The sequence below is a fragment of the Bacteroides hominis genome, assembly GCF_033042785.2.
GTDB classification, from domain to species: Bacteria; Bacteroidota; Bacteroidia; order Bacteroidales; family Bacteroidaceae; genus Bacteroides; species Bacteroides hominis.
In genome coordinates this window covers 403,421-631,770 of sequence record NZ_CP178829.1, presented here as the reverse complement: position 1 = coordinate 631,770, position 228,350 = coordinate 403,421, and the positions used below count along the sequence as shown (strand labels likewise).

241 protein-coding genes, 2 tRNA genes, 3 rRNA genes and 6 pseudogenes (1 of these 252 cut by a window edge) are annotated in these 228,350 nt (G+C 48.1%); 182 read left to right on the top strand and 70 right to left on the bottom strand.

Going from position 1 to position 228,350, the window contains the following annotated elements; genetic code table 11:
• The 12 genes and pseudogenes from ftcD to R3O62_RS02965 form a co-directional block, all read left to right on the top strand.
• A protein-coding gene (gene ftcD / locus R3O62_RS03020) for a glutamate formimidoyltransferase (protein WP_032539209.1) crosses the window boundary here: on the top strand, positions 1–753 show its 3' portion. It extends 150 nt beyond the left edge of the window; only the last 753 of its 903 coding nucleotides appear in the window; its start codon lies off the left edge, out of view; its stop codon occupies positions 751–753.
• A gap of 6 nt (positions 754–759) precedes the next feature.
• On the top strand, positions 760–2,013 hold the full coding sequence (gene hutI, locus R3O62_RS03015; RefSeq protein ID WP_022011075.1) for an imidazolonepropionase: 1,254 nt from the start codon (positions 760–762) through the stop codon (positions 2,011–2,013).
• Positions 2,014–2,042: 29 nt separating this feature from the next.
• Positions 2,043–2,672, top strand: a complete 630-nt coding sequence (locus R3O62_RS03010; protein ID WP_005782244.1) for a cyclodeaminase/cyclohydrolase family protein — start codon at positions 2,043–2,045, stop codon at positions 2,670–2,672.
• Complete coding sequence (hutH, locus tag R3O62_RS03005; RefSeq protein WP_269110373.1) at positions 2,669–4,165, top strand: histidine ammonia-lyase; 1,497 nt, start codon at positions 2,669–2,671, stop codon at positions 4,163–4,165. Before R3O62_RS03010 ends, hutH begins: the two co-directional genes overlap by 4 nt.
• Before the next feature lie 392 nt (positions 4,166–4,557).
• Positions 4,558–5,201: pseudogene (locus R3O62_RS03000) on the top strand (TetR/AcrR family transcriptional regulator).
• Between the two features lie 49 nt (positions 5,202–5,250).
• On the top strand, positions 5,251–6,603 hold the full coding sequence (locus tag R3O62_RS02995; protein WP_032531561.1) for a TolC family protein: 1,353 nt from the start codon (positions 5,251–5,253) through the stop codon (positions 6,601–6,603).
• Positions 6,604–6,631: 28 nt separating this feature from the next.
• Positions 6,632–7,648, top strand: coding sequence for an efflux RND transporter periplasmic adaptor subunit (locus tag R3O62_RS02990; protein ID WP_005811320.1), 1,017 nt, complete (start codon positions 6,632–6,634; stop codon positions 7,646–7,648).
• Positions 7,649–7,745: 97 nt separating this feature from the next.
• Entirely contained in the window at positions 7,746–10,904 is a 3,159-nt protein-coding gene (locus R3O62_RS02985; RefSeq protein ID WP_005782257.1) for an efflux RND transporter permease subunit, read from the top strand.
• Positions 10,905–10,922: 18 nt separating this feature from the next.
• Positions 10,923–11,216 (top strand): PG0541 family transporter-associated protein, encoded by a 294-nt coding sequence (locus tag R3O62_RS02980; RefSeq protein ID WP_005782259.1) that lies wholly within the window; start codon positions 10,923–10,925, stop codon positions 11,214–11,216.
• 112 nt (positions 11,217–11,328) lie between these two features.
• The gene (locus R3O62_RS02975; protein ID WP_032531560.1) at positions 11,329–12,702 is read left to right on the top strand and encodes an SGNH/GDSL hydrolase family protein; all 1,374 of its coding nucleotides are present in this window, start codon (positions 11,329–11,331) and stop codon (positions 12,700–12,702) included.
• Positions 12,689–13,585: an SGNH/GDSL hydrolase family protein gene (locus R3O62_RS02970; protein ID WP_269110375.1), complete on the top strand. Its 897-nt coding sequence runs from the start codon at positions 12,689–12,691 to the stop codon at positions 13,583–13,585. The genes R3O62_RS02975 and R3O62_RS02970 overlap by 14 nt, the downstream gene beginning before the upstream one ends.
• On the top strand, positions 13,572–15,059 hold the full coding sequence (locus R3O62_RS02965; protein ID WP_005822100.1) for an MBOAT family O-acyltransferase: 1,488 nt from the start codon (positions 13,572–13,574) through the stop codon (positions 15,057–15,059). The genes R3O62_RS02970 and R3O62_RS02965 overlap by 14 nt, the downstream gene beginning before the upstream one ends.
• Before the next feature lie 140 nt (positions 15,060–15,199).
• On the opposite strand, the gene R3O62_RS02960 is transcribed toward R3O62_RS02965, so the two are convergent.
• The 5 genes from R3O62_RS02960 to R3O62_RS02940 form a co-directional block, all read right to left on the bottom strand.
• Positions 15,200–15,775 carry a DUF4369 domain-containing protein gene (locus R3O62_RS02960; protein ID WP_005811310.1) on the bottom strand — a complete coding sequence of 192 codons (576 nt, stop codon included), beginning with the start codon at positions 15,773–15,775 and terminating at the stop codon, positions 15,200–15,202.
• A 92-nt stretch (positions 15,776–15,867) separates the two neighbouring features.
• Positions 15,868–16,830: a BT1926 family outer membrane beta-barrel protein gene (locus tag R3O62_RS02955; protein WP_005811308.1), complete on the bottom strand. Its 963-nt coding sequence runs from the start codon at positions 16,828–16,830 to the stop codon at positions 15,868–15,870.
• A 23-nt stretch (positions 16,831–16,853) separates the two neighbouring features.
• On the bottom strand, positions 16,854–19,322 hold the full coding sequence (locus R3O62_RS02950) for a hypothetical protein (protein WP_317472985.1): 2,469 nt from the start codon (positions 19,320–19,322) through the stop codon (positions 16,854–16,856).
• 439 nt (positions 19,323–19,761) lie between these two features.
• Entirely contained in the window at positions 19,762–20,703 is a 942-nt protein-coding gene (locus R3O62_RS02945; RefSeq protein WP_044300976.1) for a tyrosine-type recombinase/integrase, read from the bottom strand.
• 659 nt (positions 20,704–21,362) lie between these two features.
• The gene (locus tag R3O62_RS02940; RefSeq protein ID WP_234191324.1) at positions 21,363–21,572 is read right to left on the bottom strand and encodes a hypothetical protein; all 210 of its coding nucleotides are present in this window, start codon (positions 21,570–21,572) and stop codon (positions 21,363–21,365) included.
• 577 nt (positions 21,573–22,149) lie between these two features.
• Between R3O62_RS02940 and R3O62_RS02935 the strand changes: the two genes are divergently transcribed.
• The 17 genes from R3O62_RS02935 to R3O62_RS02855 all read left to right on the top strand — a co-directional run bounded on the left by R3O62_RS02935 (position 22,150) and on the right by R3O62_RS02855 (position 38,552).
• Positions 22,150–23,678 (top strand): 16S ribosomal RNA (locus tag R3O62_RS02935).
• A gap of 156 nt (positions 23,679–23,834) precedes the next feature.
• A tRNA-Ile gene (locus R3O62_RS02930) sits at positions 23,835–23,911 on the top strand.
• A 26-nt stretch (positions 23,912–23,937) separates the two neighbouring features.
• Positions 23,938–24,014, top strand: a tRNA-Ala gene (locus R3O62_RS02925).
• 149 nt (positions 24,015–24,163) lie between these two features.
• Positions 24,164–27,051, top strand: a 23S ribosomal RNA gene (locus tag R3O62_RS02920).
• A gap of 89 nt (positions 27,052–27,140) precedes the next feature.
• Positions 27,141–27,251 (top strand): 5S ribosomal RNA (gene rrf, locus R3O62_RS02915).
• Together the 16S, 23S and 5S rRNA genes with 2 tRNA genes alongside form the textbook arrangement of a ribosomal RNA operon.
• 304 nt (positions 27,252–27,555) lie before the next feature.
• A complete protein-coding gene (locus tag R3O62_RS02910; RefSeq protein WP_032538256.1) occupies positions 27,556–28,002 on the top strand; it encodes a hypothetical protein in 447 nt (148 codons plus the stop codon).
• 139 nt (positions 28,003–28,141) lie between these two features.
• A complete protein-coding gene (locus tag R3O62_RS02905) occupies positions 28,142–28,954 on the top strand; it encodes a MotA/TolQ/ExbB proton channel family protein (protein ID WP_005783005.1) in 813 nt (270 codons plus the stop codon).
• Positions 28,955–28,981: 27 nt separating this feature from the next.
• Positions 28,982–29,587, top strand: coding sequence for an ExbD/TolR family protein (locus R3O62_RS02900; protein ID WP_005783007.1), 606 nt, complete (start codon positions 28,982–28,984; stop codon positions 29,585–29,587).
• A 12-nt stretch (positions 29,588–29,599) separates the two neighbouring features.
• Complete coding sequence (locus tag R3O62_RS02895; RefSeq protein ID WP_005783009.1) at positions 29,600–30,250, top strand: ExbD/TolR family protein; 651 nt, start codon at positions 29,600–29,602, stop codon at positions 30,248–30,250.
• A 29-nt stretch (positions 30,251–30,279) separates the two neighbouring features.
• On the top strand, positions 30,280–31,095 hold the full coding sequence (locus R3O62_RS02890; protein ID WP_005783011.1) for an energy transducer TonB: 816 nt from the start codon (positions 30,280–30,282) through the stop codon (positions 31,093–31,095).
• A gap of 2 nt (positions 31,096–31,097) precedes the next feature.
• Positions 31,098–32,045 carry a PstS family phosphate ABC transporter substrate-binding protein gene (locus R3O62_RS02885; protein WP_022011258.1) on the top strand — a complete coding sequence of 316 codons (948 nt, stop codon included), beginning with the start codon at positions 31,098–31,100 and terminating at the stop codon, positions 32,043–32,045.
• A gap of 19 nt (positions 32,046–32,064) precedes the next feature.
• Positions 32,065–33,498 carry a tetratricopeptide repeat protein gene (locus R3O62_RS02880; protein ID WP_317473029.1) on the top strand — a complete coding sequence of 478 codons (1,434 nt, stop codon included), beginning with the start codon at positions 32,065–32,067 and terminating at the stop codon, positions 33,496–33,498.
• Between the two features lie 329 nt (positions 33,499–33,827).
• On the top strand, positions 33,828–34,682 hold the full coding sequence (locus tag R3O62_RS02875) for an ATP-binding cassette domain-containing protein (protein WP_032530226.1): 855 nt from the start codon (positions 33,828–33,830) through the stop codon (positions 34,680–34,682).
• Complete coding sequence (locus R3O62_RS02870) at positions 34,679–35,491, top strand: hypothetical protein (RefSeq protein WP_005811100.1); 813 nt, start codon at positions 34,679–34,681, stop codon at positions 35,489–35,491. Before R3O62_RS02875 ends, R3O62_RS02870 begins: the two co-directional genes overlap by 4 nt.
• A 15-nt stretch (positions 35,492–35,506) precedes the next feature.
• On the top strand, positions 35,507–35,875 hold the full coding sequence (locus R3O62_RS02865; protein WP_005811098.1) for a GntR family transcriptional regulator: 369 nt from the start codon (positions 35,507–35,509) through the stop codon (positions 35,873–35,875).
• A 14-nt stretch (positions 35,876–35,889) separates the two neighbouring features.
• The gene (locus R3O62_RS02860) at positions 35,890–36,690 is read left to right on the top strand and encodes a hypothetical protein (RefSeq protein ID WP_022011260.1); all 801 of its coding nucleotides are present in this window, start codon (positions 35,890–35,892) and stop codon (positions 36,688–36,690) included.
• 338 nt (positions 36,691–37,028) lie between these two features.
• Entirely contained in the window at positions 37,029–38,552 is a 1,524-nt protein-coding gene (locus R3O62_RS02855) for a hypothetical protein (protein WP_101603941.1), read from the top strand.
• A gap of 274 nt (positions 38,553–38,826) precedes the next feature.
• Here R3O62_RS02855 and R3O62_RS02850 read toward each other — a convergent pair whose 3' ends face one another.
• Positions 38,827–39,177 carry a helix-turn-helix domain-containing protein gene (locus R3O62_RS02850; protein WP_005811088.1) on the bottom strand — a complete coding sequence of 117 codons (351 nt, stop codon included), beginning with the start codon at positions 39,175–39,177 and terminating at the stop codon, positions 38,827–38,829.
• Positions 39,178–39,301: 124 nt separating this feature from the next.
• On the opposite strand from R3O62_RS02850, the gene R3O62_RS02845 reads away from it, so the two are divergent.
• The 41 genes from R3O62_RS02845 (at position 39,302) to R3O62_RS02645 (ending at position 70,628) form a co-directional block, all read left to right on the top strand.
• A complete protein-coding gene (locus tag R3O62_RS02845) occupies positions 39,302–39,526 on the top strand; it encodes a hypothetical protein (RefSeq protein ID WP_136199895.1) in 225 nt (74 codons plus the stop codon).
• Positions 39,527–39,530: 4 nt separating this feature from the next.
• The gene (locus R3O62_RS02840) at positions 39,531–40,088 is read left to right on the top strand and encodes a response regulator transcription factor (RefSeq protein ID WP_032542138.1); all 558 of its coding nucleotides are present in this window, start codon (positions 39,531–39,533) and stop codon (positions 40,086–40,088) included.
• 578 nt (positions 40,089–40,666) lie between these two features.
• Positions 40,667–40,894, top strand: a complete 228-nt coding sequence (locus R3O62_RS02835) for a hypothetical protein (RefSeq protein ID WP_317473030.1) — start codon at positions 40,667–40,669, stop codon at positions 40,892–40,894.
• A gap of 16 nt (positions 40,895–40,910) precedes the next feature.
• Positions 40,911–41,219 (top strand): hypothetical protein, encoded by a 309-nt coding sequence (locus R3O62_RS02830; protein WP_005812583.1) that lies wholly within the window; start codon positions 40,911–40,913, stop codon positions 41,217–41,219.
• A 10-nt stretch (positions 41,220–41,229) separates the two neighbouring features.
• Positions 41,230–41,508, top strand: a complete 279-nt coding sequence (locus tag R3O62_RS02825; RefSeq protein WP_269115924.1) for a hypothetical protein — start codon at positions 41,230–41,232, stop codon at positions 41,506–41,508.
• 13 nt (positions 41,509–41,521) lie between these two features.
• Positions 41,522–41,695 carry a hypothetical protein gene (locus R3O62_RS02820; protein WP_005793873.1) on the top strand — a complete coding sequence of 58 codons (174 nt, stop codon included), beginning with the start codon at positions 41,522–41,524 and terminating at the stop codon, positions 41,693–41,695.
• 19 nt (positions 41,696–41,714) lie between these two features.
• Positions 41,715–41,858 (top strand): hypothetical protein, encoded by a 144-nt coding sequence (locus tag R3O62_RS02815; RefSeq protein ID WP_005818055.1) that lies wholly within the window; start codon positions 41,715–41,717, stop codon positions 41,856–41,858.
• Positions 41,859–41,868: 10 nt separating this feature from the next.
• Positions 41,869–42,045, top strand: coding sequence for a hypothetical protein (locus R3O62_RS02810; RefSeq protein ID WP_005811065.1), 177 nt, complete (start codon positions 41,869–41,871; stop codon positions 42,043–42,045).
• A 277-nt stretch (positions 42,046–42,322) separates the two neighbouring features.
• Positions 42,323–42,610 (top strand): hypothetical protein, encoded by a 288-nt coding sequence (locus R3O62_RS02805; RefSeq protein ID WP_081325522.1) that lies wholly within the window; start codon positions 42,323–42,325, stop codon positions 42,608–42,610.
• A complete protein-coding gene (locus R3O62_RS02800; protein ID WP_069108653.1) occupies positions 42,607–43,002 on the top strand; it encodes an XRE family transcriptional regulator in 396 nt (131 codons plus the stop codon). The genes R3O62_RS02805 and R3O62_RS02800 overlap by 4 nt, the downstream gene beginning before the upstream one ends.
• Positions 42,999–46,994 (top strand): DNA primase, encoded by a 3,996-nt coding sequence (gene dnaG, locus R3O62_RS02795; RefSeq protein ID WP_317473031.1) that lies wholly within the window; start codon positions 42,999–43,001, stop codon positions 46,992–46,994. Before R3O62_RS02800 ends, dnaG begins: the two co-directional genes overlap by 4 nt.
• Before the next feature lie 35 nt (positions 46,995–47,029).
• The gene (locus tag R3O62_RS02790) at positions 47,030–47,320 is read left to right on the top strand and encodes a KilA-N domain-containing protein (RefSeq protein ID WP_317473032.1); all 291 of its coding nucleotides are present in this window, start codon (positions 47,030–47,032) and stop codon (positions 47,318–47,320) included.
• On the top strand, positions 47,259–47,600 hold the full coding sequence (locus tag R3O62_RS02785) for a hypothetical protein (RefSeq protein WP_317473033.1): 342 nt from the start codon (positions 47,259–47,261) through the stop codon (positions 47,598–47,600). Before R3O62_RS02790 ends, R3O62_RS02785 begins: the two co-directional genes overlap by 62 nt.
• A 127-nt stretch (positions 47,601–47,727) precedes the next feature.
• Positions 47,728–48,207, top strand: coding sequence for a HEPN family nuclease (locus R3O62_RS02780; RefSeq protein ID WP_317473034.1), 480 nt, complete (start codon positions 47,728–47,730; stop codon positions 48,205–48,207).
• Between the two features lie 210 nt (positions 48,208–48,417).
• Positions 48,418–48,822, top strand: a complete 405-nt coding sequence (locus R3O62_RS02775) for a hypothetical protein (RefSeq protein WP_317473035.1) — start codon at positions 48,418–48,420, stop codon at positions 48,820–48,822.
• Between the two features lie 572 nt (positions 48,823–49,394).
• Positions 49,395–49,883 (top strand): hypothetical protein, encoded by a 489-nt coding sequence (locus R3O62_RS02770; RefSeq protein WP_317473036.1) that lies wholly within the window; start codon positions 49,395–49,397, stop codon positions 49,881–49,883.
• Between the two features lie 96 nt (positions 49,884–49,979).
• Positions 49,980–50,327 (top strand): hypothetical protein, encoded by a 348-nt coding sequence (locus tag R3O62_RS02765; protein WP_317473037.1) that lies wholly within the window; start codon positions 49,980–49,982, stop codon positions 50,325–50,327.
• 55 nt (positions 50,328–50,382) lie between these two features.
• Positions 50,383–51,348, top strand: a complete 966-nt coding sequence (locus R3O62_RS02760) for a S49 family peptidase (protein ID WP_317473038.1) — start codon at positions 50,383–50,385, stop codon at positions 51,346–51,348.
• 19 nt (positions 51,349–51,367) lie between these two features.
• Positions 51,368–53,401 (top strand): hypothetical protein, encoded by a 2,034-nt coding sequence (locus R3O62_RS02755; RefSeq protein WP_317473039.1) that lies wholly within the window; start codon positions 51,368–51,370, stop codon positions 53,399–53,401.
• Positions 53,402–53,499: 98 nt separating this feature from the next.
• Positions 53,500–54,504, top strand: coding sequence for a hypothetical protein (locus R3O62_RS02750; protein WP_032542166.1), 1,005 nt, complete (start codon positions 53,500–53,502; stop codon positions 54,502–54,504).
• 42 nt (positions 54,505–54,546) lie between these two features.
• Positions 54,547–55,110: an alanine-zipper protein gene (locus R3O62_RS02745; protein WP_317473040.1), complete on the top strand. Its 564-nt coding sequence runs from the start codon at positions 54,547–54,549 to the stop codon at positions 55,108–55,110.
• A gap of 11 nt (positions 55,111–55,121) precedes the next feature.
• On the top strand, positions 55,122–55,499 hold the full coding sequence (locus tag R3O62_RS02740) for a hypothetical protein (protein ID WP_032542164.1): 378 nt from the start codon (positions 55,122–55,124) through the stop codon (positions 55,497–55,499).
• A gap of 2 nt (positions 55,500–55,501) precedes the next feature.
• Positions 55,502–56,821: a DNA-methyltransferase gene (locus tag R3O62_RS02735; RefSeq protein ID WP_032542163.1), complete on the top strand. Its 1,320-nt coding sequence runs from the start codon at positions 55,502–55,504 to the stop codon at positions 56,819–56,821.
• Positions 56,818–57,168, top strand: a complete 351-nt coding sequence (locus tag R3O62_RS02730; protein ID WP_032542162.1) for a hypothetical protein — start codon at positions 56,818–56,820, stop codon at positions 57,166–57,168. The genes R3O62_RS02735 and R3O62_RS02730 overlap by 4 nt, the downstream gene beginning before the upstream one ends.
• Positions 57,165–57,806 (top strand): hypothetical protein, encoded by a 642-nt coding sequence (locus tag R3O62_RS02725; RefSeq protein WP_032542161.1) that lies wholly within the window; start codon positions 57,165–57,167, stop codon positions 57,804–57,806. Before R3O62_RS02730 ends, R3O62_RS02725 begins: the two co-directional genes overlap by 4 nt.
• Before the next feature lie 2 nt (positions 57,807–57,808).
• Positions 57,809–59,608, top strand: coding sequence for a hypothetical protein (locus R3O62_RS02720; protein ID WP_032542160.1), 1,800 nt, complete (start codon positions 57,809–57,811; stop codon positions 59,606–59,608).
• A gap of 253 nt (positions 59,609–59,861) precedes the next feature.
• Positions 59,862–60,173 (top strand): hypothetical protein, encoded by a 312-nt coding sequence (locus R3O62_RS02715; protein ID WP_136199885.1) that lies wholly within the window; start codon positions 59,862–59,864, stop codon positions 60,171–60,173.
• A complete protein-coding gene (locus tag R3O62_RS02710) occupies positions 60,170–61,633 on the top strand; it encodes a hypothetical protein (RefSeq protein WP_317470348.1) in 1,464 nt (487 codons plus the stop codon). Before R3O62_RS02715 ends, R3O62_RS02710 begins: the two co-directional genes overlap by 4 nt.
• On the top strand, positions 61,630–62,484 hold the full coding sequence (locus tag R3O62_RS02705; protein WP_317470349.1) for a hypothetical protein: 855 nt from the start codon (positions 61,630–61,632) through the stop codon (positions 62,482–62,484). The genes R3O62_RS02710 and R3O62_RS02705 overlap by 4 nt, the downstream gene beginning before the upstream one ends.
• Positions 62,481–63,452 carry a hypothetical protein gene (locus R3O62_RS02700; protein WP_317473041.1) on the top strand — a complete coding sequence of 324 codons (972 nt, stop codon included), beginning with the start codon at positions 62,481–62,483 and terminating at the stop codon, positions 63,450–63,452. Before R3O62_RS02705 ends, R3O62_RS02700 begins: the two co-directional genes overlap by 4 nt.
• On the top strand, positions 63,449–64,021 hold the full coding sequence (locus R3O62_RS02695) for a hypothetical protein (RefSeq protein ID WP_317473042.1): 573 nt from the start codon (positions 63,449–63,451) through the stop codon (positions 64,019–64,021). The genes R3O62_RS02700 and R3O62_RS02695 overlap by 4 nt, the downstream gene beginning before the upstream one ends.
• 35 nt (positions 64,022–64,056) lie before the next feature.
• Entirely contained in the window at positions 64,057–64,524 is a 468-nt protein-coding gene (locus R3O62_RS02690) for a phage holin family protein (RefSeq protein ID WP_317473043.1), read from the top strand.
• A gap of 14 nt (positions 64,525–64,538) precedes the next feature.
• Positions 64,539–64,934: a structural protein P5 gene (locus R3O62_RS02685; protein WP_136199880.1), complete on the top strand. Its 396-nt coding sequence runs from the start codon at positions 64,539–64,541 to the stop codon at positions 64,932–64,934.
• Positions 64,919–65,329, top strand: coding sequence for a hypothetical protein (locus tag R3O62_RS02680; protein ID WP_317473044.1), 411 nt, complete (start codon positions 64,919–64,921; stop codon positions 65,327–65,329). The genes R3O62_RS02685 and R3O62_RS02680 overlap by 16 nt, the downstream gene beginning before the upstream one ends.
• Before the next feature lie 209 nt (positions 65,330–65,538).
• Positions 65,539–65,745 carry a hypothetical protein gene (locus R3O62_RS02675; protein WP_005811004.1) on the top strand — a complete coding sequence of 69 codons (207 nt, stop codon included), beginning with the start codon at positions 65,539–65,541 and terminating at the stop codon, positions 65,743–65,745.
• A 160-nt stretch (positions 65,746–65,905) separates the two neighbouring features.
• Entirely contained in the window at positions 65,906–66,850 is a 945-nt protein-coding gene (locus tag R3O62_RS02670) for an amidoligase family protein (protein WP_317473045.1), read from the top strand.
• A complete protein-coding gene (locus R3O62_RS02665) occupies positions 66,850–67,083 on the top strand; it encodes a hypothetical protein (protein WP_317473046.1) in 234 nt (77 codons plus the stop codon). The genes R3O62_RS02670 and R3O62_RS02665 overlap by 1 nt, the downstream gene beginning before the upstream one ends.
• Positions 67,084–67,400: 317 nt before the next feature.
• Complete coding sequence (locus R3O62_RS02660; protein WP_032565273.1) at positions 67,401–67,835, top strand: DUF5053 domain-containing protein; 435 nt, start codon at positions 67,401–67,403, stop codon at positions 67,833–67,835.
• Between the two features lie 146 nt (positions 67,836–67,981).
• Positions 67,982–68,893, top strand: a complete 912-nt coding sequence (locus R3O62_RS02655; protein WP_234079700.1) for a hypothetical protein — start codon at positions 67,982–67,984, stop codon at positions 68,891–68,893.
• Between the two features lie 46 nt (positions 68,894–68,939).
• Positions 68,940–69,296 carry a hypothetical protein gene (locus R3O62_RS02650; protein WP_317473047.1) on the top strand — a complete coding sequence of 119 codons (357 nt, stop codon included), beginning with the start codon at positions 68,940–68,942 and terminating at the stop codon, positions 69,294–69,296.
• A gap of 201 nt (positions 69,297–69,497) precedes the next feature.
• Positions 69,498–70,628 carry a site-specific integrase gene (locus R3O62_RS02645; RefSeq protein ID WP_004289313.1) on the top strand — a complete coding sequence of 377 codons (1,131 nt, stop codon included), beginning with the start codon at positions 69,498–69,500 and terminating at the stop codon, positions 70,626–70,628.
• Between the two features lie 59 nt (positions 70,629–70,687).
• Here R3O62_RS02645 and R3O62_RS02640 read toward each other — a convergent pair whose 3' ends face one another.
• Entirely contained in the window at positions 70,688–70,981 is a 294-nt protein-coding gene (locus R3O62_RS02640) for a hypothetical protein (RefSeq protein ID WP_224200298.1), read from the bottom strand.
• Here R3O62_RS02640 and R3O62_RS02635 point away from each other — a divergent pair.
• The 29 genes and pseudogenes from R3O62_RS02635 to R3O62_RS02495 all read left to right on the top strand — a co-directional run bounded on the left by R3O62_RS02635 (position 70,886) and on the right by R3O62_RS02495 (position 98,536).
• Positions 70,886–71,530 carry a hypothetical protein gene (locus R3O62_RS02635; protein ID WP_007478951.1) on the top strand — a complete coding sequence of 215 codons (645 nt, stop codon included), beginning with the start codon at positions 70,886–70,888 and terminating at the stop codon, positions 71,528–71,530. The two genes, R3O62_RS02640 and R3O62_RS02635, sit on opposite strands and share 96 nt — an antisense overlap.
• A 198-nt stretch (positions 71,531–71,728) precedes the next feature.
• On the top strand, positions 71,729–72,103 hold the full coding sequence (locus R3O62_RS02630; RefSeq protein WP_004294465.1) for a helix-turn-helix domain-containing protein: 375 nt from the start codon (positions 71,729–71,731) through the stop codon (positions 72,101–72,103).
• The gene (locus R3O62_RS02625; RefSeq protein ID WP_004289317.1) at positions 72,081–73,205 is read left to right on the top strand and encodes an AAA family ATPase; all 1,125 of its coding nucleotides are present in this window, start codon (positions 72,081–72,083) and stop codon (positions 73,203–73,205) included. Before R3O62_RS02630 ends, R3O62_RS02625 begins: the two co-directional genes overlap by 23 nt.
• An 81-nt stretch (positions 73,206–73,286) precedes the next feature.
• Positions 73,287–74,174 carry a toprim domain-containing protein gene (locus R3O62_RS02620; RefSeq protein ID WP_004289318.1) on the top strand — a complete coding sequence of 296 codons (888 nt, stop codon included), beginning with the start codon at positions 73,287–73,289 and terminating at the stop codon, positions 74,172–74,174.
• Positions 74,175–74,414: 240 nt separating this feature from the next.
• On the top strand, positions 74,415–74,861 hold the full coding sequence (locus R3O62_RS02615; protein WP_004289320.1) for a hypothetical protein: 447 nt from the start codon (positions 74,415–74,417) through the stop codon (positions 74,859–74,861).
• Between the two features lies 1 nt (position 74,862).
• The gene (locus R3O62_RS02610) at positions 74,863–75,189 is read left to right on the top strand and encodes a DUF4134 domain-containing protein (protein WP_004289321.1); all 327 of its coding nucleotides are present in this window, start codon (positions 74,863–74,865) and stop codon (positions 75,187–75,189) included.
• A gap of 74 nt (positions 75,190–75,263) precedes the next feature.
• A pseudogene (locus tag R3O62_RS02605) lies at positions 75,264–75,521 on the top strand (DUF4134 family protein); the annotation flags it as partial.
• A 562-nt stretch (positions 75,522–76,083) separates the two neighbouring features.
• Positions 76,084–77,895 carry a reverse transcriptase domain-containing protein gene (locus R3O62_RS02600; RefSeq protein WP_007219429.1) on the top strand — a complete coding sequence of 604 codons (1,812 nt, stop codon included), beginning with the start codon at positions 76,084–76,086 and terminating at the stop codon, positions 77,893–77,895.
• 24 nt (positions 77,896–77,919) lie between these two features.
• Positions 77,920–78,114 carry a DUF4134 family protein gene (locus tag R3O62_RS02595; protein ID WP_004289324.1) on the top strand — a complete coding sequence of 65 codons (195 nt, stop codon included), beginning with the start codon at positions 77,920–77,922 and terminating at the stop codon, positions 78,112–78,114.
• Positions 78,115–78,126: 12 nt separating this feature from the next.
• Complete coding sequence (locus R3O62_RS02590) at positions 78,127–78,423, top strand: DUF4133 domain-containing protein (RefSeq protein ID WP_004289326.1); 297 nt, start codon at positions 78,127–78,129, stop codon at positions 78,421–78,423.
• 106 nt (positions 78,424–78,529) lie between these two features.
• A pseudogene (locus tag R3O62_RS02585) lies at positions 78,530–80,728 on the top strand (helicase HerA domain-containing protein); the annotation flags it as partial.
• Between the two features lie 573 nt (positions 80,729–81,301).
• Positions 81,302–83,113: a reverse transcriptase/maturase family protein gene (locus R3O62_RS02580; RefSeq protein WP_004318718.1), complete on the top strand. Its 1,812-nt coding sequence runs from the start codon at positions 81,302–81,304 to the stop codon at positions 83,111–83,113.
• A 92-nt stretch (positions 83,114–83,205) separates the two neighbouring features.
• Positions 83,206–83,724, top strand: coding sequence for a conjugal transfer protein (locus R3O62_RS02575; protein ID WP_269113706.1), 519 nt, complete (start codon positions 83,206–83,208; stop codon positions 83,722–83,724).
• Positions 83,725–83,747: 23 nt separating this feature from the next.
• Entirely contained in the window at positions 83,748–84,158 is a 411-nt protein-coding gene (locus R3O62_RS02570; protein WP_004289328.1) for a DNA-directed RNA polymerase subunit alpha C-terminal domain-containing protein, read from the top strand.
• 34 nt (positions 84,159–84,192) lie between these two features.
• Positions 84,193–86,739 (top strand): hypothetical protein, encoded by a 2,547-nt coding sequence (locus R3O62_RS02565; protein ID WP_005776136.1) that lies wholly within the window; start codon positions 84,193–84,195, stop codon positions 86,737–86,739.
• A complete protein-coding gene (locus R3O62_RS02560) occupies positions 86,736–87,458 on the top strand; it encodes a hypothetical protein (protein ID WP_004289331.1) in 723 nt (240 codons plus the stop codon). Before R3O62_RS02565 ends, R3O62_RS02560 begins: the two co-directional genes overlap by 4 nt.
• A gap of 156 nt (positions 87,459–87,614) precedes the next feature.
• Complete coding sequence (locus R3O62_RS02555) at positions 87,615–88,379, top strand: DNA-methyltransferase (protein ID WP_004289332.1); 765 nt, start codon at positions 87,615–87,617, stop codon at positions 88,377–88,379.
• A 67-nt stretch (positions 88,380–88,446) separates the two neighbouring features.
• Positions 88,447–89,214, top strand: a complete 768-nt coding sequence (locus R3O62_RS02550) for a DUF5045 domain-containing protein (protein WP_005776138.1) — start codon at positions 88,447–88,449, stop codon at positions 89,212–89,214.
• A 13-nt stretch (positions 89,215–89,227) separates the two neighbouring features.
• Positions 89,228–90,361, top strand: coding sequence for a hypothetical protein (locus tag R3O62_RS02545; RefSeq protein ID WP_195580649.1), 1,134 nt, complete (start codon positions 89,228–89,230; stop codon positions 90,359–90,361).
• Between the two features lie 27 nt (positions 90,362–90,388).
• Positions 90,389–91,003: a conjugative transposon protein TraK gene (gene traK / locus R3O62_RS02540; protein ID WP_004294450.1), complete on the top strand. Its 615-nt coding sequence runs from the start codon at positions 90,389–90,391 to the stop codon at positions 91,001–91,003.
• Positions 91,004–91,016: 13 nt separating this feature from the next.
• On the top strand, positions 91,017–91,400 hold the full coding sequence (locus tag R3O62_RS02535) for a hypothetical protein (protein WP_004289337.1): 384 nt from the start codon (positions 91,017–91,019) through the stop codon (positions 91,398–91,400).
• Between the two features lie 72 nt (positions 91,401–91,472).
• Positions 91,473–92,624 (top strand): conjugative transposon protein TraM, encoded by a 1,152-nt coding sequence (gene traM, locus R3O62_RS02530; RefSeq protein ID WP_004289338.1) that lies wholly within the window; start codon positions 91,473–91,475, stop codon positions 92,622–92,624.
• A 13-nt stretch (positions 92,625–92,637) separates the two neighbouring features.
• Positions 92,638–92,991 carry a hypothetical protein gene (locus R3O62_RS02525; RefSeq protein ID WP_004289339.1) on the top strand — a complete coding sequence of 118 codons (354 nt, stop codon included), beginning with the start codon at positions 92,638–92,640 and terminating at the stop codon, positions 92,989–92,991.
• Complete coding sequence (locus R3O62_RS02520; RefSeq protein ID WP_007478963.1) at positions 92,988–93,800, top strand: DNA-methyltransferase; 813 nt, start codon at positions 92,988–92,990, stop codon at positions 93,798–93,800. The genes R3O62_RS02525 and R3O62_RS02520 overlap by 4 nt, the downstream gene beginning before the upstream one ends.
• Before the next feature lie 9 nt (positions 93,801–93,809).
• Positions 93,810–94,661, top strand: a complete 852-nt coding sequence (traN, locus tag R3O62_RS02515) for a conjugative transposon protein TraN (protein WP_004289341.1) — start codon at positions 93,810–93,812, stop codon at positions 94,659–94,661.
• Positions 94,658–95,170, top strand: a pseudogene (locus tag R3O62_RS02510) (hypothetical protein). The gene traN (R3O62_RS02515) and the pseudogene R3O62_RS02510 overlap by 4 nt, the downstream one beginning before the upstream one ends.
• 7 nt (positions 95,171–95,177) lie before the next feature.
• Positions 95,178–95,849 carry a hypothetical protein gene (locus tag R3O62_RS02505; RefSeq protein ID WP_004289343.1) on the top strand — a complete coding sequence of 224 codons (672 nt, stop codon included), beginning with the start codon at positions 95,178–95,180 and terminating at the stop codon, positions 95,847–95,849.
• A gap of 4 nt (positions 95,850–95,853) precedes the next feature.
• Positions 95,854–96,342 carry a hypothetical protein gene (locus R3O62_RS02500; protein ID WP_004289344.1) on the top strand — a complete coding sequence of 163 codons (489 nt, stop codon included), beginning with the start codon at positions 95,854–95,856 and terminating at the stop codon, positions 96,340–96,342.
• Positions 96,343–96,349: 7 nt separating this feature from the next.
• Positions 96,350–98,536, top strand: coding sequence for a type IV secretory system conjugative DNA transfer family protein (locus tag R3O62_RS02495; RefSeq protein WP_008666805.1), 2,187 nt, complete (start codon positions 96,350–96,352; stop codon positions 98,534–98,536).
• A gap of 87 nt (positions 98,537–98,623) precedes the next feature.
• Here R3O62_RS02495 and R3O62_RS02490 read toward each other — a convergent pair whose 3' ends face one another.
• The 6 genes from R3O62_RS02490 to R3O62_RS02465 form a co-directional block, all read right to left on the bottom strand.
• A complete protein-coding gene (locus R3O62_RS02490; protein WP_413958310.1) occupies positions 98,624–99,724 on the bottom strand; it encodes a PDDEXK nuclease domain-containing protein in 1,101 nt (366 codons plus the stop codon).
• Positions 99,725–99,962: 238 nt separating this feature from the next.
• On the bottom strand, positions 99,963–100,148 hold the full coding sequence (locus tag R3O62_RS02485) for a hypothetical protein (protein WP_004289347.1): 186 nt from the start codon (positions 100,146–100,148) through the stop codon (positions 99,963–99,965).
• 235 nt (positions 100,149–100,383) lie between these two features.
• Positions 100,384–100,761: a hypothetical protein gene (locus R3O62_RS02480; protein ID WP_004289348.1), complete on the bottom strand. Its 378-nt coding sequence runs from the start codon at positions 100,759–100,761 to the stop codon at positions 100,384–100,386.
• Positions 100,762–100,801: 40 nt separating this feature from the next.
• Positions 100,802–101,074 carry a hypothetical protein gene (locus R3O62_RS02475; RefSeq protein WP_004289349.1) on the bottom strand — a complete coding sequence of 91 codons (273 nt, stop codon included), beginning with the start codon at positions 101,072–101,074 and terminating at the stop codon, positions 100,802–100,804.
• A gap of 10 nt (positions 101,075–101,084) precedes the next feature.
• Positions 101,085–101,357 carry a hypothetical protein gene (locus tag R3O62_RS02470; RefSeq protein WP_007219418.1) on the bottom strand — a complete coding sequence of 91 codons (273 nt, stop codon included), beginning with the start codon at positions 101,355–101,357 and terminating at the stop codon, positions 101,085–101,087.
• An 11-nt stretch (positions 101,358–101,368) separates the two neighbouring features.
• Positions 101,369–101,566 carry a hypothetical protein gene (locus R3O62_RS02465; protein ID WP_005776149.1) on the bottom strand — a complete coding sequence of 66 codons (198 nt, stop codon included), beginning with the start codon at positions 101,564–101,566 and terminating at the stop codon, positions 101,369–101,371.
• 369 nt (positions 101,567–101,935) lie between these two features.
• On the opposite strand from R3O62_RS02465, the gene R3O62_RS02460 reads away from it, so the two are divergent.
• Entirely contained in the window at positions 101,936–102,250 is a 315-nt protein-coding gene (locus R3O62_RS02460; protein WP_004289352.1) for a helix-turn-helix domain-containing protein, read from the top strand.
• Positions 102,247–103,545, top strand: coding sequence for a type II toxin-antitoxin system HipA family toxin (locus R3O62_RS02455; RefSeq protein ID WP_317472924.1), 1,299 nt, complete (start codon positions 102,247–102,249; stop codon positions 103,543–103,545). The genes R3O62_RS02460 and R3O62_RS02455 overlap by 4 nt, the downstream gene beginning before the upstream one ends.
• 218 nt (positions 103,546–103,763) lie before the next feature.
• Here the strand turns inward: R3O62_RS02455 and R3O62_RS02450 are convergent, their stop codons facing one another.
• Complete coding sequence (locus R3O62_RS02450) at positions 103,764–104,240, bottom strand: hypothetical protein (RefSeq protein WP_004289354.1); 477 nt, start codon at positions 104,238–104,240, stop codon at positions 103,764–103,766.
• Between the two features lie 137 nt (positions 104,241–104,377).
• Between R3O62_RS02450 and R3O62_RS02445 the strand changes: the two genes are divergently transcribed.
• Positions 104,378–104,575, top strand: coding sequence for a hypothetical protein (locus R3O62_RS02445; RefSeq protein WP_153257584.1), 198 nt, complete (start codon positions 104,378–104,380; stop codon positions 104,573–104,575).
• Between the two features lie 126 nt (positions 104,576–104,701).
• On the opposite strand, the gene R3O62_RS02440 is transcribed toward R3O62_RS02445, so the two are convergent.
• The 15 genes from R3O62_RS02440 to R3O62_RS02370 form a co-directional block, all read right to left on the bottom strand.
• Positions 104,702–105,217, bottom strand: coding sequence for a DUF4313 domain-containing protein (locus R3O62_RS02440; protein WP_004289356.1), 516 nt, complete (start codon positions 105,215–105,217; stop codon positions 104,702–104,704).
• 413 nt (positions 105,218–105,630) lie between these two features.
• Entirely contained in the window at positions 105,631–105,798 is a 168-nt protein-coding gene (locus tag R3O62_RS02435) for a hypothetical protein (protein ID WP_004289359.1), read from the bottom strand.
• 56 nt (positions 105,799–105,854) lie between these two features.
• Entirely contained in the window at positions 105,855–107,609 is a 1,755-nt protein-coding gene (locus R3O62_RS02430) for a ParB/RepB/Spo0J family partition protein (RefSeq protein ID WP_317472275.1), read from the bottom strand.
• A 53-nt stretch (positions 107,610–107,662) separates the two neighbouring features.
• On the bottom strand, positions 107,663–107,914 hold the full coding sequence (locus R3O62_RS02425; RefSeq protein ID WP_007219414.1) for a hypothetical protein: 252 nt from the start codon (positions 107,912–107,914) through the stop codon (positions 107,663–107,665).
• A gap of 462 nt (positions 107,915–108,376) precedes the next feature.
• Positions 108,377–108,631 (bottom strand): plasmid partition protein ParG, encoded by a 255-nt coding sequence (locus R3O62_RS02420; protein ID WP_004289363.1) that lies wholly within the window; start codon positions 108,629–108,631, stop codon positions 108,377–108,379.
• Positions 108,632–108,638: 7 nt separating this feature from the next.
• On the bottom strand, positions 108,639–109,394 hold the full coding sequence (locus tag R3O62_RS02415; protein WP_004289364.1) for a ParA family protein: 756 nt from the start codon (positions 109,392–109,394) through the stop codon (positions 108,639–108,641).
• A 373-nt stretch (positions 109,395–109,767) separates the two neighbouring features.
• On the bottom strand, positions 109,768–111,522 hold the full coding sequence (locus tag R3O62_RS02410; RefSeq protein ID WP_005776158.1) for a hypothetical protein: 1,755 nt from the start codon (positions 111,520–111,522) through the stop codon (positions 109,768–109,770).
• Between the two features lie 6 nt (positions 111,523–111,528).
• The gene (locus R3O62_RS02405; RefSeq protein ID WP_317472925.1) at positions 111,529–112,833 is read right to left on the bottom strand and encodes a hypothetical protein; all 1,305 of its coding nucleotides are present in this window, start codon (positions 112,831–112,833) and stop codon (positions 111,529–111,531) included.
• A 13-nt stretch (positions 112,834–112,846) separates the two neighbouring features.
• A complete protein-coding gene (locus R3O62_RS02400; protein WP_004289367.1) occupies positions 112,847–113,743 on the bottom strand; it encodes a hypothetical protein in 897 nt (298 codons plus the stop codon).
• 26 nt (positions 113,744–113,769) lie between these two features.
• Positions 113,770–114,630: an energy transducer TonB gene (locus R3O62_RS02395; protein WP_004289368.1), complete on the bottom strand. Its 861-nt coding sequence runs from the start codon at positions 114,628–114,630 to the stop codon at positions 113,770–113,772.
• A gap of 30 nt (positions 114,631–114,660) precedes the next feature.
• On the bottom strand, positions 114,661–115,089 hold the full coding sequence (locus R3O62_RS02390) for an energy transducer TonB (RefSeq protein WP_317472276.1): 429 nt from the start codon (positions 115,087–115,089) through the stop codon (positions 114,661–114,663).
• Between the two features lie 41 nt (positions 115,090–115,130).
• The gene (locus R3O62_RS02385) at positions 115,131–115,919 is read right to left on the bottom strand and encodes an SH3 domain-containing protein (protein ID WP_227186586.1); all 789 of its coding nucleotides are present in this window, start codon (positions 115,917–115,919) and stop codon (positions 115,131–115,133) included.
• Between the two features lie 638 nt (positions 115,920–116,557).
• Positions 116,558–116,971: a single-stranded DNA-binding protein gene (locus tag R3O62_RS02380; protein WP_004289372.1), complete on the bottom strand. Its 414-nt coding sequence runs from the start codon at positions 116,969–116,971 to the stop codon at positions 116,558–116,560.
• A 51-nt stretch (positions 116,972–117,022) separates the two neighbouring features.
• Positions 117,023–117,394 carry a hypothetical protein gene (locus tag R3O62_RS02375; protein WP_007478980.1) on the bottom strand — a complete coding sequence of 124 codons (372 nt, stop codon included), beginning with the start codon at positions 117,392–117,394 and terminating at the stop codon, positions 117,023–117,025.
• A gap of 44 nt (positions 117,395–117,438) precedes the next feature.
• Positions 117,439–117,885 (bottom strand): hypothetical protein, encoded by a 447-nt coding sequence (locus tag R3O62_RS02370; RefSeq protein WP_004289374.1) that lies wholly within the window; start codon positions 117,883–117,885, stop codon positions 117,439–117,441.
• A gap of 231 nt (positions 117,886–118,116) precedes the next feature.
• Between R3O62_RS02370 and R3O62_RS02365 the strand changes: the two genes are divergently transcribed.
• Positions 118,117–118,293, top strand: a complete 177-nt coding sequence (locus tag R3O62_RS02365; protein ID WP_004289376.1) for a hypothetical protein — start codon at positions 118,117–118,119, stop codon at positions 118,291–118,293.
• Between the two features lie 410 nt (positions 118,294–118,703).
• Here R3O62_RS02365 and R3O62_RS02360 read toward each other — a convergent pair whose 3' ends face one another.
• Complete coding sequence (locus R3O62_RS02360; RefSeq protein ID WP_004289377.1) at positions 118,704–118,991, bottom strand: hypothetical protein; 288 nt, start codon at positions 118,989–118,991, stop codon at positions 118,704–118,706.
• A gap of 35 nt (positions 118,992–119,026) precedes the next feature.
• Here R3O62_RS02360 and R3O62_RS02355 point away from each other — a divergent pair, with 35 nt between their 5' ends.
• The 4 genes from R3O62_RS02355 to R3O62_RS02340 all read left to right on the top strand — a co-directional run bounded on the left by R3O62_RS02355 (position 119,027) and on the right by R3O62_RS02340 (position 121,784).
• Positions 119,027–119,563, top strand: a complete 537-nt coding sequence (locus R3O62_RS02355; protein WP_004289378.1) for a sensor histidine kinase — start codon at positions 119,027–119,029, stop codon at positions 119,561–119,563.
• Positions 119,538–120,296 (top strand): LytR/AlgR family response regulator transcription factor, encoded by a 759-nt coding sequence (locus R3O62_RS02350; RefSeq protein WP_004289379.1) that lies wholly within the window; start codon positions 119,538–119,540, stop codon positions 120,294–120,296. The genes R3O62_RS02355 and R3O62_RS02350 overlap by 26 nt, the downstream gene beginning before the upstream one ends.
• Positions 120,297–120,300: 4 nt before the next feature.
• A complete protein-coding gene (locus tag R3O62_RS02345; RefSeq protein ID WP_004289380.1) occupies positions 120,301–120,885 on the top strand; it encodes a GNAT family N-acetyltransferase in 585 nt (194 codons plus the stop codon).
• Between the two features lie 638 nt (positions 120,886–121,523).
• On the top strand, positions 121,524–121,784 hold the full coding sequence (locus tag R3O62_RS02340; protein WP_007219807.1) for a hypothetical protein: 261 nt from the start codon (positions 121,524–121,526) through the stop codon (positions 121,782–121,784).
• Between the two features lie 104 nt (positions 121,785–121,888).
• Here the strand turns inward: R3O62_RS02340 and R3O62_RS02335 are convergent, their stop codons facing one another.
• Positions 121,889–122,683 carry a M23 family metallopeptidase gene (locus tag R3O62_RS02335; protein ID WP_004289384.1) on the bottom strand — a complete coding sequence of 265 codons (795 nt, stop codon included), beginning with the start codon at positions 122,681–122,683 and terminating at the stop codon, positions 121,889–121,891.
• A 140-nt stretch (positions 122,684–122,823) separates the two neighbouring features.
• On the opposite strand from R3O62_RS02335, the gene R3O62_RS02330 reads away from it, so the two are divergent.
• The 17 genes from R3O62_RS02330 (at position 122,824) to R3O62_RS02250 (ending at position 140,311) form a co-directional block, all read left to right on the top strand.
• Positions 122,824–123,582, top strand: coding sequence for a DUF4099 domain-containing protein (locus tag R3O62_RS02330; protein WP_007219808.1), 759 nt, complete (start codon positions 122,824–122,826; stop codon positions 123,580–123,582).
• Positions 123,583–123,602: 20 nt separating this feature from the next.
• Entirely contained in the window at positions 123,603–123,827 is a 225-nt protein-coding gene (locus tag R3O62_RS02325) for a hypothetical protein (protein ID WP_004289386.1), read from the top strand.
• Between the two features lie 24 nt (positions 123,828–123,851).
• Positions 123,852–125,426, top strand: coding sequence for a hypothetical protein (locus R3O62_RS02320; RefSeq protein ID WP_004289387.1), 1,575 nt, complete (start codon positions 123,852–123,854; stop codon positions 125,424–125,426).
• Positions 125,427–125,434: 8 nt separating this feature from the next.
• Entirely contained in the window at positions 125,435–126,883 is a 1,449-nt protein-coding gene (locus tag R3O62_RS02315; protein ID WP_004289388.1) for a toprim domain-containing protein, read from the top strand.
• Positions 126,884–126,924: 41 nt separating this feature from the next.
• Entirely contained in the window at positions 126,925–128,313 is a 1,389-nt protein-coding gene (locus R3O62_RS02310; protein ID WP_005776169.1) for a toprim domain-containing protein, read from the top strand.
• Positions 128,310–128,807 carry a PH domain-containing protein gene (locus R3O62_RS02305; RefSeq protein ID WP_004289391.1) on the top strand — a complete coding sequence of 166 codons (498 nt, stop codon included), beginning with the start codon at positions 128,310–128,312 and terminating at the stop codon, positions 128,805–128,807. Before R3O62_RS02310 ends, R3O62_RS02305 begins: the two co-directional genes overlap by 4 nt.
• Positions 128,788–129,483, top strand: a complete 696-nt coding sequence (locus R3O62_RS02300; RefSeq protein ID WP_007478984.1) for a hypothetical protein — start codon at positions 128,788–128,790, stop codon at positions 129,481–129,483. Before R3O62_RS02305 ends, R3O62_RS02300 begins: the two co-directional genes overlap by 20 nt.
• Before the next feature lie 27 nt (positions 129,484–129,510).
• The gene (locus R3O62_RS02295) at positions 129,511–130,194 is read left to right on the top strand and encodes a hypothetical protein (RefSeq protein ID WP_007219811.1); all 684 of its coding nucleotides are present in this window, start codon (positions 129,511–129,513) and stop codon (positions 130,192–130,194) included.
• Positions 130,195–130,208: 14 nt separating this feature from the next.
• On the top strand, positions 130,209–130,874 hold the full coding sequence (locus R3O62_RS02290) for a hypothetical protein (RefSeq protein ID WP_004289394.1): 666 nt from the start codon (positions 130,209–130,211) through the stop codon (positions 130,872–130,874).
• Positions 130,875–130,899: 25 nt separating this feature from the next.
• Entirely contained in the window at positions 130,900–131,727 is an 828-nt protein-coding gene (locus tag R3O62_RS02285; protein WP_413958296.1) for a M23 family metallopeptidase, read from the top strand.
• 23 nt (positions 131,728–131,750) lie between these two features.
• The gene (locus tag R3O62_RS02280; protein ID WP_029429260.1) at positions 131,751–132,035 is read left to right on the top strand and encodes a hypothetical protein; all 285 of its coding nucleotides are present in this window, start codon (positions 131,751–131,753) and stop codon (positions 132,033–132,035) included.
• A 15-nt stretch (positions 132,036–132,050) separates the two neighbouring features.
• Positions 132,051–133,856, top strand: coding sequence for a hypothetical protein (locus tag R3O62_RS02275; protein ID WP_151852522.1), 1,806 nt, complete (start codon positions 132,051–132,053; stop codon positions 133,854–133,856).
• Between the two features lie 32 nt (positions 133,857–133,888).
• On the top strand, positions 133,889–136,222 hold the full coding sequence (locus R3O62_RS02270) for a zincin-like metallopeptidase domain-containing protein (protein WP_004289398.1): 2,334 nt from the start codon (positions 133,889–133,891) through the stop codon (positions 136,220–136,222).
• A gap of 4 nt (positions 136,223–136,226) precedes the next feature.
• The gene (locus R3O62_RS02265) at positions 136,227–137,735 is read left to right on the top strand and encodes a glucosaminidase domain-containing protein (protein ID WP_004289399.1); all 1,509 of its coding nucleotides are present in this window, start codon (positions 136,227–136,229) and stop codon (positions 137,733–137,735) included.
• A 12-nt stretch (positions 137,736–137,747) separates the two neighbouring features.
• The gene (locus R3O62_RS02260) at positions 137,748–137,924 is read left to right on the top strand and encodes a hypothetical protein (RefSeq protein WP_004289400.1); all 177 of its coding nucleotides are present in this window, start codon (positions 137,748–137,750) and stop codon (positions 137,922–137,924) included.
• A gap of 84 nt (positions 137,925–138,008) precedes the next feature.
• Positions 138,009–138,620, top strand: a complete 612-nt coding sequence (locus tag R3O62_RS02255) for an OB-fold nucleic acid binding domain-containing protein (protein ID WP_004289401.1) — start codon at positions 138,009–138,011, stop codon at positions 138,618–138,620.
• Positions 138,621–138,625: 5 nt separating this feature from the next.
• Positions 138,626–140,311 (top strand): zincin-like metallopeptidase domain-containing protein, encoded by a 1,686-nt coding sequence (locus R3O62_RS02250; protein WP_317472278.1) that lies wholly within the window; start codon positions 138,626–138,628, stop codon positions 140,309–140,311.
• 58 nt (positions 140,312–140,369) lie between these two features.
• Here the strand turns inward: R3O62_RS02250 and R3O62_RS02245 are convergent, their stop codons facing one another.
• The 7 genes from R3O62_RS02245 to R3O62_RS02215 all read right to left on the bottom strand — a co-directional run bounded on the left by R3O62_RS02245 (position 140,370) and on the right by R3O62_RS02215 (position 144,546).
• Positions 140,370–140,738, bottom strand: coding sequence for a hypothetical protein (locus R3O62_RS02245; RefSeq protein ID WP_004289403.1), 369 nt, complete (start codon positions 140,736–140,738; stop codon positions 140,370–140,372).
• A gap of 331 nt (positions 140,739–141,069) precedes the next feature.
• Entirely contained in the window at positions 141,070–141,354 is a 285-nt protein-coding gene (locus tag R3O62_RS02240; protein WP_005776176.1) for a hypothetical protein, read from the bottom strand.
• Between the two features lie 12 nt (positions 141,355–141,366).
• Positions 141,367–141,561 (bottom strand): hypothetical protein, encoded by a 195-nt coding sequence (locus R3O62_RS02235; RefSeq protein ID WP_004289406.1) that lies wholly within the window; start codon positions 141,559–141,561, stop codon positions 141,367–141,369.
• Positions 141,558–141,908: a hypothetical protein gene (locus tag R3O62_RS02230; protein ID WP_004289407.1), complete on the bottom strand. Its 351-nt coding sequence runs from the start codon at positions 141,906–141,908 to the stop codon at positions 141,558–141,560. The genes R3O62_RS02235 and R3O62_RS02230 overlap by 4 nt, the downstream gene beginning before the upstream one ends.
• Positions 141,909–142,349: 441 nt before the next feature.
• On the bottom strand, positions 142,350–143,615 hold the full coding sequence (locus R3O62_RS02225; protein WP_004289409.1) for a PcfJ domain-containing protein: 1,266 nt from the start codon (positions 143,613–143,615) through the stop codon (positions 142,350–142,352).
• 2 nt (positions 143,616–143,617) lie between these two features.
• Entirely contained in the window at positions 143,618–144,043 is a 426-nt protein-coding gene (locus tag R3O62_RS02220; RefSeq protein ID WP_004289410.1) for a PcfK-like family protein, read from the bottom strand.
• 17 nt (positions 144,044–144,060) lie between these two features.
• On the bottom strand, positions 144,061–144,546 hold the full coding sequence (locus R3O62_RS02215) for a hypothetical protein (RefSeq protein ID WP_007219816.1): 486 nt from the start codon (positions 144,544–144,546) through the stop codon (positions 144,061–144,063).
• A 459-nt stretch (positions 144,547–145,005) separates the two neighbouring features.
• Here R3O62_RS02215 and R3O62_RS02210 point away from each other — a divergent pair, with 459 nt between their 5' ends.
• The 7 genes and pseudogenes from R3O62_RS02210 to R3O62_RS02180 all read left to right on the top strand — a co-directional run bounded on the left by R3O62_RS02210 (position 145,006) and on the right by R3O62_RS02180 (position 150,284).
• Positions 145,006–145,173 carry a hypothetical protein gene (locus tag R3O62_RS02210; protein ID WP_007219681.1) on the top strand — a complete coding sequence of 56 codons (168 nt, stop codon included), beginning with the start codon at positions 145,006–145,008 and terminating at the stop codon, positions 145,171–145,173.
• A gap of 2 nt (positions 145,174–145,175) precedes the next feature.
• Positions 145,176–145,769, top strand: a pseudogene (locus tag R3O62_RS02205) (N-acetyltransferase).
• Between the two features lie 501 nt (positions 145,770–146,270).
• The gene (locus R3O62_RS02200) at positions 146,271–147,128 is read left to right on the top strand and encodes a helix-turn-helix transcriptional regulator (RefSeq protein ID WP_005681366.1); all 858 of its coding nucleotides are present in this window, start codon (positions 146,271–146,273) and stop codon (positions 147,126–147,128) included.
• A 105-nt stretch (positions 147,129–147,233) separates the two neighbouring features.
• A complete protein-coding gene (locus tag R3O62_RS02195; protein WP_004303821.1) occupies positions 147,234–148,094 on the top strand; it encodes an RteC domain-containing protein in 861 nt (286 codons plus the stop codon).
• Positions 148,095–148,492: 398 nt separating this feature from the next.
• The gene (locus R3O62_RS02190) at positions 148,493–148,804 is read left to right on the top strand and encodes a helix-turn-helix domain-containing protein (protein WP_004295488.1); all 312 of its coding nucleotides are present in this window, start codon (positions 148,493–148,495) and stop codon (positions 148,802–148,804) included.
• A 3-nt stretch (positions 148,805–148,807) separates the two neighbouring features.
• A complete protein-coding gene (locus R3O62_RS02185) occupies positions 148,808–149,134 on the top strand; it encodes a helix-turn-helix domain-containing protein (protein ID WP_004295487.1) in 327 nt (108 codons plus the stop codon).
• A 136-nt stretch (positions 149,135–149,270) separates the two neighbouring features.
• Positions 149,271–150,284, top strand: coding sequence for a PDDEXK nuclease domain-containing protein (locus R3O62_RS02180; protein ID WP_004295486.1), 1,014 nt, complete (start codon positions 149,271–149,273; stop codon positions 150,282–150,284).
• Positions 150,285–150,347: 63 nt separating this feature from the next.
• Here R3O62_RS02180 and R3O62_RS02175 read toward each other — a convergent pair whose 3' ends face one another.
• From R3O62_RS02175 to R3O62_RS02155, 5 genes are all read right to left on the bottom strand, one after another.
• Complete coding sequence (locus R3O62_RS02175; RefSeq protein ID WP_317472926.1) at positions 150,348–156,449, bottom strand: helicase-related protein; 6,102 nt, start codon at positions 156,447–156,449, stop codon at positions 150,348–150,350.
• Positions 156,436–156,885 (bottom strand): DUF1896 family protein, encoded by a 450-nt coding sequence (locus tag R3O62_RS02170; protein WP_007486316.1) that lies wholly within the window; start codon positions 156,883–156,885, stop codon positions 156,436–156,438. The genes R3O62_RS02175 and R3O62_RS02170 overlap by 14 nt, the downstream gene beginning before the upstream one ends.
• A 143-nt stretch (positions 156,886–157,028) precedes the next feature.
• Positions 157,029–159,128 carry a type IA DNA topoisomerase gene (locus tag R3O62_RS02165; RefSeq protein ID WP_007851815.1) on the bottom strand — a complete coding sequence of 700 codons (2,100 nt, stop codon included), beginning with the start codon at positions 159,126–159,128 and terminating at the stop codon, positions 157,029–157,031.
• A 15-nt stretch (positions 159,129–159,143) separates the two neighbouring features.
• Positions 159,144–159,356, bottom strand: coding sequence for a hypothetical protein (locus tag R3O62_RS02160; protein WP_007486319.1), 213 nt, complete (start codon positions 159,354–159,356; stop codon positions 159,144–159,146).
• Positions 159,357–159,359: 3 nt separating this feature from the next.
• Entirely contained in the window at positions 159,360–160,817 is a 1,458-nt protein-coding gene (locus R3O62_RS02155) for a DUF3945 domain-containing protein (RefSeq protein WP_004303814.1), read from the bottom strand.
• 313 nt (positions 160,818–161,130) lie between these two features.
• Between R3O62_RS02155 and R3O62_RS02150 the strand changes: the two genes are divergently transcribed.
• From R3O62_RS02150 to R3O62_RS02080, 15 genes are all read left to right on the top strand, one after another.
• Entirely contained in the window at positions 161,131–162,249 is a 1,119-nt protein-coding gene (locus R3O62_RS02150; protein ID WP_004319196.1) for a tyrosine-type recombinase/integrase, read from the top strand.
• Positions 162,250–162,317: 68 nt separating this feature from the next.
• The gene (locus R3O62_RS02145; protein ID WP_004326133.1) at positions 162,318–162,809 is read left to right on the top strand and encodes a hypothetical protein; all 492 of its coding nucleotides are present in this window, start codon (positions 162,318–162,320) and stop codon (positions 162,807–162,809) included.
• Between the two features lie 84 nt (positions 162,810–162,893).
• Complete coding sequence (locus R3O62_RS02140; RefSeq protein ID WP_004295476.1) at positions 162,894–163,424, top strand: SMI1/KNR4 family protein; 531 nt, start codon at positions 162,894–162,896, stop codon at positions 163,422–163,424.
• A gap of 87 nt (positions 163,425–163,511) precedes the next feature.
• Positions 163,512–164,405 (top strand): immunity 22 family protein, encoded by an 894-nt coding sequence (locus R3O62_RS02135; protein WP_005681356.1) that lies wholly within the window; start codon positions 163,512–163,514, stop codon positions 164,403–164,405.
• A 92-nt stretch (positions 164,406–164,497) separates the two neighbouring features.
• Positions 164,498–164,953, top strand: a complete 456-nt coding sequence (locus tag R3O62_RS02130; RefSeq protein WP_029427323.1) for a macro domain-containing protein — start codon at positions 164,498–164,500, stop codon at positions 164,951–164,953.
• Between the two features lie 72 nt (positions 164,954–165,025).
• Entirely contained in the window at positions 165,026–165,490 is a 465-nt protein-coding gene (locus R3O62_RS02125) for an Imm21 family immunity protein (RefSeq protein ID WP_009040062.1), read from the top strand.
• A gap of 81 nt (positions 165,491–165,571) precedes the next feature.
• The gene (locus tag R3O62_RS02120) at positions 165,572–166,267 is read left to right on the top strand and encodes an Imm19 family immunity protein (RefSeq protein WP_007851804.1); all 696 of its coding nucleotides are present in this window, start codon (positions 165,572–165,574) and stop codon (positions 166,265–166,267) included.
• A gap of 76 nt (positions 166,268–166,343) precedes the next feature.
• The gene (locus tag R3O62_RS02115) at positions 166,344–166,955 is read left to right on the top strand and encodes a hypothetical protein (RefSeq protein ID WP_317472927.1); all 612 of its coding nucleotides are present in this window, start codon (positions 166,344–166,346) and stop codon (positions 166,953–166,955) included.
• Positions 166,956–167,012: 57 nt separating this feature from the next.
• Complete coding sequence (locus R3O62_RS02110) at positions 167,013–167,354, top strand: hypothetical protein (RefSeq protein ID WP_004295473.1); 342 nt, start codon at positions 167,013–167,015, stop codon at positions 167,352–167,354.
• A 414-nt stretch (positions 167,355–167,768) separates the two neighbouring features.
• Positions 167,769–168,224: a macro domain-containing protein gene (locus R3O62_RS02105; protein ID WP_004319182.1), complete on the top strand. Its 456-nt coding sequence runs from the start codon at positions 167,769–167,771 to the stop codon at positions 168,222–168,224.
• A 100-nt stretch (positions 168,225–168,324) separates the two neighbouring features.
• Complete coding sequence (locus tag R3O62_RS02100; RefSeq protein WP_004319180.1) at positions 168,325–168,576, top strand: hypothetical protein; 252 nt, start codon at positions 168,325–168,327, stop codon at positions 168,574–168,576.
• A gap of 70 nt (positions 168,577–168,646) precedes the next feature.
• The gene (locus R3O62_RS02095) at positions 168,647–169,402 is read left to right on the top strand and encodes a DUF6630 family protein (protein ID WP_004295472.1); all 756 of its coding nucleotides are present in this window, start codon (positions 168,647–168,649) and stop codon (positions 169,400–169,402) included.
• A gap of 58 nt (positions 169,403–169,460) precedes the next feature.
• The gene (locus tag R3O62_RS02090; RefSeq protein ID WP_004295471.1) at positions 169,461–170,081 is read left to right on the top strand and encodes a hypothetical protein; all 621 of its coding nucleotides are present in this window, start codon (positions 169,461–169,463) and stop codon (positions 170,079–170,081) included.
• A gap of 66 nt (positions 170,082–170,147) precedes the next feature.
• Entirely contained in the window at positions 170,148–170,693 is a 546-nt protein-coding gene (locus R3O62_RS02085; RefSeq protein WP_004295469.1) for an imm11 family protein, read from the top strand.
• Between the two features lie 92 nt (positions 170,694–170,785).
• Complete coding sequence (locus tag R3O62_RS02080) at positions 170,786–171,376, top strand: DUF4948 family protein (protein ID WP_004319175.1); 591 nt, start codon at positions 170,786–170,788, stop codon at positions 171,374–171,376.
• A 28-nt stretch (positions 171,377–171,404) separates the two neighbouring features.
• Here R3O62_RS02080 and R3O62_RS02075 read toward each other — a convergent pair whose 3' ends face one another.
• The 6 genes from R3O62_RS02075 to mobA all read right to left on the bottom strand — a co-directional run bounded on the left by R3O62_RS02075 (position 171,405) and on the right by mobA (position 176,232).
• On the bottom strand, positions 171,405–171,791 hold the full coding sequence (locus R3O62_RS02075) for a hypothetical protein (RefSeq protein ID WP_004295467.1): 387 nt from the start codon (positions 171,789–171,791) through the stop codon (positions 171,405–171,407).
• Positions 171,788–172,183 carry a hypothetical protein gene (locus R3O62_RS02070; protein WP_004295466.1) on the bottom strand — a complete coding sequence of 132 codons (396 nt, stop codon included), beginning with the start codon at positions 172,181–172,183 and terminating at the stop codon, positions 171,788–171,790. Before R3O62_RS02070 ends, R3O62_RS02075 begins: the two co-directional genes overlap by 4 nt.
• 4 nt (positions 172,184–172,187) lie before the next feature.
• Positions 172,188–172,469 (bottom strand): Imm17 family immunity protein, encoded by a 282-nt coding sequence (locus R3O62_RS02065; RefSeq protein WP_004295465.1) that lies wholly within the window; start codon positions 172,467–172,469, stop codon positions 172,188–172,190.
• Between the two features lie 154 nt (positions 172,470–172,623).
• The gene (gene mobC, locus R3O62_RS02060; protein WP_005681351.1) at positions 172,624–174,633 is read right to left on the bottom strand and encodes a conjugal transfer protein MobC; all 2,010 of its coding nucleotides are present in this window, start codon (positions 174,631–174,633) and stop codon (positions 172,624–172,626) included.
• Positions 174,634–174,670: 37 nt separating this feature from the next.
• Positions 174,671–175,816, bottom strand: coding sequence for a conjugal transfer protein MobB (gene mobB, locus R3O62_RS02055; protein ID WP_004295463.1), 1,146 nt, complete (start codon positions 175,814–175,816; stop codon positions 174,671–174,673).
• The gene (gene mobA / locus R3O62_RS02050; RefSeq protein WP_004295462.1) at positions 175,810–176,232 is read right to left on the bottom strand and encodes a conjugal transfer protein MobA; all 423 of its coding nucleotides are present in this window, start codon (positions 176,230–176,232) and stop codon (positions 175,810–175,812) included. The genes mobB and mobA overlap by 7 nt, the downstream gene beginning before the upstream one ends.
• Positions 176,233–176,935: 703 nt before the next feature.
• Between mobA and R3O62_RS02045 the strand changes: the two genes are divergently transcribed.
• From R3O62_RS02045 to R3O62_RS01950, 20 genes and pseudogenes are all read left to right on the top strand, one after another.
• Positions 176,936–177,688: a ParA family protein gene (locus R3O62_RS02045; protein ID WP_004295460.1), complete on the top strand. Its 753-nt coding sequence runs from the start codon at positions 176,936–176,938 to the stop codon at positions 177,686–177,688.
• A 6-nt stretch (positions 177,689–177,694) separates the two neighbouring features.
• A complete protein-coding gene (locus R3O62_RS02040; protein WP_004319163.1) occupies positions 177,695–178,117 on the top strand; it encodes a DUF3408 domain-containing protein in 423 nt (140 codons plus the stop codon).
• Positions 178,118–178,158: 41 nt separating this feature from the next.
• On the top strand, positions 178,159–178,578 hold the full coding sequence (locus tag R3O62_RS02035; protein WP_004295458.1) for a DUF3408 domain-containing protein: 420 nt from the start codon (positions 178,159–178,161) through the stop codon (positions 178,576–178,578).
• Entirely contained in the window at positions 178,575–179,315 is a 741-nt protein-coding gene (locus R3O62_RS02030; RefSeq protein WP_029427932.1) for a hypothetical protein, read from the top strand. The genes R3O62_RS02035 and R3O62_RS02030 overlap by 4 nt, the downstream gene beginning before the upstream one ends.
• Before the next feature lie 145 nt (positions 179,316–179,460).
• Positions 179,461–179,763 carry a DUF4134 domain-containing protein gene (locus R3O62_RS02025; protein WP_004303800.1) on the top strand — a complete coding sequence of 101 codons (303 nt, stop codon included), beginning with the start codon at positions 179,461–179,463 and terminating at the stop codon, positions 179,761–179,763.
• A gap of 20 nt (positions 179,764–179,783) precedes the next feature.
• Positions 179,784–180,110, top strand: a complete 327-nt coding sequence (locus tag R3O62_RS02020; protein WP_029427933.1) for a DUF4133 domain-containing protein — start codon at positions 179,784–179,786, stop codon at positions 180,108–180,110.
• The gene (locus R3O62_RS02015; protein ID WP_007851792.1) at positions 180,107–180,352 is read left to right on the top strand and encodes a DUF3875 domain-containing protein; all 246 of its coding nucleotides are present in this window, start codon (positions 180,107–180,109) and stop codon (positions 180,350–180,352) included. Before R3O62_RS02020 ends, R3O62_RS02015 begins: the two co-directional genes overlap by 4 nt.
• Positions 180,353–180,958: 606 nt before the next feature.
• Positions 180,959–182,635 (top strand): group II intron reverse transcriptase/maturase, encoded by a 1,677-nt coding sequence (ltrA, locus tag R3O62_RS02010; RefSeq protein ID WP_005840044.1) that lies wholly within the window; start codon positions 180,959–180,961, stop codon positions 182,633–182,635.
• Between the two features lie 97 nt (positions 182,636–182,732).
• Positions 182,733–185,003, top strand: a pseudogene (locus R3O62_RS02005) (TraG family conjugative transposon ATPase); the annotation flags it as partial.
• A 14-nt stretch (positions 185,004–185,017) separates the two neighbouring features.
• The gene (locus tag R3O62_RS02000; protein ID WP_004303798.1) at positions 185,018–185,332 is read left to right on the top strand and encodes a DUF3876 domain-containing protein; all 315 of its coding nucleotides are present in this window, start codon (positions 185,018–185,020) and stop codon (positions 185,330–185,332) included.
• A gap of 35 nt (positions 185,333–185,367) precedes the next feature.
• Entirely contained in the window at positions 185,368–185,988 is a 621-nt protein-coding gene (locus tag R3O62_RS01995; protein WP_004295452.1) for a DUF4141 domain-containing protein, read from the top strand.
• Between the two features lie 19 nt (positions 185,989–186,007).
• On the top strand, positions 186,008–187,087 hold the full coding sequence (traJ, locus tag R3O62_RS01990; RefSeq protein WP_007486337.1) for a conjugative transposon protein TraJ: 1,080 nt from the start codon (positions 186,008–186,010) through the stop codon (positions 187,085–187,087).
• 11 nt (positions 187,088–187,098) lie between these two features.
• Complete coding sequence (gene traK / locus R3O62_RS01985; RefSeq protein ID WP_004295450.1) at positions 187,099–187,722, top strand: conjugative transposon protein TraK; 624 nt, start codon at positions 187,099–187,101, stop codon at positions 187,720–187,722.
• Positions 187,723–187,726: 4 nt separating this feature from the next.
• The gene (locus tag R3O62_RS01980; protein WP_004295449.1) at positions 187,727–188,026 is read left to right on the top strand and encodes a TraL conjugative transposon family protein; all 300 of its coding nucleotides are present in this window, start codon (positions 187,727–187,729) and stop codon (positions 188,024–188,026) included.
• A complete protein-coding gene (gene traM / locus R3O62_RS01975; RefSeq protein WP_029427936.1) occupies positions 188,001–189,281 on the top strand; it encodes a conjugative transposon protein TraM in 1,281 nt (426 codons plus the stop codon). The genes R3O62_RS01980 and traM (R3O62_RS01975) overlap by 26 nt, the downstream gene beginning before the upstream one ends.
• Positions 189,282–189,353: 72 nt before the next feature.
• Positions 189,354–190,274, top strand: a complete 921-nt coding sequence (gene traN / locus R3O62_RS01970) for a conjugative transposon protein TraN (protein WP_317472928.1) — start codon at positions 189,354–189,356, stop codon at positions 190,272–190,274.
• Between the two features lies 1 nt (position 190,275).
• Positions 190,276–190,860, top strand: a complete 585-nt coding sequence (locus tag R3O62_RS01965) for a conjugal transfer protein TraO (protein ID WP_004303789.1) — start codon at positions 190,276–190,278, stop codon at positions 190,858–190,860.
• A gap of 13 nt (positions 190,861–190,873) precedes the next feature.
• Complete coding sequence (locus tag R3O62_RS01960) at positions 190,874–191,317, top strand: DUF3872 domain-containing protein (RefSeq protein ID WP_004303788.1); 444 nt, start codon at positions 190,874–190,876, stop codon at positions 191,315–191,317.
• Between the two features lie 63 nt (positions 191,318–191,380).
• The gene (locus R3O62_RS01955) at positions 191,381–193,333 is read left to right on the top strand and encodes a DUF4116 domain-containing protein (protein ID WP_029427938.1); all 1,953 of its coding nucleotides are present in this window, start codon (positions 191,381–191,383) and stop codon (positions 193,331–193,333) included.
• 361 nt (positions 193,334–193,694) lie between these two features.
• Complete coding sequence (locus R3O62_RS01950; protein WP_004295441.1) at positions 193,695–194,081, top strand: hypothetical protein; 387 nt, start codon at positions 193,695–193,697, stop codon at positions 194,079–194,081.
• Between the two features lie 56 nt (positions 194,082–194,137).
• Here the strand turns inward: R3O62_RS01950 and R3O62_RS01945 are convergent, their stop codons facing one another.
• From R3O62_RS01945 to R3O62_RS01905, 9 genes are read right to left on the bottom strand one after another with little or no spacing between them, the layout of a single operon-like run.
• A complete protein-coding gene (locus R3O62_RS01945) occupies positions 194,138–194,341 on the bottom strand; it encodes a hypothetical protein (protein ID WP_004295440.1) in 204 nt (67 codons plus the stop codon).
• Positions 194,325–194,504, bottom strand: a complete 180-nt coding sequence (locus R3O62_RS01940; protein ID WP_004295439.1) for a hypothetical protein — start codon at positions 194,502–194,504, stop codon at positions 194,325–194,327. The genes R3O62_RS01945 and R3O62_RS01940 overlap by 17 nt, the downstream gene beginning before the upstream one ends.
• A 4-nt stretch (positions 194,505–194,508) precedes the next feature.
• Positions 194,509–194,775, bottom strand: coding sequence for a DUF6956 domain-containing protein (locus R3O62_RS01935; protein ID WP_004303780.1), 267 nt, complete (start codon positions 194,773–194,775; stop codon positions 194,509–194,511).
• Positions 194,776–194,821: 46 nt separating this feature from the next.
• The gene (locus tag R3O62_RS01930) at positions 194,822–195,139 is read right to left on the bottom strand and encodes a hypothetical protein (protein WP_018697395.1); all 318 of its coding nucleotides are present in this window, start codon (positions 195,137–195,139) and stop codon (positions 194,822–194,824) included.
• A 41-nt stretch (positions 195,140–195,180) separates the two neighbouring features.
• Positions 195,181–195,507, bottom strand: coding sequence for a hypothetical protein (locus R3O62_RS01925; RefSeq protein WP_004295437.1), 327 nt, complete (start codon positions 195,505–195,507; stop codon positions 195,181–195,183).
• A gap of 40 nt (positions 195,508–195,547) precedes the next feature.
• The gene (locus R3O62_RS01920; protein ID WP_004303775.1) at positions 195,548–196,831 is read right to left on the bottom strand and encodes a PcfJ domain-containing protein; all 1,284 of its coding nucleotides are present in this window, start codon (positions 196,829–196,831) and stop codon (positions 195,548–195,550) included.
• A gap of 2 nt (positions 196,832–196,833) precedes the next feature.
• Positions 196,834–197,244: a PcfK-like family protein gene (locus R3O62_RS01915; protein WP_009132163.1), complete on the bottom strand. Its 411-nt coding sequence runs from the start codon at positions 197,242–197,244 to the stop codon at positions 196,834–196,836.
• A 45-nt stretch (positions 197,245–197,289) separates the two neighbouring features.
• Positions 197,290–198,282, bottom strand: a complete 993-nt coding sequence (locus R3O62_RS01910; RefSeq protein ID WP_317472929.1) for a hypothetical protein — start codon at positions 198,280–198,282, stop codon at positions 197,290–197,292.
• Positions 198,283–198,294: 12 nt separating this feature from the next.
• Positions 198,295–198,546, bottom strand: coding sequence for a hypothetical protein (locus tag R3O62_RS01905; protein ID WP_004303766.1), 252 nt, complete (start codon positions 198,544–198,546; stop codon positions 198,295–198,297).
• A 543-nt stretch (positions 198,547–199,089) separates the two neighbouring features.
• Between R3O62_RS01905 and R3O62_RS01900 the strand changes: the two genes are divergently transcribed.
• Positions 199,090–199,383, top strand: coding sequence for a helix-turn-helix domain-containing protein (locus R3O62_RS01900; RefSeq protein ID WP_004319131.1), 294 nt, complete (start codon positions 199,090–199,092; stop codon positions 199,381–199,383).
• Positions 199,380–199,691 carry a helix-turn-helix domain-containing protein gene (locus R3O62_RS01895; protein WP_004295430.1) on the top strand — a complete coding sequence of 104 codons (312 nt, stop codon included), beginning with the start codon at positions 199,380–199,382 and terminating at the stop codon, positions 199,689–199,691. The genes R3O62_RS01900 and R3O62_RS01895 overlap by 4 nt, the downstream gene beginning before the upstream one ends.
• Before the next feature lie 36 nt (positions 199,692–199,727).
• Here the strand turns inward: R3O62_RS01895 and R3O62_RS01890 are convergent, their stop codons facing one another.
• Genes R3O62_RS01890 through R3O62_RS01880 form a run of 3 tightly spaced genes read right to left on the bottom strand, consistent with a single transcriptional unit; the run spans position 199,728 to position 202,666 of the window.
• Positions 199,728–200,093, bottom strand: coding sequence for a hypothetical protein (locus R3O62_RS01890; RefSeq protein ID WP_004289443.1), 366 nt, complete (start codon positions 200,091–200,093; stop codon positions 199,728–199,730).
• A 28-nt stretch (positions 200,094–200,121) separates the two neighbouring features.
• Positions 200,122–201,411: a site-specific integrase gene (locus R3O62_RS01885; RefSeq protein ID WP_004295428.1), complete on the bottom strand. Its 1,290-nt coding sequence runs from the start codon at positions 201,409–201,411 to the stop codon at positions 200,122–200,124.
• A 31-nt stretch (positions 201,412–201,442) separates the two neighbouring features.
• Positions 201,443–202,666 carry a site-specific integrase gene (locus tag R3O62_RS01880; RefSeq protein WP_032531832.1) on the bottom strand — a complete coding sequence of 408 codons (1,224 nt, stop codon included), beginning with the start codon at positions 202,664–202,666 and terminating at the stop codon, positions 201,443–201,445.
• 657 nt (positions 202,667–203,323) lie between these two features.
• Between R3O62_RS01880 and R3O62_RS01875 the strand changes: the two genes are divergently transcribed.
• The 4 genes from R3O62_RS01875 to R3O62_RS01860 are packed head-to-tail and all read left to right on the top strand — an operon-like array spanning position 203,324 to position 207,382.
• Positions 203,324–204,220, top strand: coding sequence for a BatD family protein (locus tag R3O62_RS01875; RefSeq protein WP_007478987.1), 897 nt, complete (start codon positions 203,324–203,326; stop codon positions 204,218–204,220).
• A gap of 19 nt (positions 204,221–204,239) precedes the next feature.
• Positions 204,240–204,953, top strand: coding sequence for a hypothetical protein (locus R3O62_RS01870; protein WP_229102941.1), 714 nt, complete (start codon positions 204,240–204,242; stop codon positions 204,951–204,953).
• Positions 204,950–206,005, top strand: a complete 1,056-nt coding sequence (locus R3O62_RS01865; RefSeq protein WP_004289472.1) for an SH3 domain-containing protein — start codon at positions 204,950–204,952, stop codon at positions 206,003–206,005. Before R3O62_RS01870 ends, R3O62_RS01865 begins: the two co-directional genes overlap by 4 nt.
• 12 nt (positions 206,006–206,017) lie before the next feature.
• On the top strand, positions 206,018–207,382 hold the full coding sequence (locus R3O62_RS01860; RefSeq protein WP_007478989.1) for a WG repeat-containing protein: 1,365 nt from the start codon (positions 206,018–206,020) through the stop codon (positions 207,380–207,382).
• Between the two features lie 204 nt (positions 207,383–207,586).
• On the opposite strand, the gene R3O62_RS01855 is transcribed toward R3O62_RS01860, so the two are convergent.
• Positions 207,587–208,501 (bottom strand): hypothetical protein, encoded by a 915-nt coding sequence (locus R3O62_RS01855; protein ID WP_004289474.1) that lies wholly within the window; start codon positions 208,499–208,501, stop codon positions 207,587–207,589.
• A 659-nt stretch (positions 208,502–209,160) separates the two neighbouring features.
• On the opposite strand from R3O62_RS01855, the gene R3O62_RS01850 reads away from it, so the two are divergent.
• From R3O62_RS01850 to R3O62_RS01820, 7 genes are all read left to right on the top strand, one after another.
• Positions 209,161–209,820 (top strand): recombinase family protein, encoded by a 660-nt coding sequence (locus R3O62_RS01850; protein WP_004289476.1) that lies wholly within the window; start codon positions 209,161–209,163, stop codon positions 209,818–209,820.
• Positions 209,821–210,124: 304 nt separating this feature from the next.
• Entirely contained in the window at positions 210,125–211,387 is a 1,263-nt protein-coding gene (locus R3O62_RS01845) for a DUF3575 domain-containing protein (RefSeq protein ID WP_317472279.1), read from the top strand.
• Positions 211,384–212,409 carry a DUF5119 domain-containing protein gene (locus R3O62_RS01840; protein ID WP_007218015.1) on the top strand — a complete coding sequence of 342 codons (1,026 nt, stop codon included), beginning with the start codon at positions 211,384–211,386 and terminating at the stop codon, positions 212,407–212,409. The genes R3O62_RS01845 and R3O62_RS01840 overlap by 4 nt, the downstream gene beginning before the upstream one ends.
• Positions 212,410–212,494: 85 nt before the next feature.
• The gene (locus R3O62_RS01835; RefSeq protein ID WP_004289480.1) at positions 212,495–213,589 is read left to right on the top strand and encodes a fimbrillin family protein; all 1,095 of its coding nucleotides are present in this window, start codon (positions 212,495–212,497) and stop codon (positions 213,587–213,589) included.
• Positions 213,590–213,860: 271 nt separating this feature from the next.
• Entirely contained in the window at positions 213,861–214,841 is a 981-nt protein-coding gene (locus tag R3O62_RS01830; RefSeq protein WP_224200307.1) for a fimbrillin family protein, read from the top strand.
• Positions 214,842–214,876: 35 nt separating this feature from the next.
• A complete protein-coding gene (locus R3O62_RS01825; protein WP_049129921.1) occupies positions 214,877–215,923 on the top strand; it encodes a FimB/Mfa2 family fimbrial subunit in 1,047 nt (348 codons plus the stop codon).
• A gap of 24 nt (positions 215,924–215,947) precedes the next feature.
• The gene (locus R3O62_RS01820; RefSeq protein ID WP_317472930.1) at positions 215,948–218,980 is read left to right on the top strand and encodes a fimbrial protein; all 3,033 of its coding nucleotides are present in this window, start codon (positions 215,948–215,950) and stop codon (positions 218,978–218,980) included.
• Positions 218,981–219,275: 295 nt separating this feature from the next.
• Here the strand turns inward: R3O62_RS01820 and R3O62_RS01815 are convergent, their stop codons facing one another.
• The 7 genes from R3O62_RS01815 to R3O62_RS01785 form a co-directional block, all read right to left on the bottom strand.
• The gene (locus tag R3O62_RS01815) at positions 219,276–220,766 is read right to left on the bottom strand and encodes an OmpA family protein (protein ID WP_004289485.1); all 1,491 of its coding nucleotides are present in this window, start codon (positions 220,764–220,766) and stop codon (positions 219,276–219,278) included.
• Between the two features lie 55 nt (positions 220,767–220,821).
• Positions 220,822–222,279: a MobV family relaxase gene (gene mobV / locus R3O62_RS01810; RefSeq protein WP_004289486.1), complete on the bottom strand. Its 1,458-nt coding sequence runs from the start codon at positions 222,277–222,279 to the stop codon at positions 220,822–220,824.
• Between the two features lie 221 nt (positions 222,280–222,500).
• Entirely contained in the window at positions 222,501–223,343 is an 843-nt protein-coding gene (locus tag R3O62_RS01805; RefSeq protein WP_005777197.1) for a hypothetical protein, read from the bottom strand.
• Between the two features lie 2 nt (positions 223,344–223,345).
• The gene (locus R3O62_RS01800; protein ID WP_005777186.1) at positions 223,346–223,924 is read right to left on the bottom strand and encodes a hypothetical protein; all 579 of its coding nucleotides are present in this window, start codon (positions 223,922–223,924) and stop codon (positions 223,346–223,348) included.
• Positions 223,921–224,319 carry a hypothetical protein gene (locus R3O62_RS01795; RefSeq protein WP_005777184.1) on the bottom strand — a complete coding sequence of 133 codons (399 nt, stop codon included), beginning with the start codon at positions 224,317–224,319 and terminating at the stop codon, positions 223,921–223,923. The genes R3O62_RS01800 and R3O62_RS01795 overlap by 4 nt, the downstream gene beginning before the upstream one ends.
• 10 nt (positions 224,320–224,329) lie before the next feature.
• Positions 224,330–224,782: a hypothetical protein gene (locus R3O62_RS01790; RefSeq protein WP_032943125.1), complete on the bottom strand. Its 453-nt coding sequence runs from the start codon at positions 224,780–224,782 to the stop codon at positions 224,330–224,332.
• A gap of 26 nt (positions 224,783–224,808) precedes the next feature.
• Positions 224,809–225,858: a hypothetical protein gene (locus tag R3O62_RS01785; RefSeq protein ID WP_317472281.1), complete on the bottom strand. Its 1,050-nt coding sequence runs from the start codon at positions 225,856–225,858 to the stop codon at positions 224,809–224,811.
• A gap of 235 nt (positions 225,859–226,093) precedes the next feature.
• Between R3O62_RS01785 and R3O62_RS01780 the strand changes: the two genes are divergently transcribed.
• Both R3O62_RS01780 and R3O62_RS01775 read left to right on the top strand, forming a co-directional pair.
• Positions 226,094–226,726 (top strand): recombinase family protein, encoded by a 633-nt coding sequence (locus R3O62_RS01780; RefSeq protein WP_004289492.1) that lies wholly within the window; start codon positions 226,094–226,096, stop codon positions 226,724–226,726.
• A 434-nt stretch (positions 226,727–227,160) separates the two neighbouring features.
• Entirely contained in the window at positions 227,161–227,442 is a 282-nt protein-coding gene (locus R3O62_RS01775; protein ID WP_005777181.1) for an HU family DNA-binding protein, read from the top strand.
• A 181-nt stretch (positions 227,443–227,623) separates the two neighbouring features.
• On the opposite strand, the gene R3O62_RS01770 is transcribed toward R3O62_RS01775, so the two are convergent.
• On the bottom strand, positions 227,624–227,938 hold the full coding sequence (locus R3O62_RS01770; RefSeq protein WP_004289495.1) for a hypothetical protein: 315 nt from the start codon (positions 227,936–227,938) through the stop codon (positions 227,624–227,626).
• Between R3O62_RS01770 and R3O62_RS01765 the strand changes: the two genes are divergently transcribed.
• Positions 227,932–228,321 carry a hypothetical protein gene (locus R3O62_RS01765; RefSeq protein WP_004289496.1) on the top strand — a complete coding sequence of 130 codons (390 nt, stop codon included), beginning with the start codon at positions 227,932–227,934 and terminating at the stop codon, positions 228,319–228,321. The genes R3O62_RS01770 and R3O62_RS01765 overlap by 7 nt on opposite strands.
• The last annotated feature ends 29 nt before the right edge of the window (positions 228,322–228,350 follow it).

Genomic DNA, 228,350 nt, shown 5'->3' with positions numbered 1-228,350 from the left:
GTGACTCTTGTCGGTGAACCGGAAGCCTTGCGGGATGCCGTTATCGAAGCTATCGGTGTTGCGGTGGAACTGATAGATCTCAATCATCATCAGGGACAGCACCCCCGTATGGGAGCAGTCGATGTAGTGCCTTTCATCCCTATTAAAAACGTGACGATGGATGAAGCCGTCTCTCTTTCCCGCGAGGTGGGGGAGAAAGTAGCCGGACTCTATCATCTTCCCGTTTTTCTTTATGAGAAGTCGGCAACTGCTCCCCACCGTGAAAATCTCGCTGCCGTGCGTAAAGGTGAGTTCGAAGGAATGGCCGTGAAAATCAAACTTCCCGAGTGGCAGCCGGATTTTGGTCCGGCAGACCGGCATCCTACGGCCGGTACAGTTGCTATTGGTGCCCGTATGCCTCTGGTTGCCTATAATATCAACCTAAGTACCGATAATCTTGAGATAGCGACCAAGATTGCCAGGAACATCCGTCACATCAACGGTGGTCTGCGTTATGTCAAGGCGATGGGAGTGGAACTGAAAGAGCGGAACATTACCCAAGTGTCCATCAATATGACCGATTACACCCGTACGGCCCTCTATCGTGCCTTTGAACTGGTGCGTATCGAGGCTCGCCGTTATGGGGTGACTATTATTGGAAGCGAGATTGTGGGGCTTGTCCCGATGGAAGCACTGATCGATACCGCCTCTTATTATCTCGGTTTGGAGAATTTTTCTATGCAGCAGGTGCTCGAATTACGTATAATGGAATAAAGGACCATGAGCGAAAACTTAATCATATTTAATGCCAAAGTAGTAACTCCTCTCGGCTTTTCAGCCCGGAAAGGAAAGGAGATGGCGGAACTCCAAATCTTGGAGAATGCGACAGTCGAAGTTGTGGATGGCACCATCACTTACGTCGGTCCCAACCGGGGAGAAATACGTGACGGGTATTATCATCACTTCTGGCACTACAATGCCCGCGGAAAATGTCTGCTGCCCGGTTTTGTCGATTCACATACCCATTTTGTCTTTGGGGGTGAGCGTGCCGAAGAGTTTTCTTGGCGTCTTAAAGGAGAGAGCTATATGTCTATCATGCAGCGGGGCGGTGGCATTGCCAGTACAGTGGAAGCTACCCGGAAACTCTCTTTCATCTACCTGCGTTCCAGGGCAGAGGGACTTTTGAGGAAGATGACCTCCATGGGGATCACCACCGTTGAAGGTAAAAGCGGGTACGGACTGAACCGTGAAACGGAATTGCTGCAACTCAAAGTGATGCGTAGCCTGAATAATGATGAATGTACGCGCGTGGATATTGTGCCTACCTTCCTGGGAGCACATGCGCTGCCTTCCGAATACAAAGATCGTCCCGATGACTATATCGACTTCCTGATCCGTGAACTGCTTCCCGTCATTCAGCGGGATTCATTGGCCGAGTTTTGCGATGTGTTTTGTGAAGAGGGTGTCTTTTCCGTTGAACAGTCACGTCGTTTGCTGACAGCCGCCAGAGATTACGGGCTTTTACCGAAACTTCATGCCGACGAGATCGTTTCTTTGGGAGGGGCCGAACTGGCTGCTGAGTTAGGTGCCGTCTCTGCCGACCATCTGTTGCATGCTTCCGATGCAGGTATCGAAGCTATGGCCCGTAAGGGAGTGGTTGCCACGCTCCTTCCGCTCACTGCCTTCGCATTGAAGGAACCCTATGCCCGCGGACGGGATATGATCGATGCCGGATGTGCCGTGGCATTGGCTACAGATCTGAATCCGGGAAGTTGTTTCTCCGGCTCCATACCTCTGACGTTTGCCTTGGCTTGCATCCATATGCGGTTCACTGTAGAAGAGACCATTACGGCTCTTACTCTGAATGGTGCGGCTGCCCTTAACCGTGCCGATTCCATTGGCAGCATCGAAGTGGGTAAAAAGGGCGATTTCGTAGTGCTCGATTCCGACGATTATAATATTCTACCTTATTATGTAGGGATGAATTGCGTAAATACGACTATCAAAAGCGGAGTGCTTTATCCGTCTGTCTGAAATATAAACCCGATAATATCAGAAGAACTATGTTAGCAGAATTAACCGTAAAAGAGTTTTTAGATAAAGTAGCCGGTAGCGATCCTGTACCCGGAGGTGGTAGTATAGCGGCTCTCAATGGTGCTGTGGCTTCGGCGCTGACTGCCATGGTAGCCGGACTGACCGTTGGAAAGAAAGGGTATGAGGAACATGAGGAGCTGATGAAGCATATATCCCGCCTGAGCATTGGACAGCAGGAGCTTTTTGTCGAATACATCGATCGTGATTCCGAGGCGTATGATCGTGTTTTCGGTTGTTTTAAATTGCCTAAGACCACGGATGAAGAGAAAGCTGCCCGGAGCGCTGCTATTCAGGAAGCCACACGTTTTGCGGCACTCATCCCGATGCAGGTGGCACGCAATGCCTGCGAGTTGATGGAGATTATAGCCGATGTAGCCCGTCTGGGTAACCGGAATGCCATTACCGATGCCTGCGTAGCCATGATGGCTGCCCGTTCGGCGGTACTGGGGGCTTTGCTGAATGTCCGCATCAATCTGGCTTCGCTCAAAGACACAGCCTTTGTCGACGAATTGAAGCGGGAAGCCTGCCGTCTGGAGCAATTGGCCTGTACGCGGGAGAAAGAATTACTTGAAGTTGTCAACCAAGAACTGAATCAATGAATAATGTCTATTACGTAGGCTCCGGTGAACTGACTTTCAGAATCATCGAACGCATTATTAACGAAAATCTGAAACTGGAACTGGCTCCGGAAGCCCAAAAGCGCATTCGGAAATGCCGTGACTATCTCGACCGGAAAATAGCTGCTTCCACTGAACCGTTGTATGGTATCACTACCGGATTCGGTTCGTTGTGCAGTAAAAGCATATCACCCGATGAACTCAGCACCTTGCAGGAGAACCTTGTGAAAAGCCATGCTTGCAGTGTAGGCGAGGAGATTCGTCCGGTTATAGTCAAGTTGATGCTGTTGCTCAAGGCACATGCCCTGTCTTTGGGGCATAGCGGAGTGCAAGTCATCACTGTGCAGCGCATTCTCGATTTCTTCAATAATGACGTGATGCCCATTGTCTATGACCGTGGCTCCTTAGGGGCTTCGGGCGATTTGGCACCGCTGGCCAATCTTTTCTTGCCTTTGATCGGGGTGGGCGATGTATATTATAAAGGTAAGAAGCGTGAAGCCATCAGTGTGCTCGACGAGTTTGGCTGGGAGCCTGTAAGGCTGATGAGCAAAGAGGGGCTTGCCTTGCTGAATGGTACTCAGTTTATGAGTGCCAACGGAGTTTTTGCCTTGCTCAAAGCACAGCGGCTTTCAAAGAAAGCAGATATGATTGCCGCCCTTTCGCTTGAAGCTTTCGATGGGCGTATTGATCCCTTTATGGAATGTATTCAGCAGATCCGGCCCCATCAGGGACAGATTGAGACAGGAGAAATATTCCGCCGTTTGTTGCAGGGAAGCGAGCTGATAGCCCGTCCCAAAAAGCATGTGCAGGATCCGTACTCTTTTCGTTGTATCCCCCAGGTACACGGGGCAACGAAAGATGCCATCCGGTATGTCTCCTCTGTGTTGCTGACCGAAATTAATTCGGTGACGGACAACCCCACTATTTTTCCGGACGAAGATCAGATTATATCCGGTGGAAATTTCCACGGACAGCCATTGGCCATCTCTTTCGATTTCCTTGCCATTGCGATGGCCGAATTGGGCAATATCTCTGAGCGGCGTGTGGCACAATTAATCATGGGGCTGCGTGGGCTGCCGGAATTTTTGGTTGCCAATCCCGGACTTAATTCCGGCTTTATGATTCCCCAATATGCCGCCGCATCCATGGTCAGCCAGAATAAGATGTACTGCTATGCGGCTTCGAGCGATTCTATCGTTTCTTCCAACGGTCAGGAAGATCATGTCAGTATGGGAGCCAATGCCGCCACTAAACTTTTTCGGGTGATGGATAATCTGGAGCACATTCTCGCCATCGAGTTGATGAATGCCGCACAAGGAATAGAGTTTCGACGTCCGGCAAAAACCTCACCTATACTTGAGCGATATCTGGCTGCATATCGTAAAGAAGTCCCGTTTGTGAAAGACGATATCGTGATGTACAAAGAAATTCATAAAACGGTCGCTTTCCTCAACCGGACAAGGTCTGAGTATTAAGTCCGTTTTCTACATGCTGTCTATATTCCGCAGGCGATATAGATAGAGCACCCCTCTGAATGTCTGCCCTTCTCCCTCCACGGAAGAGGGGCGGGAGAGGGGTTTTCTTCTTCCCTATTCATCGGAATATATCCGTCGTTTATCGATTTTTCTCTTTCGGTGGGCGGGAATACCTTTCTGAAAGTATCTCTTAGCCTTATCTTTGCATCATTGTTTTCTGTTAACACTTGTTTCGATTTTCGTTTGGAAAGTTATAATATTTATCAAATATGTATGCATAATTAGGAAACTGATTTATCCCGTCGAGTTTTCTGCTTATCTTTGTTCAGTTTTTCGTTTCTATTAGGCGAAAACGCTGATAATCGATAGTCTAACAACAAAAGAACGGGTTAATGATTGAGAATGTGAAAGAGAACTCACAAAGAGGGGAACTAAGAGACAGAATTATTGAGACAGCTTCGGAAGCTTTTACTGCACATGGTATCAAAAGTATTACGATGGACGACATTGCTGCGTCCTTAAGTATATCGAAACGTACACTTTATGAGGTCTTTCAAGATAAAGAGAGCTTGCTGACCGAGTGTATTTTAAAGCGTCAGGAGGAGATGAATACCTTCTTGGCGGAAACTTTGGCTAACTCAAAAAATGTTCTTGAAGTTATACTTGTATGCTATCAGCGGAGCATTGAGACATTCCATCGAACGAACAAACGTTTTTTGAGGACATAAAGAAATATCCGAAAGTTCACAGCTTGCTGAAGAATTACCGGGAAAGAGACTCGGACAGTACGATCGAGTTTTTTAAGATGGGCATTAAACAGGGGATATTCAGAGATGATGTAAACTTTGCCATTGTCAACCTGTTGGTTCACGAGCAGCTCGACCTGTTGATGAATACGGATATTTGCAATAAATATTCTTTCCTCGAGGTTTACGAGGCGATTATGTTTACCTATATCCGTGGCATTTCCACAGAGAAAGGAGCACGGGTATTGGAAGATTTCATAACGGAATATAGAAAACAAAGAATACACTAAGATAGGGAAGCACAAAGAAGTTCCCAGGATAAACAACTAAAATTATTGTATGAACAAAATGAAATGTTTCTTAAGCAAAAAGATGCTTTTAGCGGTGGCTGTACTGCTCTCGGTGGGTTATGTGCAGGCACAGGAGGTTAAAGACACCTTGCAACTGACGCTTGACAAAGCACTGGAAATTGCGTTGAGTGAAAACCCCACAATGAAAGTGGCCGGCCAAGAGATTCAGCTGAAAAAAGAGGCTAAGAAGGAGGCATACGGAGGATTATTTCCGGAGATTTCGTTGACAGGTTCTTATTCGCGGACACTGAAAAAACAGACAATGGTGATGGACTTTGGCGGAGAATCGCAGACCATCCAGGTAGGTTCGGACAACTCGTATAACGGAGGACTGAATGTGAGTCTGCCCGTTTTTGCTCCGGCACTTTACAAGAGTATTAATCTGACTAAATCGGATGTAGAACTGGCTGTTGAGAAGGCACGCTCGTCAAAACTCGATCTGGTGAATCAAGTGACCAAGGCGTATTATCAACTGCTATTGGCACAGGACAGCTACGAGGTGCTTCTGCAGAGCTATGCACAGGCAGAGGCTAACTATGAAGTGGTGAAAGCCAAATACGAGCAAGGTACGGTTAGCGAGTACGATAAGATTCGCGCCGATGTACAGGTGCGCAGCCTGAAACCTTCGGTTGTTTCCGCCCGTAACGGGGTGAATCTTGCCCGTTTGCAGTTGCAGGTGCTGATGGGGATGGATACCGATGTAGCTATTGCCGCTGACGGTAACCTGAAGGATTATGAAATGGTGATGTTCCGTCGCCAGATGGAAAGCAACCAGCTGAACCTGAACAATAACAGCGATTTGAAGCAATTGGATTTAAATGCCGATTTGTTGAAGAAGACGCTGGCTGTTCAGCGGACTAACTTTATGCCGACGCTGGCTGCATCTTTCAACTATTCGTATACATCACTGAATAATGACTTTAAGATGTCACACTATAAGTGGTTTCCATATTCTACTGTCGGTTTGAGCCTGAGTATTCCTTTGTTTAAGGCAAGTAACTTTACGAAGGTGAAGCAGACCAAGATTCAGATGCAGCAATTGACCGAGAACCGTACCAACGTACAGCGTCAGTTGACTATGCAGGCCACCAGCTATCTGGACAATATGGCCGCAAGCACTGAACAGGTGGTCAGCAATAAAGAAGGAATCGTACAAGCAGAAAAGGGACGTCTCATTGCCCAGAAACGTTATGAAGTGGGAAAAGGGACTATCCTTGAACTGAACGATTCGGAAGTGGCGCTCACACAGGCCCAGTTGACCTACAATCAGTCTATTTACGACTATCTGGTTGCAAAGGCTGATCTTGATCAGGTATTGGGAAGAGAAGAGGTAACAGAGTAACTAAACACACAACAATTAAAATTTGAATATGAAAAGATGTTTCCAATTAGTAGCCCTGCTCGCCGTTGTGCTATTGGGCTCGTGCACTGGAGGAAAAGACAAAGGTGCCGCTGAAAAAACAGAAGAAAAGCCAAAAGTAAAATTGGCTGATGTAACAGCGCGCCCGGTAGAACAGATACAGGAATACACGGCAACTGTAGAAGCTGAAGTGAAGAATAACATTGCGCCTTCATCACCGGTGCGTATTGATAAAATCTTTGTAGAGGTAGGCGATCATGTATCCAAAGGACAGAGACTGGTACAGATGGATGCTGCCAACCTGAAACAGACTAAACTGCAACTGGACAACCAGGAAGTGGAGTTCAAGCGTATTGACGAACTTTATAAAGTGGGTGGTGCTTCCAAATCGGAATGGGATGCTGCGAAGATGGCCTATGACGTAAAGAAAACGGCTTACCAGAATTTGCTGGAGAATACTTCTTTGCTGAGTCCTATCAGCGGTGTGGTGACTGCCCGCAATTATGATAGCGGTGATATGTACAGCGGAGGCAATCCGGTGCTGACCGTCGAGAAGATCACTCCGGTTAAGCTGCTGATCAACGTATCCGAGGTTTACTTTACCAAAGTGAAAAAAGGTGCTCCTGTCGATGTGAAACTGGATGTTTATGGCGATGAGGCTTTCGAAGGCAAAATCAGCCTGATTTATCCGACAATCGATCCGACTACCCGTACATTCCAGGTAGAGATTCAGTTGCCTAATCAGAATCAGAAAGTACGTCCGGGAATGTTTGCCCGTGCCAGTCTGAACTTCGGTACGGAAGAGAATGTGGTTGTTCCCGATCTGGCGATTGTGAAACAGGCAGGTGCCGGTGACCGCTATGTGTATGTATACAAAGATGGAAAGGTGACATACAATAAGGTCGAACTGGGACGCCGCATGGGTGCTGAGTATGAGTTGAAGTCCGGTGTACCCAACAATTCTCAGGTAGTCATTGCCGGTCAAACCCGATTGATCAACGGCACTGAGGTAGAAGTAGAAAAATAATGAATCAATGTAACCGTATGCCGTGTGTTTCCTTATAACGTATGGGGCACCATTTACGGCATACCGGTACATTATCCACTTTTAATAATTAGGAAAAATGAGTTTATACGAAGGAGCGGTAAAAAAACCGATTATGACCTCCCTCTGCTTTCTTGCAGTGGTGATTTTTGGTCTCTTCTCTTTGTCCAAATTGCCTATCGACTTGTATCCGGATATCGATACGAATACGATCATGGTAATGACCGCCTATCCCGGAGCAAGTGCTTCGGATATAGAAAACAACGTGACTCGTCCGTTGGAGAATACGCTGAATGCTGTCAGCAACCTGAAGCATATCACTTCCCGTTCGTCCGAAAATATGTCTCTGATTACATTAGAGTTTGAATATGGTAACGATATCGATGTACTGACAAATGATGTACGCGACAAACTGGATATGGTCAGCTCTCAGCTGCCGGATGATGTGGAGAACCCCATCATCTTCAAGTTCAGTACCGACATGATTCCAATTGTACTGCTGTCGGTACAAGCTAATGAAAGCCAGTCGGCATTATATAAGATTCTGGACGACCGTGTTGTTAACCCGTTGGCACGTATCCCCGGTGTGGGTACGGTATCCATCAGTGGTGCGCCCCAACGTGAGATTCAGGTCTATTGTGACCCTAACAAACTGGAAGCCTATAATCTGACCATTGAAACAATCAGTTCGATTATTGGTGCCGAGAACAAAAATATCCCCGGTGGTAACTTCGATATCGGTAACGAGACTTATTCGCTGCGTGTTGAAGGAGAGTTTGACGATTCGCGCCAACTGGAAGATGTTGTAGTAGGTAGTTACAATGGGGCAAATATTTATTTGCGTGATGTGGCCCGGGTAGTCGATACGGTAGAAGAGCGCGCTCAGGAAACATATAATAATGGAGTGAAAGGTGCCATGATTGTCGTACAGAAGCAATCGGGAGCCAATTCCGTAGATATCTCCAAGAAAGTGGCCGAGGCCCTGCCTAAGTTGCAGAAGAATTTGCCGAGTGATGTGAAGCTGGGAGTGATTGTCGATACATCGGACAACATCCTCAACACCATCGACAGTTTGGCCGAGACCGTATTGTATGCCCTTTTATTCGTTGTCATCGTGGTGTTCCTTTTCTTGGGACGTTGGCGTGCGACATTGATTATATGTATCACTATTCCGCTTTCGCTGATTGCCTCGTTTATTTACCTGGCCGTCACCGGAAATACGATTAACATCATCTCACTTTCGTCCCTTTCTATTGCCATCGGTATGGTGGTGGACGATGCGATTGTGGTACTTGAAAATGTGACGACCCACATCGAACGTGGTTCCGATCCGAAACAGGCTGCGGTGCACGGAACCAATGAGGTGGCTATCTCCGTTATTGCTTCCACACTGACCATGATTGCGGTGTTCTTCCCGTTGACGATGGTAAGTGGTATGTCCGGAGTGATGTTTAAGCAGTTGGGATGGATGATGTGTGCCATCATGTTTATCTCTACTGTGGCTGCTTTGTCATTGACCCCGATGCTCTGTTCGCAGTTGTTGCGTTTACAGAAGAAGCAATCGAAGACCTTCAAGCTCCTTTTCGGCCCTATTGAGAAAGGACTGGATGCTTTGGATACAGGCTATGCCCATATGTTGAACTGGGCAGTTCGGCATCGTCCGATTGTTATCTTTGGTTGTATCGTGTTCTTTGTCGTCAGCCTGTTCTGTGCCAAGAGCATCGGTACTGAATTCTTCCCGGCGCAGGATAATGCCCGTATCGCAGTTCAGCTGGAGTTACCTATCGGAACACGCAAAGAGCTGGCACAAGAGATTTCGGAGAAACTGACTAACCAATGGCTGAACAAATATAAAGGTGTAATGACTGTATGTAACTATACGGTAGGACAGGCCGACTCAGACAATACCTGGGCCTCTATGCAGGATAACGGTTCGCACATTATATCGTTCAACATCAGTCTGGTCGATCCGGGTGATCGTGATATCAGCCTTGAACAAGTCTGTGACGAAATGCGTGAAGATCTGAAGAAATATCCGGAGTTCAGCAAAGCGCAGGTCATCCTGGGTGGTAGTAACACAGGTATGTCTGCTCAGGCAAGTGCCGACTTTGAGGTATATGGTTATAGTATGGAGGAAACCGATAGCGTAGCTGCACGTCTGAAACGTGAGTTGCTCAATGTGAAAGGTGTGTCGGAAGTCAACATCAGCCGTAGTGACTATCAGCCCGAGTATCAGGTAGACTTCGATCGTGAGAAACTGGCTTTGCACGGATTGAATCTGGCAACCGCCGGTAATTATCTGCGTAACCGTATCAATGGTGCCATTGCCTCTAAATACCGTGAGGATGGAGACGAATATGACATTAAAGTGCGTTATGCGCCGGAACACCGTACAAGTATTGAAAGCATCGAGAATATCCTTATTTATAACAGTCGTGGAGAAGCCGTACGCGTAAAAGAGCTTGGAAAGGTTGTCGAACGTTTTGCGCCACCTACCATCGAGCGTAAAGACCGTGAACGTATTGTGACCGTATCGGCGGTTATCTCCGGCGAAGCATTGGGTAACGTGGTAAATGCGGGTAACGCCATTATCGATAAGATGGATATTCCGTCGGATGTAACAATTCAGGTAGCCGGTTCATACGAAGACCAGCAAGATTCGTTCCGTGACTTGGGTACACTTGCTATCCTTATTGTCGTACTGGTATTTATTGTAATGGCAGCGCAGTTCGAATCATTGACTTATCCGTTTATCATTATGTTCTCATTGCCATTTGCTTTCAGTGGGGTATTGATGGCCCTTTTCTTCACAAAGAGCACACTGAGTGTGATGAGTTTGTTGGGGGCCATCATGTTGATCGGTATCGTTGTAAAGAATGGTATTGTGCTTATCGACTACATCACCCTTTGCCGTGAGCGTGGATTGGCAGTGCTTAACTCCGTTGTAACAGCCGGCAAGAGCCGTCTTCGCCCGGTATTGATGACCACTGCTACTACTGTCCTCGGTATGATTCCGATGGCAATCGGTGGCGGACAGGGTTCGGAGATGTGGAGTCCGATGGCGATTGCCGTAATTGGCGGTTTGACGGTTTCTACCATTCTGACCTTGATTCTCATCCCTACTTTATACTGTGTGTTTGCCGGTACAGGTATCAAGCATCAGCGTAAAGTGTTGAGACGCAAACGTGAGCTGGAAGCTTACTTTGAGGAGCATAAAGATGAAATGATTAAGAAATAATAAAGAAGAAATCAAGATATGAAATCAGTATTAATCACATTCGATCAGGCTTATTTCGAACGTATCATTGCTTTGCTGGACCGTTTGAGTTGCCGTGGTTTCACCTATTTGGAACGGGTACAGGGACGTGGCTCGAAGACAGGCGATCCCCACTTCGGCAGCCATGCCTGGCCCAGTATGTGTTCGGCCATCATCACGGTGGTGGACGACAAGAAGGTTGACCCGTTGCTGGATGCATTGCATAAGATGGACATGCAGACAGAGCAGCTTGGCCTGAGAGCTTTTGTCACCAACGTGGAGCGGAGCATTTAACGCCTGCCGACAGATAACATCAGAGGAGAATCTCATTAATTTAATGTAGATTCTCCTCTCTTTTTATGGGTTTTATCTATCTTTGCAACTTCTTATTAAATTAAGAGCGTGCATGAAAAATTATTTGAAATATTCGTTGTGGCTGACATTGATTGTCTTGTTTGCATTGATCGGAATGCATTGGCTGCCGGCTATAACGATCGACGGACATACAATGAGACGGGTAGATTTGCTGAGTGATGTCCGTATGCCTGAACCTGATAAAGATGAAGCGGAAGCGGACAGCCTGCCTCCGGTCCCGGTAGTGAAACCTGCATTTGTAGATACGTGTCGCAGTGGGATGACCTGTATCGAAGATTATAGTGACTCTACGATGCGGGGAATGACTCCTTTTTATCGTGCCTTGGACGAGATTCAATCGAAAGGCCGGTTGGTGCGGATAGCGGTATTTGGCGATTCTTTTATTGAGGCAGATATTTTCACTGCCGATCTTCGTGAGATGTTGCAGAAACGTTTCGGTGGGTGTGGTGTCGGTTTTGTTACCATTACTTCGATGACCAGTGGATACCGTCCGACGGTACGTCATTCTTTTGGCGGATGGTCCAGTCATGCGGTGACCGATAGCGTTTATTTCGACAAAAAGAAGCAAGGAGTTTCCGGACACTACTTTGTTCCTCGTGAAGGGGCCTATGTCGAACTCCGGGGGCAGAATAAATATGCTTCCCTGCTCGATACTTGCCAGACAGCTTCCATCTTTTTCTATAACAAAGGTGAAGTCAGCCTTTCCGTTCGTGTCAACCGTGGTGAGACTGATACACGGGAATTCCCTTCTACCGGCAGTTTGCAGCAGATGAAGGTAAACGGTCGCATCGGCTCGGTGCGCTGGGATATCAATCAGGCAGATTCTACTTTATTTTATGGATTGGCAATGGATGGTACGCAAGGGATTATTGTCGACAATTTCTCGTTGCGCGGCAGTTCGGGACTCTCGCTTCGCAGCATTCCGTCAAAGATGCTGCAAGAGTTTAATGCCCAGCGTCCCTACGACTTGATTATTCTGGAATATGGTCTGAATGTTGCGACCGAGCGGGGACGGAACTACGATCCTTATAAGAAAGGCCTTCTTACGGCCATAAACCACTTGAAAGAGTGTTTTCCACAATCCGGTTTTTTGTTGCTGAGTGTGGGTGACCGCGATTATAAGACCGATACCGGCGAATTACGCACGATGCCCGGTGTGAAAAACCTGATTCGCTATCAGCAAAGCATAGCAGCGGAAAGCGGAATTGCTTTCTGGAACATGTTTGAGGCTATGGGAGGTGACGGAAGTATGGCAGGGTTGGTACATGCCAAGCCTTCTTTGGCTAATTATGATTATACACACATCAACTTCCGGGGTGGACGTCACCTGGCAGGACTACTATACGAAACATTGATTTATGGAAAAGAACAGTATGAAAGGAGAAAGGCCTATGAGGCTGAATAGACGGTTGGGGGTGTTACTCCTTTTGTTTTCCGGAATTTTTTCGGTTCAGGCACAAGATCTTTTGCCTGCCTGCCCGCGGATGGACAAGGGTACGAAAGCCTGCAAGCCGATGCGTGAACCGGGGTCGCTGGGAGATACTGTTTCTGTGAAAGTTACTTTTCCCATAGCCTTCAGAGGAGTGGGGAGAAATGAAATCATAGACAGCCTGGGAGTGTTGACTCCCATACTTGAGCGTTTACGGCTGGTGCAAAACGGAAGTTCGGAGGATACCGTACGTATTGTTCATATTGGTGACAGCCACATACGCGGACACATCTTTCCCCGTACTACCGGTGCCCGGCTGACAGAAACATTTGGAGCGGTGTCCTATACGGATATGGGAGTCAATGGAGCTACTTGCCTGACGTTTACTCATCCTGACCGTATTGCGGCTATTGCAGCCTTGAAACCCGAGCTGTTGGTTCTTTCGTTTGGAACGAATGAAAGTCATAACCGGAAGTACAATTCGAATGTGCATTACCGGCAGATGGAGGAACTGCTCGGATTGTTGCGCGACAGTTTGCCAGATGTACCTATCTTGCTGACTACTCCTCCGGGATCTTACGAGAGTTTCCGTCAACGTCGCCGGCGTCGTACTTATGCTGTCAATCCCCGTACGGTAACAGCAGTGAATACAATCCATGATTTTGCCCGCCGCCACAAGTTGGTGGTGTGGGATATGTACAATATCGTAGGCGGAAGCCTGCGTGCCTGCAAAAACTGGATAGATGCGGGACTGATGCGTCCGGATCATGTGCACTATCTTCCCGAAGGCTATACACTTCAGGGAGAATTATTATATGAAGCCATTATTAAAGCCTATAATGAGTATGTTTCCCATTGATATCGATTTTAGCCGCCTGTTGGAGGCCTTTAAATACAATCCGGATGCTCCGATGATATTCAGCAGTGGAATTTTCCTCTGGCTCTTCGCTGCGTTCATGGTAATCTATACACTGTTGCAGCACCGCAACACAGCGCGTATTTTATTTGTCGCTCTTTTCTCTTATTATTTTTATTATAAGAGTAGTGGTACTTATTTCTTCCTGCTCGCCATTGTCACCGTTACCGATTTTGTGATAGCCTGGCTGATGGATCGGACCGATGTCCGCTGGAAGCGTAAACTATGGGTAATACTTAGTGTATCGGTCAATTTAGGATTGCTCTGCTACTTCAAATACACTAATTTTCTTGGTGGTGTCATTGCTTCGCTGATGGGGGGAGAGTTCACCGCACTCGATATCTTTTTGCCTGTCGGCATCTCTTTCTTCACCTTCCAGTCGTTAAGTTATACTATCGATGTTTACCGGAGAGAGATCAAGCCCCTTACCAGTTTACTGGACTATGCCTTTTATGTTTCTTTCTTTCCTCAGTTGGTGGCAGGCCCTATCGTGCGGGCACGCGATTTTATTCCGCAAATTCGTAAACCATTGTATGTGTCACAAGAGATGTTCGGTAGAGGCATTTTCCTGATTGTCGCCGGATTGTTCAAAAAAGCGGTTATTTCCGATTATATCAGTGTCAACTTTGTGGAGCGTATTTTTGACAATCCTACGCTTTATTCGGGAGTTGAGAATCTGATGGGACTTTATGGTTATGCCTTGCAGATTTATTGTGATTTTTCAGGATACAGTGATATGGCAATCGGTATCGCCCTTTTGCTTGGTTTTCATTTCAATCTGAATTTTAATTCTCCGTATAAGTCAGCCTCGATCACCGAGTTCTGGAGGCGTTGGCACATTTCGTTGTCGAGTTGGTTGCGCGATTATCTTTATATCTCCTTGGGGGGTAACCGACATGGAAAGTTCCGTCAGTATCTCAATCTGATTATTACCATGTTTCTCGGTGGATTGTGGCACGGGGCTTCCTGGAATTTTGTATTGTGGGGCACTTTTCATGGTGTGGCACTTGCTCTACACAAAGCGTGGATGTCTATCGCCGGAAGGAAAAAAGGGGAGACCAGTCACGGCATTCGGCGGGTATTGGGTGTCATTATTACCTTCCACTTTGTTTGTTTCTGCTGGATTTTCTTCCGTAACGCCGATTTTCATAATTCAATGGATATGTTGAACCAGATTTTTACGGCTTTTCGTCCCCAGCTTTTTCCGCAACTGATTGAGGGATATTGGCGGGTATTTGCACTGATGGTAGTCGGGTTTCTGCTTCATTTTGCTCCGGATAGTTGGGAAAATGCTGTTTGTCGTGGAGTTATCAAACTCCCTTTCCTTGGCAAGGCCCTTGTGATGGTGGCTATGATCTATCTGGTTATCCAAATGAAGAGTAGTGAAATTCAGCCGTTCATCTACTTCCAGTTCTGATACATTCTGTACCGGTTGGGGCAAGGGAGAGAAAAAGAAACCGGAAACCTCCTCACGGAGCTTTCCGGTGCAACACTAAAAGTACCGGGCAGGCAGAGAACTAGGTAAAACTCCTGCCTGTGTGTTCCGGTATGTTTTCCCTAACCGATGCCGAGTGTTTTTCGTGCTTCGGCCTGTTGCTTTTCGTTTAGTTTGTTTTGATAGGCTTTATATAAATACTTTCCTACAGGGCTGCCGGCGTGTTTCACAATCTGTTCCAACACAAATCCCGCAAAAGCTTCTTTAATTTCTTTTATCTCTTTCCCGGTGAAATCCCGGTCTTTGAACCGGTCGATGGCTACCAAGGTCTGCATCATCTCCTCGTTCAGTCCGGTGCCTTCCACCAGTACGATGTCTCCTACTTTTGTGTTGATCTCTCCCGGTTCCAGAACTATGGGTAGAGTGATGGGGAACCGGTCGCTGTCAGTTTCCTGAATAAAGAGTTCCCTCACTTCAGGAGCATTTATTTTTCCACTGAACACAAAGCGTCCTTCACTGACCGTAGTGCTGTCATATCTCACTGTGCCTTTGACAGCATCTTGCAGATAGATGGTTCTGCCTTCCAGTTTCTCGTTGGTCACTATTCCTCTGAGGTGGTAAGTCCCTTCTTGGGGTGCATGGTTGCAGGCTCCCATTATGAGGACTATCAACAAAATTCCTGTGAGTTCTCTTTTCATCTTCTTCTTATCTATCCTATGGTTTAGAAAAAATCACCCCATACATACCCGAAGGTAGAACGGGGTGATCTTTCGTAGTATTCTGGACTTATTTAAAATCTAAATCCTATTTTCAGGTTGGGCAGAGCAAACAAGTTGATGTTGTGATGTCCTACCTTATAGACGGGTGTTCCTTTCGGGATAATCTGAATCATGTCGTAGCGATAAGCTACCGGTTGAACTTCAAATCCCAGGATCAGTCCTTTGCTGAGGCTGTATTCGATACCCGCAACGGCTGCTGCGCGTAAACCGAATATCTGTCCGGCTTTGCTGTTGGGGATATAAACCTCCAGGGGAGTACCTGTGACGTCTCCATCGTCTACGACCGGACTATTGTCCTGTCCGCTCGGATCTTGACTCGGTTGTAAATTGGTATCATCTCCATCTGTGTCCATATCTTTATCATTTACCATGACTCCGGTATACGGAAGTGTGGTTTCTATTCTTCCCATTTGCCAGCCCAGCAGGCCACCTACATACAGATTGATGCGTTCGTTTTTTGTGTTGAAGTAATAGTTTGAGCCAATATTAACCGACCAGTTGTTTTTGATTCTGCCTTCCATATATTGAAGAGCCGGAATCTGCATATCGGTAACCGTCTTGTCTCCCTCGATATAATCCTTTTTGGGGGTTACACCGATGTTCATGCTGAACATCAGATTAACATCCCAACGGTCTGTCAGGAAGTATTTTCCCTGTATACCGATGATATTGACCAAATTATTAGAATTCAAATCTCCCAGTTGAAGGTAAGTAGCCGGATCGGATGACTGGTGTCCGGATGTATTGCCTAATCCTACATTCGGAAAGCTATAGTTTTGTCCGTTCCAGTAGGTAGGCAACAGATAGTTCTCCGTATTGTTGTTGAACATCTGCGAACTACCCAGTATCATGGATACTTGCCACTGACCTTTTTTAGGAGCAAACGACGCATCATCGCTGCTGCTGTATTGCTGCGCCATCACAGGCGCAACAGTACATACAGACAGAAGGATTATGCATAGTTTCTTTATCATATATATTCTTCTTTAATTTTTTATTATTCAGCTGCGTAAGCGTCCAAGAGTTTCTTCAGGGTTGCGTTCAAGCCGTCCACTGCTGCTTGCTTTTCGTCTACTGTTCTTTGAGCCTTTTCGATATCTTGTTTAAGCAGGTCAAGATACTGTTCATTGCCTTCGTTACTGGTATATCCGAATTTCTCAAACAAAGCAATTTTGTTGTCAATAGCTTCTACAGCGTTCTTGGCTTTGGTAATAATTCCTTCTTGATATTCAAGTAAAGCTGCCAAAGTCTTAGCCTCTTCGCTTACCTTATAGGTGTGGCTGTCGGCATCATAATACGTATAGTAGAAGTATCCATCTTCCATAGCTCTTTCAACAAGGGCGATTTCAGCTTTAATCTTGGAATACTCAGTTACGACATTACCCAAAAGTGGTTTTTGTTCGTTAGAAGTATAGTAGTCTTTGTAAGGGTTACCTTCAGAGAAAATATTGTTTTGATGTTCCGACTTATTGCCTTTAATCAGGTAGCAAGCCAATTCTGCCTGCCACAATGCGGCGTTTTCATCTTTAACCTGTGCTTCCAGTTTTTCTATGTTTTCGTTGATAGCTTCCACTTCCGCAAGTACAGGATCTGCTTCTGCCTTGATCTTGGCATACAAAGCCTGCCATTTGTCGAGGTTAGCCAGATAGTTAGATTCCTGGGCTAAATTGGAGTATTTAATGAATGAACCTGAATTTTCGTCGGGATCTTCAATCAACTGAGAAACATTTTTGGGCATATCATATTTATTTGCTGATACTTCTTTAGGTTCGATGCTTTTTTCAAGATTAAGCGTTGAACCACCGAACAGTGCTTGATTAGCCTCCAAGAAGGCAGAGAGTGTGCTACCTTCAGCTTTAGCATTGAATGATGTTGCAAGAATTTCATTGCCGATTAATGAACTTATATCGTCACTTACTGCAGTTGCAATTGCTTCATTGAAAGTAGCCAGATTAGCGTCCGTTAAAGCGTCTTTATAAGTAGTAGCGAATTCTACGTTAAAACCGTCTACCGCTTTTCTCTTTCCAAGGTATCCCAATATGGAGGTACGCAGTGTGTTGGCTGTTTCCAACTTCTTGTCTTCAGCTTTTAAGCTGTTATAAGTTGTGATCTCTTTCTTAATCGCTTGATAAGTGTTGGCTCCTTTATAGTTATTATAAGCCTTCAGTGCTCCTACATAAGCAACGTATGCGTCGATCCATGTGATAGAATCAGCTTTGAACTGGGCGTAAGCCGGTTTCTTATCAATTTCTAAACGCTTAAGTTCATTCTCAAATTTAGCTTTGTATGCATCCAGTAATTTTCCGCTGGCATCGAATGCTTCGCTATTCTCTCCTTGATAATATGCCTTTATAGCATTGGCGATGGCTCCTATTTTAGTTGCTTTTTCATTGAGGCTAAGATCTTTAACTACTACATCTTTCTTCATGGTGTATTGGTATTTCAGCAGTTCTGCATCCCAAGCATCCTCAACAAAGATTTTATCAAGATCTTCAACGAGTGCGTTTTCACCCTCTTCGCTTGACAATGCGCTGTATAATCCGCTCACCAAAGCAGGATCTACATCTGCCTTAGCCAAAGTATAAGCAGAGGATTGGGCGTTCAGCTTTATCTTTTCTTCAATAATTTGTTGATTAATAGGGAAGATCGGTTTTCTCATTTCTTCGATTTTGGTATAGGCTTCATCTTCTTTAGCGTCAAGAGCCTGCAGGTCTTCTTTATACCCTTTCAGTTTTTCTGCGAGAGCTTTGCTGTCTGTACCTGTTGCGTCCAGCGCTTTGTATTCTTCCAATAAATTTTGCTGGATTTCCAGTGTTTTAGTGGCGTGTGTTTTATCCAATTGCAATTCTTCCAGATAATATTTGTTTTGAGATAAGTAGTTAATCTCGGCAACTTCTGCTTTCATCAACTCTGATTTTGCATTCGCTAAATCAGCTAATGCACCATAGCTGGAATTTGTTGTAGTAGTTGTTTCTCCATTGGTGGTAGACTCGGATTTATATGTAAATCCAACTAATAAGTTCCGATACTTCCGGATTTCTTTGGTATACACATCATCCTTCATTGTCAGCAAAGCCACTTCGATATCCATCAAGGCTTTTTTGTTGTTATACTCAGCTTGTGCAGTAAGTGTCTGTAGATTGAACATCTTTGCTTTGAACTCTTCAGTTCTCTTTTGAGCTTCAGCTTCCCAATAAGCTTTTTGTTCTGCTGTTTTAGCTTGTTCTACTTCTAAACTGCATTTTTTCAGTTCCAAGTCAACTTGATCTTTCTCAAGCTTAACTTTTTCCCGTTCTACCTTGACCAGTTGGATTTCGGTCAATGCACTTTCATAGGCGGCTTTTGCCTTAATGAATTCCGCTTTCGCTCCGCGAAGTTGTTCGATTCCTGCCGGTTCATCATTATCGATACATCCGGTGAATGTTGTAGTTGCCCCTCCCACTAAGAGCGCAGCTACGAGTCTCATACCTCTGTTTTTAAGTGTTAATAAAAAATGTTATGTAAGTAAATCAATGTTTTTCTCTTGCCAATTCCGGCTTTGCCTCTATCTGTATAATACCTCTATCTACCGTTACTTTATAGGTAACAGTAAATGAATCGTTTGGGACGTAAGAAGCGTCTTGTAGGGGAATCCAGGAGTTGGAAAGTGAATCTTATATGTAATAAGGTATAATAAAAGAGTGACTCTTTGCTTCCATAATAAGCAAAGAGGGGAAGAAGCATGCAATTCTTTGAGACAACTTCACAACAAACCGGAGCCTGTGGGAATCATTTTCTATCTATGAAGGAATTATTTTCTCTTTGTCTTGAAAAAAAATGTTTCTTAATTTGCTTTTTTGTGAAAAAAGGTATATGTTTGCCAAACACTTACAAAAGAGTTACCTATAAAGTAACAGAGCTGTTAATCAGTAATTTAATTTGGTATATGCCTCTCTCGCATATTTAATTATGCTCTTATTTGTTTCATCTAATTTCTTAATATTGAAAGGCTTCAAATAAGTCTCCGTCACTTTAATGGAGGAGTGTCCCATTGCTTCACTGATAATCCCCGGATGCACTTCCAGATAGTAGGCAAGTGTTGCCCATGTATGGCGTGCGGTGTACGAACTGATATTGCTGTTGAATCCAAGTAGATTCGCCAACTTTGCCAATTGATAATTGAATGTCCGTAATGCTTGCTGATATACTCTATAATTATCTTGACTTTTCTCGTTTTCTTCCAATATTGGAAATAGGTAAGTAGCGTCCGGATCTGTATTCTTCCATTCGTCGATGATATCCATGGCTTCTTTCGGCACAGTGACGGTGAGTGGACTGCCTGTTTTGTGGCGGTGATATGTGAGCGTATTTCCATCTAAGTCAGTCTTTTGCAGATAAGCCAGATCTACAAACGGAAGACCTCGCAATAAGAACATCAATACGAACAATTGATGGGTACGTCGCAAGGTTTCAGTCTGTTTCCGGGTAGACTGTGTATTGAGCAATCGCCCCATGTCTTCCGGTCTCAGTGCTCGTTTGATGTCTGTTCGAGTGCCGGTGTATACCTTTTTGAAGAGTCTGGGCATGTATGGTGCCAACTTTCGGTCTACAGCCCGATTATAAACTGCCCGCAGGACTCGCATATAGGTCGATACTGTATTCCAGCTATTCCCTCGACTTCTCAAGAAGTACTCAAAGCGCTTCAGTAGTTCCGGTTTTATCTGTCGGAAATGGATTTCTTCTTTTCCCAGAAAAGTAATGAATGCATTTTTACTTGCTTGATAAATGTGGGCTGTTCCCAGTGCATTGCCCGTTTTTAGATTTTCGATCATGGTATCCATGAATCGGGTAAAGTTCTTCTCTTTCATACGTAAGTGTTGCTTGGTTCCTAGTTTTTTCTTTGGAACAAGATAGAAATTTTTGTCGGAGGAAGAAAATGGAGTAGGGGATATGTGGCAAATCTGTATATCTTTTTTTGATGTTTTTCTTCTGAACCGTTTCCTTGTCTCGCAAAAATCGGCTCCACAGCCCCCTGTACGTTCACTTTATTTGGTTTAAAACCAGCTCACCTTTTGTTTTAAGGGTACCGCCCCTTCTGGTTTCCATTTCCCGCAGCATTTTTGAAAATCCCTTGCAACCATACTTACCCGAATCGCAACTATCCCTTTCCGTCCGCCTTGTATCCCTCTTTTCGATAAACAATCCTTCTTCTCTCCATCTTCTTCATTTCCAATACTTTCCTGCCTTTATCCTCTTCCTTCTCCGTCGTTTGATTTAACGCTGTGTTAAATCAAGTCTTTTGTCTTCAAATAACAAACCTTTTAAATGTAAAAGCTTTGTTATTTCCGCTCTTAAAACAAATGTTCCCTCAATCGCATTAACAATGTTAACGCCAAAAGCCGCTGGATTTCCGATTTCTCTACTCAATCTTGTCGCAACCGGAGAGTACTGAAAAGACTGTATCCCGTGAAATCCTCCTCTTTTTTACAGATACTTCTGACAAGGATACAACCCTGCCAGCAACTTTTTATGTTTTCGCCTGATTCCTTACAGGTGTTTCTGAGAATAATAAAATCCCTTGACTAAGTTTTGTTTTTCCCTTTTCCGTCTGTCCGTATCCCGCTCTTTCCCTTTTTGTCCTCCTGGTCTTCTTTCCTTCTTTCCTTCTTTCTTCTTTTCCCTCTATATTATAATAATGTGTCCCCCTTTTCCCTTTCCCTCCCTTTTCAAAAAACATGTTTAACAACAGCTCTATTCCTCAGCCACTTACAATAAAATTCACTTTTTATTCAAAAAAAGACCTTTAATAATTTGTCTTGTATTGGTAAATCCCGTACTTTTGCACCCGCTTTCCAAGAGAAGGAAAGTTTATTGAAATTGACATGTTGCAAAAGCGCTCGGATCCGCTTAAGAGATCTACCCGAAAAATATTTCCGAATTTATTTGGTTATATACTTAAAAAGTAGTTATCTTTGCCGTCCGATTCGCAAAGAAAAGGCAGTTTCTTTTCTTGGTTCTTTTCCTATCTATAGATAGTTTAAGATTTTCCTTCGAAAGAAACATTTTTTAAAAAAAAACTTCCAAAACATTTGGTGTTTTAAAATAAACCTTTTACCTTTGCACCCGCTTTTAAAACGAAGCGCAATCGAAAAGAAGAGTTCTTTGAAAAATTGATAAACAATACAAGTAGTACAAGTAAATTTAGAACCGTCAATACTTATTATATAGGTATATGAAAAATGACCGTCAATAAATTTTCGACATCCTGAACAGAGCTAATATTGTCCCTTATTGGGATATATAACAATACTTTTACAATGAAGAGTTTGATCCTGGCTCAGGATGAACGCTAGCTACAGGCTTAACACATGCAAGTCGAGGGGCATCAGGAAGAAAGCTTGCTTTCTTTGCTGGCGACCGGCGCACGGGTGAGTAACACGTATCCAACCTGCCCTTTACTCGGGGATAGCCTTTCGAAAGAAAGATTAATACCCGATGGGATAATGATTCCGCATGGTTTGATTATTAAAGGATTCCGGTAAAGGATGGGGATGCGTTCCATTAGGTTGTTGGTGAGGTAACGGCTCACCAAGCCTTCGATGGATAGGGGTTCTGAGAGGAAGGTCCCCCACATTGGAACTGAGACACGGTCCAAACTCCTACGGGAGGCAGCAGTGAGGAATATTGGTCAATGGGCGCGAGCCTGAACCAGCCAAGTAGCGTGAAGGATGACTGCCCTATGGGTTGTAAACTTCTTTTATATTAGAATAAAGTGCAGTATGTATACTGTTTTGTATGTATAATATGAATAAGGATCGGCTAACTCCGTGCCAGCAGCCGCGGTAATACGGAGGATCCGAGCGTTATCCGGATTTATTGGGTTTAAAGGGAGCGTAGGTGGACTGGTAAGTCAGTTGTGAAAGTTTGCGGCTCAACCGTAAAATTGCAGTTGATACTGTCAGTCTTGAGTACAGTAGAGGTGGGCGGAATTCGTGGTGTAGCGGTGAAATGCTTAGATATCACGAAGAACTCCGATTGCGAAGGCAGCTCACTGGACTGCAACTGACACTGATGCTCGAAAGTGTGGGTATCAAACAGGATTAGATACCCTGGTAGTCCACACAGTAAACGATGAATACTCGCTGTTTGCGATATACAGTAAGCGGCCAAGCGAAAGCATTAAGTATTCCACCTGGGGAGTACGCCGGCAACGGTGAAACTCAAAGGAATTGACGGGGGCCCGCACAAGCGGAGGAACATGTGGTTTAATTCGATGATACGCGAGGAACCTTACCCGGGCTTAAATTGCAGTGGAATGATGTGGAAACATGTCAGTGAGCAATCACCGCTGTGAAGGTGCTGCATGGTTGTCGTCAGCTCGTGCCGTGAGGTGTCGGCTTAAGTGCCATAACGAGCGCAACCCTTATCTTTAGTTACTAACAGGTCATGCTGAGGACTCTGGAGAGACTGCCGTCGTAAGATGTGAGGAAGGTGGGGATGACGTCAAATCAGCACGGCCCTTACGTCCGGGGCTACACACGTGTTACAATGGGGGGTACAGAAGGCAGCTACCTGGTGACAGGATGCTAATCCCAAAAGCCTCTCTCAGTTCGGATCGAAGTCTGCAACCCGACTTCGTGAAGCTGGATTCGCTAGTAATCGCGCATCAGCCACGGCGCGGTGAATACGTTCCCGGGCCTTGTACACACCGCCCGTCAAGCCATGGGAGCCGGGGGTACCTGAAGTACGTAACCGCAAGGAGCGTCCTAGGGTAAAACTGGTGACTGGGGCTAAGTCGTAACAAGGTAGCCGTACCGGAAGGTGCGGCTGGAACACCTCCTTTCTGGAGCGATGTTGAAAACGACGTTCATTGGTTCTAAAATTGTACTACTGGTACTTGTTTATTTATAGAATATAGATCGACCATCTATAGCAATATAGATAGAGATAAACAAGAGAAAAACAGAAGCCGAGTCTAAAAACAGGACACGGTTGAACTAGTCCTATAGCTCAGTTGGTTAGAGCGCTACACTGATAATGTAGAGGTCGGCAGTTCAACTCTGCCTGGGACTACCAAGACGAGATTGATATCTTGTATGATTGGGGGATTAGCTCAGCTGGCTAGAGCATCTGCCTTGCACGCAGAGGGTCAACGGTTCGAATCCGTTATTCTCCACCATTGATACGCTGGCAACGCAAGTTGCTGAATGTTATCATACGATCTTTGACATGATGTACAAAAAAAGTAAATTTAGTAAGAGCTAAAAGTATATATCGAACCATTTGGTTCAGATCCTTTTTAAGAAAAGGAGATGAACCTGGCGATAAAAGAAAGTAAATAAGGGCGCATGGCGGATGCCTTGGCTCTCGGAGGCGATGAAGGACGTGATAAGCTGCGATAAGCTTCGGGTAGGTGCAAATAACCTTTGATCCGAAGATTTCCGAATGGGACAACCCGGCATTCTGAAGGAATGTCATCCAACCAAGTTGGAGGCTAACGCAGGGAACTGAAACATCTTAGTACCTGCAGGAAAAGAAAATAAATAATGATTCCCCTAGTAGTGGCGAGCGAACGGGGAATAGCCCAAACCACCCGTGTTACGGCATGTGTGGGGTTGTAGGACCACGCTCTCGCAAGAAAGTTATTGAGAAGAAGCGACTGGAAAGTCGCGCCATAGACGGTGATAGCCCGGTATTCTAAGGTAACTGAAGCGTAGTGGTATCCTGAGTAGCGCGGAGCACGAGGAATTCTGCGTGAACCAGCCGGGACCATCCGGTAAGGCTAAATACTCCCGAGAGACCGATAGCGAACCAGTACTGTGAAGGAAAGGTGAAAAGCACTTCGAATAGAAGAGTGAAATAGTCCCTGAAACCATGCGCCTACAAGCGGTCGGAGCAGCTTATGCTGTGACGGCGTGCCTTTTGCATAATGAACCTACGAGTTACTTTTTCCGGCAAGGTTAAGCATCTTGAGATGTGGATCCGAAGCGAAAGCGAGTCTGAACAGGGCGGATAGTCGGAAGGAGTAGACGCGAAACCAAGTGATCTACCCTTGGGCAGGTTGAAGGTTAGGTAACACTAACTGGAGGACCGAACCGATAAGCGTTGAAAAGCTTCCGGATGACCTGAGGGTGGGGGTGAAAGGCTAATCAAACTTGGAGATAGCTCGTACTCCCCGAAATGCATTTAGGTGCAGCCTTGAGAATTACTAATGTGAGGTAGAGCGACTGATAAGATGCGAGGGCTTCACCGCCTATCAAGTCTTGATAAACTCCGAATGCGCATTAGTTCGATCTCAGGAGTGAGGGCATGGGTGCTAAGGTCCATGTCCTAAAGGAGAAGAATCCAGACCATCAGCTAAGGTCCCCAAATAAACACTAAGTTGAACTAACGAAGTCAGATTGCTAAGACAGCTAGGATGTTGGCTTGGAAGCAGCCATTCATTTAAAGAGTGCGTAACAGCTCACTAGTCGAGGAGTTTGGCGTGGATAATAATCGGGCATTAAGTGTTTTACCGAAGCTATGGGATACGTAAGTATCGGTAGGGGAGCATTCCACTCTGCGTTGAAGGCGAAGTGTGAGCTTTACTGGAGCGTGTGGAAAAGCAAATGTAGGTATAAGTAACGATAAAGGGGGTGAGAAACCCCCTCGCCGCAAGACTAAGGTTTCCTGATCAACGCTAATCGGATCAGGGTTAGTCGGGTCCTAAGGCTCAGCCGAACGGTGATGCCGATGGCAGAACAGGTTAATATTCCTGTACTAGCATTAAGAGTGACGTGGAGACGGAGGAGTGACAACGCCGCGGACTGACGGAATAGTCCGTTAAAGGGTGTAGATGTTGATTATCCCAGGCAAATCCGGGATAAGAGTCGAACCTGATAGTATACCAATTTCCTCGGAAAACGGTAATAGTGCGTGTAAACATACTCCCAAGAAAATCCGCTAAACTTAATCTTAATGGTACCCGTACCGCAAACGGACACACGTAGTCGGGTTGAATATACTCAGGCGCTTGAGTGAATCACGGTTAAGGAACTAGGCAAATTGACCCTGTAACTTCGGGATAAAGGGTCCCTACCCGGTGACGGGAGGGCGCAGAGAATAGGTCCAGGCAACTGTTTAACAAAAACACAGGGCTGTGCAAAATTGAAAGATCACGTATACAGCCTGACACCTGCCCGGTGCTGGAAGGTTAAGAGGAGATGTCATCGCAAGAGAAGCATTGAATTGAAGCCCCAGTAAACGGCGGCCGTAACTATAACGGTCCTAAGGTAGCGAAATTCCTTGTCGGGTAAGTTCCGACCTGCACGAATGGTGTAATGATCTGGACACTGTCTCAACCGTGAGCTCAGTGAAATTGTAGTATCGGTGAAGATGCCGATTACCCGCGATGGGACGAAAAGACCCCGTGAACCTTTACTATAGCTTAACATTGAATTTGGGTAATTGATGTGTAGGATAGGCCGGAGACTTTGAAGCAGGTACGCCAGTATTTGTGGAGTCGCTGTTGAAATACGGCCCTTTGATTATTTGAGTTCTAACTCGCTGTTGCGAGGACACTGTTTGGTGGGTAGTTTGACTGGGGTGGTCGCCTCCAAAAGTGTAACGGAGGCTTCTAAAGGTGCCCTCACGCCGATTGGTAACCGGCGGCAGAGTGTAATGGCATAAGGGCGCTTGACTGGGAGACTTACAAGTCGATCAGGTAGGAAACTAGAGCATAGTGATCCGGTGTTTCCGTATGGAAGGGACATCGCTCAAAGGATAAAAGGTACTCCGGGGATAACAGGCTGATCCCTCCCAAGAGCTCATATCGACGGAGGGGTTTGGCACCTCGATGTCGGCTCGTCACATCCTGGGGCTGGAGAAGGTCCCAAGGGTTGGGCTGTTCGCCCATTAAAGTGGCACGCGAGCTGGGTTCAGAACGTCGTGAGACAGTTCGGTCTCTATCTATCGTGGGCGCATGAAATTTGCGTGGCTCTGACACTAGTACGAGAGGACCGTGTTGGACTGACCTCTGGTTTACCGGTTGTGCCGCCAGGTGCATTGCCGGGTATCTAAGTCGGGATTGGATAAGTGCTGAAAGCATCTAAGTACGAAGCCAGCCACAAGATTAGATTTCTTTTAGGGTCGTTGTAGACTACAACGTTGATAGGACGCAGGTGTACAGGTGGTAACATCACAGCCGAGCGTTACTAATTGCCCGATGACTTTCTTTTATTGTCCTTTATGGTTTATATATCCGTTTAGCTTTACTATTTAGATAATAGACAGCTAAGTTTACTTTTGTACATTATGTCTACCTTATTCAGGTGACTATAGCATCAGGGTTCCACCTCTTCCCATTCCGAACAGAGAAGTTAAGCCTGATCACGCCGATGGTACTGCGTAACAGTGGGAGAGTAGGTAGTCGCCGTTTTCAGAGAGTTCATCCCCTCGGGTCAGAAGACACGAGGGGATGCTTGTTTTTGGGGTATAGGCTAAGAGGGACATGCGCTTGGAGAAGCGGGGATCACTTATTTGCATTATACCTTTTTTACTTTGATTAATCTTTTATATAAAAGAAAGAATCTTTTAGTTAAAACAAAAACCGGCTGTGAGTGTTTTAATGGTAGAGTTCGATTTTTAGCAATTAAAAGATGTGAAATATGGTGACACTATACAATAAGTTACTATTTTTGCCACGAAAATCGAAAAGAGAGTTTATCCATAAAAATAGAACGATGAAAACTTCTGTAAAATTCATATTGATGTTTGTTCTACTGATGCTATCATTTAGCATAAGTGGCAATGCATTGAATATTATGGAATGCTCTCATAACCCGGTTACTTCTTGCCAGGTTTCATCCTCTTCTTTGGATGCTAATTACTCTTATCGGTGTGGTAGCGATTTTGCCGGTTTTGATAAATCGCAAACTTTGTCTGTCTCCGATGTTGAATTAGGTTTCAAACCCGTTTCTGAAACATATTCTTCTACTAATAATCTTCGTCTTCGTCGAATTCTTGAGGATTCTGACCTTTTTAATGACACAATGCGTAAATTGTGCCTGTTGAGAGAGAATTTGTTGGTATTAGACCAAAGTAAATCTTATTATTCGGATAAGGATCCACATTATGCGTCCATAAGCTGTCAATACTACATCTTTGCTTTAAGACGTATCCTTATTTAATTCCCAATCTTATATACTCGCTGTGTTTGACAATGCAGCCTCATTTTTAGCATGAGGCTGTAGGGGTCGGACTGCGGTGTGTCTAATCGTATTTACTTTAATTCTTAATAACAAATTCTTTAACAAAAAAAACTTTATTATGGAAACTACTCAAAAAAAGTCGACTAAGATTGTAGGTATCAAGAATGCCGGATTGGTTATTATCTGCTGTTTCATTATAGCAGTGTGTATCTATCATTTCATTTTGGGAAATCCCACGAACTTTATGAACAATGATCCTAACAATCACCCACTTCCGGGAAACTTTATGGGGACCATTTACAAAGGTGGAGTGATTGTGCCTGTTATTCAAACTTTATTGCTGACCGTATTGGCATTGAGCATTGAACGTTATTTTGCTCTTCGCTCTGCTTTCGGTAGAGGTTCTTTGGTTAAATTCGTTTCTAACATCAAGGATGCCCTATCGGCAGGAGATCTTCGTAAGGCGCAGGAAGTTTGTGACAAACAGCGTGGTTCTGTAGCAAACGTCGTTACTTCTACATTGCGGAAGTATGAAGAAATGGAGAATGATTCTTCTCTTTCGAAAGATCAGAAACTGCTTGCTATCCAAAAAGAACTGGAAGAAGCTACTGCGCTTGAACTTCCGATGATGGAACAGAATCTTCCGATTATCGGTACGATCACCACATTGGGTACTTTGATGGGATTGCTTGGTACGGTTATTGGTATGATCCGTTCGTTCGCCGCTTTGGCTGCCGGTGGTTCTGCCGACTCAATGGCTCTTTCACAAGGTATCTCTGAAGCTTTGATTAATACAGCTTTCGGTATCCTTACCGGTGCGTTGGCAGTTATCTCTTATAACTACTATACAAACAAAATCGATAAGTTGACTTACAGCCTTGACGAGGTAGGCTTCTCTATTGTGCAGACTTTTGCAGCTACTCATAAATAATCTGGAATCCACTAAATTCTGACAATAATGGGCAGAGCGAAAATTAAAAAGAAAAGTACGTTCATCGACATGACGGCGATGAGTGACGTTACGGTACTGTTGCTTACCTTCTTTATGTTAACTTCTACATTTGTGAAGAAAGAGCCGGTACAAGTGACTACCCCCGCCTCAGTTTCGGAAATTAAGATTCCGGAAAAGAATATCCTTCAGATATTGGTCGATCCGAACGGAAAGATATTTATGAGTATGGACAAGCAGTCCGACTTGAAAGCGGTATTGGAGAGCATGGGACAGGAATATGGCGTCACATTCACTCCGGAACAGGAAAAGAAATTCATGTTGGCATCCACTTTCGGAGTGCCGATGAAAAACATGAAAACTTATCTTGACTTGCCGACTGAAAAGCAGGATGCAGTACTGAAGAACGAAGGTATTCCTTGCGATAGTCTTGATAATCAGTTTAAGTCATGGGTGCGTAATGCACGTGCTGTGAATTCTGATTTGCGTATTGCGATCAAGGCTGATGCGGATACTCCTTATTCTGTGATTAAAAATGTTATGAATTCACTTCAGGACCTCAGGGAGAATCGGTATAACCTGATTACTTCTCTGAAAACGACTTCTGAAAACTAAAAACGAACAACTATGAGTGCTGAAGTACAAGAAAGCGGTAAAAAGAAGGGGAATAGCAAACAGAAGAAGATGACGGTTCGCGTAGACTTTACGCCTATGGTGGATATGAATATGTTGTTGATCACTTTCTTTATGCTTTGTACCTCGTTGAGCAAACCTCAGACGATGGAGATAAGCATGCCGAGCAATGATAAAAACATCACCGAAGAACAGCAAAGCAAGGTGAAAGCTTCACAGGCAATCACGCTCTTGTTGGGACCCGATGACAAACTATATTATTATGAAGGAGAACCCAACTACAAGGATTATACTTCTCTGAAAGAGACGTCGTATAAACCGGATGGATTACGGGCAATACTTCTGAAGAAGAATGCTGCTGCTGTCAGACAGGTAAATGATCTGAAACAGAAGAAGCTGGAACTTAAGATATCAGACGATGAATTTACGAAGCAACTTTCCGAAATAAAGAGTGGAAAGGATACGCCTACAGTCATCATCAAGGCGATGGATAATGCATCGTATGCAAATCTGATTGACGCTCTCGATGAAATGCAGATATGTAATATTGGTAAGTATGTGATAACGGATATTGCCGAGGCTGACGAATTTCTGGTGAAGAATTTTGAAAGTAAGGGTGAGCTTTCACAGAATATTGCCGAATAAAATGTAACACCAAAAAATAGAAAATTAAAATGGCAAAAATAGATTTAACTTCTTTTGAATGGTGTGAGCTGATTTTTAAAGGCAAAAATAAAGCTTATGGTGCGTATAAAATGCGTGCTGATTCACCCAAACGTCACAATGTGGCAATGGTTATTGTGTTGATAATCGCCTTAGTGGGCTTTAGTCTTCCGACTTTAATCAAGATGGCCACTCCGAAGCAAAAAGAGGTAATGACGGAAGTCACCACCTTGTCGCAATTGGAGGAGCCTGAAATAAAGCAGGAAGAGATGAAGAGAGTAGAACCGGTGGCACCACCCCCACCTGCTTTGAAGAGTTCTATCAAGTTTACCGCTCCAGTCATTAAAAAAGATGAGGAAGTACATGAGGATGATGAGATTAAAAGCCAGGAAGAACTCACACAAACCAAAGTCGCTATATCCATTGCCGACGTGAAGGGTAACGATGAAGCAAACGGTAAGGATATTGCCGATTTGAAACAAGTGGTTACTCAGGCAGAGCCGGCCGAAGAAAAAGTTTTCGATATGGTAGAACAGATGCCTACATTCCCCGGTGGAACCACAGAATTGATGAGGTATATCGGTGAACATCTGAAATACCCTACCATTGCTGCCGAGAATGGTACACAAGGAAAGGTGATCTGTCGTTTTGTGGTTGGTAAGGATGGACAGGTGCGGGATGTAACTATCGCACGTTCATTGGATCCATATTGCGACAAGGAAGCCATACGTGTTATCAAATCGATGCCTAAATGGATTCCTGGAAAACAGAACGGTAAGGCCGTGGCAGTAAATTTCACAGTTCCTATTGTCTTTAAACTACAGTAATTATGACTAAGAAACAATTCTGGCTAATCAGTGCCTGGTCTTTGATTGTATTATCTGCTTGTAATTCAAAACCCAGGGACGGACTGACGGATACTTATACGTCGGGAGTAATAGCTATTACCGCTGACGAAAGTTTTCAACCCATTGTTCAAGAGGAAATCGATGTATTCGAGGGATTATTTCCTTTGGCCGGAATTGTTCCCCGTTATACTACTGAGGTAGACGCTATCAATCAGCTTCTGAAGGATAGTGTGCGTCTGGCTATTACCACTCGTACATTGACTCCCGAAGAGATGAATTCTTTCCACAGCCGGAAATTCTTCCCTCGGGAAATAAAGCTGGCTACTGACGGATTAGCCCTGATTGTCAACAGGCAAAATACAGATACCCTGATTTCGGTGCGTGATATCCGGCGTATTCTGACAGGAAGGGTACATGCATGGAAAGAGCTTTATCCTACCTCAAAGCTGGGTGATATCCAACTCGTATTTGATAATAAGAACTCAAGCACGGTACGTTTTGCAGTTGACTCCATCTGCAAAGGAGCTCCTTTATCCGATAAAGATGTAAAGGCTCTGAGGACAAATCAGCAAGTGATTGATTACGTAGCACGTACACCCGATGCTATCGGAGTGATTGGCGTCAATTGGCTTGGAAACCGGAGTGATACCACAAACTTGTCTTTCCGTGATGAGATTAGAGTGATGTCAGTAAGTGCAGACGATATAGCTACCCCGCAGAACAGTTACAAGCCCTATCAAGCTTATCTGTATTACGGAAACTATCCGTTAGCACGCCCTATTTATGTATTACTGAATGATCCCCGTAATGCACTGCCCTGGGGATTCGCTTCTTTTCTCACTTCTGATAGAGGGCAGCGGATTATATTAAAGTCCGGACTCGTTCCGGCTACCCAGCCGGTTCGTATTGTGGACGTGAAAGACGAATAATAACTAAAATTGAATTACAATGAAACGATTTCAACTGTTTTTAGTAGGAGCATTTGTAGCAGCCGGTCCGCTTTTTGCGCAATCGGCGGATGCTGATTGGCACAGCGAGGTTGCCAAAGTAAAAGAATTGATTCAGATCAACCCGGCGCAGGCTTCCGAAGAAGCCGCACAGTTGCTGAAAGGGAAAAATAAAAAAAATACCGATCTCCTGACTGCCATTGGTCAGGCATATCTGGAAGCTGGTAAAATTAGTGAAGCGGAAACTTATGCCGCTCTTGGACAAAAGGCTGACAGCAAATCGGCTGCGGTATCGGTGCTGCAAGGCGATATAGCCGTAGCTAAGAAAGAGGCCGGAAAAGCTTGTCAGCTTTACGAACAGGCTATCTATTTCGATCCTAATTATAAAGAGGCTTATTTGAAATTCGCTGATGTGTATAAGGCTGCCAGTCCACAACTTGCCATAGAGAAACTGGAACAGCTGAAGAGCATTGATCCTTCGAGTGTTGCTGCCGACAAGAAACTGGCTGAAATTTATTATTTGAATAATAAGTTTGATAAAGCGGCTGAAGCTTATGCCCGATTCATCAATACTCCGGAAGCAACGGAAGATGATTTGACGAAGTATTCTTTTGCGCTTTTTTTGAACCATGATTTTGAGAAGTCGCTACAGATAGCTCTGATGGGATTGCAGAAGAATCCGCGTGATGCCGCGTTCAACCGTTTGGCTATGTATAACTATACCGACTTGAAACGCTATGATGAAGCTATGAAAGCAGCAGATGCTTTCTTTAAAGAGTCTGATAAGGCCGATTTTTCTTATCTTGACTATATGTATTTCGGTCATTTGCTTAATGCTGTAAAAAAGTATGATCAAGCGGTGGATGCTTATATGCAGGCAATCACACTCGATCCGAGTAAAACAGATTTGTGGCGTGAAGTCTCTTCTTCTTATGAATTGAACAATGAATTTACAAAGGCGATAGAAGCCTATAAAAAATATAGCGAATCGTTGAGTGCCGATAAACGTACCCCTGACGTACAGTTTCAGATTGGAAAGCTTTATTACGAAAAGGGTACGCAATCGGATACATTGACGGTTTCTTTAGATGAGCGGAGGGCTGCTCTTCTCTCTGCCGATTCTATTTTTACTGAAATTGCTACAGTGGCTCCGGATAGTTATTTGGGTAACTTCTGGAGGGCACGCACCAATTCTGCGTTAGACCCGGAAACCACTCAGGGATTGGCTAAACCTTATTATGAAGAGGTAGCCACATTCCTGGTTGACAAAAACGATCCGAGATATAACTCTGTACTGATTGAGTGTTACAGTTATCTGGGATATTATTATCTGGTGGCTAACAAACTTCCTGAATCTAAGGAGTATTGGAATAAAATTCTGGCTATAGACCCCGCTAATGCTACTGCTAAACGTGCATTGGATGGCATCAAATAGTAATAATTTTAGTTGTTTGTCGTGTGGGAGGAGTGGAGAGTGATTCTTAGCTCCTCCTTTTTTATAGTGCTTTCCGCTACCTTTGCTTAATTATAAGTCTGCTTGTTTTTCACCTTATTATATTTAGTGAGACATATGCTTCTCAGTTTTTGCGTTGATCTTATTCTCTTCTTTGTATATATAAAATGTGTTTCTTTATAGTGTTGATTATAAGAATTGTATAAGAAAGTTTGAAAAAATATTGCTGAATTTGTTGTAGTATCCATATATTTGTCTACTTTTGCAGTGTGCTATTATACTAATACACATAAACTCATAAATAAATGAAGATGATTACAGCAGAAAATCTTTCTTTTTTCTATCGTAAATCGAAGCGTGCCGTATTGCATGACTTCTCTCTATCACTTGAGAAGGGTAGAGTTTACGGATTGCTCGGCAAAAATGGTGCAGGTAAATCTACACTACTCTATCTCATGAGTGGCCTACTCACACCCAAAAGTGGCCGTGTGCTTTATCACGGTACTGATGTGCGCCGTCGCCTGCCGGTTACATTGCAGGATATGTTCCTGGTTCCTGAAGAGTTTGACCTTCCCCCTGTTTCGCTAATTAGCTATGTAGAGTTAAACAGTCCGTTTTACCCTCGTTTTAGTAAAGAGGATATGGTGAAATATCTGCACTATTTTGAGATGGATATCAATATTGATCTGGGGGCGCTCTCTATGGGGCAGAAGAAGAAAGTGTTCATGAGCTTTGCGCTTGCTACAAATACGTCTTTACTATTGATGGATGAGCCGACCAATGGACTGGACATTCCGGGTAAGAGCCAGTTCCGGAAGTTTATAGCTTCGGGTATGACAGATGATAAAACGATCTTGATTTCTACACATCAGGTGCGTGACATTGATAAGGTGTTGGACCATGTGCTGATTATGGACAATAGCCGGGTGCTACTGAACGAATCTGTAATGGGCATTTGTGATAAACTGCTTTTTACTGAGAGTGACGACCGGACATTGCTTCAATCTTCTTTATATTCCGCTCCGTCTATTCAAGGTAATTTCTTGCTTCTGCCTAATGAATCGGGCGATGATTCGGAGATCAATCTTGAATTACTTTTTAACGCTACCTTGGCAGTTCCCGAAAGGATATCTGCATTGTTCCACACTAAACAAACAGAATTATGATAAGAGATACTTTTTTCAGCCAAACACGTTTTATGAATCTCTGCCGTAAAGAGATGATCGAGAACTGGAAGTCAAATCTGCTCCGTGTCGCGTTGATGTATGGTGCCATGGCGGTGATAATGATATGGAATGGATATTTGAGTTATCGGGCCAGTCAGGATAGCGATATAACCTGGAGTTTTAATCTGATGATTTTTATATGGGGGCTTTGGGTGTTTGGTTGCCTGAGTGCTTCGTTTACGATGGAAAGGATGAAATCGAAAACAGGGCGGCTCTCTGTACTTATGACTCCTGCCACTTCGTTTGAAAAATTCTTTTCCCGCTGGCTGGTATTTACGGTTGTTTTCTTAATCGTTTTTCTGATTACCTATAAGCTGGCGGATTATACAAAGGTATTGGTGTATTCGTTAGCTTATCCGGAGAATGATGCGATTGCGGTTACTCCGCTGTCTCATTTGTTTGGTGATAATACAGGTTATTATACGGTGTTCAGGCATACCTATACGTTTGTATTGATGATAGCAGGCTATTTTTTCTTTCAGTCTTGTTTTGTATTAGGGAGTACTGTCTGGCCTAAGAATTCTTTTGTCAAAACATTTTCTGCAGGAATGATTGTTTTTATTGCCTATGTGTTAATTGTTGGCGGATTTGCTAAATTGATATGGTCGGATCACATAAATTTCAATCCGGATATTAGTGAGGAAGCAGCTTTTGATTGTCTTTCAGCAATAGCAATACTTTTTACACTGATCAATTGGACACTTTCGTATTTCCGTTTCAAGGAATCTGAGATTATTAATCGAATGTAACAAACTCTTACGTTTATGAATTTTAAAGAGAGTAAAGCCATTTATCTGCAAATAGCAGATCGAATCTGTGATGAGATACTTCTCGGGCAGTATCAGGAGGAGGAACGTATTCCTTCCGTAAGGGAGTATGCAGCTATAGTAGAGGTAAATGCCAATACGGCCATGCGCTCGTTCGACTATCTTCAGTCGCAGAATATCATTTACAATAAACGAGGTATCGGTTATTTTGTTTCTGCCGGTGCCAAAGATCTGATTCTTTCACTTCGCCGGGAGACCTTCTTGAAGGATGAACTTGAGCACGTATTTCGTCAACTCTACACACTGGGAGTTTCGGATGAAGAGCTGCTGGTTATGTATCGTAACTTTATGATGAAACAAAAATAAAAAAATAGAATCTTATGAAACGTACTACATATATATTTATTGGCATACTTGCTTCGGTACTCGTGATACTAATGGCAGGTGTCGTTTATATTTCTTTCCAAAAGTCTGATAGAGACTCATACATACTCACTTTTTCGGATAAGTTGCTTCAAACAGAGTTTTCCGGTGTTCGTGCCGTAAAAGTTTATGCAAGTGATACACGTCATGCGTGGCTGGAACAGGCTTGCGTGAATGTAGTGCCATCTACTGATGGGAAAACAAGATTATTTAGTCCGGAATCTGAATATCTGAAAATCAGTCAGGATGCGGATACTTTGGTGATTTGCCTGGATTTGACTAATTATGATCTTCCTGAACAGAAAAAGAAATATCTTATTCCGGGGTTGCAGGCTAAAGGATTACAGCTTACTATAGAAGCGGATGCTAATCTGGCTTTTCTGACCAATACCATTCGTGGATTGCGTACGAATATGAACGGGATAAAAACAGACTCTTTGGCTACGTATATCCAAAGTGGGGAAGTACGTTTAGATTCTTGTGAGATTCGCGCTCTCTATGTTGATGGTGATGGCGTGACATTTAATGCTCTTCAATCGATAATTCCCTATCTTTATTTGGATCTGGATGGCGTCAGAAACTGGGGTGTCCATGAATGTACAATTGGTACTGAACACTTGACAGGTAGTGAGACTTATCATCGTAATGAGCTCCAGAAAGGGGAATGCAAGAAGATGATTTGGACTCCTAAGAAGGAGGATGCCGTGCTGCATGTGACGATGAAGGAAAAAGGGTGTTTAGTACTTCAAGACGAATAAAAAAGGCATTGCTTCTCGGGCTTTGAGAAGTTTGAGTGGATAGATTGTATATCAGGAAGAAAAGGATGTAGCAAAAGAACTGTTTAGTTTATTGTTGCATCTTTTTTTGTTATCAGAAGTGGAAAGCTATACTTTCTGTTACATACTTACCATTTATGCAGTAGACTATTATGGGGCTAAATGCGATAGTAATGGCGTGTTTTTGGAGTGGTAAGGCATTGGAGTATTTTGCCGTTTTGGAGAGATTTAATGAAACGAATGAAATGATCTTGTCCGATAGATGAGAAGAATGATTATATTTGCAATATTTGTTTTTGTTAATCTAAAAAATATCCTATATGACACGACATAAAAACTTATTGATATTGTTTTTTTGTAGCATGTGTATTTCTGTTGCAGGTCAGCCATGTGCAGTAAAAAGCCTTGTGCCCGATACTCCATCTAAAGCTCCGGATTACTTTTGTACGTGGAATTTGCAAGGCTATGTGGTCAGCTATAAAAGTACTGAACTAACCAGAGCCGCCATGACTGAAGACTATTTATTTGGAGATGGACCCTATCAGAATTGGGTAGATTGTTATCCTGCTATCCGGAAAGATCTTTATTTTGTAATGGACGATTCATGGGATATACCGAAAGGCGTTAATGATTCACCAAATCCTTATTTAGGAACTGTAGAACTTAGTCCGGATCGCTTCCCGTCTTTTGGTGGAGATGACGTGGAACGTTTAAGGCAGCTATCCTTAAAAATCAAAAGCAAAGGCTGGAAAGGTATTGGTGGATGGATTTGTGCCCAGAAGGCAGAAAAGTATGCCGATATTCCTGAGGAAGAATATTGGAAACGACGGATAAAGGTAGCTAATGAAGCAGGTTTTGATTATTGGAAAGTGGATTGGGGGAAAGAGGATAGGAATGGAGAATGGAGGAGAAGATTAACTTCTATGGGCAAACGATATGCTCCTCATTTATATATAGAACATGCTTTGCGAAATGAGTTTATTGAATTCAGCGATGTCTTTCGGACGTATGATGTAGAAAACATTATGGCGCAGCCGATTACTATTCAGCGTATTTGTGATCTATTACCTTATAAGACCGTTAATGGGGCAAAAGGAATTATCAACTGTGAAGATGAACCTTATATTGCAGTGGGGCTGGGTTGTGCTATTGGTGTGATGCGTCATTCGTTTGCAGGAACTTTGCCGGATGGGACACAGGATTTTGTATTTCCACCGACCGGGCGTGATATAAAGCGACGTTTGGATGAAGTAGTACGTGGAGTCAGATGGCATCGGATAGCAGTACCTTTCTCAGTAGGAAATACAGCTTATGCTATTGATAGCGTGAAGCTTACTGATCATTGGACGCTATGGGAGAACGAAACCTGGAATAAAGGACGTAAGGTTGGTACGGACGTGATAGCTGTAGCACCGGCACGGGTCGCCCGGGGAATGGGATTGCCGAAAGTTTCCGGGGCTCCTCTGGAAGTTCGTCCATTTGTGCTGGCGTCCCGTTATCCCAATGGTGCTGTAGCTGTTGTTACAATAGGGCGTAATTTGGGGCGTGAATATGTAACAGAAGAAGTTGCAGTGACCGTATCTATTGATCGTTGGGATGTGCCTGTCGGTTTACTGGGGTATTTCAAAGAGGTGACGATGGTATTTCCTTCCTCAATAGAAAAGGAGAATCGTACGGTATATGCACAGGATTTGGCAGGAGAAACTCCGGTGGATATTACTTCCAAAATTGTAATTAAGGGGAATCGTTTGACAATACCGGGGGATGTAATCCGACAAATAGGACTCATGAATGCTTCTGAGGGAGATTGTTCTGATCCGGGGATGGTACTAAGAATAATGTAGCTATTGGTGACTGTCTTAAAGTTGGTACTTAATGATAAAACGGTAATCCATGATCCCTTTGGTTCTGATATAAAATCAAGAAAGGCTGATAATTTATTAATTATCAGCCTTTCTCTTCTATTTAGTTGCGGAGGCCTGACTTTCCTGTTAAAAAAAATAGATGGACTGTGCTTTGAGAATCAGTTACTTACTCCTTCATAACTATGTTAATAATCTTATTATTTGTCCGAGATTTGTCCTCAGAAAACATTTTAGAATTTCAATTTTTCTTTTATTATTGTTTTAAAAGAATTTGAATAGTTCTTTCTTTCTCTTCAAGCAGTTGTTTTAAGTGAGATAGTTCTTTCTGACATTCACTCAAGGCAATATCTCCAGATACATTATTTCCATTACCTTTAACATGATGTCCAATATTGATAGATGTATTATCTACCTCTCTATCAAAGAAGTAATCCATTGATACCTTAAAAAAATCAGCAATTTTCTCAAGGCTACCTACTCTTACATTGGCTCCTGCAATCATTTTATCTAATCCTGGAGCACTAATACCTAAAGTAGTGTATAATTTTACCTTAGTAATTCCTCTCTCTTCCAAAAGATTATTTATTCTCTCTCCTACAAACATAACTTTAGTTTATAATTAGTCTAAATAATGCAAACGATAGGTAGTTTTATATATTATAGTTTGTGTTATATAAAACTATTGTTTATGTTTGCAGTGTAAATATAGAACTAAAAATTGTATTGGCATGAAGAAAACTGAGGAATCTCAAAAAATGGTACTTAAAGACCATTATGATGCTTTATCTGAAGAAGACAAAATTGCATTGCGGAAAGAGTACATGGATGCTACAGGGATGGCATATACGACATTTTATATGAAGTTGCGTACTGATTCTTTTAGACCATTAGAACGGAACCTTTTTGAGAAACTGATATTAGATCACAAAGTTCCATCATTAGTAAAGGCATAATATTATGATATACCGAAACGTTGAATTCTATAATACACCTGATGGTGAGGTTATGATCAAGGAAGAAAATAAACCTGCACGTGTCTTTACGGAATCGGAACGTGAGCTTATAAATAATGTTCTTTCCCTTATTCGCGACAGGTACGTTGATGCTTACAATAAACTTCTTGAAATTTACTCAAAGAGTGATCGGAATAAGCTCTATTATGAATTTCGGATTGTGCATCGTTTTATCCGGTGTAATTTTGGAGAGTACGATCAATTTAATTACGATATCGATGCGTCTGGTAATTATGAATTTGAGGAAGTCAAATGCCCTCTCCGGGGCGAATGCTTGTATGAAGGAGTAGTATGCAAGCCTAAACTTACTACAGAGTTGACTGATCGTGAGATGATGGTCTTCCGGCTGATTGTGGATAATATGCAAACGGAAGAGATCGCTAAAGAACTTGCCATATCTATACCTACTGTTAATCGACACCGGGAAAACATAAAATTTAAGATCGGTGTAAAAAGTGTCTCACAGATGGTCAATTACTGGCATCATAACAATATGAAATGAAAAAGAGAAGGAATAAAAAGCGTAAACAGAGGAGATATCTTTCTCTGAAGGATATCATTAAATCCCGTCCACGGTTTGTATCAGGTGTTTGCCGATATTGCGGTTGCACGGACAATGATCCTTGTTATAATCCTAACTATGGAAATTGTTGGTGGGCAGATTCGGATCATACTGTATGTTCACACTGTGTAGACGAATTGATCTGTAATGATGAAGATACGATTCATTGTATCGTATCAAAGGACTTAGCTTAGAATACAATGTTCCGTGAGGAGTGCTAATTTATATATAATAATTAAAGATGCCGGCTGAAAGGACAGCCGTTGGGACAGCCCCAGTTAGGTTTTGTATTTTAGATATCACTTATAGACCGGGAAACTCCCGGTCTATTCTAAACAACCACCTGACTATAACTTGCCATGGAAACAAAAGTATACTATCGTATAAATCACCAAAAGCTCTCAGGAGAGTGGATGCAGCATGTACGGCGTGACTGGCATAAAATTATATCGAAGAAACGACGTGCTTTTTTGAAGGAAGAGCAAAATAAATAGTTACTAACATAAAACTTATTAATCATGGAAAAGCAAAATCAAAAATGTAAAGTAACCATTGAAAATGAAGATGGGGAAAAAATAATAATCAATCTCTGTAATGACTTGAAGAAGGAAACTTTAGATATCAATATAACTGGTAGTCCTGATAACCTTAAAGAGCATAAGGGCTTTTATTGTACAATAGCATCTGTCTTAGTTGGTGCCTTACAAAGAGAAGGAGAGTCAGCTGATAAGATAGAGGTAAATTGATAATAACAGAATAGTAATGAACAAAAATATAATCATAAAGAAAGAGAAGCCTATCTGTCAGTTAGATGGGCTTCCGGGAGTAAAAAGACGTAAGGTTGATGCGTATAGTATCAATAATACAAGTGACATTGAATCAACCATCGAACTGGGATATGCGTGTACTTCTGCCGGAGATAATGGAGCTATAAATGTTTGGAAGGATGATGCAGGAATTATTCGCGGTGAATTAATGCGGTACTGTGTAACTGTTGAAAAAAGAACGTTTACCAGCTATGCAGAAGTGGAAAAATGCGTTAGTGATTGGCTTGAAAGGATTAACCCATAACATAACAATTATGAACAAATATACAGCCAAACAGATTGCGGAATCTGACGATCTATTTGAAAAGCAAATACATAAAGTCAGAAAGTTCTATTTGAGTCGTAATCCCGATAAAATGATGATGCTTGAAGAAAGAAAAGCTGTCATCAAAGAACGGAATAAAGGCCTTTCCCCCGAATACGACAAAGAGTATTATTGTGGAACTTGTGGAGCTAAAGACGGTGCGGAACATCCTAAAACCGGATATTGCTTTCACTGTGATACTGATAACTGGATTTCAAAGAATTACTAATAACTGATAAGAAATGAAAACAAAATTTGTAAAAACGACAGACCGTAAAGGCACTTATATCATTGAAGGTTCATCTGATGGCAGATTCTTTAATATAAAGAGGTTCATTTGTCAAGTTCAAAAACAAGAAACCGAAAAAGAGACGCAAGAATTAGCTGATTTTATTTTATCAAAACTTAATTCCTAACATAACAGAAAGGAACATTATGGAAAATGAAGAATATCTCTGTATTAATTGTGCTAAAAAGATAGAATGTTATGGACCTGACATCAAATTAGAAGAACCTGATTTATGTATTCCCATAAACTGCATAGATTATGAAGATATGGAAGAAAAATTTAATTCATAACTGATCAGAAATGAATAAATACACTATAAGATATTATTACGGTTCATACTCCGGAATACGGGAAGTATATGCCGATGATGAGGAAACCGCTATTACCTATATGTGGCGGATGTTACGGAAAGATATGACATTGCCAGTGGCTTATCAGTCCGAAGAAATAATTGATGTAGAATATGATGCAGATTGATTAATAACTGATAATTTATGTACCCAACTAAAATATTTGAAGAAGCCATTAAAATATGTGGCTACACAATTAAGGAAATTAAATATACCGATAAATCGAGAGAGGTGCGGAAAGTTATCGGTACAGTTCCTATTTCCAAGAAAGTGACAATCGATGGCCAGCGAAAAACGGCAATTTATCATAAGAAAGTACGGTGGGACGCTACGGGCCATTGTTTTTCGCAGAGATCTAATGTACGTCAGCGGAAGTATGACTTACCAATTCCAACAATACTACAATGGGAAAAACAAGCGAAAGAACTCAAGAACCTGGAATAACACTTAGTCCGGATTGGGCTGAAGTAGCAGTTTTCAATATGGGTATAGATGGTTTTAATGAATACAAGCAACGTGTCTTCACTGCCTTGGATAAGTTACAACCAAACCATTACTATGATATTGTAGGTTCTGTACCGGTTTATAGACGTGAAACGTTTCTTGGTATCTGCAGTTTCTACATCGATAGCCATCCGGATTATGAACTTACTGAAGATAATTGTCGAATTTATAATAGAACTAAAAGATGAATAACGGTAGATGGACTCCAGAAGAGGAAAAATATATCCGGGATAATGCCGGAAAACTCACCTTGTCTGAGATGGCTGTATCCGTTGGGCGGTCTGAATTGGCGGTCCAGCTATTCATGCATCGACGCAAGATCGTCATTCGCCAGGTCGTCAAACGAAACCTGGTACAAGAAATATTGAGCCTGAAGTTCAAACACCCGGAGAACTTCATGCCCAATCGTCCATTTTATAAAGAGGTAGGCATCAATCAGATGCGTTTTTGGGATTTATATTACGGGCGTAAACCCATCACAAATGAAGAATATCTCTCGCTCTGCGATTATTTCGGGATCACACTCCAGGAAGCCTTCGAAGCGCGCCAGTTGAATATATTTAATAATGATGAATTATGATTGATAAACAGACCATTGATCGGATAAAGTCAGCTCTCAATATAGTTGATATCATCAATGAATTTGTCTCTCTCAAGAAGAAGGGATCCAGTTATGTTGGAATCTGTCCCTTCCATCCTGATACCCATCCCTCGATGACAGTTAGTCCGGCCAGACAAACTTTTAAATGTTTTGTCTGTGACAAGGGAGGAGATGTTATCGCTTTTATTCAGGAACACGAGAACCTTTCTTTTGCTGAAGCACTTGAATGGTGTGCCAGAAAAGCTGGTATTCAAATTGAAAATAAGGAACTTACGGAAAAAGAGATACAGGATGCAAAGGATAGGGAAGCTATGCGTATCGCTCTCCGAGCTTCCGGAGTCTTTTTCCAAAAGTATCTACCGGAGGCTCAAAGTTATCTAAATCAACGTGGGTACAGGTTAACAGACAAAGTGGTTCAAAATTTTCAGATAGGCTATGCTCCTGAAGGGAACCTTGCACATAAGGAACTTATCCAAGCCGGTTATTCGGAGTCCATATTGAAGCAAGTTGGTTTACTGGCTGAGAATGAACGGAAGTGTACCTACGATGTATTCCGGGATAGAATCATGTTTCCCTTTATTGATTTGAATGGGAATATCATAGGTTTCTCCGGGCGTTTTATCACACCGAAAGAAAATACCGGAAAGTATGTGAATACCGGTGATACTCCTGTTTTCAAAAAAGGAACACAGCTCTTCGGACTTTATCAAGCTAAACGTTCTATTGCCAGGATGAATTTCGCTTACCTGGTTGAAGGCCAGTTCGACGTGTTGTCGCTGCATGCTGCTGGAGTCGAGAATACAATTGCCGGTTCCGGTACTGCTTTAACTTCAGAACAGATAAGACTGATCAGTCGCTTCACACAATCTGTTACACTACTATACGATGCGGATCCGGCTGGTCTCAAGGCCTCTTTAAAGAATTGCGAACAACTGTTGCGTGCCGGTTTCTCAGTAAATTGTGTTCATCTTCCCGAAGGAAAGGATCCGGACAACATTGCATTAGAGGAAAGGGAAAATACAGGTAGATGGTTGCTTAATCGTAGAACAGATTTTCCTACTTATTTCGCTGACGTTTTTCTGGAACAGAACCCTTCTCCGGATCCGAATGAACAGGAGGAGATTCTCAATTCAATATGTAGTCTTATCTCTTGTATCTCCTCAGAGACTTCACGACTGAATCATATACGTGTCTTGGCCACCCGCTTCGAATTGAATGCTGAGGTTCTTGAGCGTAAAATACGTGATATCCTCCGGAATATAAAGGAGGTTCCCAAACAAGAGGAATTGAAGCCTGGCGTTTATGGACTCGATTTAATCAAAGAATTGCGTAAGGAAGGTCAACCATGCATTTTGACCTCTGATTTCTCCGAGTTTCTGGATCTATATGGTGATTCTCCAATTCTTTTAATACACGGTGTTCCGTCGGCAACAGATATACAGGAAATCCGTCGTGAATGTACCTTTTTCACGACGGATCTCTTTGGGCTATCAGTTAACAAGGATGGCGATGAATCTGACTATCTTTCTGCCCTGGCTATGTTATATCGTGCCGGCATAACGAATATAACAGTTACTGTTCCGGCTAACGAACAGGAGCCGGAAGAAGAGGAAGATGATGAAGGGTATAAAAGAGAAGTACAGTCAACGGATAAGAGTTATACTTTCGTTAAATACTATGTGCATTTGTATGGGCAGTTTTTAGTTGCTTATTATGGGGAGAAAACCCCTTTTATCGAACGTTGTGCCGATTTGATAAGTTATGCGGATGATTCAGTTCGAGTGGTTAATTTCAAATACTTCTATGATTCCCTTGATTTGAACAAGGGATCGCTTACGGAAATTTTAAAACCTTACTTGGCCAGGCGGAAATCACGCATGGCCATTGCTGCCCAGCGTACAGATGATGATGCGGATGAAGAATACAATCCGGAATGCCAGCCGAGTTATGTCGATGAAAATCCTGAGTATGCCGAGATGTACCGTCAATGTGGTTTCTATCCGAAGTTGAATAAAGAAGGTGAACCGGTATGCTACATGTTCCGGCAAGAGAAGGGGGGCCATTTACAAGTTGCCGATTTTTTCATGACTCCCCTTCTGCACATATACTCAGATGACAAAGATGCCAATAAACGAGTTTTGAAAATTAACCGCCGGTATTATAAGAATCCCCTTTATATCGAGGTTCCCTCCAGGGCACTTCTTAAGAAAGCCACCATTGAGGAAGAACTGATCCAGTTGGAAGCTGTCAACTTCACGTCCGGAGAAGAGAAACACTGGACAAAGATCAAGGAGTACATGTCCCGGCACTTTGTTACTTGTTCAGAGATATTGACCTATGGAAATCAGCAAACCGATGGATCATCCCGCCGGGAGGATAATATGTTTTTTGCCTTCTCTAATGGTATCTTTCATGTTGTCGACGAGCAGGCCCGTTTCGATCCGGTTAACGAGCTCGGAGTTGTCACTCACAACAACAAGAACTATTATCTTCCCGCATTCTCTACCATCTACGCCGGATCCGGTAGGCAAACCGATAAGTACGAGCTTATTTCACAATTGGTCTATAAAGATATTCCTGCAGAAAAACAATGTACTTTCGAGCGATGGGCCAGCCTGATGGACCAGGTGTATAAAATCAATGATAACGGTAAATGGGCTATTCTCTTTGCCATTATGTGCGCTTTCCGTAGTAACATTCATAACATTGATCGCCTATTCACAGCTCCTTTCTTCATGGGTCCTATGTCCTCCGGGAAGACTCAGATCGCTATCTCAATCCGATCCTTGTTCATCTCTCCGAAGATACCGATCTTTAACTTGAACACCGGTACGCTGCCGGCATTATCTTCCCTGCTCTCTTCCTTCCGGGATGTTCCCGCTGTACTTGACGAGTACAACAATAAGGATATACAGGATATCATGTTCCAGTACCTGAAGGGAGCTGTCTATGACGGTGATGGCCGACAAAAAAGGAAGGGCACTGTCGGCAAAGAAATCGAAGTTGAGAAAATATACGCACCGGTTATTATTTGTGGCCAGGAAACGCCCCAGCGCGACGACAATGCTCTAATGTCCCGTATTATTGTCTGCGAGGTTCCTAAACCTAAGAACCGTCTTCCGGAGGAGGTGCAACTATTTAATGAACTCAAGGAGATTGAGGATCCGGCCAAGATCGGATTGTCGAATGTACTTTTTGAGATTCTGAAGCTACGGCCAATAGTAATGGAGAATTTCCGGTCACTCAAGCAACAGTGTTACGATGAACTGAAGGAAGCACTTATCAATGCCGGAGAAATTGATCGGTTAATGAAAACAGCGTCACTCTTCTTGGCTACTTGTCGACTGGTTGAAGATTATACAGAGCTAAAGTTACCTTTCACTTACAATGACTTTTTTAAAATTGCTTGCAGCAAAATCAAGTTCCAAGTGGAGCTGATCAGCAAGACCGATAAGTTGGCTACCTTCTTTAAGGCCATGGATGTCATGATCGACAGCAAGGCTGTGCGTGAAGGGCGCGACTTCACTATTGATACTCCAGACCGGGTCACGATCAAGTTACCGGGAGGCGAAAAGAAAGAGGTTGCTTTCGCTGCCGGCACACGTATTCTATTCTTACGGCTCAGTCCTGTTTACACTCAGTTTGCTCGTAGCTCCTACAACAGTGAGGATTCAACACAATCTACTATCGAGCAGAACCTTCGCTCGCATCCGAGTTACATCGGTCTGATTCATGCCCGGCGGTTCAACTGGTATGATGTAGTCGAAGTACCCAGGGGAGGTTTTGAAGGGGACTTGCCATTTGATCCAGCAGCCGGTACCTCTGTAGATAATACCATGGTCCGGAAGATGGAGAAGCAATCAACAAACTCCAGTTGTATTGCTCTCAATTACGATATCTTCCGTGAACTGTATGACATCGACCTTCAGCGAAAGCCTGACGATGAAAGCAAACAAGAACTTGATTTCTGATGTAAATTAATATAGACTATTTGAACATTACAATTATGGAAAAGAAAGAATTTAAGTATAACGGAGAAACTGTAGGTTTTGAAGTTGAAGATAAGAATGTGATGGTAAATGCAACCCAAATGGCGAAAATATTTGGTAAAAGTATTAACGGTTTTATGGAAAACGAATCAACAAAACGATTTGTTAAAACATGTTTAAATAACCGGAATTCCGGTTATTTAAAGGTTTTTTCACAGTCTGATTTGTATCGTTCCAGTCAGAAAAGTGGTACATTTATGCACCGTGCTGGCTATCAAGTTTGCTGCCTGGCTCAACCCGGATTTTGAACTGTGGGTATATACCACCATTGACAACATTCTCTTCGGCTCATACCTTGATGACGAGAAGAACCTTAAAGAGATAGCTCGAATTCAAACTCAAATTTCTCAGAAGGAGCAGTTTCTTACCACTCACCCCATACAAAAGGAAATAGAAGAGCTGAAAAAAGCAGAGCAAAAACAAAAGAAATTACTCGAACTGCGCAAAAAAGAAAGAATCAACAATTTCAAAAGTATATTTTCTACTGAGGAAATGATAGGAGAAATAAAAGAAGTAACTAAAGAGTAAAATAATTCGGATAAATATTGTATAAGACGAAAATGATCAATAAAATTGCAGTGATTATATAACAAATCTATTGGTGGAATAATATGTACTAATTTAGTTTCCACTAACGGGTATAAAATAACTAATAATGAGCCATTATTTACAGGGAGAATTCGATTTTATCGAAAGAACTAAATTAATTTTAGAGCAGTATGACAAGACTGATTTTTCTGAGGTACCAGAAGAAAAGTATGAAATAACTTTGTGTATGAATTGTTTGCTGGGACTTCTTGTGGTGCCCCAGCAAGTGTGGAATGACGACCTTCCGAAAGGTGATTTGGATGAAAATTGGGGTATTAAGAAGAAGCATATAAAGAAGATTAAGGAGGATCAATATAAGATTGATGAAATTGTTCGGCACATTAGAAACTCAGTTGCACATGGAAGGGTAACTCCTATCAGTAAAGACCGTGGAAGAAATAAAAAGATTACTCATCTTCGATTTGAAGACTTCGACAAAAAGCAACCAACTTTTAAAGCTGAAATGCCAGTAGAAACATTGAAAAAGTTTGCACTGAAGTTCGCAGACACAATGTTGACAAAAATGAGGGAAAATAAGGGGGATTAGGGCATATTTAATTCCATCAATGGGTATAACAAACCCAATGTGGGTGGCCAGTTTGTAGTTACTGTGCACCTTTGTATCCAGACTATTAGTGTACCATATTTGGTATCCGTGTACCTCCGTGTGGGACTGTAATGGAATCACAGCATTTGGTTTGAATGTGTTAAGCAGCGGAAAAGACACGGATACTTTCATTTTAACAACTATTTGTTTATGCTTAACGAACCAAACCAATTTCATGGCTGTGCTGCTAACGACAGTTTCGGAACGTCCACCTACGAAACGGGTAGCAATTCACCCATTGCCCTTACTGGGAATCCTTACATTGATCTTTCTGCTTATGGTATCGATCTTCACGGATGTACTATTCGCTATCTGCGCAAATCGAACGTTAAAGGTAATATCATTACCGGAATCTTTAATATCTCTGGTCGCATAGAAACTGCGGGAGCTACCAGTTATGAATCTCTGATTCTTTTTCTGGTTGACAAACGTAAAGAGTACCACCACTATGTTTCCGAATGTCGCCAGCTTAAACGTCAGCGAAATTACGAGTCTTGGCTTACACGTCACCCGGAGTTTATATTCCATAATTGTAATGTAACCTTTGTCGGATAAGAGTTTTCCTAATCATAGAACCATAAAGCCCGCCCTCATCCGGTGGGCTTCTTTGTTTTTTTCTTATTCCAATATACGGACATTTTCCATTCCTATTAAAACCATACTATTATGATATATCACTTCAATCCCCCAGACCCCCTGAATAAAAAAAGAGAGAACAAAAGAGCGAGAGTTTTGAAAAGAAAACTTTTCAGAAAGTGCGTCCAACCGTCCAACCGTCCAACAAGAAAAAAACATTTTAAAATGTAAAAGCCTGTAGGATAGTAGTATATGTTTTTATTAAAGTATATATATATCCTACATATCTGTTGTTTTGTAGGACGCTGTTGGACGTGTTGGATTTACTGTTTTCAACCGTCCAACGTTGAAAATTTAGCTCTGTCCAACAAAATAGGTGTTTGTTGGACGTGTTGGACGTCCTCCAACACTAACTTTAGTTGGTTAAATTTGCGTAACTAAATAAATATCAGTAACTTTAGTTGTGATTTAACCCCTATGTTGGACGGTTGGACAGTTGGACGTAAAAACTAATAAAAACTATTTCAAAATAATATTTAGAGAACATAGCAATGATTACAACGAGTATTCAAATCAAACCTTACTTAGCCGAGTATTTGCGCGGAAAATACAACAATGGTGCGGATGAACCTTTAAAAATCCCAGATAATACGGACTTATATCACATCGTTTGGACATTGATGGCAAAAAGACAGTGCAATCAATCCCCTGTTGATAATGGAAACCTGACCTTCGTACTTCCTGAACGTCGCATTGGGAAGGATCCTAAAGTCTATAACTTTCTTTCTCCCAGATCAGTCAGGATCATTGAACAGGAAGTGGGGCGTATGTTGAATTGGGAGTTACATTCAACACTTCTGGAGAATGACCAGAACGGGCATAAGTATAACAACATTGACGTTGTTCACAAATTCTTGTGTTCTTATAGCATTGACTCCATTTCAGAAGATGCTCTTATAAAGAACTTTTACAGATGGCGGGAGAACCTTAAAAAACGGGAAAAACGGCGAGAGTATAAAAAGAAGTTAAAAAATACCTGAAAAATCACCGACCGAACTACCTGTTTTGTCCATAAACAGGGGATAAAATGTCCGTTGTGTGGCGAACTTATTGATTATCAATTTAATAAAATGTATATGAAAGAACTATCCATCAATATTTTAGTTACTCCTTGCACAAAGATGCGAAAGGAGAGCTATCGGTTTATTGCCGATGAATTTTCATTGGCTCCTACCATCGAAAATTCATCTGCCGGCAACCTATTTAATTGTAGCACGGATATCGTAATTGATAGACCGGATAAAGATACCCTTCAGGAGTTTGCTTCGGGACGAAAAGTGACTGTACAGCTCGCTGATACTTCCAATGGGAAAGTTGTGTTGGGTAATAATGATCTGCCGGCAATAGTCTCCATCTGTCCATATCTTAATTCGGCCAGGTTGAAAATTGAGTGCAAAATGCTTCAATCCCCATTTTCTCGCTGAATACCGTCCTTCATAGCCTTCTGTTCATGTCATATCTTCGCTGAAAAGATATGTAATGAACAGAACTTTCCTTCGACAAATTCTTCTTTCAAGTAAGCTATTCATCACCGCAGATGGCTATAACTCTGCGATGATGGACTGTTTTCCTCTATTATTTAATGCCGATCCTGTTCCAGGCTCACTGTTCATTGTTAAGGATCCACCTACTTATAAGGAGACTTGCACAAAAGTATTGAACGTATTGAAGCAGGAACTTTCTGCTCACTCTGAATTGCAGGGTATCAATGTAACCGATGACTTTCACGCTGACGACCTTCCTGAAGGCAGCATTGCATATCATCGTGTTTGGGGATTTGTTACTGCTGCTTCATGTTGGCACTTTTCTACTAAACAGTTCGAACAGGATCTTCTTGTTGCGGAATCCAATCCGGGCATTGCTTGTCATTTCCTGCATGTGAATACTCCGGGTGGTGAAGCCTGGTATCTTGACCGGCTTTCCGAAACTATGCGTTCCCTTGCCAAGCCTGTATTCGTTTTTATTGAGAATGTATGTGCTTCTGCCGGCTATTACATTGCCTGTCATGGCACAACTATCCATGCTCTAACCAGGAATGATCAGATTGGCTGTATCGGCACCATGCTCGAGTATCTTGATTTCCAGGGATACTATGAAAAGTTAGGTCTTAAAGTCGTTCGAGTTAAAGCGGATCAATCCGACCTCAAGAATAAAAAGGTAGAGGACCTGATTGATGGTCATCCGGAACAGTATCGTAAAGATATACTTAATCCTCTCGCAGAGCAATTTATTTCAGAGGTAAGATCTTGCCGTTCGACGTTGACCGATCTTCCTGAAGACGATCCGGTCTTCCGTGGAGAAACATTTGATACGAATCACGCCATCGAGAATGGTCTAATTGATGGTACTTCCACATTTCCACAAGCCTTGGTTGCAGCTTACCAACTTGCTCAAGGATATCTCGCTAATGAAACTTTGAAACAGCGTGCTCTCAATTTACTATAATTAATAATATCTATTCAGTATGAATGTAAAAGAAAAATTTAGGAAGGTACTTGAAGCATTAAATCTGGTTGATAAGGCAAAATCCAAGGAGCTTACCAATAAAGATTGGAAAGCTATTGTCGATGCTTATCAAAAAGAATTTCAAGTAACCCTTCAGGATGACATGGCTGCTGACCAGGCTTCACATCAGAACCCGCTTGATCAGGAAGCGATGAATCAGGCTCAGGCCATTTTGGATTCTATTATCGTTCCTCTTAACGGTCATGATGATGATCAGGAACCGAAAGGCGAAAATGGCACTTCCACTAATGGCAAACCTCAGAATGTGGCTCCGGCATCTCCGGAAACAGTAGCTCAGTCTGCAGGGTTGGTTAAGGCTATTGTTGATGGTTTGAAAAATCAGGCGGCAGCCGATATCCCGGTATCAGTTGCTACAGCTTCCACCCTTCAGTTTAATGGACCGGGAAATACCGCTAAGTTCTTGTTTGGAATTGAGCATCCTATGTTCTCAATGAACAACCGTTGGAATAAGATTGCTGCCAACCCTCGTATAGCTGCAGCTATGGAAGATCCGGAAGAGAACGAAGAAGGTGCCTCTTTCCGTAAAGAAGTGGTTAGCTACTCCATTTCATTGAAGAAACGATATAGCTATCTGCATCAAAACCATATGCTGGATGTAAAGAAGCTCGCAGCGGGTGAGTTCTCTACCAATTATGAAGGTGTTGATACAGCCGGAGTCGGTAACCAGCATGTCGTTTTGCGTCAGGATCAGTTGATTGCTCGGGTGTTAAGCAAACGCGACTTGACTCAGTACTTCCCGGTTCGCTATGGAATTCAGGATCATGACCTTGTGTTCAATGCATTCTTCACTGAAGTTTCTCAGGCTTATCAGCAGGGAGAAGTCTTCAAGGGTGACATGAAACTTGAAAACGAGATGGGCCATGTTGACGATGCAATGATCAAAATGAAGTTCGGTCCGATGAAGGACTTGGAACGTAAATACATTGCTTACCTCAATAAAGAAGGTTCCGATCCTATCAAGTGGTCTATGATCGAGTTCTGTATCTTGAATTCTTTGGAAACGGCACAAGTTGAACAGAACAAACGCCGTATGCGTGGTATCTATGTTAAACCGGAAACTGGTATTGCCGGTTCTTATCTGAACTCTTCTACGGGACTCCTTCATACATTGATCCGTTATCATCATGAAAACAAAATCCTGTTGCATGACGATGCAGCATATCGCTCCTACACTCAAGCTAATATGTTGGATGCGGTTCAGGAATTTCATGCCGATGTTGTAGCATCATGTACCGAGGATATGGATCTGGATCAACACGTTCTTTATCTGAATAAGACACACCAACCCTGGTGGATTAAGAATGTACGTGCCAAGTATGGTAAGGATACCGATTTTACAGGCCCTAATAGCTATCTGTATGTGGTTCCTGATACGAGTCAGCGCATTATCTGGCTGCCTTATCTCGGACAGATACCTTTCATGATGATGGACGTTCCCGGAAACCTACAGTGCCTTGAGTACATTCCCGGTGAAATGCTATCTATCAAGGTCAAGGAAGATATGGAACTTGTCAAGGCTTGGTCTACATGGAAAGAAGGATTTGCTGCGGCATTCGTTGGGCGTCGATTCGATACCCGTGCAAAATTGGTTGCTAACAACTATGAATGGCAACAGATATTCATGAACAAGCCATCTGTCAATGTTGATGCTGATGCCACTACAATCACTGCATCGAAAGGATTCTGGCAAGAAACAGTCGAGAATTCTAAGGCAACAGTGATTACTGATATCACTGGAGCTAAAGCCGGAGTTGGATACATTATTGAGTGTGGATCCACAACCAATGCGTCTACCATTGCGAAAACTGGCAAGTTTGCTGAGATTTCGGAAGCATATACACCGACAGCAGTGGGGGATTATATTATGGTGGTACTGAATAAGGGTGGTAACTTCCGGGAACTTGAACGTTGTGTCGGAGGTGTACGTAAGGTTAATGCAGACCTTCAGCCCAATCTTCCTGGTGTAAGATAATACTTTTCCATTTCTGTGTTTCAATAGGTTAGTTAGTTTTGGTTGGGGCGGGTGTAATGCCCGCCCTTTCTTTTTTAAATCACATTTAATTCAAAAATATGAAAGCAAGAAAAATTTCAAATTCAATGAAAGGATACCGGGCTGCCCGCAAGTTGCAAACCCGCTTCTTTCTCTCGCTAATGGTACTATTCGCTATTGCATTCGTTGCATGGCTCTTCTTGGATCCGGCAGCATCCGCACATATCTGTATGCCTGGTTTAGGTGGTACGACATTTGCCTCAATGATGTTAATTGGTAACGTTAATGACGTATCCGATCGTCAAACACATGGCTCTAACATTGCCTATAAAGTCTACTTGATAGAACTCTCTCAGATAAATGATAATGTGCGCTTTCCGAAGAAGAATGCCAATAGAGAGGTCAGTACTATTCCGATGAAGGCAGGACAATACATGCAATACTTTGAAGCACACGATATTCCTACTTACAACGCAACCGGTGAGAAAGGGGATATCACTACTTCCGGTGAAAATAACTTCGCAATAATTATGGGAGGCATGCGCGATCAATTGCTTAATTTCATCGAAGAGCATGCCGGCAGTAAATTTGTAATCCTGTTTAAAGAAGTAGGTGAGGATCAGTGGTACATTATCGGTGAGTATGATCGCCCGATGATCCTTCAATCTTTCGAAGCGAAGAATGACAAGGATGGCCGTTATGTAACCTTTACTTTCAAACGTACATCTATCGATCAGTATTGTAAATATGTCGGTGATATCGTTCGTGCCCCGGCAACTAATCATACAGTTGATGCTAAGACACTGGCTATTAAACCGGAGAGCAACCGTTATGAAATACCGAACGGATCAGCAGCAACTTATGCTATCAATGCTATTTCTGGAGTGACTGCCAACGATAAAGGCCGGTATATCACGCTTGAAGGAACCGGTACCGATAAAGCGGCTACTATTGCCGATGGTACCGTATTCGTCCTCGAGGATGGTGCAACATGGACTGCTAAGGCAGGATCACAGATTACATTCCGAATCATGGACACTACTACTCTTGTCGAGGTTCCTGGTAGCCGGATCCAGACAGCATAATACTTACCTGGGCGGAGTGATCCGCCCATAAACTCTATCTATATGTATTCCTTCAAAGAAAAACAAAAACATTATGCGGAGCTTCGCAATCCGGATGCTGCAGAGCAGGATCTTGAATTTCTGCGTAAGAAGCAACCCGGACTATCAACATTGAGTATGTTTTCACGCAATCCGAAGCGGTATGCTGATGATATCCTATATGCGCTGCTGGATGTTGCAGAACGTGATGAAATTCGTAATAACCGGCGTATTGTTGAGCAAACTCCATACCCTAATCCGGAACAACCTGATAAGATGTCTGAGGTAACTAATCAAGTAGAAGAAGCCGAAGAGCGCACTGAGGAAGCGGAACTTCATACAGAAGAAGTTGAAGAGCGTGTTCAAGAAGCCGAGGAGCGTGCTGAGGAAGCAGAACTTCGTGCAGAGGAAGCTGAAGAACGAGCAGAAAGTGCGGAAGCTGCCCTTGAAGAGGAGAAAAAAAAAGCCGTTACTACACCAAAAATGGTAAAGTTCAAAAGCACGAAGAGTACCCCAAAATCGACTGGGACAACCTCTCTGACCCACAAATCCAAACGGCCACGATCCTCTACAACGACCGAATCGTAAGTTGGAAACAAATGAAGCAGCTCGACGAGCAGCTGGACAAGAACCCGACCGAAAGAGCTGTCACTGATATGGCAGAGCTCCGCATTCGGAATCTTCTGGCGTTCGAAGAGCTGCAATCGTTCAACGACACTGGGAAGTTTAAGTACAAACATCCGTTAATCATCCACCAGTCCGAGAGAGCACAACTGGAGGAACTTCTTCGGAAGAACCCGCAGGAATTCTTGCGATATCACAAGAATGTACTTGATAACATCCGTAGATACGAATCCTATCTGAAGCGTGTCGACCGTGAAAGTCGGCGTGCCCAGGACAAAGAAAACCTTCGTCGTCATCGAGAGCGAGAAGCCATTTTCAAAGCAATTCTCGAATCAACAACAAATAAAAATTAATCATGGAAAAGCTAATAGAAGTATTTAATTTGGGTGGCCTTCCGACTGCCCCGCTGGATTCATTCTTAGAGCTTCAGGAGGACTTCAAGAAGTCGGATCCTGACAAGTTATCGAAGTTGCAGATGCTAATCATCACTCGTGGCTTTAAGTATGCATTTAAAGCCTGGAAGGATTCTGATGGAAAACTCTGGATTATTGATGCCCATCAACGGAGGAAAGCTCTGCTTGCTCTGCGTAAATCCGGTTTTACCATCCCGGAGATTCCGTATGAACCAATCTTCGCAGCGGATAAAAAAGAAGCAGTCGAGGAAATAGCTGCCTACAACTCTGAGTTTGCCACTAAGAACCCGGACACTTTGCTATTCAAAAAGTACAATATCGATACCGATACTCTTTCCCGGTTCAATCTGGGTTATGAAGTGAAGACCATCGACTTCGGTCAGGCAGCTGCTCCGCTATTCGGATCCGAGCACGAATCAACCGATATCCACGAAGATGCCATTGACTTCACTGTTCCTACAGAAGACGATACCAACTCCATTTTTACACAACCAGGAGATATCTGGTTACTTGGAAAGAATCGCTTAATGTGTGGTGATTGCCGTTCAAAATCGGATGTCACTGCGTTGATGGACGGACAGCATGCTGACTTGCTTGTCACCGATCCACCTTACAATGTTGCCTATCAGGGTGGGACTGAGGAGGAACTGACTATCCAAAACGATTCCATGGAGAATGATCTGTTTGCTACGTTCCTGAAGCAAGTGTTCGCAGTTATGTTTTCTATATTGAAACCTGGCGGATCCTATTATATTTTCCATGCCGATAGCGAAGGAGAGAACTTCCGGGCCTCTCTTCGGAAAGCTGGTTTCAAAATAGCCCAATGCTGTGTTTGGGTAAAGAACTCCATGGTCATGGGACGGCAGGACTATCAGTGGCAGCATGAACCGTGCCTCTATGGATGGAAACCTGGTGCTGCTCACTACTGGAACTCCGATCGTAAGCAGACCACTGTTTGGAACTTCGATAAACCCCAACGCAATGCCATCCATCCGACAATGAAACCTATTGCTTTGATGGCTTATCCCATCTGTAATTCCAGTGTGTCCGGTCAGATCGTTGCCGACTTTTTCTCCGGATCCGGTTCTACTCTGATGGCTTGCCAACAGACTGACCGTATATGCCATGCTATGGAAATAGATCCTCGCTATGTTTCAGGCACAGTTCATCGGTACCGGTCTATGTTCCCGGAACAGCCCGTCCGGGTAATTCGTTCTGGGGAACTTCTTACATCTGAGGAAACTTTAAAAATTATCGTATGAAATCAGAACTGACACCAACCTCCGATGTGGATAAAGCCATTTTAATTGGTGATGAATATGTATCTCAAGTGCGCACATTTGGCGCACTTGGTTACTCAGCAGAACGTATCTGTAACCTCCTTGGTTTACGAGGTAAAGAGAAAATTGCTCTTACCATTCGTATCGGTCTTCCTGGTGATGTTTACAACGATGCCTACAGCAATGGGCGTGCTTTGGGTGAGTATAATATTGATGCAGAGTTGGCAAAACGTGCTGAAGCTGGCGAGATTGATGCTATTACCGCTTTGGAAACCCGCAAAAATGAACGTATAGAACTTGAACTTCGAAAGAATTTATTCGGCGTATGACACAACTTGATATACTTGATAAGATACATCCGGACATGATATCTGCTTTCCTGGTTTCCGGGAAGAGCGATGGCATACCATCTGATGTGCAACTCTTCCTCAAGCAGCTGCAGTGGGCTGCTGAAATATACGAATACGAACGGAACATTACCCGTGCTGCTAAATTATTAAAGCAGCGTATTAATGCCTTACAGCATCTTAATCTTGATGAACGCACCTGTAAAGCACGTATATATGCTGCCATCAACTACTTTTCGATTGATAATAATGTATCTATCAAAGTATGGGAGTCAAACTATGCGGATAAATACGAGGACCTGGCTAAACTCTCCGCTGTCCGTGGTGACTACAAAACTCAGAAACAGTGTTACGATGCTGCTGCCGAGTGTCGTCGCCGGGCATCGGAGATTGCTGAAGCCGATCGTGATCTTGGTGTTGTCTTCCTTATTTCCCCAGAGATCACTCCTGAAGAACTTGGATATTCTAAGAAATCTTTGAAAGAAATTGCATCCAAACACAACGAAGGATTCTATTTGAATCTGATTGATAAACTTCCGATCGAGAAGGAAGAGAAAAAACGTCTCCTGCGTGATGCCGATATCCAGGAGGCTGAGTTTACTGAAGTCAATGAAGAATAACTATGTCGATAGAACTTTATTCTCAATCCCGGGACAGTCTTTCTTGTAGCGATAATACCTTCGATGCTACAGTTGAGTTCGAACGTTACTACATGAACTCTATGCAGATTCAGGTGAATGTGCTGGATCCTAACAATATATTTGTTGAAGGTGCCCGTGCGGTCGGCAAAACTGAAGGAGTTATGGGGCCACGTATTATCCGGGTTGCCAATGATATGCCCGGAGAACTTTCTTTCCTGGTGCACAAAACATATATTGCTTTGATGACAAACGTCTGGCCTAATATTCAAGCATATTTTTCCCGACCGGTAACTGTTGCCGGACGTGTTCGTCCGATGTTGGAGTACGGGATAGACTATGTTGTTGGAGAGGCAAAGATACCTTCTCACTTCCGTCATCCACGTTATCCTATTGCATACCCGAAACACAGCATCCTGTTTCGCGATGGTCATCATTTGCAGATGGTGAGTTCCGACCAGCCGGAATCTGTTGCCGGTCGTTCAGGTGTACATGCTTTTATTGAGGAAATGAAGCACAACAAAGGTGAGAAACTGAAGACACGACTCTTCCCGTCACTTCGTGGATCCTCTGCCGAGATTCGTATGTCTCAATACTATCAGGGTGTAACCGGTGTTTCCGATACAGCTCGTGTGGATCTTGGTGAAGATGACTGGTTCGAAGAATACGAAAACAATATCGACCAGGCACTTCTTGAGGAAATAGCTACAGTTTCCCTTCATGTAAATGCAGCTATGTACAAGCGTTACAAACTGTTTGCCCAACAAAAACAAACTACCAATCCGGTTATTCTTGAAGCCATCCGCCTCGAGCTTCAGAAAGTAGAACGTACACTCGCACTCTGGAAACCTCGTCTTGCCGATATGCGTCGTAATGCTACGTTGTACGTGCGTGCCAGTTCATTTTGTAACAAAGACATATTAGGTCCTAAATTCTTCAAAACTCAGATTGAAACCCTTGATATTGACGAGTTTCTGACTTCTATCTGTGCTATCCGGCACAAAGAAGTTGTAAACAAGTTTTTTGCTAACTTTAAAAAGGACTTACATCAGTTTGCCGATAGTTACATTTACGAGTCCATCCTGAAACTTGATCTCCGGGATCACTTCATCTTAACAGCACGTTACCTGAAGCACTATAATAAGCGCGACGAGCTGCTCGTCGGTTATGATCCCGGACATTTCTCCAGCCTGACCGTTGGCCAGGAGAAGGACTACGGTTCGGAACTCAGGATACTGAAGGAGTTCTTCTGTTATTATCCGGACGAACAGCCGGAACTTGCCCGCCAGTTCTACGAGTTCTTCGGCCAGGATGCTGTCAATAAACACATTATTCTCTATCCTGACCGTGCCGGTAACAAGAAAAAAGAAGATTTGGAAAAGATAACCACCGACTCCCGTATTCTCAAGCGGGAATTGGAGTCTTATGGCTTTACTGTTGAGCTGATGAACGAGGGTCAGGCAACTGTCTACCATTGGCAGCAGTTTAAGCTCCTGCTTCTTATATTCGGTAATCGCAGTAACGCATTGCCCCGTATTCTTATTGATGAAAACGAATGTAAGAACCTTTGTAGTGCTATCATGCTGTCGCCCCTCAAAAAAACGGATGGCCGTATAGAGCTTGATAAAACATCTGAGGTAAAAGTACCGCTTAAACTTCAAGCGGGTCTCACAACGCAGATACCAAGTGCACTTATTTACTTGCTGTTTGGACGTTATGGCGACCGTGTTCAAGCTGAATTATCCTCAATTCCGACTGATTTACCTGATAATTTCTCTATATAATAAGTTCGGTGCACCTGAAAAACTTTGTATTATCTATAATAATTGCCCTGTTTGACATAGAAAAATATGATAACTTGTTGAAAATGAATATTATCACATTTCAAAAGTTTATTCCTTTTTTTTCATCAGCTCCCTATCTCCACGCCCCGCTGATAATTCGAAATGAGGTGCAGCCTTCGGTCTTTGGCTGGAAATATGAGGGTTCCATCCCGCCGGTCCTTTCTGGGAGGTTCAGAAACAGGTATTTTCGAGCATGGAAACGACAATGACAGGACCGCATGCACTGCAATGGGCAAAAGAGATATCGAAGTTGCCTGATGGGTGCTTTACGATTGCTTTCTTCTCTTACTCGAGGCAGAAGGGTGAAGCATCGGCCAAACTGGTGATTCGAGAGGGATGTAAGTTTCGGACTCAGTTACCACATGAAAGGTTTAGTATCGATGGAGAGAATCTATTCCTCTTCACTGATGGTGATGGAGAGCCAAAGATGTGTTACAGGATCCTGATCCGATATATGGGCTTTCCACAGGACAATTTTAAACTACATAAAATCGACTGGTTATGAGTGATGTAAAGATGTTAGGTGACTATGGTTGCTACATCGATGAAAGTAATGTAATATCATTTCAGGTTGGGGACAATCCCCGTACCGGTATGGATGATCCAGGCTTCTCTGTAGGAGACTACAATCCATTACCTGATATGCAGTGGCAATCTATTAATGGCTATCAAGTGTGTAGCCGTGGCTATAACAACATGAAGTGTGAGGAGGTGGCAGCTGATCTCAAGAAGAATCGTCTGCTACCTCGGCTTATCACTAAACAGGCGAATATGCTGTACGGAAAGGGACCGGCAGTGTACCAGACTGTGTTTGCCGATGGCAAGTTTAAGCGTGAATGGGTTGAGTGCCCGGAGATCATGAATTGGTTGGATAGTTGGAAGGACCGTGGACTTGAAAGCGATTATAAGGAGGTGGCTAAAGCTCTTATTAAAGACTTCTATTATTTTCGTGACTACTTTGTGAAATGGCGATTCTCCGTAGGCCGAAATTTGGGGGCACTGCCTGTTGCCGGTATTGAGACAATGGAGAATAGAAATTGTAGGCTGGCCACGACAAAAAAGGATGTCGCTACCGACCTGGTGTACTATCGTGATTTCCGCTTTATCGCTGTTGGACGTTGGAACTATGGGATATCCAACTTCAAGATTTACCCGAAATTTAACCTGGCAGAAGTTGCCAATTATAAGTATGCTGCCATCTCGCATCACCGGGAGAAGTCAGTCGATGAGTTCTATGGTGTAAATGAAACGCATGAAGGCACTAAGGAATATATCAGAGGTTCTAATGCGACAGCTCGGTATATTAACTCCTTTTTGCGCAATAGCCTGGCAGCCAAAATCCACATCATTATCCCTAATGCCTGGATAAACGCCAAGCGCACTCAGATCCAGAAGCTCTGTGATGAAAATAAGAAGCGGAATAAGGACGGAGTGAAGCTATATGTATTTAATGGCATCGATATAGGTACCGAGTTCAAAGAGTCTACACTGATTAAGTATATCCAGTCCGAGCTCCGCAAGATTTCACAATATCTCTCCGGTGCTGATAACCAGGGGAAGGCTTATGCAACAATCAGCTTTAAAAGCGGTGGTACCGAAGAAGAACGCTGGAAAATTGAAACAGTAGACCTGAAATACAAAGAGTACATCGAATCGTTGATTTCTTATGATAAGCGTGCTGATGAAGTGTTGTTATCAAGTGTCGGACTCGACTCCTCTATCTCCAGTGTTGGAAAAGATGGCGTGATATCCAAGTCCGGATCCGACGCTTATTACAACTATCTGATCTACCTGATGTCCCTTACTCCAGACGAAGAAATCTGCTGTGAGCCTTTTAACTGGGCTATTCAAATCAACTTCCCGGCACTGTATAAGCAAGGTTATAGACTTGGATTTTACCGGGAAATTCCAAGTCGTCAAGAAGATGTTAAACCAAACGAACGATTAAATCAGCAAGAATCATGATCATTTTAGAAGAGCTATTTAAAAACCTGACTGAGTTTCGTCATTATGCACCCTATTCGGAAACGAACATTGAGTTTAAGGATCTCAATAGTTCGGCATCTTCTGCCCGGAAGCAGATATGCATTATACTTTCTAAAGAAGTCTATGACATAGTTCTCAAGAGGGATGGAGAAATACATGATGCCTTGCTGACTGCAATGGCCAACTTAACACTTGCCAAACAGTTAGTGTTTGATGTTGTCAAACAACGAAAATCCGATGTTGACATCTACAAGTATGAGATGGAAGCCATGCGTCGGTCCTATATTGAGAACTACTTCAGTGGTATGGATACGCTGATCCAGTTACTCAATAAGGAGGACAGTCTGGAAGAATGGAAGAATTCCCGTTACTGCAAACTGCTTTCCTCTCTTCGGATTCAGACTGCAGAGGACTTTGATTTCCTATATTCGATTGACCTTTCTTATCTCTTTTTCTTCCGGATTATTCCACTTCAGAAAGAAGTGTTGGATGAAGGAATGACCAGTTACTTTGAACGTGTCGTTGATAATCAGGAGATGAAGGATTTACTACTGCATGCTCTTGCAAAAAGTACGATTGCTCTTGCCTTGCGTCGATTGGATATTCTTGAGTTTCCATCTACCATTCGTAATCTCTTCGATGACTCTAAAACCACTCGATCCGGAAAGGATGAACAGGAACGTATGTTGGCACTTGCTGAACAGCTAACTGGCGAAGCTCAATCACTACTCAAGAACATCGATCTTATGTTGTCTAACAACGATTCCGGTATAGTAGATACAGAAACATCATTTAATACTCCGGACGACAAAATCATAATGATGCCATGAAAGACAAAATAGAGTTTATGGTTCATGGGAATACGTATTATATTCCCAATTCCTGGGACCAACTAAATAGTTATTTATTCATTAGTCTGATCCGTGACTTTAATCGCATGGTGAAGGGAGAACTTTCACCGGTCATGGTGAGAGTAAACTACGTGTGTAATGTTATGGGGTGGAAGCCAAAGAAGATCCGGGGAGAAGAATCATTCCAGAACCTGGCTTTCCTGGCAGAACAGGTTACCTTTCCATTCGTCATTATGTATCCGGACAACGATATGGCTTTAAGCGAAATGGATCCTGAAACCAGAAAACTTTGCAAAAAGACTCCTCCGGAAAGACTAACTTGTCTCCCCATCGCACGCTATCTCTCACGCTTGGACTATAAATTTGCCTTTGATTGTTGCTTTTGCAAGCAGCTGGTTCCGGCAGTGGTTATTGATGACGATATTTATTCAGCATATTCCATTGATACCAATTTCAATGTCCTGACCTGCTCGTTAACGGCATTGCAATACATCGAGGCCCGTGCCCTGATAGGTAAGTCTGTAGACATGCTTCCACTATTAGCAGCGATCCTGTATTATCCAGGTACATACACTTCAGAAGGAGCTCACCGGTTGGCTACAGTATTCGCAAAACTTCCAGAGGACGAATTACAGGCCATTGCCTTCAATTTCCAGGCTTTCAACAACTACCTGTTTACTCAAACAGACTTTCGGTTACTGACTGCTGCTAAAGAGGGCAAATGTAGTGCTATCAGTACCGGTGCTTTGGAGTCACTGTATAATCTAAGCAATGATGGACTTGGTGACATTACAGCCATCGAGCAGATGAACGTCATCAAGTACCTGACTATCCTCCGGAAGAAGATCATTGAAACCGTTCGGAGCATGAGTGCAATGAAAATGGAAAAGATGGACATTGAGAAGGAAACAGGCTTACCACTCCATATCATTAACCAAATATTATGATACTTGATTTATTCTCTTACTTCGCAAAGTATCCCTCAAGAGAGGGCGTGCTTTCCATCTTTAACAATGGTAGTAGTTCACATGCGCAATATGCCGAATTGCAAGAAACCATTTTAGCTATGCCGGATCCGCTGATCCCTACAATTCAGTCGTATGTTTTTGGACAGTCTTTTGAGTCGGTTAAAGCCCGCATTGATACTCTGGTGGGGACTTATCTCTTTATTGATTATGGTGAGTTCTCTTCCAGGAGTGATAACAGGAACTCAATCGAAGATACCCAGAAGCTGGCGGCCACAATCGCAATGAAACTATCAGACTCCTCGGATCTTGTAGAAGAAGCGATCTCTTCAGACACTTGCCTTGAATACCTGAACACCCTGCGTGCCCATCTTCTGTTTGATGCAGAATGTGGAAAAGTATCCTGGCTAAACCGGTCGAACATAAAGAGTCTTGATATCATCCCATTTGTAGCCAAAGAGCTAAAGTCCATCGGATGGACCATGATGTTTGAAGCAGATGGTTCCGATCTGTTCAATGTCAAAGCTCGGATGTCGTCCTTTCGGTCATGATACTTCAATAGTAATTTTGTCAAAAAAGAAAAGATATGGACATTATTATTAAATCACTCTTTGAACATCTTCAGCGTATTCTGAGCACTGTTTATGGCTGGTTATCAACAGTTGTCATCTTTATAGCCCATTTCTTTGCGCCTGCTTGGTATCCTTTTGCTGTAGTTGGAATTCTTGTCCTTATTGATTTGGGGTGGGGTATTGCCGTATCACTGAAGAAAGGAGAGTTTGCCTATTCCGAGGCTGGAAGAGAAACGTGTAAAAAGGTAGCCATTTATGCCAGTTGCCTTTGTTCGGTTTACATGATCGAGCAGATATTTCATGCCAGTGTAGCCGTTACTTCTGTTGCTGCCGGTCTTGCCGGTGCCTGTGAAGTATGGAGTTTCTCTGCCAGTATACTTATCATCGCTCCCAATTTTCCCTTTATATCGCTGTTTCGTGCACAACTCAGAGGTGAAATGGAGAGGAAATTAGGGAGAAATATTAATGATATATTAAAGTAAAATTCTTATTAATTATGAGTAGAGGTTTACGTAATTGCAATCCTGGCAACATTCGTCATGACCGGGATAAATGGCAAGGAGAAGTTATTCCGAGCCAGGACAAGAGTTTCAAACAGTTTAGCTCTATGGCTTATGGCTATCGGGCATTAATCAAGTTACTGCAGAACTACCGTAGATTGCACAATCGGCAGACGATTGCTGAATTTATTAATCGTTGGGCACCTCCCTGCGAGAACAACACTTCCGGATACATCACTCGTGTGTGCAGCGAAATGCAAGTTCCGTCAACGTACGTTCCGGATATTAACGACAAATCTACTATGTGTGCTTTTGCTGCTGCAATTAGCCAGGTTGAAAATGGTCTACCGGCTGTCATGGCGGATGTCGAGCAGGGATGGGATTTACTATGAAACTTCCGGTCTGTCTCTTGATTATCTTGCTGGCGTCAGCAACATGTTTCTCCTCTTGCCGTACTCAATATGTGCCTGTCGAGAAAATAAAGACTGAATATCGTTACATTGACCGTTTACAACACGACAGTGTTTACTTGAAGGATTCTGTTCGGTATTACACCAAAGGAGATACCGTTTTTGCGGATAAATACCTATATCAGTATAAGTACCTATTCATTAATCGGGTGGATTCATTCGTTAAGGTTGATTCAGTTCAGGTGCCTTATCCCGTTGAAAGGAAGCTAACTCGTTGGGAGTCTATGAAGATGGAGCTTGGTGGCTGGGCATTCGGTGGTCTGATAATGGCTATTATTATTGTCTGTTGGCTGATATTTAAGTCAAAACATAAATAGTATATTTGTGCATCAATAACAGTTTTTTCATTATTAATAATGAAAACGAAGTATATTTATTAGCTCTGGATCGTGAGATTCGGAGTTTTTTTCTATCCTTTTTAGCTTCAGCTAAACAAAGCTAACTTCTTGATAATAAAGTGGTAATCGCTACGGTGTCCGCATTTATAGTGTTATCTTAGCTGTATAATAATAAAAGAAACAACGTTATGACAGTAGAAGAATTAATCATTGAATTACAAGGAATGAATCCTGAAGCAGAAGTTTATATTGCGTATCAGCCCAAGTTCCCATTAGAAAAGAAAGCCGGTGAAGAATTGGCACAAAGTGAAGATGGCAATAGAGTTTATATAGCCACTTGTTTATATGGAAATGACTATTTACCACAAGATATTGTGGACCAACTCAACTGGTAATTGTTTTTTCAAGGTCCGGAACCCTATATTCCGGACCTTTTTCTATCCTTTTTTAGCTTCAGCTAAACAAAGCTAACTGCTTGATAATAAAGAGGTAATCGCTACGACGTTCGCACTTATAGTGTTATCTTAGCTGTATAATAATAAAGGATAAAGCATTATGAACGAGCAAATTACCAACATTCTAAACCAAAGAATAACAAAGACCAGCAAAATACAGCAATTGCTTCTTTTAGGCTTAACTCGCCGCCAGGTTGCCGACCTGGTAACCAACGGAAACTACGGTTTTGTTCAAAACGTCTACAAGCGGATGATTGAAGCCGGAACCTTCCAGCCCGGCAACCAAGTAGTACCGAATAACCTTCCGGAGATTGATTATGCTTTCAACCGTCGCTTTGGGGTTGAGATTGAAGCCTATAACTGCACTCGCGAACGCCTCGCTCGAGAACTTAGGGAAGCCGGTATAAGCGTAGCAGTCGAAGGATACAACCACGATACCCGCAATCATTGGAAACTGGTAACAGATGGCAGCCTATCGGGAACGAATACTTTCGAACTTGTAAGCCCGATACTTGAGGGAGAGGCCGGCCTTCGGGAGCTACAGAAAGTTTGCTGGGTGCTTGATTATTGCGAGGTAAAGGTAAACGACTCCTGCGGGCTTCATATCCACATGGACGCTGCCAACTTTACCCTTAACACTTGGAAGAACCTTATACTTACCTACCGGAGAGCTGAACGTATAATTGACGCTTTTATGCCTCCATCTCGACGCAATAACCACTATTGCAGAGGGCTACAATCCATAACTGAACAGCGGATTCAGAATGCCGGCAGCCTTAGAGATTTACAGAATGCTTTCGGAGGCGACCGCTACCACAAACTGAACCTTGAGTCCTACTCCCGCCATCGTACGGTTGAGTTTCGCCAGCATGGAGGTACGACGAATTTCATAAAAATGGAAAATTGGATACGCTTTATCGCCAACATGATTACCTTTGCTCAGCAGACCAATATCGCCACCGGAACAGCCTTGGCAAACTTGCCTTTCCTGACCGACGACCAAAAAACGTATTTTAAACTTAGAACAAAAAAACTTACCAGATAATGAATAAGACCTACACATTGCAGGACGGCGGTACAATTACCGCCACCTGTGCCACCGATTTTGTTACCAAACTCCGTCAGAGCAGCCGTTTCGATTCCGAATGTACCGACCAGGAATACATGTACCACTTTGCCGATCGATACCACGACCAGTCCGGGAACACCGTTCGTGCCGATTCAACGGAGCACTTCTTGGATGATTTATTAGTATTGGGTTATGTAAGTGTTAAATAATCAATTTGAAAGCAGATTTATCTGCAAATGTTTTGTTAATAAACAAATGTTTATTATATTTGCATTACGTTTTTAAAGCGATGTTTGACAATCAGGAAGAGCTAAAGGCTCACATAGAACATGTAAAGCGCTGCTTGCTGTTTTATGCTCTGAATGAGGAGGAATTGCTAAAGCAAGGATACCCACGAAGAGAGTTAGAGAGGCTGATCGATATTCAACTGGATAAGTTGATAGTTCTCCTCAAAAAACTGAAAGGTTAACATTAACCCCCTCATGTATTGAGGGGGTGCTTTAAAAACTAAATTATACTTATTGTTATGGAAGCAAGTAGAGAAATAGATAATTTGTTGAGTGAGTTTCTCCAGTTGGATACTGACGAGCAACGGGAACAGTTCCGAGGTAAGATAGCCCAAACGCTGTCGGATAAAACAGAGGAGGAAGTGCGAGAATATGCTGAATCTCTTCAGCACAAAGCTCAGGAAACAATTGATCAGTCACAAGCGTTAATTGATGAATATGATTTCAAGCAAGCGTTGAACGACATAGTTCCTGCTGTTACTTGGTCTTATATAGCGGAAGAATACTTCCAGAAGTCACGCTCTTGGTTTAGTCAACGTATGAATGGATATCATGTCAACAACAAGGCTGCATCCTTTACTGACGAAGAAATTGATTTATTATCAAATAGTTTGCTTGATTTGAGTGAACGAATAAAGAAAAGTGCTCTCCTCTTGAGGAAGCATCGCTTTTAAAAACGTATCTTTAAAAAGAAGAAGCCTTCATACTAAGTGAGGGCTTTTTTTATATCCGTATTTTTTTTCAGTACATTTTTTGCACTATAAAGTAGATTAATGTCTAACTTTGTAGACAATTATTGTTTCTTTATTAAAATGTGACTATGGAAGAACAAAAAGCGATTGCCGAAAAGGAAAAAAGAATTTATTTATGTTGTGCAATTATTATCATTGCAATTATTGCCATTTTTCAGTTTGTTCTACTTCTTTACGACAATGATGAATTGTCGAAACAATTTTCTTTTGCTTCGACTATTACATCAATAATCCTTTCTGTAATTGCAATAATAATGACTGTTGTTTCCGGTGAATCAATTAATAGCTTATTGCATAAGTTTAGGGATTTGTATGATGAAATTCGTTTTGTTCCTACTAAGATAGATACTTCTGTAGAGAAAATGGAGTCTTTTACTGGAAATTTAGATGGGATCCATAAAGAACTACAGGAGTTACCACCTAAAATAGTAGAATCCTCGGAGGTCATGAAGAAAGCTGCTATTCATCTTGATGAATCAGTAGAAAAACTTTTATCTACAATGGTGGTAATTCAAGATAGGACGGATGATTTGCAATTGAAAGTTTCTTCTTTACATAATGATGTAAAGGAAGGATTTGCAAATAGTATTGTGGATTCTACTCAAGACAAAGATGAAGGATGCAATGGTATATATAAATCAATATTGACTCATGGTTCCTATTGGGGAAATTGTTTAATATACGCTGCACATGTAGCATGTGATAAAAATTCATTCCTCGATTTAATGGAGTTCTCTGATGTAGTGGCAAAGGCTCCGAAGCGCAAAAGTTATTTTTTAGGCTATTTTGTTATGCTTATTGCTGTAAAAGTGATAGAAGTAAATAGAGTAAATGATGCTATATATAAGATCATAAAGGTTAATATTGATAAGAAGTCTATCGAAGATTTTATGTTGAATTTTATAAATGAAAATGAAGTAGGAATAGACTTTACTGACCCTAAAAAAGATATAGAAACAATTAATCACCTTTTTGGCTGAATTATGAATATATAATTTCCAAGAAATTGGAAAAGTAATGTTTATTATGAAAAAATTACTATTGATTTCGGTGCTATTATTTAGCATCAGTTCGTTTGCCCAGGATCCTTGGAATCCTGCGCGTGCTTATTGTGAAATTGTGGGTACTGGTAACCTCACTGGTACCAAAGTGAAAATTGAAATTGATTTTGGTCAGGCCAAACATTTCTGGACTGGTAGTACTGATAAGTTTCTGGTTGACAAATCAGGGAAAGAAATCAAGTTCAACTCGATGGTTGATGCTCTCAATTATATGTCCCAGTTCGGGTGGAGATTTGAGCAAGCATACGTGGTAACAGAGAATTCCAGTATGTCTAAACAAAATGTTTATCATTACTTAACAATAAACAAACAGGCATATTAAAGATGAAAATAAAATCCAAATAAATACAACTAAATATGCTTTATATCAGTTCTTTATAGGGTAGTTATTTCTTTCAGTTGTTTTCACTATTTTCTGTTAATTGGTTCTTTTTGGGTACATTTTTGTTTCTTGTTTGTTTCTTGATTTCAGTTTTAATTCGTACATTTGCATACGAAAAATAACGAATGAAAGAATACGATTATGCCACGAATAAAGAAGCCTAAAAAAGTAAAAGAACCAATCCGTCTTCGGATGAAGGATTTGTCCGATGGCAGCAAAAGTCTGTATCTGGATATATACCGCAACGGCAAACGGACATACGAGTACCTGAAGCTGTATCTTATTCCGGGAACGGACAGCAATACCCGTCGGCAAAATGAAATAACAATGGCTGCCGCAAATGCCATCAAGTCGAAACGTATTATCGAGCTGACCAGTGGTGAAGCCGGTATCGTGAACCATACGGATAAGATTTATCTGCTGGACTGGATGCAAACCTATCTGGAGTACCAAGAGAAACGCGACAAGAAGGGCATCGGTCAAATCAAAGCCGTTACCCATATCCTGAAAGAATATGCAGGGGAAAGATTTATATTGGATCGGGTTGACCTCGCTTTTTGCCAAGGCTATATCGACTACATGCTGACAACCTTCCGCCCTAAAGGAAAGCCGATAGCAGCTTCTACACGCAACACCTATTATCAGATATTCAATGGCGCCCTGAATGCTGCCGTTCGGGCTAAACGGTTGTTGAGAAATCCGTTTAACGAGATGGAAAAGTCGGAGAAGCCCAAAATGCCGGAAAGCGTGCGGTCCTATATGACCATCGAAGAGGTACGGGCATTGATTGCCACTCCGATGCAGGAAGGGAGGGTAAAAAATGCCTATCTGTTCTCCTGCTTCTGCGGACTGCGTATCAGCGATATTGTCGGCCTGAAATGGAAGAATGTCTTTGTCGATAACGGCCAATACCGTCTGGCGGTAGCTATGCAGAAGACCAAAGAACCGATTTACCTGCCACTCTCCAACGAGGCGTTGAAATGGATGCCGGAGCGTGAGGACAAGGCTGCAGACGATCCTGTGTTCAACCTGCCTTCAAATATCAATCAGTATCTCAGACCGTGGGCCGAAGCGGCCGGAATCACCAAGCGTTTTACTTTTCACACCGCCCGGCATACATTCGCGACCATGATGCTGACGCTCGGTGCGGATCTCTATACCGTATCGAAGCTGCTTGGCCATACCTCCGTGAGAATGACACAGGTGTACGCCAAAATCATCAACCAGAAAAAAGACGAAGCAGTCAATTTGGTTAACGGCCTATTCGACTGATGTAGTCATACATGTCAAATTCAATTTAAGGTAAATATTTCCGGCTTTTCTCCGATATTTCAAATGGTCGAAGTAATGCCACTATTATAATAAGTATAAACCCATAAAAAACAATTCGACATGAAAGGACAAAACAACAGGTCCTCTCTTTTTTTGAAGGGAGACCACATCTGCACCACTTCGCTACGGAACAGGATGTAGCGGAAGAATTTTACGAGTTGCTCTCCGAAGCAAGGGAGCTTTATCTTCAAGACGTCATGACAGGCGGCAAACGATATGGCCGCTACGTGGATGACTTTATAAACAGCCACCGGTACATCGACTGCAACAGTGCGGTTTGCAGGAATTGCCATGAAATGAACATTCATATCATCAGAGGGCTGTTGCTCGATTGTACAAGTCTCGTCAAAAGCCTCTTTACCGCAGAAACATTTTCTTTCGAGGAGTGCATGGCCTTGAAACAAAAGTACGACATTGCCGGAGTATGGTTCGACTCTTCACGTATAGAAGATTCCAGAAACGCTCCACCTCTCTCCTTTGGTTGCAATTTTTCCCGTGAACAGATGACAGGTATTGTGGCTTGCGCCAACGCTTATCATCTGTTTTGCGTTTCCACTCTCCGCATCGAGGACATGGAAGCGCTTTTTGCCTGCAAGGAGAATTTCTGTATACGTGTGAACAATATCCGCCATGTGGCGGTTCTGTTCGATGCGTTGCTCGAAAACACCTTTATCCTACCTCACTGGCAGTCGGTTCTCGACAAGGGGCGGTTCCTGTTGTCCAAAGACGGCACAAGATATGTTACCGCTTCAAGCCTCTCGTCTGCCCTCTCTGCGGCGAGGAACAACATTACATCGGCAAACCTCGGCATACGAAAAGCCATCAGTCGGCTGAAAATATGACACGAAGTGCCAAAAAGCCAAGTATGTGAAAGATAAAACAGTGATAGTTGCCGTGATACGTGCATAGTATCATGCCGGAATTTCCGGCTGTCCGGTTCACATCACATAACTTTGACCTCCGTTAGCGCGCTGCATAACGGAGGTAACTCTCCATTGTCTAATTTTAACATGTATTTTATGCAAAACAGAACAACATTCATGGAGCGGTTAAGCGAACGGCTGACCGCCATAGAAGCGGTTCTCAAGAAGTTGGAACCGGTGGAAGGTCTGTTGGAGCGTGTGGCTTTACTGGAAAATACCATTTACACGACCAAGAAAGTCTTCACTTTTCAAGAGGCGTGCATGTATATCGGCGTGTCCGAAAGTATGTTGTACAAACTCACATCGAACAAGGAAATCCCGCACTACAAACCTCGCGGCAAGATGCTTTACTTCGCGAAGGAAGAGCTGGACGCATGGCTCTTGCAAAACTACGAACCTACGGTGGACGATGCCATGCGTATGGCGACGGAAGTATCCGCAACCCAACCGTTCTTTAACCAGAAGCGCTATGGAAAACGAAAAAAGAACTGACCGTAACTCGTGGGCGGAACTGGACGAGAATCGCCTGTCGGATATTCTCACGGCATCGCAGATAAAGGCCACGGACACCTACGTGACTCCGCCCCAGATTATATGGATCGACAACTCCACCATAGCGACGCTCGGCAATTTTAGCGCTTCGACGGGTAAGGCGAAGGCGAAAAAGACGTTTAATGTCTCTGCTATTGTCGCTGCGTCACTGGCGGGCCGGCAGGTTTTGAACTACCGGGCGCATCTGCCCGAAGGCAAGCGCAGGATCTTGTACGTGGACACCGAACAGAGCCGTTTCCATTGCCATAACGTGTTGGAACGTATTCTCCGCCTGGCGGGGCTGCCCACCACAACCGACAACGAGAATCTCGATTTCATTTGCCTGCGGGAATACACGCCGGCCGTGCGTATTGAGGTCATCGACTACGCTCTGCGACAGAACAAAGGGTACGGGCTGGTCATCATTGACGGCATCCGCGACCTGATGCTCGACATCAACAGCACCAGCGAATCGGTGGAGGTTATCAACAAGATGATGGAATGGTCGTCGAAATACGACCTGCATATCCATTGTGTGCTGCACCTGAATAAAGGCGACAACAATGTGCGCGGGCATATCGGCACGGAAATGAGCAATAAGGCGGAAACGGTGCTGGTCATCACCAAGAGTGCGGAGAATCCCGTTATCAGTGAAGTTCATGCGCTGCATATCCGCGAGAAGGAGTTCAAACCGTTTGCTTTTTCCGTTGATGACGAAGGATTGCCGGTCATGGTGGATAACTATTCGTTTGATGGCAGCGTGAGACCGAAGGCCCGGAGCAGCTTCATGGATTTGTCCATCGAGCAGCACCGGGAGGCGCTTTCCGCCGCTTTCGGGGACAGGCCCATCAAAGGTTTCGAGAACGTACTGCAGGCTCTCATGGCCTCCTATGAGGCTATCGGGTTCAAACGGGGACGCAGCGTCATGATAAAACTGCTGCAGTACCTGACGGAAAACCTGAAGCTGATCGTCAAACGGGACAAGCTCTTTTATTACGATGTGACCCCGACCGAAGCCTTGCTTTTCGACGAAGAATGCGAGGACGCAGAAGGTGAAAAATAATTTAGTTTACTTTGGTCCGGGTATATATAGGAGAAAAACCAAAGTAAACCGTTTTTTGAAAACAAGTGAAAAGAAAATGACATGACCATAGCGGAAGCAAAACAACTGCGTATCGTGGACTATCTTGCCAGTCTCGGCTACCACCCCCAGAGTGTAACATCGAAACAATACTGGTATTTGTCGCCGCTACGCAATGAGCGTACCCCGTCGTTCAAGGTCAATGACCGGCTCAACGAATGGTATGACTTTGGCGCAGCGACGGGCGGAGACCTTGTGGAACTGGGCAAACACCTTTACCAGACGGACAGCGTGAGCGAAGTGCTTGCCTATATAGGGAAGCACGAGAACGCTATCCCGATACAAAGGGTGCGGATTCCGGGGACAACGCCCCGACCCGTCGAAGCCGACATGAAGGACGTGCTCGTCGTACCGTTGCAGCACCATGCGCTGCTCTCGTACCTTCATTCCCGTGGAATCGACGGAGACATCGGCCGCATGTTCTGCCGGGAGGTCCATTATGAATTGCGGCAACGGCGCTACTTCGCCCTTGCCTTCGGTAACGTGGCGGGCGGGTACGAGGTTCGCAATCCTTATTATAAGGGCTGTATCCGGTGTAAGGACATCTCTGTCATCAGGCATTCTCATAGTGAAGCACAGAACCGGGTTTGCGTGTTCGAAGGCTTCATGGATTTTCTCTCTTACCTGACGCTGAAACAGACGGGTGATGATACGGTCTGCATCGGCGCACCTTGCGATTACCTCGTGATGAACTCGGTGAACAACCTGAAAAAGGCTTTGGAACACTTGCAGGTGTACGAGGAAATACACTGTTATCTCGACAATGATCTCGCCGGACAGAAAACGGAAGAGACCATCGCCGGCATGTACGGCAAGCGGGTGCACAACGAAGCACTCCGTTATCACGAGTACAAGGACCTGAACGATTACCTGCGCGGAAAGAAACGGTAAGGCATTATCGTTACCCCTCCCTTGAAAGCTCTCCTCCCGAAGGGCTTTTTTTATGCCCGTTTTTCCCGGTACATTCGCCTTAAAGTATGAAATTAAAGTTCAATTTATATGTTTCATACTTATTTCTACGTAATAAAATATTGTTTGATATAAAGAGTTTTCATTATATCAAATATAATACTTTTCTTTGCTTTTGTACTTTCAAAGTTCAATTAAAGTTTAATTTCATACTTAAAACAGATGAGTTCATACTTTATATTCGCCCTTGTACTGACGGTGCTGTACATCGTCTATTACGCGGTCAATATTACCCGTGACCTGTATGGAAAGAAGGGAACGGAGAAGACTGACGAAGAAGTTTTCGACCTCGGTCCGATGGATGCCACGGAAGAGAGTGTCGAGGTTTCGGAGAACGAGACCGGGTTTAGTATCGGAAATGAGACATGCGACACGGAAGCCGTAGCTGCCCCGCCTGCGGTACAAGACGGCGATACAGGGAAAAAGGAGGCAGCCGCGAAAGAGCGGCTTGAAAGGCTGAAGGCCAAGGCGGAGGCGCAGATGGAAGAGATCGCTCCCTACCTGTCCGACGGCTTTACCGACGAAGAGATGTATAAGGCGTTGATTTCCAAAGGACGCTTGGACAACCGTCCCTGCCTGAAATGGAGACCGGTCAAAGATAAGCTGTAAGATGTCGAAAACGAAAAAGATACTATGTGCGCTTTGTTCCATCATCCCCTGTTCAGCTCTGGCGAAAAGCGGCAGCGTGAATTACAGTTGGGGTGCGGATGCGCTGGCGACGATGCACGACTACGTGGTAACAATGATGTTTTACGTCCAAGCTCTCTGTTGTGCCATCGCCGGGATTTGTGTGATTGTGTCCGGATTCCAGATTTACGTAAAGATGAACACGGGCGAGGACGGCATTACCAAGTCCGTCGTAACGCTTGTGGGCGCGTGCCTGTTCCTGATCGGTGCGTTCCTCGTCTTTCCTGCCTTTTTCGGCTATCGCATATAGAAACGGGAGGCAGGAATCAAGTACCGCCATAACGATTCGAAAGAACTGCAATACTTACCCTAAAATAAATAATCATGTTTCAAAAAACAAAAAGACAAATGAAAAAAATGTTTTCTGCTAAAAAAGTACAGATGCTCACACTGATGTTGCTGTGTGGCACGACGGCCGTCATGGCCCAGAACTCCGCAGGCGATTATTCCGCCGGTACGACTGCACTGGCTACCGTGACGGAGGAAATCGCCAAGTACGTTCCCATCATGGTCAAACTGTGTTACGCCATTGCCGGTGTTGTGGCTATCGTAGGCGCTATCTCGGTGTACATCGCCATGAGTGCGTCCGTAATGGTTGCATGATAAATACCTCTTTAGCAAGAGGATAGGTCAGGGTTCAAGTGACCTACTTCCACCCAAATAAGCCCGAGGGGAAACCTAAAGGTGAAAATAGCACTTTGGGAAAGCAATAAGTCAGTCAAAAGCCAGACTGCGACTGAATTGCGAGGGAGAAAGACAGATATGAGGATAAAGTCCATACTGATTGAACGATAGCCCAGCGACAAAAGATGTAGCTGCGACGGAAGGCTTTTACAAACGTCGCATTGTGGCACTTAGACAACGTCATTGGTGTTATAGCAAAGAACCAGCCACAACGCAACCGCAGTAAGCGGAGAAAAGGGCGGAAGTCGTATCCGACAATCTGTCGTGCTAATAGTTATCATGCAGCTAAACGGAGATTACCTAAGTTGGAAAGCCATGAAAGTGGCTATGAGCTTTGGCTTTGAATATCCAATATGGTAACGGAGTTCCCATAGTAGTCCGAGCAAGGTAATGCCTTGTACATGGCGAAGGGGAACAGTTAGTAATGTTTTAATACAAATTTTGAAAACGTGTAAGACGTATGGAAAAATCAGAAAGAGTATTAAAAGCTCTAAGTGACCACAGTCAAAGTTCGGATTATAAGTACGAGCGACTGTATCGGTATCTGTTCAGTGAAGAGATGTTCGCTGTAGCCTACCAACGCATCTATGCGAAGCAAGGCAACATGACACCCGGAACTGACGGCAAGACCATCGATGAGATGAGTCTTGAAAGGATTGAAAGATTGATTGTGTCCTTAAAGGACGAAAGTTACCAACCCCACCCTGCACGCAGAGTGTACATACCGAAGAAGAACGGCAAGAAACGTCCGCTCGGTATTCCCTCATTCGAGGACAAATTGGTGCAGGAGGTAGTTAGACTGCTGCTTGAAGCCATTTATGAAGGTCATTTTGAAGGCACTTCACATGGTTTCCGACCGCACCGAAGCTGCCACACGGCATTGGGTATGATACAGAAGTCTTTTGCGGGAGCAAAGTGGTTTATCGAGGGAGACATCAAAGGCTTCTTTGACAACATAGACCACAACGTACTGATTAGCATTCTTCGTGAACGCATATCAGACGAACGCTTCCTAAGACTTATCCGTAAATTCTTCAATGCAGGGTATGTGGAGGACTGGAAGTACAACAAGACGTACTCAGGAACTCCGCAAGGTGGAATAATCAGCCCCATATTGGCTAACATCTACCTTGACAAGTTCGACAAGTATATCAAGGAGTACGCAGCCAAATTCCGCAAAGGTGACAGACGCAGCATCAATCCCGAATACTGGCGTTTGAACAATAAGAAGAACAGGCTGAAACAGAAGTTGCAGAAAACATCCGATGAGCAGATGCGGAAAAACTATCTGTATGAAATTGCCCAACTGAGCAAACAGATGCTGTCCACTCCTCACAAGGATGCAATGGATGCGGACTTTAGAAGATTGCAGTATGTAAGATACGCGGACGATTTCCTTATATCGGTTATCGGAAGCAAGTCTGAATGCGAGACCATCAAAGCGGACATCACCCAATTCATGAGAGAACAACTCAAACTTGAATTGTCCGATGAGAAAACTTTGATAACACACGCACAAGACAAGGCGAAATTTCTTGGATATGAAATCTTCATCAGAAAGTCAGATGCAGTGAAAAGGAACAGGGACGGAGTACTCAAAAGAGACTTCAACGGCGCAGTGGTGTTAACCCTTAACTCGGCTGTGATACAAAAGAAGCTCACTGAATACAACGCTTTGGAGGTCAGAAACATTGACGGCAAAGACATTTGGTGGTCAAAGCCTCGCAGATATATGACTCCAATGAAGCCCGAAGATATTCTTGCCCAATACAATGCGGAAATCAGAGGACTTTACAACTACTATTCACTTGCCGCAAACGTGTCCAAAGAATGTGCATCTTTCGCCTTCATTATGAAGATGAGTATGTTCAAGACACTTGGCTGGAAACTGAACACTTCCGCAAGGAAAGTTCGCCAGAAGTATCAGAAGGACAAGGACTTTGTCATTCCGTACAACGATGCCAAGGGAAAGCAGAAGTACAGAGTCTTCTACAATGAGGGTTTCAAAAAGAGAAATGCGCAGTTCGATGTTGACTATGACAAACTGCCACAGACCATGTATGTGCCATATCCGAGCCTTGTGGAAAGGTTGAAGGATGGACGGTGTGAACTTTGTGGTAAGGATGGGAAAGTAGTCATGCACCATGTGAGGACACTCACCAAGCTGAAAGGCAATAATGAGTGGGAGAAACTGATGCTCCAAAGACATCGCAAGACACTTGTTGTCTGCGAGGACTGCAACTCAATGATTCAGAACTATGGTAAAGAGTAATGTTACTAATGGAAAGCCGTATACATGGAGACATGTAAGTACGGTTTGGGGGCGAGTACTCGGAAACCGCCCACCGCAAGGTGGGTATGGCGCTGGGTGCTTAGCCCACACAACGAGGAACAGGACGTGAAGAAGAAAATCATGATGGTCGTGGGCGCATGTATTTTCTTAATCGCTGCCGCACAAGCACTTCCGATGTTCTTCGGTATCGGCGCATAAACCTTCCGCACGATGAAAGGCAAGGACGAACGCTACCCTGACTACCCGCTGTTCAAAGGTCTTCAACGGCCTTTGGAGTTCATGGGCATCCAGGGACGCTATATCTACTGGGCGGCAGGCGTTGCCGGCGGAGCCATCGTCGGCTTTATCATCGCCTACTGTCTCGCAGGGTTCGTGGTCGGACTGGTCGTGCTGGTTGCGGTCGTCTCGACGGGTATCGCCCTTATCATGCTCAAACAGCGGAAAGGGCTGCATACCAAGAAAGACGGGCGCGGGGTGTATATCTACGCCCACTCGAAGAAGCTGTGAGAAGAAAAGAAAAACCATCACGGGCAACGTGTGGTCTTGTTGAATGTTGAACGCGGGCCGGCCGCCTGAAATCCGGGCGGCCCGGCCTTTTTTATCGTATTTTAAGATGACTTTGTACATCATTCTACTTTTTATCGCCTTGTGTGCCGGCATGGCCCTGTCGGTCTATGCGTTCGGTACCGGAGGCAAGCGCAAGCGTATCTTTCAGGACATCTATTTTTCCGTGGAAGAGACGAACGGCGTGGGCGTGCTCTATACCAAGACGGGCGAATATTCTGCTATCCTGAAAATAGAGAACCCCGTGCAAAAATACTGCGCGAACATTGACAGCTACTATGAGTTCACGCACCTTTTCACCGCCCTCGCACAGACGCTCGGCGAAGGATATGCCCTGCACAAACAGGACATCTTCGTCAGGAAACAGTTCGAGAACGAGACGGGCGACAAACACGAGTTCCTCTCGTCGGCCTACTTCCGTTACTTCAAGGGGCGCAACTACACGGACAGCGTGTGTTACCTGACTATCACACAGGAGGCGAAGAAGAGCCGACTGTTCTCGTTCGACAACAAGAAGTGGCGCGATTTTCTGGTCAAGATCCGCAAAGTGCATGACCAGCTGCACGATGCCGGGGTACAGGCCAAGTTCCTGAACAAAGCCGAGGCGAGCGAATACGTGGACCGCTATTTCGCCATGAACTTCAAGGACCGGATCGTGTCGATGACCAACTTCAAGGCAGACGACGAGACAGTCTCGATGGGCGACAAACGCTGCAAGGTATATAGTCTTGTCGATGTGGACTGCGCCGCACTGCCTTCACTGATAAGACCTTATACCAATATAGAGGTCAATAACACGGATATGCCCGTGGACCTGCTGGCTGCCATTGACAGCATTCCGAGTGCGGAGGCTGTCATCTATAACCAGATTGTCTTCCTGCCCAATCAGAAAAGGGAACTGGCCCTGCTGGACAAAAAGAAGAACCGGCACGCCAGTATTCCCAATCCGAGCAACCAGATGGCCGTGGAGGACATCAAGCGGGTACAGGAGGTCATCGCGCGGGAAAGCAAGCAGCTCGTGTACACTCATTTCAACCTGATTGTCGCCGTACCGACTGGTACGGACCTGCAAAAATGCACGAACCATTTGGAGAATGCTTTCGGACGTATGGGTATCCATATTTCCAAAAGGGCGTACAACCAGCTGGAACTGTTCGTAAACTCGTTTCCGGGTAACTGCTACGGCATGAACGAGGACTATGACCGCTTCCTGACGCTGGGTGACGCGGCGGTGTGCCTGATGTATAAGGAGCACATACAGCACAGCGAAGAAACACCGCTGAAAATTTACTACACGGACCGCCAAGGCGTGCCGGTAGCTATCGACATCACGGGAAAGGAAGGGAAAAACAAACTGACGGACAACTCGAATTTCTTTTGTTTAGGGCCTTCGGGCAGCGGCAAGAGCTTCCACATGAACTCTGTCGTGCGCCAGTTGTACGAGCAGGGCACAGACGTGGTGATGGTCGATACGGGTAACAGCTACGAGGGCCTTTGCGAATACCTCGGCGGCAAGTACATTTCCTATACCGAGGAAAGACCGATTACCATGAACCCGTTCCGCATCAACCGGGTTGAAATGAATGTGGAGAAAACGGGCTTCCTGAAAAACCTCGTACTGCTCATCTGGAAAGGCTCGCAGGGTACGGTCACGAAGACGGAGGACCGCCTGATAGAACAGGTCATCACGGAGTATTACGACACCTATTTCAACGGTTTCGACGGCTTCACGCCCCTGCAACGGGAGGATTTGCGTAAGGGGCTGCTCATCGACGACCGTAACCGTACCGAGAAGCGGGACGAGGACGAAGGAGAGCGGGCCGGGCGTATCGAGCGCATGATCGACGAGATGGAACGCCGCCGTAAGGAGCTAAAAGTGGAAGAGCTGTCGTTCAACTCGTTCTATGAGTTTTCCGTGCAGCGCATCCCCGACATCTGTACCGAGAACCACATTTCGGGCATCGACATCTCGACGTACCGTTACATGATGAAGGACTTCTACCGGGGAGGCAATCATGAAAAGACGCTGAACGAGAACATGGACAGTTCACTGTTTGATGAGACGTTCATCGTCTTCGAAATCGACAGTATAAAAGATGATCCTCTCCTGTTCCCTCTTGTCACGCTGATTATCATGGACGTATTCTTACAGAAGATGCGTATCAAGAAGAACCGCAAAGTCCTGGTCATAGAGGAAGCGTGGAAGGCGATTGCCAGCCCGCTCATGGCCGAATACATCAAGTTTATGTGTGCGCCCGTAAAGGTTGCATCGTAAATATCTCTTTGGCAAGAGATTAGGAAAGTGTTCTTTGAAAATGACCTATCATCAGCCGACTTATCTGTTTCGGGAAAACTTAACCGAGCAGGGAGTGTAGCATGTCGGAAAAGTCATAAGTCAGTTAGTTACCAAACTGCGACTGAATGGCGAGATGAAAAGATAGATATGAGGATAAAGTCCGAATTGATTGAACGATAGTCCGAATGGTCCCCCTTGAGGCTATGGCGTAAGGTAACTATCAATCGCCATATCGTGATACTACTTCAGTGTATAGGAATGAAGGTAGCAAGAACTTATCACGACACAACCGCAGTAAGCGAGTAAAGGACGGAAGTCGTATCCGACAATCTATCATGCCAACAGTTACGATGTAATAAACGGGGATTACCTATCCCGAAGTGCCGAAAGGCTATTAGGTTCGACCTATGAAAATTCGGAGTGGTAACGGAGCTTCCATAGTAGTTTGAGCAAGGTAACGCCTTGTACATGGCGAAGGGAAGCAGCTAATTATTAATACAATTAACGGAAAATGTGAGAGACATTATGAGAAGTCCAGAAAGAGTATTAAACAGTCTATCAGAACACAGTAAGGATGCAAGCTATAAGTTTGAACGTCTTTACAGAATTTTGTTCAATGAGGAAATGTTCTACGTTGCCTATCAGCGTATCTACGCTAAAGAGGGTAACATGACTAAAGGTTCAGACGGTCAGACCATTGACAACATGAGCCTGAAACGAATTGAAAAGTTGATTGATACGTTAAAAGATGAAACGTACCAGCCCCAACCGTCAAAGAGGGTGTACATACCGAAGAAAAACGGTAAGAAAAGACCTCTTGGCGTGCCGACTTTCAATGACAAGTTGATACAAGAAGTAGTAAGAATGGTACTGGAAGCCATATACGAGGGAAATTTTGAATACACCTCGCATGGTTTCCGTCCCAATCGAAGCTGCCATACTGCATTAACTCATATCCAAAAGGAGTTTAATGGTGCAAAATGGTTTGTGGAGGGAGACATAAAAGGCTTCTTTGATAATATAAACCATGATGTATTGATAAACATTCTCTTGGAGCGTATTGCGGATGAACGCTTCATCCGATTGATACGCAAGTTTATGAAAGCGGGATATATCGAAGACTGGCAATTCCACAATACTTACAGTGGCACACCGCAAGGGGGTATCATCAGCCCGATATTGGCTAATATATACCTTGACAAGCTGGATAAGTATATAAAGGAATACACAGCCAAATTCGACAAAGGGAAGAAACGAAAATTCAGTAGAGAAAGTATGGACTTTGGCAATGCAAGAAAACGTATTGTGCGAAGATTGAAGTTCGTAAAAGACGAAAGGCAAAGGACAAAGCTAATCCTTGAACTGAAAGCAATAGAACAAGGACGGGCTAAATATCCCAACGGCGAAGAAATGGATGCCGATTACAGAAGAATGAAATATGCAAGATATGCAGATGATTTTCTTGTGGGAATTATCGGAAGCAAGCAGGATGCGCAACAGATAAAAGAAGATATTAAAAACTTCCTTGCTGACAGACTGGCATTGGAGCTGTCCGATGAAAAGACACTTGTCACTCACACGGAAAGACCGGCCAAGTTTCTCGGATATGAAATCACTGTAAGAAAGTCCAATGACCAAAGACGGGATAAACGGGGTAGATTGAGAAGAACCTATGGTAAAAGGGTCTGCTTGAATGTCAGTACGGAAACAGTCCGTAAAAAACTTTTCGATTGGGGAGTCTTGGAACTGACAAACCGTAACGGAAAGGAAATATGGAAACCGAAATGTAAATCGGGACTGATATTCAATGACGACCTTGAAATCCTTGATAGTTATAATCGGGAAATCGTGGGGTTCTATAATTACTACTCCATAGCCAACAACTGCGCCCATGCCTTGAATAATTTCAAGTACATCATGGAATACAGCATGTACAAAACGTTTGCAGGCAAATATAAGTGCCGAACACGTAAGGTAAACAAGAAATATCGTAAGAACGGTAGGTTTATCGTAACGCACATGACTAAAACTGGTGTAAAGGAAAGATACTTTTACGACGGTGGCTTCAAACGAAAGAAGCCCACCTATAAATCGGAATGTGACATTATGCCACGAACAATTTATACTGCGGGGCGGACAAGCCTTGTTGAAAGGCTGAAAGCCCGTGAGTGTGAATTATGTGGAGCGACAGACGACCTTGTTATGCACCATGTAAGGAAACTAAAGAACTTGCAGGGAAAGGAAAGCTGGGAACGACACATGATTGCCCGTAAACGCAAGACGATTGCCGTGTGCAGGAGTTGTCACAAGAAGATACATGACGGAAAGATAGACTGAAATTAGTGGAGAGCCGGATACGCTGAGAGGTGTAAGTCCGGTTCGGGGGCGAGCATTTGGAAACCTACCATAGAAATATGATAAGGCGCTGGGTGCTTAGCCTACACAAAACGGCCCGTAAGTTCTGGGCTTCGGTCGGCGTGGTGACACAGGAGATACAGGACATCATCGGCAGCCCTATCGTCAAGGAAGCCATCATCAACAACTCGGACGTGGTGATGCTGCTCGACCAGAGCAAGTTCCGTGAGCGGTTCGATGAAATCAAGGCTATCCTCGGCCTTACTGACGTGGACTGCAAGAAGATATTCACCATCAACCGGCTGGAAAACAAGGAAGGGCGCAGTTTCTTCCGCGAGGTGTTCATCCGCCGGGGAACGACCAGCGGCGTGTACGGTGTAGAAGAACCAAGAGAATGTTACATGACCTACACCACGGAGCGGGCGGAGAAAGAAGCCTTGAAACTCTATAAACGGGAACTGCGGTGCAGTCATCAGGAAGCTATTGAGGCGTACTGCCGGGACTGGAACGCCAGCGGTATCGGGAAGTCCCTGCCGTTCGCCCAAAAGGTCAACGAGGCCGGGCAGGTATTGAACCTTCATGTAAAACAATAACAATCAAATCATTAATTACAAAAATGGAAAAGATAGACATTAGCCAAAGTGTAAAGACACTTGAGTTCGGGAGCAAATATGAAGCCCGTATCCAGCGGATATTCCGTGAGTTCGACATCAAGACCATCCGGGATTTGTGCCAATGGCCCGGAAAGGACTTGGTAAGGGTACGCGACATGGGAAGAAAAAGCATTGAGGAAATAGAGGATGTTCTGGAAAGATACAATCTCCGGTTGGGGATGCTCGGTAAGGAACTGGACGAATACGCCGGCATAGAAAATTCCGTACAGGACGAGGAAGAAGAGGCGAAGTGGGAACAACGCAGGTACGAGATCGCCAAGGAGGTATTCATACATCACCGTCTGGTGGCAAATTCCGCCGTATATGAGGCCGACGGACTGATACGTGCACTAAGAGGCATGACGCACCGTTGACGGATATCTGTTTTTAACCGGAGAGGAATCCATGATGAAACGGCTGTCACTTATCCTTATACTCCTGTCGCTCGCCGTTGTGCAGCAGGTCCACGCGCAGTATTACAGCGTGAACTACGACGCACGCACGGTGGCGGCAATGGCTACCGCTTTCGGTACGGAAGCCGTGGCGGAAAGCTATTACCGGGAGCAGGTCGATGACATTCTCAAGCACTACAATGCGGCGGAAGTGGCTACGGCGGGGATTTTTGCCTCCAAGTTCTTGGAGCATAAAGCCTTTTCCGACCTCGGTATCTGGAATAGCAGTACAGAAAATTACTACTACCGCCGCATTTACCGCATGGTCTCGGAGAAAATCATGCCGAAGATATGGGTGGTGGCGAAACTGATGCTCCGCTCGCCTCAAACGGCTATCTACTGGGGCAGCTACCTGATGAAAATCTGCGACGAGACGAAAAGTCTGTGTATGCAGTTCGAGAGTGTGGTGACGAACAGCACGCTGGGCTTTTCGGACATCGTGTTTCTGGAAATCAACCGAAACATCGCCCCTCTGCTGAAACTCTCGGAAGTGGGCGACATCGACTGGCAACGTATGTTGGACGATCTCGCCAGCGTGCCGGGTAACTTTACGAAAGAAAACCTGCAACACGACATCGACAACCTCTACAACATGGGTGTCGGTCTCGCCTCGGCTGGTATCGGAAATATCGGTGACGTCCTGCTGCAGACCAGTTCTTTCCATGATCTGATGGGCGGCAGGGTCAGCAAGGTCATCGACCTGTATGACCATTACGGTGCGCTCTTCGAGCAGGCGGAACATGACCTCGGAGGTCTGCTGATTGATATGGTGGGCGGAGAGGACAACGTGGCGGGACTGTTCGATTTCAGCAACTACGACCTTACCTCGTGGATGACAGATTATCTGGACAAGACAGCGGGAAACTACTACACGCAACGGTGGTATATCGCCCGTCGCGAGCAAGGGAGTATCGCCCTGTGCGATTACTACCCGCCGACGGACGACAACAGCATATTGAACGGCGGAGAGTGGACACGTTTCGAGACGACCGATCCCGGCTTCTATCCCAATGCCTCGCAACGGGAGCAGGTTCTCGCCAATTCGGAACGGTACGCCGGTTGGTCGAGAAGCCGGGTTCAGCTGCTCAACAGTCAGAACGACGGCTATACCTACACCATCGACTACTGGCAGAACGGTTACATCATCAGTCGGGGCGGCAAACAGACGAAGAAAGCCTATGCCTATGAAATCCATGTGAAGAAAAGCTGGAACCGGGAGGAAATCATTTACGAGGAGGTGTTCGATTCCTATTCGATGGACCTGAACACGTTCAAGGCGCAACTCAATGCCCGCCTCTTGGAGTTCAACGACAACGAGGAGGGTTATACTTACTATATCGCATCCGATGCGCGGAACTACTATCAGGCGACGGACGCTGCGAAGTTGCAGGGCTGCGAGAGCGTGACCATCAGCGTAACCTGCTCGGACGGGGCTACGCTTGGTCAGGGCACGACGCAGTACAAGTGCAGAAAGTGCGGCAAATCCCTGAACGCCCATTCAAAGGAGTGTGCCATGCAGACCACGGTTACGGAGAACGAATTGGACTTGTCCGAGTTGGACGCCATGCTGCAGGAGGCGGAGAACCAGGTGGCCGCCCTTCAGTCGCAAATCAATGCGTTGGAGAATGAGAATGCCGACCTGCTGAAAAAAATCGCCGAGGCGAGCGTGGAAGATGCGGCGGTGTACCGACAGCAGTACAATGCGAACAAAACACAGATAGACCGCCTGAAAAGCGAGCTGTCCGAATGGCAGAAGAAACAACGGGAATACACCGACGCAAAAGCCGAGGCGGCGGGCGATAACGATGTGGCAACGGACGACTATTACCGCATACCGGCCATCATGCAGGACTGTAAGACGGCTTACAGCCTGTCATGGCAGGACGGCGGGGCGTGGAACGGCTACACCTATGTCCGTAAGGCGACCATGCCGAACATCAACGGGGTCATCACGTTCAAGGCGACGGTCTCGATAGCCCGCAAACCGAAATATTTCCTCGGTATCAAGATACACCGTGCCATCGTGCAGATCAGTTGGGAACTGACCACGGAATATACCGACACGTATGTAGCCGACGTGCTGACACTCGACCCGAACCTGTCGGACGCGGAGAAAACGAAACTGGTGAACGACCGTATTGCGGAGATTGCACGGGAACACCCTTCGTGCAAGATCACGACGGAATACGCCCGTACCCCGCCATTGGAAGAGACTCCGACCGGGGAGGTGTACCATCTGCTGTGGTCGAGCGACCGGCTCGAAATCGCACGGGAAGTGGATTCCCGGATTACAAAAATATATGCAGACCTCGTGTCGCTGGAAAAGATGATGCACTATAAGCGGAGCATCATCGACGTGCTGAAGGATGTGCTGCCCGAACTGGACATGGACGAGGGACGCAGGCTGACGCTCGTGGAGGAATGCCACGAACGTTGGGTGGAGAATGCGCGAAACCTGCGGAACGGAAACGGCAAAGACAGCGGAAAGGAGGTGCGGCCATGAAACGTGCCCTGCTGATGACAGTCGTGCTGCTGGTTCTCCTGCCCGGCATCGCCAAGGCGCAATGGACCTTCGACATCGTGTCAGTGGAAGCCTACATCAACGACCACAAGAAACAGCGGAGCCTGCTGCTGGCCCGCAGTACGCTGGAATACAGCAACAAGCTGCTGCACGAATACAGCCGCAAGGAGATCGGCGAGTACAAGGAACTGAATGTGGACTTGGATCGCTACACCCGTGCCTTCGATGTCATCGACGTGATGTACCAGTCCTTGCGGACGGTACTGAACGTGAAAAGCACTTATACGGCGGTCAGCGACCGTATCGGCGATTACAAGAAACTGTTGGAGGACTTCAACGAGAGAATCGTGAAACGGGGACGCATCGACCCCGGCGATGCCGTGATACTGGCCATCAACGAAAAGGCAATACGGGACATCGCCAATGACGGGGAGCAGCTCTACAAGTCGGTGAGCGACCTTGTGCTGTATGCCACCGGGGCGGCGGCCTGCTCGACCTCCGACCTGCTGCTGGTACTGGAAGCGGTGAACACGTCGCTGGACGACATCGAGCGACACCTGAACCGGGCGTATATCGAGACATGGCGGTACATACAGGTGCGTATCGGTTACTGGAAAGCGAAGATTTACCGTCCCAAGGTCAAGGAGATTATCGACGGAGCTTTCGGACGATGGCGCAAAGCGGGACGGCTGGATTATTAATGAACGATGAAAGGGAAAGAAGACAGACTATCTACAGGTTGGAGTTTGACTTCCATGCCATCGACATCGGGAAATAAAAACAGAGAAAGAATTTTTAGTACGAACAAGCCTATTGGGATTATAACCAAGGGATAAAGAGACATTTAGATTGATGCAATGGAAAAGATTGTTTTTGCAAAAGACATTACGTTATATAAAGCCGACTGTCTTGAAGTAATGCCTTTTCTTCCGGAATCAAGTATCGACTTGGTTTTATGTGATCCCCCCTTTGGAATCACAGCTTCACAGTGGGATAAAATAATACCATTCCCGGAAATGTGGAAAGAGATCAGGAGAGTCAGGAAAGAAAATGCACCTACGGTCTTATTTGGCAGCGAACCGTTCAGCAGCCTTCTACGCTGCGGTAATTTAGAGGAATTTAAATATGACTGGGTTTGGGAAAAGTCAAAAGCAAGCAATTTTCTTCTCGCTAAAAAACAACCTCTAAAAGCACATGAGCTAATAAGTGTCTTTGGTAAAGGTAGAACCCCTTATTATCCCATCATGGAGGAAGGTGAGCCTTACGGGAATCGCACGAAGAGAGGAAGCAATTGGACAGGAATAAACAATGTCCCCAATCCTACATTCAGAAATGAAAACAAAGGGACAAGGTATCCACGAAGTGTGATATACTTCAAAACAGCGGAATCGGAAGGCAAAACGATTCATGTCAACCAAAAGCCGATTGCATTATTGCAGTATCTGATAAGAACATACACAAAGGAAGGAGATACTGTCCTTGATTTTGCATCGGGGAGCATGAGCACCGCAATTGCCTGTATCTATACGCATAGAAAATGTATTTGCATTGAAAAAGACGAGACGCATTTCTCGCAGGGAGAGAAACGAGTCAGGAATGAGTACCAATATTTACGGCTTTGAAGCAGGCCCTCAAAGTATGACTATACGATATAAATAACTGTAAAATAATGAATAACCGGAAATTAATATGAACAGAACTCTCTTACTCATGGCGGTTGCAGCAGTTGCAACGAGCGGTGTCAAGGCGCAGTCGGTTACTTACAACCATGACTCGCCGAAACAGAACCAGATTACGGTCATGGAAACCGGTACGGGCGCTCTGTCGCCCGAACTTTACTACACGCTGCTGCATAACAAGTACAAGAAGTCGGCGGCAAGCAAGAACAAACTGTCGTTCCGCACGCTGGCGGGTGTCAATCTCTACAATCAGACAGATGAAGCGGAAGCCATTGACTCGGCTCTGGTCAAACGTGCCGAAATCGAGGCGCTGAACGTGGCCGACCGGCAGATTGACCTCGCATGGCTGGCCGAGGGCGATAAGATAAATGCTCAAATGGAGCGGTTTCAGCGCAACATAGACCGGATTCTCCTTGCCGGGGGCACGACGGACGACAAGGAGCGGTGGACGGAATACTATCATGTGTACCAGTGTGCCATCGACGCAACGAAGGACGCTTATATGCCCAATGCGCAACGAAAGAAAGAATACCTGCGGATCTACGAAGACGTGGTACGGCAGAACGAGATTCTGGTCGGCTACCTTGCCCGAAGACAGAACGCCACGGCCACGGACGGATTGCTGAACGTAACCGCCGACCGAACCTTGGACAAAAGCAGCGTCGTCAGAAACGCCATGAGCCGCTGGAACGAATCGCGCCTTGCGGTGCGAGGTTCACAGTCGGACGGCGGCATTGGAACGGGCGACGGAGACGAGACGGTAAACAGAGGGAACTAAAAGCATATAACCTATGGCAGACGGAAATATTCTTTCGGATTTCGGTATCGACCTCTTGGAAGAGGAGATCGACGACGTGATTTTTCAGACCAACGAGTTCCTGACCGACGCGACCTTTACCGGCTCGCAAGGTCCATTTTGGTGGATATTGCAGATGTGCATGGCGCTGGCCGCCCTGTTCGCTATCGTCATGGCGGCAGGCATGGCGTACAAAATGATGGTCAAGCACGAGCCTTTGGACGTGATGAAGCTCTTCAGACCGCTGGCCGTGTCGCTCATTCTCTGCTGGTGGTATCCTCCGGCAGACACGGGCATGGCAAACAGCGGGAGCAACTGGTGCTTTTTAGATTTCCTCTCCTATATCCCGAACTGCGTCGGTTCGTACACACATGACCTGTACGAGGCCGAAGCCTCGCAAATCTCGGACAAGTTCGAGAAAGTGCAGGAGTTGATTTACGTGCGCGACACGATGTACACTGCCCTGCAGGCACAAGCCGATGTCGCCCACACGGGTACGTCCGATCCCAACCTTATCGAGGCAACGATGGAACAAACTGGCGTGGACGAGGTTACGAACATGGAGAAGGATGCAGCGAAGCTGTGGTTCACGTCGCTGACATCGGGTGTCATCGTGGGAATAGACAAAATCATCATACTTATCGCCTTGGTGGTGTTCCGTATCGGTTGGTGGACTACGATTTACTGCCAGCAAATTCTTTTGGGAATGCTCACCATTTTCGGACCTATCCAGTGGGCGTTTTCGCTCCTGCCCAAATGGGAAGGCGCATGGGCGAAGTGGCTCACGAGGTATCTGACGGTGCATTTCTACGGGGCGATGCTCTACTTCGTGGGCTTCTACGTACTGCTGCTGTTCGACATCGTGCTCTGCATACAGGTGGAGAACCTGACGGCGATAACGACAAGCGAGCAGACGATGGCAGCTTACCTGCAAAACTCCTTCTTCTCGGCGGGCTATCTGATGGCGGCAAGCATCGTGGCCCTGAAATGCCTGAACCTCGTCCCCGACCTTGCGGCATGGATGATACCGGAGGGTGACACGGCGTTCTCAACCCGAAACTTCGGCGAGGGCGTGGCGCAGCAGGCTAAAATGACGGCAACAGGCGCAATGGGTACGGTAATGAGATAACAAAGTAACGATAAATATTCAAACAAAATGGTCATCAAGAATTTAGAGAACAAAATCAAACTGGTCGGAATTATTTGCACCGCCTTTCTTGTGGGCTGCGTCATCATCAGCGTGTCGAGTATCTGGACGGCCCGCACGATGGTTACGGACGCTCAAAAGAAAGTGTATGTGCTGGACGGCAACGTGCCCATACTGGTACGCCGCACGACAATGGAGGAAACGCTCGACGTGGAAGCCAAGAGCCATGTCGAAATGTTCCACCACTACTTCTTTACCCTTGCTCCCGACGACAAGTACATCCGCTACACGATGGAGAAAGCGATGTACTTAGTGGACGAAACGGGCTTGGCGCAGTACAATACGCTCAAGGAGAAAGGCTTCTATTCCAACATCTTGGGAACGAGTGCCGTCTTTTCGATTTTCTGCGACAGTATCACCTTCAACAAGGAGAAGATGGAGTTCACTTACTACGGGCGGCAGCGTATCGAACGGCGCAGCAATATCCTGATGCGCGAACTGGTTACGGCGGGACAGCTCAAGCGTGTACCCCGGACGGAGAACAACCCGCACGGGCTGCTCATCGTGAACTGGCGCACGCTGCTGAACAAGGACATCGAGCAAAAGACAAAAAGCAACTATTAACTCTACCAGCCCTATGAATATCAAAGGATTCAGACGTATGCTGTTCGGCGAGAAGATGCCGGACAAAAACGACCCGAAATACAAGGAGCGCTACGAACGCGACGTGGATGCCGGGCGACGCTTCGCCAAAGCGACACGTATCGACAAGGCAGTGGCCAAAGTACAGGGTTTCGCCAACGCCCACCGGACGCTGTTTCTCGTCATCGTATTCGGCTTCGCCATCTGCGGGCTGACATGGAATATTTACCGCCTGACGGTGGTGTACTGCCATCATCCAGTCCGCCGAACGGCCACGGAAATGCAGGATTCCGTGCTCCGGGAACGGCATAAGATGCTTTCCGTACCGCATGTACGAAGATTCGATACGAAGGAAAGCGGTACGGAAAGGCCGGAATAGAACGGCAGGCTTATGAATATGCCGTTTGAGAGAACTATAAGCAAGTATGTGCAACTCAATTAAAGGGAAACAATGAACAATATCTTCAAGAGAATCAATTTCAGGCAGCCGAAGTATATGCTTCCGGCTATCCTCTATATCCCCCTTCTCGGCACGTCGTACTTCATTTTCGACCTGTTCCATACCGAGAAGGCCGAGGTACAGGACAAGACACTCCAGACGACCGAGTTCCTGAATCCCGAATTGCCGGACGCCCAAATCAAGGGCGGCGACGGTATCGGCAGCAAGTATGAGAACATGGCCAAATCATGGGGCAAGATACAAGATTATTCCGCTGTGGACAACATCGAGCGGGACGAACCGGACGATAACCAAGAGGAATATGAATCGCAATACACCGAAGAGGATATCGCCCTGCTTGACCGGCAGGAAAAGGAGAAAGATCTGGCAGCGGAAGCGGCCGATGCCAAGAGGCGGGAGCAGGAAGCTCTCGCAGAACTGGAAAAAGCACTCGCCGAAGCGAGGTTGAGAGGACAACGGGAGGTCATGCCGTCCGCAACGGACAGCACCGCAACGGTGGCTCCGCCGGACACGATGACGCAGACCAAGGGAACCATCGACGAGGAAAGCCGTTCGGTCAAAGCTCCTGCGGAGACGGACAAGGCAAGCGAGGTGGTGAAGAAGGTAAAGACGACTTCGGACTACTTCAACACACTGGCGAAAGATGCACGGGAACCGAAACTCATCAAGGCGATCATCGACGAAAACATCAAGGCCGTGGACGGCTCGCGTGTGCGGCTGCGCCTGCTGGACGACATCGAAATCAACGAGAGCGTGGTCAGGCGTGGTACTTACCTGTATGCCACAGTCAGCGGTTTCTCTTCCGGACGTGTAAAAGGAAGCATCAACAGCATATTGGTGGAGGACGAACTGGTCAAGGTCAGCTTGTCAATCTACGATACGGACGGGCTGGAAGGACTTTACGTACCCATCAGCCAATTCCGCGAGACAAGCAAGGACGTGGCGAGCAGTGCCATGTCGGGCAGCATGAACATGAATACCAGCGGATACGGTAACAGCCTCGCCCAATGGGGTATGCAGGCGGTGAACAATGCCTACCAGAAAACGAGTAACGCCATCAGCAAGGCCATCAAGAAAAACAAGGTGAAGCTGAAATACGGGACGTTTGTGTATCTGGTGAACGGACGGGAAAACAGGAACTAAAAGGTCAGTGACAATGGAAACAGATATATCAAAACTTCATAAGGGAACGGACGGCTTCTATTACGAAGACTACATCGCTCCCGATAAGCCCGAAACATTCGTTGGGAAGCTCGTAAGTACCGAATGGTGGCACAAAGGGGTACGATTCGCCCTGATATGCAACTTTCAGGCAGTGGACGGGCGGAGGATTGCCTTATTCGCCTTCCAGAAGCATACCGGTTTTTACGGGCCGAGAGACGGTGCGGTCAATTTCAAACATGTGGAGAAGAATACCCTCTGGGAGTGTGAAATCCGGAAAACCCGGACGGAACGCTGTACCTGGATGAGCGCCCGGCAAATTGTAGAACCGAAAACAGACGCAATATGATAGAGACGGATCGCATTTACCTTATGGACTGCATGGAGGGCATGAAACAGATAGCGGATGGTAGCGTGGACGCCATAATCGCCGACCTACCTTACGGGGTGTTAAATCGCAGCAATCCGTCGGTGAACTGGGACCGCCAGATACCGTTAGCAGCCTTGTGGGAGCAATACCGGCGGATTACCAAGCCGGACAGCCCCATTATCCTGTTCGGGCAGGGGCTTTTCTCCGCATGGCTCATGCTGTCGCAACCCCGGCTATGGCGGTACAACCTCGTGTGGCAGAAAGATCGGGTGACGGGACATCTCAATGCCAAACGTATGCCGCTCCGGCAGCACGAGGATATTCTGGTATTCTATAAAAAACAGCCGGCCTATCATCCGCAGATGACACCGTGTCCTCCGGAACGGAGAAATCACGGGAGGCGTAAAACGGAGGGATTTACCAACCGTTGTTACGGAACGATGAAACTCTCACCGGTACGCATAGCCGATGACAAATATCCGACCTCGGTCATCTTCATGCCGAAGGAACACAAGAAAGGCGCGTTCTACCACCCGACACAAAAGCCCGTGGCGTTGATGGAGTACCTGATACGGACCTACACCGACGAAGGCGATGTTGTACTGGATAACTGTATCGGGTCAGGCACAACCGCCGTGGCCGCTATCCGCACGGGACGGCACTACATCGGATTTGAAATCGAACAGGCGTACTGCGAGATTGCCGAGCGGCGGATTCAGGAGGAACTGGAATGCAGGAACAAGGTACAAGAGGAAAAAGAGATAAGGGAAGAAAAACAAAATCAATAAATCAATGACATGGACAAAAAAGGAATCGTAACGGCATTTCTTCTGGCGGCAGGGCTGCTGGGAACGCCGAATGTACAGGCACAACGAACCTACGAGGAGATGGAACAACTTACGGTAAATGAACAGGTAACGACGGTCATCACGGCCTCGGAACCGGTACGCTTCGTGGACATCTCCACAGATAAGGTTGTCGGCGACCAACCGATAGACAATATCGTCCGCCTGAAACCGAAAGAGGGCGGACACGAGGACGGCGAGGTGCTGGCCATCGTGACTATCGTAACGGAACGCTACCGCACGCAGTATGCGCTGCTCTACACCACACGGGTGCGGGAGGCGGTAACTGACAAGGAAATCCAGTTGCAGGAACGGAACGCCTATCACAACCCGGCGGTCTCGATGTCCACCGTGGATATGACACGCTTCGCCCGGCGTATCTGGAACTCGCCCGCGAAGATCCGCAACGTCGCCACCAAGGCACATCGCATGACCATGCGGCTGAACAACATCTACTCCGTGGGTGAGTATTTCTTCATCGACTTCTCGATAGAGAACCGGACGAACATCCGCTTCGACATCGACGAGATACGGGTGAAGCTGGCAGACAAGAAACTGACCAAGGCGACCAACGCACAGGTCATCGAACTGACCCCGGCACTGGTGCTGGAGGCGGGCAAGACGTTCCGGCACGGCTACCGGAATGTGGTCGTGGTCAAGAAAATGACGTTCCCGAACGACAAGGTGCTGACCATCGAGATGACGGAGAAACAAATCAGCGGGCGTAACATCAGCCTGAATATCGACTATGAGGACGTGCTGTCAGCCGATTCGTTCAGCGCGGCATTGCTGGAGGAGGAATGACGATGAAAAAGACGATTATCCTGACGATTGCCTGCATGTGCCTCGCCGTAGGAGCGTATGCACAACGAGGCAGCGGCCGCCTCTCACTCGGTGCGGGGCTGCTGTACAAGAACGGGCTGGACGTGACGCTGGCCTACGAACACGAGATGAACTACCGCCATGCGTGGGAGTTCTTTGCCAACGGCTACCTGCAATAGGCAGAGTGCGAATCCTGCAAGCATGTATGCCCGAAATCTTTCTGGCGGAACTACCGCACCTACAGCTTCGGCGTGGCTTACAAACCCTGCGTCACGAGGGGACGCAACCATTACGGAAGCCTCCGAATCGGGGCTTCGGGCGGAAGCGACACGAAGAAGTTCCTTGCAGGACTGCATTTCGGCTACGAGCACAACTATGTGTTGCGGGCGGGCTGGACGCTATACTGGCAAGTCAAGGGAGACGTAATGATAAAGGGGGCCGACGTGCTGCGTACAGGGGTTGCCCTCGGCATTAAACTACCTATAAAATAAGGGAAAGATGAAACAGAACATTATCAGAAAAACGTGCCAGGTAGTGCCGGTTCTCCTCATAACCGGGGCGTTGGCTGCCTGCGACGCACATATAGAAGAATCCGAAGAAACAAAATATCCCGTACACGTCCTCTGTGTGGACGGGACAGTAATACCGTACAGTGAGTACGAACAATCCAAGGAACAGGCGATTGCCGTCGTCTTCCATATCGGCTCCGACGGGGAAACGGAAGGAAACGGCTATGCCGTCTATCTGTGGGATATGACGCCGAAAGCTTTTGCCGACAGCCTTGGTGTCGAGCAGGGTACGTCAGCAGACATCACGGCATACGACGGGAATGAGAACACGTTCGCCTTGTATGAAACAGAAGAGACAGCCTCGCCGATGGCTGAAGCCGTTTTTGCCCTGTGGAAATACGGGCAGAGCGCCTATGTTCCCTCGGTGGCTCAGATGCGCCTGCTGTATGCGGCACGTGGCATTATCAATCCGGTCATCGAGAAATGCGGCGGAGACCCGCTTCCGACCGAAGCCGACGAGTGCTGGTACTGGACATCGACGGAGGTGGAAGGACAGCAGACGGTCAAAGCATGGCTCTACTCGACAGCCAGCGGAGCCATGCAGGAAACGCCCAAGACGCAGGCGCATAAAGTGCGTCCCATTATAACCATCAACAACTGAATTTATGATTATGAACGGAATTAAAGATTTCAATGCACCACAATATGTGGATATAGTACATCCGGACAAAGGATTTTTCGGGTATCTGTTGAGATGCAAATGTCCTAAGCAAGAGGACGTTTCCGGTAATTACATATTCCTCGATGATGGAATAGACTGCTACGAGAGGTTTCCTTCCGCAAAGAACCGCAGGGAAGAAATCCGGACGGAATGGAACGGCCGTATCAGCCGTTACCATGATATTTTCCAAGGGCAGCTCTACTATGTCAATGAAGAATTGATTGAAGGTTTCATTGATTTCATGACTTGTGGCTCTAACGATGCTGTCCGGATTTTCCTTGAGAAGTTTACAGCGGAAGTACGGGCTTCTGCAATATATGACGCTTTAAGGCTTAAACCTCTATATGCAGTTTCCCATGTCTGCCAGCTTACTGCTGATAACCGTATGCAATGGCCTCATATCCATGTTCTCTGGGGCATTAAAAAGAATTGACATAGCAATGGAAGAGAGCAAGGAATTACAGGGATTTTACCGGATATTCCGTGCGGTGGTATATGTCTCCGTACTGATGGAGTTTTTCGAGTATGCCATCGACCCGGCTATGCTGGACCACTGGGGCGGCATACTCTGCGACATTCACGGACGTATCAAGCAGTGGACCATCTATAACGACGGAAACCTCGTGTACAGTAAGGTCGCCACGGTGCTACTCATCTGCATTACATGTATAGGCACCAGAGCCAAGAAACATTTGGAGTTCAACGCCCGGCGGCAGGTCTTGTACCCACTCATAAGCGGTTTTGTTCTGTTAGTGCTGTCCGTATGGCTGTTCGGTTATCCGATGGAGGCACGACTTTATACGCTGCCGCTGAATATTATCTTCTATATGACAACTTCCCTCGTGGGGGTTATCCTCGTGCATGTCGCACTGGACAACATCTCCAAGTTCCTCAAGGAGGGACTGATGAAGGACCGCTTCAACTTCGAGAACGAGAGTTTCGAGCAGTGCGAGGAACTGATAGAGACCCCGTACAGCGTGAATATCCCTATGCGGTATTACTACAAGGGCAAATTTCGTAAAGGCTGGACCAACATAACCAACTGTTTCCGTGGAACGTGGGTAGTCGGAACACCGGGGTCGGGTAAGACATTCAGTATCATCGAGCCGTTTATCCGGCAGCACTCGGCCAAGGGATTCGCAATGGTGGTCTATGACTATAAGTTCCCGACTCTGGCTACGAAGCTGTACTACCACTACAAGAAAAACCAGAAACTCGGCAAGCTGCCCCAAGGCTGCCAGTTCAACATGATTAATTTCGTGGACGTGGAGTACAGCCGCCGGGTAAATCCCATTCAGGCGAAATACATCAACAACCTCGCTGCGGCCAGCGAGACGGCGGAGACGCTGTTGGAGAGCCTGCAAAAAGGCAAGAAAGAGGGAGGCGGTGGCAGCGACCAGTTCTTCCAGACCTCGGCTGTGAACTTCCTCGCCGCCTGCATCTATTTCTTCGTGAACTACGAGCGCGAGCCTTATGATGTCAAAGGAAACAAACTGTACGCAGAGAAACGGCAAGACCCTGAAACGAAATTCTGGAAGCCAACGGGTGTGGTGCGGGACAAAGAGGGCGGAGAAATCGTTGAACCTGCCTACTGGCTGGGAAAATACTCGGACATGCCGCATATCCTGTCGTTCCTGAATGAGAGTTACCAAACCATTTTCGAGGTACTGGAGACCGACAACGAGGTAGCCCCATTGCTCGGTCCGTTCCAGACGGCTTTCAAAAACAAGGCAATGGAGCAGCTGGAAGGTATGATAGGTACGCTGCGTGTCTATACCTCGCGCTTGGCGACCAAAGAGAGTTACTGGATATTCCATCGTGACGGCGACGACTTCGACCTGAAGGTGAGCGACCCGAAGAATCCGAGTTACCTGCTGATAGCGAACGACCCGGAGATGGAGAGCATTATCGGGGCACTGAACGCCCTTATTTTGAACCGTCTCGTTACCCGCGTAAATACCGGGCAGGGCAAGAACATCCCCGTGAGCATTATCGTGGACGAGCTGCCGACACTTTATTTCCACAAGATAGACCGCCTGATCGGTACGGCACGAAGCAACAAGGTGAGCGTGACGCTCGGTTTCCAAGAGCTGCCGCAGCTCGAAGCGGATTACGGAAAGGTGGGTATGCAAAAAATCATCACGACGGTGGGCAATGTGGTGAGCGGTTCAGCCCGTGCCAAGGAGACGCTGGAATGGCTGTCAAGCGACATATTCGGCAAGGTGGTGCAAATCAAAAAGGGTGTCACGATAGACCGGGACAAAACTTCCATCAACCTGAATGAAAACATGGACAGCCTCGTACCCGCCTCGAAAATCTCGGATATGCCGACGGGCTGGATATGCGGTCAGACGGCACGGGACTTCATCCAAACAAAAACCGGTATAGGAGGTTCGATGAACGTACAGGAATCGGAGGAGTTCAAGACCTCGAAGTTCTTCTGCAAAACGGATTTCGACATGAAGGAAATCAAGAAGGAGGAAGCTGCGTATGTACCACTGCCGAAGTTCTACACGTTTAAGTCGAGGGAGGAACGGGAACGCATTCTTTACCGGAATTTCGTGAATGTGGGAATAGAGGTGAAAGAAATGATAAAGGACGTGCTGAACAAAAGGGGTGCGAAATAGAAAGTCGGCTTCCGTTATGGAAAGAAGCAAAACGCCTGCAATGATTCCGTGATTATTGCAGGCGTTTCGGTGTTTCCTATCTATTTTTCACACTTCCGAGGACTGTTCCCGACATTCGTCCATCAAGAACTGTTCTAATTGCTGACGGTTTGGCAACTGTAACTGGTATGTCGAAACAAAAAGATGATTATCCATACTGCCAAGGGCGTATTCCACCATCTTCTTTCCTTTGTGTGTACAAAGCAAAATACCGACCGGAGGATTGTCGCCCGGCTGCATTTCATTCTCGGCATAATAGCTGACATAGGCATTCAGCTGTCCTATGTGTTCATGGCGGAACTCGTCATTTTTTAATTCCACAATGACATTGCAATGAAGCAACCGGTTGTAGAAAACGAGATCCGCAAAATAATATTCTCCGTCTATGATGATGCGTTTCTGACGCGCCTCGAAACAGAAGCCTTTCCCAAGTTCCAGCAAGAACTCCTGCAAGTGTCCGAGCAGGGCTTCTTCAATATCGCTTTCCGTAACGACATCTTTGGCTTGGAGACCGAGAAACTCAAACGTATAGGGGTCGCGTATCTGCAAAAGCAGGGTGTGTCGCTCTGCCTTGCTGTCTGCAAGCATCATCGCTTTCATCTTATCCTCCGACAGTCCGATGCGAATGTGAAGGTTGGAAACAATCTGACGGCGTAATTCACGCACACTCCATGTTCCCCGAATACATTCCGTTTCATAGAAAAAACGTACCAACGGGTCTTCTATCGTAAGCAACTCCCTGATATGCGAAAAGGAAAGTGCAGAAACCAAATTCTCAGGGGGTGTATTGAACTGTTCAGAAAGCTTGCCTGCATTTTTCTTATTAACAGCGAAAGAGTCAATTTCCGGCAATTTGTGCGACACTGTCGCATAAATTTCTGATAACGGCAATTTATGCAACGCCGTCGCATGATTTGCGGAAACCAGTGTACCGATATGCGGATAATCTCTATAAAACAATCGTGAAAGTTGGAAAAGGGTGACATTCAGGCCCTTTTGCCCGATACGTTTTTCCAGACTTTTCAGCAGATTGTCCCCGTACTTGGCCCGGTCGCTGCCATTTTGTTCGTATTCAACAATATAACATCCGATTATCCAATTGCGTAACGTGGTTGCCTGATTGATGGTTTTAACCGCCACCCCACGCATTGAATCATCGACGGTTATAATCTTTTGAGCCAACTGCTCAAAGGATATGCTTTGTATTGAATTTGCTAATTGTTCCATATCTGACTGTAAATCGGAAACAAATATAGGAAAAATACAGGAGACACCGGTCGTTTGTTGCTGTTGAATTGATAATAACGGCATTAAAATGTATAGAGGGAGGGTGCACGAACCCGACGCTTGCACTCTGACCGATGGTGATTACCTGAAACGAGTCAAATCAAGTCATGGGATAATATTTGCCGCCTATCATAGACAGCAGCTGCTTGCGTTGTTTACCCTCCGAGTTCTTATACCCGATGTGCATCCACGACGGTACTCCCTGACTGTTTTCTTTCTCGGAAATCAACTGGTCAAACTCTCTTACTCTAAGAAAACCACGACAGAAACTCTTGAATTCCATCATATTGCCGTTTACGGGAATCAGGTCGAAGGCATAGCCGGAGTAATGCCCCCGTTATTACTTTGTGAACCTGCATCGCAAATATAAAGGGAGCAGGCAGTCACAGACAATCCGTTTTATGAACGACTGAAATCATTTACAAACGGCAGATTTTTATTCTTTTCTGCATTATATACAGAAAAGCCGTACCCTGTTCGTTTACCGACAAGGCACGGCTCTCGTCCCCCAAAAAGAGGAATCAGACAGTGACAACAGTTACATATAAATTCTGTCGCTCCTGTTCACAGAATTTATCATACTTGGCTTTGTCCGTACCGCTTTCGATAGCCCTGTCGATGACACCGCCCAGTTCATCGAAACAAACCTCGTTGTTCACACATTCCACGTCCATTCCCTTCACAAGATAAACCTCGTAATAGTCCGAACCATTGAGCACGACGATGACATATCCCGCGTGCAGTCGTCCGTTTACCTTGATTCGGAGTGCCGGCAAATCCCTGTATAGAGTGGCGGCAAATTCTTCGATACTCCATGACATGAGGACGGTCATGGGGGTTAACGCTACTAACTGTTCCTTAATGATCTGTGCAACCTGCATTACATATTCTTTTTCCATAACTCTAAGTTTGTAAGTTTATAAATTATTATTCCATGATTCACTCGAACCAGTCCGGGTTATCCTTTTTGAGTTCGGCTACCAGCTCGTTTTCGGGCAGTTGAAGGGTTCTCTCATCGGTAAAGAAGAAAACTTCGTCATAAATGCTTTCGGCTTCTTTACTGGCGAAACCTTCGTTTTCGTCATTGAAACTACCGGGCTGCAGAGCATCCAGCAGGGTGGTCGGGGCAATCAGCAGTTCTTCGCCATCGTTGGCTTCCACAATACGGCATACATAGCTCTTGCCGCCAAATTGAATTTCATTTGTTTTCATATTATCCTCCTTATTTTAATGGTATATTACGTCCGTGTTCATTGAGGTACTCCATGATGCACTTCGCTTCCTCGTGCGAGGCTTGGTTTCGTTCGTCATAGTGCCGCGTTTCGTCCGCCATGACCTTGATACACGCCTTAATCAGGCGATACAGGCTTTGCTGAAGCGTGGGGTGCATGTCGGGGATTGCCGCTGCGAACCGTTCGGGGTTGAAACTGAAACTGTTTACCGCCATTTCCCAGTCTTTGGCGAGGCGATATTCTTTGCTTTCTTTAATGTCCATATTCTTGAATTTTAATAGTTCTCGTTGCATATTTTGTCAAGTTCCCTAATTATGGGTGTCACCTCTTTGCCTGTAAGCCTTTCTATGTCATACAGCAAATGCTCCAAGCGGTCATACGCCTTTTCTCCCGCTTTTGTAAATTCTCCGGTGCTGTCGAATGCGTTACCTTCACACCCCAGTTCTTGCAATAATTCTTCTAATGTCTTCATTTGTTGAATTTTTAATGATTGTTTTTCTTTCCCTCTGCTCGGCTTCCTTGTTACCGGAGCCGCTTCGGGTTTTATGGTGCTTTCCGGGGCTGGCGAAAAAGCCCTTTCCGACGTTTTTTCTTGCCAATTACGCTTCGTAGAAGGAAGAATTTGCAAGAAATGCAATTCAAAACGACGGAATCAGGCGCGACAGCCCATATTTGCACCGATAAAAACCGATGCGGTGACGGACAGGAAAGCCAGACGGAAGAGAATACGGAGACCTGAAAGTGGTAGAAAAGGACGGCTGGAAACTAAAAAAGAAAATTATATATCTATATATGGATAATTGTTGCTATATTTGCATATAAATAGTGATATATTGATATTATGGGAGCAACGAACTATACCACAAACAGCGATATGCTGACGCTTCTGGCGTTGCGTGTCAAGGAGTACCGTCTGGCAGCTCGCATGAGCCAGAAGGAGCTGGCCGAACAGTCGGGCGTGAGCCAGACGACAATCAGCCATTTTGAACAAGGGGTCAGCCGTAACCTAACCTTGGCCAATTTCATCTCCCTGCTGCGTGCGCTCGGTCAGGAACAGCGGCTCGCGGAAATCCTGCCGGAACTGCCCATGCCGCCGATGGCACTTCGGGAAATTGAGAAACTGATACCTAAACGAGTTAGGAGGGGCAAGAAATGATAGAAAGTCTCGATGTAATCCTATGGGATAAAAAGGTCGGCACGCTTGTCGCCAACCAGGAAGGACACCGCAGCAAAGCCTGTTTCTACTTCGACAGCGATTATGTCCGCAACGGCTATGATATCGCCCCGCTCCGTGCGCCGGTAAAAGGGGTTGCCGCACAGCGCGGCCTGCCGGTCTATCCCGATGAAGAGCGGCTTTTCGGCGGCCTGCCGTCGTTCATAGCCGATTCACTGCCCGACCATTGGGGAAACACCGTGTTCAACGAATGGGCCAAAGTGCATCATATCCGTATGAGGGACTTGTCCGCCCTCGACCGTCTCGCCTATATCGGACGGCGTGGCATGGGGGCATTGGAGTTCGTCCCGCCCACTGCCGAGGAACTGGAGACACCGTTCAAGGTCGAGATCGCCGATCTCTACCAACTGGCCCGGCAGGCTTTCGAGGAAGCCGGACGGTTCAACGTCCCGGTATCGGGCAACCTGATGGTCGAAAGCCTGTTCAAGGTGGGTACGTCCGCAGGAGGGCGACGGCCCAAGGCAGTGGTCAACGTCAATTTCGAGGAGGGACAATGTTACTCCGGACAGGTGGCGACCCCTTATCCGGGCTACACGCCGATGATCGTCAAGTTCGACGAACACCAGAAGATGCCGACGACACGGATAGAATACAGCTATTACCTGATGGCTGTGGATGCCGAGCTTCAGATGATGCCGAGCCGCCTGCTTGAAGGCGAGCAGACAGCGCACTTCCTGACCGAGCGTTTCGACCGCCAGAACGGCAAGAAGGTGCATATCCAGACATTGGCTGCCATGAACCCCTCGGCGGATTCTTACGAAGCACTGTTCGAGGCAGCTTGCCGTATCGGCGTGCCGCCGGGGGAACTCCGGCAACTGTTCCGCTCGATGGTGCTGAACGTTCTGGGCGGGAACGTCGATGACCATAACAAGAATTTCAGCTTCCTGATGGACGACGACGGGCATTGGCACGTTGCTCCGGCCTATGACTACACGTTCTCGGTCGATCCGGCCGCACCGTATTACGTCAACCGCCACAGCATGACAGTCAACAACAAGACGGAGGGCATTACTGCGGAGGATTTGCTGGAAGTAGCCCGCCGGTATGGTATAAAGGCCGCAGAGCCGTTCATAGAAAAGGCCATAGGTATCGTCTCGCATTACCCGGAATACGGCCGGGAGGCCGGTGTCGGAGAGGAATGGATAGGAACGATAGAAAAGGAAATCGCCGCACGAATAGAGTGCGTGAGCGACAACCGGGCAGACCGATTAAAATAGAGCGTGGGATTTCATGTAGGGGAAATGAGGGGGTGTGTCAAAACTAAAATGTCCCCTCCGAAAAGTTATAGATTGTAACTATGACATTTTAAAACGGTCGTATTAAGCTCTGTATTGAGTAATGATACGACCCTTTTTTAGCCTTTGAGGGTACTCAAATTTCAAATTCTAAGTTCATAGCTTCAAAAATTGAGTTTTGACACACTCTCTTGTCATTGTCATTCCGCCCCTTTCTTGCTTAGGAGGGTCAACTGGTCGGGACGGTCGGGAAACCAATAGGCGTCGCTGTCAAGATACACACATCTGTCACCGTTCCAAGGCTTCCTGAAAGCTAATACCTCTTGGGGGCCGAATACTACTCCATAATCGTTTGTAAATGCCACTATGTCGCCTACAGCCAAATCGTCCTCCGTATCCATGACTTCGGAAAGGCGATTGTAAAACTCCATGCCTTCGGCTTCACGTTCCGCTTTCCAGCGCAAAAAATCCTCTTTGTGACTTCTGCCCGTACTTATCGGTGATAATTCCGAAGGCAAAACCTCCGCTTCCGAAGTACCGGACGAAATCAGAATAATGCTGTCGTCTTCCATGTTTTCCGGTGCAGAAATCACTCGGTAAGCCCCGTCGGACAAACCGTTGTCCGGGTCATGCCAATAAAGCAGATTCCCGGTCTTGATAAAATCGTATTTTCCCATTGTCTTGTGAGTTATTGATTATTTATTTTCCTTTTTTCGATTCCTTTCCTTCGGAATCGCTTCGAGGTTTTACAGATGCAATGCACGGTCGTCGGCACGGCTTCATACGACGGCTCTTCTTGCCAATTACGCTTCACTTGGGAAGGAAGAATTTGCAAGAAGTGCACTTCAAGCCGGCGAATCAAGCGCGACGTCCGACTTTCGCATCGGATAAAACCCGTGCGGTGAGGGCCGGAAAAGTCGGATGGGAAGAACAGGCGGTTCATACCGCTACAAAAGGGAAAGAATGCAATTATAAGAGGAAATGGGCGGTGGCGGGGTATCCGGGAGGCTGACTATAAAAGGACGAAGGCGGGCGATAAAGACAAAGGAGACAGCGCACTGACTGTATTATCGGTACGCTATCTTGTACATTCAATTTTCGGAACCCGATGCTTTTCTATTCGTGGAACAATCCTTTTTCAAAAACATTCTTCTCCGAATAGCTCGATGTTCGCTTTTTGGAAAATTTGCGGGTTATGCTGATAAAGAAGCGGCAGGTTCAACATAGCCATAGGGTATTCCACGAAGCCGCTCCTGCGCTTATACTCGGAATCGGTCGCCAGTCCGTTTTTCACCAAGAACTCCATTGCTTCGGGGTAATGATTGACGTCGATAAATGTACGGTCCGGCAGACCGAGTGCGTCCATTTCCTCCAAATTAACGGAAAGCACGATATATTCGTCTTCATCTTCCACCATTACCAAGGTGAGAGCCAACCAACCATTGCGGTAAAACTCTGGTACGAGGTAATACTGTTCGCCTCTGAACTCGTATTCTTTCTGCCTGAAAGAGCTGTCCGGCTCTACGATTTCAAATTCATCTTCACCTGCGGCAAAAGCAATCATAGGGTTACTGGCATCTACATACGCTTCACCTGCTTTGTAGCACAAATACTCTCTGTTTTCGGAACGCACGATAGCAAATTGAATTTCCATAAAATTTTAACATTAATCAGTTGAACAATCTGTTTATTTTTTCCCTCCTTTCGGAAGCCTTCAGGCTTCTCCCGTCGGGATTTGATTTTTACGTGCATCAAAGATTGCCTTTCAGGGAGAAACAGGCAAGGAATTTGGGCAGAATTTTATAGTTGCGGTATTGAGCGTCCGCGAAATATGGACGATTGAAAATCGGGAAAGCTGCTGAAAAATTGTGTTCAAATAGCGTAGCGGTACTTGAATGTTCCTCCAAGGCAATACCTTTGCACCGGAAAAAGCATGTCCCGACGGGCAGAGCCGTCGGCGAAGGGATTTCCATACAAAAGGAAAACGAAGGGGTAAAAAGGGAGATCTGCCGGCGGCAGTGCTAAAAAAGACAGCCACTCCTGCGGCTATCTCCCTGTAGCGTTGCGCTATTTTTTTCCGGCCTTGCTATCCGGCTTGTCTTTCCGTTTCTTCGGAGAAAACAATCCGTTGAAACAAACCGTCGTGGCAAAGGTACGTGCCTGTGTCGCATTGCACAATCCTGCTCCGGGCATTGTTGCACCGTTGTAATGTTTGCAGTCCTTACATTTCATCATTACCTCTTTTTAGAAACCAGCAGGGCGGATTTCTCCGTCCTGCTATTGAATTATGGTCAAGCAGCAACCTCTTCGGTTTGCGTATGTTCTTCGGGTTGTACCTCTGCCGTGGGTTGTGTATTTTCCGCCTCGGCGGTTTCTTCGGGCTTTGTCTGCCGTTCCTTTGCCAACAAGGCGGCTTTGCGTTCCTCGATACGTTTATGGCGTTTCTCATACACCTCATTATATCCACTTTCAATTTCGGCGAGCGTGTCGGGCATGTGCTTACGGGCAAAATCGAGCAAGAGGGTGGCAGTAGCGTTATTGCCGTATGCGCCTTTGAAGTTGTCTATCAAGAAATCCCTGCGGATAACGGCTTTCTGCTTGGCCGTTAGGTTGGCGATGATGTTCATCTTTTCTTCGTCCTCAAGGTGTTGGTAGGCTTTTTTCTCCCCGATACCGAATACCCCGAAGTGTTCCCTGCGGAGAGACGACAGCAGGAAGAAATATATCATCTTTTCCTCGTCCTGCGTGAATTTGCTTTCGGACATATCGACGTCCAAAATCTGTTTCTTAGCGTCTGCAACGGTTTTCTCGACGGCTATTTCCTTGTTACGTTTGTCCTGCTTCTCCAGTTTTTCCACCGGGGAGAGTTGTTTTTCGGTAGCCATGTCCGCATTGGCGGCAGCACTTGCCATATAACACAGCGTAATTTCTTTCTGTCCGATACTAATATAAAACGTGAGTTCGCCCGTGTCAATTCGTTCATGGATTGACTTGCTTTTTTCCATATAGTTGCTGAAATCCTGCTCGTACTCCTTGTATGCCTCCTCGTATTCCTCGATAGTGTCGTATTCTTCCTTTTCGGGAGCTACCGGCGTTTCGGGGTATGGCGTGGCATAGGTATTTAGGTGCTCGACCTCGTACCCCATAGCGGTAAGGCGTTCCACCGCAATCATGTTGTTGTTGAAATCTTGGTAGCATAGCGATACGGAGGGGTATTGTTCCACGAACTGCACGGCTTTCTCCACGAGATAGGAAGCGTTCATTTCGGCCAGACAACTCCGGTTGGCGCAATTTCCGCAACCACCCTCGCAGAACAACATCATGTTGTTGGTATTGTGGGGGCATGAGGCGCACAAGGTCTTGTCGAATGCGTAACGGCTAAGGTCTGTCGTGAAATCCCGTTCGATAAACTTTGCCACCTCGGCGGCTTTCAGTCCTCGCCAACAGTCGTACAACATGCTGTCGCTGTCTTTCAAATGTTTGTAGTACACCTCTTTTTGAATATCCGTACCGTATCGGCAAATCTCACTCGCCACGCTGATTGTAATTTCGTCCTTTTCCAAAAGTTCGGCTATTTCGGGTATCAGTGAGACGAATTTCAGACGGGTACGGATATAGTTCTCGTTCTTGCCGAACTGCTCGGCCAATGACTGCACATCATAGCGACCGCTCTCCATAAGTTTTTGGTAGGCGTTGGCTTCCTCTATGGGGGTAACGTCCTTGCGCTGCAGATTCTCCGTCACGGCCATTTCGGCGGCGGTCTCGTCCGAAACATGCAAGATGACGGCTGAAATCTCGGTCAGTTCTGCCATAAGGGCGGCACGATACCTGCGCTCTCCGAAAACAATCTCGAAGCGGTCGGTGTCCGCAATGGGGCGCACGCCGATAGGTTGCAACACTCCCTGCTGACGAATACTCTCGGCCAGTTCGGCAAGGCTCACCTCGTCAAAGTGCTTGCGTGGGTTATAACTGCTCGGCTGAATATTCATCAATGCAACCGATACGATGTTGTTCTCTACTACTGATTGAATGTTTGCTGTTTCCATAATTCATAAATTTTAATTTGTTATTACATTAGATTGTTTGATTACTATTGTCTTTATTGTGCGGTGTCAAACTCGTACTCCTGCGGATTGTCGTACCCGTCGAACACTACCCGAAAAGTGTCAAAGTCCTTTCTGCCCGCCAGTCTGACGGTATCTCTTTTCCCGATGAAATAGGGTTCATTCATTGTCCGAAACGGTGCGCCGAGCGTTATCCTATCCACCAACGTACAAACTTTGTCGGGTTGTTCGGGCATGATATAACCCAGTGCGTACTCGTTATAAACTACCAATTTGATTTTATCCATATCGCTGTCAATTTTACGTTGTTTTTTCTTTCCCTCCTTTCGGTTCCTTTCTCTGCCTGAACCGCTTTGAGGTTTTACGGATGCGGTGCACGGCTGTCGGTACAGCTTCATACGACGGCTTTTCCTGCCAATTACTCTTTCGTAGAAAGGAAGAATTTGCAGGAAATGCACTTCAAGCCGCCGTATCAAGCGCGACAGCGGACCTTTGCATCTGATAAAACACAACGGTGACGGCAGAGAATGAAGCCGGGACAGCGGTAAAGGAATCGGTAAAAAAGGGATATGCCCGTCAGGGTTAGAATAGGGATAAAACGGGCAATGTGCCTGTACTTGCGGGCAGGTAAAAAGAAAAAGATGGTAAGACTATAAAGGTGGAATGCGCCCTATGGAAAACAGCGGGCGGATAAAAAAGGACGCATGGCTACCGTCTCCGGGGTGGGCAGATGCGGCAGCCATGCCTGTTTACTGTTCGTTCTTTTCCAGATATTCTTTCATTGCCTCGTTCACGATGTCTTTCAGCGACATGTTCTTCTTGATGGCGAGGAATTTCATACGGGTATGAATGCTTTTGTTGATGACGAAGTTGCAATGAACCGCCGTTTCTTTCTCCGTGGGGGCTGCTACCGGCTGTTTTCCGCCGGTAGATTTTTTCGTGGACGACAGCAACCCGTCCAGTCCGCCCTTCATACTGTCTTTCAGTAAATCGCTCTTGCTCATATCGGGGTTATTTTAATTTCAGTACCTCTTGCGCCAGAGCCATGTAGTCCTTAGCCCCGTTGCTGTTCTTGCTGTACTCGAAGATGTTCTTGCCCTTTATGGGCGCTTCGGCCAAAGATACATTGTCCCGTATAACGGTCTTGAACACCTTGTCGCAGAATGAATCCTTGACGAGTTCGGCCACGCTCTTGTTCAGCGTCTTGCGTTTGTCAAACTGCGTAATGACGATACCGCCAATGGCGAGTTTCGGGTTCAAGCGTTCCTGGACGGTGGCAATCACGTTCATGATTTTGGCCATGCCGCGCATGGCGAGGAACTGTGCCTGTACCGGGATAATCAGGTAGTCTGCCGCAGTAAGGGCGTTCAGTGTAAGCAATCCCAGCGAGGGTGGACAGTCGATAAGGATATAATCGAATTTCCGGTGATCGAGCGATTTGGCTATTAGCCCGCTCAATATCAGTTCCCGTCCCGGCTCGTTGATGAGTTCGGCCTCGGCAGCCGAGAGATCGAGACAGGACGGTACGACGGTAACACCTCCTGCCGTTTCAACTAACGGCAAGGGGTATTTGCCTTTCATCGCCCCGTACACGGTCTGTTCCTCCTCAATGGAGAGGCCGAAGGATTCCGTGAGATTTGCCTGACCATCCATGTCGATAGCCAGCACGCGCTTTTTCTTCTGCTGCAAGGCCGCAGCCAGATTGATGGTGGTGGTCGTCTTTCCGACCCCGCCTTTATGGTTTAGAACCGCAATTATTTTTGTCATAACATATTGCCTTTAAATTCAATACAAAGATAATACTATTTTTAGTAATTACTAATTTTAGTATATACTAATTTACTACAATATATAATTTTAGTATATTAGTATTATAGTATTTACTATTATACTAAATATAGTATATACTATACAGTAAGGCAGATTTGCTCTGTACTACAGTACTTTTTAAATGCAAGAATTAAGTGTATTCTTCAGAAAAAATCCTTCGAGTACACTTTACAGATGAGTACAAAAAACAAGAGAATCCATAGCAATTATTGTAGCAATAGATTCTCTTGTCTAATAAGGCTTGGTTTATTTATCAGCAAATTTCAAATGAGAAAGGGTCAGAAAGTAAATCAATAGAGATTTTACAAATTTACCAATACTCGATGGTTCGTTTCTCTGTATATTCTTCTGGAGCAGTATATTCATCGCCGACATAGTTCCCATTGTCATCATACTTATCGTATTCGGTGGTGTAGCTTACCTTCCGCTCTATCCAATTCTTGTGCTTGTCGAACTTGGTATAGGTATAGCGATAAGTGGTGTTACCTTCTTCCGGGTGCTCCTGTATCATCGTGGCCGGGTATTTGCTGTCACCTTCATAGCTGTATTTCCAAGTGACGTATGCCATGTGCGAAGTAAACTGATGACTGATGATACGATTGCGCTTATCAAACATATAGGTCTGGTCAAGTTCCGTGTTGGTATCAGCATCCGGACAAATATCCGTCCGCATACCATCTTTTGATTCGATGTTCACCACATAATCTCCCCATCCTTCCACTTTGTAGGAAGTAGCTGTGACATATTGATAGGCCGCTTCGTCTCCGAACTTGTTCTGCATGGCAATCAGATTGCCCGCCTGGTCAAATTTGAGTGATTCCTCATTGCCGTTTACCGACTTGACTTTACCGGACAACCCATAAATATCCGTTCCTTTGTAGCGTAAACTACCCATTAGGACAGGTTGACCGTTTTCTTTTGCAGCTTTCATGGAAGCAATCGTTTCATCGTCCCAGTAATCAATGCTGCGGACAACTGTCAGGCTGGGAGTCTCACCCGCTTTGACAGCAGAAGAACGATCCCGATTCGATGTAAATCCGTCTCTGAAAGCCTTATAGTAGGTACGCAATGCAGGTATCTCATCGATGTTAGCCGGGAATGTAACGGTAGCTTGTGTCCAGTTTCCTTTTTCATCATATACATAATCGTAGGAGACGGTAAACGTCATGTCATCCACCCGCCAGTTGTTGCCTTTACTTTTATATACACCTCCGCTATACGTCCAAGTAGCCAAGTCTCCGTGTGAGTTATACGCAAAGCTGCTGGTACAAGTCAGTGTTTCGTTCCCCCCGTCAAATTCAACGGGAATCTTCTCTACGGCTTGTGTACACAGATGGCCTGTATAGACATAGGTTGTCACCGATTGTCCTGTCTTGTAACTGTCGATGTCTTTCAAGAACATGTTCGTGGTCTTCGGTGTTTCAAAAGACTTCAAGTGAGCGAGCGAGTCAAACTGCATCTCATGAAGCGTCACGCCCGATTCATTGACCGTGCCATTCTTTTTTTCGGGCAGGATGGATTGCAATACCCCATTACCGTGATAGGCATACAGAAAAGTGGTTGTGTCATAATGTCCCCGCCCGTTCTTGTCGCGACGTATCAACCGACCTGCACTGTCATATGTGAAGCCGTCATCTTTTTTCCGGCGTTTGTAACGTCCGTCATCTACCGATTTGATTTGGGTCAGATTGGAATTGCCGTTATATTCATACGAAATGACATCAAATCCGGTTGCACCCACATTGAAAGAAGTGCGCCGCTGTTCGGATAAACGGCCGTTAGGCAAGAACTCGTATTGCGAGGTGCTTGTCACACCCCATTGTGCATTGTGGTATTCGTAGGTGACCAGCTTCGGATAGTTGCGCAATCCCATCTTTGCCCAATCCGTAGGATAGTTTACGAAATAAGGCATCAGATGTTCCGCATTCATATCCACTCTTACCGGATCAAAATATACCTGAAGCGGTGTATAAGGCTGGTTGCTTTCTTCACTGCCACAGCTTGCTGCTCCTATCGACAGCAAGCAAGAAAGAGCGACAGCTTGTATGGTCTGTAATGCTTTCATGTTCCGTTATTTTTGATTTGTTGGATGATTTTCCTTGCAGGGGACCTGCTTGGTGACAGGATGATAAGAGATATTCCAGACGGGATAAGCTCCGACCTTATCTACACAGCACGAATGCAGATAACAGTTCCCGTGTATCGAGCTTTCCGAACCCAGCAATCCGGAGATGTATTTGCATCCTTTTCCCGACACAATGATTTTGCCTTCATTCACCACCTGATGGAAAGAGGAACCTCCGAAACTGCCGATTACTCCTCCGATGGCGGAAAATTCAGCCAGCAGGTCATGCTTGATTTCGATGTTGCCTGCATTGTACAGATCCAACGGATAGATTCGTTCGTAGTTGTGAGGTGTCAGTTCGCCACATACCCCTCCGATATTAAATGTAGCAGATGTATTCTGTGTGTCCAAGCGGATGTTTCCCCAATTATGGAGATGCTCTATATCAGTTTCATTGGTTTTGAAAAGTCCGACAACACCACCGATGTAGCTATGATCAGGTTGGGCATCGGCCTTCCACTGCACGGTCAAATCGCCTTTATTCTCGACGCAGACATTCTCTTTGATAAAGATTTTACCATAATTGGTGGCCCTCCCGATGACTCCACCTATGTAGGCATCACTGCACGGATTAACGGTGAGGTTGCCCTCATTGATTATCTTGCCACGCAAAGCCACTTCCACTTCGGAGCCGTAGCTATCCAGGTCTCCGACAAGTCCACCCAGACAGAGTGTACAGATACCCTTATTGTCAGCGAATGAGATATCCACCTTGCTGGTACAATTCTCGATACATCCATTCTTGAACTCTCCCGCCAGAGAACCGGCAAGCAGGCTATAACCGTCTTCTCTCTTTTGAGCGTCGATGGTCATGTCACCTGCCAATGTCAGATCCTTGACCACAGCTTCTTTTTCACCACCCATTTCTTCAAACAGACCGACATCAAATACTCCTTTGGAGCTCTCTTCAATGACCACCCGTATTCCGTCGAAGGTAATGGTATGTCCGTTGCCGTCGAACTCCCTAACCGGGAATTTAATCGGTGTCCATTCACCGCTGATTTCGATGTCCTTCACCAGTTTAATCCGCACTTCATCTGCTGGAATCTCCTTGCCTGCATCGGTGAGCAGCGTTTGTGCTTCCATGTTTTTATCCTTGATTTCGAACGTTTCGTTCAGGAAACGCAGTTCACTCTCTTTTCCGATTTCAAATACCTGTTTCGCCTCGTTGAAATGCAAGGCGGTGACTTTCTCTTCACACGATGTCAGCCAAAAAGGCAGGCAAGCGACAAGGTAAACCATTCTTTTCATGCTGCTGCTCTTTTTACATATCTGCTGCATAATTCTCGCCCTCCATGATAAACATTCCCGACTCTTTCCAGTAATACACCACATAAGGCTCTACTTTCGACATTTCATTGATGTCCTGCGTGGGCATTCCACTAAAATAGGTAAAGACCAGTGCGTTACCCTCTATTTTTCCGGCATACGACTCCACGCTTGACATAGGAATGCTTTCACCTTGTGGAGGATACATGGTCGTTTTGACCATAAAAACTTGTTCTCCTTTCTTTTCCAGTGTGAACGATGTCAGAGCATTGGCATAACTTTTTGAAAAAGCATGTTCTGGGATGGTGTTATCTTTCAAGTAAAAAGCATACTTCGGAGAAATATATCCGATACGTTTGTCTTGGGCAGAAAGCTCTACCTTGAACCATCCCTTTTCTTTCCCCAAGAATCTGAAGCTTTGTCCACGGTTGGCTTTCATTAAAGAACTACCCGATACAGGGGTGGAACGGACATTGATTTTATCTCCTCCACTGATGAATACGTAGTTACATTTATCTTTCTGCTTAAACACTACCGGCTCTGAACCGGGTGGCAAGAAGGACAGTTCCTTCGTGGTGGGATTGTACTTGAACTCCGCTTTTTGTTTTCCCATACTGCTTTCTACGGCAACCGAAGCCTCTGTATTATCAATGTGATAGACGTCTACAATACTATAGGTAAGCCCATAGCCTCCTTCAAACACATTGTAAGCACCGTAACTGCCATCTGTCGGTGTGTTGTAAAGGTCTATTTCCAACTGAATTTGGCTGTTGCCTTCCCAATATTCCCATTTGCCCACAAAGGGTTTTGTGTCATCTGCTTGTATAGACGCGTGTACACTCAAGAAGCCACAAACAAGGCTTATCAAACTTAGGCATATCAATTTTTTCATTATGCTGTTGCTTTATATGGTTAAAATTAAAGACTAAAAGTGACATATACGGCAGACTGTACCCGTACAGGCTGTCCGTCTTTGATTCCGGGTGTCCATTCCTTTAAGGACTTGACCACTCTTACGGCTTCGGTATTGAGATTGGCATGAACCTTTTTCACAGCCGTAACATCAGATACCGAACCGTCTTTCTCCACTATAAAGGAAACAAGCACATCGCCCTGAATCTTCTGCTGTTTGCAGATCATGGGATAACGTATGCTTCGGGCAATATCCGCCAGCAATGCTTGGTTTCCACCGGGGTATTCCGGCTCCTTATCCACCTCGCTGCCTTTGTACACCTTATTGGGGCTTACCTTGGATTGTGCCGGTTCTCGTCTATCTTCCTTCGGAGTGGTTGGCATACCAAATCTTCTTTCGGGAGTATCTTTGTCTGTTTCTTTTTGCTCTTCCAATTCCTGTTGTAATGTTCTTTGCAACACTTCACTGGAGATAAGAAAACCGTTGAACTTAGAAGGAGCGTACCCGGAGAATGCCGATACCACTTCGAAACTGAATGTTTTTCCCTCCTCGATACGTGGAAAATAATAAGTACCCGCTGTTTTTATCCGATTGCCCGGCATCAGGTAGAACAAGTCTATGGGCAAACTGCGGCTTGTCTTCTGTGCCACTCCCTTTATCTGAAATTTATAGCCGCCATTAGCGCGTCCCGTACAAGTAACGCTGGTAACATGCCAATAACGATCCACTCCGGCATCGCATTTGAACGGCACATTTACCGGATAACTCTTGGGAGGAATGGAAAAACTTGTTTGCGCAAAAGTCGCATGACTCATGAAGAATGCCCCTAAGACAATGAGGCATAGTAAAATAGATAATCGCTTCATACGTATATCGTTTTATAGTTTTTAGATTCATCAGAGTTTAAACGTGATAGGCAGAGTGTATTCCACATTTACCGGTTTGCCATCCTGTGTACCGGGAATCCAACGAGGCATGGACCTCACTACGCGGACAGCTTCCTTATCCAAATAAGGATCTACAGACTTGGTAACACGAATATTTGAGATAGAGCCATCGCTCTTGACTGTAAATTTCACCAACACTTTGCCTTGTATTTTCTGTTCCTTGCAAACTGTCGGAAACTTTAGATTCTTTGATAAAAATTGTACCAATGCGGTGATACCACCGGGAAATTCCGGAGACACCTCTCTCTTGTTCTGGGAAACTTTTGCCATCGAAGGCAAATCATTGATAGTTCTTGCCTCATTTGCAGCCTGTGTATCCAAACAGTTGCCAATCAGCAGTGCGGATAGTAAACTGCTCAAAATAATTTGTTTTTTCATACAGTTTTATTGTTTAATTATCAATACGTTACATTATTCATTTATTTGCGATAAAATCCGGAACTGTCGCGTCCCCATTTGCCGCCAAATTGGTCGGTGTAATCACACTCGCTATAGGGAGAATCTTGTGTAAGATGATATAATGTTCCAGAATCAGTAAAACTTGCTGTTTTCAAACCACTTGAACTGCTTGATGATGAACCGCTCCAAGACTCCGTCGCTCCCTTATGCAAGTCTTTAAAACCGAGAATACCCATAATAAGACCTATCCCGTTGCCTATACTGAATCCCCATTGGGCCATATCCCACATGGTACCAGAGTCTATCCAACCCAGCCAATCAAGAATAAAACCTACTGCCAATCCAATCGCTCCAACAATCAAACCTACAACCAGCATCAATGCGAAGAATTGTAACACAATCTTAATAATGTAGATGGCTATGCCTAAAAACAGTATCCACTTTATCGCTGTGAACCAAGCCGATTCTCCTTCGGAATCAAACAACCAAGAGGTTAAGTCCCATGACTCTTCTTTGGTGGAAGTACCCGCTTCGTCTGTTTCTGTTACGGCTTCCAGATACGATGCGCTGACATAACCCTGCCAGCCATTATAATTGATATTAGCCCATCCGTTTTCTATAGATACAACATCAATCACGTTATCCTTAGACAATTGTCCTAATAGTTTTCCGTTTTTATTGGCTGAAGCTCGTACATTAAGACCGTTGGGAGCGGTCACTCGATAATGATCTGCAAAAGATTGCGTACATAGGGAAAAATTAAGGATTAGAAACAAAACCCATTTAATAATGTTTCTGCTAACGAACATATTCTTCAGCATACAAATACTTTGCTGGCTATATCTGTTCATCATAAATTAAGACTCTTGCAGTCCCGTAGAGTCTGCTTGATTAAACCACGAAGCGTGGAACTGCAAATGCCACGTTCTAAGTCGGAGGTCGTAGGAATAACCTTTATTCAGAGTATGGTAATAGCAGCCCACGCTATAGCGTGAGAAACCAATTACGCTTTTCCCTCTGAATAGTCTTGAATTTCCTACGTTCCCGACTTCGAGATAAGCATAACGCTTCTTTCTTTTCTAATATGTCTTGGAAAGAGTTTCCTCAATCCGGCACAAAGGTAGTGAAATTTCATGAAACAGGACCTTATATACCGTGATTTTCTTAAAGTTATGAGTGGATTTTAAGTCTATTGTTCTAAAACCAATATTAAATAAACTGCAAGAAAGACAAATCTATTAAATAATGGGCTAACATTTTCTGAAAAACTCTGTAAGGATAGAAAAAATGTTTGAGATGTATGAACTCTTAAGAAAGGACGAAACTAAAAAACAAAAATATAGTATCTACTAATTTTAACAAGAATAGGTTTACTAATTTCCTATTTTACTATGATTAGTAAATACTATATTTAGTATCTGCTTATTTTCAGATAGTTATTATCTTATCAGAAGGGCAAATCCTCCTTTTCGTCCTGCGGAAAATCGGCGGGAGGAACGGGTACGCTGTCTGCACCGTTTACATCGTTGTCCGCTCCGGCTGCCGCATCCTCGCGTTTTCCGGTATTGATAAAGGCAATGCTTTCTGCCGTGATGGAGAGCTGTATCTGGCTCTCGCCGTTCTTGTCTTTCCACAGGGAAGATGACAGTGTACCGTCAACGAGTATGAGTCTTCCTTTCGTCAGATATTCGGACAAATGGATATGGTTGTCCTTGTTGCTGCGTACCCTTATCCAAGTGGTAGTGTTTTGTCCTCTTGAATAATCGTCAACGGCTATGTCCATAGCCATGAATGAGCCGTGTACTCCTGAAATAACCTGGCAGTCTTTGCCGATGCGTCCGATAGTGTGAACATGTAACATAATAGAAAATTGTTTGTGGCAAGGTGGTTGGTCCTGCGTTACCTAAACTGTTTATTTTTTCCCTTCTTTCGGTTCCTTTCTCTGCCTGAACCGTTCCGGGATTTTATAGATGCGGTACATGGCTGCCGGTAGAGCTTCATGCGACGGCTTTTCTTGCCAATTACTCTTCGTAGAAGGAAGAATTTGCAAGAAATGCACTTCAAGCCGCCGGATCAAGCGCGGCAGCCGACCTTTGCATCTGAAAAACCGGACGGCGACGGCAGAGAGGAGACCGTAGAGATTATACCTATAACTGATATAAAAGGAAGAGGGCTTCGCCAAAGTATAAGAGCAGAGGGAAAGAGAGAGGTATAAAAGGAAGCCGACAACGGAGTTGCGGTATTTATAAACGGATATCGTGCCCTCCGCCAATGGTGTTGCCATAGGCACGATTCCCGTTTATAGCCAGTTTTGACCGGGCCGGTATCTTAAAGAGAGGAAGGCAGCAAATCCCCCATCCTCTGTTCCGGCATAGTGCAAAATCCACGAACGATAGTATCTTCGTTTACACCTTCAAGTCTGGCGAACATTTGCAACGCGTCAAATCCACAGTCGAACTGTTCCATGCTGACAGCGGGGGCAAAATGAACAATACCGTGGGGATAGCTTTTCGAGACACCTATCCACCCACGCAAATAATCATCGAAGCGTCCTTCCGCTTGTGACGCATGGAACTCTTGAGCATGGGAGCTGCAAATGCTTTTGCCGTACATTTCATCTCCTAAAATTAAAGTTCCCGTTTGCGGATTGTACATAAAACGCCGATTGGTTATCTGAAGAATATCTATGATTTCCCGTTTGACGTCGATAACCATCAGGATTTTTTCAACCTGCCGTTTTGTGCGTTTGCCTGTTTTACAGTTTTTCTTGTCCATCTCTTGTCTTTTATGTGAAACATCTGTTTTTTACCCTTTTTTCGGTTCTTTTCTCTGCCTGAACCGTTCCGGGATTTTACAGATGCGGTACACGACTGCCGGCAGGGCTTCATACGGCGGTTTTCCCGGCCAATTACTCTTTCGCAGAAAGGAAGAATTTGCAGGGAATGCACTTCAAGCCGCCGGATCAAGCGCGGCAGCCGACCTTTGCAGCTGGAAAACCGGACGGCGATGGCGGAGAGGAAACCGGAACAGGCCGGTAAATATGATGGTAAAAAGGGGGGTACGGCCTTGCCGGATATAAATGCAGGAGAAAATGAAATAGAAAAGAATGCGGCTTGGGCGGGTCAAGCAAGGGTCTGCCGGGGCAAACACGAACGGGATTCTCCTTATCCGCTCCACGCCTGAATTTCGACCGGGCGGAATGAAAGCGCGGGGCGGATAAGAAGTATCGCTGTTTGCCCTTGACGTGGCAGGTCACAAGGGAAAGATACGGAACAGGAGGCGGAAAGTCCGAAACCAGCGGCATAAAGACCGGTCGGGCTGTGGAATACCGTGTTGTTTCGACAGGTCGAAGCTCCGGCATGGAACGGCACGATCCGGGCTGCCGCCGGTTTGGAACGGCCTCCCGTCCCTTTCCTTGACGACTTGTTACGGCACAGACTTCCAACTGTTTACGGGGTTGGGAAAGCCGACGTATAACAGGGAAAACAGCCTGAAGGTAAAAAAGGAGATAATCGTGCTATAAAAGGTATCGGTTGCCCTGCAATCTGTCCGAAAGGCATTCGCCCTTCGGACAGACCACAGAGGTTACAGGCTTATAGTTTGGGCTTGTTCTTCGGGAGAATGGGACAAGAGAGTATTATTCTGTAAAATGACCCCAGCTCGGTCTTTACCGGGTCTTTCGATACCAAGAATGTCGCGCTCTCCTTGACTTTCGCTATATCCAAAATGGTCTTACAGATGTACTTATTCCTCAAGCGTGTTCCTCCCCTGTTGAACTGCAGCGGGAAACCTTGTTTGTCGGCGGTCTTGTGCAGAAACCATTCTTTGGGATTGTTCTCGTCATGGGCAAACTCCAGACGGTCATTCATCGTGATATTCATTTCTTTTGCCAGTTTGGTGGATAGACCCGCATTTCATGTTCAATAACTTCAGCATTCTGTCCGAACTGATAGTGGAAAACCGTACATTGGCGGAACGCTTCCTTGAGAATCTGTCGAGCGTTTACCGTTACGTCATCCAAAACTTGAAGCGCGACACCGTGCCGGTAAGCGAAGAGTTGGATTTCCTGCGTTCCTACCTCTACTTGATAGGGATGCGCTACGAGAATGCCATAAGCGTCGATGTGGATGAACAACTGGAGCGGACAGACGGCCGGATTCCCCCCGTCTGCCTCCAGCTGCTGGTAGAAAACGCCATCAAACACAACCGCTTGTCGGTACACCAACCGCTGCATATTCACGTCTTTCGGGAAGGAAACCACATTGTGGTGAAAAACGACCTTTGCCCCGTGTCGTCCGACCTGTCATCTACCGGTATCGGACAACGGAACATCATCGAGCGTTACTTCCTGTTGTGCGAGGAAAAGCCTGTCATCAAGAAAAGCGAACATTCATATATAGTCAAATTACCTATTATACCCGACGATTATGCACATCCTGATCATAGAAGATGAAAAACGGAACTTCAACCGGCTGAAAAGGCTGTTGGAAGAAATCGACGGCACATTCCGCATCGACGGGCCGTTGGCAAGCATTGTGGAGGCGGTGGAATGGCTACAGGCACATCCTGCCCCGGAGCTTATATTCGCTGACATCCGCCTGTCCGACGGCCTGAGTTTCGACGTGCTGCGCCGGACGGCAGTGCCCTCGCCTGTCATCTTCACCACCGCTTACGACGAGTATGCCATCCAGGCCTTCAAATACAACAGTTTCGATTATCTGCTGAAACCCGTCAAGGCCGACGAGCTTGCCGCCGCCATGGAAAAAGTGCGCCGCGCAAGTTCCCCGCAGACAAACGGCGAAGAGGTGCGCCAGCTATTGGAATATATGCGGCAAAGCAATTACCGTTATCGCGAGCGTTTTCTTCTGCCTTACCGCGACGGCTATATTTCCGTGCAGGTGAAAGATATCAGCCACATCGCTTTGGACGAACGCAATACGCTCCTTTGCCTGAACAACGGCACGTCCGAGACCGTGCCTTATTCTCTCGACGAGCTGGAATCCCAGCTCAACCCCGATGTCTTTTTCCGCGCCAACCGCCAGTACCTCATCCATATAGACAGTATCTTGAGTATCAATAACTGGTTCAACTCCCGACTGAAGATTCGTTTGAAGAAGTATCCCGATGTGGAAATCATCGTAAGCCGGGAAAGGGCGGCGGAGCTGAAAGGATGGTTAGACAGATAAGCTTATGAATACACCTATATTGGAAACCTCCCGCCTGATACTGCGGAAGTTCACGGAAAGAGACATGGAAGCCCTCTTCCTGATACTCAAAGACGAAGAAGCCAATAAATTCCTGCCTTGGTATCCGGTGAAAGACCTCGAAGAAACCCGGCGGTTTTATCAGGAAAGGTATGCGGCGAAATACGGACAGCCGCAAGCCTACGCCTATGCCATCTGCCTGAAAACGGACAATTTCCCGATAGGCTACGTGAAAGTCGATATGGAGGAACACCACGATTTCGGCTACGGGCTCCGCAAGGAGTTCTGGCATCGGGGGATTGCCACTGAAGCGGGCGGAGCCGTCATCGCCCAAGTGAGGAAAGACGGTCTGCCCTACATCACCGCCACGCACGACAGGAACAACCCGAGAAGCGGAAACGTGATGCGGAAGCTCGGCATGACGTACCGTTACTCATACGAAGAACTGTGGCAACCCAAGAACTTCCCCGTGATATTCAGAATGTACCAGTTAAACCTGAATGGCGACAACGAGTTCGTGTACAGGAAATATTGGGACGAGGCAACCAATCATTTCGTAGAAGACTTGTAGCCGGACACGAAGCCTGTTGTTCCGGCGGGACAAGCCATTGCTTTTTGTATGTTTATTCTGTATAACAAGGGGGCTGGCATCCAATCCACACCAACCCCACTCTTTTTTATCTATCGCCGCATAGGCATAAAGCGAAATATTGCTCCTGTTTCCGCTCAGATTAAATGATGTCCAGCTTCATACCGACGGGTCATACTGGATTGCTCGCCTCACGGGAAACACCGTCAGGCTTGCCCGTAGCAGTCCCAACAACAAAACAAGATGAACAGTCCGACCGTGCAGAGAGAAACGGAGATAATGACGTGAAATATCAGTAGTTTGTTCAATATTGAGATATGCCGCCGAGAACAGCGTTTCGGAAGCGAAAATATTTTGATTCATACCGTGCGAAAATTTTATTTTTTTGATTATTCAATATATTCACCACGAACAGCTACACCTCGCTTTTCAGCCAAGTGTAGACATCAGTATAAACCATGAAAAACAAACTGCTAAATCAGAATCCGTCTCATCCCGAAAATATAATGCTCGCAGGCATTGTCCCAGTTCGGGCTACGGGAAGAGTCATGCACGAGGGTACAACAATAGGTCAGGTTGTTCATGCGGCAAATGAGATACCGCTGTAAAGTTCGGAGAAGATGGGCCGTTTCCACGGATATGTACCGAAGATGCACCCCATTTACCTATGCGCCGGCACGGCAAGCCACATCGGGGATTTCTCCGACTATGCCTGTTATGTCGCTGTCCTTTTTTTGCCGGATAGAGTTTCTGTCATGAAATTGCAGAAAAGAGGCGTTGTCCGTATTTCGGACACAACATTCCTGCGCAGCCGCCACACCGGCCGCCGGAACATGCTGCGCACCGGAACTGCATACCAAAGCCGTCAGTACCAACGATAGAACAACAACGGACCCTTTTATGCTTTAATTTTACTTTCCATAGGGTAAGCATAGCCCCCCTTTCTTACCATTTCCATAAAATAATTAACAAAAATAAACGAGAATTATCTGTATTTTTCATCTGCAAGACTTAATGAGGAAGTTTCTCTGGATTCGGCCAGTGCCGCCACGCACTCTTCGCGTATGGACTTGATGTAATCCAGTACCATTAACGGATCGACACTTTTGCCGTCGAGCTTGCAGGAAATATGCAGGTGTTCACCGGTGCTGCGTCCTGTAGAACCGGTAATGCCGACGACATCCCTCGGCCCGATAGCAGCCCCTTTCCGGGTAAGGATACGCGACAGGTGGCAATAGCTGACCGTGTAGTTTCCATGCCGGAGGGTTACATACTTGCCGGAGGATTTGTCCTGCCCGACTTTCACTACCACTCCCGCCATCATGGCCATTACCTCGTCGCCCCGCGCATGGAGGTCGATTCCGTTGTGAAACTTTCTTTTTCCGGTAAAAGGGTCTTTCCGATACCCATAAAGCGAGTTGATTTTCATCCGGCGCAGCGGATAGCTTACGCTAAGATAGCGTTCTATCCATACGTGCTTGCAGGTGTCGGCAGACAATGCCGGGGCAGCGTCTCCTGACGGTGGTAAGGTGTCTTGGACGGAAAGCGTGTATCCGGGCAAGGTTACCGCATTATCCCTACCGGCAGAAACGACTTCAACCCTGTATCGGAACGGCACGGTCGAAACCGTATTGAATTGTGCTTGAACGGGGCCTGCGACACTTGCAGCACCCGCCATCAAAAACAGTAGTTTCTTTCTCATGCGGCAAATATAACCAGCTCTGCCCAAGATGTCCCGTTTCCACGACCTTTTTCGACCAAAGTACAACAAAAAAAGCATTCAGAGTATGAATTTATGTGTAAAATCATACTTTGAACATAAAAATAAACACTCTTAATACACTAATATTATTCTATTATATACAGCGAAATGAAAAGAATCTATCTTTGCAAAGTATAATTCAAAATACAAAATCAATTATGAATACAGTACGATTTGAACTAATTGAATTGCCCTATCCGACACTGGCCCGATTCGGGCTTACACAGGAGATGATCGAGGACTTGCCGATGCGTGTCCTTGATGAGATTTGCGACGGTCGACACTCTCCCGTGCTTCCGGTGCGTGTCCGTGACGAGAAAGGAGAACTGATAGAGAGCCGCAGCCGCTTCGCCCTTGTCCGCAGGGACGACGGCCGACCGGACGTGGTGTTCTATCCCGTTCTGGAATCCTCGCCGCTGGAACGCTATGACGAGGCGCAACAGAAACAGCTTCTTGACGGCAAAGCCATCATTGCGGACGTGGAGACGGCGGACGGGCGGCACAGCAAGGCATTCGTGCAGATAGACGAGGGAACGAAGCAAGTGATGTATGTTCCCACGCCGATTATCGGGCGCAACCTGCAAGTGCTGGCCGAAATAATGCATCTCGGTCCGGTAGAGGTAAACGGAATGCAGAACGGCGAACCGCTGACGCTGGTCGTAGACGACGAACCCGTCACAGTGGGTATCGACCTGCACGACAAGACCGGCATCCGCTTCTGTTCGGGCGACAGCCAAAAATGGAAAGAACAACCCAAACGCGAGTGGGACAAATACACTTTCGGCGTGTACGGCTGCTGGGTGATGGACGACGACGGCAATCTCGACTACGTTCCCGAAGAGGAATATACCGAGGAACTGTGGAACGAACAGAAGAAAAGCGCCGAGCGTAACCGTGCGGCGGGACTTCACAAATAACATCTTAACATTCATCAAATATGGCAGAACACCAATATTATCCCGAAGAGGTACTTATCGAGAAGATGGAGCGCGGCCAGTACGGCTGGCTTGACTATGTGAATCATTTCTCACCCGAATGGCAGGAGGAATATACCCGCTATTGCAAGGAGCACGGTCTCATGGTGGGCAATGAATCGGCCGCCGAGTTCGTCCACTACAAGGACGAACAACTGGAAGCGGCGATGGAGAGCGGAGACGCATAACGGAAACCTTTTTAACAACGGATTATGGCGATACGAAAGAATACCAACCCCCGAATGATGGACCTGCAACCCGAAATGCAGGACATATTGAGGCGTAACGGTATGCAGGCCCACGTGGTCAGTGACGGCACGGGCTACCGGCTCGTGGTACAGGGCCACGACTCGCCGCTGCTGACCTACGACCTTACCGAGCGTCAGATGTTGGCCCTGACGGACTGGGGGACAAACTCGGCCAACAAGAAAGCCTACAACGTGTTCACGAGCATTGTAGGGAAAGACTTTTATATGCCCAAGAACTTCGTCCATACCCGTAACGCCAACGGCCGTGTCGCTATGGGATTGCACGGCTACCGTATCGGTATGGGCGAATACGGACGTGTGGGACGGCTGGGTATGCCGCCTCCGTTCCTCGGTTGGACGCCACGCCACCAGTGGGGTTTCCATCTGCGGCGGGTCGGCGGACAGCTGTTCTATCCGGGACCACCCATTGTCCCTGAACGGTGGGACGGGCGCATGAAGCCGGGCGAATTGCAATCGGGCGGCTACGGATTTTATTACAAGTACAAGGACGGGCAGCCTATACAGTCCGCACGACAGACCGATGTCCTGCAGGACTTGCAAACGGTCATCACGCCGATAGTCAGCCGTCCGCGCAGTACAGAACCGGCCCGTACCTACAAGGAGTTGATTGCTTCTCCGGTCTATTTTTCCAACGAGAAATGGCAGGAGTGTCTTGCCTCCCACGGTCTTATCGTCGATAAGGAGGCACGGACCCTGACCGTACAGTCCGAAAAGGTGGCCGCCGATATGGTCTATGACCTGACGAAAGAAGAAACGGCCGTCCTGACCTCCAACTCCATCGAGGAACAACCTGTCGAGAAACGACTGGAAGTCCTGAACGGGGTAATCAGGGCGGATTTCGCCGACAAGGTAACAATGGCGGATCTCGACAGCGAGCGGCGTATCGCCCTCGGCTTGCACCCCGAAGTGCAGGAGGAACTGACGCAACGCCAGCAACAGGAGCAGGAAATCCTCTCCCCTCTGGAAAACCAGCTCCGGCAGGAGATGCCGTATGGCGCAACCGCTTCCGTCGATGGACGGGATATTTCCGTGCTCGACGAGCGCAAGGGCTGGTATCGGGAAGAACGGCACGGCAGGGAGGTCGAGGTCGGCGAAATAGCCGTACATCCATCCCCCATAGAGGGCAAGTACAAGATGACGGCCGTCATCGACGGGCAAGTCATCACTCACGAGATCAGCCAGAAGGATTACGATAAATTCCTTGCGGTCGATGACTACCATCGCATGAAAATCTTTTCGAAGATATTCAGCGAGGTGGACATGAAGATGCGGCCGGAAGCGCAGCGCAGTCTCGGCGTGAAAATTTTCGCCGCCCTCACAGCGGGAACGGTCATCACGGCGGGCGTCGTCCACGGCTTGCGGCATCATCATCACGGTCCGGAGTTCTACGGCGAGCGTTTCGGTGGCCCGCCACACCCGTATTTCAAACCCGGTGTCGATACGCCGAGAGACGTGGCCATACGCAATTTCGAGGCACAGATGAATCAGGATATTAACGATATGAGAAGAGGGAGATAAAGACAACTATGAGAGAAGGAGACCTTACCTACGACGACTTCCTGCAAAGGCTGAACATTCAGGACGTGCTGATTGACGCGGGCTACCACCTGAACCGGCGCGACGGCCTGCGCTATCCCTCGTATGTTCGTATAGACAGCGAGGGACGGCGTATCCGCGGCGACAAGTTCATCGTGACGCAACAGGGAAAATGCTGCTTCCAAGCCCAGCAGCAGAAAGTCTATAACATCATCTCGTTCATCAAGGAGCACCCGCAGTTCTTCACGGAATACCGTGTGGGCATGTCCCCCGACCGACTGGTGAACCTCGTGTGCAACCGGCTGCTGAACCATCCTATCGAGGACCGGACAACGCGGATTATACAGCCCAAGCGGGACATCCGCCCGTTCGACATCGCAAACTACGACCTGCACAAGTTCAACCCGCAGGACCGGGAGACACAGAAGAAGTTCTATCCTTATTTCAAGAGCCGGGGTATCGACCTCTACACGCAATATGCCTTCCACCGCCACTTCTGTCTGGCGACGAAACATCGTGAGGACGGTGCGGCATACACCAATCTCGCTTTTCCGCTGACCTTGCCCAAAGGCGACGGTACGGTCGTGGGCTTCGAAGAACGGGGACGTGCAAGAATGGACGGAAGCGGCAGCTACAAAGGCAAGGCCGAGGGCAGCAATTCGAGCGAGGGGCTGTGGATTGCCAGCCCTGCCAAGACCCCACTTGCGGAAGCCAAGCGTATCTATTGGTTCGAGAGTGCCTACGACGCAATGGCTTATTACCAGCTTAACCAGAAATGGGACAAGGAACTTAGAAAGGGAGTGTTCGTCTCTACTGGCGGAGCACCGAGCCAGCAACAGTTCAAAGCCATGATAGAGGCCACTCCACACGCTTACCACCATCTCTGCTTCGACGGGGACCGTGCCGGGCAGATCTTCGCCATCAACTTCGCGCTCACCCATGCGGGCAAGACATTCACCAGTAACGTGACGAAAGACGACAAACTGCTGGTCCGTATCAGTGGCGAGGAGAACCAAAACTACGAAGTAAAACTCGAACCCTTCGACTTTCACAGGATAGTCGGCACGCTTTTACGTCCCAAAGAAATCTATCGGGAAGATGGTACGCTTGACTATCGGACAATCGGCGACGGATATTTGCAGGAGATGAGCATGGTGTGCCAAGATGAGTACGAGATGGCTCTTGCCGAGGGTTCGGCCAGTGAGGAAACGCTGGAGGGCATGAGACAAAATATCATGGCCATAGAGGATGCGATCCGTAATCTTCCCGCTCCCGGCGAGGACAGCACCGACCTTATCGTGTACGAGCCCGCTGACAAAGGCTATAAGGACTGGAACGAACAGCTCTTGGCAAAAGCCAAGCTGCAAGAATCAGTTCACGAAGAGCCGGCCAGAAGAGAAGAACCCGAACAGGAACGGCAAGCACGTTTCCACCGATGACAATGCGGCACACCCCACATGAAACAACAAAAGAGAAGACAATGAATGACAAAGAACTGACACATGACGATTTTTTGCAAAGGCTCGACATCCGGGATGTACTGCTCGATGCCGGTTATCGCCAGAACCGACGCTTCGGTTTGCGTCTCTCTTCGTTTATCCGCACGGACAGTGAGGGAAAGCGTATCCGGGGCGACAAGTTCGTCATCACACAGCATGGGAAGTGCTGTTGCCAGCCACCCCGGCAGAAGGAATACAACGTCGTTTCGTTCATCAAGGAACACCCGCATCTTTTTGCAGAATACCATGAGGGCATAAATCCGGATCGGCTGGTGGAACTCGTATGCTACCGCCTTCTGCATTACCCTATTCCCGAACAGGAAACCCGCACAGGACAACCCCAGCGGGACACCCGACCGTTCGACATTGCGGACTACAACATTCAGAAGTTCGATCCGCAGGACAGGGGTACGCAGGAGAAGTTTGCACCCTATTTCGAGAAAAGGGGTATCGACCTCTGTACGCAGCAAACCTTTCACCGGGACTTCTGTCTGGCGACCCGACACAGCGAGGACGGTCAGAGGCGCACTTGCCTCGCCTTTCCGATGACGTTACCCGAAGATGCGGATAAGATCGTAGGATTCGAGAAGCGAGGACACGCCTACACGGACGGTAACTCCAGCTACGACGACATGACCGAGGGCAACCATTCGGGGGAAGGTGTATGGATTGCCAGTCCTGCCCGGACAGCTCTTTCGGAAGCCAAGCATATCTACTGGTTCGAGAGTGCCAGCGAGGCAATGGCCTACTACCAGCTTCATCAGGCGAAAAACCAAGAGCTACGAAAGGCGGTCTTCGTCTCAACGGGCGGCGAACCTACCGAGAAACAGATGCGAGGCGTGCTTGAGCTTACGATCCCGGCCCGGCAGCATATCTGTTTCGACACCGGTCGGGAGGGGTGGAAGTTTGCCCAAACCCTGCAAAAGGAAATCTGCCGCACGATACGCTCCACCATCGAGGAGACACCGGAGCGGAAACCATATCTCGATTCCATACCGGACGGCAATGATCTGGACGAAGGAGAATTTTATCTGTTGCCCAAAGGCGGCTTGCAAGAGAGCTGCATACGATTCGATGCCGAACGGGAAGAAGCCATATCAATGAGTTCGAGCAGGTTGTGTGCCCCGGAAGATGTGCAGGACCAAATAGATACCATGAGGAAGTGTTACCGTGAGTTCCGTGAGAAATTACAGGATTTTCTCGGTATCGACAAGGAGCATGATGTCGCCATTTCCCGTGAAATGCCGGACTGTCGCTATACAGGCTGGAATGAACAATTGCTGGCAGAGCAACAGCAAGAATCGGTCCGTGAAGAGTCGGTCAGAGAGGAAGAACCTGAACAAGAACGACAAACACATTTTCGCCGATGACTATGCAGCATTCCATACAAGACGAGCGGAATATCCTTCTGCGGCCGCATACCGGGCAATTCGTCATCGACGAACTGCCGCTGATGTTCGTGTGCATGGCGGGGCTGGTGTACGGCGGCATGGAAGGTCTGCCGTTGAGCAGTATGGCGAGAATCGTTTCCTTATTTCTGCTCCTCGTGTTGCTGTATCGCTTCATCTACCTGCGTCGGATACGTTACAGGGTCGGCGAAGAACAGCTTGTCAGCGAACACGGCATTTTCATACGCAGGGTGGACTACATGGAACTGTACCGTATCGTGGACTTTCAAGAACACCAGAGCCTCCTGCAACAGATTTGCGGGTTAAAGACGGTTCGCATTCTCTCGATGGACCGGAACACGCCAAGGCTCGACCTTATCGGCGTCCGATGCGGAAACGACATCGTGGCGATTATCCGTGAACGTGTGGAAATCAATAAACGAAAAAAGGGAATCTATGAGATTACGAATCATTAGTATATGGGCGGTCTTGATACTTGCCGGTCTGCTTCCGCAACTGGCCAAGGCGCAGATTGCCGCCTCAAACCCGCTGGAATGGGCGGCGTTGGCCGAGGGCAATGAATTGATTAACGGCCAGATAGACAAACAAATCAAAGGACAGACGCAGACCGCCTTGATGCAAAACAGTATCGCAGCAGAGTTCAATCGCATACACGAGTGGGAGAAACAGTACAACAGCTACCTCAAGACGGCGAGCGGCTATGCCTCGTCGCTGAAAGCCTGCACGCACCTCTATAATGACGGTGTACGGATTTTCCTCACACTGGAAAAATTGGGCAAAGCGATACGGAACAACCCGCAGGGTATCGTCGCCAGCATGAACATGAACAACCTCTATATCGAGACAGCGACGGAACTGGTCTCCGTGTTCACGCTGCTGAACGATGCCGTGGCCAAAGGCGGCACGGAAAACATGCTCACGGGGGCGGAACGGAGCAAAACCCTGTGGGCTTTGAACGACCAGCTCGCGGCATTCAGCCGGAAACTGCATCTGCTCTATTTGAGCCTGCGCTATTATACCCTGAACGACGTGTGGAACAACATAACGGCGGGTATGATAGACCGCAGCAACGGCGAAGTGGCCCGTCTGGCCATGTCCCGCTGGCGCAGGGCGGCAGCCACCGCCCGTTGAAAAAAGGACAATAAAAAACGAAGAACGATGAAGCGGATAATCTCGATATGGATTCTGTTGCTGTGCGCCGGTATCTCGAAGGTACAGGCGCAGAACGATGCGACCCTTGCGGGAATGATTCTGGTTTATACCAACAAGGCCGAGAAGGAACTGAAAAACCAAGAGAAGGTCATGCTGATGCAAACCACAGGGCATGTGTGGACAAAAGAAGAAGTGGAAGGTACGACGGACTTGCAACGGGAGTTCAACAATTACCTGAACTCGTTCCGTTCGATTGTCTGCTATGCGGCGCAGATTTACGGTTTCTACCATGAAATATCGCAGCTTACGGACAACATGGGCGACTTCACCAAACAATTGAGCAGACATTCGACGGGTGCATTGGCTGTCGCCCTCTCCACGCGGCGCAACCAGATTTACCGGGAGATGATATTGAACAGCGTGGAGATTGTGAACGACATCCGCACGGCCTGCCTGTCGGACAACAAGATGACGGAAAGGGAACGTATGGAGATCGTGTTCGGCATACGTCCGAAACTCCGGTCGATGAACCGGACGCTGCAACGGCTGACTAAAGCCGTGAAATATACCACGATGGGCGACATCTGGCGGGAAATCGACGAGGGTGCACGCCCTGTTGCGGACAAGTACGACATCGTGAAAGCCGCCCAAAGACGATGGCGGCAAAATGGAAGAAATGTTAGACCCTAAAAAAGAATAAAAATATGGGAGCTTGGGATACGATATTGAAATACGGCGGAAAGGCCATGAAAGGCATGGGCAAGGCCGCCAATGCGACGGGAAAAAGTGCCGGTCATGCGGTACTGCATCCCTCGCAGACCCTTCGGGGAGCCGGGCAGGCGGTCAAAATGGCCACTACCGGAGCTGCCGTCGGCTATGTGGGCTGGGAAAAACTGACCACCGACAAAAGTGTCGCACGGATCGTCAGTGAGGCCGTAGTCGGCAAATCCGCCACGGATGCCCTTGCAGGTACGACCGAAGACATGAAGGAACTGAAAGACAAAGCCGGAGAGACGGTCTCTGCCATAGGCGAGGCTGTGGGAGGCGCGGACTCGAAACTGAACGGGGTGTCGAACTTCCTGCGGGAAGCCTCCGGCGGTGGGTTGTTCAACATGCTCAGCGGCTTTTTGCGAAACCTCGGAGGAGGCAATGTGTCGGGGTTGAACATTGCAGGACTGATTGCGGCGGCGTACCTCGTGTTCGGACGTTCCGGCTGGCTGGGTAAAATCGCCGGTCTGTTCCTGGGCATGATGCTTATCGGCAACAATGCGGGCGTTGTCCGCACGGTTCCCTCGGAAACGGTATCGAGGACACAGACGCCGACACTCTCTCCGGAGGAACAAGCGCAAAGCGGAGGAATGAGAAGGTAGGAACACATAAAAAATATATATCACAATGAAATATACGGAAGAAATGATCCTGCACTCGGACAGCGGTTACTGTATGCCGTTCGAAGAGCCGCGGGGAAAAGACGTGGAACTGTCGCTCGGTTACGGCGAGCAGGTACACCCGACAACGGGAGAAAAGTTCTTTCATCACGGGATAGACTTCAAAGCGCGGTACTACATACTGTCGGCTGTGGCCAGTGGCATCGTGTCGGGCGTGGGAAACGACCCGGTACACGGCATTTGCCAGACAGTCCGTTACGGCGGGTACGAGGTGACATACGGTCTTCTGTCGAATGTGTTCGCACAATTCGGACAACGGGTGAAAGCCGGACAAACGGTGGCTTTGAGCGGTGAACGGCTGCATATAGAAGTCAAATTCAAGGGCGAGGAGCTGAACCCGATAGAGTTCCTGACCATGTTGTACGGCAACATCAAGGCTTTGCAGGAAACCGACGGCAACGGCCCTGCAGGTTTTTACGATGCGGAAACGGGAGTAAAAAACGACTACGAGAAGGACCAAAGGGAAATAGAAGAGCTGATGCTCCGCTTTCTGCCGCTTTACATGGAGGATTTGCAGCGGGGAGCGTACACGGTGCCCGCACATACGGAACAGTCGCTCCGCCACATCTTCACGATGGGAGCGATGAAAGAGTATTTCTACGAGCAGATGCCGAGCATAGCCAATCCCCTCGGACTGGGGCGCAAAGCCATGCCGCTTGCCTGCAAAGTTCAGAACCTGCTGATAGCGGATTTCCTGAACTACCTTGCGCGGCATGAGGTGTACCTCTCCACAATGGGCGGCGAGGTAAAAAAAAACTTCATGACGAAGCTGTAGCGGGCTGCGGACTCATCGACCCGCTGGCGGAGTTGGACATCGACATCCAGAGTTTCGACATATCGAGGATTGTCTCCGTCTATCCCGACCGCGCCGGAGTCCGCTGGTGGACGAAAGCATGGTTCAACAACAGGGAAGAAGGGGAAGCCTCGGTGGAAATCGAACGGGAACAGGCGGTACGCTTCATTCAAGACCGTATCGAAAAAGATGCATGGCTCGAAGAGTTTTTCCCCAAGCAAATGGAAGTGTACCACAACGCCATCGAACAAACGAAGGAACAACTGCTGAAACAGATAAACATGATATAGAAAGATATTGATTATATGGACGAAATCAAACATAGCAGGAGGTTTGCGGAAATAGAGACCCTCATGGGCAGTTATTTCCGCCATCATCTCGTCCCCGTCATGACGCAGACGCAAACCTACCTGACCGAGAAGCAGGGCGAGGAAATGAAGGAGTATTCGACTTCCATAAGCGGCATACTCGGCATGATGGCGTCGGCGGGCCAACCGCTCTCCGACCCGTACCAAACACTCAAGGTAACGGGAGAATGGAACTCCAAAACGACAGAGGACTACATCGAGATGTGCAATAAACGGATTCTCTCGTCGGAAGAAATACAGCACGATCTCGCCTACATGGCCGGAGAGTGGCGCGATACCGTCGTGCAGGAAGTCGGACGCGAGCGTTACGACGAACTGTCGCAGGAATTGGGCTGTGACCTCGCCTACGCTTTCGTGGACTACCGCGTGGAGCAACTGATGATAGACCATCTGGTGAAGGAACGTATGCCCAAGTCCTCGGCGGACTACATCATCCGCAAAGCGGCTGAATCAAGCCTGTTGGGGTTGCCTCAGGCGTTGAGCCGCTCGCCGCTGGCCGAAGAGATAGAGAAACGCGGAGAGGCCGCCTATCGTCCGAGCAAGTTGGAAAAAGGAGCAGGTTGGGTGTTGGGGGCTTCAGCCGATACCGTCATGCTGGGCGGTGCAGGTTCGTGGGCGAGCTTCGCACGGTTCATCGGAGCGGATACAGCCATCTCGGCCGTTGCCGATCACTTCGGGGCAGAAGAGACACAGACGCTCTCTGCAGAGGAGTGTATCAGCAAGGGTGTGTTCGGCAGCGAAAGCAATGTGTTCGAGGGATTCCGTAAGGAAGCAGCGGCGATTCCACCCAAAGAGAACACACTCTTGGCCGAAGCCAACGGAGAGTTACAGAAAAAGATACCGATTATAACATTCGATTTTATGGATTGGTGGAAAACAGACAGTATAAATATGCCGTGGCGGGAAGAAACTGCCGGGGAAGAACGGAAGCGGGCGGAACGGTATAAAGATGTGCCGATGGTGGTCGCTCCCGGACAGGAGGAAGCCTATCTGCAAGACTTGGAAAGAGGGAATACCGAAACGGAACAAGCCGGTCAGGAATCCGAACAGAGGGAAAAAGAGGCGAAAGAAGTGCAGGTTTCCACAGTCTCCACCGAGAAAACGATACGGGAAGAGCCGTCCAGGCAAGAACCGCAGACCATACAGACCAACGAGAACGGTTGGGATGGACTGACCCGTTTCCTCGGACTGGAAGGTTTCAGCGAAGTCATGAGTAATCCGGGCAGTGTGTTGGCCATGCTGCCAGACATGCTATTGGGTATATTCACAGGCAAGACGCAATCACTGGGACTGAAAGAAAACCTGCTGCCGATAGCGAGTATCGTGGCGGGCATATTCGTCAAGAATCCGATGCTAAAGATGTTGCTTATCGGCTTGGGTGGTGCGAACCTGCTGAACAAGGCGGGGCACGAGGCACTGGGAAAAGAAAGGACGGAGAGAAACGGAAATGTGGCCACGACCGACAAAAAGGTGCAGTACAGACGCTATCCCGATGAGCCGCTCAATCCACGTATTGTGAATCCGGTACTGCAAGGCAATACCCTTATTGCCACGATAGACCACGTGCCCTGCACGGTGCAGCTTAATTCCACGGTGGCGGACGCCTACCGTGCCGGTGCCTTGCCGCTGAACACGCTGGCCAATGCCGTGCTCGTCCAAAGCGACCGACTTCGCCAGATGGCTTCGCAGAACTATGACAACGGACAACAGGAGACCATCGTGCGGACACGGGGCATTCAGTAATATCATTTCGTAACCGACAAAAATTTTGGAATATGAAAGAGAAATCGCAGATAGAAAAGAATGCCGAGGAGCGACAGATAGAGTTGCTCTCCACGGCTTTGAACGAAGCATCGAACGCTGGAGGCCACTGGCTCAACGCCGCTGGCAAAGGTTTTCCAAAATTCTACCCGCGCGGTGTCGCCGTCAGCCCGTTCAACGGGTTGTTTATGGCATTGCATTCGGACCGGAACGGGTGCAAGACCAACCTGTTTACCCTTTACAGCGATGCCAAGGCTCGCGGCACATCTGTCCGTGAGCACGAGCAGGGAGTCCCGTTCCTGTTCTATAACTGGAATAAGTACGTCCATCGCAACAATCCGGAGGACATCATCAGCCGAGACGCCTATCTGAAACTGGACGAGGAGGTGCAGAAACAGTACAAGGGCATACATAACCGGGAGATCCGCACACTTTTCAATATCGACCAAACGACACTGCCTTACGTGGATAAGGAGGAATACGATATGGTATTGCTGAAAGACGGCAGTGCCGTGGAACGGGGATATTCCGAGGCCGACGAACGGCGATTGCATATCCGTTTCAACGACTTCCTGCTGAAAATGCGGGACAATCTCGTGCCCGTGCGTTCGGACGGAAGCGGAATGCCCCATTACGAGACAGACCGCGATGCGGTCTATATGCCGCGCCAACGGGATTTCGGACACTACAACGATTATGTACAGGAGGCACTGCGGCAAATCGTAAGTGCCACGGGACACCAGCAACGGCTGGCCCGTGAAGGCATGGTGATGAAAAACGGTATGGGTCCCTCGGAAGATGCCCTCAAACAGGAACGGCTAATCGTGGAGGTGGCTTCGGGAATCAAAATGCTGGAATTGGGACTGCCCGCCCGTCTGTCCGACAAAAGCCTTGAACTGGTGGACTACTGGAACCGGGAACTCAAGGAGAACCCCAACCTGGTGGACGCCCTCGAAAGCGACGTGAACAACGCCCTCGAAGTAATCCATAAGGCAGAACGGGGCGAGAAAATCGAATATGCCACGATGCGCAACCGCCGGCAGACCTCGGACATGCAGGAGCAGTTACCCAAGCATTTCTATGTAGCTGACGAGATCCGGAAACACCCGAACAAGGAGGACAAGACCATTGTCATTGTCATCGACCCGTCCTCGAAATCGGCGGATGTGATACTCCCTGCCGGTGCGTCGCCGGAAGTGGACAATGAAGTGCCGGGCATGAACAAGGCCCGTATCGGCAGGGCTTTGCGAAGGGAAGGGATCGAAAACGTGCGTTTCTTCAATCCTGACGGCGCATGGGGGTATAGGCCCGATGATACTTATTTCGCCCAAAAACAGGTGTCACTGGCCCGGCTGAAGAACTGGGCGCTGGAGATGCTCTCCACATTGGACGTAACGCCTGCGGTCAAACGGGCGGACGAAATCGGCTTCGACCAAGTACAGATGATTCAGGACGACAAGAACCGCTGGGCACTGTATCTGAAGCCCGAACATCAGAGCGGGTACAGTATCTATCCCGACAAGGACGACCTGAACCGCTTCTTCTCCACCCTCAAACAGTCGATGGACAATATCGAAAATGTACGCATGGAGCTGGCGCACAAGTATTATGCGCTGGCGGAAACACAACCCGACCTGAAAGTGGACCTGTTCAGCAGCGGGGCGCAGGACATTGACCTGAACCGGATTCAGCGGGTGTCCGTGTTCAAGACCAAACAAGAAGGGACTCTGTGCGTGGCGACCATTGACGGAAAGAAATTACAACCCCGAAGCGTCACCCGGCAACAATGGCAACGCATGTGGGTGGCGGAGGACCGTGCCAAATACAAATGCCATCTGGCGGCCACGCTTTTCGCCGACGTACTGCGCAAAGGACAGACGCAGGAAGAGAGTGCCGGAAAGAAACAAGGAGAAGAGGATACCCAGCAGCAGGATAAAGACAAGAATCCTAAACAAACCGCCGGGGAAGCCCAGAAAGCCGGTTCATCCCTAAAAGAGTTGTCCATAAAAGATATGCCGGAACAACTGTATGGCAAGTATGAGCAAATCAAAGAAGAACAACCGGAAGCGGTCGTCCTTTTCAAACATGGGAACAACTATTATGCTTCCATGTATGATGCGGAGACCATTGCGAACGAACTGAACCTGCCTCCGAGCAAAGAACGCGTTCCGTATGATGCAAACAAAATCATATTGGTATTCGAGCATGACAATGAGGAAACAAGGCAGCAAATTCATGCGCTACGGGCATACGTGATGGATTGTGACGGTATGTCCAAGGCACAGCAAAACGGGCCTGCAGAAACAACCGACGAAGAGAACGAACAACGTCCAACCATGAGGAGGTAGAAATATGGCAAACAAGAATCAAGAATATACGGAACAATATGCAGACTATGCGATGGAACAGATGCGGCGGTACGGCATTCCGGCCTCCGTGACGCTGGCACAGGGCATACTGGAAAGTTCCAACGGACAGAGCCGTTTGGCGCAGAATGAGAACAACCACTTCGGTATCAAGGCCACGCCCGAATGGATTGCCGAGGGTGGCCGGTACAGCCTGTATTCCGATGACAAGCCGAACGAGAAGTTCTGCAGTTACGACAGTGTGGGCGATTCGTATGAGCATCACTCACGCTTCCTGAAAGAGAACAACCGCTATGCCCGTTGTTTCTCGCTCTCTCCCGACGACTACAAAGGCTGGACGCTGGGGCTCGAAAAGGCGGGCTATGCCACGGGCGGGCATTATGCCGACAGTCTGCAACGTATCATCGAGCAGAACGGGCTGCAAAAGTACGACCGTCAGGTCATGCAGGAGATGGAAGCGCAGGGAAAGCGGTTCGGTGTGGAAGAGAACCCGCTCCGGGAAGCCGGAAATGCAGTGGACTATTCGTTTCCGGTGGAACGGAAAGAGTTTCTTTTCGTCACCTCACCGTTCGGTATGCGGCAAGACACCAAGGACGGGACAAAACGAATGCACACAGGCATGGACATCCGATGTAACAACGGCGATGCAGTGCTGGCGACGGAACAAGGCGGCAAGGTCGTCGCTGTCGGAAACAAATCGCTCACGGTGGAATACCCCCGTGCGGACGGCTGCAAAATACAGTGTACCTACAAAAACCTCGGCGAGGTATTCGTGAGAACCGATGATACAGTACAGGCCGGAAATCGGCTCGGTAAATCGGGCAAGAGCGGGGAACACCTGCATTTCAGTGTCCGGCAAATTCATGCGGACGGTACGCAACGGGACGTCGATCCGGCAGCGTATCTGGCTGAAATCGCACAAAAGGGCAACATCAAACAACAAGTGTTGCATAACGGCAACGACCTGTTCGCCAAATATAAAAGTCCGGAGAATGCCAAGGAAAACCTTTCACCCGATGCATGGATGAAAAAACTGCTCTCCTCGGAGGACAGCGGCGTGGGACTGTCAGGGTGTAGCGACCCTATCGTGGAGATGGCCATGACCGCTTTTACCTCCCTGATGTTGCTGGCGACGCAAATCGACAGCAAAAACGAGGAAGAACAAAAGGCGGCCATTTCCGAGGCGATGGACCGCCGGGAAATCGACCTGACATCGCTGTTGCCCGGCATGAAAAGTTGCGACCTCGTGATCGGGGAAAACGGGCGGGCTGTCCTGCAAGCGGACAACGGAAGCGTCCAGGTATCGCGGGAACTGACCTCTGCCGAGTTAAGCCGCCTGTCGGTGACGCTTAACGACGGTTCTCTTTCGGAAGAAGCCAAACGACTGCGTGTGACTGGACTGTTGAACACGGTCATCCTCTCGGAGGCAGCCTCGCTGAATTTCGAGCAGGGAATGGCCGAGCAACGGGGACAGACGGAAATCCTGAAACGATAAAATCCGAAAGCCATGATAAAACGCGTGATGATACGGTTATGCGGGTATCTATTCGGACTATCCGTCTGCGTCCTGCACATTCTGCTCTGTTACCTGCTGCTGGGCTGGGTGACAACGCTCGTCGTCATGGGGGTGCAGTTGCTGATTGCAGCAGGATTCATCTACATAAGGATACGTGCTCCTGATTAGGGCCGCCACCAGTCTGTTCAACTTCAATTCATAGGACCCTGTTTGTCAGATGGTATATGTGTATCATTAAAAGACAAAAGCAAAATGATTAAATGTAATGTTACGGTATGCGGCACGATAGGCCGCAATGCTTCGGCGAGAACAAACAAGGAAGGAAATTCGTTTCTGTCTTTTCCGCTACGTGTCACGATTCCGGACCGAGACGGTCAAAACGAAGTTATCGAAATCAGTGTCAGCAAAGACGGCTCCCAAGAGGAGGCATCAGGTTATCGGAACGGTTCGCACGTGGAGATTACAGGAACGCTGTTTCTGAAACGCAGGGGTGACAAACTCTATTTCAACCTTTTTGCAGACCGTATCGATCCGGTTGCCTCAGACACGGCGGATTTTCTCAAAGGAGATATGGCATTTCGCGGTAAAGTGGGCAAAAATATCGAGGAACGGAAAGACAGGAACGACAAACCCTACACGATGTTCTCGGCATTCAGCATCAAGAAGGTCGATGAGAATTTCGAGTACCAGTGGGTGCGCTTCTTCTGCTTCGACAGGCAACGCGAAGAGTGGTTGCAACCGGGTGTCAAGGTAGAGGCCAAGGGCGAACTGACGGTCTCGGTACATAACGGGAAGCCGGACATCTCCTGCCGAGTGGAAGAATTGATGCAATATGTTCCCGAATCGGATAACTCCAATCAGTAGCAGTCATGGCCGGTTATAGAAAGCGAAATACAGAGGGACCGAACAGCGAGGATAAGGCGCTGGACCTCTTTGCCGAGATGATGATCGAGAAAATCGAAAGCATCCAGAAAGATTGGCACAAGCCGTGGTTTACCGAGGGTGTACTGCAATGGCCGCGTAACCTGTCGGGGCGCGAGTACAACGGTATGAACGCCCTGATGCTGCTCCTGCATTGTGAGAACGAAGGGTACAAGATTCCCCGTTTCTGTACGTTCGACTGCGTGCAGCGGCTCAACAAACCCGGTAAGGACGGACAAGAACTGCCAAGGGTATCTGTGCTGAAAGGCGAGAAATCCTTTCCCGTGATGCTGACCACATTCACCTGCATACACAAGGAGACAAAGGAAAAAATCAAGTATGACGATTACAAGAAGCTCTCCGACGAGGAGAAGGCGCAATACAACGTCTATCCCAAAATGCAGGTGTTCCGGGTGTTCAATGTCGCCCAGACCAACTTGCGGGAGGCACGACCGGAGTTGTGGGAGCAGTTGGAGGTAGAGAATGGGAAAAGGATCGAAAACGGCGAACATTTCAGTTTCGCGCCCGTCGATACGATGATTCGGGATAACCTTTGGATTTGTCCTATCAAACCGAGACATCAGGACGAAGCATACTACTCGATTACGAGAAACGAGATAATCGTGCCCGAAAAAGAACAGTTCCAGTCCGGAGAAGCCTTTTACGGAACGCTGTTTCATGAAATGGTCCACTCCACCGGCGCCGAGGGTGTTCTCGACCGCCTCCAGCCGACATCTTTCGGCTCGAAAGAGTATGCCCGCGAGGAACTGGTGGCCGAACTCGGCAGTGCACTGATCGCACAACGCTATGGCATGACCAAGCATATCAAGGAAGACAGTTGCGCATACCTCAAAGGGTGGCTCGATGAATTGAAGGAATCGCCACAGTTTATCAAGACGACGCTTCTGGACGTGAAAAGGGCTTCGTCAATCGTTACTCAAAAGGTGGATAAGATTGCACAGGAGTTGGAACAAAATGTTACTGAAGAGCAAGAGAACAAACACTCGACCAAGGAACGTATCTTTTACGCATCGGTGGCTTATCTCCAATCCACCGATGACACGACGCAACTGGACGAATTGAAGGGCAAAGGCGACTACAAGGGATTGCTGGCACTCGCCAAGGAGTATTACGACGGCAACGGTATGGACGAGCAGCATACATTCGCTTCTCCCCTCCAGAACCGGGGAGATGATCTGCTAATCGAGGATAAAGACTTTGCCGTAGTGTACAACGGAAGTGTCGGGGGCACTTACGACATCATGCTGAAGTACACGGAACAGGAGGTGCGAGACCATATCCGGCGTTACGGAACCGACCGCGCCAGCGATGATGTGAAAGAGGTGGCCAAGGATATGGCGGCGGAAGAGTTTGATGTCCTGAAACATCAGAAACTCCCGATGTTCGAGATGCCGAACGGAAAACATCTGTTCGTCTGGTATAACAGGGAAACCGACACGCTCAATGCCGGACCGTTTACCGGTACGGATATACCCGACAGACACCGCTTCGCTTACAACCATTGTCTGTCGATGGAAGCCAACCTGCAAAGCGTGAACGAGAAACTGGAGGGTATGGAAGAATACCAGGCCGAAGTGCAAGAGGAAAGCTACATCAGCGGTCTGCACCGATAACGGAAACGAGTGTGAGGTGGCGTTGAAGTGAAGCCACCTCACATTCTTATACATTACATTAAGACAACAGTTTGTCAATCATTGACTGTAGCTGTGACATATCGCAATATTGATTGATACCACCAGTATAATCCTTTACGTGCCGGGCAGTCCGTATCAGGAACGAATCAAGTTCTATCTTTACCCCACCGTCCATCCGCGCATCCGAAGAATGGCTTATGTACACGAATTTACCGTTACGCTCAATAAAGCAACTTGTAAGGTAATGCCCCTTGCTCTCGGCTACAACTGCCGCATCCACGGCTTTTGCATATTTGGATATTTCACTCAACAACGCCGTTTGGAAGTTATTGTATTCCTTTGATACATAATTCCCTGCATCTGCAAGGACAGAAGATTGCCATTTGGTATAAAAAGTCTGTGTCATATTCTTTCAATTCTAATTCTGTAAATAAATTAGGCACATAGCAATAAAAGCATTGAATTTATAGTATTCAATTAACGACATTTAAGCAATTACCATGATGTTTTCAGAGACCAAAGTTACGGAGATTTATCGTATAGCAGATGATTTTTGCAAAGAAATTGCTCAATTTCAGGGAAAATATATGGTTGAATGAATATTCCATGCCCCGCTCCTTTAATACAACTTTATTTCCAACTCCCTTTCTACCATAACAACATACTGTTTTTTGAAAGAAGCCCGTCATTGATGTATGTTTTTCAAAGACGGGCAACTGGCTATATTTGAATTATACTCACGTTAAATAGCTTTCCCAGTTCTCTTTGTCGATAGTTAATTTGTTCATTTCCCAATCGTATTCCACTTCCGGCATATCAGCATAAGGGAAATACACGGTATAGCCTATCTGTCCGTAGGAGCAATGTAATGGTATGACGCAAATATCCTGACCACAGTAAGGTTGTGGCGTACAATATTTCTTCCAATCAAAACGGCCTGCAATTATATTGCAGCAGAGTAATTTTAGAGCCATTATACCTTTCCAACTCTGAAAATCCGTCTTACAACTTGTCCTTTCCATAATGAATATCATTTAATGTGCTATGTTATAATAAATTTCGGGTTCGCTCGATACATTGTAGATGTAATTGCCACAACGTACCAAAAGGGCGTTTTTGCCATAATACAGTTCTTTCATTCCGGTGATGCTTCCTGTCTTGTGGAAATTTGGAAAGCGGCTTATTCCTGTCCTTTCCGCATCTTTTGTGTAAAGTGTTTTCATTCTCATGCTATTGCTTTTTTTAATGTTTCATACAGGGTTTCTATCATTTTCTCGGCTTCTTCCATATCGGTTACGATGTCTTTGATGTGGTAGGGCGCACCGTTTTTGCCGTGCCCGTCATTGCCTATCCACAGGTAGGTTTCATAGTCGGGGTCGAAGCCTTCGTAGAAATTTTCCAATTCACACAGAAACCTGTCGAAATCCCCGTCTTTCATTTCAACAGAGACGTTGAAATCCTGCCCTTTGGGCGTATATTGCTGAAAATCGAACACCACTCTATTTTCGTACTTCGTTGTCGATGCTTGCCAGCCCAATCCTGTGGCTACTGCGATAATTTGTTCTGTTGTTGTCATCGTTTCGTTTTTTTATTTCCCTTTGTTCCGAGCTTTTCAGCCCGCCGCAGGGTCGGTTTTTATGTGCGATACCCGACGGCGGAAGCAAGAACCGCAAACAAGGAACCGCCGATGAAATTTTATGAAATACCGGGATCTGTGATTTCGGAAAGTTTTCGTCAAATTTCAGCAAGGTAGCTCTGCGATACTTGGTCAGCCGTTCGTCCGCCGTACCTTTGCACGGTAAAAACAGCCTGTGGCGGTGACGGGCTTCGAGGAAATGATAATCCGACGGTATAAAAGGGAGAAGCAAACTATAAACGTCCTGCCTGCTCATGGCATATAAATGGCTGATTGGGCTATTCAAGTGAAGATAGCTGCCTACAAAAGTATGCGGCAACGGCCGGAATATAAACAACCACCTGTCCCGATTGGCAGGTGGTTGACCGACAGCAGCCGGTATCAGGCGGTCATACGTTTTCGGACAAGTGCGATGTTCTTATGCACAAGGTTCATAATCCGTTTATGGTATTTCGTATTTTTGTTACACAGCCCTCTCGACTGCAGCACCTTGAATGTTTCGAGGCTCAACTCTACGGTCTCGACCCTCTTGTTTTCTATCCGTGCGGAGAATACCAGCGTATTCGGCTTGAGGTAATACTCGCACTGTCCTACGCAGTGATGCAACGCATTGCCCTCGTCGTAGTAGGCTTCCACGCTGTCCAGCACACGGACGACTATCGTCCCGTCCGTGAACTCCAGACCGAAGAACTTGCCTTTCAACTCCCTGAAACGTGCCTCGTTTTCCCTTGCCCGTTTCATCTGCTCCATGCGTTTTTTCTGCTCTTGGAGAATACGCACCTTGTTCTGGTACTTGTCGTGTTCGGCTTTCAAATCGGCAGGGCAAACATAGTGGGCGTTGTGCAAGTCTTTGCCGCACCTGTCGAGCATACGGAGATAATCTGTCCATATTCCCATGTCTTTTATCCGATACTTCTGGCGTAACACGATTTTGTAGGACGGCCAACAGAAATCCAAATCCTGCGGGTGGTCTATAAAATACTTGAGGTCGCGTTTACGTCCGCTTTTGAGTATCGTTTCCACACGGCTGTCAGACAGCAGAGCTTTCATCAGCTTTTGCGGGGCGATGTCGGCGAACGAACCTTTCAAACCATTGCGTCGTAATTTCGGAATAGATGTATATCTCGGATAAACGTAACAATCCGCAATATATTTATAAACATAGTTGTCGTTCCGCAGTTCCAATCCCGACCCGTACAGAAAACAATCCAAGTAACGTCCCATTGCCCGTTGTAAGGCCGTCAGAGCAGTTTTACCGTTCTCGTCCAACCAATACCTCGCCACTTCGCACACGTCCGTCCGAGCTTTCCGGCTCTTGTGATAATAAACGGTCATTCTGAAAATCCGCTGTACCTGAAATCCGTCCTGTGTGGTGATGACGGAAAAATAACTTTTCTCGTCCGTCTTGCGGCAAAGCGTGTCTTTGAGCGTCAGTTTGGCATGGCAGTTCGGACAATGGCAATGTTTAGTTTTCGTCTCGTTCCACCGATACCCGCAATCGAGGCAGGTCGTTTGTCCGCTGGGCGTGCGAAAAGCGTAATGTCCGACGGTATGACGGAACGCCCATTCTGTTTGCTTCTCCGTGATAGGCAGTAACCGCCTGTTGGCGGCTACTACCTTATGTTGGAATTTCGTTCGTGCTTTCATGGTCAGAAATCGAAAAGTGAAAGTTCTGTTTGGTTGCTCTGTGCGGCTTTGGCAGTCGGCTTCGGCTTGCTGTGGCGTTGCTGTATCTTGCGCATTTCTTCCTCCTGATAGGCTTTCAGCGCCTCCTTTCGTGCCTGTGCCTTTTCTTCTTCGGTCAGTTCTACTTTGTGGTTGACCACGACACCGCAGCTAATGGGGTTTCCTACGTCGATGTTGTCTTCATCATAGTAATGAATGGCGAGCGACCACACCTCGTCGTCAGTCATTCCGCAACAGCCGCTTGCCTTTACTTGATTGAGAATAAACGTGATACAATCGTCCAAGTTCTTGTTTTCTTTGGCATAGGAGACAGCAAAAAGTTCGTCTGTCTGCGCCCTGCCGTCCAAGTATTCCTTGATAGTCTGTTTGAAATGTTCCGTACCTTTCATCGTTTTGCATTTTGAGGTTAAAAATGATAGTCGATAACACCGCCGATATAGAGTAGCGTGCCGGGTTCAAATTCGCATACCTGCCGCAGGAACTCGTAGGATTGCTCGGCGTGGGATTGCAATCCCTCTTCGTCCATGTAGAACCAGTAGGCGGTATCGAGCGGGTTTTTCAGAAATTTTTCAAGCTGATAGACCGGGCCAATCCATTCCTGTACGCTTTCGGGGGTAATGGCTTCCGCCCTGCTTCGAATGTCTGCGACAAACTCTTCTCTCCATTGTGCCGCACCGCCATTGTAGCGTATGGTATCGTCGGAAACAAGTTCGAACATGCCTTTGGGCAGAATGTTGTTTACCAAGTTGTCGATATGGTACTGGCGTTCTTCGTCGTCAATCTCGGCACAATAATCGAAAAAGCTGTCATCGCCTTGCATGAGGGTGTCCTCGTTCATGTAGTCGTCCTTGTCCACTCGTGTTCGAGTAATTTGAAAAATCTTGCTGTGCATAACCTTGAATTTTAATTTGTTGAACTTGCTTTTCTTTTCCCTCCCTTCGGAAGCCTTTCGGCTTTCCTTGCCGGGAGAGATTTTACATGCAAGCCAGACAGCGGGGAAAGGACGGAAAGGCAAGCAAACGGCCGGGAATTTCACGGAATACCCAACCCGACAGGCACGGCATGTCGGGGAACTGAAAGGCCATCTTTGATTTGCGGAAGGCTGCCGGGCAAATTCAAGAGCCGTTAGCACAGTGGTGCTTGACGCCGGACGACCGCTGTACCTTTGCATGGGAAAATCTAACCGGCGAGGGAGCGACGACAGGATAGTAAGAGGAATGTAATATGGTTAGAATAACCACATAAAAAAGTGGCAAATTGTTTGTGAATTGATATAACCCTGTTATTGTTAAATTCTGCGTACCATTTTGTTGTATGGTAATAAAGTAGTATTTGCATAAAATTAATGATTATGGTTATAACGATTAAGAATATTCCGGTTTTGGAAGGTGCTACGGCAGAAGATTTCGTGCGTAATGCAGAAAAGAATGCCGTAAAGGTAACTCCACAGTTGTCCGTGGCGGCCAAGAAACGGCTACAAAAGGTATTGGAGAAATCCCGTTCATTCCGATTCAACTAACAATGGACGGGATTTCTTTATACGATGATTGCGTCATGCCTGCCTATATAGGGAAGTGCGGGAAAAGTGTCTCCCTTTCACTTGCGGCGAGGATGATCTTGATGATTTTTTCCTTCATGATGCCGATTTATATGCGGATGAACTTTTAGGGAAAACTTATTGTTGGGTGACGACTGAATTTCCGCACCGTATTGTAGCGTTGTTTACCTTGGCTAATGACAGCATCAAGACCAAATTAATCTCTTCCAATGACAAAAATCGTTTGTAACGTAATATCGTAAACCCAAAACGTGGGCGTAGCTACCCGGCTGTACTGATAGGAAGACTGGGGGTAAACCGGGAATATCAGGGCACACCGAGCCATGTAGGACAGCAACTGATGACCTTTATAAAAGACTGGTTCCGTCACGAGGACAATAAAACGGGATGCCGCTTTATCGTAGTGGATGCGTACAACGAGGAAAGGGTGCTTAAGTATTACGACAAAAACGGCTTTCTTCCTCTATACAAGACAGAAGAGATAGAAAAGCAATATTTATGACATTCCACAAGACGCACCTTTGAAAACGCGCTTGCCATATAAAGGACTGATATAACTTGAATTTGACAGAAACGGTCTCGGAATAATCATTCGAGGCCGTTTTTTATGTGCATATTATGCAGTCGCCAAATGCGGTCATAAGGTTCAAGTTATATAATTTACTGAATAGCAATTTCTTTTCTAATCAGGAAAAGAGTTTATTGATAGTTTTTTGCTATATTTGATGTAGTCTGAAGGTATTTAATTGACTACAAATAGATTAAAAGAAACTCGCATGAGAATAGGCAACGGATAAGAAATTGGTAAAGTGCTTTGATACACTATATTTCTCATGCTGTCAAACAACTCTTATTTGTTTGCAAATATAATATTATTGCAGGTAAAAATCAAAAATAACGAGGTTTATTTTCATTTTTGCCTGCTGATATTTGTTCCGGATTGTCGGATGCGATATATTTGTAATTAGGATTCGTACCGTGTTCCAAGCGGTTCATAAGTAACGACTTGCGGAGCTTTGGCAACAAGGGGATGCGGCTCCGTTTTATAGAAATGACTTATGCAAACCGACTTATCCATTTACAACAGTCTTCGCCCTTCCTTTATAGAAGGCGTTCACGCCGTGAAGTTCAATGCTTTGTCGGCGGTCATATCGCGTTACCGGGATTATGCCCGCAGTTCCGAACAAATAAAAGCGTACTCGGGAGATTCTCTTCTGATGCGGGACATTGCCTCCTTGCTTGACGAAGCACCCCGTCCCATAACGGGGGAATACCAGGATTTCACCCCGTTCCTGCTTCTTCTGATGCTTTCGGAGGAGTTTCATGCCGTCCATTACGTCGAGCGTCTTGTAACGTGGTATTTCGGCTACTGTTGTGTCGATGAACTGCGGACGGTCTGCACCATTCTGTTCCAGTGTTCCTACCCGCATCACGACACGCTGCGGCTGCGGTTTAAGAATTACCTGCGTGAAGCCCGTAAGACATTGGGTATGCCCGTTGAATGTAACGCTGCTGTCATGCTGAAAATGCTCGACGCCTCTTATGAACATCTCACTCCCGCCGATGTCGGGGAGTTCGAGGAGCTGTTGCACCTGGGGGACGATTACGAGTTCATCTCCCGTGTCAAATCGAATTATCTTGCCTCGGATAACGTCACGGAACTCGCCGGGGTTTGCGGGTATTCCAGCACGATTACCTTCCGCCGGCGTTTCCAGCGGGTTTTCGGCTGCTCGGCCTCCTCGTGGTTACGTCAGCGCCGTATCGAACGTATCGGGGAGTTGCTGCGGACGACACACTACACGTTGCAGGAAATAGCCTACATGTGCGGTTTCTCCGCCCAATCCCACTTTACGGACTTTTGCAAGCGGAATATGGGGAGCAATCCCACTTCCATCCGCCAGGAAGGCCGGATCTGACATTAAAATCGGCCTCGTGATAAAAAAACGAAGAGAAAGATAAAAATCGTAATCCGCCGGTTTTTCGATTCGCTAACTTTATACGCGAAAGTAACAAGACGGATTATGATTGCATTTATAGAAAAATTAAACAGCGAAGTCCTGCGGAGTATCGAACGTATCGAATCGCGGGATACCGACGTGTTGAAAAAGTCGCTTGAAGCGTCACGTGTCCTGGGAGAAGCGTTCGACCGTTTGAAACAATATATCATCGGCTACCGTTTTCAAAACGATGACGAGGAAATAAAGTTCTTCAAAGAAATCAAACCCCGTCTTTTTTGCCGTCTGATCTATTACCGCAAGCTCTACAATATCGAGATGAACCGTCCGGTAGGAAGTATCGAGGCACAACGGGAGTACCTGGACGCCCATGTTCGGGCCATCAACGCGTACACGCAGAAACGCCTTGACTTTATCCGCTATTTCCGCAGCGGCGCTACACACCTGGACAGCCTCTATTTCCTGCGCGGGCAGACCGACACGGAGCAATACCTGGAAACCTTCTACTATGAACTCGACCCGCAGTTTTCGACAAACGCGGATTTCAAGGTGGCGAAAATCCTGGCCAACGATATGTTGTCGGTTTATCTTATGGGCGAATTGGAATCACTGGAGAGCACGAACCTCCGGAACATGGTTCTGCCATTGTCTGACGTGCGTCCGACATGGCAGGACTCGAAGACGGATCTGACGGAACTTATTTACCTGCTCGACAGTAAAGGCTGTTTCGGCAATGTGCCACTCACGCAACTTGCCAGCTACATTTCCAACGCTTTCAACGTACACCTCGACATGAACCTTTCGAGGACATTCTGCGATATGAAAATCCGAAACAACCCGACACCGTGGCTTGACAAGGCGAAAGAGGCCCTGCTTAAACGTATGCAGACGTGGAAGCGAAACAAGAAAAACGGCAATTCCGAGTAGAATATGAACCGGTAAAGCACTCTATTCCTTATAGAAACACTGATAATCAGCGTTGTATATAACAAAAGAACCGAGGTCGGTTTTCCCCCGTAACTCTCGAAAGGAACTTTCCCGAACGCCCGTATTTGCACCCGTATAAGGAGCCGATACGGGTGTTCCGTTGTAGCCCCGTCCGGATTAGAACACCGTTAAGCGTTGAATCACAGTATTCTATCGCATTTCTGCCCATAAAAATACCGAGTACGGGCCGCGGATTTCGGTAAAAAACACTGCCTTCTTCACCGCATGAACCGTTGAGAATCAGTTCACTGCAAATTATCAAAAAAAAGTCGTACCGACCTCGTTTTAAGCTGTCCATATAAGCCCGACCTTTGTAACAGACTAAAAAACAAAGGAGTATGAAAATCATAGTGATCGGTTCGCGAGCCTATAACGAGCTTGTCGGGCGTATAGAGAAAATAGAGGCTGCAATCGCCTCTCTCCCTGAAAAGGGGCGTGCATGGAATAAGGAGTATATAAACGACGAATGGATGGACGGCGAGCAGGTCTGCCGTTACCTGGGTATCAGCGGGCGTACCCTTCAACGCCTCCGCTCGGATCACGTGATCACCTATTCGGCCATCAACCGGAAGCTGTATTATTCCCTCACGGAAATCCGCCGTGTGCTGAAGGAGCGTTCCGTGCGGCGCAAGAACCAACCAAAGGAGTAGGCCATGTTTCTGGACAAGGAATATTTCGACGGATGGATGCAGCGGCTCTCGGAACGGCTGGAACGTATCGAGAAGCTGTGCGCGGGGGACGTGGAGCAACCGCTTTCCATCCTGCCTGACGGGGAGCGTCTTCTGGACAATTACGACCTGTGCCGTATGCTCAATATCAGCAAGCGCACACTCCAGCGTTACCGCACCTCGGGAGAGCTGCCTTACGAGATGATCTATCACAAGACCTTCTACCGGGAATCGGACGTCCTGCGGTTCATCGAGCGTAACTTCAGTAATTTCCGCAAGCTGAAAAAGGATCGTCCTGCCGGTTCCGGTTAGGCCCTGTCCCGAGAGTCCGGCGTCATGGAAAAACGCGGAGATACATGGAATAAGGCACGACAAGGCGGTACAACCGCTCGATATTTGCCGTAAAATCAGTATGTTTGCTGAATGAAGCCTATATAATAATGAAGCAATGAAAGAAACTGATAAAATATATCCTGCCGACAAAGGGGAGGAAGAGCTGCTGCATAATGTGCGCCATATCTTGCAGGAAGCGCGCGCGAAGGTGATACATCATGTCAATTCGACCCTCGTGAGGGCTTACTGGCAGGTAGGGAAATACATAGTGGAGTACGAGCAGCAGGGAACCGACCGTGCCGGATATGGCAAGGCTGTCATCAACACCCTTTCCAGGCGGCTCGTGGCGGAGTTCGGAAACGGGTTCACGGCCACCAACCTGCGGTACATGAGGCAGTTTTACCAGTGCTACCCGAAATATCACACGCTGTGTGATAAATTGAGCTGGTCGCATTGCCGCACGCTTCTCAAGGTGTCGGGCGATGCCGCCCGTGATTTTTACCTGCACGAGTGCGTCAAGGAAAACTGGAGTGTCCGGCAGCTCGACCGCCAAATCAACACGCTTTTCTATGACCGCCTGCTGGCCAGCCGAGACAAGAAAGCTGTGAAAGAGGAGATTTCCCGTACCGAACCCGGACGTGTCGAACCCAAAGAGATCATCCGCGACCCGTATATCCTGGAGTTTCTCGGTATCCCGCAGGGAGAGCATTTTCTGGAAACCGATCTGGAGCAACTGCTCATCAGCCGCTTGCAGCGCTTGATGCTCGAACTCGGGAAAGGCTTCGCCTTCGTCGCGCGACAGAAGCGTATCTCCTTCGATGACAAGCATTTCTACATCGACCTGGTCTTTTACAATTACCTGGCCCGTTGTTTCGTTTTAATAGACCTTAAATCCGGGGAGCTGACCCATCAGGATTTGGGGCAGATGCAGATGTATGTCAATTACTACACCCGTGAGTTGATGAATCCCGGGGATAACCCTCCGGTGGGTATCGTCCTCTGCGCGGAGAAAAACGACGCGGTCGTCCGTTATACGCTGCCCGAAGATGAAAAGCAGGTCTTCGCCGCCCAGTACATGACCTATCTTCCCACGCAGGAGGAGCTGCAAACACTCTTGCAGGAAGTGTGACGACAACGCTCACGGACATATGAAAAAAGCCGATGGAAATCTGTACTTCCGTCGGCTTTTCGTTTACATCTTGATCCCTTTCTTCGCAGGGCCGTTCTCCGGCGGGCTGCCCACGCCCGCGATCACGATGCGCCCCCCGGAGGCGTCGGCAATCTGCCGCAGCCGGGAAGGAATACGGGCCGCCGTGTTGTCTTCCTTCGGGAGCTCTTCCGCCGTGTCATGCCGTTCCCGGCACACGTCGTTATCCTCCTCCGCCTCCTTTCCCTCGCTCTCTTCTATCGGTTTGAGGCTTTGCTGTATCCTGCGGTCTATTTCCGTCAGGTCAGCTTTTAGGGCCGTCAGTTCGGGCTCCTTGCGCCAGGAACTTTCCACCACTTCCCGCAGGACGGGAATATCTTTCTCCAGTTCCTCATTCTTTTTCCGGAATTTCTCCAGTGTCGGCTCGATGGTCGCGAGCGCGTGGATGAAGTTCATCGCCGCCAGTCGCGGGTCGGAGGCGATATTCCCGTAGTTATACTGGTATAGATAATCCCCTTCACCCCGGACATAAAAACGGTTCTGCACCAGGTCGAGCCCGTCTTTCCCGGTCGTTTCGCTCTGGACGAGCAGCTCGAACCCGTAGAGGCTCCCGATGGGTTCGAGCCTGTCGAGCGTGCGTGCCGTTTCGGCGATATGGTTGAGCTGTTTCCCGATGAGCTTGGGGTCGGAGGTTTCCAGCCCGTTCAGTTTCACGGGATTGCGGTACGAGCCGTCCTCGTTGAACTCGACGCGGGCCTTGAAGTGTTCCAGATCCTTGCCGATACGCCGTATCAGGTCGTTGTTCTTCTCTATCTTCTCCGTGATCTGCTCCAGCTTGTAGCGGCTCGATGATTTGCCGCGCACGAATGCCTGGCGTTCGCTTTCGAGCGTGGCAATCTTCTTCTCCAGGCGGGCTTTGTCCAGCAGGTCTGTATTTCCCGAGAGGACGGCGACATACTCGGAAAAATTCATGCCGCTCTTTTCGTCGATGGCCCCCTCGTCGATGGTACGGCTTCCCATGTTGTTGGTCTTGAGCTGGCGGATGAACAGTTGCTTGTTGTGCAACAGCCCGAACTTGTAGGCGTCGAGCGACTTCTCGACGGCGTATAATATCACGTCCACCTTGTTGTCGGCATGGAGTTTGGCGATCTCGTTCCCGGTGCGTATTCCCCGCCCGTCGCGCTGCTCCAGGTCGCTGGGACGCCAGGGGCAGTCCAGGTGGTGTATCGCCACGCAGCGTTTCTGCGCGTTCACTCCCGTCCCGAGCATCTCGGTCGATCCGAAGAGTACGCGGATTTTTCCGGTGTTCATACCGGCGATCATCTCCTTGCGCGCTTTTTCCGAGGTCGCCTCCTGGATGAACCGCACCTCGCTTTGGGGTATGCCGTAATCCTCCGCGAGTTTACGCCGTATCTCGGAATAGACGTTCCACCCCGCTCCGGGTTTGTAGGTTCCCAGGTCGGAGAATACGAACTGCGTACCTTTGTACGCCTCGAAACGGCGGTAGTAACCGGCAATCATACGGGCGCAGTGGCTCGCCTTGTTGTCCACGTGGTCGCTGTATAGTTCGGGGTCTATCATACGCATATCGAGCGACATCTTGCGGGCGTAGTCTGTGGCAATGAGCATTTTCGCCTTTTCCTCCCGCTCCGAGAGCGGCAGGCGGCCCAGGAGCGTGGCATCGCCCGATTTGGCGAACTGCACCAGCCGTTCTATGAACTCCGTCTGCTGGGGTGTCGGCGGGATATTGTGCAATATCTCGTTCTTTTGCGGTCGGTCGATCCCTATATCCTCCGCCGAGCGGTAATCTGTAATCTCGGAGTAGAACATGGCCAGTTCGGGAACCTTGATGAAATATCGGAACCGTTCTTTCTGCACGACCTCGTTGGTCACGGAAAACTCGTAGTCGATGGTTTTCTTGGCAAAAATGGCCGCCCAGGCATCGAAGGTGCGGATATTCTGACGCTCCAGTTCCTTCGGGCGCAGGTACTTGAAAAGCAGGTACAGTTCCGTGAGCGAGTTGGAGATGGTCGTTCCCGAGAGGAACGTCGCCCCCAGGTCGCGGCCCGTGCGCTGCTGTATGGTACGCAGCGCGAAAAGCATGTTGAGCGCCCGCTGCGACCCCTCGGGATTTCCGAGGCCCGCCACCCGGTCATGCCGGGTCGTGAAAGTCAGGTTCTTGAATTTGTGGCTCTCGTCCACGTAGAGGTGGTCGATACCCATGAGGCGGAAGTCCACGGCGTCGTCCTTGCGTGTTTCCAGCGCGTGCGCCACCTTCTGCAACTTGGCTTCCAGGTTGGCCTTGCGTTTCTGACACCCTTTCATCATGGCGCGGGAAACGTCCCTGCCTTGTGCTTTGAGCACTTCGAGGTTCTCCTCCACACAGTCCAGCTCGGCCTGCAATATCTCCTGCTGTATCTCCGGAGACTGGGGTATCATGCCGAACTGTTCGTGCGAGAGGATCACGGCGTCCCAGTCGTTGTTGCGTATCTCCCGGAAGATGCGCTCACGCTTCCGGGGCGTGAAATCCTCCTTGCCCGGGTAGAGGACTTTGGCCATCGGGTAAGCGGTGCAGAACGTCCGGGCTATTTCATGGATGTTGGCTTTCAGCCCGATAATCATGGGTTTGTTGGCCAGTCCGAGGCGTTTCTTCTCGTAGGCCCCGCAGCACATGATGAGGGTCTTTCCGCCGCCCACCTCGTGGTCGATTATCCCGCCGCCGAGCAGTTTGTCCATCCATATCGCGTCCTTCTGGCTGTCATACAGATTGTCTATTCCCAGCCCCTTGAGGTCGAGGTCGGGGAATTCCTGGTGCGTCCCGTCGTACTTCGGGCGCACGTAACAGTTGAAAGTACGGTTATAGAGGTCTGTCAGGCGGTCTTTGAAGTCGGACGACTGCTCGCGCAGCCATTCGGGGAAAGCACCCCGGATCTCGTCTATCTTGCTGTTGGCGAGCTGTATGGCCTCCCCGTCACGCACTTTGACCTCCCGCCGTTCGCCGTCCACCCATTTGAGGACGGTCTTGGTGATGTCGGGCGAAGTGTTTTGCAGGGCGTGTTTCAAAAGGTGCAGGCCGTTGTACTTACGGGTCTGCGCGCTGACGGCATACTGCTCCGTGATCTTCACGTTCGTCGCTTCCGCCTTCACGCCGTACTCGTCCAGGTTGGAGGCGAAGGTGATCTTCACCTCCGTATCGAAGAGCGAGGAGGCGAAACGCTCGTAAATACCTTTTGGAATCCACCGTTCGCCCAGGTTGAAGTCCAGGTCGTCGAAAGCGATGGGTTTGGGTGTCGCCTCGCGCAGAGCCTCCAGCGATTCCCGGGCCGGGGCGTGGTCGGGATTCTCCCGCAGGAACGCCTCGATCCGTTCGGCTTTCCCGATGACATTGCCGGCGATGAACTTGTCGGCAACCTCGTAGCCGTCCGTTTCCGGGTTGTAATAGATACGTCCTTTCAGTTCCCCGAGTATTCCCTCCACGGTAGTTCCCGTGAGCGATGCCATGTAGCGAGGTTCCACCCGGCCGTACTTGTTCAGGCTGGCCACAAGGGCCTCCGAAGCATCGTCGGCGTGCGTGATCTCATCGGGATTGAAGGCCACGGGACGCTCGAAGATGTCGGCTTTGCGTGCCTTGCCGTCGATGTAACGCTCCAGCGATAGAATCTCCGTCCCCCGCGCGTCCATCTTGATCAGGTCGAGGTTGCGTTTGTCATTGAGCCGTCCGAAGCGTTCGGTGAAATTGTCGTAAAGCCGGTTGAGCATCTCCCGCAGGGCGGGGTTCGCCGTCAGCGTTTCCGCCTCGTTGTTATAAAGGTGGTAATAGGCATCGCGTATCTCGATATACATGGAGGCTTTCGTCCGTTGTGCAGGCGTGAGTTCCAGCGGGTGGAACATGGGTTGCAGGGATTCAATCCCCCGCAGGTAGCCGACCCGGTTTTGTCCGTCCGTGACGAGTGTCCCTTCGCGGAAATAGGGGGCGACCTCCCCCTCGAACGGGCGGGGTTTCATATCCACCTCCCGTATCTGTGGCGTTTCTTTACCGGGTTCTTCCTCCTCCGGATTTTCCGACGTGTCGAACAAGCTGCCCGTTCTCGGCGTACCGGCGGCTTGTTTCCGTCTGTCTTTCGGGGCTTCCGTCGGGGGGCGTACCGCCTGCCGTTCCCGCTGTTCCGGAGTTTCCTGCTGCCGGGCGCATTGTCGGCGCAGTTCCGCCCTCCGTTCCGGGGTAAGCGACATCATCATCTCGTAAAAGCCGTTGATCGGCGGGTTGTCCTCCCAGTTCAGGGAGGCATACAAGTCTTCGGGATCACGCTCCGGTGGCGTCGTTTTCGGCATTTCGCTCTTCTGTTCCTCCGGAGAGGAGGCCGGGGCGAATAACGAGGGTTGCCGGGGCGTCTTCCGCTTTGCTCCCCGGCGGCTGTTCCTTTTCTTGGATATACCGAGTTCTGCCTGCCGCCGCTCCTCGGCGCTGAAGCCGAACAGGTCGTAGAGCGTCAGCAACGGTTCCTGCTGCACGTTTACCGGTTCGGCAGCCGCCGTTTCCACCGTGTCGAAAAGCGACCCGGCGAAGCCCTCCCGCGGTTTCGGTTCCGTTGTTCCGCCCACGTGCTGCACGGGAGTATCCGCCATGCCGAAATCTTCGGGTTTCGGCGGGTGCTGCTCCCACAAGCGATTCTCCCGCTCCTTCGACCAGGCCCCGAAGTCGGCCAGATCCTCTCCGGTCGGTTCTCCGGCGGGTGTGGCGGCAGAATCCGGTAACACTTGTCCGGGTTTGTTTTCGATTCGGGTAATCTCCCCGGTTTCGGTATCGACATGGTAGCCCTGCGCCGCCATTTCTGCGACGACGCGGCGTTTTTCCTCCTCTTCCCGCTGCTGCTGAAGGTTACGGGCGTCGGCGATAATCTCCTTGACGATTTCTCCGGCAAGGCGGGGCTCGTATCTTTCGGCACGCTGGCGTTCCGCCTGACGGGAACGGGACAATTCCCGCTCCGGTGTACCGGGTGTCTGTTCCGGAGCATGTTCCAGGCAATAACTCTCGTTGAAATGCCGGTTGAAATCCTCCGAGAGCATACGCCGCATCTCCCGGTCGATGCCGTCCACGCCCTCCGCGTGGGTGAACTCCATCGCCGGTTTGCCGTAGGGGTCTTTGCCTACTTTGGCCTCGGTATGGATCACTCTGTCGAACGACTGGAAAAGGTTGTTTATCCGGATGCCGTTCGACAGCTTGCGGGATTCGATGAAATCCCGCTGCCGTTCGGACAGTTCCCCCGTGGCGGCTTTCTTTTGCAGGATAACCAGGTCGCTGCCGACCTCCGTCCCTGCGTGTTCTGTAAAGAGGTTGTTCGGCAGCCGGATGGCCGATACGGGCTCGCAGCGGTTCATCAGCCACTCGCGCACGGGGCGTCCCTGCTCGGCGTTCAATACTCCCTGCGAGGTGATGAATGCCACCAGGCCGCCCTCGCGTACCATATCGACGGACTTCATGAAAAAATAGTTGTGCAGCGCCCGTGTGCCTTGCCGCCGCACGGGGTCGGTATGGGTGGAGAAGAACGGGTCGAAGAGCGCCACGTCCCCGAAAGGGATGTTGCTCACGGCCACGTCGTAGTAACCGGCGTATTTGGGTTCGATACGTTCGAATCCCTGTACCCGCACCCGTTTTTCGGGATGCAGGTGCTTCAGGATCAACCCCGTGGCGGGGTCTTTCTCGAAGCAGGTGATCTCCGCGTAGGGGTCGTGGAAATCCACGGCATTGACGAAAACCCCCGTTCCCGCGCTGGGGTCAAGAATACGTTTTGGGACGATCCGCGTGTCCCATATCGCCTCCACGATGGCGTCTGCCACTTTCGGGGGCGTGTAAAAAGCCGTCAGGACGGAGTTCTTGATCCCGTCCATGTAGCGCTTGTATTCCCGTTCGTCGGGAGTATTCGCCCTGATGACCTCGTGCAACTCGGCCACGAGCGTTGCCATGCCGTCCTTGTCCGGTTTCCCGGTGGGGTTTTCCAGCACTTCCTTGATGGCGCCGAAGCCGCTGTATGCGCCGAGTGTCCTTTCTTCTTCGGGAGTCGGCGCCCGCCGTTCCCTGTCGAGCGTGAAGGCCGTCTTCAGCGCGTCGATATTCTGGCGGAGGTGGGTTTTCTTATTGAATGCCATCTTCGAGAAGTATTTGGACGGTTCCCGTCAGTTCGGTATAGAACAGTTCGTAGTCGGGCGTGTCGGCGAAGTCGTCCGTGAGGTCGTACTTCTCCAGCACTCCGCGGCAGAGGGGCAGCAGGCGTAGAGCCGCCTGCCGGGCGGTATCCTCGGGAATCTCCGCCTCGAATTCCCTCCAGAGGATGTTTACCAGCGTGTTGTAGGGTGAAAAGTGCAGTCCGCGGTAGAGTTCCTCGCGGGCAATTTCTTCGGCCTCGATGTGGTTGCAGCCCGAACGGATCGCCTCGCTGTACGCTTGGGCGGCGCTGTCGGCCCGCTCGGCGATGAATTCACCTTCGGCGATGAGTTCCGGGTGGCTGTCCTTGAGGTAGGATAGTAACGAAAGTCCGTAATAGGACAATTCCCCCGTGGGGGTATGGTGTTGCTTGTCTGGCATGATAAGAATTTTTAGTGGTCGTTGATAATCGGGGAAGAGAAAGGCGCCCCGGGTTCCCACCCGAAGCGCCGACCACTGAAAAAATCCTTATCAAACAAGCGTATCTCGTTATGACAGGTCTTTTCCAGTGGCAAAGGTAACGATTATTTCCGTTTGTTCCTCTTTCCCTGCCTGGGAGTATCGCGTGGCTCGAAAACGAACGAGGTCTTGAACTGGTCATCGAGCGTGAGGGCCGCGTCGAACGTCCCGCCGCCGTTTTTGACGAATCCTCGGATCGTGCCGGTTTTGCCTTTGGTCAGCAGTTCCGCGAGCTGCTTGTCGGTCAGCTCCTTGCGGGCCACGGTTCTCCATACGGTCAGGCCGCAATCGGGATTCTGACACTTGGCGAGTTTGGGATAGAACACCACGGGCCTGCCGCAACGCGGGCAGGCTGTGTCACTCTCCGCGCCGTCGATTCTTGCTTCCAGCAGTTCTTTGGCGATTTGCGAGGCGAAGACTTCGATACCGCGATGGAACGTCGGGGCGTCCATCTCCCCGGTAGCGATCTTCGAGAGGGCCAGTTCCCAGCCGCCCGTCATGGCGACATCGGCGATCTTCTTGTCCCTGACCACGGCATACACGGCCAGTCCCTTGTCCGTGGGTACAAGCGACTTTTTCTCTCGCCTGACATACTCGCGGGCAAAGAGCGTTTCGATGATGGCGGCACGGGTGGCGGGCGTGCCGATGCCGGCATCCTTCATCGCCTCGCGTTCGGCCTCGTCGGACAGTTCGCGTCCGGCGGTTTCCATCGCCGCCAGCAGGCTCGATTCCGTGTGAAGGGGGCGCGGCCGGGTCTGTTTCTGTTCCGTGCCGCATCCTTTGACGGGCAGCTCGTCGCCTTGTACGATGTCGGGAAGGAGGGTCATGTCCTCCTCTTTCTCCTCGACAGGTTCATTCAGGACGGCCCGCCAGCCCGTCTCGACCATGATACTGCCGCGGGCCGTGAAATCATGCCCCGCGCTTTGCAGGGTAAGGGAAGTGTTTTCTTTCACGCAGGCCCCGGAAAAGGTTTCGAGCATCCGCCCCGCGACCATCTCATAGACGATGCGGTGGTCGGCATCCAGTTCGGAAGGGAGGTTCTCGGTGGGAAGCAGCGCGTGGTGGTCGGCGATCTTTTCGTTGTCCACGCTTCGGCGGGAGAGAGATGCGGTATCCATCCTGCTCGCGTATTCCGCGAAACGGGGATAGCGTGTCATGTTCCCGATGAGTGCCGGAATCTCCTCGGCCACATCTTCCGATATATAGCGTGAGCCGGTACGGGGATAAGTGATGAACTTCTTCTCGTAAAGCGACTGGGCGATGTCGAGCGTTTTTTCTGCCGAAAAACCATACCGGCTGTTGGCCTCTTTCTGGAGTGTCGTCAGGTCGTACAAGAGAGGCGGCTGTTCCCTGGTCTCCTTGCGCTCCACGTTCACGACGCGTACCGTTCGGGCGCCGATAACCTCGGCGCGGGCTGCTTCCGCCTTCTCCCTGCCGTCGAATTTCTCCGTGGAGAGGACGGTGAACTCCGTGCCCTCCTTTGCCGTGGAAAGCTTCAGCCGGAAATAGGTGGCGGGCTTGAACGCCTTGTTCTCCAGGTAACGGGAGCAGATGATCGCCAGCGTGGGGGTCTGCACCCGTCCGAGCGACCAGACACCCCGCCCGGCAGCCACAGCAAGCGCTTGCGAGGCGTTGATACCGACGATCCAGTCGGCTTCGCTGCGGGCTTTGGCCGAGAGGTAAAGGTTGTCGTATTCGTTGCCGGGGCGAAGGTGTTGTAACCCCTCGCGGATGGCCCGGTCGGTCAGGCTGCTGATCCATAACCGCACGAAAGGGGTACGGCATTCCAGGTAAGAGTAGATGTAGCGGAAGATCAGCTCCCCTTCACGCCCCGCGTCGGTCGCGACGATGATGCGCTCGGCCATGCCGAACAATTCCCGGAGAATACCGAGCTGCTTCACGACACCCGGGTCGGCCTTATACTCTTTACCCTCCCGAACCTGCCGGGGCAGGAGGATGAACGATGATGGCAGGATAGGCAGGTTTTCCCGGCGGAAACCCGCGATGCCATACTGTTGGGGCATTGCCAGCCCGACCAGGTGGCCGAAGGCCCAGGTTACGGCATAGCCGTTTCCCTCTATAAAACCGTCTTTACGGTTCGTGGCTCCCACGATGGCGGCGATCTCACGCGCCACCGAGGGCTTTTCTGCGATAATAACTTGCATGATGATTCGGATTTTTCAGTGGTTGTTTTCTTGTAGTTCTTCTTTCTCTTTTTCCGGACGGGCGATCAGCCGGCGGTCGTAATAGACATGGTTGCTGTTCCCGTCGTAATACTGCCGTCCGTCGTCTGCCTCCTCCGGGGGGCTGCGTTTACCCGGCCGGAGGTATAAGGCGGCCAGCGCTGCGATCAGGAGCGGCATGGCTCCGGTCTGCATGTAGAACCATTTCATACGTTATACCTTGACACCTTTGGAGTTGCTCTTTTTGCAGCTGCGGTAATTTCTCCTTTGCGCCGGAGTGGCCTCCTGCTGTCCCTGCTTGAGCGGCTCTTTCACACCTTTGACCGCTTCGACGGTCTTGCCCTCGGAATTGACGGCGACCTGGGTACGGCTTTCAACGGCGGGTTTGACCTCCGCTCCCTGCCGTTTCGCACGGTCGGGATTCCAGCGGAAGAAGTCCATCTTGTTACGCTCGAAGTTGGGCTTGACCCAGGCGTTGAACGGCTCACCCTGCCCGTCCTTGACCATGCCCTTGATGTAGAAAGCCTTGACATCCGCCCGCTTGGAGGGGTCGTTCACCGCTTCCGTCCACTGGTCATAAGCCTCTTTGGGCACGGAGGCTTTGAGGATTGTCCGGTGAATCGTGAGTGTGGGCTGTCGTTCGGAGGCCGTAGTTTCCTGCCGTCCGTTTTTCTCGGCGGCCTTCTGGCGGTAAATCTCCTTGTTCTCCTGGGCGTAGCGGTTGCGATCCAAACCGTCGTAGGTAAAGGAATAGTTACGTTCGGCCGCGTCGATTTGGATATAGGCATCCCGCTTATAACCCGCGCGGGTGGTATATCCTTCGAGCAACACCTTGCCGCCGCCGTAGAAATCCATCTGCTTGCCTTCCGAGAGGTCGGCCTCCTTGATACGGGCACGTTTTTCGAGTAGCGAAACGGGCATGGGTTCCAGAGTGTTCGTCCATTTGTCTATCGACACGTAGCAGGGCGTGAGCTTGCCCGGCTCCAGCTCCAGGTCGATCACTTTCCCGGCATGACGGGTGTTCATCAGGTTCGTTTTCGCCTCCTCATCGAGCAGCACCCCGTGGAAGGGGGCGTCGAGGTCGGGCCGTTCCTGCCAGTAATGCGGCACGACGCGCAGCGAGCCGTCCGCCTGCTCTTCGAGCGACACGCGCCCTTTGGTGGAAACACGCATCCCGTTCTCCAGTTCGGGGTTCATCTCCACCAGCCCGTTGGATTTATGTCCGTAAGACATGGCTTTCAGGTGTGGCTCGATGTCCTCCATGCGGATACCTTTCTTCTCCATATCCGCCAGGTCTATCTTCGTGACGTCCAGCGGCTCGAACTGCCGCTGCTCCTGCGTCTGAAGCCGTTCGGAGGGGTCGATACGGTAATTTTCCAGAATCTCCGGGTCGAAGTCGATGCGGATAAGTTTGTTCAGGGCATTCTCCGTCATGACGAAGATACCCGTGTGGACGGGGTTCTGGGCCTGTTCCATGAACTTTTTGAAGAAGGCTTCGAGGGCTGAATCCTGCGTGTTCACGTTCAGCAGGCTCGCCACGTTCTGATCCGTGGGGTCGGCGGTCTGGATATTGCCGTCCTGATCCACGCCGGTAACGGCTTGTAGTCGTCCGTCGTCGGCATTCTGAACGAGCATGACTTGTTTAGCGTCGTTCTTTACGTTTTCGTCCATAATTACGAGTGTTTTTAGTTAGCACCAATAGCGATGCGGGAACGAAAGTAAGGGGAACCGGCTGAACGTAAAAGAGTTGGAAAGGCTATGGAAGCATCGGGCACAGAAGTGGCCGCTTGTGGCGCAGGGCAGAGGAAATCGGAGAAACGGAGTGCCGGGAAGGACGGATTTGGCAGAGGGTATTTTCGTGGCTCCTCACCTTATTTGTCAGGTAGTCGGGATCTATTGTTAAATGTCAATAAAGCGCATGGATAACCCGTGTTTTTTTATAAATTTGCGAAAACGGGTTTCAATATCCGACAAAACGTGAGGCATGGAAATATATACCCCAAAAACCAAGATCAAACTTTCTCCGGTGATAAGAAACGGGAGAGAATTTGTCGAAGTGACTTTCGGTAATGACAATGACATCCGCTTGTCGCTGTCGAAGGAAGAAAACGTACTGCTTGTCGGCGGCAGGGCTTATCTGCCGGCAGAAGATTTCGTGCTTGCCGAGTTCTTCGACCGCTATGTAAAAATGGCGTTTATAGACTATTCTGCCATCAAGGAAACCGCACCCCGTAAAGAGGAAGACAAACGGCCGCCACTGCCGGAAGGCTATCTGGAAAAACTTCAGCAAGTGCGTTACAGTGACCATACCGTAAGGGTATATACCTCCTATTTCCGCGATTTCCAACAGCATTTCGAGGGGCGTAAGATTGAAACGGTTACTCCCGGCGAGATAAACGACTACCTGCTGTATCTCATCCACGAGAAAAACATATCCTCCTGCCAGCAAAACCAGCGTATCAACGCCATCAAGTTCTATTACGAGAAAGTTCTCGGTCAGGAACGGCGGTGTTACAAGGTGAACCGTGCCAAACGGGAGAAGACGCTGCCCGACGTGTTGAGCAAGGAGGAAATAAAGAAAATACTCGACGTGACGGTGACAGACCTGCGTTTCTTCTGTATGTTCTCCATACTCTATTCCGCAGGGTTGCGCATCAGCGAACTGCTGGAACTGAAACCCGGCGACATCAACGAATCCCGCTCCCTGATACGGGTGCGGCAGGGTAAAGGGAAAAAAGACCGCTACACCCTGCTGTCAAGACCGTTGATGAAAAAGCTGACGGAATATAACAGACTATACAAACCGAAAGTGTGGCTTTTTGAACACAGACCGGGAGAACCTTTCACCGAGAGTATCGTGTCGAAACGGCTGAAGGCAGCGGCCCGGGAAGCGGGAATCACGAAACGGATTTATCCGCACCTGCTGCGCCATTCGTTCGCCACTCACCTGCTGGAGCAGGGAACCGACATCAAGATAGTGAAAGAGCTTATGGGACATAACAATATCAAGACGACAGAAAGGTATGTCCACATAGCCGACACTTTCAAAAGCAATATCAAAAGCCCGTTGGACGATCTGTTGATGGAGGAAGACGAGGTCTGATACTTAAAGAAAATAACAGCCAAATCGGCTGATAGTATAACATTATCAGTCATTAAAACCAGTAGAACATGGGAAAGCAATTTGAATTCTATTCGCATAAAAATGATGATGAGATGATTGCAAATACGCTTAGAAGTGTATTTGGAGAGTTGTTGTGTGTCCCACATTATAAAGGAGATTTATCTCCTTTTGACATTTGTGCTAATGACCGGAAGATGTATTTGACCGGAAAATCTTTCCAACAATATATATCATATTATACACATGAATATTATGATGGAACAACAGCTGAAGTATTGGACTATGTGAAAAGTCCAGTTTTAGAATATAGAGTTCCTTTTCAAAGGGAAGATATGGCATACATTGCTGGACGTTTTTATTGCTGTTCTGATAATAATGATTTTTCTCAAATGGTTTCCAAGTTTTTTCGTAAAATCAAAAAGAAATTTCTATACGTGAAATTTTGGAAGTGCTATATATCAAACAGCATAGATGTGGAAGCATCTCAATTCTTTATACCGAATAGAATAATTACTATAAATAAAGAAGATTTGAAATAAAAGTGACTGATAACAAGCACCTGTGCCACCTCACGGCGGCAAGCTGCAAACCATTATGTGCCACAAAAAAAAGAAAATGAGAATATGAAACAAGAATTTGAAGGTTTTGATTTTACAAACTTTTGGGATGATAATTACTATGCCCGCAAGGAGTATATCAGTGATGCCCCAACTGATGAATTGATAGCTGATGTAGAGAAAGAATTAGGATACAAGTTGCCAGCTTCCTATATATGGCTGATGAAGCAGCATAATGGAGGCATCCCTTTCAATACATGCTTCCCTACTGATTCACCCACAAATTGGGCTGAAGACCATATTGCTATAACTGGCATTTACGGTATAGGTAGGGAAAAGGACTATTCACTATGTGGAGAAATTGGCAGTCAGTTTATGATTGATGAATGGGGATATCCAGAAATAGGTGTGGCTATTTGTGACTGTCCGAGTGCTGGGCATGATATGATTTTCTTGGATTATCGAGAATGTGGTCCATTCGGAGAACCAAAAGTTGTGCATATCGATCAAGAATCAGATTTCAAAATAACTACATTAGCAGAAAATTTTGAGGATTTTATACGAGGGCTTGAAAATGCTGAGAAATATGAGGAATAGTAAGTAAGGCACATAACAAGCGGAAGAATCTCCCTAAATGGTCGATTATCCGCCGAACATTAGTCGCTTGAAAAATAAAAAAAGAAAATGAGTAAGATAATGATATGGGTCGGTCAATTCGATTCCGAAGCTGACTTTGAGAAATATATGGATCAATCGGCTTTCCGTCAATGGTGGAAAGATTACGATGAAGACAATAAGGAACTTCGTTGCCAGTTCTGTAAGGAGCTTGGTGTAATGAGCTATGATGAGGATTTTCTTATTATGAAATTCACATCTGACGGCTTGGCAGGATTACTCAACCTTATTCCTGCTGATACCCAAAAGATAAGTCTGTCGATGGCTGATAAAAATATTACAATGGCAAATGCTGTTATCTGCTATAATTGTCGTGAGGGTATATCTCCTAAAAAGGCAGAGAATACCACAACCATGACTTATCTTGGTACGTTTGAGTTTGAACTGTCGCCTGAAGGAATGCAAGGGTCTAATGCTGGATTAGAATATATGATTTGGATTGGCACAACCGCTAAAAGTCGGGAAGAATTTATGGAGTATTTCAATCAAGATGAGTACATGAAAGAAATACGAGATTACGAAGAAGGTCGTACAAAGAAACGTCCCAATCCGGAACATCGCTGTCAGTTCTGTAAAGACGTTAATATAAAGTATTACTATCCAGAATTTCTAACTGTGGAAATTAAGGATGAACCCGAAAATCCTTTTAATCTTGTTAGAATGATGATTGATAACAAACTTGTCCTTGACTGGTATATTGAATCCGATATTGATGAATACCACATAAAGCCATCAAATTGTATTGTGTGCTATATACCCAATGGTTTCAAGGACAACAAAAGGAATCAGAAAATCTTTATTAAGAAGAAAAATTATGATTCATATGAAACACCTAAAAAATTTGTGGATGAATTAGACAGTTACAACGGTATTCAATATTTGGAAACTTATATTGCAGAATAAAGCGACTAACAAACGGATAAATTTCCCTTAAAGGTCGATTATCCACTGGACATTATCTGCCAGAATAAAATAACAATAAAAAAGAAAAAACAATGATTAGGTATATTGAGAAAGGCGACATATTCCGCATTGAGGGTGTAAGTAGTTATGCGCACGGATGTAATTGCGCCGGTGCAATGGGTAAAGGCATTGCCGTGCAGTTCAAAGACAAATATCCAGATATGTATCTTGAATATAAGCTATTGTGCAAAGAAAACAAGTTTTGCCCCGGAGATGTATTTGATTATGATTATGGCAACGGGCATATATATAATCTTGGCACTCAAGCAACGTGGCGAACACGAGCTAAAATAGAGTATATCGAAAAGGCACTGATACAGATGCTTGAGTTAGCCAGTGGTGATAATGTAACGGCAATAGCCTTACCTGCAATCGGTGCTGGATTAGGAGGATTAAAATGGGATGATGTAAAAGCTGTTTTGAACAAAGTTTCAAACGATTATCCTAACGTTGATTTGTATGTAGTTGAAACTTATCAAAGTGAATAGTGGCAGATAACAAGCGGCTCAATCTCCCCAGAAAGGTCGATTATCCGCCGGACATTAATCGCTGAGAAAAATATGAATAATTGGATTGAAACATCAGGAAGCCCATTTGTCATTGTTGAGCAACAATATGCCCATCAATGGAAGGGTCAAGAAAACTACAATGCTATATGTAGCGTAACAGATTACTTGGGGAAAATCTATATAGACAATCATGTCTTATTGGTAATGGGAGATGAACCGATGGCTACACGCATAGTAAATAAAGATGGAGCAATCTTAATAATCCGCTGGAAGTATGCTCCCGATTATTTAACGGTGGAAAAACTTCTGGAGAATGATATCGTAAACGGGATTGAACCAATAGAAGAAGTTGAAGTAAAATGGGATTCTACTGAATTAGTCCTATTTGATTCTTTGTCTCCCTATTGTGAAGCGTCGGTTAAAGTTTTTTTATCATTACAAAAAACATCTTGTATAATAAAAACTTATCTTTATCAAAAAGACGAAGTATCTTTAATAATACATTCAATCCAATAAAGACGATTAACAAGCGGCTCAACCTCCCCTTAAAGGTCGGTTAGCCACCGAACATTAGTTGCAGCCCAAAATGAAATAAAAATGAATGTAATATCGGAAAAAGAATATTCGTTCTCAAATGCACTTTTTTGGAACGTAATGTTGCATCATCATATTCAAGCCTTTGATGAAGAAAGGGATGTGAATTTTGATGAAGTATGGGATGAAGAACTTGTACTAACATTGTTGGATAAAAAGAAGTACAAGAAATATTGGTGTTGGCTATCTCAAATTGATTTGAAAACATCCGAAAATCAAGGTGAAATAGAAAACCCAAGAACTCTAACACTTCCTATCGGCAGCGATATTGTATTGACAATAGAATTTCATCCTTGCTGTACATATTATTTTTTGAATGACACTTTAATCGGGGAAGTTAGTGGCAACTTTCACTTGAAGTATCTCACATATTCGGAATTAATGAGGATTACAAAAGAGAAATATGGAGATGTACTGTTCCATTTACTCTTACCTTTGTCTGCAATCAGGGAACAAGAAAAAGGCATAGCACTTAATGCAATAATCCAACGATTGCAACAAATTCCCTTATTCAAGGAACATTCCGCATATATAGGTAAATGTATCTTGAATGGATTATTAATATCCAACTCTGACATACAAGAAATTCCCAAGATAGGAACGATATGTACAAGCAATCATTCATATAGAAATGCTTTGGTATATGATGATGAAAGGCAGGAAATAAAGGAGCTAAATATCCTTTTATCGAGATTATAAATATGCAACTAACAAGCGGATTAATCTCCTATAAAGGTCGATTATCCACAGAACATTACCGATTAACAATGACAATATGAAATGGTATAAAATATACTTGAATGGAGAAAATCGAATATGGAAGAAATGTATTACATATTCGTGGGAGTTTATATATGAAGATAAAGAAATTAATTTTCAAAGAATTATAGATTCATCTTCATCGGAAAGGTATCAGATAAAAGCTCTTATCAAAGGTAAGTGGCTAATCGCTAAAAGTATATCTGGATTTGGGCAAATAAGAATGCCAGAATTTGCTGAAGTCAGCCATTTGTTTCTTGTCAGAGAAGATATATTGAATATAAACGAATTGTCCTCCATAAAAGGAATTTCTTTAAAAAGGGTTTCAGTATATGGAGATTTCCCACTTGATTATATGGCAATTATTTTTAATGAAGTAATTGATTGTGTTGACAATATTCATTCCAAACGAGAAGAATTTGAATGCATGAGTACACTTGTGTTAGATATGTCTAAAATACCTTCATCTGTAGATGGGTTCTTTTTAAAAGGGTGGAATAAATACGGTTTTTATAAAAACATTGTCAATGAAAATATGAAAATGCAATTACTTCATTTGTATAAGGCAAATGAGTTTTTAAAATTTAAAGAAATAGAAATAAATGGCACATCGGTAACAAATGGATAAATCTCCGTAAGAGAGATTATCCGCCGAACATTAGCAACTTTACAAACTAAAAAGAATATGAGTGACCAAATAATTTTTGATGTTGACGGACTTATAGAAGCTCAAATCCGTCAGAGAGATAAAGACTACGCAAAAGTCTGTTGTCAGAACTTATTAAACTACGCATACGGAAAGGGGCTTTTGTGTGATAATCCATGTGATAATGAAGGAAACCTAATCATGCCTTCAATTATTAAGGAAAGTTCTTTAACAGAAATTGGTAAACATATTTTTGTTGAATTGCTATTTAAGTGGTTTGCATACACAGATAATGAAAGTGGAAAAATTGACAGAAAAAATAACATCAAAATGTTAGAGAAGTATTACAATCAACTTTTACAAAAGATTGATAGAAAATAGGTTGCTAACAAACAGATGAAACATTGAAGGCGGTTTATCTGCCGGACATTACTAACAAGGAAAAAATAATATGTGTCAATACAAATCAATATGCAATCCTATAATAGAGCTTACAACACTTTTACAGAGTTGTGGCTTCACAATAGAAAAACAAGAACTTAAAGATTGGCATTTCAATGAGTTTGAGATTGTGATGAAAGGAAAGAAATTACAACTTCCAATGATAGATATAGAAGGTATAGAACAACATAGCGACAATATATATTGTTGCAAATGTCATTGGTCTGTTGTAAAACTAATAATGAATTGACACAATAAAATGTTAGTAACAAGCGGCTTAACCTCCCCTGAAAGGTCGGTTAGCCACCAAACATTATCTGCCCAGAATAATTAACAATAAAAAAGAAAAAAACAATGATTAGGTATATTGAAAAAGGCGACATATTCCGTATTGATGGAGTGAGCAGTTATGCGCATGGTTGTAATTGTGCCGGTGCAATGGGTAAAGGCATTGCCGTACAGTTCAAAAGCAAATATCCAGATATGTATCTTGAATATAAGCAGTTGTGCAAAGAAAATAAGTTTTGCCCCGGTGATGTTTTTGATTATGATTATGGCAATGGACATATATATAACCTTGGTACTCAAGCAACGTGGCGAACACGAGCTAAAATAGAGTATATCGAAAAGGCACTGATACAGATGCTTGAGTTAGCCAGTGGTGATAATGTAACGGCAATAGCCTTACCTGCAATCGGTGCTGGATTAGGAGGATTAAAATGGGATGATGTAAAAGCAATTATAGAGACAGTTTCAAATGATTATCCTAATGTTGATTTGTATGTAGTTGAAACTTATCAAAGCGAATAAAGGCAGATAACAAGCGTATCAATCTCCCTAAAGGACGATTATTCGCCGAACATTATCGTTTAATATGGTAAGTAGAAAAGAAACAGTAAAAAGTTGTTGTGTGAATATACTTGATGATGTAAAAAGAATATTAGCGCAACCTTTTGAATGTAGGAAGACTTCTCTTCCTGATGGTGCATTACATAATGTACAAAAAGAATTGGAAAATATGATTAATGCGATTGATAAAGATATTTACTCGTTTACACCAAGTTATGGCAAATATCTAATAGATTGTTGGCTTGGAGATGAATTAGTAGATAAACTTCTTGATGTTTCTTGTCAATATGAAAAACTAATTAAGTTGAAATAAACGATAGCATACGGATTAATCTTCCAAAGGTCGATTATCCAACAAACATTATCGGTCTAAAAATTAAAATATGGATAGTAAACTTCAATTATTCGCTAAAGTGTTATTAAAAGAACACTATGATGAATTTTTAGAAATGATTCAGTTGTTCAATATAGATAAGAGAACCTTTGTCCTTCAACATAGGAAAATGTTTGAAAAGGGATGGTACGATACAAGCTCTGAAGACAATGAATTTAGTGAAGTAGATATTATGCTTTGTTTTGCTATAGTTTCTCACAGAATGGCAGTTATTGATTGGAGTGGTGAAGAATATTCAGGGCAGGTTAAGCGTTCCATTACGATGATGTTAAAGAATTATGGGATAGAACGTTTCTTATGGAACACTAAAAAGTTTGAGGATTCTTTGGATTGGGACAAAATTCGCCGAGGTGACTATTTGCCTTTGTTGTTCCAAGCTATGAACAAGCAACTTAACAGAGGCGGTTATTCCATTGTGTTTTGTGATACAAAATCGGATTGTTTTCGTTATGCAATATTACCAACTGCCGAGTTTGTGCAATTTGAGAATACGGAATTAGATGATTATCTGACAATCATTAGTCCTAAGATTTACAATATATATCTTGCAGACAAGGGAAATGAATTGCCTAAAATTATGCTGTACTTAAAAAAGAAATTTTCTGTTCCACTAAGTGAAATCAAGGAATTTTGTTCAAGAGATAAAATTTTACTTGGAATAGGGAACTCTATAATTGTGGATGAATATCGAAAAGAAATTGAACAACTTGGAGGCAAGATTGAAACAGAAGAAATAGACCGATAACAAACAGCAAACCGATTGAATAAGCGGAACGCTGCCGAACATTAGCAACCCCAAAAAGATGAAAATGATTGGAGAAACTATAAGAACTGAATTTGAAGCATTGAAAAATGACTTTGAAACCATAAGGCAACAAATAGAAGACGATGTTGTCAGGACTGAGTTGTATAAGGGCGAGTTTTATGAACTTACTCCATATTCCTATCAGCGTAATGGTTGCAAACAAGGAAAACCTGTAAAGCGTCCTGATACAATAAAAAGCACCAAAAATCTTTGTATCTACGGATTTAATAACCAAAATCAAATCGTAGAAGTTAAGGTTGGTTGTTCTATTGAAAATCAGTTTTATCACACTTTCCTGTATTATACAGACAATCTTGTGAAAAGTATTCTATACGATAATGGAAAACATTTGATGAATGTATGCCATTACTTTTTTGAGGGCGGAAAGCTGAAACGGTCACAGTTATGTGGTAGGTATGGTTGCCGTGAAGAGAATTATATCTATAAAGAAAATGCTTTGACACATATTGAAGTCAAACAATATGATATTGAGGGTAATAGTGGTAATGATTTAATTCATATATTCCAATATCAAGACGATGGGGCTTTAGAAAGTATTACCAAATCATTTCCAAATGGATATTCTGAAATAATCTATAAAACGAAAAGAGGTTGCTAACAAGCGGCTTAACTACCCCTGAAAGGTCGGTTAGCCACCAAACATTATCAATTACAGTACGACAATATGAACTTTTACTTAATAGGTAGTTTAGAAGGATTTAACGATTTACGTTTTCCAAATGTGGAAGATTGGCAAAATTGTATGGGACATGCTGAAGGTTTACTAAAGCAGTGGAATCCTCCTGAGATGGAATATATATGGAAAAAAAGTAATAGACATAAACATTTTGATTTATCACAATTTTGTAATCCTCTATTAACTATTAGCGACAAAGCATTAAGTATTTTAGAAAATATTCTTATCAAAAATGGAGAAATTCTTGATATAAAGTCGCCAAAAGGTTTTTATTTTTTTCATTGTACCAATATAATAGATGCTTTGATTGAAAAAGAATCAGATATAGTGTGGTTAGATAAAGAAAGAGGATGGGTGAGTTGTATAAATAAATTTGTGTTGGATAAAAATAAAATCCAAGAGCAAACTATTTTCAGACTTCCGAATGTAAATTGTCGCTATACTTTTTATGGGGAGGAATTTAAGAACCTTGTATTGAAACATCATCTTCAAGGAATACATTTTGATAGATACGAAACTATTATTATAAAATGAATGATTGTTTTAAAGTTTGTAGTTAAAGTATTGATAACACGCACATCAATCACTTAAACAGTGATTATCTGCATCCTATTAAACATTAGAAAATGAGAACACCAATCATAATCCTGTTATTTGTAATCCTGCTTGCCGCAAGCTGCGGAGAGCCTCCCATGCCGCCGTCGGACGAGGAAATGATACGCCATTTCACCACGCACGAGGTGGCGTTCCGTAAGGTGTACGAAATCATGGCAGAGAGTTCAGAAGGTAGTTTTCACTACCCGCCGCTTTCTCCGGAAGAGGTCATTATACTTGATTCAACAGAACAAAGCGATACATTCCATGAAACGAATGACGAACAAGACATTCCGGTATATGGACTGTTGAAGCCGGAGCGAATCCTACTCGACTCCTTGTTATCAGAGATTGGATGCGGTTTTATCCTTGTTGATCGCAGGGAATGGGGAACGGCAGATTCGGTATATGTGAGCCTTGTTATGCCGTACTACTCCCACGGCATCGTGGATGCGGGAACGTCCAAGAGTTTCGTTTACGATCCCGGATTGAGAAGCCGTCGGAATATCCGTATCACCGAATATGGCGACCTGAACGAGATCTACCGCAGGACGTACAACGACACCACGCTTTACAAACCCATCAAGGGAAACTGGTACATCGAGTTAGACCATTCGATATAACGGCCCGGAGTTCGTATCAAAGCTTGTTTCACTTTTTGTCAAGAAGATACATCATAAAGCAGATAATGGCTATCGCAAGGAAAAATAACAGAACCGCAAGGAGTTCGTTAAACCTGCACTTGGCATAGTGAGACATCACTGCTTTGCCTCGCCATTTGTAAATCCTGCTGACGAGCGACATAACGGCAAATGTGACAATGCTAAAAACGACACATGGCAACAATGCCGACACACCTGGAAAAAGCCGGATAGTAACAGTCATCATAGGGAATATCAAAAGAGCGAAGATATAAATCGAGAGCATCATTTCGCCATCGACCCTGCCTGTTCGTCTTGCTTGTTCCAATTTCTCCCCCATCCACCAGAGGTAGTCCCAGAGATAGAACCGTTGCTTATTCTCCTGCCGTTTCATCATGCCCAATGTATAAATCCGAGGTGGAACATCAGCGCTACATTTGCCACGATCAGGGCGATAGCGATAAGAACTATTTTGGCGAGCTTCCTGCCGGGATGTTTCATCTTCCCGTAATGTTCACGGAGCGCTTCACGCCGTCCGGCTGTATAGCGTAGCTTGCAGAATAAATCGGGAAGAAAGCAGAGAGGAATCACTATGGCCAAACCAATCATCCAGCCGAAAAGGCGCAATATCGGCGGAACCCCAAGCGGTATGAGTAGGACGAAGAGCCAGCACCAAAACAGTAGCATACGTCCGTTGAGATTGGTACGCTCCCTTTCGTGCCATATCTCGGCTACATACCACATATAGTCGATGAAGCAGATCCGGTATTTGCGATTGTCCTTTTCCATACCGTTATCTCCATACAAAGAAACCAACCAATATAAGTATAATCAGAACGCTGACCAACACAATCTGAACCCTGCGGCGTGTTTCAGGCTTGCAATCGTCAAATAACCACAGTTTGCTGTTAAACTGCCAATGACACGCCCATTTCCAACGGAACAGCAACCCTGCAAGCCATAGGGCAAGCAACCCGACACCAAACAGCAACCCGTATTTCGGGTGAGCCTGCAACCACTCGAAAAACGCTTCCGCCTTGCTGTTCATTGCTTCGTATATATCGGTAACTGTCATACTTATAATTAAAAGGATTCCGAACACAAAAATAATGTTTTCTGTTCACATAATCACTACTTTATGCTCCAAAACACCGGCTGTGCGGTTATAAAACCAAGAAACAGCCCCCGTTAAGGTAACGGAGGGTGTTTGCGGGGGTGTTTGTGTTCATTTAGTTCTGTTCCGGCAGGAGCTTGCAAAGCACCGGGTCGTTCTTGATACGTTCCAGTTCCTCGGCGACGATGCGGCCGGCCTCTGCCTTGATACGTTCGTAGTTTTCCTGCACGACCTGTTTCATGTGATCCGTCCCGTTCTCGTCCGTGAAATCGGTAATTTGTGGTATCTTCTTGTACCGGGCCGTTTCCGCTTTCACTTTTTCGTTGTCCACGACAATCTCGCAGTGGAAAATCTTCTGCTCGATACGTTCGTCGAAATTGTCCGCCACAGCCCCGACGAACATTCCCTGCGTGAGCGTCGAGATCTTCGAGGCCGGGATCAGGCTGTCCAGCTGCGTGGATATGGATGTCGATTTGTCGCTGCGGCTCAACGTCATGCTCTGCCGCTTCTGCAATACCTTACCGAACCGTTCCGAGAGTGTCTTGGCCGTTTCACCTACGACCTGCCCGGAGAAGATGTTGCCCACCGTGTTCATCACGACGGCGGCCTCCTTGTCCCCGTAGTCCCTCTTCAACTGTGAAAAATCCTGGAAGCACAGCAGCACGGCGACCTTGTTGCTTCTGGCCGTGGCGATCAGGTTGTCGAGTCCCTTGAAGTAGATTGTCGGCAGCTCGTCGATGATGATGCCCGATTTGAGCTGGCCTTTCTTATTTATGAGCTTGACAATCCGGGAATTATACAATCCCAAAGCCGCTCCGTAAATGTTTTGCCTGTCGGGATTGTTCCCCACGCAGAGTATCTTGGGATCGTTCGGGTTATTGATGTCGAGCGTGAAGTCATCGCCCGACATGACCCAATATAGCTGGGGCGAAATCATGCGGGAAAGCGGAATTTTGGCCGATGCTATCTGGCCCTGGAGCTGGTCTTGAGCGCCTCCGAGCCAGGCATCCATAAAGGGGCTGAGGTAGTTTTCGAGTTCCGGGTAGGATGTCAGAATCGGGAAAATATCCTCGTACCGCTTGTTCAGGAACTCGATGGCGTGCGGGAAGGTACAATACCGCCCGTTGTCGTAGATGCGCAGGAACCAGATCACGGCCGCGAAAAGGATAATGGGGCTTTCCACAAAAAAATCGCCCTGCTTCTGCACCCAGCTTCGGTTCAGGTTGAGCATGATGGTATAGGCGCTCTCGTAGGCGTCCGAAATATCGGTCATGAAGTCCGGGTGAATGGGGTTACAGCGGTGCGAGCGGCGCGGGTCGTCGAAATTTATGACGTAGAAAGTCGGGATTTTCTTGTAACCTTTCTGGTGATTCAGCAGGTGGTTGTAAGCGATTTCCGAAAGATCGGGAAACTTGTAGTCATAGATGTATTGGGTATAGCCCTTTTCGATTTGCTGTTTAATAAACTGGTTTACAACACAATAACTCTTCCCGCTGCCCGGGCTTCCCATGCAGATGCAAGCCCTTTGCGGGTTTACAACGTTGGCGAACCCGTTGTTCCACTGTTTGTTATAGTAAAATTTCGTCGGCAGATTTATGGAGTACTCGTTCTCGATCAGGCGTGTTTCCTGCTGGAATGATTCGTTCTCGTTATTGAAAGGGTCATCCATGAGATTGTTCTTCAGCAGGCGGGACATCCACACGCCGCCCATCAAGAGGCAGATATACCCGGCCGATAGGGTCAGTATGTAGAAAGCCGCGTTCGCCGCTGCCGTCAGCGGCAAGTCCAGCAGCCACCAGTTGAAGAAGAACAGCACGCCTCCCGTGGCCAGCGATGCCGTGATTTTCCGCCAGGTAATTTTCTCCTCTTTTACTCCTTTTGTCCCGAGGCATGAAAGGGCGAGGAACACTACGGCGAAAAGTTTCGTCCATAGTATATTCCGGAACAGCCCCGCGGTGCGGTCGAAGTTCAGCAGAATCCTATCGACCACGCCGATATTGATTCCCCATTCCCGTATCTGCCCGTAGCAGAACCAGTAGATGTTGATAACCACGAACAAGATACTCAATGCCCGCATGAAATCCATTGTTTTAGCAAGACCCCGAAGGTCGTCTTCCTGTTGCATAACCGTAAGATTTAATAAATGAATGATAATTGAGATGTTATACTTTCCTCCGTCGTGAGGTATTCCGCTTCCGTTGCCCGTCCCGTCCGGCAGGCGCTTGTTTCGGGGACAAGCCCCTCGTGTTTTCCCCGGGATTCCGTTTTCCGCCGAAGCGCAGCTCGAAGGCGTTGGCCGAGTATGCCTTTCCCAGCCGTGATCCGTTCACGACCGTCCGTGTTTCGTGGTCAATGAACGTCACACCCACGATGCGGCCGTTTTCGTTGCGTCGTATGTAGAGATCCACCCGGGCTCCCCGCAGGCGTTCGCGCAGTTCTTCCTCCGTGGGTTCTCCCCGAAGCGCTTTATCGACCCGGCCACGGATTTGCCTCCTCGTGTCGTCCTTCCCGAACCGTTCGGCGCTACGCTCCATGTGCCGTTCCAGCCCGTCATACCCGACCTCTTTACCGAACAGTGAGGATTTGAGCGGCGCGGCCACTGCCTTGTCCCCGTTCTCGTCCAGCAGCGTGTAGAGCAATCCCCGGTAGGGGGTTCCGTTCCGCTCTCCCCGGACTTCCTCTATACCTATATTATATAAGGACAGCAATGCCCGGAACTCGCCGAGGGTCTGGAAGCGGTATGTCGCCACGGCCGGTTTTATTACCGCTGCCACCTGGCGTTTCAGGTCGCCCCGCGTGTAATCGGCGGGGACGATCCCTTGCCCTTTCTCCCGCCTTCTCCCTTTGGCGGGATGCAGTCCGTACTCCCGTTCCAGTTCCTCGGTAACGGCCACGCTGCGTTCGTTGCGCCTGCTGTCGTTTATCTTGCGCCCGTCCTGGGCCACCTGCACCGACACGATATGGATATGCTCCCGTCCGATGTCGGTATGCTTGAATACGATATAAGGTTGTCCTCCCCAGCCCATGCGCTCCATGTAGGCCCCGGCTATCTCCGCGAGCTGCCCGTCGTCAAGGCGGTCTTCGGGAGCCGGGTTGAGCGATACGTGCACGACGGGTTTTTCCGTCCGGTAGTGCGAGGGCATCCAGCGCAGGAGGTCTTCTGCCGTCGCGGCCACGTTGAAGCGCCCATCCGCCGGCTCCCTCACTATGTGGGTCAGCAGTACTTTCCCGTCGCCCCGATCGACTTTCTCCTGGTTGTACGCCAGCGCGCCGTACACGTCTTTTCCGGTGGTGATATTGGCTACCATCGCTGTTTGAACTCTTCGGAGAGCGACACGACCTGCTGCCCGACGGCCGCCAGTTCACGTGTCGCTCTCTCCAGTTTATAGAGCAGCGCGAGTGTTTTCTTCTCGGAAAAATGCGCGTGCAGCTCCTTCACCACCTGGTTGTAATTCGTTCCCACGGCACGGAATTGGGCGTGGAAAGCGGTCAGCTTCGCCACGTATTCGAGCGTTCCCCGGTCGGTCTTTACCACCCGGAACGCCTCGTTGAACACTCTCGCTTTGATAAAAGCGGCTTTGGACAATAGCCCGGACTGCTCGTAAAGGTCGAGGAAACGGGCATGTTCCACGGCTGAAAAGTTTACCGAAAAGCGGTAAACGGCCGGGTCGTTTTTCGCGGGTCGTCCCCCTTTGCCCCCTCGGGGCTTTCTGTTCTTTTCCATCGCATCGAAATTTTAAGGAGAGGCCAGAGCCCCACCGGTTCCTGAAAATTCCGATCCCTTCGCGGCCTGCCGCCCTTCTGAAAAGCACCGACTCCGGAGGTGCTTTCTCCCCCTTGCGGGCAAGCTGTTTTCTGCTGCAAAACGAGAATCGTGCAGCAGAAAACACAGCTTGCTATTTGCCCTTTGCAAATACCTTCTGCCCGCTCGCGGACAGAACATTGAAAGAGCCGCCGTAAAACGGGGCAAGGACGGCTTCATTAGCGTCGGGATCGTTCACGAGGCAAAGATACCGACCTATTCAATCACTTGTGCCATAAGCGATTACGCCACTTGCGTCCACTTTGACGCCACACGCGGCCATAGCGGAAAAAGAGCATACAACCCGTGTTTTTAAGGGTTTACTTTGCACGTGAGAACGGATACGGGCAATGACACATCCCCCTGTCCGCACACGTGTGGACGGATGCAGAAAACATCGTGTGCAGAGGAAAAAGCGGGTCTTTGTCCGGATAAGCAAATGCGGTTGCGCATGAGTATAAAATCGGACACGCGCCCATGCACCGGCATACCGGCGTAACAGCCTGCCAGCGCACCAGCATATATGCGTGCCGGCATACCAGCATAAAATCTCATGCCGTCACTTGTCCGGATACGTGAAGAGATGAACGATTACCCGATTGTATAACTAAAAACGCATGGAACAATGAAAGAGAAAACGAAATTCGTGGCCTTCTCCACCCAGAAAGGCGGAGCGGGCAAAACCACCCTCACGGTGCTGGCAGCCTCTTACCTGCACTATGTAAAGGGTTTCAATGTCGCGGTCATCGACTGCGATTATCCCCAACACTCCATCGTGGAGATGCGGGAACGTGACCTGAAGCTTGCCCTCGAAGACGAACATTACAAGAGGTTAGCTTACGAACAATTCACCCGGCTTCAAAAGAAAGCCTATCCTGTCGTGGAAAGCAACACGAAAGAGGCGTTGGCCGATGCCGACTACCTCCTGCCGCAAGGTGATTTCGATTATGTGTTCTTCGACCTTCCCGGTACGATCAATAACGAGGATCTGATTCATTCCCTGGCCGGAATGGATTATCTCGTCGCCCCGATCAGTGCCGACCGGGTTGTCATGGAAAGCACCCTGAATTACGCGGTTGTGGTAAAGGAGCATATCATGGGCCGCGAGAAGTCCCGGATGAAAGGGCTGTATATGCTATGGAACATGGTGGACGGACGTGAAAAGACAGAGTTATATCAGGTTTACGAGGCGGTAATGAAAGAGCTGGGTCTTCCTGTTCTGAAGACCTTCCTGCCTGACACCAAGCGTTTTCGTCGTGAGCAGAACGCCAGCCGTCGCTCTGTCTTCCGCTCCACGCTCTTCCCGGCAGACCGTTCTTTGATCCGGGGCAGCAACCTGGATAAACTCGTGGATGAATTGATCGAACTGTTAAAGTAGGATCTTATGAGCGGAAAAGAACATGACGACGGTTTGGACGCTTCCTTCATCATCAGCCAGGCCAAAAGCCGAAACCGGCCATTACATCCTTACACGCCGGAAAAAGAGGAGGAGGCATCGGCTCTATCGGAACCGTCCGGCGAGGCCGCCGCCTCGCCGGCTACGAAAGAGGAGGGACGCCGCCGAAGAGGGAAAGGCCAGGATTACGAGCGTCTTTTTATCCGGAACGCCCCCTCCAATACCCGAAGCGGCAAAACGGTGTATATCCGCAAGGAGTTTCACGAGCGTATAACCCGGATAGTGCAGGTTATCGGTAAGAACGAACTCTCGCTGTATAGCTACCTGGACAATGTGCTGGAGCAGCATTTCGCGACCTATCAGGAGGAAATTTCGGAACTCTACAAGAAACGGAACTCCGATATTTTTTAGTTATGAACCCAATATTTACAACCTATTAAAAACAATCCATCATGTCAGACAAAGCAATTATTTTATCTGTTATCCTGGCGGCCGTCCTTTGCGTCGCCGTGCCCTTCATCTTCCGCGTGTGCCGCTACCGGCGCAGGATGAAAACCCTTATCGTCCCCGACGGCCCTTCGGGGGAGGTCGCCGTGGGGACTGTCCCCACCCCCGAGGCCGAGTACCTGGCCCGTTACATCTGCCTGCTGCGGCTGCCTTTCGCCGGTAACAAGCACGTGAAGATACGTCCGTCGTATCACGAGCGTATCCGCGAGATCACCCGTGTCATCGGTCGTGGCGACGTGACGATCACGGCCTACGTGGACAAGGTTCTCAAGGCGCACCTGGACGATAACCGGGAAACCATCGAGCGGCTTTTCGAGGAGCGTGAGGCCGTGGCCTCCCGGCAACCCAAAGCGGAGGAGCGATGAACGGGGCGTTGTGGCTGCTGCCCCTCTTTGCCGTGGGGTATGCCTTGTGGGCGTTTTTCCGCCTGTGGCGGATGGAACGCAACGAACCGGCAGACGGGATCGTTGCCGAAGACACTCCCTGCCGGCAGGAGATCATCGGCAGGAGCCGCTTTGTCCTCGACCCGCGCCACTCCCGGCCACAAGCTGCCGTAGAATCTGAAACTGAAAAAGTTACGGAAAAAGCCGATATATTTGTGCCCACGAATGTACCCGAACACCCCCGGCAGATTCCGCCGGAAGACCTGGATGAAGTGTTCGGTGTCGCTCCCGAGGGGGAGCCTAACGAACCTCTGGAAATCGACTTTCCGCTGTACGATGAATCTTTCCCGGATGCGGACGCGGAGGAGCCGGATTATGACGAGGATGAAGACGACACCGAAGAGCTGCCCCTTTTGGGCCGCTCGCTTGCCCAGGGGGTTAGTTTTGAACAGATGGGCGAAGCCTACCGCCACGTGGTACATGATCCACCTTCAACAGACGAGCAAAGGGAGGAAACGGGACGTGTCCTCCTGGGCCTGAAACAGACCGACATGTTCGAGGTCATCGTTTCGGGCCGCCCCGACGGGAACGACAGGGTAAAATCCCTGATCGACACCTACCTCTCGGCCTTTCACCGGCGTATGTCCGAGAGGTCTGCGGAAAGCCCATCTCCGCAGGGTTCGGTTCCCACGGGTTTCGACGTCCGTGAGTTTGTTTAACCCCATAATGACATCACGATGAAAGAAAAAGACTACGGGTAGCACGTGAGGCTATCCTCGAACCACTGAAAAAATCCGAATCAAGAAGTTTAACCCGGTGCGGGGCCTATCCATCCCCGCGCCACAATTCAAACATTATCGAGTTATGAGAAAGAACAAGATTCTTCTTCCGGCGGCATTTCTCTTTGCCGCCATCTCCTCCGCTTTCGCGCAGGGCAACGGCATCGCCGGCATTACGGAGGCTACCAACATGGTAACCAGCTACTTCGATCCCGGAACGAAGCTCATCTACGCGATTGGGGCTGTGGTCGGCCTTATCGGCGGGATCAAGGTCTATAACAAGTTTTCGAGCGGCGACCCCGACACGTCGAAGACCGCCGCGAGCTGGTTCGGCGCGTGTATTTTCCTGATTGTCGCCGCGACGATCCTACGCTCTTTCTTCTTGTAGTCCAACCTGTCATGCAAATAATTATGGAATATGGAATCAACAAGGGAATCGGCAAGAGCGTGGAGTTCCGGGGCCTGAAGGCGCAGTACCTCTTCATCTTCGCGGGCGGCCTGCTGGCCGTCTTCGTGGTGTTCGTCATCCTCTACATGGCAGGGGTCGATCAGTGGGTATGTATCGCTTTCGGCGTTGCGGCGGCTTCGGTGCTGGTCTGGCTTACCTTCCGCCTGAACGCCCGTTACGGGGAACACGGGCTGATGAAGCTGTTCGCCGCGCGCCGGCATCCCCGCTACCTGCTCAACCGCAAGTCCCTGCGCCGGTTGCTGAAAAGAAAGGGGGGCCGCGTATGAGAAACATCTTGAAAGCCACCACGCTGGAAAGCAAGTTCCCGCTCCTGGCCGTGGAAGGCGGTTGTATCATCAGCAAGGACGCGGACATAACGGTCGCCTATCGGGTCGAACTCCCGGAGCTGTTCACCGTCACGTCCGCCGAGTACGAGGCGATCCACGCCGCCTGGTGCAAGGCCCTGAAGGTCTTGCCCGAATACAGCGTGGTACACAAGCAGGACTGGGTGCGACATGATGTCGTGTAAGTGATTGTTTAACAAATAATTTAAGTCATCGAGTATGACATAAAACAAAGATTAAACCTGCTGTTTCGTCAGCAGTAGCCTATGGGCAGATGCACCTTAATTGTATTAAGCTGCCCAGACAAGGTAGCCCGCCCGAAAGGGGCAGTTTGAACCGTGAGGGGAAAACAATCGTCGTCAGTATCAGACGGCGCGGGAGCTTGGCTTGAATGGTATGAATAACACATGTGAACTGTCGCTAAACGTCGTTAGTTTGAATGAGCCAAACGATACTGACAGGCTCAAGCCCGGAAACGGGTGCAGCGAGGATAACCCTCTCCAGTCTGGGGTTACACGAACCACACTGCTGCCGGCGGAATGACAGATTCTAACCCATTCTCTTTGTCACTTACACGGAACATGGAAAACCTGTATCTCTCCTACGAAAACAGGTAAGCCGACCGTAAGGAAGGCCGAACGGGATGCAGGCACAGGAATGCGGAAAAAGCGAATGCCGTCCTGTAATGGGGCGGATAGGGGTTTCAACGTTACCCTACGCGAAAGCGGGCAGACTTCCGCATGGTGACTCTTTACAAGAAACTTTTAGAACTTTTTAAAGTTGAAACGCAAATGAACGAATTAGAAATTTCGTGTGCATCGACTGACCGAAAATCGAACGCTTGGGACAGCATAGACTGGCTCCGGTGCGAAATTGCGGTTAAAAAGCTACAAGCACGTATTGTAAAGGCTCAAAAAGAAGGCAGATACGGTAAAGTGAAAGCTTTACAGTGGATGCTAACGCATTCGTTTTACGCCAAAGCATTGGCCGTAAAGCGGGTGACCTCTAACAAAGGTAAAAAGACAGCAGGGGTTGACCGTGTATTATGGAAAACCCCAAAAGCGAAGTTTCAGGCAATCAGCGAACTGAAACGCAGGGGATACAATCCCCAACCGTTGAAACGGGTCTATATCAGCAAAAAGAACGGCAAACAACGGCCGTTGGGTATTCCTACCATGAAAGACAGGGCTATGCAGGCGCTGTATCTGATGGCATTGGAGCCGGTAGCTGAAACGACAGCCGACAACAACTCCTACGGGTTCCGCAAGGAACGAAGCACGTTCGATGCAAGGGAACAATGCTTCTGTGTACTCGCAAAAGACGTATCGCCCGAATGGATACTTGAAGGGGACATCAAAGGCTGTTTCGACCACATAAGCCACGAATGGCTGCTGAATAATATCCCGATGGATAAAGTGATGCTCCGCAAATGGCTGAACAGTGGTTTTGTTTACAACTCCGAGCTATTCCCGACGGTTGAAGGCACGCCGCAAGGCGGTATCATATCGCCGACCCTTGCCAATATGACCCTTGACGGATTGGAGGCGGTACTGAAAAGACGGTTTAAGACACACTGTAAAAAGGGCGTCTATACCAGCTACAAGGTACACCTTATACGGTACGCCGATGATTTTGTAATCACCGGAGCATCGAAGGAATTGTTGCAAAACGAGATCTTGCCTATTGTTCGTGAGTTTCTCCATGCAAGGGGGCTTACCCTGTCAGAAGAAAAAACGAAGATAACTCACATCGGCAAAGGATTCGATTTTCTCGGATACAACATTCGCAAGTATAACGGAAAACTTCTGATAAAACCGTCAAAAGAGAGTCTGAAAAGGTTTATGGTCAAAATCCGGGAAACCATCGAAGCTCATAAGGGAGCAAAACAGGAATCCCTGATAAGACTACTGAACCCGATCATAACGGGTTGGGCGAATTACTATCGCTACTCCGTATCATCCAAGACTTTCAGGAAAGCTGACAAACTGATCTTCGAAAAGTTATGGCAGTGGGCACAACGCCGACACCCGAAAAAGGGGAAGTATTGGGTTGCTGACAAGTATTTCCACAAGATTAACAACCGTAAATGGACTTTCGCGGTCACTCCCAACAAGAGAAAACCCGAAAGTATAATCGTGCTGAAACGACTGTACGACACCAAAATAAAGCGGTTTGTAAAAATCAAAGGGGATGCAAACCCATACGACCCGCAGTGGAAGGAATATTTTGAACACAGGGAAACCTACAAAATGCTCCAATCGCTCAACGGGTATAAATCACTGCTGCATCTCTGGAAGAGACAACAACGCTGCTGTCCCTACTGTGGTGAGCCGATAGACAACGAACACTCTTGGAGTGTCGTAAAACAGCTGACAAATAACCGAATGGATAGTTTTCTTCTTCATGACGGTTGCCGCAGAAGTTATTACCAGTTAAAAACAGAGGATTATGAGCCGGCTTTTATGTAGAAATAAAAGCATTGAGTTGCTTGAGCCGTATGAGGGGAAACTCTCACGTACGGTTCTTAGGGGGGAAAGGGGCAGTAATGTCCCTGACCTACCCGACTTCATCCGCGAGCGTTACCGCCCGGCCACGGGCGAGGGGGACATGAGTTTCCTCTCCCGCAGTTACGAGCGGCATTTCAACGAGCGTCCGTTCCTGACCCACGCCTGCTTCCTCTACCTGACGAAAACGACGAGGGAGCGTATGCACATGCGTTCAGACTTCTCGACCCTCTGCCGGGGCAACATCATTCCCAAAGAGGTAAACCGGGAATCGGCGACAAAATTCCTGGAGGCGGCGGAACAGTTCGAGCGTATTCTGAACGATTCGGGTTTCCTGACCCTTGTCCGCCTCACGGGGGACGAGATCACGGGTACGGCGGATTGTCCGGGCCTGCTGGAGCGGTACTTTTCCCTCTCGCTCTCGGAGACGACTTCTCTTCAGGACATCGAGCTGGGGGCCGAGGTTCTGCGCGTGGGCAACAAACGGGTGTGCCTGCACACGCTCTCGGACACGGAAGACCTGCCGGGGCGCGTGGGTACGGATACCCGTTACGAGCGTCTTTCCACCGACCGTTCGGACTGCCTGCTCTCGTTCGCGGCCCCCGTGGGGCTTCTGCTTTCCTGCGACCACCTTTACAACCAGTACGTGTTCCTGGAAGACAGCGACGAAAACCTGCGTATGTTCGAGAAACGTGCGCGTAACATGCAGTCCCTTTCCCGCTACTCCCGCGGAAACCAGATAAACAAGGAGTGGATCGACCAGTATCTCAATGAGGCGCACTCGTTCGGTCTTCAATCCGTCCGGGCCCATTTCAACGTGCTGGCCTGGTCGGACGACGTGCAGGAGCTCCGGCATATCCGCAATGATGTGGGCAGCCAGCTCGCTCTGATGGAGTGCCGCCCGCGCCACAACACCGTGGACGCCGCCACGCTCTACTGGGCGGGTATGCCGGGCAACGCGGGGGATTTCCCCGCCGAGGAATCGTTCTACACGTTCATCGAGCCCGCAGTCTGTTTCTTCACGGAGGAAACCAACTATAAATCCTCGTCCAGCCCTTTCGGCATCAAGCTGTGCGACCGCGTAAGCGGCAGGCCCCTGCACCTGGACATCTCGGACGAACCGATGAAAAAAGGGATCATTACAAACAGGAATAAATTCGTGTTAGGCGGCTCGGGGTCAGGCAAGTCATTCTTTATGAATCATTTAGTCCGCCAATACTGGGAGCAGGGCACGCATGTCGTGCTGGTGGATACCGGTAACAGCTACCAGGGTCTTTGCGAGCTGATCCGGCGTAAGACCAAAGGTGAGGACGGCGTGTATTTTACCTATACCGAGGAACATCCCATCAGTTTCAACCCGTTCTACACCGACGACTACTATTTCGACGTGGAGAAGAAGGACAGCATCAAGACGCTGCTGCTGACACTCTGGAAAACCGAGGACGACAAGATCACGAAGACCGAGAGCGGCGAGCTGGGCAGTGCCGTGAACGCCTATATCGAGCGTATCCGCGCCGACCGGAATATCGTGCCGTGTTTCGACAGTTTCTACGAGTACCTGCGAGACGACTACCGCCGCGAGCTGGAGGAGCGGGAGATCCGGGTCAGCCGCGAGGATTTCAACATCGACAACATGCTCATCACCCTGCGGCAGTATTACAAGGGCGGACGCTACGACTTCCTTCTGAATTCCCGGGCCAACATCGACCTGCTCTCGAAGCGCTTCGTGGTCTTCGAGGTGGATTCCATCAAGGAAAACAAGGAGCTTTTTCCCGTGGTCACCATTATCATCATGGAGGCTTTCATAAACAAGATGAGACGGCTCAAGGGGGTACGCAAACAGCTCATCGTCGAGGAGGCCTGGAAGGCGCTCTCTACGGCTAATATGGCTGAATATCTGCGTTATATGTATAAAACCGTCCGCAAATACTACGGTGAGGCCATCGTTGTGACGCAGGAGGTCGAGGACATCATTTCCAGCCCGGTGGTCAAGGAGGCGATCATCAACAACTCGGACTGCAAGATCCTGCTCGACCAGCGCAAGTTCATGAACCGTTTCGACGCGATTCAGTCCTTGTTGGGGCTGACCGACAAGGAGAAGGCGCAGATTCTCTCGATCAACCAGTCCAACGACCCTTCCCGTAAATACAAGGAGGTCTGGATCGGTCTGGGCGGCGTTCAGTCGGCGGTCTATGCCACGGAGGTCAGCGTCCCGGAGTACCTGGCCTACACGACCGAGGAAACGGAGAAAGTGGAGGTACAGCGGCTTGCCGGCGAGCTGGGCGGTGATATGGAACTGGCGATCAGGCAGCTCGCCGAGGGCAAACGTTAAAGGGAGGGCAGGCCATGTATCGCAAGTGTATCGGATCAGACCCCACGGCGGCGCGTTTGGACTTCGCGCTGTACGAGGTGGCGGGCGAGTGGGAAAGCCGCTCGGGTTCTCCCCGGGTTCGCATCTACCGCAACCCGGGACGCCGGGGCGGCGGTTTTTACGTGGAGGTGTCCTACAAGGACGGGACACGCTTCTCCCGTCCCGTGAGGAAGTATTGGGGAGGTATCCGTTACTTCGACCTCTACGGGTATGTCGCCCTGGCCTACGATGCGGGGCGCGAGGTGCTCCAGCTCTCCGCCTACGGGGATTATTACCGGGCGTCGGAATGACCGCCCAAGTATTCACGAATTAAATAATGAAAAGGATGAAACGATTGATTTTAACGCTGTTCGTGGGGCTTCTTTGCTTCACGTACCAGGCAAAAGCGCAGTGGACGGTCATCGACCCGTCGAACCTCGTTCAGAACATCAAGAGCGCGGTTCAAAGCTCGACCACGGCGACCAACATGGTCAAGTCGCTGCAAGAGAGTATCAAGATTTATAACCAGAGCAAGGCTTACTACGACGCCCTCAAATCGGTGCATAACATCATCAAGGATGCCCGGAAGGTGAAGCTGACGCTCGAAATGGTCAGCGAGATCACGGAAATCTACACCTCGGGATTCAACCGTATGGTTTCAGACCCGAACTTCACGGTGGACGAGCTGGCGGCGATCTCGGCGGGTTACGCCCGGTTGCTGGAGGAGGGCGGCGCGCTGGTGGCGGAACTCAAGACGGTCATAACCGGCGGCAACGGCCTCTCGCTCTCGGACAAGGAGCGGATGGACGTGGTGGATCAGGTTTACACGAAGATGCTGGAGTACCGCAACCTCACGCGCTATTACACGCGCAAGACCATCTCCGTGTCCTTCATCCGCAGCCGCGAAAAGGGCGACGCGCACCGGGTGCTGGCACTTTACGGGAACCCGAACGACAGATATTGGTAACCTGAAAACGGAGGCAGTCATGGATTTCGACAATTTACACCAGGTTCTCCGGAACCTGTATCAGGAGATGATGCCGCTATGCGGCGACATGATCGGGGTGGCGAAAGGTATCGCCGGCCTGGGTGCGCTCTTTTACGTGGCTTACCGGGTATGGAAGGCACTGGCCAATGCGGAGCCTATCGACGTGTTCCCGCTCCTGCGGCCTTTCGCCATCGGCTTGTGCGTGATGTTCTTTCCCACCGTGGTTCTGGGGACGATCAACGCCGTGATGTCGCCCGTGGTGCAGGGCACGCACGCCATACTGGAGGGGCAGACATTGGATTTGCAGGCATACCAGCAACAGAAGGACGATTTGGAAGCCGAGGCCCGCAGGCGCGAGGGCAAGGCTTGGTTAGTGGACGACGAGGTGTATGAACAACGGCTTGCGGATATGGGTATCACGGACTTGGGCGAGATTATCAGCATGTGGGCCGAACGCACGTGGTACGACATCAAGGCCGGTTTCCGGCAACTTGTCCGGGACTTCTTCGAGTTGTTGTTCAACGCCGCGGGGCTTACCATCGACACGCTGCGGACATTCTTTTTAGTCGTGCTGTCGATTCTGGGGCCCTTGTCGTTCGCCCTCTCCATTTACGACGGCTTCCACTCGACGCTCGCGAGTTGGATTTCCCGCTATATCAGCGTGTACCTTTGGCTTCCCATCGCCGACCTGTTCTCCGCGGTGCTGGCCAAGATCCAGACGTTGATGCTCCAGGCGGACGTCCTGGCCCTGCAAGACCCCAACTACATTCCCGACAGCGGCAGCGGTGTCTATATTATCTTTTTGATTATAGGTATCATAGGCTATTTCACGATCCCCACCGTTGCCGAGTGGGTGATCCAGTCGGGCGGAGCCGGCGGGGCTATGGGCGGTATCAACAAGGCCGGGGCATTCGCCACGGGTGTCGCGGGCGGTATCGCCGGCAACATGATCGGCCGCACGTTCGGGCGTCGCGGCGGTGGCGGTTCCTCCTCCGGTAACGGGGGCGGTGGCCAGGCTTCGGGCAGTGCCCCCAACGGGCGCAACCTGGCAACACAAGGTAACAGTAATCATTCATAACAATTTGGACAATGGAATTCAAGTCATTAAAAAACATCGAAACAAGTTTCAGGCAGATTCGGCTTTTCGGTATCGTGTTCCTCTGCCTGTGCGCGCTGGTATCCGTGTTCAGCGTGGTCGCGAGCTTCCGTTTCGCCGAAAAGCAGCGCGAGAAGATCTACGTCCTGGACGGGGGCAAGTCGCTGATGCTGGCGCTCTCGCAGGATTTGAGCCAGAACCGCCCCGTGGAGGCGCGCGAACATATCCGGCGTTTTCACGAGTTGTTCTTCACCCTCTCGCCCGACCGTGCGGCCATCGAGAGCAACATCAACCGCGCGCTGTTCCTGGTCGATAAGAGCGCCTTCGCCTATTACCAGGACATGCAGGAGAAAGGTTACTACAACCGTGTGGTGTCGGGGAACATCAGCCAGCGTATCGAGGTGGACTCCGTGGTGTGCGACTTCAACGCCTATCCCTACCGGGCCATGACCTATGCCCGGCAAATGATTGTCCGCGAGAGCAACATCACCGAGCGTTCGCTGGTCACGCGCTGCGAGCTGATCAACTCGGGGCGTTCGGACAATAACCCGCAGGGTTTCATCATGGAGAAATTCGAGATTCTGGAGAACCGCGATTTACGTACATTAAAAAGATAAGGCTATGGCAAAGAAGAGAATAAAGGCTTTCGGGGAGTGGGTCGAAGACCACCTGCGCCGCGCTTGCGGGGCGCTCTCGCCCGATAAGCGGATTATCGTGATCCTCACGCTGCTCTTGTTCTTTTCCGTCTTGTCGCTCTACTTTACCGTGTCTTCCATCTACCGCTTCGGCAAGGGAGCCGGGGAACGGATGCAGATACGGCATATCGAGCGGCTGGAGCTGGAATTAAGACAACGGCAGGAGGCCGACAGTGTAAAACATCTAAAAGATTTCAATTATGACGACGAACGAAAAACAGAATAAACAGCCGGAGGCGGGGAAAAAGGAACTCACGCCCCGGCAGATACAGATGCGGAAGAAGATGGTGGTCTTCCCGCTCTTTTTCCTGGCCTTTGCCGGGTGCATGTGGCTGATCTTCTCCCCCGGCGAAAAAGAACGGGAGGAGCCTTCGGCGGGTTTCAACACGGAGCTGCCGACCCCGGAATCGGAGGGTATCCTCTCGGACAAGCGTGATGCCTACGTGCAGGAGGAGATGCGGCGCAGGGAGCGGGAAAAGATGCGCTCCTTGCAGGATTTCGCGTTCGGGATGGAGGACGAGGAGGAAGAGCCTGTCATGCCCGCTGCCGTGCCGGATAAGTCTTCCGGCTCTGCCGGCGGTTCGTCGGGAGCTTTCCGGACTTCCCGTGCCGCCTATGCCGACATCAACCGCCAGTTAGGCAGTTTCTACGAGGAGACCGCCGGTGAAACGGGGGAAGAGCGCGAGATGCAGGCCCGCATCGAGGAACTGGAACGCCGCCTGGAAGAACAGCAGGCGCAGAAAACGGCCCAGGAGGAGCAGGTGGCGCTGCTGGAGAAGTCCTACGAGATCGCCGCCCGCTACATGAACGGCGGTCAGGCCCCTGAAGCCCCGCGTCAGAAAACCTCCGTTTCCGGCAAGGCTTCCGTGCAGCCCGTGCGCCAGGTGCGCCGTAACATCGTGTCGCTGCTCGCCGCCCCGCTGCCCGATTCGGTCTTCGCCCGTGAGTTCGTCAAGCCCCGGAACTGGGGTTTCAACACGGTGGGGAGCGACCTTCGCGAGCCCGAGCGTAACAGTATCCGTGCCGCCGTGCAGCAAACCGTGACGCTCACCGATGGCGGGGAGGTTACTTTCCGGCTGCTGGAACCGATGATGGCGGGAGATCTGCTCATCCCCTCGGGTACGCCCGTAACGGGGGCGGCGAGGATCAACGGCGAACGGCTGACGGTCAAGGTCAGCGCTGTCCAGCACGGCGGGGCGGTCGTTCCGGTCGATCTGTCGGTCTATGACACGAACGGCAACGAGGGTATTCCCGTGCCGGGGTCGGAAGAACTCAATGCCGTGAAGGAGATCGCCGCCAATATGGGCGCGGGCATGGGCAGCAGTATCACGATCACGGACGATGCCGGTTCGCAACTGCTCTCCGACCTGGGGCGCAGCGCCATCCAGGGCGTGTCGCAATACGTGAGCAAGAAGATGCGCTCGGTCAAGGTCACGCTCAAGGCCGGTTACAGCGTCCTGTTGCTCCCGCCCCTTCAATAAGGGTACAAACGACGTACTTCCGTACACCACTGAAAAAATCCATTTTTATCAACAATCAAAAATTTATCGAGTATGAAAAAGATTCTTCTGGCACTCGCTTTTATCGGGTGCATGTTCGCTGCCCACGCGCAGGAAAAGCCCTCCACGGGCGATTTGTACGACGGTCTTACCCGTCCGCTGACTTTCAACCGGGTTATCCCGCCCTACGCGCTGGAGGTGACGTTCAGCAAGACCGTGCATGTGATTTTCCCCTCGGCCATCCGTTACGTCGATCTGGGGTCTTCGGATCTTCTGGCGGCGAAAGCCGACGGCACGGAAAACGTGCTGCGTGTAAAGGCGGCCCTGCGTGATTTCTCGCGCGAGAGCAACCTTTCGGTCATTACCGAGGACGGGGCCTATTACAGCTTCAATGTCAAGTATGCCGACGAGCCGGTGAAACTGTCGGTCGAGATGGCGGACTTCCTGCATGACGGGGAGGCGGTAAACCGCCCCAATAACGCGCTGGACATCTATTTGCAGGAGTTGGGATGCGAATCTCCGCTGCTGGTCAAACTGATCATGCAGTCCATTTACAAGAATGACCGCCGCGAGATCAAGCATATCGGTTGCAAGCGTTTCGGGGTACAATACCTCCTCAAAGGTATCTACGTGCATAACGACCTGCTTTATTTCCACCTCCAACTGAAAAACTCCTCCAACGTGCCTTTCAACGTGGACTACCTGACGTTCAAGATTACGGACAAGAAGGTGGCCAAACGCACGGCCATCCAGGAGCAGGTCGTATGGCCCGTGCGTGCGTACAACAACGTGCAGGTCATCGGCGGCAAGCGTACCAAGCGCATGGTCTTCACGCTCCCGAAGTTCACGCTGGCCGACGACAAGCAGCTGGTCGTGGAACTGCACGAGCAGCAGGGCGGGCGACACCAGACTTTCACGGTGGAGAATGCCGACCTGGTGCGCGCACGTGTTATCAACGAGTTAAAGGTAAAGTGATATGAAACGGGCGATATTCATTCTCACGCTGGGGTTATGCCTCCTCCTTTCGGACGGGGCGCACGCCCAGCGTGCCCTGCCCGCCATGCGCGGGCTGGAAATACGGGGAGGCATGACCGACGGCTTCTATACCCGGGACAGCCGCAGCGAAACGGGCTACTGGTTCGGGCTGGCCATGAGCCGCTACGCGAAGAATGCCGACAAGTGGGTGTTCGGCGCGGAGTTCCTGAACCGTTATTACCCCTACAAGTCGGAACGTATCCCTGTGGCGCAGTTCACGGCCGAGGGCGGTTACTATTACAAGTTCCTCGCCGACCCGTCCAGGACTTTTTTCTTCTACCTCGGCGGCTCGGCGCTGGCCGGTTACGAGAGTGTGAACCGGGGCGAGAGGCGGCTCTATGACGGCTCTACGCTCCGCCACCGCGACCGTTTCCTCTATGGCGGGGCCGTCACGCTGGAGATCGATGCGTACCTGACCGACAGGATTATCCTCTCGCTGACGGGGCGTGAGCGTATCCTATGGGGCACTACAACGGGACATTTCCACGCGCAGTTCGGCCTGGGCGTGAAATTCATAATCCATTAAACTTGCAAGCGACATGAAAAAGATGAAAAAGATATTGGCCCTGGCGGTCTGGATCGCCGCCCTGGGTCTTTTATGCGCATCCTGCGACAACGGGCTGGATATACAGCAGGCGTACACGTTCTCTCTGGAAACGATGCCCGTTCAGAAGCGAATCTCCGTTGGTGAAACCGCTGAAATCCGCTGCACGCTCGTGCGGGAGGGGAGATATGACGGCGCGCGTTACACGATCCGCTATTTCCAGCCCGACGGGCGCGGTGAGTTGAGGATGGACGACGGTACGGTGTTCCTGCCCAACGACCGCTATCCGCTCGACCGTGAGGTGTTCCGCCTTTATTACACATCGCGCAGCGATGACCAGCAGGCCATCGACGTCTATGTCGAGGACAACACGGGTCAGGTCGTGAAGACCTCCTTCACGTTCCAGAGCGAGAACGGGACGGAGGAAACGGAACGATAACGGAATATGTCTAACCAAGAGAAGCGCCCGTCACCCGGGCGCTTTCCATAAATACTGAAAACCATGACAGAGCAAGAGAGAATAGATATAGCCTATCTCGATACGGGGGTGTACGAGAACCCGTGGCGTGAGAACCTTTTCGAGACGCTGCCCGAGGATCGGAAAACGGCGGAGGTCTGCCGTTTCGCCATCAAGAAATCGGCTTTCAACATCGAGTTCGTTCCCGAAGCGATGAAAACGCCGGAACTTTGTCTTGCCGCGGCCGGCCACCGGGGCGAAACACTGAAATTCGTCCCTGACCGTCTGAAGACACCGAAAATGTGCCGTGCCGCCGTCGATAGCAACAGCTACGCGCTGTATTACGTTCCGGAGGGGTTGAAGACCCCCGAACTGTGCATGGCGGCCGTGAAGCGCAACGGCCTGGTGCTGGCGGCCGTTCCCGGGGAATTGAGGACGCCGCAAATATGCCGTGCGGCGTTGAAAGCGGTGGACAGTGCCGATTACAAGATACTCCCTTACATTCCGTATCCCGATATATGCCTGGAAGGGCTGAAAAAATTCGGGATGTCGTTCGTGGACAAGTTCGAGATTTTCGCCTCCATTGCCCCGGAGGTCATGACCGGGGAACTGGCCCTTCACGGCGTGGGGATGGACGCGTCCTGCCTTTCGCTCGTGCCGGTGGAACTGCGCACGGAGGCAGTCTGCCTGCGTGCCGTCAGCGGGGACGGCATCCTGCTCCATGAAGTGCCGGAGGAATTACGCACGGAACGGGTCTGCGAGGCCGCCGTGTCCTCGAACTACCTGGCGCTGGAGTACGTTCCGAAGCATCTGAAAACCGACCGTCTGTGCGGGATGGCGCTGGAGCGCGATCCCCTGGCCATCCGCTTTTTCAACCCCGAACAGCTCACGCCGGAGGTCTGCAACCGGGCGTTGGCCCGTACCGACGACCTGCGTGTCCTCCGCTATATCCCCTTCGAGGAGATACACCTGAAAGTGTTGGGGTTCTATTGCACGAATTACGATAAGACCTTCGATTTTTTGGAGAACATGAACCCCTGGTTCCTCACGCCGAGGGTGGCCCGGGAAATTTTCGCCCTGGAGCCGGAGCTGTTCTACAACCTTCCCGATCACGCCAAGAACGAGGAGATGTGCCGCCGGGCCGTCGGGCACGACGGGAGCTACCTGCAATATGTCCCCGAGAAGTGGAAAACGCCGGAGTTGTGCATGGAGGCCATACGGCGCAGTCCCTATGCCATCGCCCACCTGCCCGAGAGCATGAAAAGCCCGGATCTATACATGAGCCTGGTGCGGGAGAACCCGCAAAACCTGAAAGGCGTCCCCCGCGAAGCCCGGACGCCGGAGATGAGCCGGGAGGCTTTCGAGCGTACCTACGGGAAGGACAAAACCGATTTCTCGGTTATCAGCGCGTTGAGCGACCCCGCCCTGGTCTTGCAGGTGTTCCGCGAGCAGGACGACCCGCAGCAGATACACCGGTTGATGAGTGTCCTGCACCTGAACCGCCGGCTTGTAACGGAGGAGGTGGCGTTGGAGGCCGTTCGCAAGGATGCGGGGGTGCTGTACGACATTCCCCAGACGGCCATCACGCCGCTCGTGGCCGATACGGCCGTGCGGGGCGACCCGAGGATGATCCAGTGGATTCCGAGGGAGCTTCGCACGTCGGATCTGTGCCTCTATGCCGAGGCCGCCCATCCCGAGTTGCGGGTTTACGTTCCCGACGAGATAGCAAAGGGACGTAATATCTATTCGTTCCACCGTCAGGTGGACGCGAAATTGCGGCAGCCGCTCGAATACGAACAATACAAGACCCTCTACTCGGGCGGCGCGGTGCGTGTGAACAACGTGTGGACGTCGGTTGCGGGTGAGATTGACTGCTGCGAGGTGCGTTACGACCGTAAGACGGAGAAACTCAAACTGCGGATCGTCGAACCGCCCAGGGAGAAGAAGGCGCAGCCGAAGGTCGCGCCCCGCAAACCCGCCCGGGGGCCGAAATTGTAGGACGGCGGGTAGTTCTTTGGCAGGAAGGTTGTTAAAAATCGCACGTGTTGTCGCCGATACCCGGATGAAATCGTTATATTTGCAATCGAATCCTCCGGCGGCGTGCCGCCGGGCGATTTACATACGGAAGGAACACATTATGGTGGGGCATTGAAAACAGCCAAATTTTAATCCGCTCGCAAAATAATGGGTAGTTCTCTTCTTCATCGTCGTGTCTATATGCGTCAAGCGTATGCGATAGCGGCGTGGGGAGAAATTATCTATCGAGTGGATGGGTGCTTGGCTGTACCTCAATGCCGGTATTTAACGTATTCTCACGCCTTTTTCGTATGGTATTTGTCTGAACCTAAAGAAAAGCGATATGGAAACGAAATCGACAAATGAGGTAAAGGGTGATTACGACCGGGTATCGGCGAGTGAATGCCTGGGGTCGCTAATCGAGTTGCACGGGATTGTTATGGAAGACGATCTGTTCGTCATTCCCGATGCGGATGGCACGGCAGTATTATACAATGACGGGAAGATACGTTTTGACGAGATCGCCGACATCGAGGTCGGCTCGGTGTTCGTGGGCATCCTGCTCCGCAACGGCTATCTGTTCTACCTTTCCCGTACCGAACCGCTCAAGACGTGCATATACACGCATGGCGGGTGGGGTTCAATCTCTGAAATTTCTCCCCGTGGCATTGCCGGACATATCGGGCGTGAACTGCACGGGAAGCTGGGCGACCATACGGCGGTCGATTGACGGGAAACAAAAAAATCGGACGGTTGTTATCGTCCGATTTTTTTCGCGTCGTATTTTCACGGCCGTTGCCTGCCGTGTTCCCGTTTCCGCCTTTGCAGGGCGAGCAGTTGCCGCAACATGTAGGCATGGTTTTCCCCCACGGTATGCCCCGAGGGCATCAGGTAAGGACTTGCGAGGCACTCCCGGCATTGGCGTACCGCCTCTTTTAAGTCGGTAACGGTTATTTCCGCTCCCGTGATGTCTTTAATCTTTGTTTCCATTCTTGTCCTGTTTTTTTGGTTCGTACCAACTGTCCCGGTAATTTTCTCCCACGAGCGAGAAAATTCCGCTCATGCCGCTTTCAGCGGCGAAATTTTTGGCTTCCCATATACCGGAAAACTCTCCCAGCAGCCGGTAGCCGATGAATAATTTGTACTTGCGCATGATTTTATCGTTTTTCCAGGTTGATAATCGGTGTGTTCTTTTGCAGCCATTCCTTCACGCTGTCCATGTTGTATTCGGATGTGATAACCGCCGTTCGGTCGTCGATTTCGGTGAAGCGCGTAGTTTCATACCCGTCGATCCACTGCTTCAGCGTGGCAACGCCCCACACCTGCGGGTCGTCGAACATGGTGTCGAGCCGCCCGATACCCTCGCCGAAGGTTACGAGCAGCGTTTCATAGGAGATTTCCTTGTTTACTTCATTCGTTTTCATATTCTCGCTTTTTACGGGCGGCTTTTGCCGCCCCGAAATTTTTTAATCAGATAAGTTCCACTTTAACCCTGCTCATGTTCGCCCAGAACACGCCGTTGCAGTAGTAGGCGTAGCCGTTATGCCAGTTGCTCCTGCGGCGTATCACGTCCTGCTCGGGTGGTCGTATCTCGATACTCGTGGTGTAGATGTTGTGTCCCACGGTAATGACGAGGTTGCACCTTCGCCATATCTCGGAATGGGTTCTGAACCCGTTTTTCCCCTCGACGAGCGCAAGGGCCGTCTTGACTGCTTCCCGAACTTCCCAATCCCACTCCCCGAAGGGTTTGAGCGGGCGTGCCATGTAGCTTTTATAGATGATTTTCATTGTTATATTTTTTTTGTAGGGCGGCTTTCGCCGCCCCGATTTTATAATTCGACAATCCTTTCCACTCTGCCGTACAACATGGAGCGTATGCTCGTCTTGTCCACGCCCTTGTATTCCGTGTAATGCCCGTACTGCTTTACCACGAATGTTTTCAGTACATCGACAAAGTTGAAACGATACCCTAAAAGCGGAATGGAGTCCTTGAAATAGGTGTTATGGTTTACCTCACGGGTAATCCAGTCTTTCTCCTCACGGGTGAGCGTTCCCCCGTCATTGAGCCGTTTGCGTAATATGTACGCTTTTGAGCCTGCAAGGCTTTCGAGTGCGGGAACGTCCCACGACACGAATTTATATGCTATTTGGTTCATTCTATTTTGTTTTTGCGGGCGGCTTTCGCCGCCCCGATTTTTATGCTGTCATTCGTTTCCGTATAAGGGACATGTTCCCCTTCATCAGTTTCAGTATTTGCCCGTGGTATGGGGTATTCTTGTTACACACGCCACGGCTCTGCACGACCTCCATGCGTTTTAGGGACACCTCTATCGTTTCGATACGTTTGCCGTCGATTGTAGCCGAGAGTATGAGCGAGTCGGCTTTCAGATAGTATTCGTTGGTAAACACGCAGTGGTGCATGGCCTCGCCCTCCTGCCGTATGGCTTCAACGCTGTCCAATACCTTGATGCGGATTTCCCCGTCGGAAAACTCCACTCCGAAAAACCGTCCTTTGGCTTTGACAAACGAGGCTTCCTGTTCCAACGCCTTGCGCCGTTCCTCCTGCCGCCGTTCCATTTGCATGTGCCGCCGTTTTTTAGCCATGTAGAGGTCATGCGCTGCGGGCAGGTCTGCGGGACACACGAAATGGGCGTTATGCAGGTCTTTCCCGAAAAATCGCAGCAGGTCGATGTAGTCGCACCATTCCGTCGGTTTCCCGATAGCGTACCCGTTACGGATGGCGATACGGATGGCCGGCCAATAGTCTGCGATATTGCGGGAGGAACGGGCGAAAAATCGCACGAGTGCCGTTTGTCCCGCTTTAAGCAGCGTTTCGGCCTTGTTCTCCGAGAGCAGCAGGTGGATAAGGTCGAAAGGGGTTACATCGGGGAGTTGTTTGCCGTAACCGCTTCGGCGCAGTTCGGGGATAAGCCGTTGCCGGGGATAGATGCGTGTGGGCGTGATGTTGTATTTCCCGTCGTTCTCCGCCCGCAGTTCCAATGCGCTCGACCAACTCCACCCGTGAACGAAGAAGCCCATCGGGCGCAGCCGTGCGAAGGTTGCGGAGCGTCCGTCGGGGGCAATCCACCGCTGTACGGCTTCGATATGGGTGTAAACGGGCGTCTGTCCCACTTTCGCCCAACACTCGATATAGACGAAGCGCAGGACTTGAAAACCCTTGCAGCGGGTTACGATGCACAAATACTCGTAATCGTTGAACTTGCGGCGCAGGGTGGTTTCCACTTTCAGCGTGGTGTGGCAGTGCGGACACTCGCACCCTAACAGATTGTCCGTGAGTTCTCCGTTTTCGCTCTGCCACGTGTGGCCGCACTCGGTGCAGGTGATAAGTCCTTTCGGCGTGCGGCGTCCGATATGCTCGATGCAGTTCTTGTACCCCCATTCGATTTGTGCGGGGGTAAGCGGCGGCAGGTGTTTGCTTGCCGCCACGACGTTCTGTTGGAATTTTGTTCTCGGTTTCATAACTAAAATAGACTGGGCATTAGTTTGTTATCTTCGATTTTCTTGGGTTTGGACTTGGCTTTCGCCAACTTGGCGTAGGCTTCGCTCTCGGCCTTCCGTATGGCGTTCCGCCGTGCCTCGGCTTTTTCCTCCTCGGTCAGTTCGACGGTGTGATTGACCACTACCTTGCAACTGACGGGTTTGCCGATGTCGATGTCCTCCTCGTCGTAATAGTGGAGTGCCATAGAGTATATTTCCTCGTCGGCAAACCCGTTGCAACCGCTCTGCCGTACTTGGTTGATGATGAAAGTGCAGCAATCGTCAATGTTCTTTTTCGGGTTGGCGTATCGGGGTGCGAAAAGTTCGTCCTCCCGTGCCCGTGCGTCGAGATAGTTCTGTATCGTCAGTTTGAAATAATCTGTTCCTTGTGCCATGATTTTTTGGTATTGTGGGGCGGCGAGCCACCCCGTGTTCAACATTTATTCGTCCTTTCCGAGAAGCCGTCGCACCTCGTCCTCTTTGGTCTTTTGGAAAATCCATCCCGCTTTCTTCTGCCCGTCATGCGTCAGCCGTGCGTTGAAGCGTCCCCCGAGTGCGTGAAGGGCGTCCTTGACGGGCTTGGTGTCCCCGAATACGGCTATCGCCTTCTCGGAATAGTCCACGATGATAAACCCGCCTTGCACGCTCGTTTCAGTGCGTTCCGCCCGTTTTTCGTCTTTCGGCTCGGGCAGACATATATTCTCCTCGTTTCCTGCGATATATGCCAGCCTGTCGATGTACCATTCACGGGTGTAGTGGGTCAGTTTGCAGACACTCCACCCGTATTTCGGACTTTTGCCGAGCGTGAAAACGGGATAGCGGTGTTCGTTCTTGGGGTCGTATTCGGAGAGGTGCGCCGTTTGCGGGAAATTGGCCGCCGCCTTTCTCAACTCCCCGAAGCCGTTGCGGGAGGTGGCCGAAAAGCCGAGAATGACGGTACGCACGCTTCGGGTGGTCGAACACTCGTAAGAGGGGTCAGTGTATTCCGTTTCGTTGAGTTCGGCGATGATTACGCCCTGCACCCCTTCGGGCATGATGCGGCGTAACCTCTGCGCTCCTATTTCCGCTATGCGGTCATGCTCGGCTTTCTCTTTGGCGGCGGCGATGGCCTGCGCCGTGGCTTGCTCTTCCGCCTGCCTCACGAGCAAAGCCACCTCGAAAGCGTCCATGAACTCGGGGTTCACGTCGTCGTAGTACCTGCCGATACCGAATGTTTGCGAGAGGGGTCGCAAAATGTCCGTTTGGCTGATTTCCTTTGTTTCGGTATCGACCATGTGGTACACGTAGCCACGGGCGGTGTGTTCCACCTTGTAAACGACGTAACGCTTTCTGCTCGCACCCGCACCGATACCGATGATTACCTGGTTTTCCTTGACTACCTGCACCTGCGTGTCCGTGGTAGTCGCTCCGAATAATGAAATGTACTTTGTCATACCTGTAAAAATTTAGAAGATGTGAGTGAATAGGAAATAGAAAAAGCCGGTTAGAGCCACGAGAGAAACAAGGCAGGAGAAAATGCCCCGCAGGATGTCATAACAGAACGTGAAGCCCAAAACGACCCAAATAAAGTCGATACCCCACACGTGGAAGCCCAAAGCCACCGCCCCGACCTTTACCGCCAACCCGACCTTTGCCTTTATGCCAAGTGGAAGGTTGGAGGATTTCTGTTTCCATTTATTTTTCTCTTCGTTTCTCATAACCTTTGACTTTTTTTTTATGCCGTAGCGGAGCCGGTATGGATGGAATCTGTTTCGGTAGCATCAAAAGGTGTCGGGGATAGCTGCTGCAAGATTTTGTCGGAAAATACGCTCGCCCGCAGGGAAAGAGGAAGATTTTGCGGCAAACCGCCCCGCGGCCCGATCTTGCAGCAGCGTGAGCCCCGTAACTACCTTTGCTACTGACAACAGATTTCCATACCGCGCTCCGCGGCATGAAAAAAAAGAGAGGAAAAGGTTATGGGAGAGAAACGGGGAGAAAACGATATGCCGTGAACGCTCGCGAAAGTCGGTTCACGGCTCACCCTGCATGGAATGATAAATCGCCCGCGAACATTTCCTTTCACGGGCGATTGGCGTATCGGAACGTGCCGATCCCGTATCGGCGGAGGATCGTTTCCGCCGGACGTGGCGCCACTCGCTGCCACTTTTAAGACGGATACGTCCATATACCACTGGCTGATAACAAGATACTGTTCATTTGTGTACTTTTGGGCATCCGGGAAACAAAAAATGAAACAGAACATGGAAATAATAAGTATGGACGTGAAGGCTTTCGACGCGCTGGCAGGGCACGTGGAAGCCATTGAAAGAAAAGCCGAGGCGTTATGCCGCAGGCAAGAGGACGTGAGTTTGAAAAAATGGCTGGACAACCAGGATGTCTGTGACGTGCTGGGTATATCGAAACGTACCCTGCAAACCTACCGGGAGAAAGGGTTGCTGCCTTTCAGCCGCATCCGTCACAAAATCTTCTACAAACCGGAAGATGTCGGGAAACTGCTGCAATCGTCGCACTATCCTAATACCGCCGCGTTATGAGCCATTATTTCATCGACAAGCACGATCCGCGTGTGGCGGATCTCTTCCGGCGCTTGGAAAAGGCCGGCAAGGCACTGGATAAACTGGAATCCTCCGGAGGCCGGACACTCAAGGGAGAGCGGTTCGTCACCGACGAGGAATTGTCCCGGCTGCTGAAAATCAGCAGGCGTACATTGCAGGAATACCGCACGGCGCGGATCATTCCCTATTATTTGATTCAGGGCAAGGTACTATACATGGAATCCGAGATACAGAAATTCCTGGAAGATTCCCGGAAGAAATGTATCGGGGGACAGGAATGGGTATAAAAGAAGAACGGCCAAAACGTTGGCCGTTCTTCTTTTTCAGTTCAATATCGTGTTCATGCCGGGGAGCTGCCAGACGACAGCGGTCGTCGTGGCCCTTCGGACAAGCCACCGTCGGAAGGCTTCGGCATTCCCGGATTTTAAGCGGAAAGCCAGCGCGGCGATCATTTCGAGCGAATACAGCTCGACAATACCGCCGTCACGGTTGCGCTCCCGGCGGTAAACCCTCTCCTCACAGAGTATGCCGCTTTTGAGTATGGAGCGGATGTTGCTCCCCACGGCAGGAACGAAGACTCCGAACAGGTCGGCAATCTGGTGGCGCGTGAGCCATACACGGTTCTCCGGCGCGTGGATTTCCACCCGCCCGTTTTCAATGCTGATAGGTTCTCTTGTCGTCATAGTCATACAAATTTATCAATTTTTGTTATACTGTTCAACCGTTTACCGTTATAATATCTGCCGTTTCCGGTTCGTCCTCCTCGTAGAGATTTATTTTCCGGCCTTTGGTCTGTTCTTTCAGCCGTTTCATGTCCTCGTCCACCTTGCGGTCGGTCACTTTGGCGTAAATCTGCGTGGTGGAAATGCTCTTGTGTCCCATCATGCGGCTGACAGTTTCGATAGGCACACCCAACGAGAGCGTGATATGTGTCCCGAAATTGTGCCTCGCCTTGTGAAAGGTCATGTCGAAGCCGTATGTCCGTCCCAGTTCTCTGGTGAGCTTGATGAGATACCCCCGGCAATAGAGGTTGAAAATCCTGTCGCTTTTACGCTCGTGGCGGTATTTCTCGATGATCTGCAACGGCACGTTCAGCAGGCGGATGGCCGAGGGCGTTTCGGTCTTCTGGCGCCGGATGTGTATCCAGTACGTTCCGTCGTCCGACTGCGTGATGTCTTTTTCGGACAAGCGTTTCAGGTCGGCGTAGGACAACCCCGTGAAGGTAGCGAAGAGAAACCAGTCCCGCACCCGCTGGAGGTTGGGTTTATCGACGGGAGTTTCCATCAGCTTTTTGAGGTCTTCGAGTTTCAAATGGCGGCTCTTGCGCCGGGGCAGTTCCGGGTGCAGCTTCCCGTAAGGGTCGCGCCGGAGTGTACCCTGACTGACAGCCCGCTTGGTCATTTTCTTCAACCGGTAAAGATGCTCGTGTACTGTCTTGGGTTTCATTTCACGATCTGTACGTAGGAATATTTCAAAATCATCGTAGAACTCCCGGTCAAGGCTCCGCAACGCTACATCCTCCTTTTCCTTCCTTTTTTTCACGAAGGAGGCTAAAATATTATAGGAGTTCTCGTAACTTTCATAGGTTTCTTCCTTGCGATCCACGCCGACACGCTTGCGGAACTCCTCGTTATGCTCGCGGAACAAGGCAAGGAGGGTGAACGGTTTCTGCCCGATTCCTTCCACGGCGTTTTTGACCAGCTCGGCCGTCACGAAACCGAGGCTTTTACGAATATGACGGTAATGCCCGGTGATTTTTTCGGTCAGTTTCTCTATTGCCAGGTTTACCGTTCGGGCGTTCTCGCTTCGTCCGTTCGCCCTTTTGGTTTCCGGATTCCAAAGCGATGGATCGACAAACGCGTTGATATTGATCGGGGCCGACTTGGCGTCGATGCTTACCTTGCATAACAATTTACATGTTCCGTCCTTGCGGACTTTCGTGCGGTTGATGTAGAACAGCAGGGAGAACGTGCTGCGACGTTTTATCTCTTTATTATTCGTTTCCATAATCGTTGTGAATTTGATTGTCAATGATAGATTAAATAGCTACGGAGAAGCGGCCGGCAATCTTTTCCTCTAAAGACCGGGTATCCATGTCGATCTTGTCATCGGTCACTTTGGCGTAAATCTGCGTCGTGGAAATGCGGCTATGCCCCAGCATTTTACTGACGGTTTCAAGCGGGACACCATGCGAAAGCGTGATCTCGGTGGCGTAGGTATGGCGTGCAACGTGAAAGACGAGCTTCCGTTCAATTCCGCAAATGGCGGCAATACGTTTCAGTGTCCGGTTGAGTTCGTTGTTGCTGTACATCGGCAGCAGTTTTCCTTCCGAGGCCATATCCCGGTACTTGTCGAGGATGAGCAACGGTATGTCGAGCAACGGCACTTCATAGTCGATTTTCGTCTTCTTGCGGGCGGTCTTGATCCATACCTCACCGTCCTCGGCCACTTCCAGATCCTCCGTCGTCAGGCGGCACATGTCCCCGTAAGGGATACCCGTGTAGCAGGAGAAGAGGAACAGGTCGCGGATATGGTAGAGTTTCGGGTCGTGCAGGGGTGTGGTCATCAGCCGTTGTAACTCCGCTGCGGTAAGGTATTTCTGTTCCCGCTCGGGATGTTCGGCTTCATAACCCGCGAACGGGTCGGCAGTGATAATCCCTTCCGCGATGGCTTCCCCGACAATCGTGTTCAACCGTGTGACAAGCAACACGATAGTTCCCAGGGCAAAGCGGCGCTCCGTGCGTAGGTAGAGGTCATAGTTGTCGATGAATGAACGGTTCAGGGCCGTGAAAGGAACATCCGACAACTTGTATTTCTCCTGGATGAAAGCAGCCACACAGTTACAAGCATAGCGGTAAGATTGCGCTGTTCCCTTTTCCCGGTTCACGCCGACACGTTTCTCGAAATGTTCGATGAACGTCCGGAAATAACCCAACAGGGTTTCCTGCCCGAAAGCCGTCCCCAACAACAGATTCCTTATTTCTTCAGCCGTTACATTCTCACGGGTGGCTGACAGTTCGTCATAAATGGCAATGGCTGAAGCTCGCAAATCGTCCAGTTGCCGGTTGATTTCCCGCGCGGCGTTACTTTTACCCGTGGCACGTCCGGATGCCCACAGTGCAGCGGGTACGGACATTTTCGCACTAAAAGCCGCTTCTGAAAATTTGCCGACAACAAGTTTCGCCATGACCGGGCAATGTCCCTCGTCATTCATTTCGCTCTTTTTGAGGTAGAACGTAACCGTTACATCCGTCTGTTTCATAACTCTATTTTTTATGTTGCAAAATTACTTGATATAGAGTTATTTACAGTTATGAAAATTATAGCGGAACAAAGAATAAAACCCCGGATGCCGGTAACATAACCTGTATTTCCATGAAAAACGGAAAAAAACGGTTATCTTTACGGGCAAAATATAGGGTTCTTTGCATGGTGAACGGTAAAACCGCAGGTGGTTAAGCGTTATTTTGCCGGATTATCCGGGGCTAAAAAAGGCAACGGATAAGTAGCAAATCTTTCTCTTAACCTTTCATTATCCTGCATTTTAGCGATTTGGAAAGGTATAGAAGAATTTGGCTTAACTCTCCTCAATACCAAACACTTACTTTATTTATCCAAATTTTGCCGTTTTTTTGCGAGTTCTTCGTATATTTGCAATCGGATTGAGACAACTCTATCCAAGACATATTTAGAAAAGAAAGAAGCGTTATGCTTATCTTGTAAATCGAAAACGTAGGAAATTTTCAGATGTAGTACAAGGAAGGCATAGTGGTTCTCACGCTATAGCGTGGGCTGCTATATCCATATCTGTACTACAGGTTTCCTACGACCTTCGATTTAAGACGTGGCATTTGCAGTTCACGCTTTTATTATTTAATAACAGCCTTCTAAGGACTGGGAAGACATAAAAGAACTTAGGATGATGGATAAATTATCGGTTCACGCAAAAAAGACATTTCTTTCCCAACGACTTATTGCATGGGTATGTTGCTTATGCGCTATCGGAACAGCGGCAAAAGCATACGCAAATAATGATCCTACGTTTACAGTTTCTGCTCCGGAGAATATCGAAATTAATAAACAGTTCCGGCTGACATTTATTGTATCTTTCCCGGAGAAACCTGCTACTGTTGAAATACAGAATCTTGCTGTGCCCGAATTGAAAGGCTTTAAGGTGTTACTTGGCCCCACCAAAAGCAGTGCCACCAATGTGGAAAAAGTAGATGGAGAAATAAACCGGAAATATCAAGAGTCTTATACTTATGTGTTGCAGGCATTACAGGTGGGCAGGTGTTCCATTCCCTCTGCAAGTATTGTGGTGAACGGGCATCAGCTACATTCGCAGCAACTCGCAGTGAATGTCGTACCTGACGGGAAATTACCTCCTTCTTCCGACCCACAACCAAAACCGGATGTCTTTATGACAATGAACGTATCAGAACGCTCTCCTCGTATAAATGAACCCGTCGTGTTGGAATGCAAGTTATATACCACATCCCTTGCAGATAGCCTCGCCAATATGGAACAACTCATCTCTTCGGACGATTTCAAAATAGAACCGATAGATTTGCGGGGCAGCGCATGGCAAATAGAGCATCGGAATGGAAAGAATTATCAGGTGGCGGTGTTCCGGAAGTTATTACTCTATCCCCTACGGGCGGGAGAACTTCGTATAGGAGACCTGTACATGGATGTTTATATCAGGCGGTACAATCTTTCTTCAGACCCGTTTGAAGCATTTTTTGAGGACGGCAACCACCAATTCGTAAAACAACGGGTGAACTGTCAGGGCATCACTCTCCATGCACACGAATAAACAGCTAAAACTTATGGATATGAAAACGAAAACAATTGTAACCGCAATGCTGCTGGCTACGGCGTATGTGCTGTTAGTCAATCTGATGTTCCTGTCCGGTTTCGGTAAGGATGAAATGGTAAAGGTTGGTTGGTATAGTGAGTTCGGAGGAAACAGCACGACTACCCTATATCCTCTTTATGTGTGGCTTAACTTTCCTTACACAGTTTGCTTTTATTTCTTCACGACGCTTTTCTTCGCCAAAGTGAAAGTACACGTAAACAAGTGGCTGGGCGAAACGGCTTTTGTGCTGTGGTGTGTCAGTCTCGTTCCGATTTTGGTGAATACCGTTTACGACTTGTATATGGTATCCAGTTTTGACGGAGATGAAATGTACCGTTCTTTGGAGAATTATTGGGAAACGGAAGGCAAGTCTGATTATCCTTTTATGTGGCTTCTGCTTTCGTCCCGTGTAGGGAATAATCGGAATTGGATGAACGATTTGAATTATTACGGTAATTGGGCGCTTTGGGCAGCTTTCTTGGCATTTGCCATTGTCTTTGCCTTACTGTTTAAGAAAGACAAAGTATTAGGCATTGCGGGTGCGACAGTTATGGTGGTATCTATCCTGCTGAACATGTTTCCGCTGCCATGCGGGTATATTGCCATCGACCTGTGTTGGATTGCATTATGTGCGGCAGTCTTATGGAGATTGCGCCAGTCGTCATTTGATAAACCGTTCGTTTTGCCATGAGAAGATTTTTATTAATACTGGCGGTAGTCCTTTTTGCGATGACCGCTTTTGCCGCCATTGCTCCCGGTCTATATCGGGTAAACGTTAACTCCACGCTCAATGTGCGCAATGCACCGGGTGGGGCTAAAATCGGATCGTTGTCCAATGGAGATCTCGTGCAGGTGACGGCGTGCGAAGATGATTGGGCACAAGTGTCTTTGAATGACGGTCGCACGGGCTATGTGCATGAACAATACCTTGAGCCTTTCTCCACTCTGGCTGCTCCGGCTGGAACATCTTACTCCACAGTCGGTCTTTCCGAACTCCGGCATTATACCCCTTTTGCCATATTGCTGTTTGCCGTCATTGCCTTCATCGGACTACGTACAGATACCAGATCGTTGTTCCACGCAGGTTGCCTTTTATGGGGCGGGGCTGAACTGTTCATGTTCGGAGCTGGGAGTGACAGCGCACTCGTCTGGTTCTGCGACCCTTCGGATGTAGGATGGATATTTACTATTATCAATTTTTTTGTAGCTATTGGCATCCTGTTCTTCCAGTACACTATTTACCGGGAGTTTACGGGCAGTCTTTTCGATGGCTTTTGGAGAAAACTTCTGTTTGGTATCTTTATCATTGTAGGAGTAATCCTGTTCTTAGGTATTTTTAATTACAATAGATACGACAGTATCACCCCTGATTCGCCAGAAACTCCGTTCTTTAACGAGACTTGGCATTTCGTACTTGCTTTCGTTGCCTATATGGCAGTATTGCTCTATTTGTTAAGAGATTGTGGTATTTGGATGAGCCTTTCGTTCACGGTGTTTGCTTTTGGTTTGGGAATTTCTTTTCTTGGAATGTTGAGCACCTTGATACTTGGAGCTTTACTGTGGCTGGGGCTGGCAGCATTCTCCGGCAGTGGAGGGAGCAATGGAAGTCGCGGAAATATCATAATTGAAGATTATGACGGTACGTATGAAGCCTACGAACATGGCTTTGGAATCTACAAAGATGTAACAGGTTCAGGCAAGACGTGGCGAAAGGAGGATTCTCAATATATCAGAATAAATTAAACATCGTCCATTATGAAAACGATCAGAAGTATGCTCAAACATTTATTCTTGGCTGTTCCGCTTATGCTCATAGTGTCATGTAACAGTCAACCACCATCTACCCTTATACCGCACCGTTGCGAAAACGGGAAATTCGGCTATGTCGATGAAAAAGGCAAGGAATGGATAGAAGGCAAATACGATTATGCCGAAGAATTTTCCGAAGATTTGGCAGTAGTGCAAGTGGGCAGGTACTTTGGGTACATAGACCGTAAAGGAGAAATCGTCATCCCGCTACAATATACTCAGGCTGCTTACTTCCTCCAAGGCAGGGCATTGGTGGCAAAAGAGGAACTGTATGGTTTCATCGACAAGGAAAACAGGGAAATCATTCCCTGTATTTATGAACGTATCACGCCGTTTGCCTCACACGAAGCCTATGCGGTAAAGAACGGAAAGACAGGCATCATCGATACGGAGGGTAAAGTGCTCGTGCCGTTTGAATACGATAAAATAGAACAACTGAAAAGCGGGCTATTCGTTGTTAACCAAGCCGGCAGGGAGGGTTTCCTCAATGCGCAGAAACAAATGATTCTGCCCTGCCAATACGGTTACTATACCATAGAGGATAAAGAAGGCAAGCCCCTGATAGTGCTGCGCACAAAAGACGACACTCCCTATTACCGCATCTCGTATAATTCCAGATACGGTCTGATGGACTTTGAAGGCAATGTACTGACACCATGCAAATACGAGAAAATAGGTGCGTTTACAGACGGAAACCTTGCCCATGTCATTCTCAACGACAAGGTTGGCTACATTGACTCGAACGGAAAAGAGGTCATTCCGCCCATATACGACTATTCGAGAACGCTGCCGGGAAACAGGTATGCGCTTTATAAAGACGGTCTTTGTTATCTGGTGGATAACCGGACAGGCAAGCAAGTCACATCCCAAGTTTATAACAAAATAGAGCAATATAGGGACAACCTGCTCAAAGTTTCCCTTGATGGGAAATATGGCATGATAGACCCGGACGGAAATATTGTGCTCGAACCAATCTATGATGAAATGTATGTATATGACGATTGGCTGAAACTTTATATCAAAGGAAGCGGAAAGGATGGTTTTGCCGGACGTGCTACCGTAGAAGAAGCCAAGTTGGTTATTCCTTGTGACAGATATGTCCGCATTGAAAGCTTCAACTTGGGTGGCGGCCAGTATGCCGAAGCGGTCAAAGCTGTCGCCAAATACACGTACCGGAACGGTGTTGTCAACCGGCAGGGAAAAGAGGTTGTCCCTTGCCAATATATCCACATTTACATGATAGAAAACGGAAAATGTCTTGTCATGGAGTCTGGTACTAACCAGCGAAAGTGGGTAAAATTGAATGAATAGCAACATTAAAGTATACACAATTATAATAAAAATCATAGAATAAAAAATAATTCGGCTGAATATAAAAGGAATAGAGTACCGGCTTAAACAAGGAAGCTGCCGACATAGAAAGACAACCGGAGAAATGACCGTGCAGAATAAAGTCTCCGAAACCTGTTTTACAGGATCGGAGACTTGTACTGCAAGACAATCCTCTGCCGGGGATTAGCGTTTGCCATGTGTATGTCTGCAAAAATAGTTTTGCAGGGATTGGTAACGGTTCGGAATGACCGCATTCTCATTGAAACCGTTCAGGCAATGAAGCAATGCTTTTTCGAGCGTGATGTATCGGCGACTGAAAGTCTGTACATTATCCAAGCAACAGGCTTCCAAAGCGTATTTGAACGGTGCAAGATTTTCAGGTTCTCTCCGAATCCGCACATACCACAGGAAGAACAACTGAATCGTGAAACTGTCGGATTCACCTGCTTTCATCAAATGTTCTTCATCAAGCAGCCGTCGGACAAACTCCGGGGTAAGCTGACAATCATTTTTCCGATAATACTTGCGTTTTGCCGTATTATAGGCTGCAAACTGTTCGATGTCCTGTGCCGTCAGCCTATATACTTCCGAGTAAAATGCACGTACTTCTTTACCTGTAACAACGATTTTCTCGTCTCCGAACTCGTATTCATACGCTTTTTCATCGGAGATTTCCTCTTCTGTAAAGGTCTTGAACCCGTAACATTCCGTTACGATGAACGGTTCTTTTCCGAACTTCGCCAGAGATTCGAGGGCATGGAGGCTGTTGCAGGAGAAGAACATGTCGTTTCCAATACTTTCACCGCTTTCCAGCAGCCGGATTTTTACGTCTTCGGAATCGTTGGTGTACTTCCATACTATCCGACAGCTTGCATAATGGGGATTCCTGCCGTTTGCCTCGACAAATCCGGCAAATCCGCTCTTGATGGCGGCCTTTGTCTTCTCTACATCCGTCAGGACGCTTCGTACCTTACAAGTTTCGCACCGGCCGAATTGCAAAGAATCGTCGGAAATTTCCGTTATCACTTTAGTGTTGGGGTTTATCGTGGCTTCGCATACTACCTGCGTGCCGCCACATCGTGTACATATTATACTCATATTTTGATAAGATTAAAAATTAATATATCCTTCTATCCGCTATTTTGAACTTGTCGATAAGGTTCTACCAACAGCTGCAATTCCTTTTCAACCAAACAGTTTGTCCAAATTCTGCTTAAAGCATAGCATTCGGAGACACTTCCTATCCGTCCCAAATTTTCCTGTCCGTAATTTGACTAACATTTGTACGCATAATACATAAAAGTTAAATTAAACATCGTTTTTCTTTTCCCTCTCTTCGGAAGCTTTTCGGCTTTCCTTGCCGGGAGAGATTTTACATGCAAGTCAGACAGTAGGGAAAGGACGGAAAGGCAAGCAAACGACCGGGGATTTCACGGAATACCCAACCCGACAGGTACGACATGGCGGGGGACTGAAAGGACATCTCTGATTTGGGAAGGCTGCCGGGCAAATCCACGAGCCGTTAGCATGGCGGTGCTTGACGCCGGACGACTGCTGTACCTTTGCATGGAAAAATCCAACCGACGAGAGAATGTTAACGGGAAGAAAAGGGAAAAGGGTATAGCGGAAAGATATAAAATAATTGTAAAATAAGATGTTACGCCTACAATTATATACAAAATCCTTTCATATCGAACCATCATGCCTTATTTATACCGGACGGGAGCAATGTCGCTCCCGTAAAATAATTAAGGACTATGATAATAGGTTATTTAAGGGTCAGTACGGGCAAACAGAATCCGGCTAACCAGCAAGACGAGATCCGGCGTTTCGCCGACAGTAGAAATCTTTCCGTCAGCCAATGGGTAACGGAGGTCGCCAGCGGCAAGAAGAAGGAGTGCGACCGCAAATTAGGAGGGCTGATACGGCGCATGAAGCATGGCGACACGCTGATTGTCACAGAAATATCGCGTCTAAGCCGCACGCTAACGGACCTCATGGCCATCATGGGCAAATGTCTGGAGAAAGGAATCAACCTTTACACGACCAAGGAGGGGTATTCGTTTGACAACTCCATCAACAGCAAGGTGCTCTGCTTCGCTTTCGGCTTGGTAGCGGAGATTGAACGCAATCTAATTTCGATGCGCACCAAAGAGGCGCTCGCCCTGCGGAAAGCCGAGGGTGTCGTCCTCGGACGAAAAAAAGGCAGCTACACGAAAATGAATGTGCTGATCGAAAACCGGAAAGTCGTCGTCGGCATGTTGAAACGGGACTGCACGATTGCCGATATATGTAGGCGTTTCAACATCTCGCGAGATACATTTCTGAAATTCCGCAGCCGCTATAAAGAAATAGATAAAGCCATGAAAGAAAAAGAGATAAGACGAAAAGGAATGTCACAAAAACGGACGGTATGATTTTACGTTCGTTTTCAGCCACAAAATTACAAAAACATGAGCTATCCACAACAAAAATCTGCAAAAAATTGCGTTTCAGCTCTTTGAGTAGGGCGAATTTTCCCGGAGTGTCCGAATAATACGACCTTTTTTCGATAGCTTTTTTAATGAACGATTTAACCAACGATTTAACCAACAAATAAATCGGCATAACAGACAGTTATCAGGCTGATTATTTGTTGGTTTGGTGTTTTTTTGCCTTTAAATGAAAAGGCATGGCACGAGAGAATTGAATAAATAGCTGATATATAAATAGGCATAGACTATGACAATGAAACGAATACTGTTATTATTTCTCTTGTTCTGCGGCGGGTATGTTCATGCACAAGAGTTGGACTCGGTCCGTATCTATTACCGGCAGGGCCACAGAGCAGTGGACGTGCTCTTCAGGGATAATCGCGCGGAATTGGAGCGTTTTATCCGCATTCTACGCGAAGAATACGGGGCGAACCGACTTGAAAGCGTTGTGGTACGTTCGTGGTCATCGCCCGAAGGTGTGAACCATCTCAACGAGGTGTTGTCAGATCGCAGGGCCGATTCCCTGAAAACCTATCTCGTGCGCCACGCCGAAATTCCCGACAACTTGGTCTGTATACATGGCGAGGGCATCGCATGGGATATGTTGCGCCGGATGGTCGCCGCATCGGATATGCTCTATAAAAAAGAGGTATTGCACATCCTCGACCATACACCGGTATGGGTGTTCGACAAGGCGGGTCGCGTAGTGGACGGACGAAAAAAGCAGCTCATGGACCTGCGCGGCGGTATGCCGTACACCTACATGCTGGAGAACTTCTTCCCAGATTTACGCTCCAGCCTTTCGGTGGTCTGCTACCGGAAACCCGAACCGCCTGTAAAAGTCATTCCCCAAAAAGAGTCGGAAGTGAAAGAACCGGAACCGGTCCTGCAACCCGATAGCGTGGCGGAAACGACCTCCGAACCAGCAACGGTGCGGCAGGAAGCGACCGTGCAACCTCAGAGAGCGATGGTGCAGCGACTGGCCATCAAGACCAACCTGCTTTACGATGCGATACTGATGCCCTCGCTCGAAGTAGAGTACCGCATCGCCGACCGCTGGACGGTGAACCTTGAAGGCGAGATGGCATGGTGGAAGAACGACGGCAAGCACAGGTATTATCAAGTGGCAACAATCAGCCCGGAGGGACGCTGGTGGTTCGGGCAAAAGCAAGGCAGCCCGTGGCACGGCCACTACCTCGGCGTGTTCGGAGGCTTCACGTGGTACGACCTCGAAAACGGCAAGGAGGGCTATCAGGGCGAAGCCGAAATGGTCGGAGTCAGCTACGGCTACATGTTCCCCATCGGACGGCGGCTCTCCTTAGAAGCCGGTATCGGCGTGGGGTACATGCACAGCAAGTATGAGGTGTACGACCCGATACCTTATCTGGGCGGCACACATTACGTCTATCGGCAGACCAGCAAGCTGGACTACTTCGGGCCGCTGAAGTTGAAACTGACGCTCGTTTGGCGTTTGTGGGACACGGATAAGAAGAAAGGAGGCGCACGATGAGACGCACACCGCTATATATGGCATTATACGCCGCCACGCTTCTGTTGTTGGGCGGTTGCCGAAAGGATCTCTGTTACGACCACCCCGACCATGCTTTCTCCGTTCAGGTAAACCTCACCGCCACGTGGGAGCAGGAATGGGAACGCAGCTACCAGACCGACTGGCAGTCCGTGTGGAACCCTGCATGGCCCCAACGCTATGACGACCTTCGCCCCGACGTGCCCACCGGCATCCGTGCACGCATCTATACCGGCGGCACCGCCGAGAACGAGGGCAACCTGTCGCCCGAAGGAGGCCGTCTTTATATGAACGAAGGTACGCACGACCTGTTGTTCTACAACAATGACACGGAATACATCGTCTTCAACGACATCGCCGCACTGGCTTCCGCAAGTGCCACCACCCGTAGCCTGACGCGGGGGGCTTTCGAAGCCCTGCACGCGGGGGAACGTACCGTGAACCAGCCCGACATGCTTTACGGCGCATACATAGGCAGCTACGAGGCCCTGCCCACGCAGGAGACTGTCGGTCTGCCCGTGCGTTTGCAGCCGCTCACCTATACCTACCTCGTGCGCTACGAGTTCCAACAGGGGTTTCAGTACGTGGCCCTCGCACGCGGAGCATTGGCAGGCATGGCCGAGAGCGTCTATCTGAACGACGGACACACCGGACCGGAAGCGGCTACCGTGATGTTCGACTGTACCCTGCGTGACTACGGTCCGGAGGCCACAGTGAAATCCTTCGGCATTCCCGACTACCCCGGCGACCACTACGGCGACGGCACCCGCACCACGGAACGCTCCTACCACCTCAATCTCGAAGTGCGTCTGCACAACGGCGCGATGAAGACCTTCGAGTTCGATGTGACGGACCAAGTGAAGGCCCAGCCCCGTGGCGGCGTGATTATCGTCTCCGACGGCCTTGTCATCACCGACGAGGAAGGTGCGGCAGGCTCCGACAGCGGTTTCGACATCGACGTGGAGGGATGGGGCGATTACATCGACATCCCCCTGCCATTGTAAGAAGGGTGACCTGTATAAAACAGATGTATTGATAACTAAATGATTAACCAAACAATAATGTATTTTTAATTTAAGCTTTTGCATCATGAAAAAGAGTTTATTTTTGCTGGGAGTCGCCGCAGCGGTGTTCTCCGGCTGTAGCAATCAGGAAGTGATGGACGTGGCCGAATACGCCAACCAGCCCATCGAGTTTACAACTTTTGTGGACAAGACCACCCGTTCCGGTGATGTCACATCACAAAATTTCCAGAAGTTCTGGGTATTCGCACAGAACAAAGGCACAGGCGACCAGAACTGGGCAGACGCCTTTACCAACGTGCAGGTGAGCAAAGCAGGCGACAACGAATGGCTACCCATAAACACCTACTACTGGGAAAAAAACAAGGAATTCCGCTTTGCGGGCTATGCCAACGGGGAAAGCCAGCTTAACAAGTCGATTGTCAGCTACGATGCGGGCTCGCAGAGCGGAGGATCGACCTCCGGCCTGCTGACTTTCACGGCGTACAGCACGGACGGGAAGAACGACCTCGTAGCCGCAATGGGCAACGAGTCCAACTACACATGGGACGGCACAGCGTCGGGCGAAGCCCCGAAAGTAAGCATGACGTTCCGGCACATGCTGTCCAAGCTGACCTTCACGTTCAAGACCAAGATGGCCAACACCTACACCGTGGCTGTGAACAACCTACGGATAGAGAGCGCAACGACCAAGTCCACGGGAACGTACCACAAGGCCAACGAAGGCACAATCACGTGGAGTACTGACCAGCTCTCAAACACTACGGGCACATACACTTTCGACAACATCACCGACGTGACTGCCGACGCTGCCAACGAACAGGGATACTTCAGCCAGACATGCGCACCGCTGTTCGTTATTCCGCAGACCTGCGGCACGTTGAGCGTCCAATTCACCGCAGTGGTAAAGAACGCTGCCCAAGAAACGATAGGACAGCAGGATTTCAGTGCCACATTGAGCTACAATCCGAGCAACAGCGAAACCAGCTTGCAGAAGAACACATGGACAGCCGGGTACTACTACAACTACACGGCAGAGCTGAAGATGGAAGACATCAACACCGACCCGAACGCCAAGCCTATCAAGTTTGATGTAACCGTAGATAAGTGGAAAGATACTACGCCGGGTGATGACCTTAATTTGACTGATAAAAAGAACTAAACGCTTACCGTACCAGCCAATCCGTTTCCGTGAGTTGCGCGACCCACTTCCGTGAGTTGAGCAACTCAGCGCGGCGAGTTGAGCAACTCACCATGACGAGAAACTTAACTCAGCGAAACGAGATACGCAGCTCGGCCGGTTAGGCCAATCGGACCGAAGAATACAGGCCGGGCGGGGTTGAATGTTCCCTTCCCGGCCACAATGATACAGGACAGACCGCACACATGCAGCTTTCCTGCAAGAACGGAATAACCTTTATATGATGAGATATATGAACAGAAGAAAGAACACCCTCGGAATCCTGCCCCTGCTGGCGACGGTGCTGTTGTCAGCGGCTTCCTGCACGGAAAGCGTGGTGCAGGACATGGAGACAGCCGGAGACAGCGGGGCGATACGTTTTTCGCTACCCACGCTGACACGCTCCGCCATCGGGAGTGCGGACGACCTGAACACCGACGGCCAGTCGTTCAGCGTGTGGGGCAGCTACCGCCACACCAGCGGCACGGACAACGACGTGCAGATATTCGACAACACGACCGTGACCTACGGTTCCGGTACAGGCTGGACCTACGGAGGCGGCCTGCTGTACTGGCAGTCGGGCAACACCTACGACTTCTACGCCCTCTATCCGTCCACCGGAACGCTGGGCGATGCCGTGTCCGTCGCCTGCACGGACGGCACCTTTACCGTCAAGAACTTCGTCGCCACGAAAGGGCACGACCTGATGACGGCGGAACGAACAAATATAGTAATCGAGGCAGACAAAGCCCCAGAATCTGTCAGCTTCAAATTCTCCCATCGGCTCACAAGGCTGGCCTTCAATATCAGGGCCGTGGGGCGCGGTGTAACGGTTACTTCCTTCAAAGTGAACGGCGTGACTTACAAAGGCGACCTTACTTGGAATGCCTCCGGTGGAAGCTCGTGGAGCAACACCGCCAAGACAAACGACAGCGATGCCCTGTTGGCCGCAAAGGATATTTCCATCACAGCCGGCGAGACCCGCAACATGCTGGGCGACGTGCTGTTACTCCCGCACACCGACCTGACTGGTACCGAAATCGCCGTGAGCTACCGTTTCGAGGGCGAGACCGCCGACCGGAATTCCACGGTCAACCTCTCTGGCGGGAATGCGAAACAATGGGATGCAGGCAGCCAATATGCCTACACCCTGACCGTTTCGGCCGCTTCGCTCGCAATCAACGTGAAGGTTCTCGACTGGGATGAACAGGACACCTCCGTGTCATGGCAATAAAATGAGAAATTTATAGACAACAATACATACGGTGTATGAAAGCATATATAAAACGATATTTACCGCATCCTTTCTCCCTGCTTCTGCCAGCCGCCCTCGCATGGGCTGCCAGCCTGTTGGCCGGCTGCACGGACCGAGTGGACGAATGGATACCCGACGGACGCACAGCCTCCGTTACCCTGCACGTACCAATGGCCGATATACGTTCCACGCACACCACGGACGAGGAGTACAAGGCCGCTGAAGAGAAGATAAACACCTTGCGCATATTGGTATTCTCGCAGGACAAACCTGTCATCAACAAACAGTTCAAGGAAGCCGACCTCTCCGGCGGCAGTGTCACCATCGAGGGTGTGCCGGTAGGTACTGTGGACATCTATGCCGTGGCCAACGAGGCCGCCCTCGGCAAGGACTATTCCGACATGGCAGACTTCGAGGACAACCTCGTGCAGGTCGGCAACACCAAAAAAGCTTTGGTGATGGATGAACACCGCACGCACTTCCCAAAACGCTTTACGGAGCAGGAAATCGCACAACACGGCCTACCCATGAGCTGGCATCGCGATGTGCAGATAATTCCATCCGATGGCACGCCGCAGACCATCGAAGTGGAACTGGAGCGCTCCGTGGCCAAGCTCAACGTCATTATGAACAACACGCTGAGCCACCCGATTACCATCACTTCCATGACTTTCGGCGAGTTCTTCGGCGACCGGCTCTACCTGTTCCGCGAGCAGACCCTTGACGCTCCCGACGACACGGAGTATGATGTTCAAAACTACGAGAGCCTCTCTGTCGAAATCGGAGGTTACGGCAGCAAGACGCTGGCCCTTTACATCTATCCCTCATACGCATGGACGGATGCAAGCAAGAACTCGCCATATACCATCGGTTTCACCACAAGTACAGCTCCCTATGACGCCATACCTTTCATCAACGAATACGGCGGCGCTCTGAACTCTATCGCCCGTAACAAGCAAGTGAACATACACGCCACACTCAGTTCGGAGGCCAACCTCACGCTAAAATTTGAAGTAAAGGACTGGGATACGGAAGAGATAACCGTTCCCCCGTTCAATTAAACGAAACTGCATGTCATTTGAGTTATGAGAACAAGACATAAAAACATATTGACCTTGCTGGCGGCCATGCTGCTGGCGGTAGGACTGTACTCGTGTACCGAGGACCCGTTGTTCGAGGAGCGTGCCCGCGTGGCAGAGGGGCTTCCCGCACGTGTAATGCTGGACTTCCGGTCCGAGAAGAGCTGCGTGGAGACCCGTGCCGCGCAGGACGCTACCAACGAGAACCGTGTGAACAACCTCTACGTGTTCATCTTCAACCCCGCCGGGGAGGTGCATTACCGCAATTTCTTTACTGACGACATCAGCTATAACGGAGACTACAGCAAAGGTTCCGTCATGATAGAGACCACCTCTCTGAACAAGGTACAGATAGTCTGCATCGCCAATCTATCTACTGAATCCGTAAGTTCCGGCTATGATGTCAAAAAATCGGACATGGAGTCTATAACATCGCGGTCAGACCTCGAAGCCTTCGTAATGAAGATGGACGAGCATACCGTGGAACGCTCCACGCAGTTCATGATGACAGGCTATGCTTACGATGATAAAAATTCCACGAGCAACCTTGTCAACATTCCCGGTACGGAAAGCGGTCCCGCCTCGCTGGAGTGTACGCTGCGGCCCGAGCGGACGGACGCGAGGGTGGAGTTCGTGGTGAAAACCGAGAAACCCTCCGATAAGAACTGGACGGCACTTGACTTCCGTCCGCGCGGCTGGCGGGTGGTGAACGTGCCGGCCCAGTCGTTGCTGCTGCCCCACGGGACAGGCGATGCCGATGGTGACGGTTGCACCTACTTCACAACCGAGGAGATGCCTTTCGAGACTACCGAGCGGGATGACAATTACCTCTACACTTCCGGTGGCTTCGTGTTCTACATGCCGGAAAACCGCAAGACTCCCAAACAGGCCATCTCCGGCGAAGGGCTTAGCGCTGCGGAACAGTACGCCCTACGCGAGGAACGCGAACACAAAAACACGGGCGACTATACGGACAAACCCGGTCAGCAGTTCGAGAACGGCGACTTTGCCTACGCCCCCGCCAACGCCACCTACGTGGAAATGTCCGGCACACTGTCCTATAAGGATGACAAAGGCAATACCGTCAATGCCGACGTGACCTTCACCGTACATCTGGGCTACGCCGACGGCAACCCCAACGACTACGACACCCGCCGCAATACCCGCTACATCTACACCGTCACCCTGCGTGGTATCAACGATATACGGCTTGAAGTGGAGTCCGATGGGGAGGAGAACGAACAGAGGCCCGGCTACGAAGGCAACGTGATATTCAGTCAAGATGGGCTGTACGAGCTGGATGCACACTACGACCGCGAGCTCATTACGATAAACCGAAGCATGGTTCCAACCATGACATGGGGCGTGCAGACAGCTTTCGACAAGGCCATCTATGCGGGCGGTTTCGGCGAAACGGACAGTCCGGAAAGTACAGGTATCCATGACTACAAGTGGATCAAGTTCGCCATCAACGAGGACTATGGCCAAGACGACGAGCTGTTCGTGAAATACCCCGGTGACCAGAACTACAAGGGCGGAAAGAACCAACCTTCGGGGTATGACGGACATGCGGGCCATTCTGACGCCCGCCTACTCGACGTACACCAGTTGCTGCAACGCCTGAAGCAGGAGTACGAGGAAGGAAAGACCACCGGTACGGTTACCGTTACCGCTTTCATCGACGAGTACGTGTACGTGCGCGAGCCGGATGACCCCAATACAGACGAGGACAATACCCCGCTTTTGTCGCAGTGGCGCCGATACGTGGAGGCCGAAGACCGCCTGCTCTATTTTATCAACGGAGACAACTCGCATTACAGTCCCGATGGCGCGTCGAGCGTGGTGGAAGCCATACAGACTTTCAAGCAGAAGTCCATACGCACGGTGTACAACGTGAAAAAGAGCGAGAATGAATTGTCCACCGCATGGGGGCTTGAAAGCCGCATGGAGGGCACGCGTTGGAAGGAAGGTGACGTGAGAAACAGTACTTCCTCCAGCAACGGCCGGCTCAATACCATACGTTGTATTCTGGGCGAAAACTATGTATCCAACAGATCCCTGCATTGGACGGAGGTGCTCAACCCCTCCGAGCACTACGGTCTGACCGATGACCACCAAGACGCCCTGCACGCTGTGCTGTTGCGTAACCGCGACCTGAACGGCGACAACATCGTGCAGCCTAACGAAATACGCTGGTATCTGGCCGCCATCGACCAGCTCGTGGATCTCTATATCGGCGAATATGCGCTGGACGACGCTTCGCGCCTCTATCCCCAAAATCCCGCGGACAGGGATTACCAGACCTATTGGCACTATACCAGTAGTTCCGCTGACGGCGACCATTCGTGGGTGTTGTGGGCAGAAGAATGTGCCGCATTGGGTAACTACGACGGCTCGCACAACACCGTGGGCGGACAATATGCCTACCGTTGCATACGCAACCTCGGTATCGGTCTTGACGATCCGAATGTTGAACCCACACCACTCATTCCCAAAGTGACACAGGCCGAACTCGACGATACCTACCTGATTGATGTCTCCAACCTTAGCGAGAAGGCACGCCGCCTAAGCTATGAAGCCAGTTCGTTGCCCACGCATAATGACCTGTCGCCTTATAACCGACCGTATGCCAAGTTCCGGGTAGCGGCAAATGGCGCAGACTATCCTACACCGAGCATAGATGTGGATGCACTAAATCGTTGGAGTTGGAAAGACGTTCAGGATTGGAGATGGTATCAGACCGCTTCTATTACACCGAGCGGCTATCGCGTGCCCAACTTGCGCGAGCTGCTTATCATGGGTACCCGCTTACCCGATGACGCATGGCAAACGTATGAGGGTCAATGGCGTCTTTACGGACATAAGAGCAAAGCCATGTACATGACCTATACCAGCTTCAGCCGCGGAACTTATGACGGAGACGGCTCCATTTCAGGCAAGAACGGCGGTTTCCGTTTCAATGCCCAAGACCACTCCATCGGTGCGACCAGTTCAGATGCCGACGGCGGGTATGTACGCGGCGTGAAAGACGAACAATAACATAGTAAGCCAGTCGATAAAAGAAACGGCTCCGTTCCTATCATCGGGACAGAACCGTTTCTTTTATCTTGTATCTCGATTTCGAGTTAACGGAAGAAGACAGAAAGGCAATTCGCCGTCTGGACACCGGCAAGTTGAAAGTGGACCACAACAACCCTGTACTGGCAAAGTTCCTTTTGGATTACGACAAGAATTTCAATCCGGACAACTGATACGGTCTGCTTAAAGAATCCGGGATACAGCACATAACAAATAAAGAGAGTACCGATATTTATCATCGGTACTCTCTTGCTTTCTACCTGTTTACGGACGAACATTCGTTTTCTTCACATTTGCCGAAGAACAGTTCCACCCTTGTATGTCGGTTGGCTTCCGTGGGGGCGTAATCGGAAATGCCACCTTCGCCGGTCTTGGTCATCCTGTCGGGCGACAAACCCCGCTTGTTCAGCTCCGAGGCGATATAGTCGGCTCTCGAAGCACTCAAGGCATTGTTGATACCAATTGTTCCGGTCGCACTATCGGCCGCTCCCGTGACTTTAACTTTCAGACCGTATTTCTTTGCCACCCGTGCCAGTTCGTCGAGATTGACCAATTGGGAGGGGTCTGTCAGGTGCGACGTGCCGAGTTCGAAGAAAAAGAAGATGGGAGCACCGATGCATTCCCGTCCGGACTGCATCCGAACGGCATAGTCTGCCAAAGTGCTGTCGGGAAGATTCTCGAACTGTCCTGTTCCGAGACCAGGCACGCTATCCGGCCAGTGCTGCAGGCTGTCTGCCCGGCCATTCCCATTCGGGGCTTGTCCTTCCAATGGTGATTTTCCGTTCCAATGCTTGTTCTTCAACCTTGCCCGCAGGGAGTTCAGCCCGCTGTAATTGTTCCTCGGATAACCTTTGCGCTCGATAGCATCGTCATCATCGAAGAAATGGCTGTACGTGTCGAGCAATCCTTCGATTTCCAGTATCTTCTTCAGCTCGGCCAGCGTCCGGCTATCCTTGTCATGCTGTCCCGCGTAGCGGCTGTTCTGTTCCGACAGTACATTGATATAATCGACGAGCTGCCGATCGCGGCGGATATAGGGGCTTGGGTCTATGGCCCGTTTCCAGCCGACCTTGCCGATATGGAAAGAGAATCCGGCAGTGAGTGAAAGCATGTGGTCGCCTAACCGATTCGCCTTGCCATACCCGTCGAAGTCTTGGAAGGTGGTCGTACCGGAGAGTTCCATGAGGGCGCTTACCCTTTTGGAAATGCGATACTGCCCTTGTATGCCGTAGGAGATTGCAAACGGGTTATGCCCGTTGGTCGCATGGTGCAGCAGTCCGATACCCGCAAAGGGTGCCAGATGCCAGCGCACCAGTTTCTGCCGGACATAGCTACCGCCAAGCACATTCCACAGCAGATCCGCATGGAGATAATGGTACTCCTGCACGGCCAGCGTGCCGTCCTTGAACTGCAACCCGTTGTAATTTATGCGTGCACCTACCCACGGGGTAAACCACTTGCCGAGGGCAAGGCTGTACGAGGGTTTCAACCTCCCGAACAGGTCTTCGCAACCGAGCGGCGTGCCGAGAAAGGCTGTCGCACCTCCGGCGATACTGACAAACCAATTGCCGTTTCCCCGTGCCGGAACGACCACTCCGTCAAGGTATAAGGGCTGTAACGGCTGCAGCAGTTCTGTGTCATCGTAACGGTACGTGCGGTGTACAGTATCCCTTTCCGTGGGTTGTACATCCGCACGGGCTTGCAGCGAACAAAGCGCCGCAATAATGAAAATGATATTTTTCGTCATATTCTTATATCCTTAATTTGTTGTTTATCTGATTCTTTATTATAAACCTTGCCATTCAACGCTTGGGCTTCTTGCCGATGGAAGGACGCATCATGCGGCTCGCCATCCTCATGCAGCGAAGCGCCCATGCCCGGTTGTCCTCGTCTTCATCACGTCCCCATTTGAGGTCGCTTCCGCCACCTCCTCCGCCACGTGTTTCGGCAAACGTAGTGGCATCATCGACCATACCGAGAAAGAGCATCGTGGCGCAGCGCATGACTTCCGCTCCCCGTTCCGCCACGGAACGCACGAGTGTGTCGTCGAAAAGTTGCCGTTCGGAAGGCTTCATCCGCGCCGACAGTTCCCTCCACTCATCGACCATATTTTCCAGCATGACGTCCTTGAGTAGGCTGTCCACTTTGGAGTGGACATCACGGGAGTATTCGTAGGCTTCCTCCTTGAGCTGTTCCGTGCGTTCCTCAATGGCATCCATGTTTGCCTTGAGGTCGGAAAGCTGTCGGTCGGCGGTTTGTAGCTTCTCCTGTTTGTCTGCCAGTTTCCCTTGGATAGCAGTCAGCTCTTTTTCGAGCTTTTCTTTCTCGGCAGATAGGGTCAAAGCATCACCTTTCCGGGTATCCATATCATTTTCGAGTGCCGACAGTTGAGCCTCTTTTTCGCTCTTCTCCCTTTTCAAGTTTTCCACCATCGAGGTCAAACCTTTGACTCTGCGCTCTGCCAGCCGAATGTCCGAATGGAGGGCGGACAGGACTTCCTGATGTCGGCCAATCTGTTGCTCAATGGTGGTACATTCTTCCGAGAGCATACGGCGGTATTCTTCCGTCGTCCTGTGCCGTGCGCCGGTCTCGGCGACGCTCCGGCCTCTCTCCATTCCCCACTTCGTGTTGACCTCGGCGAAAAAGTCCGTATGGAGCTGTTTCATCCTCGCGCTATATTCGAACTTGTCCTTTCCGGCGAATATCTCCTTGTACGCAAACCTCCCGTCTTTGATTGGCAGAAGCGTACAATGCACGTGCGGATTTAATTCGTCGAGGTGTACAATGAAGGCGGCTATATTCTGCTCGCCGTATCTGCCGCAAACGAATGCATAGACATCCTTCGCCCAACGTTCGATGTCGCTCTTCCTTTTGATGCGGGTATTGTCCGCACCTTTTTCAAAATCCACCTTCTGCGTGCCGAAAGCGAGTTCGTGCATCCGCTTCCGCGAACCGCCGAAAATGATGTTTACCACCGTGCGGTATTTCGGTTCAACCAATCCCTCGTTGGGGTCTTTGATCCCGCGACGGCCCAATATGTCCGCTATCCGTTCCGGGATATTGCGGCTCGTGTCGATGGGGCGAACCTTGCCTCCGGGCACAATCTCGAAGTTCAGATGTTTGCGGGTGGGGTCGTAGTTGCCCTTGCTCATGGCGTACTTCTCCGCCTCTTCGCTGCGATTACGCAGGTGTTCGTTGCCTTGGGCGGCGGTGATCCCTTTCGATACCTGAACATCGAGAACCTGTTTTGCATTTGCCATACTGTTTTCGTGTTGTTTCGGACAATTCCCCGTGTCCCAGCTTGCTGCTTGCTTGGACACTTCTCCCTGCGACGTCAGTCAGCAGGGGTATTAGGCTCCCCCTTCCCTTTGTTCAGTGGCAGACGGGCAAGCCCGGATGCCTGCTATAACTGGAAGGATATTTGAACCTGAACCGGGGAGAATTGCCCGTGGTTATACAATCTCTGTCCGCGAATCCCCGTTCAGCTTTCCTCCTGCGCCTTCGCCAGAAGCGATAAAAAGGGTTTGCGAAGCGATTCAAGGCGTTCCGTCTCTTCGTCCGTACCGAAGCCTGTCCCGTCCGGTTTTCCGTCGATAACAAGCTCTGCAAGCTCTTTCGAGGCCTCGATGAACGCCGCCCATTCCCCGCTGAGGTCGAGCCGGAAGAACTGCACGAGCGGCGAGCCGTCGTCGAACCTCGATTTACGCAGAACCCGCCAGAGGGCGGCATGGGCAATACATTCCAAGACGGTCTCACACAGCTGTTCTTCCGACCGGACGGTCTGTGCCGATGCCGTGTCGGAATGACTGTCCGGATAGATACGACTGTCCCGTCCGGCTATCTCCGTCAAGGTCTGGCGCATGATTTGTCCACATGATTTACCCACATCGAAAGAGGTTGCTTTGCCGATTATCCAGTCGTACAATGCTTCCTGTATTCTTGTGGCAAAGTCCGCTTCTTCCCGTCCGCTGTCCGGCATGGCAGGCGTGCCGGTCCGCAGGGGCATGGTAATGACGACGCTTTTTGCCAGCCGGATGCGTTCTAACTGTCCGAGCGCTTCGAGCGTGTCCAGAAACGAGCGGACAGTAGCCCGATGCCAATGCCACTCCGATGCAAGGTCGGAAACGGTTACATGGCACTGGCAGGGAGAGAGGTCGTAGTCCTGCCTTCTTAAAAACGGGGAGACGAAACCTGCCAGCGATTTATCCAACAAATCGCAGTAGGCTTCCGTTCTCGTTTTCCGCTCGCCGACTTTTTCTTTCAGGTAGTCGAACACTTCCACGTTCGCCAGTATGGCGGCGGGCGCTTCATTTCTATTTCTCATTTTCATTCTGTTTTTGATGATTCATAATGTGCGGATAGTTTCAGGTTGCCATTATCCGCATTATCGTGGCAGCCTCGCGTGATGATACTATGATAACTGTCGGCTAATGCTCCGGGACATTCCAGCCATTCGAGGAATTTGCGTATGTCTGTCTTTTCGGACATGACCCTTGCCGACGGGTAGAACAGGGCAGCCAAAAGAACAAAGGCGATTGTTACGGCCATCGTGTACAGATGCGGCACGAAGCCGATGACCAATGCCAAGAGCGCAAACCAGACGAAACGTTTCGGCCGGTCGAGCAAGCCGCGCATCCATCGGTCCGCCCGCCTGAAAGAGGCCCATGCGGCACACACGATGGTAGATGGCACGATACCGAACTCGCCGGGGTGTCCACTCGTATAGACATAATGAAACAAGAGTAATACGATAAGCAGCACATGGGCGTACAGCCTGCGGGCCTTTTCGCTCCACACCATTTTATCGTAGAATCTTGCCATGAAGCAACGCCTGCTTCTGTACAACAGTGCCGGAAGGACGACAGGCATTGCAAGAAATACGAATTGTAATATAATCCAGGTCATAACAGGTAATAGGGTTTTGAAGGTATATGAACGGGCCGTACCACGAGTTCCAATCGGACAATCCCGTGGGTGGCCAAGCGGATAATGTTCTCGGTGTCTTCGGCTGTCAGGGACGACGCGCCTTTCTTCATCCGGGATTTGAATGTGCCGTTCTGCTTACGATATGTAGCCAGTGCCGTGTCCAGATCATGCTCCGGAATCGTCCACGTCATGCCCTTTTCGTATGGACCATGCGGTTTGTAGGCCCGCAGTACCAGCGTGCGGGTCACAAGGAAGTCGGTCCGGGTGTTTCTCGAAATGACGTGTTCCTTGTAGAGGTTGTCATCGGCCACTTCTATCCACGTGCGGTACGTGTCGATACAGAAAACCATTTGGCGGTATATCGTGTTTCGCATAGGGGTTGTTTTACATGAAATCCAACAACACGTCTTCCTGATTCTTTTTGTACTTGAAGCTGCCGTTCCCGGCGTGGAGTTTCAGATCGAGACACAGGTCGCCGTACATCAGCTCCAACGAATCGTAAATGGTCGCGATGATACGGTTTACCTTGCCGTCCGCGTCTGTCCGGGCGTTCATCTTGAACATCTGCCCGAAAGCGGGATTGGAGTAGGCACAGGTGCTATGACCGGATTTCTCCAGTCCGACCGGCACATGTTGGTAGAGTGTAATCAGCTCCATGTCGTCCTCGAATATGTCCATGACCTCCTCCAGATCATAGGGGTCCCGCAGCGGGAATGTGAGCAGAACATAGTCACCGTAGAACTGCGGCTCCTCCATCGTTGCCACATTGAGAAGCTGCGGCATTTGCAGGGGTACGAACGACATGAAGTCATCCAGAAAGTGTCGTAACATAATCATATATCGTTTATTTTGTGAATAGGCTTTTACAACGAGGCGATGAATATCTCCATGAGCATACCGGGCAGTTCGTCCAACCGGTCGCCCTCCGACGGCAGGATTCTGCGCAGTTTCTCGAATGCGGCGGGTGTTTCTGCGGCCATCCTGTAAAGGGTTTCCTTATCTTCCGGGGACAATAGCGTCATGCAGAGGCCGTCCAAGGAAGCGTAGGGCTGTAGAATCATCCAGACATAGGCTTGTGCCTGTTCGGGCGTTACGACCTTTCCACGGCGTATGTTGTCAAGACAGGCACGCACGTTCTGGATCAGCCGACGGTCGGTACGTAAGGCCATGTATATCGTGGCGTCCTTGTAAGTGATTTCCTTGCGCCCAGCGGCGAAAAACACCTCGGAGCAGCATTTCTCTGTGTCACGGGTGATGTCGGCCATATTCGCTTCGCCAAGCTCGTGCAACCCGGACAGGAAAGCTCGAAAAACGGCATCCTCCCTTTCGATGAATTTTTTGAGGTCGCCGTTCCCATGTATTCCATTGTTCAGGGTTTCGGCAAGCACGTTACGATATGCTGACAGAATTTGCTCCTTGTTACCCCGACAGGCCGGACGTTTATCCAATTCTGCGAAAAACGGACGGATTTCTTCGGCGGAACGATGCAGTTCCACGTCTCCGGTATAGGAAGAGAAACGTTCTTTCAAAATCAGCACTTCTTTATAGGTGCGAGGTTTCGACATCGCCAGCCGAGAAAGTTCCGCACGGACGGAATCGTGCAGCAGAATGCACTCTTCACGTATGTCGGAATGTGCCCGATAGGTCGTGTCCCGGCGCATGGTTGCGGTCACGGAATCTTTCAAGGTCTGCCACTTCCCGATATACGCGGTCAAATCCTCAAAGGAAAGTTCTTTTTGCCCGCGTGTTTCGGACAGATACTCCCGATACAGACCGGCTGGAGTAGGTTGGGCTTCAACCAGTGATTTGACGTTCGAACCGTCGCACGATGTAAGTGTGAAAATGGCAATCGGAACGGCAGAAAGTCCAGCAATCGATAGTACAATTTTTAAGTATTGATTTTTACAATTCATAGTTCATTTTGTATTTTACAGCACAAATCTAAGTATTCTTTTCAAGATGACAAGCGCCGAAAATCGTTTTATAAACCATTTTTAACATTGCACTTAATAGTTTGATTTTCAATGAAAATAAGTGAAAGAAACGAAGGACACAGAAAGCCCTTCATATCATTTTCGTTCAAAGTATGGTTTAGTTTAAAATAAAACTCTTATATTTGTACTTATTCTTATAGAAGTGCACAATGATATGGCAAAAGTAGGTTACATATTCAAGGCGGATCGTTACGACGGATTCGAGGCTGATAAAGAGTGGATGCAGAAATACGGTTGTGTACAAGTGATAGAGGAACTTGTCGAAAACGAGGCTCTGCGCCCCAGATGGAAACAGCTTGTAGCGAATCTCGAAAGAGGTGACGAGATTGTCGTGGCCAAATTCAGCAACGCTCTCCGTGGGTCGCGCGAATTGTCCGCGTTTATTGAGTTGTGCCGAATCAAAGTGGTGCGTATCATTTCCATCCATGACCGGATCGACTCGCGGGGAAAACTGTTCCCCGAAACGACGGCAGCCGATGTACTGGATATGTTCGGGGCGCTACCCGAAGAGGTGGCGGTATTGCGGTATTCGTCCGCACATGTCATGAATCTGCAACAGAAAGCGAAGGTCCCGAGAAAAACGATGAAGGCGATGGATAAGGCCGACCGGGAGAATACCATCGTTGATATGTATGTCAACGGTCATTCTTTCGAGGACATCATGGCGGTAAGCGGGTACAACAGCCGGAGTTCGGTGTTCAGTGTGCTCAACCGGCACGGGGTAAAGCTCAATAGGGGAAAATTCAAAGGACCGTTGGGCAAGCGTAAGCCGAAAGATGGGCAATGAGCTTTCGTATTAGCCGGATTGAAATGGATTTTTTTGAGAATCAGGGCTATATGTTTTCTGTTCTCGTTGATTTTTAGTATCTTTATATTAATTTTAAGTAGTATAGAATATGGGAGAACTTATCGTTTTTATAGTGGTTTTCTATGTTATCGGAAAGATTCTGAAAGCTATATTCGGTGGTTTCAGCAAGAGTGATTACCATCATGACCGATAAATGGTGATCGGGTGTTTGCCTGCCTTGACTACAGGATACGGATTTGTATGTTTTTTATGTTTCTCTCCTTTTATCGGGGCTTTCCGATTGTCTGGTTCGTGCCGAAGGAACACCGTGAGATAAAGGTGGATTATCGTTTTCCGTAACATTATCAGGCTGGCAATCCAGACGACAAAGAGATATGTTATTATCTTTGCAACGGATTTTATAATAAAACAGTCTGACAAAAGCAGATATTATTGCCCGGATCGCACAGGAGACCGGAATAGAAAAGTCGGTAGCGACAACTGTAGTGGAGGCATTCATGGAGAGTGTCAGGGAGTCGATGATTGCCGGGAACGAGGTGTTCCTGCGAGGATTCGGAAGTTTCATCATCAAACAAAGGGCAGAGAAAAAGGCTCGTAACATTTCAAAGAATACGACCATCGTGATTCCGGCTCACTCTGTTCCTGCGTTCAAGCCTGCAAAGACATTCTTAGATGCGGTAAAAGAGGGAAAATAAAGAAAGTATAAACGGTTTTCTTCATAGTGTTTCGGGAGACCGTTGACAATGGTTATACAGGATAACACGATACCGCGACTGTCTTTTGCGGACGGTTGCGGTATTTGTTTTGCCGTATGCTATAAAAAAGGAAGTGGCACAAAGAGCCGCCGATGAAAGCCGACTCTTTGTGTTCCCTTGCTTAATCCGTCACCTCGTAATAATAACTTAACTCGTCATCTTTCAGGTTCTCTACCGCATATTGACCTGCCTGTTCCCAAAGGGTATTGTAAAGTGTCGCAAATTCCGGTTTCGTTTCATAATACTGCCAGATTTTATGATTGAGTACCAATATCAGTTCCGTGAGGTATTTATAGTTATTTTTCCATTCCTCGAAAGCACGTTTGAAAGTGTCTTGTATAGCTGACAGACCGAATCGGTCCGCTATTGAGAAGTCCTCCCAAAAAGTTGTCTGTAACTCGTAACCGTTTTCTCGCATAAATTCTCTAAATGTCATACGCTTTAAATTTTAAGTTTGAACTATTTTTTGTTTTTCCCTTTGGTACAATCTCGTACCGAGAGGCTGGTTATTTTTCTGCCACAGGATTGACGGTCAGTCCAGACAAGGAGGCAACGGGAAATACGCTCTCCAACGAAGTCGGAGAGGAAGATTTTCCGGTTGCAAGCGCCAGCGGTCCTTGCCGGGACTGGCAGCCGGCAATCGAACTTTGCAGAAAAAATAAGCGGGCTTTCGGCATGGAGTGTGTCTGGGGAACGGCTGTAAGGAGTAAAATGGGGAAGCTAAGGTGTTATAAGAGGATTGCTTTCCGGTTGGTTAGCCGGAGTACAATGGGGTACGGAATACGCTTCGATAAAAGGGAAAGAGTCATGAAGATATAAAAGGGTAATTCCGGCAAAAGGATTCAGGA

Bases quoted from the DNA above. Each gene is read 5' to 3' on its own strand.
- R3O62_RS02660 (WP_032565273.1), top strand. From the start codon at position 67,401: ATGGAAGCAAGTAGAGAAATAGATAATTTGTTGAGTGAGTTTCTCCAG.
- R3O62_RS02830 (WP_005812583.1), top strand. From the start codon at position 40,911: ATGAACAAAAATATAATCATAAAGAAAGAGAAGCCTATCTGTCAGTTA.
- R3O62_RS02950 (WP_317472985.1), bottom strand. From the start codon at position 19,322: ATGAGACTCGTAGCTGCGCTCTTAGTGGGAGGGGCAACTACAACATTC.
- R3O62_RS02955 (WP_005811308.1), bottom strand. From the start codon at position 16,830: ATGATAAAGAAACTATGCATAATCCTTCTGTCTGTATGTACTGTTGCG.
- R3O62_RS02155 (WP_004303814.1), bottom strand. From the start codon at position 160,817: ATGGACGAAAACGTAAAGAACGACGCTAAACAAGTCATGCTCGTTCAG.
- R3O62_RS02030 (WP_029427932.1), top strand. From the start codon at position 178,575: ATGAACGGGGCGTTGTGGCTGCTGCCCCTCTTTGCCGTGGGGTATGCC.
- R3O62_RS02410 (WP_005776158.1), bottom strand. From the start codon at position 111,522: ATGAAAGCATTACAGACCATACAAGCTGTCGCTCTTTCTTGCTTGCTG.
- R3O62_RS02745 (WP_317473040.1), top strand. From the start codon at position 54,547: ATGTATTCCTTCAAAGAAAAACAAAAACATTATGCGGAGCTTCGCAAT.
- R3O62_RS01955 (WP_029427938.1), top strand. From the start codon at position 191,381: ATGACAGAGCAAGAGAGAATAGATATAGCCTATCTCGATACGGGGGTG.
- R3O62_RS02860 (WP_022011260.1), top strand. From the start codon at position 35,890: ATGAAACGTACTACATATATATTTATTGGCATACTTGCTTCGGTACTC.
- R3O62_RS02040 (WP_004319163.1), top strand. From the start codon at position 177,695: ATGAGCGGAAAAGAACATGACGACGGTTTGGACGCTTCCTTCATCATC.
- R3O62_RS02815 (WP_005818055.1), top strand. From the start codon at position 41,715: ATGGAAAATGAAGAATATCTCTGTATTAATTGTGCTAAAAAGATAGAA.
- R3O62_RS02450 (WP_004289354.1), bottom strand. From the start codon at position 104,240: ATGGGAAAATACGATTTTATCAAGACCGGGAATCTGCTTTATTGGCAT.
- R3O62_RS02000 (WP_004303798.1), top strand. From the start codon at position 185,018: ATGTATCGCAAGTGTATCGGATCAGACCCCACGGCGGCGCGTTTGGAC.
- dnaG (WP_317473031.1), top strand. From the start codon at position 42,999: ATGATTGATAAACAGACCATTGATCGGATAAAGTCAGCTCTCAATATA.
- R3O62_RS01900 (WP_004319131.1), top strand. From the start codon at position 199,090: ATGGAAATAATAAGTATGGACGTGAAGGCTTTCGACGCGCTGGCAGGG.
- R3O62_RS01965 (WP_004303789.1), top strand. From the start codon at position 190,276: ATGAAACGGGCGATATTCATTCTCACGCTGGGGTTATGCCTCCTCCTT.
- R3O62_RS02670 (WP_317473045.1), top strand. From the start codon at position 65,906: ATGAACGAGCAAATTACCAACATTCTAAACCAAAGAATAACAAAGACC.
- R3O62_RS02490 (WP_413958310.1), bottom strand. From the start codon at position 99,724: ATGCGTGGGGTGGCGGTTAAAACCATCAATCAGGCAACCACGTTACGC.
- R3O62_RS02185 (WP_004295487.1), top strand. From the start codon at position 148,808: ATGTTTCTGGACAAGGAATATTTCGACGGATGGATGCAGCGGCTCTCG.
- R3O62_RS02260 (WP_004289400.1), top strand. From the start codon at position 137,748: ATGATAAAACGCGTGATGATACGGTTATGCGGGTATCTATTCGGACTA.
- R3O62_RS02145 (WP_004326133.1), top strand. From the start codon at position 162,318: ATGGGAAAGCAATTTGAATTCTATTCGCATAAAAATGATGATGAGATG.
- R3O62_RS02135 (WP_005681356.1), top strand. From the start codon at position 163,512: ATGAGTAAGATAATGATATGGGTCGGTCAATTCGATTCCGAAGCTGAC.
- mobC (WP_005681351.1), bottom strand. From the start codon at position 174,633: ATGCAACAGGAAGACGACCTTCGGGGTCTTGCTAAAACAATGGATTTC.
- R3O62_RS02295 (WP_007219811.1), top strand. From the start codon at position 129,511: ATGAAGCGGATAATCTCGATATGGATTCTGTTGCTGTGCGCCGGTATC.
- R3O62_RS01895 (WP_004295430.1), top strand. From the start codon at position 199,380: ATGAGCCATTATTTCATCGACAAGCACGATCCGCGTGTGGCGGATCTC.
- R3O62_RS02330 (WP_007219808.1), top strand. From the start codon at position 122,824: ATGAATACAGTACGATTTGAACTAATTGAATTGCCCTATCCGACACTG.
- R3O62_RS02520 (WP_007478963.1), top strand. From the start codon at position 92,988: ATGATAGAGACGGATCGCATTTACCTTATGGACTGCATGGAGGGCATG.
- R3O62_RS02175 (WP_317472926.1), bottom strand. From the start codon at position 156,449: ATGGCATTCAATAAGAAAACCCACCTCCGCCAGAATATCGACGCGCTG.
- R3O62_RS02340 (WP_007219807.1), top strand. From the start codon at position 121,524: ATGGGCCGTTTCCACGGATATGTACCGAAGATGCACCCCATTTACCTA.
- R3O62_RS02655 (WP_234079700.1), top strand. From the start codon at position 67,982: ATGGAAGAACAAAAAGCGATTGCCGAAAAGGAAAAAAGAATTTATTTA.
- mobA (WP_004295462.1), bottom strand. From the start codon at position 176,232: ATGGAAAAGAACAGAAAGCCCCGAGGGGGCAAAGGGGGACGACCCGCG.
- R3O62_RS02535 (WP_004289337.1), top strand. From the start codon at position 91,017: ATGAATATCAAAGGATTCAGACGTATGCTGTTCGGCGAGAAGATGCCG.
- R3O62_RS02195 (WP_004303821.1), top strand. From the start codon at position 147,234: ATGATTGCATTTATAGAAAAATTAAACAGCGAAGTCCTGCGGAGTATC.
- R3O62_RS02800 (WP_069108653.1), top strand. From the start codon at position 42,607: ATGAATAACGGTAGATGGACTCCAGAAGAGGAAAAATATATCCGGGAT.
- R3O62_RS02675 (WP_005811004.1), top strand. From the start codon at position 65,539: ATGACAGTAGAAGAATTAATCATTGAATTACAAGGAATGAATCCTGAA.
- R3O62_RS02415 (WP_004289364.1), bottom strand. From the start codon at position 109,394: ATGACAAAAATAATTGCGGTTCTAAACCATAAAGGCGGGGTCGGAAAG.
- R3O62_RS02700 (WP_317473041.1), top strand. From the start codon at position 62,481: ATGAAAGACAAAATAGAGTTTATGGTTCATGGGAATACGTATTATATT.
- R3O62_RS02110 (WP_004295473.1), top strand. From the start codon at position 167,013: ATGAGTGACCAAATAATTTTTGATGTTGACGGACTTATAGAAGCTCAA.
- R3O62_RS02715 (WP_136199885.1), top strand. From the start codon at position 59,862: ATGGAAACGACAATGACAGGACCGCATGCACTGCAATGGGCAAAAGAG.
- R3O62_RS01830 (WP_224200307.1), top strand. From the start codon at position 213,861: ATGAACAGAAGAAAGAACACCCTCGGAATCCTGCCCCTGCTGGCGACG.
- R3O62_RS02850 (WP_005811088.1), bottom strand. From the start codon at position 39,177: ATGTTTGTAGGAGAGAGAATAAATAATCTTTTGGAAGAGAGAGGAATT.
- R3O62_RS02425 (WP_007219414.1), bottom strand. From the start codon at position 107,914: ATGGATAAAATCAAATTGGTAGTTTATAACGAGTACGCACTGGGTTAT.
- R3O62_RS02105 (WP_004319182.1), top strand. From the start codon at position 167,769: ATGATTAGGTATATTGAAAAAGGCGACATATTCCGTATTGATGGAGTG.
- R3O62_RS01840 (WP_007218015.1), top strand. From the start codon at position 211,384: ATGAGACGCACACCGCTATATATGGCATTATACGCCGCCACGCTTCTG.
- traM (WP_029427936.1), top strand. From the start codon at position 188,001: ATGACGACGAACGAAAAACAGAATAAACAGCCGGAGGCGGGGAAAAAG.
- R3O62_RS02525 (WP_004289339.1), top strand. From the start codon at position 92,638: ATGGAAACAGATATATCAAAACTTCATAAGGGAACGGACGGCTTCTAT.
- R3O62_RS02720 (WP_032542160.1), top strand. From the start codon at position 57,809: ATGTCGATAGAACTTTATTCTCAATCCCGGGACAGTCTTTCTTGTAGC.
- R3O62_RS02695 (WP_317473042.1), top strand. From the start codon at position 63,449: ATGATACTTGATTTATTCTCTTACTTCGCAAAGTATCCCTCAAGAGAG.
- R3O62_RS02140 (WP_004295476.1), top strand. From the start codon at position 162,894: ATGAAACAAGAATTTGAAGGTTTTGATTTTACAAACTTTTGGGATGAT.
- R3O62_RS02070 (WP_004295466.1), bottom strand. From the start codon at position 172,183: ATGGAAAAGGACAATCGCAAATACCGGATCTGCTTCATCGACTATATG.
- R3O62_RS01800 (WP_005777186.1), bottom strand. From the start codon at position 223,924: ATGACCTGGATTATATTACAATTCGTATTTCTTGCAATGCCTGTCGTC.
- hutH (WP_269110373.1), top strand. From the start codon at position 2,669: ATGAATAATGTCTATTACGTAGGCTCCGGTGAACTGACTTTCAGAATC.
- R3O62_RS02350 (WP_004289379.1), top strand. From the start codon at position 119,538: ATGCACATCCTGATCATAGAAGATGAAAAACGGAACTTCAACCGGCTG.
- R3O62_RS02440 (WP_004289356.1), bottom strand. From the start codon at position 105,217: ATGGAAATTCAATTTGCTATCGTGCGTTCCGAAAACAGAGAGTATTTG.
- R3O62_RS02470 (WP_007219418.1), bottom strand. From the start codon at position 101,357: ATGGACATTAAAGAAAGCAAAGAATATCGCCTCGCCAAAGACTGGGAA.
- R3O62_RS02840 (WP_032542138.1), top strand. From the start codon at position 39,531: ATGATATACCGAAACGTTGAATTCTATAATACACCTGATGGTGAGGTT.
- R3O62_RS02725 (WP_032542161.1), top strand. From the start codon at position 57,165: ATGACACAACTTGATATACTTGATAAGATACATCCGGACATGATATCT.
- R3O62_RS02580 (WP_004318718.1), top strand. From the start codon at position 81,302: ATGAGAAGTCCAGAAAGAGTATTAAACAGTCTATCAGAACACAGTAAG.
- R3O62_RS02685 (WP_136199880.1), top strand. From the start codon at position 64,539: ATGAGTAGAGGTTTACGTAATTGCAATCCTGGCAACATTCGTCATGAC.
- traK (WP_004295450.1), top strand. From the start codon at position 187,099: ATGGAATTCAAGTCATTAAAAAACATCGAAACAAGTTTCAGGCAGATT.
- R3O62_RS02245 (WP_004289403.1), bottom strand. From the start codon at position 140,738: ATGACACAGACTTTTTATACCAAATGGCAATCTTCTGTCCTTGCAGAT.
- R3O62_RS02820 (WP_005793873.1), top strand. From the start codon at position 41,522: ATGAAAACAAAATTTGTAAAAACGACAGACCGTAAAGGCACTTATATC.
- R3O62_RS02855 (WP_101603941.1), top strand. From the start codon at position 37,029: ATGACACGACATAAAAACTTATTGATATTGTTTTTTTGTAGCATGTGT.
- R3O62_RS02625 (WP_004289317.1), top strand. From the start codon at position 72,081: ATGGAAAACGAAAAAAGAACTGACCGTAACTCGTGGGCGGAACTGGAC.
- R3O62_RS01785 (WP_317472281.1), bottom strand. From the start codon at position 225,858: ATGAATTGTAAAAATCAATACTTAAAAATTGTACTATCGATTGCTGGA.
- R3O62_RS02270 (WP_004289398.1), top strand. From the start codon at position 133,889: ATGAAAGAGAAATCGCAGATAGAAAAGAATGCCGAGGAGCGACAGATA.
- R3O62_RS02200 (WP_005681366.1), top strand. From the start codon at position 146,271: ATGCAAACCGACTTATCCATTTACAACAGTCTTCGCCCTTCCTTTATA.
- R3O62_RS01930 (WP_018697395.1), bottom strand. From the start codon at position 195,139: ATGAAAATCATCTATAAAAGCTACATGGCACGCCCGCTCAAACCCTTC.
- R3O62_RS02485 (WP_004289347.1), bottom strand. From the start codon at position 100,148: ATGATGGAATTCAAGAGTTTCTGTCGTGGTTTTCTTAGAGTAAGAGAG.
- R3O62_RS02620 (WP_004289318.1), top strand. From the start codon at position 73,287: ATGACCATAGCGGAAGCAAAACAACTGCGTATCGTGGACTATCTTGCC.
- R3O62_RS02150 (WP_004319196.1), top strand. From the start codon at position 161,131: ATGGAAATATATACCCCAAAAACCAAGATCAAACTTTCTCCGGTGATA.
- R3O62_RS02545 (WP_195580649.1), top strand. From the start codon at position 89,228: ATGGCAGACGGAAATATTCTTTCGGATTTCGGTATCGACCTCTTGGAA.
- R3O62_RS01875 (WP_007478987.1), top strand. From the start codon at position 203,324: ATGATGGATAAATTATCGGTTCACGCAAAAAAGACATTTCTTTCCCAA.
- R3O62_RS02805 (WP_081325522.1), top strand. From the start codon at position 42,323: ATGGGAAAAACAAGCGAAAGAACTCAAGAACCTGGAATAACACTTAGT.
- R3O62_RS01860 (WP_007478989.1), top strand. From the start codon at position 206,018: ATGAAAACGATCAGAAGTATGCTCAAACATTTATTCTTGGCTGTTCCG.
- R3O62_RS02650 (WP_317473047.1), top strand. From the start codon at position 68,940: ATGAAAAAATTACTATTGATTTCGGTGCTATTATTTAGCATCAGTTCG.
- R3O62_RS01780 (WP_004289492.1), top strand. From the start codon at position 226,094: ATGGCAAAAGTAGGTTACATATTCAAGGCGGATCGTTACGACGGATTC.
- R3O62_RS01885 (WP_004295428.1), bottom strand. From the start codon at position 201,411: ATGGAAACGAATAATAAAGAGATAAAACGTCGCAGCACGTTCTCCCTG.
- R3O62_RS01920 (WP_004303775.1), bottom strand. From the start codon at position 196,831: ATGAAACCGAGAACAAAATTCCAACAGAACGTCGTGGCGGCAAGCAAA.
- R3O62_RS02385 (WP_227186586.1), bottom strand. From the start codon at position 115,919: ATGTTCGTTAGCAGAAACATTATTAAATGGGTTTTGTTTCTAATCCTT.
- R3O62_RS01960 (WP_004303788.1), top strand. From the start codon at position 190,874: ATGAAAAAGATGAAAAAGATATTGGCCCTGGCGGTCTGGATCGCCGCC.
- R3O62_RS02750 (WP_032542166.1), top strand. From the start codon at position 53,500: ATGAAAGCAAGAAAAATTTCAAATTCAATGAAAGGATACCGGGCTGCC.
- R3O62_RS02290 (WP_004289394.1), top strand. From the start codon at position 130,209: ATGGGAGCTTGGGATACGATATTGAAATACGGCGGAAAGGCCATGAAA.
- R3O62_RS02505 (WP_004289343.1), top strand. From the start codon at position 95,178: ATGAAACAGAACATTATCAGAAAAACGTGCCAGGTAGTGCCGGTTCTC.
- R3O62_RS01770 (WP_004289495.1), bottom strand. From the start codon at position 227,938: ATGACATTTAGAGAATTTATGCGAGAAAACGGTTACGAGTTACAGACA.
- R3O62_RS02255 (WP_004289401.1), top strand. From the start codon at position 138,009: ATGATTAAATGTAATGTTACGGTATGCGGCACGATAGGCCGCAATGCT.
- R3O62_RS02365 (WP_004289376.1), top strand. From the start codon at position 118,117: ATGGCGGAGAGGAAACCGGAACAGGCCGGTAAATATGATGGTAAAAAG.
- R3O62_RS02465 (WP_005776149.1), bottom strand. From the start codon at position 101,566: ATGAAGACATTAGAAGAATTATTGCAAGAACTGGGGTGTGAAGGTAAC.
- R3O62_RS02310 (WP_005776169.1), top strand. From the start codon at position 126,925: ATGAATGACAAAGAACTGACACATGACGATTTTTTGCAAAGGCTCGAC.
- R3O62_RS01910 (WP_317472929.1), bottom strand. From the start codon at position 198,282: ATGACAAAGTACATTTCATTATTCGGAGCGACTACCACGGACACGCAG.
- R3O62_RS02300 (WP_007478984.1), top strand. From the start codon at position 128,788: ATGAGATTACGAATCATTAGTATATGGGCGGTCTTGATACTTGCCGGT.
- R3O62_RS01835 (WP_004289480.1), top strand. From the start codon at position 212,495: ATGAAAAAGAGTTTATTTTTGCTGGGAGTCGCCGCAGCGGTGTTCTCC.
- R3O62_RS01905 (WP_004303766.1), bottom strand. From the start codon at position 198,546: ATGAGAAACGAAGAGAAAAATAAATGGAAACAGAAATCCTCCAACCTT.
- R3O62_RS02740 (WP_032542164.1), top strand. From the start codon at position 55,122: ATGAAGCAGCTCGACGAGCAGCTGGACAAGAACCCGACCGAAAGAGCT.
- R3O62_RS01805 (WP_005777197.1), bottom strand. From the start codon at position 223,343: ATGAGAAATAGAAATGAAGCGCCCGCCGCCATACTGGCGAACGTGGAA.
- R3O62_RS02240 (WP_005776176.1), bottom strand. From the start codon at position 141,354: ATGGAAAGGACAAGTTGTAAGACGGATTTTCAGAGTTGGAAAGGTATA.
- R3O62_RS02690 (WP_317473043.1), top strand. From the start codon at position 64,057: ATGGACATTATTATTAAATCACTCTTTGAACATCTTCAGCGTATTCTG.
- R3O62_RS01855 (WP_004289474.1), bottom strand. From the start codon at position 208,501: ATGAGTATAATATGTACACGATGTGGCGGCACGCAGGTAGTATGCGAA.
- R3O62_RS01865 (WP_004289472.1), top strand. From the start codon at position 204,950: ATGAGAAGATTTTTATTAATACTGGCGGTAGTCCTTTTTGCGATGACC.
- R3O62_RS02180 (WP_004295486.1), top strand. From the start codon at position 149,271: ATGAAAGAAACTGATAAAATATATCCTGCCGACAAAGGGGAGGAAGAG.
- R3O62_RS02640 (WP_224200298.1), bottom strand. From the start codon at position 70,981: ATGGCAATTCCTGCAAACCGCACTGTTGCAGTCGATGTACCGGTGGCT.
- R3O62_RS01820 (WP_317472930.1), top strand. From the start codon at position 215,948: ATGAGAACAAGACATAAAAACATATTGACCTTGCTGGCGGCCATGCTG.
- R3O62_RS02035 (WP_004295458.1), top strand. From the start codon at position 178,159: ATGTCAGACAAAGCAATTATTTTATCTGTTATCCTGGCGGCCGTCCTT.
- traJ (WP_007486337.1), top strand. From the start codon at position 186,008: ATGGATTTCGACAATTTACACCAGGTTCTCCGGAACCTGTATCAGGAG.
- R3O62_RS02885 (WP_022011258.1), top strand. From the start codon at position 31,098: ATGACTAAGAAACAATTCTGGCTAATCAGTGCCTGGTCTTTGATTGTA.
- R3O62_RS02615 (WP_004289320.1), top strand. From the start codon at position 74,415: ATGAGTTCATACTTTATATTCGCCCTTGTACTGACGGTGCTGTACATC.
- R3O62_RS01950 (WP_004295441.1), top strand. From the start codon at position 193,695: ATGGAAACGAAATCGACAAATGAGGTAAAGGGTGATTACGACCGGGTA.
- R3O62_RS02495 (WP_008666805.1), top strand. From the start codon at position 96,350: ATGGAAGAGAGCAAGGAATTACAGGGATTTTACCGGATATTCCGTGCG.
- mobV (WP_004289486.1), bottom strand. From the start codon at position 222,279: ATGGCAAATGCAAAACAGGTTCTCGATGTTCAGGTATCGAAAGGGATC.
- R3O62_RS02400 (WP_004289367.1), bottom strand. From the start codon at position 113,743: ATGAAAAAATTGATATGCCTAAGTTTGATAAGCCTTGTTTGTGGCTTC.
- R3O62_RS02265 (WP_004289399.1), top strand. From the start codon at position 136,227: ATGGCAAACAAGAATCAAGAATATACGGAACAATATGCAGACTATGCG.
- R3O62_RS02390 (WP_317472276.1), bottom strand. From the start codon at position 115,089: ATGAAAAAACAAATTATTTTGAGCAGTTTACTATCCGCACTGCTGATT.
- traK (WP_004294450.1), top strand. From the start codon at position 90,389: ATGGTCATCAAGAATTTAGAGAACAAAATCAAACTGGTCGGAATTATT.
- R3O62_RS02760 (WP_317473038.1), top strand. From the start codon at position 50,383: ATGAACAGAACTTTCCTTCGACAAATTCTTCTTTCAAGTAAGCTATTC.
- R3O62_RS03010 (WP_005782244.1), top strand. From the start codon at position 2,043: ATGTTAGCAGAATTAACCGTAAAAGAGTTTTTAGATAAAGTAGCCGGT.
- ltrA (WP_005840044.1), top strand. From the start codon at position 180,959: ATGAACGAATTAGAAATTTCGTGTGCATCGACTGACCGAAAATCGAAC.
- R3O62_RS01995 (WP_004295452.1), top strand. From the start codon at position 185,368: ATGAAACGATTGATTTTAACGCTGTTCGTGGGGCTTCTTTGCTTCACG.
- R3O62_RS02890 (WP_005783011.1), top strand. From the start codon at position 30,280: ATGGCAAAAATAGATTTAACTTCTTTTGAATGGTGTGAGCTGATTTTT.
- R3O62_RS02345 (WP_004289380.1), top strand. From the start codon at position 120,301: ATGAATACACCTATATTGGAAACCTCCCGCCTGATACTGCGGAAGTTC.
- R3O62_RS02900 (WP_005783007.1), top strand. From the start codon at position 28,982: ATGGGCAGAGCGAAAATTAAAAAGAAAAGTACGTTCATCGACATGACG.
- R3O62_RS02420 (WP_004289363.1), bottom strand. From the start codon at position 108,631: ATGAGCAAGAGCGATTTACTGAAAGACAGTATGAAGGGCGGACTGGAC.
- R3O62_RS02595 (WP_004289324.1), top strand. From the start codon at position 77,920: ATGGAGACATGTAAGTACGGTTTGGGGGCGAGTACTCGGAAACCGCCC.
- R3O62_RS02250 (WP_317472278.1), top strand. From the start codon at position 138,626: ATGGCCGGTTATAGAAAGCGAAATACAGAGGGACCGAACAGCGAGGAT.
- R3O62_RS02405 (WP_317472925.1), bottom strand. From the start codon at position 112,833: ATGAAAAGAATGGTTTACCTTGTCGCTTGCCTGCCTTTTTGGCTGACA.
- R3O62_RS01915 (WP_009132163.1), bottom strand. From the start codon at position 197,244: ATGGCACAAGGAACAGATTATTTCAAACTGACGATACAGAACTATCTC.
- R3O62_RS02320 (WP_004289387.1), top strand. From the start codon at position 123,852: ATGGCGATACGAAAGAATACCAACCCCCGAATGATGGACCTGCAACCC.
- R3O62_RS02460 (WP_004289352.1), top strand. From the start codon at position 101,936: ATGGGAGCAACGAACTATACCACAAACAGCGATATGCTGACGCTTCTG.
- R3O62_RS02910 (WP_032538256.1), top strand. From the start codon at position 27,556: ATGAAAACTTCTGTAAAATTCATATTGATGTTTGTTCTACTGATGCTA.
- R3O62_RS02115 (WP_317472927.1), top strand. From the start codon at position 166,344: ATGAAATGGTATAAAATATACTTGAATGGAGAAAATCGAATATGGAAG.
- R3O62_RS02755 (WP_317473039.1), top strand. From the start codon at position 51,368: ATGAATGTAAAAGAAAAATTTAGGAAGGTACTTGAAGCATTAAATCTG.
- R3O62_RS02560 (WP_004289331.1), top strand. From the start codon at position 86,736: ATGAAACGTGCCCTGCTGATGACAGTCGTGCTGCTGGTTCTCCTGCCC.
- R3O62_RS02735 (WP_032542163.1), top strand. From the start codon at position 55,502: ATGGAAAAGCTAATAGAAGTATTTAATTTGGGTGGCCTTCCGACTGCC.
- R3O62_RS02380 (WP_004289372.1), bottom strand. From the start codon at position 116,971: ATGTTACATGTTCACACTATCGGACGCATCGGCAAAGACTGCCAGGTT.
- R3O62_RS02065 (WP_004295465.1), bottom strand. From the start codon at position 172,469: ATGACAGTTACCGATATATACGAAGCAATGAACAGCAAGGCGGAAGCG.
- R3O62_RS02190 (WP_004295488.1), top strand. From the start codon at position 148,493: ATGAAAATCATAGTGATCGGTTCGCGAGCCTATAACGAGCTTGTCGGG.
- R3O62_RS02355 (WP_004289378.1), top strand. From the start codon at position 119,027: ATGTTCAATAACTTCAGCATTCTGTCCGAACTGATAGTGGAAAACCGT.
- R3O62_RS01935 (WP_004303780.1), bottom strand. From the start codon at position 194,775: ATGAAAACGAATGAAGTAAACAAGGAAATCTCCTATGAAACGCTGCTC.
- R3O62_RS02435 (WP_004289359.1), bottom strand. From the start codon at position 105,798: ATGATGAAATGTAAGGACTGCAAACATTACAACGGTGCAACAATGCCC.
- R3O62_RS01945 (WP_004295440.1), bottom strand. From the start codon at position 194,341: ATGGAAACAAAGATTAAAGACATCACGGGAGCGGAAATAACCGTTACC.
- traN (WP_317472928.1), top strand. From the start codon at position 189,354: ATGAAAAAGATTCTTCTGGCACTCGCTTTTATCGGGTGCATGTTCGCT.
- R3O62_RS02090 (WP_004295471.1), top strand. From the start codon at position 169,461: ATGAAAATGATTGGAGAAACTATAAGAACTGAATTTGAAGCATTGAAA.
- traN (WP_004289341.1), top strand. From the start codon at position 93,810: ATGGACAAAAAAGGAATCGTAACGGCATTTCTTCTGGCGGCAGGGCTG.
- R3O62_RS02085 (WP_004295469.1), top strand. From the start codon at position 170,148: ATGAACTTTTACTTAATAGGTAGTTTAGAAGGATTTAACGATTTACGT.
- R3O62_RS02710 (WP_317470348.1), top strand. From the start codon at position 60,170: ATGAGTGATGTAAAGATGTTAGGTGACTATGGTTGCTACATCGATGAA.
- R3O62_RS02880 (WP_317473029.1), top strand. From the start codon at position 32,065: ATGAAACGATTTCAACTGTTTTTAGTAGGAGCATTTGTAGCAGCCGGT.
- R3O62_RS02455 (WP_317472924.1), top strand. From the start codon at position 102,247: ATGATAGAAAGTCTCGATGTAATCCTATGGGATAAAAAGGTCGGCACG.
- R3O62_RS01850 (WP_004289476.1), top strand. From the start codon at position 209,161: ATGATAATAGGTTATTTAAGGGTCAGTACGGGCAAACAGAATCCGGCT.
- R3O62_RS02680 (WP_317473044.1), top strand. From the start codon at position 64,919: ATGGGATTTACTATGAAACTTCCGGTCTGTCTCTTGATTATCTTGCTG.
- R3O62_RS02555 (WP_004289332.1), top strand. From the start codon at position 87,615: ATGGAAAAGATTGTTTTTGCAAAAGACATTACGTTATATAAAGCCGAC.
- R3O62_RS02765 (WP_317473037.1), top strand. From the start codon at position 49,980: ATGAAAGAACTATCCATCAATATTTTAGTTACTCCTTGCACAAAGATG.
- R3O62_RS01940 (WP_004295439.1), bottom strand. From the start codon at position 194,504: ATGCGCAAGTACAAATTATTCATCGGCTACCGGCTGCTGGGAGAGTTT.
- R3O62_RS02080 (WP_004319175.1), top strand. From the start codon at position 170,786: ATGAGAACACCAATCATAATCCTGTTATTTGTAATCCTGCTTGCCGCA.
- R3O62_RS01880 (WP_032531832.1), bottom strand. From the start codon at position 202,666: ATGAAACAGACGGATGTAACGGTTACGTTCTACCTCAAAAAGAGCGAA.
- R3O62_RS02160 (WP_007486319.1), bottom strand. From the start codon at position 159,356: ATGAAATGGTTCTACATGCAGACCGGAGCCATGCCGCTCCTGATCGCA.
- R3O62_RS02360 (WP_004289377.1), bottom strand. From the start codon at position 118,991: ATGAATATCACGATGAATGACCGTCTGGAGTTTGCCCATGACGAGAAC.
- R3O62_RS02335 (WP_004289384.1), bottom strand. From the start codon at position 122,683: ATGCTTTTTTTGTTGTACTTTGGTCGAAAAAGGTCGTGGAAACGGGAC.
- R3O62_RS02125 (WP_009040062.1), top strand. From the start codon at position 165,026: ATGAATAATTGGATTGAAACATCAGGAAGCCCATTTGTCATTGTTGAG.
- R3O62_RS01765 (WP_004289496.1), top strand. From the start codon at position 227,932: ATGTCATACGCTTTAAATTTTAAGTTTGAACTATTTTTTGTTTTTCCC.
- R3O62_RS02235 (WP_004289406.1), bottom strand. From the start codon at position 141,561: ATGAGAATGAAAACACTTTACACAAAAGATGCGGAAAGGACAGGAATA.
- R3O62_RS02905 (WP_005783005.1), top strand. From the start codon at position 28,142: ATGGAAACTACTCAAAAAAAGTCGACTAAGATTGTAGGTATCAAGAAT.
- R3O62_RS02870 (WP_005811100.1), top strand. From the start codon at position 34,679: ATGATAAGAGATACTTTTTTCAGCCAAACACGTTTTATGAATCTCTGC.
- R3O62_RS02170 (WP_007486316.1), bottom strand. From the start codon at position 156,885: ATGCCAGACAAGCAACACCATACCCCCACGGGGGAATTGTCCTATTAC.
- R3O62_RS02780 (WP_317473034.1), top strand. From the start codon at position 47,728: ATGAGCCATTATTTACAGGGAGAATTCGATTTTATCGAAAGAACTAAA.
- R3O62_RS02305 (WP_004289391.1), top strand. From the start codon at position 128,310: ATGACTATGCAGCATTCCATACAAGACGAGCGGAATATCCTTCTGCGG.
- mobB (WP_004295463.1), bottom strand. From the start codon at position 175,816: ATGGTAGCCAATATCACCACCGGAAAAGACGTGTACGGCGCGCTGGCG.
- R3O62_RS02570 (WP_004289328.1), top strand. From the start codon at position 83,748: ATGGAAAAGATAGACATTAGCCAAAGTGTAAAGACACTTGAGTTCGGG.
- R3O62_RS02565 (WP_005776136.1), top strand. From the start codon at position 84,193: ATGAAACGGCTGTCACTTATCCTTATACTCCTGTCGCTCGCCGTTGTG.
- R3O62_RS02995 (WP_032531561.1), top strand. From the start codon at position 5,251: ATGAACAAAATGAAATGTTTCTTAAGCAAAAAGATGCTTTTAGCGGTG.
- R3O62_RS02480 (WP_004289348.1), bottom strand. From the start codon at position 100,761: ATGGAAAAAGAATATGTAATGCAGGTTGCACAGATCATTAAGGAACAG.
- R3O62_RS02965 (WP_005822100.1), top strand. From the start codon at position 13,572: ATGTTTCCCATTGATATCGATTTTAGCCGCCTGTTGGAGGCCTTTAAA.
- R3O62_RS02705 (WP_317470349.1), top strand. From the start codon at position 61,630: ATGATCATTTTAGAAGAGCTATTTAAAAACCTGACTGAGTTTCGTCAT.
- R3O62_RS01825 (WP_049129921.1), top strand. From the start codon at position 214,877: ATGAAAGCATATATAAAACGATATTTACCGCATCCTTTCTCCCTGCTT.
- R3O62_RS02775 (WP_317473035.1), top strand. From the start codon at position 48,418: ATGCTTAACGAACCAAACCAATTTCATGGCTGTGCTGCTAACGACAGT.
- R3O62_RS02945 (WP_044300976.1), bottom strand. From the start codon at position 20,703: ATGAAAGAGAAGAACTTTACCCGATTCATGGATACCATGATCGAAAAT.
- R3O62_RS02120 (WP_007851804.1), top strand. From the start codon at position 165,572: ATGAATGTAATATCGGAAAAAGAATATTCGTTCTCAAATGCACTTTTT.
- R3O62_RS02550 (WP_005776138.1), top strand. From the start codon at position 88,447: ATGAACAGAACTCTCTTACTCATGGCGGTTGCAGCAGTTGCAACGAGC.
- R3O62_RS02095 (WP_004295472.1), top strand. From the start codon at position 168,647: ATGGATAGTAAACTTCAATTATTCGCTAAAGTGTTATTAAAAGAACAC.
- R3O62_RS02285 (WP_413958296.1), top strand. From the start codon at position 130,900: ATGAAATATACGGAAGAAATGATCCTGCACTCGGACAGCGGTTACTGT.
- R3O62_RS02845 (WP_136199895.1), top strand. From the start codon at position 39,302: ATGAAGAAAACTGAGGAATCTCAAAAAATGGTACTTAAAGACCATTAT.
- R3O62_RS01980 (WP_004295449.1), top strand. From the start codon at position 187,727: ATGGCAAAGAAGAGAATAAAGGCTTTCGGGGAGTGGGTCGAAGACCAC.
- R3O62_RS02665 (WP_317473046.1), top strand. From the start codon at position 66,850: ATGAATAAGACCTACACATTGCAGGACGGCGGTACAATTACCGCCACC.
- R3O62_RS01790 (WP_032943125.1), bottom strand. From the start codon at position 224,782: ATGATTATGTTACGACACTTTCTGGATGACTTCATGTCGTTCGTACCC.
- R3O62_RS02865 (WP_005811098.1), top strand. From the start codon at position 35,507: ATGAATTTTAAAGAGAGTAAAGCCATTTATCTGCAAATAGCAGATCGA.
- R3O62_RS02475 (WP_004289349.1), bottom strand. From the start codon at position 101,074: ATGAAAACAAATGAAATTCAATTTGGCGGCAAGAGCTATGTATGCCGT.
- R3O62_RS02825 (WP_269115924.1), top strand. From the start codon at position 41,230: ATGAACAAATATACAGCCAAACAGATTGCGGAATCTGACGATCTATTT.
- R3O62_RS02970 (WP_269110375.1), top strand. From the start codon at position 12,689: ATGAGGCTGAATAGACGGTTGGGGGTGTTACTCCTTTTGTTTTCCGGA.
- R3O62_RS01925 (WP_004295437.1), bottom strand. From the start codon at position 195,507: ATGAACCAAATAGCATATAAATTCGTGTCGTGGGACGTTCCCGCACTC.
- R3O62_RS02990 (WP_005811320.1), top strand. From the start codon at position 6,632: ATGAAAAGATGTTTCCAATTAGTAGCCCTGCTCGCCGTTGTGCTATTG.
- R3O62_RS01815 (WP_004289485.1), bottom strand. From the start codon at position 220,766: ATGACGAAAAATATCATTTTCATTATTGCGGCGCTTTGTTCGCTGCAA.
- R3O62_RS02810 (WP_005811065.1), top strand. From the start codon at position 41,869: ATGAATAAATACACTATAAGATATTATTACGGTTCATACTCCGGAATA.
- R3O62_RS02375 (WP_007478980.1), bottom strand. From the start codon at position 117,394: ATGGCAACACCATTGGCGGAGGGCACGATATCCGTTTATAAATACCGC.
- R3O62_RS02215 (WP_007219816.1), bottom strand. From the start codon at position 144,546: ATGCACAGCAAGATTTTTCAAATTACTCGAACACGAGTGGACAAGGAC.
- R3O62_RS02875 (WP_032530226.1), top strand. From the start codon at position 33,828: ATGATTACAGCAGAAAATCTTTCTTTTTTCTATCGTAAATCGAAGCGT.
- R3O62_RS02130 (WP_029427323.1), top strand. From the start codon at position 164,498: ATGATTAGGTATATTGAGAAAGGCGACATATTCCGCATTGAGGGTGTA.
- R3O62_RS02730 (WP_032542162.1), top strand. From the start codon at position 56,818: ATGAAATCAGAACTGACACCAACCTCCGATGTGGATAAAGCCATTTTA.
- R3O62_RS02635 (WP_007478951.1), top strand. From the start codon at position 70,886: ATGACAGGCGGCAAACGATATGGCCGCTACGTGGATGACTTTATAAAC.
- R3O62_RS01870 (WP_229102941.1), top strand. From the start codon at position 204,240: ATGAAAACGAAAACAATTGTAACCGCAATGCTGCTGGCTACGGCGTAT.
- R3O62_RS02225 (WP_004289409.1), bottom strand. From the start codon at position 143,615: ATGAAAGCACGAACGAAATTCCAACATAAGGTAGTAGCCGCCAACAGG.
- R3O62_RS02015 (WP_007851792.1), top strand. From the start codon at position 180,107: ATGAGAAACATCTTGAAAGCCACCACGCTGGAAAGCAAGTTCCCGCTC.
- R3O62_RS02975 (WP_032531560.1), top strand. From the start codon at position 11,329: ATGAAAAATTATTTGAAATATTCGTTGTGGCTGACATTGATTGTCTTG.
- R3O62_RS02835 (WP_317473030.1), top strand. From the start codon at position 40,667: ATGGAAAAGCAAAATCAAAAATGTAAAGTAACCATTGAAAATGAAGAT.
- R3O62_RS02315 (WP_004289388.1), top strand. From the start codon at position 125,435: ATGAGAGAAGGAGACCTTACCTACGACGACTTCCTGCAAAGGCTGAAC.
- R3O62_RS02960 (WP_005811310.1), bottom strand. From the start codon at position 15,775: ATGAAAAGAGAACTCACAGGAATTTTGTTGATAGTCCTCATAATGGGA.
- R3O62_RS02075 (WP_004295467.1), bottom strand. From the start codon at position 171,791: ATGATGAAACGGCAGGAGAATAAGCAACGGTTCTATCTCTGGGACTAC.
- traM (WP_004289338.1), top strand. From the start codon at position 91,473: ATGAACAATATCTTCAAGAGAATCAATTTCAGGCAGCCGAAGTATATG.
- R3O62_RS02430 (WP_317472275.1), bottom strand. From the start codon at position 107,609: ATGGAAACAGCAAACATTCAATCAGTAGTAGAGAACAACATCGTATCG.
- R3O62_RS01795 (WP_005777184.1), bottom strand. From the start codon at position 224,319: ATGCGAAACACGATATACCGCCAAATGGTTTTCTGTATCGACACGTAC.
- R3O62_RS02985 (WP_005782257.1), top strand. From the start codon at position 7,746: ATGAGTTTATACGAAGGAGCGGTAAAAAAACCGATTATGACCTCCCTC.
- hutI (WP_022011075.1), top strand. From the start codon at position 760: ATGAGCGAAAACTTAATCATATTTAATGCCAAAGTAGTAACTCCTCTC.
- R3O62_RS02895 (WP_005783009.1), top strand. From the start codon at position 29,600: ATGAGTGCTGAAGTACAAGAAAGCGGTAAAAAGAAGGGGAATAGCAAA.
- R3O62_RS02790 (WP_317473032.1), top strand. From the start codon at position 47,030: ATGGAAAAGAAAGAATTTAAGTATAACGGAGAAACTGTAGGTTTTGAA.
- R3O62_RS02165 (WP_007851815.1), bottom strand. From the start codon at position 159,128: ATGCAAGTTATTATCGCAGAAAAGCCCTCGGTGGCGCGTGAGATCGCC.
- R3O62_RS02940 (WP_234191324.1), bottom strand. From the start codon at position 21,572: ATGTTTTTTGAAAAGGGAGGGAAAGGGAAAAGGGGGACACATTATTAT.
- R3O62_RS02045 (WP_004295460.1), top strand. From the start codon at position 176,936: ATGAAAGAGAAAACGAAATTCGTGGCCTTCTCCACCCAGAAAGGCGGA.
- R3O62_RS02770 (WP_317473036.1), top strand. From the start codon at position 49,395: ATGATTACAACGAGTATTCAAATCAAACCTTACTTAGCCGAGTATTTG.
- R3O62_RS02230 (WP_004289407.1), bottom strand. From the start codon at position 141,908: ATGACAACAACAGAACAAATTATCGCAGTAGCCACAGGATTGGGCTGG.
- R3O62_RS01845 (WP_317472279.1), top strand. From the start codon at position 210,125: ATGACAATGAAACGAATACTGTTATTATTTCTCTTGTTCTGCGGCGGG.
- R3O62_RS02025 (WP_004303800.1), top strand. From the start codon at position 179,461: ATGAGAAAGAACAAGATTCTTCTTCCGGCGGCATTTCTCTTTGCCGCC.
- R3O62_RS02220 (WP_004289410.1), bottom strand. From the start codon at position 144,043: ATGAAAGGTACGGAACATTTCAAACAGACTATCAAGGAATACTTGGAC.
- R3O62_RS02500 (WP_004289344.1), top strand. From the start codon at position 95,854: ATGATTATGAACGGAATTAAAGATTTCAATGCACCACAATATGTGGAT.
- R3O62_RS02210 (WP_007219681.1), top strand. From the start codon at position 145,006: ATGGTTATAACGATTAAGAATATTCCGGTTTTGGAAGGTGCTACGGCA.
- R3O62_RS02610 (WP_004289321.1), top strand. From the start codon at position 74,863: ATGTCGAAAACGAAAAAGATACTATGTGCGCTTTGTTCCATCATCCCC.
- R3O62_RS01890 (WP_004289443.1), bottom strand. From the start codon at position 200,093: ATGACTATGACGACAAGAGAACCTATCAGCATTGAAAACGGGCGGGTG.
- R3O62_RS02630 (WP_004294465.1), top strand. From the start codon at position 71,729: ATGGAGCGGTTAAGCGAACGGCTGACCGCCATAGAAGCGGTTCTCAAG.
- R3O62_RS02600 (WP_007219429.1), top strand. From the start codon at position 76,084: ATGGAAAAATCAGAAAGAGTATTAAAAGCTCTAAGTGACCACAGTCAA.
- R3O62_RS02645 (WP_004289313.1), top strand. From the start codon at position 69,498: ATGCCACGAATAAAGAAGCCTAAAAAAGTAAAAGAACCAATCCGTCTT.
- R3O62_RS02395 (WP_004289368.1), bottom strand. From the start codon at position 114,630: ATGAAGCGATTATCTATTTTACTATGCCTCATTGTCTTAGGGGCATTC.
- R3O62_RS02275 (WP_151852522.1), top strand. From the start codon at position 132,051: ATGGACGAAATCAAACATAGCAGGAGGTTTGCGGAAATAGAGACCCTC.
- R3O62_RS02980 (WP_005782259.1), top strand. From the start codon at position 10,923: ATGAAATCAGTATTAATCACATTCGATCAGGCTTATTTCGAACGTATC.
- R3O62_RS02325 (WP_004289386.1), top strand. From the start codon at position 123,603: ATGGCAGAACACCAATATTATCCCGAAGAGGTACTTATCGAGAAGATG.
- R3O62_RS02370 (WP_004289374.1), bottom strand. From the start codon at position 117,885: ATGGACAAGAAAAACTGTAAAACAGGCAAACGCACAAAACGGCAGGTT.
- R3O62_RS02590 (WP_004289326.1), top strand. From the start codon at position 78,127: ATGAAAGGCAAGGACGAACGCTACCCTGACTACCCGCTGTTCAAAGGT.